The 230686-nt window shown below is 58.4% G+C and carries 212 protein-coding genes, 1 tRNA gene and 1 other RNA gene (1 of these 214 cut by a window edge); 142 read left to right on the forward strand and 72 right to left on the reverse strand.

Annotated elements, in window-relative coordinates; genetic code table 11:
• The 7 genes from L861_RS24960 to L861_RS00035 all read left to right on the forward strand — a co-directional run.
• The coding region (locus L861_RS24960; RefSeq protein ID WP_035567372.1) for a hypothetical protein at positions 1–292 on the forward strand (292 nt) is incomplete at its 5' end.
• Positions 258–794, forward strand: a complete 537-nt coding sequence (locus L861_RS00010) for an N-acetyltransferase (protein ID WP_027947718.1) — start codon at positions 258–260, stop codon at positions 792–794. The genes L861_RS24960 and L861_RS00010, both read left to right, overlap by 35 nt.
• Before the next feature lie 98 nt (positions 795–892).
• Positions 893–3256: a DNA polymerase II gene (locus L861_RS00015; protein WP_027947717.1), complete on the forward strand. Its 2364-nt coding sequence runs from the start codon at positions 893–895 to the stop codon at positions 3254–3256.
• A 187-nt stretch (positions 3257–3443) separates the two neighbouring features.
• Complete coding sequence (gene glpX, locus L861_RS00020) at positions 3444–4433, forward strand: class II fructose-bisphosphatase (RefSeq protein ID WP_016414465.1); 990 nt, start codon at positions 3444–3446, stop codon at positions 4431–4433.
• Positions 4430–5041: a transketolase-like TK C-terminal-containing protein gene (locus tag L861_RS00025; protein ID WP_016414466.1), complete on the forward strand. Its 612-nt coding sequence runs from the start codon at positions 4430–4432 to the stop codon at positions 5039–5041. Before glpX ends, L861_RS00025 begins: the two co-directional genes overlap by 4 nt.
• Positions 5042–5055: 14 nt before the next feature.
• Positions 5056–6093, forward strand: a complete 1038-nt coding sequence (locus L861_RS00030) for a class I fructose-bisphosphate aldolase (protein ID WP_016414467.1) — start codon at positions 5056–5058, stop codon at positions 6091–6093.
• A 72-nt stretch (positions 6094–6165) separates the two neighbouring features.
• Entirely contained in the window at positions 6166–7077 is a 912-nt protein-coding gene (locus L861_RS00035; protein WP_016414468.1) for a phosphoribulokinase, read from the forward strand.
• Positions 7078–7180: 103 nt separating this feature from the next.
• On the opposite strand, the gene L861_RS00040 is transcribed toward L861_RS00035, so the two are convergent.
• The gene (locus tag L861_RS00040; protein ID WP_016414469.1) at positions 7181–8092 is read right to left on the reverse strand and encodes a LysR family transcriptional regulator; all 912 of its coding nucleotides are present in this window, start codon (positions 8090–8092) and stop codon (positions 7181–7183) included.
• 190 nt (positions 8093–8282) lie between these two features.
• Here L861_RS00040 and L861_RS00045 point away from each other — a divergent pair, with 190 nt between their 5' ends.
• The 8 genes from L861_RS00045 (at position 8283) to L861_RS00080 (ending at position 19174) form a co-directional block, all read left to right on the forward strand.
• The gene (locus L861_RS00045) at positions 8283–9734 is read left to right on the forward strand and encodes a form I ribulose bisphosphate carboxylase large subunit (RefSeq protein WP_201766400.1); all 1452 of its coding nucleotides are present in this window, start codon (positions 8283–8285) and stop codon (positions 9732–9734) included.
• Between the two features lie 67 nt (positions 9735–9801).
• Entirely contained in the window at positions 9802–10218 is a 417-nt protein-coding gene (locus tag L861_RS00050; RefSeq protein WP_016414471.1) for a ribulose bisphosphate carboxylase small subunit, read from the forward strand.
• A gap of 60 nt (positions 10219–10278) precedes the next feature.
• A complete protein-coding gene (cbbX, locus tag L861_RS00055; protein ID WP_016414472.1) occupies positions 10279–11214 on the forward strand; it encodes a CbbX protein in 936 nt (311 codons plus the stop codon).
• 149 nt (positions 11215–11363) lie between these two features.
• Positions 11364–12623: an ATP-binding protein gene (locus L861_RS00060; protein WP_016414473.1), complete on the forward strand. Its 1260-nt coding sequence runs from the start codon at positions 11364–11366 to the stop codon at positions 12621–12623.
• Positions 12620–13963: a response regulator c-di-GMP phosphodiesterase, NosR family gene (nosR, locus tag L861_RS00065; protein ID WP_016414474.1), complete on the forward strand. Its 1344-nt coding sequence runs from the start codon at positions 12620–12622 to the stop codon at positions 13961–13963. The genes L861_RS00060 and nosR overlap by 4 nt, the downstream gene beginning before the upstream one ends.
• A gap of 126 nt (positions 13964–14089) precedes the next feature.
• Entirely contained in the window at positions 14090–14758 is a 669-nt protein-coding gene (locus tag L861_RS00070; RefSeq protein WP_016414475.1) for a GTP-binding protein, read from the forward strand.
• Positions 14751–15878 (forward strand): sensor histidine kinase, encoded by a 1128-nt coding sequence (locus L861_RS00075; protein WP_016414476.1) that lies wholly within the window; start codon positions 14751–14753, stop codon positions 15876–15878. The genes L861_RS00070 and L861_RS00075 overlap by 8 nt, the downstream gene beginning before the upstream one ends.
• An 83-nt stretch (positions 15879–15961) precedes the next feature.
• Positions 15962–19174, forward strand: a complete 3213-nt coding sequence (locus L861_RS00080) for an EAL domain-containing protein (RefSeq protein ID WP_016414477.1) — start codon at positions 15962–15964, stop codon at positions 19172–19174.
• 49 nt (positions 19175–19223) lie between these two features.
• Here the strand turns inward: L861_RS00080 and L861_RS00085 are convergent, their stop codons facing one another.
• The 15 genes from L861_RS00085 to L861_RS00155 all read right to left on the reverse strand — a co-directional run bounded on the left by L861_RS00085 (position 19224) and on the right by L861_RS00155 (position 37230).
• The gene (locus L861_RS00085) at positions 19224–20483 is read right to left on the reverse strand and encodes a glycosyltransferase (protein WP_016414478.1); all 1260 of its coding nucleotides are present in this window, start codon (positions 20481–20483) and stop codon (positions 19224–19226) included.
• Positions 20484–20766: 283 nt separating this feature from the next.
• Positions 20767–21030: a cytochrome C oxidase subunit IV family protein gene (locus L861_RS00090; RefSeq protein WP_016414479.1), complete on the reverse strand. Its 264-nt coding sequence runs from the start codon at positions 21028–21030 to the stop codon at positions 20767–20769.
• Positions 21027–21701, reverse strand: coding sequence for a cytochrome c oxidase subunit 3 (locus tag L861_RS00095; RefSeq protein WP_016414480.1), 675 nt, complete (start codon positions 21699–21701; stop codon positions 21027–21029). Before L861_RS00095 ends, L861_RS00090 begins: the two co-directional genes overlap by 4 nt.
• The gene (gene ctaD, locus L861_RS00100; protein WP_016414481.1) at positions 21676–23307 is read right to left on the reverse strand and encodes a cytochrome c oxidase subunit I; all 1632 of its coding nucleotides are present in this window, start codon (positions 23305–23307) and stop codon (positions 21676–21678) included. The genes L861_RS00095 and ctaD overlap by 26 nt, the downstream gene beginning before the upstream one ends.
• Positions 23304–24320 (reverse strand): cytochrome c oxidase subunit II, encoded by a 1017-nt coding sequence (coxB, locus tag L861_RS00105; protein ID WP_016414482.1) that lies wholly within the window; start codon positions 24318–24320, stop codon positions 23304–23306. The genes ctaD and coxB overlap by 4 nt, the downstream gene beginning before the upstream one ends.
• Entirely contained in the window at positions 24317–25129 is an 813-nt protein-coding gene (locus L861_RS00110) for an SCO family protein (RefSeq protein WP_016414483.1), read from the reverse strand. The genes coxB and L861_RS00110 overlap by 4 nt, the downstream gene beginning before the upstream one ends.
• Complete coding sequence (locus tag L861_RS00115) at positions 25126–25575, reverse strand: hypothetical protein (protein WP_016414484.1); 450 nt, start codon at positions 25573–25575, stop codon at positions 25126–25128. Before L861_RS00115 ends, L861_RS00110 begins: the two co-directional genes overlap by 4 nt.
• Positions 25562–26566, reverse strand: a complete 1005-nt coding sequence (locus L861_RS00120) for a hypothetical protein (protein ID WP_016414485.1) — start codon at positions 26564–26566, stop codon at positions 25562–25564. The genes L861_RS00115 and L861_RS00120 overlap by 14 nt, the downstream gene beginning before the upstream one ends.
• A gap of 119 nt (positions 26567–26685) precedes the next feature.
• Complete coding sequence (locus L861_RS00125; protein ID WP_016414486.1) at positions 26686–27270, reverse strand: c-type cytochrome; 585 nt, start codon at positions 27268–27270, stop codon at positions 26686–26688.
• Positions 27267–27821: a DUF3341 domain-containing protein gene (locus L861_RS00130; protein WP_016414487.1), complete on the reverse strand. Its 555-nt coding sequence runs from the start codon at positions 27819–27821 to the stop codon at positions 27267–27269. The genes L861_RS00125 and L861_RS00130 overlap by 4 nt, the downstream gene beginning before the upstream one ends.
• Positions 27814–29205, reverse strand: coding sequence for an NrfD/PsrC family molybdoenzyme membrane anchor subunit (gene nrfD / locus L861_RS00135; protein WP_016414488.1), 1392 nt, complete (start codon positions 29203–29205; stop codon positions 27814–27816). The genes L861_RS00130 and nrfD overlap by 8 nt, the downstream gene beginning before the upstream one ends.
• Positions 29202–32303 (reverse strand): TAT-variant-translocated molybdopterin oxidoreductase, encoded by a 3102-nt coding sequence (locus tag L861_RS00140; protein WP_016414489.1) that lies wholly within the window; start codon positions 32301–32303, stop codon positions 29202–29204. Before L861_RS00140 ends, nrfD begins: the two co-directional genes overlap by 4 nt.
• The gene (locus L861_RS00145) at positions 32291–32944 is read right to left on the reverse strand and encodes a cytochrome c3 family protein (RefSeq protein ID WP_016414490.1); all 654 of its coding nucleotides are present in this window, start codon (positions 32942–32944) and stop codon (positions 32291–32293) included. Before L861_RS00145 ends, L861_RS00140 begins: the two co-directional genes overlap by 13 nt.
• Positions 32945–33171: 227 nt before the next feature.
• Positions 33172–34899 (reverse strand): NAD-dependent DNA ligase LigB, encoded by a 1728-nt coding sequence (gene ligB / locus L861_RS00150; protein WP_016414491.1) that lies wholly within the window; start codon positions 34897–34899, stop codon positions 33172–33174.
• Positions 34900–35178: 279 nt separating this feature from the next.
• Positions 35179–37230, reverse strand: coding sequence for a carboxy terminal-processing peptidase (locus tag L861_RS00155; RefSeq protein ID WP_016414492.1), 2052 nt, complete (start codon positions 37228–37230; stop codon positions 35179–35181).
• Positions 37231–37358: 128 nt separating this feature from the next.
• Between L861_RS00155 and L861_RS00160 the strand changes: the two genes are divergently transcribed.
• The gene (locus L861_RS00160; protein ID WP_016414493.1) at positions 37359–38657 is read left to right on the forward strand and encodes a M18 family aminopeptidase; all 1299 of its coding nucleotides are present in this window, start codon (positions 37359–37361) and stop codon (positions 38655–38657) included.
• Between the two features lie 186 nt (positions 38658–38843).
• Here the strand turns inward: L861_RS00160 and L861_RS00165 are convergent.
• From L861_RS00165 to L861_RS00200, 8 genes are all read right to left on the reverse strand, one after another.
• Positions 38844–38920, reverse strand: a tRNA-Met gene (locus L861_RS00165).
• A 66-nt stretch (positions 38921–38986) separates the two neighbouring features.
• A complete protein-coding gene (ychF, locus tag L861_RS00170; RefSeq protein WP_016414494.1) occupies positions 38987–40078 on the reverse strand; it encodes a redox-regulated ATPase YchF in 1092 nt (363 codons plus the stop codon).
• Between the two features lie 170 nt (positions 40079–40248).
• Positions 40249–40833, reverse strand: coding sequence for an aminoacyl-tRNA hydrolase (pth, locus tag L861_RS00175; protein WP_016414495.1), 585 nt, complete (start codon positions 40831–40833; stop codon positions 40249–40251).
• A 38-nt stretch (positions 40834–40871) separates the two neighbouring features.
• The gene (locus L861_RS00180; protein ID WP_016414496.1) at positions 40872–41570 is read right to left on the reverse strand and encodes a 50S ribosomal protein L25/general stress protein Ctc; all 699 of its coding nucleotides are present in this window, start codon (positions 41568–41570) and stop codon (positions 40872–40874) included.
• A 112-nt stretch (positions 41571–41682) separates the two neighbouring features.
• Positions 41683–42624: a ribose-phosphate pyrophosphokinase gene (locus L861_RS00185; protein WP_021029058.1), complete on the reverse strand. Its 942-nt coding sequence runs from the start codon at positions 42622–42624 to the stop codon at positions 41683–41685.
• A 140-nt stretch (positions 42625–42764) separates the two neighbouring features.
• Entirely contained in the window at positions 42765–43661 is an 897-nt protein-coding gene (gene ispE, locus L861_RS00190; protein WP_016414498.1) for a 4-(cytidine 5'-diphospho)-2-C-methyl-D-erythritol kinase, read from the reverse strand.
• Entirely contained in the window at positions 43658–44263 is a 606-nt protein-coding gene (lolB, locus tag L861_RS00195; RefSeq protein WP_016414499.1) for a lipoprotein insertase outer membrane protein LolB, read from the reverse strand. Before lolB ends, ispE begins: the two co-directional genes overlap by 4 nt.
• A 37-nt stretch (positions 44264–44300) precedes the next feature.
• A complete protein-coding gene (locus L861_RS00200) occupies positions 44301–46034 on the reverse strand; it encodes a tetratricopeptide repeat protein (RefSeq protein WP_016414500.1) in 1734 nt (577 codons plus the stop codon).
• Positions 46035–46201: 167 nt separating this feature from the next.
• Here L861_RS00200 and hemA point away from each other — a divergent pair, with 167 nt between their 5' ends.
• The 13 genes from hemA to L861_RS00265 all read left to right on the forward strand — a co-directional run bounded on the left by hemA (position 46202) and on the right by L861_RS00265 (position 60334).
• Positions 46202–47473, forward strand: coding sequence for a glutamyl-tRNA reductase (hemA, locus tag L861_RS00205; protein ID WP_016414501.1), 1272 nt, complete (start codon positions 46202–46204; stop codon positions 47471–47473).
• A 28-nt stretch (positions 47474–47501) separates the two neighbouring features.
• Positions 47502–48587, forward strand: a complete 1086-nt coding sequence (gene prfA, locus L861_RS00210) for a peptide chain release factor 1 (protein ID WP_016414502.1) — start codon at positions 47502–47504, stop codon at positions 48585–48587.
• Positions 48587–49429: a peptide chain release factor N(5)-glutamine methyltransferase gene (gene prmC / locus L861_RS00215; protein WP_016414503.1), complete on the forward strand. Its 843-nt coding sequence runs from the start codon at positions 48587–48589 to the stop codon at positions 49427–49429. Before prfA ends, prmC begins: the two co-directional genes overlap by 1 nt.
• Positions 49430–49622: 193 nt before the next feature.
• Positions 49623–50123, forward strand: a complete 501-nt coding sequence (locus L861_RS00220; RefSeq protein ID WP_016414504.1) for an Lrp/AsnC ligand binding domain-containing protein — start codon at positions 49623–49625, stop codon at positions 50121–50123.
• Between the two features lie 21 nt (positions 50124–50144).
• Complete coding sequence (locus tag L861_RS00225; protein ID WP_016414505.1) at positions 50145–50900, forward strand: HesA/MoeB/ThiF family protein; 756 nt, start codon at positions 50145–50147, stop codon at positions 50898–50900.
• 399 nt (positions 50901–51299) lie between these two features.
• Positions 51300–52592: an NAD(P)/FAD-dependent oxidoreductase gene (locus tag L861_RS00230; protein ID WP_016414507.1), complete on the forward strand. Its 1293-nt coding sequence runs from the start codon at positions 51300–51302 to the stop codon at positions 52590–52592.
• 45 nt (positions 52593–52637) lie between these two features.
• Entirely contained in the window at positions 52638–53780 is a 1143-nt protein-coding gene (locus L861_RS00235) for an ABC transporter ATP-binding protein (protein ID WP_016414508.1), read from the forward strand.
• 10 nt (positions 53781–53790) lie between these two features.
• A complete protein-coding gene (locus L861_RS00240) occupies positions 53791–54708 on the forward strand; it encodes an ABC transporter permease (RefSeq protein WP_016414509.1) in 918 nt (305 codons plus the stop codon).
• Positions 54705–55502, forward strand: a complete 798-nt coding sequence (locus tag L861_RS00245; RefSeq protein ID WP_016414510.1) for an ABC transporter permease — start codon at positions 54705–54707, stop codon at positions 55500–55502. Before L861_RS00240 ends, L861_RS00245 begins: the two co-directional genes overlap by 4 nt.
• A 42-nt stretch (positions 55503–55544) precedes the next feature.
• The gene (locus L861_RS00250; RefSeq protein ID WP_016414511.1) at positions 55545–56609 is read left to right on the forward strand and encodes an ABC transporter substrate-binding protein; all 1065 of its coding nucleotides are present in this window, start codon (positions 55545–55547) and stop codon (positions 56607–56609) included.
• A gap of 83 nt (positions 56610–56692) precedes the next feature.
• On the forward strand, positions 56693–58060 hold the full coding sequence (locus L861_RS00255) for a glutamine synthetase family protein (RefSeq protein ID WP_016414512.1): 1368 nt from the start codon (positions 56693–56695) through the stop codon (positions 58058–58060).
• 140 nt (positions 58061–58200) lie between these two features.
• The gene (locus L861_RS00260; protein ID WP_016414513.1) at positions 58201–59493 is read left to right on the forward strand and encodes an NAD(P)/FAD-dependent oxidoreductase; all 1293 of its coding nucleotides are present in this window, start codon (positions 58201–58203) and stop codon (positions 59491–59493) included.
• A 268-nt stretch (positions 59494–59761) separates the two neighbouring features.
• Positions 59762–60334, forward strand: coding sequence for a glycine zipper 2TM domain-containing protein (locus tag L861_RS00265; protein ID WP_016414514.1), 573 nt, complete (start codon positions 59762–59764; stop codon positions 60332–60334).
• A 63-nt stretch (positions 60335–60397) separates the two neighbouring features.
• On the opposite strand, the gene L861_RS00270 is transcribed toward L861_RS00265, so the two are convergent.
• From L861_RS00270 to L861_RS00290, 5 genes are all read right to left on the reverse strand, one after another.
• Positions 60398–60634 (reverse strand): formate dehydrogenase subunit delta, encoded by a 237-nt coding sequence (locus L861_RS00270; RefSeq protein ID WP_016414515.1) that lies wholly within the window; start codon positions 60632–60634, stop codon positions 60398–60400.
• A 21-nt stretch (positions 60635–60655) separates the two neighbouring features.
• Entirely contained in the window at positions 60656–61492 is an 837-nt protein-coding gene (fdhD, locus tag L861_RS00275; protein WP_016414516.1) for a formate dehydrogenase accessory sulfurtransferase FdhD, read from the reverse strand.
• On the reverse strand, positions 61489–64365 hold the full coding sequence (gene fdhF / locus L861_RS00280; protein ID WP_016414517.1) for a formate dehydrogenase subunit alpha: 2877 nt from the start codon (positions 64363–64365) through the stop codon (positions 61489–61491). Before fdhF ends, fdhD begins: the two co-directional genes overlap by 4 nt.
• A gap of 164 nt (positions 64366–64529) precedes the next feature.
• On the reverse strand, positions 64530–66059 hold the full coding sequence (locus L861_RS00285) for a formate dehydrogenase beta subunit (protein WP_027947708.1): 1530 nt from the start codon (positions 66057–66059) through the stop codon (positions 64530–64532).
• Positions 66059–66550 (reverse strand): formate dehydrogenase subunit gamma, encoded by a 492-nt coding sequence (locus tag L861_RS00290; protein WP_016414519.1) that lies wholly within the window; start codon positions 66548–66550, stop codon positions 66059–66061. Before L861_RS00290 ends, L861_RS00285 begins: the two co-directional genes overlap by 1 nt.
• A 253-nt stretch (positions 66551–66803) precedes the next feature.
• Between L861_RS00290 and L861_RS00295 the strand changes: the two genes are divergently transcribed.
• Positions 66804–67865 (forward strand): substrate-binding domain-containing protein, encoded by a 1062-nt coding sequence (locus L861_RS00295; RefSeq protein ID WP_016414520.1) that lies wholly within the window; start codon positions 66804–66806, stop codon positions 67863–67865.
• Positions 67866–67876: 11 nt separating this feature from the next.
• On the opposite strand, the gene L861_RS00300 is transcribed toward L861_RS00295, so the two are convergent.
• The 3 genes from L861_RS00300 to L861_RS00310 all read right to left on the reverse strand — a co-directional run bounded on the left by L861_RS00300 (position 67877) and on the right by L861_RS00310 (position 73687).
• Entirely contained in the window at positions 67877–70444 is a 2568-nt protein-coding gene (locus L861_RS00300; protein WP_016414521.1) for a GcvT family protein, read from the reverse strand.
• Between the two features lie 184 nt (positions 70445–70628).
• A complete protein-coding gene (locus tag L861_RS00305) occupies positions 70629–72113 on the reverse strand; it encodes a Na+/H+ antiporter NhaC family protein (RefSeq protein WP_016414522.1) in 1485 nt (494 codons plus the stop codon).
• Between the two features lie 197 nt (positions 72114–72310).
• Entirely contained in the window at positions 72311–73687 is a 1377-nt protein-coding gene (locus tag L861_RS00310) for a glutamine synthetase family protein (RefSeq protein WP_016414523.1), read from the reverse strand.
• A 259-nt stretch (positions 73688–73946) separates the two neighbouring features.
• Between L861_RS00310 and L861_RS00315 the strand changes: the two genes are divergently transcribed.
• The 3 genes from L861_RS00315 to L861_RS00325 are packed head-to-tail and all read left to right on the forward strand — an operon-like array spanning position 73947 to position 77644.
• Positions 73947–74729, forward strand: a complete 783-nt coding sequence (locus L861_RS00315) for a gamma-glutamyl-gamma-aminobutyrate hydrolase family protein (RefSeq protein WP_016414524.1) — start codon at positions 73947–73949, stop codon at positions 74727–74729.
• A 27-nt stretch (positions 74730–74756) separates the two neighbouring features.
• Positions 74757–76136 (forward strand): aspartate aminotransferase family protein, encoded by a 1380-nt coding sequence (locus tag L861_RS00320; RefSeq protein WP_016414525.1) that lies wholly within the window; start codon positions 74757–74759, stop codon positions 76134–76136.
• A complete protein-coding gene (locus L861_RS00325; RefSeq protein ID WP_016414526.1) occupies positions 76133–77644 on the forward strand; it encodes an aldehyde dehydrogenase in 1512 nt (503 codons plus the stop codon). Before L861_RS00320 ends, L861_RS00325 begins: the two co-directional genes overlap by 4 nt.
• A 99-nt stretch (positions 77645–77743) precedes the next feature.
• Here L861_RS00325 and L861_RS00330 read toward each other — a convergent pair whose 3' ends face one another.
• From L861_RS00330 to gatC, 5 genes are all read right to left on the reverse strand, one after another.
• Positions 77744–79183, reverse strand: a complete 1440-nt coding sequence (locus L861_RS00330) for an FAD-binding oxidoreductase (protein ID WP_016414527.1) — start codon at positions 79181–79183, stop codon at positions 77744–77746.
• A gap of 293 nt (positions 79184–79476) precedes the next feature.
• Positions 79477–80028, reverse strand: coding sequence for a cupin domain-containing protein (locus tag L861_RS00335; RefSeq protein WP_016414528.1), 552 nt, complete (start codon positions 80026–80028; stop codon positions 79477–79479).
• An 81-nt stretch (positions 80029–80109) separates the two neighbouring features.
• Positions 80110–81561 (reverse strand): Asp-tRNA(Asn)/Glu-tRNA(Gln) amidotransferase subunit GatB, encoded by a 1452-nt coding sequence (gene gatB, locus L861_RS00340; protein ID WP_016414529.1) that lies wholly within the window; start codon positions 81559–81561, stop codon positions 80110–80112.
• Positions 81561–83021, reverse strand: a complete 1461-nt coding sequence (gatA, locus tag L861_RS00345) for an Asp-tRNA(Asn)/Glu-tRNA(Gln) amidotransferase subunit GatA (protein ID WP_016414530.1) — start codon at positions 83019–83021, stop codon at positions 81561–81563. The genes gatB and gatA overlap by 1 nt, the downstream gene beginning before the upstream one ends.
• Before the next feature lie 65 nt (positions 83022–83086).
• Complete coding sequence (gene gatC, locus L861_RS00350) at positions 83087–83374, reverse strand: Asp-tRNA(Asn)/Glu-tRNA(Gln) amidotransferase subunit GatC (protein ID WP_016414531.1); 288 nt, start codon at positions 83372–83374, stop codon at positions 83087–83089.
• A 184-nt stretch (positions 83375–83558) separates the two neighbouring features.
• On the opposite strand from gatC, the gene L861_RS00355 reads away from it, so the two are divergent.
• Genes L861_RS00355 through tldD form a run of 7 tightly spaced genes read left to right on the forward strand, consistent with a single transcriptional unit; the run spans position 83559 to position 93474 of the window.
• Positions 83559–84596 carry a rod shape-determining protein gene (locus L861_RS00355; protein WP_016414532.1) on the forward strand — a complete coding sequence of 346 codons (1038 nt, stop codon included), beginning with the start codon at positions 83559–83561 and terminating at the stop codon, positions 84594–84596.
• Positions 84597–84629: 33 nt separating this feature from the next.
• On the forward strand, positions 84630–85532 hold the full coding sequence (gene mreC, locus L861_RS00360; protein ID WP_269078952.1) for a rod shape-determining protein MreC: 903 nt from the start codon (positions 84630–84632) through the stop codon (positions 85530–85532).
• Positions 85532–86020: a rod shape-determining protein MreD gene (gene mreD, locus L861_RS00365; protein ID WP_016414534.1), complete on the forward strand. Its 489-nt coding sequence runs from the start codon at positions 85532–85534 to the stop codon at positions 86018–86020. Before mreC ends, mreD begins: the two co-directional genes overlap by 1 nt.
• 25 nt (positions 86021–86045) lie before the next feature.
• Positions 86046–86633 carry a Maf family protein gene (locus tag L861_RS00370; RefSeq protein WP_016414535.1) on the forward strand — a complete coding sequence of 196 codons (588 nt, stop codon included), beginning with the start codon at positions 86046–86048 and terminating at the stop codon, positions 86631–86633.
• A 32-nt stretch (positions 86634–86665) separates the two neighbouring features.
• On the forward strand, positions 86666–88129 hold the full coding sequence (gene rng, locus L861_RS00375) for a ribonuclease G (RefSeq protein ID WP_016414536.1): 1464 nt from the start codon (positions 86666–86668) through the stop codon (positions 88127–88129).
• A gap of 3 nt (positions 88130–88132) precedes the next feature.
• Positions 88133–92008: a YhdP family phospholipid transporter gene (locus tag L861_RS00380; protein ID WP_016414537.1), complete on the forward strand. Its 3876-nt coding sequence runs from the start codon at positions 88133–88135 to the stop codon at positions 92006–92008.
• Positions 92005–93474, forward strand: coding sequence for a metalloprotease TldD (tldD, locus tag L861_RS00385; RefSeq protein WP_016414538.1), 1470 nt, complete (start codon positions 92005–92007; stop codon positions 93472–93474). Before L861_RS00380 ends, tldD begins: the two co-directional genes overlap by 4 nt.
• Before the next feature lie 122 nt (positions 93475–93596).
• Here the strand turns inward: tldD and yjgA are convergent, their stop codons facing one another.
• Complete coding sequence (gene yjgA, locus L861_RS00390) at positions 93597–94103, reverse strand: ribosome biogenesis factor YjgA (RefSeq protein ID WP_016414539.1); 507 nt, start codon at positions 94101–94103, stop codon at positions 93597–93599.
• A 99-nt stretch (positions 94104–94202) separates the two neighbouring features.
• Here yjgA and pmbA point away from each other — a divergent pair, with 99 nt between their 5' ends.
• Entirely contained in the window at positions 94203–95543 is a 1341-nt protein-coding gene (pmbA, locus tag L861_RS00395; RefSeq protein WP_016414540.1) for a metalloprotease PmbA, read from the forward strand.
• A 90-nt stretch (positions 95544–95633) separates the two neighbouring features.
• Here pmbA and L861_RS00400 read toward each other — a convergent pair whose 3' ends face one another.
• The 10 genes from L861_RS00400 to L861_RS00445 all read right to left on the reverse strand — a co-directional run bounded on the left by L861_RS00400 (position 95634) and on the right by L861_RS00445 (position 102825).
• Positions 95634–95903 carry an HPr family phosphocarrier protein gene (locus L861_RS00400; RefSeq protein WP_016414541.1) on the reverse strand — a complete coding sequence of 90 codons (270 nt, stop codon included), beginning with the start codon at positions 95901–95903 and terminating at the stop codon, positions 95634–95636.
• A 3-nt stretch (positions 95904–95906) separates the two neighbouring features.
• Positions 95907–96818 (reverse strand): RNase adapter RapZ, encoded by a 912-nt coding sequence (gene rapZ, locus L861_RS00405; RefSeq protein ID WP_016414542.1) that lies wholly within the window; start codon positions 96816–96818, stop codon positions 95907–95909.
• A 102-nt stretch (positions 96819–96920) separates the two neighbouring features.
• The gene (gene ptsN, locus L861_RS00410; RefSeq protein WP_027947705.1) at positions 96921–97397 is read right to left on the reverse strand and encodes a PTS IIA-like nitrogen regulatory protein PtsN; all 477 of its coding nucleotides are present in this window, start codon (positions 97395–97397) and stop codon (positions 96921–96923) included.
• Positions 97398–97404: 7 nt separating this feature from the next.
• A complete protein-coding gene (gene hpf, locus L861_RS00415; protein WP_016414544.1) occupies positions 97405–97713 on the reverse strand; it encodes a ribosome hibernation-promoting factor, HPF/YfiA family in 309 nt (102 codons plus the stop codon).
• 113 nt (positions 97714–97826) lie between these two features.
• Positions 97827–99236, reverse strand: coding sequence for an RNA polymerase factor sigma-54 (locus L861_RS00420; protein WP_016414545.1), 1410 nt, complete (start codon positions 99234–99236; stop codon positions 97827–97829).
• A gap of 174 nt (positions 99237–99410) precedes the next feature.
• A complete protein-coding gene (lptB, locus tag L861_RS00425; protein WP_016414546.1) occupies positions 99411–100136 on the reverse strand; it encodes an LPS export ABC transporter ATP-binding protein in 726 nt (241 codons plus the stop codon).
• A 9-nt stretch (positions 100137–100145) separates the two neighbouring features.
• A complete protein-coding gene (lptA, locus tag L861_RS00430; protein ID WP_035567550.1) occupies positions 100146–100631 on the reverse strand; it encodes a lipopolysaccharide transport periplasmic protein LptA in 486 nt (161 codons plus the stop codon).
• A gap of 50 nt (positions 100632–100681) precedes the next feature.
• The gene (lptC, locus tag L861_RS00435) at positions 100682–101272 is read right to left on the reverse strand and encodes an LPS export ABC transporter periplasmic protein LptC (RefSeq protein ID WP_016414548.1); all 591 of its coding nucleotides are present in this window, start codon (positions 101270–101272) and stop codon (positions 100682–100684) included.
• A 5-nt stretch (positions 101273–101277) separates the two neighbouring features.
• A complete protein-coding gene (locus L861_RS00440) occupies positions 101278–101835 on the reverse strand; it encodes a KdsC family phosphatase (RefSeq protein WP_016414549.1) in 558 nt (185 codons plus the stop codon).
• A gap of 9 nt (positions 101836–101844) precedes the next feature.
• Positions 101845–102825: a KpsF/GutQ family sugar-phosphate isomerase gene (locus tag L861_RS00445; protein WP_016414550.1), complete on the reverse strand. Its 981-nt coding sequence runs from the start codon at positions 102823–102825 to the stop codon at positions 101845–101847.
• A 364-nt stretch (positions 102826–103189) separates the two neighbouring features.
• Between L861_RS00445 and L861_RS00450 the strand changes: the two genes are divergently transcribed.
• The 9 genes from L861_RS00450 to hisD all read left to right on the forward strand — a co-directional run bounded on the left by L861_RS00450 (position 103190) and on the right by hisD (position 109997).
• Positions 103190–104002, forward strand: a complete 813-nt coding sequence (locus L861_RS00450; protein WP_016414552.1) for an ATP-binding cassette domain-containing protein — start codon at positions 103190–103192, stop codon at positions 104000–104002.
• Positions 103999–104781, forward strand: a complete 783-nt coding sequence (mlaE, locus tag L861_RS00455; RefSeq protein WP_016414553.1) for a lipid asymmetry maintenance ABC transporter permease subunit MlaE — start codon at positions 103999–104001, stop codon at positions 104779–104781. The genes L861_RS00450 and mlaE overlap by 4 nt, the downstream gene beginning before the upstream one ends.
• Positions 104778–105248, forward strand: coding sequence for an outer membrane lipid asymmetry maintenance protein MlaD (gene mlaD / locus L861_RS00460; protein WP_016414554.1), 471 nt, complete (start codon positions 104778–104780; stop codon positions 105246–105248). The genes mlaE and mlaD overlap by 4 nt, the downstream gene beginning before the upstream one ends.
• Before the next feature lie 34 nt (positions 105249–105282).
• Positions 105283–105945, forward strand: coding sequence for an MlaC/ttg2D family ABC transporter substrate-binding protein (locus tag L861_RS00465; protein ID WP_027947703.1), 663 nt, complete (start codon positions 105283–105285; stop codon positions 105943–105945).
• Positions 105942–106274: an STAS domain-containing protein gene (locus tag L861_RS00470; RefSeq protein WP_016414556.1), complete on the forward strand. Its 333-nt coding sequence runs from the start codon at positions 105942–105944 to the stop codon at positions 106272–106274. The genes L861_RS00465 and L861_RS00470 overlap by 4 nt, the downstream gene beginning before the upstream one ends.
• 112 nt (positions 106275–106386) lie before the next feature.
• Positions 106387–106641, forward strand: coding sequence for a BolA family protein (locus tag L861_RS00475; RefSeq protein WP_016414557.1), 255 nt, complete (start codon positions 106387–106389; stop codon positions 106639–106641).
• Positions 106642–106655: 14 nt separating this feature from the next.
• Complete coding sequence (murA, locus tag L861_RS00480) at positions 106656–107918, forward strand: UDP-N-acetylglucosamine 1-carboxyvinyltransferase (RefSeq protein ID WP_016414558.1); 1263 nt, start codon at positions 106656–106658, stop codon at positions 107916–107918.
• Between the two features lie 34 nt (positions 107919–107952).
• Positions 107953–108612, forward strand: a complete 660-nt coding sequence (hisG, locus tag L861_RS00485) for an ATP phosphoribosyltransferase (RefSeq protein ID WP_016414559.1) — start codon at positions 107953–107955, stop codon at positions 108610–108612.
• A gap of 62 nt (positions 108613–108674) precedes the next feature.
• A complete protein-coding gene (hisD, locus tag L861_RS00490; protein ID WP_016414560.1) occupies positions 108675–109997 on the forward strand; it encodes a histidinol dehydrogenase in 1323 nt (440 codons plus the stop codon).
• A gap of 122 nt (positions 109998–110119) precedes the next feature.
• On the opposite strand, the gene L861_RS00495 is transcribed toward hisD, so the two are convergent.
• Complete coding sequence (locus L861_RS00495; protein WP_016414561.1) at positions 110120–111346, reverse strand: Do family serine endopeptidase; 1227 nt, start codon at positions 111344–111346, stop codon at positions 110120–110122.
• A 104-nt stretch (positions 111347–111450) separates the two neighbouring features.
• Between L861_RS00495 and L861_RS00500 the strand changes: the two genes are divergently transcribed.
• The gene (locus tag L861_RS00500) at positions 111451–112209 is read left to right on the forward strand and encodes a Nif3-like dinuclear metal center hexameric protein (RefSeq protein WP_016414562.1); all 759 of its coding nucleotides are present in this window, start codon (positions 111451–111453) and stop codon (positions 112207–112209) included.
• A 96-nt stretch (positions 112210–112305) separates the two neighbouring features.
• Here the strand turns inward: L861_RS00500 and L861_RS00505 are convergent, their stop codons facing one another.
• The gene (locus tag L861_RS00505) at positions 112306–112752 is read right to left on the reverse strand and encodes a Z-ring associated ZapG family protein (RefSeq protein ID WP_016414563.1); all 447 of its coding nucleotides are present in this window, start codon (positions 112750–112752) and stop codon (positions 112306–112308) included.
• 186 nt (positions 112753–112938) lie between these two features.
• On the opposite strand from L861_RS00505, the gene zapE reads away from it, so the two are divergent.
• From zapE to L861_RS00545, 8 genes are all read left to right on the forward strand, one after another.
• Entirely contained in the window at positions 112939–114123 is a 1185-nt protein-coding gene (gene zapE / locus L861_RS00510; protein ID WP_016414564.1) for a cell division protein ZapE, read from the forward strand.
• 249 nt (positions 114124–114372) lie between these two features.
• Positions 114373–114801 carry a 50S ribosomal protein L13 gene (gene rplM / locus L861_RS00515; RefSeq protein ID WP_016414565.1) on the forward strand — a complete coding sequence of 143 codons (429 nt, stop codon included), beginning with the start codon at positions 114373–114375 and terminating at the stop codon, positions 114799–114801.
• Between the two features lie 13 nt (positions 114802–114814).
• Positions 114815–115204 carry a 30S ribosomal protein S9 gene (rpsI, locus tag L861_RS00520; RefSeq protein WP_016414566.1) on the forward strand — a complete coding sequence of 130 codons (390 nt, stop codon included), beginning with the start codon at positions 114815–114817 and terminating at the stop codon, positions 115202–115204.
• 223 nt (positions 115205–115427) lie between these two features.
• A complete protein-coding gene (petA, locus tag L861_RS00525) occupies positions 115428–116024 on the forward strand; it encodes a ubiquinol-cytochrome c reductase iron-sulfur subunit (protein WP_016414567.1) in 597 nt (198 codons plus the stop codon).
• On the forward strand, positions 116024–117283 hold the full coding sequence (locus L861_RS00530) for a cytochrome b (protein WP_016414568.1): 1260 nt from the start codon (positions 116024–116026) through the stop codon (positions 117281–117283). Before petA ends, L861_RS00530 begins: the two co-directional genes overlap by 1 nt.
• On the forward strand, positions 117283–118050 hold the full coding sequence (locus tag L861_RS00535) for a cytochrome c1 (RefSeq protein WP_016414569.1): 768 nt from the start codon (positions 117283–117285) through the stop codon (positions 118048–118050). The genes L861_RS00530 and L861_RS00535 overlap by 1 nt, the downstream gene beginning before the upstream one ends.
• A gap of 137 nt (positions 118051–118187) precedes the next feature.
• On the forward strand, positions 118188–118814 hold the full coding sequence (gene sspA, locus L861_RS00540) for a stringent starvation protein SspA (RefSeq protein WP_016414570.1): 627 nt from the start codon (positions 118188–118190) through the stop codon (positions 118812–118814).
• A 64-nt stretch (positions 118815–118878) separates the two neighbouring features.
• Positions 118879–119340 carry a ClpXP protease specificity-enhancing factor gene (locus L861_RS00545; RefSeq protein ID WP_016414571.1) on the forward strand — a complete coding sequence of 154 codons (462 nt, stop codon included), beginning with the start codon at positions 118879–118881 and terminating at the stop codon, positions 119338–119340.
• A gap of 88 nt (positions 119341–119428) precedes the next feature.
• Here the strand turns inward: L861_RS00545 and L861_RS00550 are convergent, their stop codons facing one another.
• Genes L861_RS00550 through L861_RS00565 form a run of 4 tightly spaced genes read right to left on the reverse strand, consistent with a single transcriptional unit; the run spans position 119429 to position 122780 of the window.
• Positions 119429–120004, reverse strand: coding sequence for a BON domain-containing protein (locus L861_RS00550; RefSeq protein ID WP_016414572.1), 576 nt, complete (start codon positions 120002–120004; stop codon positions 119429–119431).
• A gap of 5 nt (positions 120005–120009) precedes the next feature.
• Positions 120010–120603, reverse strand: coding sequence for a phosphoheptose isomerase (locus L861_RS00555; RefSeq protein ID WP_016414573.1), 594 nt, complete (start codon positions 120601–120603; stop codon positions 120010–120012).
• A gap of 22 nt (positions 120604–120625) precedes the next feature.
• Positions 120626–120994, reverse strand: coding sequence for a YraN family protein (locus L861_RS00560; RefSeq protein ID WP_016414574.1), 369 nt, complete (start codon positions 120992–120994; stop codon positions 120626–120628).
• Entirely contained in the window at positions 120978–122780 is a 1803-nt protein-coding gene (locus L861_RS00565; protein ID WP_016414575.1) for a penicillin-binding protein activator, read from the reverse strand. Before L861_RS00565 ends, L861_RS00560 begins: the two co-directional genes overlap by 17 nt.
• Positions 122781–122822: 42 nt before the next feature.
• On the opposite strand from L861_RS00565, the gene rsmI reads away from it, so the two are divergent.
• From rsmI to lpxC, 17 genes are all read left to right on the forward strand, one after another.
• Entirely contained in the window at positions 122823–123680 is an 858-nt protein-coding gene (gene rsmI / locus L861_RS00570) for a 16S rRNA (cytidine(1402)-2'-O)-methyltransferase (protein ID WP_016414576.1), read from the forward strand.
• Positions 123681–123714: 34 nt separating this feature from the next.
• Positions 123715–124067, forward strand: an RNA gene (rnpB, locus tag L861_RS23550) — RNase P RNA component class A.
• A 66-nt stretch (positions 124068–124133) separates the two neighbouring features.
• Positions 124134–125090, forward strand: a complete 957-nt coding sequence (rsmH, locus tag L861_RS00575) for a 16S rRNA (cytosine(1402)-N(4))-methyltransferase RsmH (protein ID WP_016414577.1) — start codon at positions 124134–124136, stop codon at positions 125088–125090.
• Between the two features lie 9 nt (positions 125091–125099).
• On the forward strand, positions 125100–125423 hold the full coding sequence (ftsL, locus tag L861_RS00580; RefSeq protein WP_016414578.1) for a cell division protein FtsL: 324 nt from the start codon (positions 125100–125102) through the stop codon (positions 125421–125423).
• On the forward strand, positions 125420–127147 hold the full coding sequence (locus tag L861_RS00585; RefSeq protein WP_016414579.1) for a peptidoglycan D,D-transpeptidase FtsI family protein: 1728 nt from the start codon (positions 125420–125422) through the stop codon (positions 127145–127147). Before ftsL ends, L861_RS00585 begins: the two co-directional genes overlap by 4 nt.
• 47 nt (positions 127148–127194) lie before the next feature.
• On the forward strand, positions 127195–128718 hold the full coding sequence (locus tag L861_RS00590; RefSeq protein ID WP_016414580.1) for a UDP-N-acetylmuramoyl-L-alanyl-D-glutamate--2,6-diaminopimelate ligase: 1524 nt from the start codon (positions 127195–127197) through the stop codon (positions 128716–128718).
• The gene (locus L861_RS00595) at positions 128715–130085 is read left to right on the forward strand and encodes a UDP-N-acetylmuramoyl-tripeptide--D-alanyl-D-alanine ligase (protein WP_016414581.1); all 1371 of its coding nucleotides are present in this window, start codon (positions 128715–128717) and stop codon (positions 130083–130085) included. Before L861_RS00590 ends, L861_RS00595 begins: the two co-directional genes overlap by 4 nt.
• Before the next feature lie 9 nt (positions 130086–130094).
• Complete coding sequence (gene mraY / locus L861_RS00600) at positions 130095–131177, forward strand: phospho-N-acetylmuramoyl-pentapeptide-transferase (protein ID WP_016414582.1); 1083 nt, start codon at positions 130095–130097, stop codon at positions 131175–131177.
• 46 nt (positions 131178–131223) lie between these two features.
• Positions 131224–132612, forward strand: a complete 1389-nt coding sequence (gene murD / locus L861_RS00605) for a UDP-N-acetylmuramoyl-L-alanine--D-glutamate ligase (protein ID WP_027947702.1) — start codon at positions 131224–131226, stop codon at positions 132610–132612.
• Positions 132613–132665: 53 nt separating this feature from the next.
• Positions 132666–133820: a putative lipid II flippase FtsW gene (gene ftsW / locus L861_RS00610; protein WP_081645779.1), complete on the forward strand. Its 1155-nt coding sequence runs from the start codon at positions 132666–132668 to the stop codon at positions 133818–133820.
• A gap of 29 nt (positions 133821–133849) precedes the next feature.
• The gene (gene murG, locus L861_RS00615) at positions 133850–134905 is read left to right on the forward strand and encodes an undecaprenyldiphospho-muramoylpentapeptide beta-N-acetylglucosaminyltransferase (protein WP_081645780.1); all 1056 of its coding nucleotides are present in this window, start codon (positions 133850–133852) and stop codon (positions 134903–134905) included.
• Between the two features lie 58 nt (positions 134906–134963).
• Complete coding sequence (gene murC, locus L861_RS00620) at positions 134964–136376, forward strand: UDP-N-acetylmuramate--L-alanine ligase (RefSeq protein WP_236617049.1); 1413 nt, start codon at positions 134964–134966, stop codon at positions 136374–136376.
• Positions 136373–137305 (forward strand): D-alanine--D-alanine ligase, encoded by a 933-nt coding sequence (locus L861_RS00625; RefSeq protein WP_016414587.1) that lies wholly within the window; start codon positions 136373–136375, stop codon positions 137303–137305. The genes murC and L861_RS00625 overlap by 4 nt, the downstream gene beginning before the upstream one ends.
• Positions 137306–137311: 6 nt before the next feature.
• Complete coding sequence (locus tag L861_RS00630; protein ID WP_016414588.1) at positions 137312–138040, forward strand: cell division protein FtsQ/DivIB; 729 nt, start codon at positions 137312–137314, stop codon at positions 138038–138040.
• A gap of 196 nt (positions 138041–138236) precedes the next feature.
• A complete protein-coding gene (ftsA, locus tag L861_RS00635) occupies positions 138237–139511 on the forward strand; it encodes a cell division protein FtsA (RefSeq protein WP_016414589.1) in 1275 nt (424 codons plus the stop codon).
• 33 nt (positions 139512–139544) lie between these two features.
• Positions 139545–140708 (forward strand): cell division protein FtsZ, encoded by a 1164-nt coding sequence (gene ftsZ, locus L861_RS00640; protein ID WP_016414590.1) that lies wholly within the window; start codon positions 139545–139547, stop codon positions 140706–140708.
• Between the two features lie 112 nt (positions 140709–140820).
• Positions 140821–141732, forward strand: coding sequence for a UDP-3-O-acyl-N-acetylglucosamine deacetylase (gene lpxC, locus L861_RS00645; protein WP_016414591.1), 912 nt, complete (start codon positions 140821–140823; stop codon positions 141730–141732).
• Positions 141733–141809: 77 nt separating this feature from the next.
• Here lpxC and L861_RS00650 read toward each other — a convergent pair whose 3' ends face one another.
• Positions 141810–142277, reverse strand: coding sequence for a DUF721 domain-containing protein (locus tag L861_RS00650; protein WP_027947701.1), 468 nt, complete (start codon positions 142275–142277; stop codon positions 141810–141812).
• A 103-nt stretch (positions 142278–142380) separates the two neighbouring features.
• On the opposite strand from L861_RS00650, the gene L861_RS23890 reads away from it, so the two are divergent.
• The 4 genes from L861_RS23890 (at position 142381) to L861_RS00665 (ending at position 147804) form a co-directional block, all read left to right on the forward strand.
• Entirely contained in the window at positions 142381–142758 is a 378-nt protein-coding gene (locus tag L861_RS23890; RefSeq protein WP_027947700.1) for a hypothetical protein, read from the forward strand.
• 87 nt (positions 142759–142845) lie between these two features.
• Complete coding sequence (gene secA, locus L861_RS00655) at positions 142846–145584, forward strand: preprotein translocase subunit SecA (protein ID WP_027947699.1); 2739 nt, start codon at positions 142846–142848, stop codon at positions 145582–145584.
• Positions 145585–145596: 12 nt separating this feature from the next.
• A complete protein-coding gene (argJ, locus tag L861_RS00660; RefSeq protein WP_016414594.1) occupies positions 145597–146805 on the forward strand; it encodes a bifunctional glutamate N-acetyltransferase/amino-acid acetyltransferase ArgJ in 1209 nt (402 codons plus the stop codon).
• Positions 146806–146856: 51 nt separating this feature from the next.
• Positions 146857–147804: a Nudix family hydrolase gene (locus L861_RS00665; RefSeq protein ID WP_016414595.1), complete on the forward strand. Its 948-nt coding sequence runs from the start codon at positions 146857–146859 to the stop codon at positions 147802–147804.
• 121 nt (positions 147805–147925) lie between these two features.
• Here the strand turns inward: L861_RS00665 and L861_RS00670 are convergent, their stop codons facing one another.
• Both L861_RS00670 and L861_RS00675 read right to left on the reverse strand, forming a co-directional pair.
• Positions 147926–148822 (reverse strand): carbon-nitrogen hydrolase, encoded by an 897-nt coding sequence (locus L861_RS00670; protein WP_016414596.1) that lies wholly within the window; start codon positions 148820–148822, stop codon positions 147926–147928.
• A 4-nt stretch (positions 148823–148826) separates the two neighbouring features.
• Positions 148827–149882: an agmatine deiminase family protein gene (locus tag L861_RS00675; protein WP_016414597.1), complete on the reverse strand. Its 1056-nt coding sequence runs from the start codon at positions 149880–149882 to the stop codon at positions 148827–148829.
• Positions 149883–150038: 156 nt separating this feature from the next.
• Here L861_RS00675 and L861_RS00680 point away from each other — a divergent pair, with 156 nt between their 5' ends.
• Both L861_RS00680 and L861_RS00685 read left to right on the forward strand, forming a co-directional pair.
• A complete protein-coding gene (locus tag L861_RS00680; RefSeq protein WP_016414598.1) occupies positions 150039–151280 on the forward strand; it encodes a lipoprotein-releasing ABC transporter permease subunit in 1242 nt (413 codons plus the stop codon).
• A 27-nt stretch (positions 151281–151307) separates the two neighbouring features.
• Positions 151308–152030, forward strand: coding sequence for an ABC transporter ATP-binding protein (locus L861_RS00685; protein WP_016414599.1), 723 nt, complete (start codon positions 151308–151310; stop codon positions 152028–152030).
• A 19-nt stretch (positions 152031–152049) separates the two neighbouring features.
• Here L861_RS00685 and L861_RS00690 read toward each other — a convergent pair whose 3' ends face one another.
• Positions 152050–152595: a DUF2062 domain-containing protein gene (locus L861_RS00690; protein ID WP_016414600.1), complete on the reverse strand. Its 546-nt coding sequence runs from the start codon at positions 152593–152595 to the stop codon at positions 152050–152052.
• 153 nt (positions 152596–152748) lie between these two features.
• Between L861_RS00690 and L861_RS00695 the strand changes: the two genes are divergently transcribed.
• From L861_RS00695 to murB, 9 genes are read left to right on the forward strand one after another with little or no spacing between them, the layout of a single operon-like run.
• Positions 152749–155028: a DNA internalization-related competence protein ComEC/Rec2 gene (locus tag L861_RS00695; protein WP_016414601.1), complete on the forward strand. Its 2280-nt coding sequence runs from the start codon at positions 152749–152751 to the stop codon at positions 155026–155028.
• A gap of 55 nt (positions 155029–155083) precedes the next feature.
• The gene (locus L861_RS00700) at positions 155084–155770 is read left to right on the forward strand and encodes a MotA/TolQ/ExbB proton channel family protein (RefSeq protein ID WP_027947696.1); all 687 of its coding nucleotides are present in this window, start codon (positions 155084–155086) and stop codon (positions 155768–155770) included.
• Positions 155767–156195 carry an ExbD/TolR family protein gene (locus tag L861_RS00705; protein WP_016414603.1) on the forward strand — a complete coding sequence of 143 codons (429 nt, stop codon included), beginning with the start codon at positions 155767–155769 and terminating at the stop codon, positions 156193–156195. The genes L861_RS00700 and L861_RS00705 overlap by 4 nt, the downstream gene beginning before the upstream one ends.
• An 11-nt stretch (positions 156196–156206) precedes the next feature.
• Complete coding sequence (msbA, locus tag L861_RS00710; RefSeq protein ID WP_016414604.1) at positions 156207–157937, forward strand: lipid A export permease/ATP-binding protein MsbA; 1731 nt, start codon at positions 156207–156209, stop codon at positions 157935–157937.
• Positions 157934–158983, forward strand: coding sequence for a tetraacyldisaccharide 4'-kinase (lpxK, locus tag L861_RS00715; protein ID WP_016414605.1), 1050 nt, complete (start codon positions 157934–157936; stop codon positions 158981–158983). Before msbA ends, lpxK begins: the two co-directional genes overlap by 4 nt.
• Before the next feature lie 2 nt (positions 158984–158985).
• Positions 158986–159195 (forward strand): Trm112 family protein, encoded by a 210-nt coding sequence (locus L861_RS00720; RefSeq protein ID WP_027947693.1) that lies wholly within the window; start codon positions 158986–158988, stop codon positions 159193–159195.
• A complete protein-coding gene (gene kdsB, locus L861_RS00725; protein WP_016414607.1) occupies positions 159188–159979 on the forward strand; it encodes a 3-deoxy-manno-octulosonate cytidylyltransferase in 792 nt (263 codons plus the stop codon). The genes L861_RS00720 and kdsB overlap by 8 nt, the downstream gene beginning before the upstream one ends.
• A gap of 2 nt (positions 159980–159981) precedes the next feature.
• Complete coding sequence (locus tag L861_RS00730) at positions 159982–160458, forward strand: low molecular weight protein-tyrosine-phosphatase (protein WP_016414608.1); 477 nt, start codon at positions 159982–159984, stop codon at positions 160456–160458.
• Positions 160455–161483: a UDP-N-acetylmuramate dehydrogenase gene (murB, locus tag L861_RS00735; protein ID WP_021029060.1), complete on the forward strand. Its 1029-nt coding sequence runs from the start codon at positions 160455–160457 to the stop codon at positions 161481–161483. Before L861_RS00730 ends, murB begins: the two co-directional genes overlap by 4 nt.
• Positions 161484–161565: 82 nt before the next feature.
• On the opposite strand, the gene rne is transcribed toward murB, so the two are convergent.
• Positions 161566–164535 carry a ribonuclease E gene (gene rne, locus L861_RS00740; protein ID WP_035567397.1) on the reverse strand — a complete coding sequence of 990 codons (2970 nt, stop codon included), beginning with the start codon at positions 164533–164535 and terminating at the stop codon, positions 161566–161568.
• Positions 164536–165128: 593 nt separating this feature from the next.
• On the opposite strand from rne, the gene rluC reads away from it, so the two are divergent.
• From rluC to sppA, 3 genes are read left to right on the forward strand one after another with little or no spacing between them, the layout of a single operon-like run.
• Entirely contained in the window at positions 165129–166076 is a 948-nt protein-coding gene (gene rluC, locus L861_RS00745; RefSeq protein ID WP_016414611.1) for a 23S rRNA pseudouridine(955/2504/2580) synthase RluC, read from the forward strand.
• A 15-nt stretch (positions 166077–166091) separates the two neighbouring features.
• A complete protein-coding gene (locus L861_RS00750) occupies positions 166092–166742 on the forward strand; it encodes an HAD family hydrolase (protein ID WP_016414612.1) in 651 nt (216 codons plus the stop codon).
• Positions 166743–166769: 27 nt separating this feature from the next.
• Complete coding sequence (gene sppA, locus L861_RS00755) at positions 166770–167903, forward strand: signal peptide peptidase SppA (RefSeq protein WP_016414613.1); 1134 nt, start codon at positions 166770–166772, stop codon at positions 167901–167903.
• Between the two features lie 92 nt (positions 167904–167995).
• Here the strand turns inward: sppA and L861_RS00760 are convergent, their stop codons facing one another.
• Complete coding sequence (locus tag L861_RS00760) at positions 167996–168583, reverse strand: Maf family protein (RefSeq protein ID WP_016414614.1); 588 nt, start codon at positions 168581–168583, stop codon at positions 167996–167998.
• Positions 168584–168731: 148 nt separating this feature from the next.
• On the opposite strand from L861_RS00760, the gene L861_RS00765 reads away from it, so the two are divergent.
• The 18 genes from L861_RS00765 to L861_RS00850 all read left to right on the forward strand — a co-directional run bounded on the left by L861_RS00765 (position 168732) and on the right by L861_RS00850 (position 184765).
• Positions 168732–169259, forward strand: a complete 528-nt coding sequence (locus L861_RS00765) for a YceD family protein (RefSeq protein WP_016414615.1) — start codon at positions 168732–168734, stop codon at positions 169257–169259.
• Between the two features lie 33 nt (positions 169260–169292).
• On the forward strand, positions 169293–169463 hold the full coding sequence (rpmF, locus tag L861_RS00770) for a 50S ribosomal protein L32 (RefSeq protein WP_016414616.1): 171 nt from the start codon (positions 169293–169295) through the stop codon (positions 169461–169463).
• Between the two features lie 42 nt (positions 169464–169505).
• Positions 169506–170600 (forward strand): phosphate acyltransferase PlsX, encoded by a 1095-nt coding sequence (gene plsX, locus L861_RS00775; RefSeq protein WP_021029061.1) that lies wholly within the window; start codon positions 169506–169508, stop codon positions 170598–170600.
• Positions 170601–170605: 5 nt separating this feature from the next.
• Positions 170606–171559 carry an ACP S-malonyltransferase gene (gene fabD / locus L861_RS00780; RefSeq protein ID WP_016414618.1) on the forward strand — a complete coding sequence of 318 codons (954 nt, stop codon included), beginning with the start codon at positions 170606–170608 and terminating at the stop codon, positions 171557–171559.
• A 47-nt stretch (positions 171560–171606) separates the two neighbouring features.
• Positions 171607–172350, forward strand: a complete 744-nt coding sequence (fabG, locus tag L861_RS00785) for a 3-oxoacyl-ACP reductase FabG (protein WP_016414619.1) — start codon at positions 171607–171609, stop codon at positions 172348–172350.
• Between the two features lie 101 nt (positions 172351–172451).
• Positions 172452–172685 (forward strand): acyl carrier protein, encoded by a 234-nt coding sequence (gene acpP / locus L861_RS00790; protein WP_016414620.1) that lies wholly within the window; start codon positions 172452–172454, stop codon positions 172683–172685.
• Positions 172686–172923: 238 nt separating this feature from the next.
• On the forward strand, positions 172924–174162 hold the full coding sequence (fabF, locus tag L861_RS00795) for a beta-ketoacyl-ACP synthase II (protein ID WP_016414621.1): 1239 nt from the start codon (positions 172924–172926) through the stop codon (positions 174160–174162).
• Positions 174163–174178: 16 nt separating this feature from the next.
• Positions 174179–175003, forward strand: coding sequence for an aminodeoxychorismate lyase (gene pabC, locus L861_RS00800; RefSeq protein WP_016414622.1), 825 nt, complete (start codon positions 174179–174181; stop codon positions 175001–175003).
• A 20-nt stretch (positions 175004–175023) separates the two neighbouring features.
• Positions 175024–176025, forward strand: coding sequence for an endolytic transglycosylase MltG (gene mltG, locus L861_RS00805; RefSeq protein WP_016414623.1), 1002 nt, complete (start codon positions 175024–175026; stop codon positions 176023–176025).
• A 38-nt stretch (positions 176026–176063) separates the two neighbouring features.
• Complete coding sequence (tmk, locus tag L861_RS00810; protein ID WP_016414624.1) at positions 176064–176717, forward strand: dTMP kinase; 654 nt, start codon at positions 176064–176066, stop codon at positions 176715–176717.
• Positions 176708–177709 carry a DNA polymerase III subunit delta' gene (locus L861_RS00815; protein WP_021029063.1) on the forward strand — a complete coding sequence of 334 codons (1002 nt, stop codon included), beginning with the start codon at positions 176708–176710 and terminating at the stop codon, positions 177707–177709. The genes tmk and L861_RS00815 overlap by 10 nt, the downstream gene beginning before the upstream one ends.
• Positions 177710–177739: 30 nt before the next feature.
• Entirely contained in the window at positions 177740–178093 is a 354-nt protein-coding gene (locus L861_RS00820; protein ID WP_269078953.1) for a PilZ domain-containing protein, read from the forward strand.
• Between the two features lie 10 nt (positions 178094–178103).
• The gene (locus L861_RS00825) at positions 178104–178931 is read left to right on the forward strand and encodes a TatD family hydrolase (RefSeq protein WP_016414627.1); all 828 of its coding nucleotides are present in this window, start codon (positions 178104–178106) and stop codon (positions 178929–178931) included.
• A 32-nt stretch (positions 178932–178963) separates the two neighbouring features.
• Positions 178964–179512 (forward strand): DUF1285 domain-containing protein, encoded by a 549-nt coding sequence (locus L861_RS00830; RefSeq protein WP_016414628.1) that lies wholly within the window; start codon positions 178964–178966, stop codon positions 179510–179512.
• Entirely contained in the window at positions 179509–181719 is a 2211-nt protein-coding gene (locus L861_RS00835; RefSeq protein WP_016414629.1) for an ATP-dependent helicase, read from the forward strand. The genes L861_RS00830 and L861_RS00835 overlap by 4 nt, the downstream gene beginning before the upstream one ends.
• The gene (locus L861_RS00840; RefSeq protein ID WP_016414630.1) at positions 181716–182540 is read left to right on the forward strand and encodes a sulfurtransferase; all 825 of its coding nucleotides are present in this window, start codon (positions 181716–181718) and stop codon (positions 182538–182540) included. The genes L861_RS00835 and L861_RS00840 overlap by 4 nt, the downstream gene beginning before the upstream one ends.
• Positions 182541–182681: 141 nt before the next feature.
• Positions 182682–183635, forward strand: a complete 954-nt coding sequence (locus L861_RS00845) for a Gfo/Idh/MocA family oxidoreductase (protein WP_016414631.1) — start codon at positions 182682–182684, stop codon at positions 183633–183635.
• Positions 183632–184765, forward strand: a complete 1134-nt coding sequence (locus tag L861_RS00850) for a DegT/DnrJ/EryC1/StrS family aminotransferase (protein ID WP_330217771.1) — start codon at positions 183632–183634, stop codon at positions 184763–184765. The genes L861_RS00845 and L861_RS00850 overlap by 4 nt, the downstream gene beginning before the upstream one ends.
• Before the next feature lie 30 nt (positions 184766–184795).
• Here the strand turns inward: L861_RS00850 and L861_RS00855 are convergent, their stop codons facing one another.
• Entirely contained in the window at positions 184796–186463 is a 1668-nt protein-coding gene (locus L861_RS00855; RefSeq protein ID WP_016414633.1) for an electron transfer flavoprotein-ubiquinone oxidoreductase, read from the reverse strand.
• Between the two features lie 259 nt (positions 186464–186722).
• On the opposite strand from L861_RS00855, the gene L861_RS00860 reads away from it, so the two are divergent.
• The 8 genes from L861_RS00860 to L861_RS00895 all read left to right on the forward strand — a co-directional run bounded on the left by L861_RS00860 (position 186723) and on the right by L861_RS00895 (position 193722).
• On the forward strand, positions 186723–187472 hold the full coding sequence (locus L861_RS00860; protein ID WP_016414634.1) for an electron transfer flavoprotein subunit beta/FixA family protein: 750 nt from the start codon (positions 186723–186725) through the stop codon (positions 187470–187472).
• A gap of 14 nt (positions 187473–187486) precedes the next feature.
• Positions 187487–188425 (forward strand): electron transfer flavoprotein subunit alpha/FixB family protein, encoded by a 939-nt coding sequence (locus L861_RS00865; protein WP_016414635.1) that lies wholly within the window; start codon positions 187487–187489, stop codon positions 188423–188425.
• Positions 188426–188682: 257 nt separating this feature from the next.
• Complete coding sequence (locus tag L861_RS00870; RefSeq protein ID WP_016414636.1) at positions 188683–189474, forward strand: DUF3450 domain-containing protein; 792 nt, start codon at positions 188683–188685, stop codon at positions 189472–189474.
• Positions 189471–190853: a MotA/TolQ/ExbB proton channel family protein gene (locus tag L861_RS00875; RefSeq protein ID WP_016414637.1), complete on the forward strand. Its 1383-nt coding sequence runs from the start codon at positions 189471–189473 to the stop codon at positions 190851–190853. The genes L861_RS00870 and L861_RS00875 overlap by 4 nt, the downstream gene beginning before the upstream one ends.
• The gene (locus L861_RS00880) at positions 190828–191370 is read left to right on the forward strand and encodes a MotA/TolQ/ExbB proton channel family protein (RefSeq protein WP_144062930.1); all 543 of its coding nucleotides are present in this window, start codon (positions 190828–190830) and stop codon (positions 191368–191370) included. The genes L861_RS00875 and L861_RS00880 overlap by 26 nt, the downstream gene beginning before the upstream one ends.
• Positions 191363–191770, forward strand: a complete 408-nt coding sequence (locus tag L861_RS00885; protein WP_016414639.1) for an ExbD/TolR family protein — start codon at positions 191363–191365, stop codon at positions 191768–191770. Before L861_RS00880 ends, L861_RS00885 begins: the two co-directional genes overlap by 8 nt.
• A complete protein-coding gene (locus L861_RS00890; RefSeq protein WP_016414640.1) occupies positions 191770–192519 on the forward strand; it encodes an energy transducer TonB in 750 nt (249 codons plus the stop codon). The genes L861_RS00885 and L861_RS00890 overlap by 1 nt, the downstream gene beginning before the upstream one ends.
• A 3-nt stretch (positions 192520–192522) precedes the next feature.
• Complete coding sequence (locus tag L861_RS00895) at positions 192523–193722, forward strand: tetratricopeptide repeat protein (protein ID WP_021029065.1); 1200 nt, start codon at positions 192523–192525, stop codon at positions 193720–193722.
• Here L861_RS00895 and xthA read toward each other — a convergent pair.
• Entirely contained in the window at positions 193689–194504 is an 816-nt protein-coding gene (gene xthA, locus L861_RS00900; RefSeq protein ID WP_016414642.1) for an exodeoxyribonuclease III, read from the reverse strand. The genes L861_RS00895 and xthA overlap by 34 nt on opposite strands.
• A complete protein-coding gene (locus tag L861_RS00905; RefSeq protein WP_016414643.1) occupies positions 194504–194752 on the reverse strand; it encodes a hypothetical protein in 249 nt (82 codons plus the stop codon). Before L861_RS00905 ends, xthA begins: the two co-directional genes overlap by 1 nt.
• A 193-nt stretch (positions 194753–194945) precedes the next feature.
• Here L861_RS00905 and rhlB point away from each other — a divergent pair, with 193 nt between their 5' ends.
• Both rhlB and dinG read left to right on the forward strand, forming a co-directional pair.
• Positions 194946–196220, forward strand: a complete 1275-nt coding sequence (gene rhlB / locus L861_RS00910; protein ID WP_016414644.1) for an ATP-dependent RNA helicase RhlB — start codon at positions 194946–194948, stop codon at positions 196218–196220.
• Between the two features lie 32 nt (positions 196221–196252).
• Entirely contained in the window at positions 196253–198412 is a 2160-nt protein-coding gene (dinG, locus tag L861_RS00915) for an ATP-dependent DNA helicase DinG (protein ID WP_016414645.1), read from the forward strand.
• Positions 198413–198442: 30 nt separating this feature from the next.
• On the opposite strand, the gene L861_RS00920 is transcribed toward dinG, so the two are convergent.
• Positions 198443–199522 (reverse strand): 3-deoxy-7-phosphoheptulonate synthase, encoded by a 1080-nt coding sequence (locus L861_RS00920; protein ID WP_016414646.1) that lies wholly within the window; start codon positions 199520–199522, stop codon positions 198443–198445.
• A gap of 299 nt (positions 199523–199821) precedes the next feature.
• On the opposite strand from L861_RS00920, the gene rpoE reads away from it, so the two are divergent.
• From rpoE to acpS, 12 genes are all read left to right on the forward strand, one after another.
• A complete protein-coding gene (rpoE, locus tag L861_RS00925; RefSeq protein ID WP_016414647.1) occupies positions 199822–200427 on the forward strand; it encodes an RNA polymerase sigma factor RpoE in 606 nt (201 codons plus the stop codon).
• A 111-nt stretch (positions 200428–200538) separates the two neighbouring features.
• Positions 200539–201279, forward strand: coding sequence for a sigma-E factor negative regulatory protein (locus tag L861_RS00930; RefSeq protein WP_016414648.1), 741 nt, complete (start codon positions 200539–200541; stop codon positions 201277–201279).
• Entirely contained in the window at positions 201279–202328 is a 1050-nt protein-coding gene (locus L861_RS00935) for a MucB/RseB C-terminal domain-containing protein (protein WP_016414649.1), read from the forward strand. The genes L861_RS00930 and L861_RS00935 overlap by 1 nt, the downstream gene beginning before the upstream one ends.
• Positions 202325–202813 carry a SoxR reducing system RseC family protein gene (locus tag L861_RS00940; protein ID WP_016414650.1) on the forward strand — a complete coding sequence of 163 codons (489 nt, stop codon included), beginning with the start codon at positions 202325–202327 and terminating at the stop codon, positions 202811–202813. Before L861_RS00935 ends, L861_RS00940 begins: the two co-directional genes overlap by 4 nt.
• Positions 202814–202859: 46 nt before the next feature.
• Positions 202860–204290 (forward strand): DegQ family serine endoprotease, encoded by a 1431-nt coding sequence (locus tag L861_RS00945; protein ID WP_016414651.1) that lies wholly within the window; start codon positions 202860–202862, stop codon positions 204288–204290.
• 202 nt (positions 204291–204492) lie between these two features.
• The gene (gene lepA, locus L861_RS00950) at positions 204493–206310 is read left to right on the forward strand and encodes a translation elongation factor 4 (protein ID WP_016414652.1); all 1818 of its coding nucleotides are present in this window, start codon (positions 204493–204495) and stop codon (positions 206308–206310) included.
• A 14-nt stretch (positions 206311–206324) separates the two neighbouring features.
• Entirely contained in the window at positions 206325–207128 is an 804-nt protein-coding gene (gene lepB / locus L861_RS00955; RefSeq protein ID WP_016414653.1) for a signal peptidase I, read from the forward strand.
• Between the two features lie 72 nt (positions 207129–207200).
• Positions 207201–207890, forward strand: a complete 690-nt coding sequence (gene rnc / locus L861_RS00960; protein WP_016414654.1) for a ribonuclease III — start codon at positions 207201–207203, stop codon at positions 207888–207890.
• Positions 207887–208786 carry a GTPase Era gene (gene era, locus L861_RS00965; protein WP_016414655.1) on the forward strand — a complete coding sequence of 300 codons (900 nt, stop codon included), beginning with the start codon at positions 207887–207889 and terminating at the stop codon, positions 208784–208786. Before rnc ends, era begins: the two co-directional genes overlap by 4 nt.
• A gap of 4 nt (positions 208787–208790) precedes the next feature.
• On the forward strand, positions 208791–209498 hold the full coding sequence (gene recO, locus L861_RS00970) for a DNA repair protein RecO (RefSeq protein WP_016414656.1): 708 nt from the start codon (positions 208791–208793) through the stop codon (positions 209496–209498).
• A gap of 37 nt (positions 209499–209535) precedes the next feature.
• On the forward strand, positions 209536–210330 hold the full coding sequence (gene pdxJ, locus L861_RS00975) for a pyridoxine 5'-phosphate synthase (protein ID WP_016414657.1): 795 nt from the start codon (positions 209536–209538) through the stop codon (positions 210328–210330).
• Complete coding sequence (gene acpS, locus L861_RS00980) at positions 210327–210707, forward strand: holo-ACP synthase (protein ID WP_016414658.1); 381 nt, start codon at positions 210327–210329, stop codon at positions 210705–210707. The genes pdxJ and acpS overlap by 4 nt, the downstream gene beginning before the upstream one ends.
• Here the strand turns inward: acpS and L861_RS00985 are convergent.
• Complete coding sequence (locus tag L861_RS00985) at positions 210644–213388, reverse strand: ATP-binding protein (protein ID WP_016414659.1); 2745 nt, start codon at positions 213386–213388, stop codon at positions 210644–210646. The two genes, acpS and L861_RS00985, sit on opposite strands and share 64 nt — an antisense overlap.
• A gap of 119 nt (positions 213389–213507) precedes the next feature.
• Between L861_RS00985 and cysM the strand changes: the two genes are divergently transcribed.
• The 5 genes from cysM to ppc are packed head-to-tail and all read left to right on the forward strand — an operon-like array spanning position 213508 to position 221594.
• Positions 213508–214404, forward strand: coding sequence for a cysteine synthase CysM (gene cysM / locus L861_RS00990; RefSeq protein WP_016414660.1), 897 nt, complete (start codon positions 213508–213510; stop codon positions 214402–214404).
• A gap of 1 nt (position 214405) precedes the next feature.
• A complete protein-coding gene (locus L861_RS00995) occupies positions 214406–215815 on the forward strand; it encodes a 23S rRNA (uracil(1939)-C(5))-methyltransferase (RefSeq protein WP_016414661.1) in 1410 nt (469 codons plus the stop codon).
• On the forward strand, positions 215808–218081 hold the full coding sequence (gene relA, locus L861_RS01000) for a GTP diphosphokinase (protein ID WP_016414662.1): 2274 nt from the start codon (positions 215808–215810) through the stop codon (positions 218079–218081). Before L861_RS00995 ends, relA begins: the two co-directional genes overlap by 8 nt.
• Positions 218078–218905: a nucleoside triphosphate pyrophosphohydrolase gene (gene mazG, locus L861_RS01005; RefSeq protein WP_016414663.1), complete on the forward strand. Its 828-nt coding sequence runs from the start codon at positions 218078–218080 to the stop codon at positions 218903–218905. Before relA ends, mazG begins: the two co-directional genes overlap by 4 nt.
• A gap of 40 nt (positions 218906–218945) precedes the next feature.
• Positions 218946–221594 carry a phosphoenolpyruvate carboxylase gene (ppc, locus tag L861_RS01010; protein WP_016414664.1) on the forward strand — a complete coding sequence of 883 codons (2649 nt, stop codon included), beginning with the start codon at positions 218946–218948 and terminating at the stop codon, positions 221592–221594.
• Between the two features lie 143 nt (positions 221595–221737).
• Here the strand turns inward: ppc and L861_RS01015 are convergent, their stop codons facing one another.
• From L861_RS01015 to L861_RS01030, 4 genes are all read right to left on the reverse strand, one after another.
• Positions 221738–222316 (reverse strand): outer membrane beta-barrel protein, encoded by a 579-nt coding sequence (locus L861_RS01015; RefSeq protein WP_016414665.1) that lies wholly within the window; start codon positions 222314–222316, stop codon positions 221738–221740.
• A gap of 163 nt (positions 222317–222479) precedes the next feature.
• Complete coding sequence (locus L861_RS01020) at positions 222480–224225, reverse strand: ArnT family glycosyltransferase (protein ID WP_016414666.1); 1746 nt, start codon at positions 224223–224225, stop codon at positions 222480–222482.
• The gene (locus tag L861_RS01025; RefSeq protein ID WP_016414667.1) at positions 224222–224503 is read right to left on the reverse strand and encodes a lipid-A-disaccharide synthase N-terminal domain-containing protein; all 282 of its coding nucleotides are present in this window, start codon (positions 224501–224503) and stop codon (positions 224222–224224) included. Before L861_RS01025 ends, L861_RS01020 begins: the two co-directional genes overlap by 4 nt.
• Positions 224500–225258 carry a glycosyltransferase family 2 protein gene (locus tag L861_RS01030; protein ID WP_016414668.1) on the reverse strand — a complete coding sequence of 253 codons (759 nt, stop codon included), beginning with the start codon at positions 225256–225258 and terminating at the stop codon, positions 224500–224502. The genes L861_RS01025 and L861_RS01030 overlap by 4 nt, the downstream gene beginning before the upstream one ends.
• Positions 225259–225426: 168 nt before the next feature.
• Here L861_RS01030 and L861_RS01035 point away from each other — a divergent pair, with 168 nt between their 5' ends.
• A complete protein-coding gene (locus L861_RS01035; RefSeq protein WP_016414669.1) occupies positions 225427–226089 on the forward strand; it encodes a response regulator in 663 nt (220 codons plus the stop codon).
• Positions 226086–227468: an ATP-binding protein gene (locus L861_RS01040; protein WP_016414670.1), complete on the forward strand. Its 1383-nt coding sequence runs from the start codon at positions 226086–226088 to the stop codon at positions 227466–227468. Before L861_RS01035 ends, L861_RS01040 begins: the two co-directional genes overlap by 4 nt.
• A 46-nt stretch (positions 227469–227514) precedes the next feature.
• Here L861_RS01040 and L861_RS01045 read toward each other — a convergent pair whose 3' ends face one another.
• The 3 genes from L861_RS01045 to L861_RS01055 form a co-directional block, all read right to left on the reverse strand.
• Complete coding sequence (locus L861_RS01045; RefSeq protein ID WP_016414671.1) at positions 227515–228174, reverse strand: peroxiredoxin; 660 nt, start codon at positions 228172–228174, stop codon at positions 227515–227517.
• A 124-nt stretch (positions 228175–228298) separates the two neighbouring features.
• Positions 228299–228886, reverse strand: a complete 588-nt coding sequence (locus tag L861_RS01050; protein ID WP_016414672.1) for a DUF2231 domain-containing protein — start codon at positions 228884–228886, stop codon at positions 228299–228301.
• Entirely contained in the window at positions 228883–230313 is a 1431-nt protein-coding gene (locus tag L861_RS01055; protein ID WP_016414673.1) for an ethylbenzene dehydrogenase-related protein, read from the reverse strand. The genes L861_RS01050 and L861_RS01055 overlap by 4 nt, the downstream gene beginning before the upstream one ends.
• A gap of 223 nt (positions 230314–230536) precedes the next feature.
• Between L861_RS01055 and L861_RS01060 the strand changes: the two genes are divergently transcribed.
• Positions 230537–230686: the beginning of a prenyltransferase gene (locus L861_RS01060; RefSeq protein ID WP_016414674.1), read on the forward strand. 741 nt of this gene lie beyond the right edge of the window; 150 of the gene's 891 nt are visible here — the first part of the coding sequence; its start codon is at positions 230537–230539; its stop codon lies off the right edge, out of view.

The raw sequence follows: 230686 nt of genomic DNA on the forward strand, positions 1-230686 counted from the left end.
CCAAGCGGCCAGAGTTATTTCACAAACGGGTAATCAATCACCCGGGACCCGACATCTAGTATCCATTAACGAGGCGTTGGCAAAAAGGTGGGACGGTGAGCTCGAAAAAACATGGTGGCGAGAAGTGAACCTTGTAGCGAATTTTTTATCTGAGATGGCAGCAAATACTGCTGCGAAAATCAAGAACATAGTTGTTTTTGCGCGTGTGGCTGTGTGGCTCGAGGTGATGAATTGTTGTTTTGTGTTAGGGAGGCGGCGTGCCGCTGGCACCTGGAAAGCAAAAATGCTTTAAACGATATCAAGCGTTGGTGCCGATCAGAGGGAAAAAGATATTGCCAGACATCATGATGAAGACCGTTTTTAGTTACTGGAAGTCACCTGTTGCGCCAAACCCGGTCATAAGGGTTCAAATCATTAATGGACAGGGAAAGAGTGTGGGAATTGCTTCTTATGGCATCTCTCCCATCTCGGATCGTGTCTATGTGTTTGGTATCGATATCGATATCGAGTTTCAGCGTCAAGGATATGCTTCTGCGTTTCTAAAGTGCCTGGCCCGGGAATATCAACTTCCTATCACCCCCATCAAGGAGCTGAATTCAGCCAAATCTTTCTGGGTTTCGGTCCGGCATATGACACATTGTGGGCTGATAGTCACTCAAGATTGTGATATGGACGATGAGCGGAAGAGATGGAAATATCTGCAGCCTGAGATCGATCGCCTTGAAAAGCAGATTCTGGAGCGGCTAGAAAGGAGCGAACCATGGTTTGAGGCGGTTGGCCGTGGGTTGGATTGAATCGCTGCCATGGTGTTGCACCTCCAAGCACATTTGGCGACATCTTGGAGGATGACAAGTAACATCATGCTTTGAAATAGACTTTTGAGGTGGCAGTGGTGGATCTACAGCAGGGTTTCGTCCTGACCCGTCACTGGCGTGATACGTCTGCTGGCACACAAGTCGAGTTCTGGCTGGCGACCGATGACGGCCCCCGCCATATTCGCCTGCCTTACCAGCCCTCAGTGGCTTTCCTTCCTGCTGAGCAGCATGAGTTGGCCGAGTCGCTGTTGCGCAGTGAGCGCGATGTCGAGCTCCGTCCGTTGAGCCTACGCGATTTCCATCACCGGTCTGTACTCGGCCTTTATTGTCGTTACCACCGCCGGTTGATGTACCTCGACAAGCGCTTGAGGAAGGCTGGTGTCGATGTCTTCGAAGCTGATATCCGACCACCGGAACGCTACTTGATGGAGCGTTTCATCACTGCGCCGGTGTGGTTCGGTGGCACATTGGATGACAGCGGCACGCTGTGCGATGCGCAGATGAAGCCCGCGCCGGACTATCGCCCCCCACTTAGACTGGTTTCTCTCGATATCGAGACCAACCCGCGGGGTGAGCTGTATTCCATTGCTCTCGAAGGCTGTGGAGAACGTCAGGTTTACATGTTGGGGCCGGCGAACAACCAGAATGCCGTGGTCGACTTTCAGCTCGACTACTGCGATAGCCGAGAGCAACTGCTCGAAAAACTGAACCAGTGGTTTGTCTTGCATGATCCCGATGCCATCATCGGCTGGAATCTCGTACAGTTCGACCTGCGCCTACTGCATGAGCACGCTCAGCGCCTGCAGAGACCGTTGCGCCTTGGGCGTGGTGGAGCCGCGATGGAGTGGCGTGAGCATGGCACTCGCCGCAACCACTACTTCGCGGCAGCTGCCGGACGCTTGATCATCGATGGTATCGAGGCACTGCGCTCGGCGACCTGGAGTTTTTCCTCGTTCAGCCTCGAAAACGTCGCTCAGGAACTGCTCGGCGAAGGCAAGGCGGTCAACAACCCCTACCAACGTCTGGACGAGATCCAGCGTATGTTCGCCGAGGACAAGCCTGCGCTGGCGCGCTACAACCTCAAGGATTGCGAGCTGGTAACGCGGATCTTTTCCAAGACCGAATTGTTGGACTTCCTGTTGGAGCGCGCCACTGTCACCGGGCTGCCCGCCGACCGTAGCGGTGGTTCAGTCGCCGCCTTCAGCCACCTTTACATGCCATTGATGCACCGGCAGGGTTTCGTCGCCCCGAATCAGGGAGAGCGCATGCCGGAGGCCAGTCCGGGGGGCTTTGTGATGGATTCGAGGCCCGGCCTGTACGACTCCGTACTGGTGCTCGACTACAAGAGTCTGTATCCGTCGATCATTCGTACCTTCCTGATCGATCCTGTGGGGTTAGTGGAAGGTATGTGCCTTCCTTCCGACAGCGAGTCGGTGCCGGGCTTTCGTGGGGCACGCTTCTCGCGCACCCGGCATTGCCTGCCGGCCATCGTGGCGCGTGTCTGGGAGGGCCGCGAAGCGGCCAAGCGCGACAACAATCAGCCGCTTTCCCAGGCGTTGAAGATCATCATGAATGCTTTCTATGGTGTCCTCGGCTCCAGTGGTTGCCGCTTCTTCGACCCACGCCTGGCCTCATCCATCACCCTGCGTGGCCATGAGATCATGCGCAAGACCCGTGAACTGATCGAGGCGGAAGGCTATACCGTGATCTACGGTGACACCGACTCCACCTTCGTCTGGCTTCGGGAAGCGCATACGGAGGATGATGCGGCGGGCATCGGTCGGCGATTGGTGCAACACGTCAACCATTGGTGGCGCGAGCATCTGCAACATGAGTTTGGTCTGGTAAGTGCACTAGAGCTTCAGTTCGAGACCCATTATGGCCGTTTCTTGATGCCGACTATCCGTGGCACTGAAGAGGGCAGCAAGAAACGTTACGCCGGGCTGGTCAGAGACACAGATGGTAGCGAACGGATGGTCTTCAAGGGCCTGGAAACAGTACGTACCGACTGGTCGCCACTGGCCCAACGCTTCCAGAAGGAACTGTACCTGCTCATTTTCAAGCAACAGCCGTATCAGGACTATGTGCGCGACTACGTGCATCGCACGTTGGCGGGAGACCTCGATGACCTGTTGATTTACCGTAAGCGGCTCCGACGACGGCTTGATGACTACCAGCGCAATGTCCCCCCGCACGTGCGCGCGGCACGCATCGCCGATGATTACAACGACCGGCAGGGCCGACCACGGCAGTACCAGAATGGCGGCTGGATTAGCTACCTGATCACGGTCGCGGGGCCGGAGCCCTTGGAAACGCAGCATTCAGCCATTGACTATCACCACTACCTCACACGCCAACTGCAGCCAGTGGCGGACGCTATCCTGCCGTTCGTACATGATGACTTCTCGAGGCTAATCGACCAGCAACTCGGGTTGTTCTGAATCTGCCGCGCAACCCGTTTTGGCGAGACGAGTCCCGCCAAACTTCTGTTGCCTTCCTTCAGGTCGAGCGTTATCGGGCAGTTTTTCATAAACAAAAGTAAATGATTGTCAGAAAAATAATTTATTTTACCAAATGGACGGTGTGCGACCACCCTTACCTCATCATGTAATGGTGGGGAGTGGTGACATGCCATTGGCCGAAAAAAGCATTGTCTCGGTACCGACTGGGAACTCGTTGGCGTATTTGAGCCTGGGATTTGCCGAGGTAACGGAAGCGGCAGCCATTGCGGCATACAAGTGGATTGGCCGGGGCGAAAAGGAACGTGGTGACGATGCTGCCGTGATGGCCATGCGCAAGGCATTTGCTTCCCTTCCTTTCAGCGGCACCGTGGTGATCGGTGAGGGGGAGAAGGATAACGCCCCCATGCTCTACAACGGAGAGGCACTAGGCCGTGGCGGCGTGGCAGTGGATATCGCCGTCGATCCCGTCGATGGCACCAATTACCTGGCAAAGGGAATGGCCGGTGCGGTGGCGGTGTTTGCTGCAGCGCCTGCTGGGGCGATGTTCTGCCCTGGCCCTGCCTTCTATATGGACAAGTTCATCGTTCCTCCCGTGGCTCGCAACTCGGTGGATCCGACCGTGCCCGTCGCCGAGAAAATCCGCGATCTGAGCCGAGCTCTTGGAAAACCCATCTCCGAATTGTGCATTTTCGTACTTGAACGCCCGCGCCACGAGGCGCTGATTCGTGAAATCAAAGCCACTGGTGCCAGGGTGCACATGGCGTGTGACGGTGATGTGCTCGGTGGACTGAGGGCGGCAACCGGTGAGGGTGCCGATGCCCTGATGGGAGTTGGTGGTACGCCGGAAGGGGTGATTGCCGCCTGTGCGGCGCGTGCCCTGGGGGCCGGGATGTGGGGGGCGCTTGCTCCTCAGAGTCAGGCGGAAGAGGCCCGACTCCAGGATTGCGGGATGCAGCAGGGGCAAATCCTGGCCATGAACGACCTGGTGTCAAGCGACGACTTGGTGTTCGCCTGCACCGCCATCACTGGTGACGACATGTTGGCGGGCGTGAGGGTCATGGACGGGCGCGCCTGGACGGAGACGTTGCTCATTCAGGGCATCGGTCATCGCATCAGCAGGATCCAGAATCAGCGGCTTCTGCGGGAGGGCGCATGAACGAGATGCTTCAGGAGAAACAGTCCGACCGCCTTGGGGTGGTGGGTAACGATATCCGTCGACAGCGGGCCAACGCACTTCGCTTTCTGGCCATCGATGCCGTGGAAACGGCGGTAGGCTGGCGATTGGCCCTGGAGAACCGATCCGGACCCATGGCGCTGATTCTCACTCGTCAGAAAACCACCTCGCTTACGCATTCCAGCAGCACCATCGATGGTGCTGCCCGGGGTGCCTACGTGATATCCGAGGCCGAGGGTGGAAGGCTTGATGGCATCCTGATTGCGAGTGGTTCCGAAGTCGGGCTTTGTTTGGAAGCCCAGACCCGTTTGGCAGAGGAAGGCCATCGGGTACGAGTCGTCTCAATGCCCTCGTGGGAGTTGTATGACGCGCAAGAACCCGACTATCGAGAAGCGGTGTTACCAGCAGCGGTGACGCGTCGTGTGGTGGTCGAAGCCGCCGAGCCCCAAGGGTGGGAACGCTACTTGGGTACCGAGGGACGTGCGGTCGGTATCCGCGCTTTTGGTGCCTCCGCTCCGGGCATGGAACTGCTTCGAGAGTACGGCTTTACCGTCGATCGAATCGTGGAAGTCTACGAAAGTCTCGCCTGAAGAGGTGTTCGATCATGACACACAAGCACGCCAAGGCACTCAATGAGACGGTCCAGGCTCTGATGGCTCCGGGTAAAGGCATCCTGGCGCTGGATGAGAGTAATGCCACCTGTACCAAACGCTTCGAAGCGGCGGGGGTGCAGTCCACTCCCGAGACGCGACGGCGATACCGAGAGCTATTGATGACGGCTCTAGGCTCCGAGAACCACATCAGCGGCGCCATTCTCTATGATGAGACGATTCGCCAAGCTACCAGTGACGGTGTTCCTTTCCCGACCTTGCTGCAAACCAGGGGCCAGGTTCCGGGCATCAAGGTCGATACCGGCGCTAAGGATCTTGCCAATGCGCCGGGAGAAAAGGTGACCGAAGGTCTCGATGGTTTGCGTGAGCGGCTTGCCGAATACCATGAGTTGGGGGCTCGTTTCGCCAAGTGGCGGGCGGTGATCGCCATTGGTGATGGACTGCCAAGTCAGTTGTGCTGCGAGGCGAATGCTCATGCCATGGCCCGCTACGCAGCGCTATGCCAGGAAGCGGGCATCGTGCCGATCATCGAACCGGAAGTCCTGATCGATGGTTGTCACGACATCGACCGCTGCGAAGCGGTGACCGACCGCAATCTGCATATCGTGTTCCAGGAACTTCAGGCTCATCGAGTGCTACTCGAGGGCGTCATTCTCAAGACCTCCATGGTCATTTCCGGGCTACGGGCGTCGAAGCGGGCTGGTATTCAGGAAGTTGCCGAACGCACTGTGGCGACGCTATTACGCTGCGTTCCTGCCGAGCTTGGCGGTGTGGTGTTTCTTTCCGGCGGTCAAGGAAATGTGGAATCCACACAGCATCTCAATGCCATACAACAGGTAGCTATCGGTCGTACCCCGTGGCCGATGACATTCTCCTATGCGCGCGCTCTGCAACAGCCGGCGTTGGAAATCTGGGGATCGAACCAACAACGCGCAGCTGAAGCACAGCAGGCGTTTGTGTTCCGTGCACAGATGAATGCCCTGGCTGCTTGCGGGAAATACAGTGAGTCCTTGGAAGTCGAGGCAGCATAAAACGATCGTATGAAAATCAGCTCACTTGGCTATGCGTGTTGGCGGGCCAAGTATTGGAAGGGAGATTGGACCATGTCTGCCATGTATCCCATCGTCGCCGTTACCGGTTCGTCCGGGGCGGGTACGACAACAGTGAAGTCGATACTCCAACGCATCCTGAGACGCGACCAATTCAAGGCGGCATTTGTCGAGGGCGATAGCTTTCATCGCTACAATCGTGCCGAGATGAAGAAGATGGTGGCCGAGAGCCAGGCCGAAGGCAGAAATCTGAGCCATTTCGGCACGGAAGCCAACCTATTCGAGGAACTGGAACAACTATTTCGTGAATACGGAGAGAGGGGCACCGGACGTTTCCGGCATTACATCCACAACCAGGAAGAGTCGTTGCTCTATGGCAGCTCACCGGGGACATTCACGGAGTGGGAAGACTTTGAGTCGGGTACGGACCTTCTCTTCTATGAGGGCCTGCATGGTGCCGTGAGGACCGACACCGTGAACGTGGGGCAACACGCGGACCTTCTCGTGGGTGTAACACCGATCATTAACCTGGAATGGATCCAGAAGATCCACCGTGATACCTCGGAGAGGGGCCAGGCACGGGAGAATGTGACGGAGACGATTCTGCGTCGTCTGCCCGACTACATCAACTATATTGCCCCCCAATTCACCTATACGGATATCAACTTCCAACGCGTGCCGACGGTGGATACGTCCAATCCGTTCATCGCCCGGGAGATTCCGACCCTGGACGAGAGCCTCGTGGTCGTTCGCTTCCGCAACCCGAAGAAGTTCCATGTGGATTTCCCTTATCTGTTAGCGATGATTCCCGGATCCTTCATGTCACGGCGCAACAGCCTCGTGATACCCGGCAGCAAGATGGGATTGGCCCTGGAGATCATTCTGCAGCCATTGATCGAGAAGCTGGTGCTGCGGGCGCGTGAATATCGTAGGGTGGAACTGCAAACGGAAGTATTGACTGATTGATGCGTTCTCTCTGATGTCTCATCCGCCGTCGTTTAATCCTTCCCGACGGCGGATGGAATGTTTTTGTGCGCACGCAAACATCCAGCGACCATCGGCCGATCTGTCAAGGTGACAGGGCTTCGGCCATTTTCGGTGCTTGCTCGAAAACCAGCGCCTTGAATGCCAGTGCTATAGGGGAAAGCCGTTTACCGCGCCGATACGCCAGATACCAGTTTCGTGCAATGGGAAAGTGTTCCACATCCAGAATCACCAAGCGCTTGGCTTGCAGGTCCAATTCCAGAGTGTGGCGGGAAACCACGCTCAACCCCAGTCCGGCTGCTACGGCTTCCTTGATGGCTTCGTTGTCAGCGATCTCCACCTGAATGGTGGGAGAGATATGACACCATGCGAATAGCTTTTCCAAGGCAGCCCGTGTGCCGGACGCCGGCTCACGGACCACGAAGGGCTCGTTCTGCAGGGCATTGATGCTGATGCCCTCTTTTCCGGCCAAGGGATGGTCCGGTGGGGCGATGACGACCAGCGGATTCTTCATGAACGCTTCACCGACCAATTCCATGTGTTCGGGCGGCTTGCCCATGATGACGATATCCTTTTCGTTGCTTTCCAACTGCCTGATCAGCGTACCGCGATTGGTGACATCCAACTTGATGGTAGCGGCTGGGTATTGCTTCAGGAATGCTGAGATCATCCGCGTGGCGAAGCTGCTGGCGGTGGTGGCTACCGAGACGCTTAAGGTACCCCGAGAGATATCCTGCATTTGGGCGAATATCTCCTTGGCCTCACCCAGTTCCTGGAAGATGTTGCGGCTGTAGTGCAGCAGCTCTTCGCCGGCACCGGTGAGATAGACTTTCTTGCCCAATTGTTCGAACAAGGGCAGGCCCACCGAATCCTCCAGTCGTTTGATCTGCACGGAGACAGCGGGCTGGGTCAGGTGCAGGGTATTGGCGGCCTCGGTAAAGCTGAGCTTTTCCGCCACGGCATTGAAGATGGCAAGTTGCCGGAACGTGACGTGCATGGTCCTGCACCTCGTAGCGTTATGGGAGTAGGCAGGCACTTCTTTTTGGAAGTATAAACAAAAATATATGGAAATAATAAAAATCATTTAATTTTTATTATTCATGGCCCTTCATATACTGACTTGCATGAGGTCGGTATTGGCTTCGCTCTTAGAAAAATATATATGACGATGATGAGGGGAAATGCATATGACACAGCAAGTAGACGTGAAGGCAAGATACACGCCCGGCGTTATTCCCTATAAGCAGATGGGTTACTGGGAACCTGACTACGAGGTAAAGGATACGGATGTCATTGCCGTCTTCAGGATCACTCCTCAGCTCGGAGTGGACCCGGAGGAAGCGGCCGCGGCCGTGGCTGGCGAGTCATCCACGGCTACTTGGACGGTGGTGTGGACGGATCGACTGACCAACTGCGAGCTATATCGTGCCAAGGCGTTCCGAGTCGATCCGGTGCCCAACAACCCGGCGCAGTTCTTCGCCTATATCGCCTATGACCTGGAACTGTTCGAGCCGGGTTCCATTGCCAACCTCACGGCCTCGATCATCGGCAATGTGTTTGGCTTCAAGGCGGTGAAAGCCTTGCGCCTCGAAGACATGCGTATGCCGGTAGCCTACTTGAAGACCTTCTCCGGTCCGCCGACCGGCATCGTGGTGGAACGGGAGCGGCTGGACAAGTTCGGCCGTCCTCTGCTTGGTGCTACCACCAAACCCAAGCTTGGCCTATCCGGCCGCAACTACGGCCGTGTGGTCTATGAAGCACTGCGCGGCGGCCTGGACTTCGTCAAGGACGACGAGAACATCAATTCCCAAAGTTTCATGCACTGGCGTGATCGTTTCCTCTACTGCATGGAAGCGGTGAGCCGTGCTTCGGCGGCCACTGGCGAGGTGAAAGGACATTACCTGAATGTCACCGCCGGCACCATGGAGGAGATGTATGAACGCGCCGAATTCGCCAAGGAACTGGGTTCGGTCATCATCATGATCGATTTGGTCATCGGCTACACGGCCATCCAGTCCATGGCCAATTGGGCTCGCAAGAACGATATGATTCTGCATCTGCACCGGGCGGGACATGGCACCTATACCCGACAGAAGAGCCATGGCGTGGCCTTCCGCGTGATAGCCAAGTGGATGCGCATGGCGGGTGTGGACCATATCCACGCTGGCACTGTGGTGGGCAAGCTGGAAGGCGATCCCCATATGATCAGGGGGATCTACGATACGTGCCGGGAGACCTATACGCCCCAAAACCTGGAAACCGGACTGTTCTTCGATCAGGACTGGGCGTCATTGAACAAGGTCATGCCGGTGGCCTCCGGCGGGATTCACGCTGGCCAGATGCACCAACTGCTGACCTATCTGGGCGAGGACACTGTACTCCAATTCGGTGGCGGGACCATTGGTCACCCTCAAGGTATCGCCGCCGGCGCCCAGGCCAATCGTGTCGCCCTGGAAGCCATGGTGCTGGCGCGTAACGAAGGCCGCGATATCTGGCATGAAGGTCCGGAGATCCTGAATCAGGCAGCCAGGTGGTGCACACCGCTGAGACAAGCCTTGGATGTCTGGAAGGACATCACCTTCAACTACGAGTCGACGGACACCCCGGACTTCGTCGTACAGGAGAGTGTCTCGGCCTGAGGAAGGCTTCCTATGGCCCGGATATGACGAGGCGGTATCCCATAACGACATTGATGGAGCAGCAGTCATGCGTATTACACAAGGTCAGTTTTCGTTCCTGCCTCCGTTGACGGACGATCAGATCAAGACCCAGGTCAAGTGGGCGCTGGATCATGGCTGGGCGGTCAGCGTGGAGTACACGGATGATCCTCATCCTCGTAACACTTACTGGGAAATGTACGGACACCCGATGTTCGACCTTCGCGATCCTGCAGGCGTGATGCAAGAGATCGTGGAGTGTCGCCAGGCGTTCCCCACTCATTACATCCGGGTAATGGCATTCGATTCCAGCAAGGGCTGGGAGACGCCGAGGATGTCTTTCATCGTCAACCGCCCTGATAACGAACCGGGCTTCCGACTCGAGCGTCAGGCAGTTGAAGGCCGGTCGTTGCGTTACACCATGACGTCTTATGCTGTCGATCGGCCCGAAGGTGATCGCTATTGATGATCAATCATTGTGCCTCGCTGCTGCCTGCGGGGCGTCATTGGATTCCGAGGGACGCGTATGAGTACGGCACAACCCTATGTCGATGAGAATGGTGTAGACACGCAGGATGAGCGACGAATTACGCTCGAATGCGATGGTGTTCGACACGTTCTGGACAAGGTGAACAGGGAGCTAGTCGGGCTTGCACCGGTAAAGGCCCGAATCGGTCAGATCGCTGCGCTATTGATGGTGGATCGGGCTCGTCGCGAACTCGGTCTGACGACCGAACCGCCGACCCTGCATATGTCCTTTACCGGTAACCCGGGAACAGGCAAGACCACCATGGCGTTGCGCATGGCGGAAATCCTGCACGAACTGAGTTACGTGCGCTCCAGCCATGTGATTTCGGTGACTCGCGATGATCTGGTCGGGCAGTACATCGGCCACACCGCCCCCAAGACCAAGGAGGTGATCAAACGCGCCATGGGGGGTGTGCTGTTCATTGACGAGGCTTACTACCTGTATCGCCCGGAAAACGAGCGAGACTATGGCCAGGAAGCCATCGAGATCCTGCTTCAGGCCATGGAAAGCGACCGCGATGACTTGGTGGTCATCGTTGCCGGTTACAAGGACCGCATGGAGCGTTTCTTTCAGTCCAATCCCGGCTTGCATTCCCGCATTGCCCATCACCTCGAGTTTCCGAACTACAGTGCGGATGAACTGCTGACAGTCGGCGATTTGTTGCTGGAGGAGCAGGGGTACCACTTTACCGAGGCTGGCAGGAAAGCGTTTGCCGACTATCTGGAGCGGCGGATGCAACAGCCGCATTTCTCCAATGCCCGCTCGGTGCGCAACGCCCTGGACCGATTCCGGTTGCGCCAGGCGATGCGGTTGGTGGAACAGGGCGGTTCGCTGAGCGCCGAGGAGTTGACTGCCATAGACGCCCAGGAAGTGCTAGCCAGCACCGTCTTCAGTAAGGAGTCCGAATCCCTGCCCCATTTGCCGAGTCGTTGACAGCTAGGTACAGCAGAGCTGGCGGCGGCTCCCCGGCAAACTCTTGTTAGCTCCCCCCTCAAGGTTTAACGACTCGGGCCGATAGCTCAAACAGTGGGCATATAGACGCTGCCGTCCACACATTCATCCCATCGTCTTGGGAGGCCGCCTTGGACAGCTCGCCATCTACTCTTTTGACCGTACTAGCTGATCGTATCGGCTTTGGCCTGATCCTGCTCGATCAAGAACTGCGTATACAGCACTGGCACGGTGTCACTGATCAGTGCAGTGACAAGTCCTTGACACAGGTTCGCGGTCGAGCTTTGGCCGAGTTTTTCCCAGATGCGGATATGACGTGCTTGCGCGAGTACGTGGAACGGATTCGCAATGAAGATGATGCCTCACCGATCTTCTTGTCTCTGCCTAACGGCCAATCCATGCATGAGAAAAGTTGGCTACTGTTTCCCATTACCCATACGGATCATGCTCAGCGATTCGCGCTCGTACTCGATGACGCTTCTGCCAGAGACTATCCCAATATGGTGCAAGTGTCCGCTGTCAACTGCGGGGAGAGCGCACACATGGATCAGGATCAGCTGATCGAGAAATTGGAGAAGGCCAACAACCAGCTTGTGCAGTCCGAAAAGTTGGCGGCCATCGGACAATTGGCTGCCGGTGTCGCTCATGAAATCAACAACCCGATAGGGTATGTCTCCTCCAACCTGAAGACATTGGCCGGATATGTGCAGGATCTGCTGCGCATTATCGATGTCACGGATGGTGGGACAGATCTCGAAGAGTTACAAAAACTCAAACATACCCTGGAATACGACTACATTCGTGGCGATGTCGAGTCGTTGATCAATGAGTCTGAGGATGGGCTCGACCGTGTGAAGAAAATCATCACTGCGTTAAAAGATTTCTCTCATATAGATGAAGAGGAGTTTCGTCTAGCCGACCTTCATCGTGGCATCGATACGACGCTCAATGTGGTGCATAGCGAACTCAAGTACAAGGCAGATATCGTCAAGGATTATGGCGAATTGCCGGAGGTGGAGTGCATTCTTTCCCAAATCAACCAGGTCGTCATGAACTTGCTGGTAAATGCCGCGCATGCGATCGAAGAGTTTGGGACCATTACGCTTAAAACGGGACGAGAAGGCGGATGGGTATGGTTCGAGGTTGAGGATACTGGAAAAGGAATAGAGCCAGATCTCATCAATCGTATCTATGAACCATTTTTTACCACCAAACCTGTAGGCAAGGGGACAGGGCTAGGATTGGCACTTTCCTACAACATCATTCAAAAGCATCATGGCAAGATCAAGGTATTTAGTGACGTCGGGACAGGCGCGCGCTTTCGCGTGTGGTTGCCAATCAAGCAGCCAGCTGTGATGGATTCCATGACCGAAAATGAGGCACGAAAATGAACGAGCAATGCCCGGAGACAGCCACTGCAACTGCAACGCTTCTGCTGGTGGATGACGAAGAGAATATGCTCAAGAGCCTCAGGCGTGTGCTTCGAAATGAACCATATACGCTATTGATGGCAGGTGATGGTGAACAAGCACTGAACCTGATGGAAGATCAGGAAGTGGATTTGGTGATATCCGATGCTCGCATGCCGGGAATGGATGGTCCTACCTTACTGGCCAACATTCAGCACCGCTGGCCAGATTGCATGCGTATCCTCTTGACTGGCTATGCCGATATCAGCACGACTGTTCGTGCTATCAATGAAGGACATATTTACCGTTATGTCAGCAAACCATGGGATGATGACGAGCTTCGTCTGATCATTCGGCAGGCACTCGCCTATCAGTTTGCCGAGAAAGAGCGGCAACGGCTTGAACGACTCACGCAGTCACAAAACCGACAGCTGCAAGAACTGAATGCCGATCTTGAAAATCGAGTGGAAGCACGAACAGCGGAAATTCAACAGATTGCCGATATGCTCGATCTCGCCTATGCCGAGTTGAAGCGTAGCTACGTTACCGCTACTGAGGTGTTTTCATCATTGCTCAATCAGCGCTTGCCACGGAACCTTCAAACCAACGGGCGTGTGGTAGAGCTGGTCAAGGCCTATGCTCAATATTACCAATTGGATGAGGCGCTTGGTCGTGATTTGTCCATGGCAGCGGCACTTTACAATATTGGCAAGCTGGCGTGGGAAGATAGCCTTTTCAATAAACCATCGGATCTTCTTTACAAAGACGAGCTTGAGCAATATCGCCGTTATCCAGAGCTTGGAGAAGGCTTATTGATGACATTGGAGCCTTTGCGGGAGGCGGCCAAGCTGATTCGCCATCACCAGGAACGCTGGAATGGAAGTGGTTTCCCGGATCATTTGAAGGAGAGCCAGATCCCGTTTGGAGCTCGACTTTTGAGATTGTCAATAGACTTTGTTGAGCTCCAGCAGGGGATGATACTGGAGAGAAAAGTGGAGCGTGATGAAGCCCTTCTGCTACTGAAAAAATATGCCGGAAGGCTTTATGATCCCCAATTATGTGAGCAGTTCATTCACTTGTGCACGGAGCTGGAACTCGACACCGTGCTAACTGACGATACCGTTCTAAAGGTGGATACGCGCCGTCTAGAGCCAGGTATGACGCTAGTGAGGGATCTGTATGCCGAAAATGGAACCCTGTTACTCAATGAGGGAAAAGAGCTGGATGCATGGCTGATTGACAAGCTTATGAGTTTCGAAGCGTCGGAAGACACAAGCTACACCCTATATGTGCGTAAACCTCAAGCCAAGACAACACGATAAGAGGTCATTTCGATGCAGCCGTTATCTGTGGAGTGGAAAAGCCTCTTTATCTATCCATGGTTCCCGCAGGATAGAAGAGGTGCGGCACCGTCGAGCTCTCACAGGTAATTGGCAGGAGGGTGATGAATGTCTGAATACAAGAAAAATGCCAATAAATTGATTATTAAAGTCGTCTACTATGGCCCTGCTCTGAGTGGTAAAACGACTAACCTGGCGCAGCTTTATGCGCAGCTAAGGCCGCAAAGAAAAGGGGAGTTGATGGTGTTGGAGTCTGGAGACGACCGAACTCTTTTCTTTGACATGCTTCCTATTGGACTGCGTAGTAACGATGGCCTTGATTTGAGAGTTAAGATATATACCGTACCCGGACAGATTAAGCATGACAGTACTCGAAAGGCATTGTTGTCTCGTGTTGATGGAGTGGTTTTTGTAGCTGATTCTCAGATTGATCAGCAGGATAATAATGCTGTCGCTTTTTCTGATCTGGCTGATAATTTGACAAAAGTGGGGCTGGATATAGAACGGCTACCCTTGACCGTGCAGTTCAACAAACGTGACCATCAAGATGCCATGGAAAAAGCCACATTGCACGAGAAATGGGCTGAAACTCCGTGGACACCATTGACTTTTGCAAGTGCTCTGAGAGGCGAGGGAGTCGTGGAAAGTTTCCGACAACTACTGGCACGTCTATACCCTGTCGTGAATGAGGAGTTCAACTTGTCAACAAGACACGCCCTCGATTCTCAAGAGTTCGTACGCCAGCTGAGTGCTGTCGAAGAGGCTCGCCATGAGTAATCTCGAAGATGATCTCGACTTGGATGCACTCTTGTCGACAAATCATAGAGCGCTCCTGCTACAAGTGCTTAGTACCTTGACGGGGGTTAATGTAGAGCTAGTAGAGCATGCTGATGAAGCCTCCAGTCCATTGGTATTCAATCTTGAGACACTGGCTTGGCTGAAAGCGGAACTTCCAGAAGCCCATCGTCAGGCTGCCGTACAACTCTTTGAGTTGATAATGTTTTATGCTGGAAAATATCATCTTGCAGCTAATTTACATCTTGATGTTACCGAAACCAGTTATATTGAATTGCAGAAGCAACATGTCGCTTTACAAGAATCGAAGATGCGATATAAAAAATTATCAGAAAAATTACAGGAGCGAATTGATGAGCAGGTCAAGGTAATAGAACGTGCCCAGCGGCAGCTTTATGAAGATGCACGGCTACGGGCGATAGGTCAATTGGCGGCAGGAGTTGCTCACGAGATCAATACACCGGTTGGCTATATCGGTAGTAATCTCCGTGTAGCTAGCGACTATCTTCGCGATATAGCAACCAATCTAGATGACGGGAATAACTTGGAAACAGTTCTCGAAGATTTCCGAGAGCTGTTGGATGAATCGAGAAGTGGTGTGCAACGTATTGCTAATATCGTGTCTGATTTAAGAATATTTGCCAATATTGATCAGGCTGAGTTTGCGAATTGTGAATTGAATGTCTTGCTGAAGACTGCCTGCCACCTTCTTCAAGCAGAACATTATCAAAAGCTAGCCATCGTGCAGCATCTAAATGAATTGCCAAAGCTTGATTGCTACCCTGCAAAGTTATCTCAAGCTTTTTATAATGTCCTCGACAATGCTGCCAAAGCTATTGGCGACGATGGGGTTATTCATGTAGAGAGTCGCTTGTGTGGCGACGTAATAGAGGTTGTTATCGGGGATGATGGCTGTGGGATGTCTCAAGATACCATGGCGCGTGTTTTTGACCCCTTTTTTACTACGAGAAGTATTGGAATGGGGACTGGTCTTGGCCTGAGTGTAGTGAGAGATATTATTTCCGTACACCAAGGCGAAATTCGTTTGAAAAGCCATCCAGGGCAGGGCACTCGCGTAACCTTGCTCTTCAAGGTGAGCTGAGAAGCATTGGCTTGGTATTGTAACAGTACGAGCCGGGACGTTGTTGGAAGGAAATCGTTGAGCTATCAGCAGGGACGGAAAAAATGAGTGTTCAAGATCGTCTGTTACGTATTCTACTGGTCGAGGATGATGAAGATGATTTCTTGATCACGCATGACCTGCTTCGCGAAGCTAGCCATTTCTCCTATCATCTTGACAGGGTCGAAACATACGAGGAAGGCAAGAAAGCCATCTCCAGTCAAGAACATGATTTGGCTTTGATAGACTACCGACTTGGTGCTGAGTCGGGAATGGATCTTGTCCAGTATGCCTCGCATATTGGTATCCGGATTCCTTTGATTCTACTCGTTGATCAGGATGACGGCGAGCTTGATATCAATGCCCTAGAGATGGGGGCCGCGGATTATCTGGTCAAGGGGCAAATCACCAGTTCACTTCTGGTGAGAAGCATACGCTATGCCATCGAGCGTTCTCTCTCTATAGAAGTACTGGCTGAGAGTGAAAAACGTTATCGGCTACTGTTCGAATCCAACCCGGAGCCGATGTATATACATCACCGTGAGACGTTGGCTGTCCTGGCAGTCAATCAAGCTGCTTTGCGCCTATTTGGCTATTCTTATGACGAAGCCATACAGTTGAGTGTTCCAGATCTTCTTTCTTCTTGCGAGCGACAACGTTTTTATGATCACTATCAAGAAATTGATAGTTTAAATGCAACGCCGAAGGTAGGGATATGGGTGATTAAATGTAAGGGGGGTGATGAGGTAAGTGTAGAAATTACTGCCCATGATTATGTGTTCAATGATCAACCATCACGTTTGATTCTGCTGAATGATATTACAGAAAGAGTCCAAGCCAGAAATGAAGCGCGCCGTCAGGAAAGAGTGTTTCATCAATTGCTTAGTGATAGCCGTGATGCTTTGTTGGTGATAGACTCTGGTGGGGTCGTGCGTTATGCCAATCCTGCAGCGACATCTCTATTTTGCTCTTCTTTGGATGCGCTGTTAAAAAGGCGTCTAGACTTTCCATTGCTCGGCAATAATCTTTTTGAATGGTCTGTCATCATAGAGGGTGAGGAAGCTGTCATTGTCGAAATTCAGCGGTCGCAGACCGAGTGGGAAGGGGAGACCATGTACCTTTTCTCATTGCGCGATATCCGTCAACGTAAGGAAGCTGAAAAACAACTCTACTTACTGAAGAGAAGTATCGAATCTAGCTATAACGGTGTCGCAATTGCAGATGCTTTGGCCCCAGACATGCCGCTAATCTATGTCAACCCGGCGTTCGAACGTATTACTGGCTATACGGCAGAAGAAGTGGTGGGGATGAACTGCCGCTTCCTACAACTGGATGATCGGTATCAACCAGGTGTCGAACAGATTCGGCTAGGCTTACAGGAGCAGTGTGAGGTTCATACCGTCCTACGGAACTTTCGCAAGGATGGTTCAGCGTTTTGGAATGAATTGTATATTACCCCTGTGCGCAATGAGGATGGAATCGTTTCCCATTATATCAGCGTGCAAAGCGATATTTCAGAGAAGAAACGTTTCGAGTCGGAGTTGGCCTTCCATGCCAATCACGACGTTCTGACGGGACTTCCCAATCGCTCTCTTCTGGAAGACCGCTTGGTACAGGGATGCCAGTTTGCGAAACGTCATCAATGTCATCTTGCCATTATCCTATTGGACCTCGATGGCTTCAAACCTATCAATGATTCCATGGGACATGCGGCGGGGGACCAGGTGCTCGTTGAAGTTGCCAGACGACTTGGGCAACAGATTCGACCTGGGGACACTTCGGCTCGCATGGGGGGAGATGAGTTCGTTATCTTGTTACCTGATTTGGCTCGCCAAGACGATGTGTTGCAAATCGTCGAGCGTCTGCTTGCCTGTGTTGCACTTCCCTATCAAGTTGGCGATACCGAACTTCGCATTACAGCTAGCGCCGGTATTTCGGTAAGTGACGGAGAGGAAGCTAACCCATTGAACCTGGTTCAACAAGCTGACCTGGCAATGTATGAGGCCAAGAAGCGGGGCAGGAACAACTATCAATGGTACACCAGAGACCTGAATCAGAAAGTCAGTGAGAGCGTCACACTGCGCAACGAACTGCAGAAGGCGATAGAGTCCGAAGGATTCGAGCTTTACTTCCAGCCACAGGTTAGTTCCGATGGACAACATGTCATCGGTATGGAAGCCCTCCTTCGTTGGCACCACAGGGAGATGGGGTTCATTTCGCCTAAAAGAATCATTTCGATAGCCGAAGAGACAGGGCAGATTTTTGCCCTCAATCGCTGGGTCATGGAGACGGCATGTCGACAGGTCAAGTCGCTCAAGGATCAAGGCTTGGTGAATAGCCCTGTTGCGGTCAATATTTCACCGCTGCAATTCCATCGGAGCCACTTTGTGGAGTTCGTAGGCCAAGTGCTCGAAAGAACACAGCTTGAGGCTAAATTTCTTGAGCTAGAGCTTACGGAAACCATCCTTCTCGGCAATGCGGAGCATGCCGTACAAACTCTGCACGAGCTGAAGAGACTCGGTGTGCGTCTAGCTATCGATGATTTCGGTACAGGTTTTTCCAGTCTGAGTTACCTGAAGCGGCTTCCTATCGATAAAATCAAGATCGATCGCACCTTCATCAAAGAAATCATAAGCGATCAGCACGATGCCGCAATCACACAAGGCATTATCTCCATGGCACATCACCTCGGTCTTCAGGTCGTAGCCGAAGGGGTTGAGACCGAACCTCAGTTTGCCTTCCTCAGAAAGAGTCAGTGTGATAGCTATCAGGGCTATTATTTCAGCAAGCCCTTGGGTTTGGAGTCGCTTAGAGACTATCTCCAACAGCGCCAAGGGACTTTGGATGCCAAGCCGTTGCCACGGCGTGAAGAGGAAGAGCTGATACCGACTCTGTTATTACTCGATGATGAGGAAAATATACTGCGCGCTTTGACGCGTGTGTTGCGCCGCGAGGGCTATCGAATCCTGACGGCCAACCGTGCTCACGATGCTTTCGAACTGTTGGCCAAACATGACGTGCAGGTCATTCTTTCCGATCAACGCATGCCTGAGATGAATGGCACTGCATTCTTTAGCCGTGTCAAGGACCTCTATCCCGAAACCATTCGTATCGTGCTTTCCGGTTACACGGACCTTCAGTCCGTGACCGAGGCTATCAACCAGGGAGCTATCTACAAGTTCCTTACCAAACCATGGGACGACGAACAGCTGCGCTTGGATATCAAGCAGGCTTTTCAGCATTTCACTGCGACCCAAGAGAAAGGCGTTTTGCCATAGCCTCCCAAATGTCGTCTCGTCGCCCAATAGCGGCATACCACCGAAGACCCTAAGCCTCGTGCTTTCCGATGGACTCTTCGAGACACCCCGCTACCCTAGCTGGTCCGCATATCTGCCGATACAGCTCGATTAGTTGACTAGCCTTGACGTCCTCGTGCCATTGATCGGCATAGTCCATCGCACTCTGCGACAAGCGGGATCTCAGTGATGCATCGTCCAGCAGTCGATTGATCTTATTGGCAAAATCGTTCGGATCATCTTCGGCGATCAGGCAGCCTTCATTGTCACGGAGCACATCCAAGGTGCCCATCACCGCGGTCGATACCACCGGTGTCCCCAATGCCATCGATTCCAGTAGCACTAGCCCTTGGGTTTCGGTACGTGAGGCGAACACGAACACATCGGCTGCGCGGTACATCGACTGCAGGGGGCCGTCTCGTCGCATGTAGCCTACGAATCGCACCGATTTCTCAACCCCTCTTTGCTGTGCTTGTCGGGCAAGAGCGTCCCGTGCCGGGCCTTCCCCGGCGATCACCAGGAGGGCCGAAGGGTGACGCGAGATCACTTTGGGTAACATGTCGATCAGAAAACCGATGTTCTTCTCGTGCGCCGTGCGGCCGACGAACAGTAACAGCGGTGCATTTGTCGGCAGTTGGTAACGTTGACGGAAATCGCCATCCATAGCGCAACGGAACTCTCCCAGCGGAAGGCCGGTTGCGATCACGAAGATCGGGCGGCGGATGCCATAGCGTTCGACTGCGTCACGCATGGGGGGAGAGGGAGCTATCAGCGCGTCCACTACGTGGCACTGGCGAAGTGCAACGCGCTTGACTGCCCAGCGCAACAGGCTTCCAGGCAGCCAAGGGATATAATGATGCAGGTATTCTTCGAAGAGGGTATGGCAGGTTTCCACGACTGGCAGGCCCAATCGTCGGGCCAGCTTCAGTCCCGCATAATGGGCCACGAAGGGGGTGTGTACATGAACCAGGTCGAACTGTCGCCTGGCCAGGTCAGGCATCAACTCGAGCACTCGCCGATAGTGCATCATGCGATCCTCAGGATCGCCGGGCACACTACGTGATGGAATTCTCAGGATGTCCGGGTCGTCCTCGTGGCCAATCGGATAGGCCGGACATATCAGTGTCACTGAGTGCCCTTGGCGAGCCAGCGCCTTGCGAAAGCTCTCGACAGAGGTGGAAACGCCATTGACCCTCGGGAAATAGACGTCCGAGATCATCAGGATATTCATTTGGCAGATGGCTTCTTTCAGGCACAAGATGTTGTGCACACTATGCTGCTGGCGTGACATTCGCGTGACGTGCTTCCAGCACTCCTGACGGGTATGCACTGGAACGTCGTGAAAACTCGTGTGGCGTTTGTTATGGAGGATATTTCCCCGAACGAGTCTGAATCGGGGTATAGCAATGTTCTCTTAGGCAGGATCGGTGTTATTAGACTATGCTGAAAGCGGTGACGCACAAAATAACTTCGTTGTTATCAGCGTACCCTTCACGCCAGAACTTGCGTCACCATGCATGCATTCGCCCCGGTCTCGGTCCCCGAGATCGGGGCTTTTCATTGGTCTGCGTGCATCAGCGAGTCATGTAATCGGCCATCGTCAGCACGACCAGGAAACCCAACCACAAGACACCGCCCGTGGCATAGACTTTCAACAAGGCATCGGCCGTCTTGAGGCCCATGAACATGACGATGATCACGCCGATCATGCACAAGGCGCCACCCAGCACTAAGGCAATAGCCAGCATGCCGCTGAGCAGCTCCGCACCGGCTGCTACGACAACCAGTAATGCCAGGAGCACGATCCAACTCAGCAAGTAAAGGCGAAATTCGTTCATAGGCGCAATACGTAGAGCAGTGTGAAGATAACGACCCACAGTACATCCACGAATGCCCAGTAGAGGGCGGTGATCTGCACTTGGCGGGCGATACGCGGAGGGTCGCGCCATTGCAGGATGAAGACGGCTATGGTTCCCAATAGACCCAGGCCGACCAGCATGTGAAAGACATGCAGCCCGGTCAGGGAAAAATAGAAGTGGAAGAACAGTCGCACCTGTTGGGCGTGTTCTCCAGAGTGCTCGAAGGCCAAGCCGAGTACTGGCATCAGGCCCTCTTGGTACTCGTGGTGCCACTCCAGCGCCTTGATGGCGAGGAACGACAGGCCAAGTGCCAGTGTGGCAAGCAGGAACAGCAATGCGCTACGTCGTCGACCGGCGTTGATGGTGTGCTCGGTCAATACCATGGTCAGGCCGCTGGTAAGCAGGACAGCGGTGTTGGACATACCCATCGGCAAGCTGAGCAGATTCGATGCTTCGCTGAAGCCCTGTGGGTAGAGGAAGAGATAGACCACGTAGCTGGCAAATATACCGCCAAACAGCAACAGTTCGGTGGCTAGAAACAGCCACATGCCAAACTGGTTGGACGCTTGCTGTTGCTGCATCGCTTCGAACTGTTCAGCGACGGGGCCCTGTGCGCTCAGGCGTCTATCCGTCGTCTCGGTCGTAAGCATAGGCTGGCTCCGTTACACGCGGAATCTGTACGAAGTTGTGCTTCAGCGGAGGGGAGGTGGTCAGCCACTCCAACCCCTTGGCATTCCAGGGGTTGCTTCCCGCCGGCTGTCCCTTGAATAGCGACCAGGTCAGATAGACCAAGGGCAACAGATAGCCGATGGCCAGCACGCCAGCGCCGAGCGATGACATGGCATTGAGAATCTGGAAGTCCGCCGGGTACTCGTGGTAGCGCCGTGGCATCCCCAGGTAACCGAGGATGAACTGTGGAAAGAACGTCAGGTTGAAACCGATGAATAACGCCAGCGCAGCGACCTTCGACCACAATTCGGAATAGCGCTTGCCGGTCATCTTGGGCCACCAGAAATGCAGCCCTCCCAGATAGGCGGTCACCATTCCACCGACCATGATGTAGTGAAAATGCGCGACGACGAAGTAGGTGTCGTGCACATGGATGTCGATGGCGAGCGAGGCGAGGATGATGCCGGTCAGTCCGCCGATGGTGAACAGACCGATGAACGACAGGCCATAGAGCATGGGGGCCGTGAAGTGTATACGCCCCTTGTACAGCGTTGCCGTCCAATTGAAGGTCTTGATCGCCGAGGGCAGGGCGACCAGGAACGTGAAGAACGAGAACATGACGCCGGCGTAGAGACTTTGCCCGGCGACGAACATGTGATGTCCCCAGACGATGAAACCGAATATCGCGATGGACATGATCGAGATGGCCATGCCCTTGTAGCCGAAGATGGGATTGCGCGAGAAGCAGGTGATGATCTCCGATACCACCCCCATGCCCGGCAGGATCATGATGTAGACGGCCGGGTGGGAATAGAACCAGAACAAGTGCTGGAAGAGGATGGGATCGCCTCCGAGCGACGGATCGAAGATACCGATACCGAGAACCCGTTCCAATGCAATCAACAACAGGGTGCACGAAAGCACCGGCGTTGCCAGCACCATGATCAGGCTGGTGGCGTAGTTGGCCCAGACGAACAGAGGAAGTCGCATCCATGACAGGCCTGGCGCGCGCATCTTGTGCGTGGTGACGATGAAGTTGATTCCTGTAAGGATGGATGAGAAGCCGACGACGAACACGCCGGTGACTGCCGCGAGTACCGCGGTGTTGGAGAACATCGTCGAATAAGGTGTGTAGAAGGTCCAGCCGGTATCGACGCCACCGGCGATCACGGCGAACAGCGTGAAGATGCCGCCGATGGTGTAGATATACCAGGACAGTAGGTTGATTCTGGGAAAGGCCAGGTCACGAGCGCCGACCATCAATGGCAACAGGAAATTGCCTAGCGTGGCGGGGATCGATGGGATCAGGAAGAACCATATCATGATGATCCCATGCATCGAGAACAACTGATTGTAAGTGTCGGCGGTGACCAAGTCGCCGCGCGGGGTCATCAATTCCAGCCGGATCAATAATGCCGCGACGCCGCCGAGAAAGAAGAACGCCGTGATGGATGCCAGGTATAGCCAACCGATGCGCTTGTGATCGGTGGTCAATAACCAGTCGCGCAGACGAAAGCCGCTACTCAGGTAATGTTCACGTGGCCATAGGTCGTTGGCAGGCCATGCATTGCCGGATACAACGCTCATGGCTCTTCTCCGTCGGTTGTGTCATCTGGGGGAGTTGTCCCGCTTTCCTCGGGTTGCAGCGACTTGATATAGGCGATGATCTGCAGGAGTTCGTCTTCCGAGATCTGACCCGAGAAACTTGGCATGATGGGATTGAAGCCAGCGACGACATGCTTTTGGGGTTGGAGGATCGAGTCGCGTAGGTAGGCGTCATCGGCCATGACCGTACCGCCGCTGGAAAGGGGCACGGGACGCCCGTAGACACCTGCCAGCTCGGGCGCCCTGACACTCGATTCGCCTATGTGACAGCCACTGCAGCCATAGCTTGAAAACAATCTGGCGCCCTGTACCTCTGGCGTGTCGTGTTGGCCCTGGCGACTCAACCAGCGTTGATAGGCGGCTTGCTCCATCGCCACGATTTTGCCGCGCATGCGTGAATGGTAGCTACCGCAGTATTCGGCGCAGAACAGGCGATACTCGCCTGGCGTCGTTGCTTCGAACCAGACCTCGCGGTAGGCCCCGGGAAGTACATCGCGCTTGATGCGAAAATCGGGGATGTAAAAGCTGTGAATCACGTCTTCCGAGGTAACCCGTAAGGCAATGGTTTCTCCCACCGGGACGTGTATGGTATTGATCTCGCGGGCTCCATCGGGATGCTGGACTTTCCACATCCATTGCTTGCCGATGACGTTGATGGTCATGGCCGATTGTGGACCGCGGTATTGGCCCAGATACAGATCGCTCGACCAGGCGAACAGCCCCATGAATACCACGAACATGATGGTGAGCACGCCGAGCTCGATACGTTGACTGGTGCGTGGGGAGGGGATGTGTTCTCGATTGGCATGACTATTGGCGCGATATCGATAGCCGAAATAGCAAATCAGGGCGAACACCAGAATCGTCAGCAAGCCGCACACCACCACCATGACGAGGTAAAAGATATCGAGGTCTCCGGCGAAGCGGGATGCCTGCTCAGGCAAGAAACGCAAGCCCCGCTCGATATCAGGGAGGTAGGCTCGCTGTTCGCTCATGTGCGCTCCCTCCGGCGCATCCATAGAATCGCCCCTGCGAGTGCCAACACCGAACCCCCTCCAGCGACACGTAGCAGATTCATCACGGCCAGGTTGTACTGCCCGGTTTGCGGGTCGAAGCGATAGCAACGAACGAGGATCTTTTGCAGCGGGCTACCCAGTTCACCCTTGCCGGCTTCCACCAGTGCCAGTCGTAGATCCGGTGCTTCCGGGCGTATACCCAACAGATAGTGGGTGATCTTTCCTCCGGGAGCTGCGACGACGACACCGGCTGGGTGAGCATAATCGCCGGTCTCCGGGTCACGGGCGTAGCGAAAGCCGATGGCATTGGCCAATGCATCGATAGCCGGCTTCTTGCCAGTCAACAGCCGCCAGTCACTGGTGGCCTCACCATGGCGATTGCGTAACTCGGTATGGATACGCTGGGCATCCACGGGACCTTCCTCTGGGGCGATGCTGACGATAACGACTTGATATTCGTCACTGCCGAAAGGCAGTCTATCGGTCGTATTGGCGATACGATCGAGCAACATCGGGCAAAGCTGCGGGCAGTTGTACCAGGCCAACGCCAACACCAACGGCTTGTTTGCAGTGAGAGAGCCGATACTGACCAGTTTTCCTTGGGCATCTCGGAACTCCAGCTCTTCAGGTAACGAGTTGCCGATGCGTTGCTGGTAATCGACTTGGCCGATTACCTCGGCGTCTGGTGATGGTGAGGAGGCTAGAGTCGGCATCGATAGCATGCTTGCCACGACCCAGGTGATGGCGAACGAAATCCCATATTCTCGCATCGGCACGCTGAATCTCATGGTGCTCTCTCCGGCTTCGCAGCGGAGTCTCCCGCCTTTTGGTTGGCTGGAATTGATTCCCGTGGTGGATTCACGTTCTGCCCTGAATCAGGCAGTCCACGACGCAGGAGCGCCCGTTTGGCCTGCTCGATGGGAATGTGCACGATCCCGGCTTCCCTGTTCACCCAACCCACACTGTTCAGTTGACGTTCGATATCTCGACTGAAGGCGGCATAGTCGCGCGTGGGATCGGCTTGCAGGCGCGGACCCTGCATCTCACTACGTGGTCCGGCGAAAGGGCTGTCTGGCTCGGGAGCCATGCGCCAAACCGTTGTCATCAGGGCCCAGACGATCAGCAGACCAAGCGGTACGAACAGCACCATGAACGCGATGATCCCAAAAGGCAGTCGGGCCGGTACGTCTCGTGTCTCATAGTCGGGTGTGCTGTCTCTATCATGTTCCGTCATGGTATTTCTCCTCGACGGAGCGGAAGGCGATCAGGGCGTGGCGTCGGGTATCTCCGATCCACCACAATGCGGCGGTGGCCAGGGTGACGATGGCAATGGGGCCGAACAAGAAGGCCCAACCCGATGTCGTGAAAGAGGGCCAGACCAGCCAATGCATATGCAGTAGGTATCCAACGAGAGCGATCGCTGCAGTAAGCCGCAGCCAGCCTGAACGTCGCTTGGCGGCAGTGGGTAGCAGCATGGCGAAGGGAATGGCCAGAAACAGTAGCGTACTGAGCCGTCCCACCCACAACCAGGCGCCTTCGCTACGATTCAGGTACCAGCTGATTTCAAAGGGGAGATTGGCCGACCAGACGATGATCAACTGCGAGAAGGCAAGGAAAGCCCAGCCCAGCAATACGGCGAGCCATAAATTGGCCAGGTCGAGTCGTATCGAGGGGCGCAGTGATACGACACTAATGAACAGACCCAATGCCAGGACCGATACCACACAGATTGCCATGATTTCGAGGCCATATATGTCCGAATAGAACGTCGGCTCCAGCGACATCAGCCAGTCATAGCAGAAGAAGGTCACCGTCAGCGCCCATACGATCAAACCAGGAGCGTACCAACGCGGGGTACTTGATCGAGACGATGGGGGACGGGTCAGCCCCAAGGAGAGGCCGACCCATATCATCAGGTAGAGCAGGGTACGAGCAATGAAGAACGGCTCATTGAGATAGAACCGCTTATGGCGTACGACGTCGGGGAGCGTGTCGTGAGCCGCCATCCAGGGAAACAGGACATCCAGTCCCAGCAATAAAGGCAACAAGGCCAGAGCAAAGAGCGGCATGCTGGCCACCAGGTTACGCCACACAAGGTGGCTTTCATCGCCCCAGGCACCTCCCGTGAGACCATGCACCATCAGCAGCGCCATGGCGCCAAGGGGAAGAAACGCCAGCAGTACCCATGCCGTCAGCCATGCCTGAAGCAAGGTAGACCAGGCCATGAGGGCTCCTAGTAGGCTGAGCGCTAGCGCTACTTGAAGCGTGAGTACCAGCGGGGGTTGCTGGCGAAAACGCCGTACCGCAGACGTGCCACTTGATGATAGGTAGGTCAGGAGCCGTTTCATTGATTGCCCTCCCGACGAGTGTCCCCGGTAGAGGCCCTTTCCAGTTCGCTGCGCTGGGCCGGGGGCAAGTCATCGACGCTGGTATGCTGCGAGAGTTGCAGGGCCTGGATATACGCAGCGATCGCCCAGCGGTCTTCCACCGGCACACGATCACGATAGGGATACATCACGCCAAACCCATTGGTGATGACATCGACGACGTGTTGCAAGGGAGCGTTGCGTAGCCGCTCGCTGTGGAATGTCGGAGGGGCTGGGAAGCCGCGTTGTACGACCATACCGTTGCCATGGCCAGTTCTGTCGTGACAAGGAGAGCAGAAAATGTCGTAACGCTGCTGGCCGCGATCGAGCAGGGCGGCGTCGAGTTCTTGGGGCTGGGTGTCAGGTATGGGCTTGAGTGTATCGTCGTGTGCAATGGTCCCAGGTACTGGTTCCCGCGCGGATTGACCATGAGGCCAGCCAGGCGCTGCCTCGAAGGTTTCGTACTTGGGTTGGCGCTCCATGGATGGCTGGTCGCAACCGACCAACAGCACCCCGATGACTATTGCCAATGCACTGGGCCATTCGTCATGACGGTACCTCATGGTGGCACCTCCTGCACGTCTTCCGCACCAAGGTCCGTCAGGCGTGAACGCAACGACTCGATTTCGTCATGGGTAAGCGTTCCCACGTTGGTGAGTAAGAAGAAGGCGTCGTTGGAGGCGCGTTCGAACATGGTGATGTTGAAGGCCGGGTGATAGAGGCGTGGCAGGCGGTTGCCGCACAGCATGCCGAGAAAGGCGGTTACGACCGCAGAGAGGATTGCCAGTACAAAGGCGATCAAGGCGAAAGGTGGCCAACTGTGAAGTGGCTTGCCGCCCACCACGAACGGATAGTCGACGGCGGCGCTGTACCACACCATCCAATAAGTGCCCGCGGCGACAGCCAGGGAGGCTATCAGGGTCACTACCGTCAGCCAACGCGAGCGAACTCCCAGGGCTTCGTTGAGTTCCTCGACAGGATAGGGGCTGAACGCCTCAAGTTCCCTGTAACCCTCTTCACGCAACGTTCGGATGGCGACGATCAGCGCATCGGCATCATGAAATCTCCCCAGTAGGCCGTACCGTTTGGAAGCGTTTGAGGTGGCCTCACTCATGACTGGCCTCCCCGGGGGATGCCTCATCGCGGCTTTTCTCCGATGCCTGGCGTTTGGCGATTAGTGCGCGCATATCGTGCATCGAGATCAGTGGCATCAACTTGACGAAGATCAGCAGTAGCAGGCCAAACAGTCCCAGTGAGCCGAAATAGGTTGCCCAGTCCCAGCCAGTGGGCCAGACGGTATCCCAGTTCGAGGGCATGTAGTCGGCATGCGTCGACGTGAAGACGATCTGGAAACGCTCTAACCACATGCCCAGGTTACTGGTCAGTGCCAGGCACAGTAAGGCCATGGGCGAGCGGCGCACACGTTTGAACCACAACAATTGCGTGAGTACCACGTTGCAGAAGATCATGCTCCACCAGATCGGTGCGTAGGGGCCGGTCCAGCGATCGAAGTAGACGGTGCGGTAGTAATCTTCCCCGCTGTAGAACGCGACGAAAATTTCCTGGGTATAGGCATAACTCACGATCAGCGCGAACAGCAGCATCATTCTGCCTAGATAGTCGAGGTGCGTTGGCGTTACCAAATCATGCAGCTTGAACAGGCTGCGTAGCGCGACGGCTAGCAAAGCCACGGTGGAAAAACCTGAAAACAGTGCACCGGCAACGAAATAGGGGGGGAATATGGTGAAGTGATAACCAGGGACGATCGATACCGCCAGGTCCAGCGAGATGATGCCGGTTACCGTGACCACGATCGGAGTGGCCAGGGCAGCGAAGATCATGGTGGTCTTCTCATAGCGCATCCAATGGGCTGCCGAACCGTTCCATCCTAATGCCAGCACGGCATAGAAGTAGGCTCTCCAGCCGCGAGCTCGGTCGCGCAAGGTCGCCAGGTCCGGCAGCAAGCTCATGTACAGGAAGCTGGCGGTGAAGATCAGATAGGTGCTAATGGCCAGGAAGTCCCAGACCAGGGGGCTACGCCACTGAGGCCATAGGCCCATGGTGTCGGGATAGGGCAGCAGGTAGTAGAAGAACTGCGGACGTCCCAGGTGAATGACGGGGTACAGGCCGGCGCAGACGATGGCGAACATCGCCATGGCTTCGGCGAAGCGGTTGATGGCGGCCCGCCAGGGCTGGCGGGTGAGCAGCAGCACCGCCGAGATCAGTGTGCCGGCATGGGCAATACCAATCCACCAGATGGTATTGAGAATCGGCATGCCCCAGGCGACCGGGATGTTGAGGCCAAAGATCCCGATGCCCACCGTGAATAATACCGACAGCGAGAGTACGAACATCAAGGTCAGGCCGGCGCAGATCAGGACAGCGATCCACCAACCCAGAGGTGAGCGTCGTTCAAGCACCAGTGCGCTGATCCGCTGGGTGAGCGAGGCATGCGTCAGGTCGGCTGGGAGCAGGGCATCGCGCTCAGTCGGTTTCATGACGGCTCCTTGCGAAAGAACACGCGGCTGTCACTGCGATGCTCAAGGGGCTGTGCCTCACCGAGCTTGGGAGCGTTGCGTTCCGGCGTGTAGATCCCGACTTCACCCATTCCACCCGACTCACGAGAGGCGCTATTCGACAGAGACGGATTGGGAGTGCGGACAGCGGCCAGGTAGGTCGTTCGTGGACGAACGTTGAGATGAGAGAGGATGCCGTAATCGAGGGGATGAGACTTGAGACGGCTGATTTCGCTCTCGGGGTCGTTGAGATCGCCGAACACGATGGCACGGGTCGGGCAGCTCTGCTGGCAAGCGGTCTGCAATTCGCCGTCGGCCAGGTTACGTCCTTCGATCTCGGCATCGCGACGCTTGCGATTGATACGCTGTACACAGTACGTGCATTTTTCCATCACTCCTCGTGCGCGTACCGTCACATCCGGATTGTAGGCTGCTGCTGGTACCGCGTAGGTTGCTGTCTCTCCGGTGTAGTGGAACCAGTTGAAGCGCCGGACCTTGTATGGACAATTCTGTGAACAATAGCGGGTGCCGATACAGCGGTTGTAGATCATCTCGTTGAGACCATCGGCTGAATGCTGAGTGGCGCCAACCGGGCAGACGTACTCGCAAGGGGCATTCTCGCAGTGCATGCAGGTCACCGGCTGGAACACCATCTCCGGCCCTTCTAATGCACCTTTGAAATAACGATCGATACGGATCCAGTGCATCTCACGCCCCCTTCGTACTTCCTCGGCGCCGACCACGGGAATATTGTTTTCGGCCTGGCAGGCGGTAACGCATGCATTGCAGCCGATGCAGGCTGACAGGTCGATGCTCATGGCCCACGCATGTCGAGGCTCGTGATCGGTGGGATTTGGTTCGGGATACAGTGAACCATGAGGCTCTTCATGCTGGGCGAAATGCGGATCGTCACGATAGGTGTCGAGATCGGCGACGCGGATCAGGTCACGACCTTCGATGGCATGGTGGTTCTGCGTCATGGCCAATTGGCGATGGGCGCCGGTCTTTTCCAGCGTGACGGCGATCGACCAAGGTGCGCCGCTTTGTTGTAGGGCATAGGCATTGGCGCCAACCCCATTGGCGACGTTGCCGGCCTGGCGACGGCCACCGCCCAAGGTCAGAGTCACGGCATCCTGTGGCATGCCGGGAAGCACATAGATTGGTGCCTCGAGTGTATGTTCGCGAGCCGTTATCCTGACCATGTCGCCTGTGGCGAGATCGCGGCGTTCCGCTTGTGCTGGCGCGATCAGTAGAGCGCTATCCCAGGTCAGTTTGGTCAGTGGCCGGGGAAGTTCCTGCAACCAGGCATTGTTGGCATAACGACCGTCCCATAATGAAGGGTCGGGGCGCAGTTGTAACACCAGTTCGTCGGTGCTTGGGCTCGGCCTGGGCAACTGCTCGCGCCAAGTGCCGATGAGCTCTGCCGAGCGTGGTCCGAAGGCACTGTCGCCGACTAGACCGTCGCGCAGGCTGGTGTGCCAAAAGGTCTCGAAGTCGTCTCCGTGGTAACGGGCTCGCCAATCCTCGACCAACAGGTCATGGGCATCGTGATCGATCCCCTCTTGAAGGACAGCAAGAAATTGCAGGGCGGTCTTGCCATCGTGCATGGGAAGAATCAACGGCTGCAGCAGACTCAGTGTACCGTCGAAAGCACGGGCATCGCCCCAGGTTTCCAGTGGATGAGTGGCGGGAACATGCCAGTGGCATAGCCGTGCTGTCTCGTTGTAGGTATCTCCCCAGTGACAGCGCCACGCTACCGTTTGCAGTGCCTCGGCGAAATTCAGATCGGCCGGGGCGTTGTAGGCGGGGTTGGTGTCCATCATCACCAAGCTATGTATTTCCCTAGCCTGTATCGCGTCGTTCAAGTCACCCAGAGAGGCCGCCTCATGACTGGCGGCGACAGGGTCGATGAACTCCAGTGTCGTGCCGAAGGCATTCAACTGTGCATTGATGGCATGTGCTAGGGCGTGTACCTCCGCTGGCTGTTGATCGCTGGCCATGACCGCGATGGCTGGGGCCTGACGGCGCAGGTCCTCGGCCAATGCTGCTAGCCAGTCGTCGGGCACCGCGGGCGTTTCAGGTGGCGGGACATCCAGGCCGAGAGTGTTGGCCAACTGTCGAGCGGCATCTGCGATTCGTGGATATCGCATGAGTAAGCGGTGTTCCGCCATGCTTCCGGTAATGCTTGGCGTCGATTCGAGTACGTAGAGCCGCAACAGTTCGTCGTTGTCCCTGGGGCGACGGTGTTGTGAAAAGTCTCGTGCGTAGCGGAGGAACCCCGGTTGTTCTTGCAGGAAATTCGCATCCAGCGATACCAGGATGCGCGCCCGATCGAGATGGTAGATCGGTTCTCGTGGGGCATCGAATAGCCAACGGCTGGCCGTGTAGACATTGCGGCGATCCATCGGGGTATGGGTGTACCAGCGGGCTTCGGGCCAGCGCTCTAGCAGGGCATGCAGGCGTTCGCTTTCGCTGGGCGAGGTGATCGTACCGGTAAGAAATGCCAAACCTTTGCCCCGGGTAGCATCCCAACGGTTCTGTTGTGCTTGAAGCGCGGTCAGAAACTCACTGTATCCCGCGATATGTCCGCGTTGCATGACGGTTGACGCACGATCGGGATCATACAATGACAACACCGACGCTTGAGAGAAGACATCGCAAGCGCCCAATGTGGCCGGATGGTCCGGGTTGCCTTCGACCTTGACGGGACGACCTTCGCGGCTTTGGACAAGTACGCCATGTGCGTAGCCATCGATCGGATACGTCGTAGCGTAATAGCGAGGGCGACCAGGCAAGAGCCCTTCAGGCATGTCGATGTAGGGTGTCAGTCGCTCACGAGGCTGGCCGTCGCAAGCGGTCAAGCCTCCAAGGGCAAAACTGGCCGCCATCAGTTTGAGTACACGTCGACGATCGAGGGGGGCTGCCCATACGCTGTCGTGCCCTGGGAACTCATCAGCCAGAAATTCGCTGAATGCTTCGTCATCGGCCAATTCTTCAAGGCTACGCCAATAGGTCGGGCCGCTCTTCCCGGCGAGCCGCTCATGCAAGCGCTGCCACTGCCTGCGATTCAGCGATGACATGAGGAACACTCCGTCAGGTGGTCGAGGTTGATGTCGTATTGGTCGATCAGTTCGTGACCGGGTATGGCGTCGTCCTCAGGGGAATACCCCATGCTGGTGATCTTGTCCTGGGGACGTAGTTCGGAACCTGGATCACGATGACATTCCAGGCACCATTCCATGGTCAGGGGCTGGCGTTGGACGGTCATGTGCATCTTGTCTACGCGTCCATGGCATGACTCGCATCCCACGCCGTTGTTGACGTGGGCGCGATGGCTGAAATAGGTGTAGTCGGCGAGCTTATGTACGCGCGTCCATGCCAACGGCTCCTGGTGAGAGAGGCTTTCGCGCACGGGAGCCAGCATCTCGGCATTGGTCCACTCTTGTGAGTGGCAGGTCATGCAGGTACGTGTGGGAGGAATGCCAGCGAAATCGGAGGTTTCGGCGCTGGTGTGGCAATACTGGCAATCGATGCCCAAGCCACCGACATGATGCTGATGGCTGAAGGGGATGGGTTGTTCAGGAGCGTAACCGGCATCCGTCTGATAGGGAGAGCGGTAGACGACATAGGCGATGACTGAAATCGCCACGAGCAATGCCAGGACCCCCACCAAGAAGACAACGGTTAGCGCATTCGTTCGTGGACGAAACAAGGGCGCCATCCTGCTTCCCTCGGGTCAGTGTTCCGGTTCCTTTCTCTGCGGCTTCCAGGCGCAGCATGTTCCTCACTATAGGAAAGGCGTTTGTATTCCTGCTAAATAACGTTGGGGATTAATGTTATTTCTTAAGCGAATAACTTGAGCATAATCCAGCAGTGCCGCCGTGCTGCATGGCGGCACCATATTGTTTGGTAAGTAGCATTCATCGCCAGTTGTCTAGGCCGCGGGATCTATTGGAGGGTAGTCGGTCTCACTAGGCGGCTTAGCAGCGAGACGATTTCAGGTTCGGCGAAGAAGGCCACGAGCCGTTCGGCTGTCGTGGTACCGATACCGGGATGTTGCCGCCAGTCATGCCGATTCCGGGACCGCAGCTCGGAGAGGTCGAGATACCCATCAGCGTTTATCAGGATACGTTCATCGACCGGCGGCATTCCCAAGGCCTTTAGCCAACGAGTCAGTGAGCGGTGGCGGCTGGCCTGAAAACTGGCATGCCATTGAGTGGCTCGTGCCTCGCCAACCCCTGGAAGGGCTTCGAGCTGTGTCGGAGTCAGTGCTTGCCAGTCGAGTAGGCCTTCGATCAGTCCAGCGTCGATCAGACGTTGCCAGGTTCCTTCACCGATTCCCGCCATGTCCAGCCCTTCGTTATCCGACAGCCATGCCAAGCGGGCCAGAAACTGTGCCTCGCAGCCGGTGGTAAGGCGTAGGCAACTCAGTGGGTGATAGCGATCGGAATCAGGGGCATCCAGTTCCGGGCGTGGTTCAGCCCGTATCAGCACCTCTGCGAGCTGGGGAATGGTCAGGCCCGCCAGACGAATCATGATTTGGTCGCCGGGACGTACGTCCCATTCCTGCCACTGGTCCAGGGAACCAAGACTGACGCGGCGGATGGTACGATCGTCGAGTCGGGTGGGGTGGAGCTGCAGCACTGGGGTGATGGTACCGGTGCGTCCGATGCGGAAATCGATGTCGCGCACCATAGCCAGGCTGCGCTGAGCCGGATGCTTCCAGGCCACGGCCCAGTAGGGTGGTTCGGGTTGCCAGTCGACAGGCTCGGGGCGGGTGTTCTGGCGAATCACCACGCCGTCGGTAGCGAAGGGTAGTTGGCCTCGATACCAATGCTGGCGCCAGCGAGTGACGTCATCCATTCCGGTTACCGGTCGGGTCAGGCGAGCACTGTCCGCGAAGCCCCACGACTCGAGAGCGGTGAGCCGCGCCTGCATTGGCTTTGGGCCGCTGGGCCAGTCCCAGACGAACAGCCCGATGTCATTGGCACTAACGGCGTCGAGTTCATGACGTGCCATCAACCCGATGATCGCGCTACGAGCACCGTCACTGCCATGCTCGGCCTGGATATGGCCTGGGCGACGGTGGTAGAGCTCGCCTTGCAAGATGACGCGAGGTGGGGAGTCGGCGGGCAACTGCTGGGGAATGGTGACGATCCGTTCGGCGTGAGACAGCCAATCCTGTCCGCGGTGACCGTCGCCACGGCTGATGGCAGCTGTGAGTCGGCCGTCTTCGTAGACTAATGTCACCGCTACGCCGTCGACCTTGGGCTGGACCCACAGACCGTCCTGAAGTCGACGCTCGACCCAGTTGGCCAAGGCCTGGGGTTCATCCAATTTGGCCAATCCAGTTTGCGCTACCGGGTGAACAATGGTTTCTTCGCTTGAACTGCGGGCAAGGGGTGTCGCCGGCACATCGAAACAGGTCTGCCAGGCGGTCAACCTGGAACGCGCCTGATCGTAGACGCTGTCTTCTACCAGGCGTTCGCCACGTCGGTAATAGGCATCGTCCCACTCCGAGACCTGGGTTTGCAGCGCCTCTAGCGCTTGATCAGCCTGAGTGGGTGTCCAATCCGGGCATTCGTCTGCCTGAACGGGCGATAGGCTCATGCACACCAATAACGGTGCCCACAAGCCGTGAATGGCGCGACGAGCGCCGAATGAATGGCGATACATGATTGCCTCCCTGCGGTGACTTAGGCCCCATTCCTTGGGATGTCGTAACCGGTTTCTTGCGACCTGATTTTTACGACCTGATTTTTTACGACTCAGTGTAACGAAAACTTGGGCTCTCAGCAGCAGTGGGAGGAGGCAGTGCTGAATACGCCAACGCCCCGCAGTATGAACTGTCCAATTATTGGGGTCAGTTCATTTTGAACAACACCCCGAAAGTTGGCTTGGGTGTCCAACTTCCGGGGTGCAGTTCAAGTAGCGGAGCGTTGGCCCCGTCGAATATCAGCTCTGGCGACTCAGTTGCGCATAGTCGAGGAGGATTTCGGCGCTTTCGAGAACCTGGGCGCGGTCCGCGGGTTGGTCCTCTTCCTCCGTACCGTCCATATCGTCTTCGCGGGCATCCACCCAGTCTTCCAACGGTTCGAGCCCCAGTGCGCGGCGGCGCTGATTTTCCAGTGAGAGTTGCTCGGCCTCTTGTGCTTCCATCTCACGCTTACGCTGCTCGCGGTTCAGGCTGATAGTGGTGTGTTGTTCGCGCAGTTGACGTGCGAGCTCGGCCTGGCGTTCCAGATAAGTGAAATTGGGGTGGCTGGCGATTCGCTCATCATGTCGTTCACGCAATGAGTCGAGATACTGCCATGGCTCGCCATACAAGCGGTATTGAACGGCACGTACGGTATCCCACGGCAGGGCATTATCCAAGCTGCTTTCGCCGATCATTTCCGGGTCCACCAGGCTGGGGAAAGCAATGTCGGGCTCCACGCCCCGATGTTGGGTGCTTTCTCCGGAAATGCGGTAAAACTTGGCCCGGGTCAGCTTGATCTGGCCATGACTCAGCTCATTGAGCGTTTGCACGGTACCCTTGCCGAAGGTTTGGGAGCCTACGACCAGGCCACGTCCGTAGTCCTGTATGGCACCAGCGAAAATTTCCGATGCCGATGCCGACAGCCGATTGACGAGAACGCCCAGTGGACCATCGTAAAGGGTGCCGCTCTCGGTATCGCCATACAGGCTGATACGCCCACGGGCATCGCGTACCTGAACGGTCGGACCGCGGTCGATGAATAGTCCAATCAAGGAGTTGGCTTCCTGCAAGGCGCCTCCGCCATTGTTTCGCAGGTCCAGCACGATACCCTCGATCTCTTCTTTCTTGAGCCGTTCGATCTCACGCGCCACATCTCGCGTGGTACTGCGGTACTCGTCCTCGCCGGCTTGCCAGGCATCGAAATCGACATAGAAGGTAGGGATCTTGATCACACCGATCCGGTGTGCCCCATCCTCTCGCTCAACCTCGACGACTTCTCCACTAGCTGCCTGATCTTCCAAGTTAACGGTGTCGCGAGTGATCTCGACGATATGTGAGCGCGTCATGTCGATAGATTGCGCAGGCACCACGTCCAGCCGTACGACGGACCCCTTTGGACCCCGGATCATATCGACCACTTCATCCAGGCGCATGCCAATCACGTTGACCATCTTGCCGTCTTCCTGACCGACAGCAACGATACGATCGGCCGGCTGGAGGGCACCGGACTTGTCTGCAGGGCCGCCGGGTACCAGGCTAGAAACCTTGACGTATTCCCCTTCGGTCTGCAGTAATGCACCGATCCCTTCCAATGACAGGCGCATCTGGATATCGAATGACTCGCCCTGCTGTGGTGACAGGTATTCGGTATGCGGATCGATAGTCCCGGTCACCGCCATCATGAACAGGCCGAAAACATCCTCACCGTTGGTCTGGCGTACTCGGGTAAGTTGCCCTTCGTAACGCTGGCGTAGGTTGTCACGTACTTGCTCATCGTCCTGACCGCTGATCGACATGGTCAGAGCGGCATTCTTCAGCCGTTTGTTCCAAAGCTCGTCCAGCTCGCTCTCGTTGTTGGCCCAAGGAGCGCCTTCGCGATCGAGCTCGATCCGATCATCGGTATCGAAGCGATAGTCCAGCCCGTTGTTGACCTTGTCGAGAATCCATTCGAGGCGTGACTCGAGACGCTCTTGATAACGCTGATACAAGGCATAGACACGCTCGAGTTCGCCATCGTACAGGGCGTCGTCCATGGTGGTTTCCAGGTCCCGAAAGCTGTCCACGTCGCGGCGCAGCAAATAGGCTCGCTGGGAATCCAGTATATCCAGATAGCGATTGAATGCCTGCCGTGACCACTCATCGTCAAGGCTGACATCGGCGTAATGCCCGTAACGCAGCGATTCGGCGATTTCGGCCGCAGCCTGACGGTGGGTGTCAGAAGGTTGCGGTTGCTGCGCAAGGACCATCGTACTGATGGATGCGATCAGTACGATGGCACTCACACGCCGAAGGACGGCAATCAGGCTCATCAATGAAGCACTCCCGGTTTCATGTACACTTCTTCCCTAGACTAGAGCTCGGCGAGTGAGTTGCGTCTGCCGAGTTGGCATTGTAGCAGTCTGTGTCGCCAGACATAGACCCCTAGGTGAGGAACATCATGCCCCACGACCCTACTTTGGAACGATTGCTGAACTTTTTACAGCGCTCTCCCACCCCCTGGCATGCCGTAGCCAACATGAGTAAGCGCCTCGAGCAAGCCGGTTTCCGTCGGCTGGATGAGACACAGTCCTGGCAGCTTGCGCCGGGCGAACGTGTCTATGTTACCCGCAACGAGTCATCACTGGTGGCGTTGCAACTGCCGAACGACCGGCTGCGGGCATTGCGCATGATTGGCGCACATACCGACAGCCCGGGTCTGCGCCTCAAGCCTAATGCCGCCCAAGTGAGCAGTGGGTGGTTGCAGCTTGGGGTCGAAGTCTATGGTGGTGCCCTGCTAGCGCCTTGGTTCGACCGTGACCTGGGAGTGGCCGGGCGGGTTCACTTGCGGCGCGAGGATGGCCGTTTGCACAGTGTGTTGTTGAACGTCACACGCCCGGTGGCCATCGTGCCCAGTCTCGCTATCCATCTCGACCGTGAGGTCAATGAAGGGCGGGCCATTAATCCTCAGACTCAAATGGTACCGGTTTTGCTGCAGGGCGGCGAGCAGGGTGACATCGAGCGGCTACTGCAGCGCTGGCTCTACGAGCAGCACAATATCGAGAAGGCCGCCATTCTCGACTTCGAACTAGCGCTTTACGACACCCAACCCCCGGCACGGGTCGGTGTCGAGGGGGAATTGATCGCCAGCGCCCGGCTGGATAACTTGCTGTCCTGCTTCATCGGTTTGGAAGCGCTGCTGAATGGCGATGGTCGTCAAGGAGCCGTATTGGTGGCCAACGACCACGAAGAGGTTGGCAGCGCTAGCGCCTGCGGTGCCCAGGGACCTTTCCTTGGGGATGTACTGCGACGGGTCAACGCGCAACTAGGTGAAGAAGGAGAGGAAGGGTTCATTCGCTTGATTCAGGCCTCGCGTTTGATCTCCTGCGATAATGCTCATGCCTTGCATCCGAACTTTACCGACAAGCACGATGCCGGCCATGGGCCAGCGATCAACGGTGGCCCCGTGATCAAGGTCAATGCCAATCAACGTTACGCGACCAACAGTGCTACCTCGGCAATGTTTCGCGACCTGTGCCGAGAGGCGGGGGTACCGGTACAAACCTTCGTTAGCCGGGCCGATATGGCGTGTGGCAGTACCATTGGGCCAATCACGGCTACAGAGCTCGGGGTGCCGACCCTGGATGTGGGAGTCGCTCAGTGGGGGATGCATTCTATCCGCGAAACTGCCGGTAGCCAGGACATCGAGTATCTGACGCGGGCATTGACGGCGTTCGTCAACCGACCGGAATTGGTTTGAGGCGGCGGGCAACGAGCGGCGCGCCACGGGCGATGTATTGCATTGGCTAGCCGGGTGGCGGAGCCTACAACTCGTAGCTCGTAGCTCGTAGCTCGTAGCTCGTAGCTCGTAGCTCGTAGCTGGCGCGAAGCGCCTAGCCCGAAACGCAAAAACCCCGCAGGCAGGCCTGCGGGGTTTGGCGATCTTTGGTGGCTACGCCCTGACTCGAACAGGGGACCCCATCATTATGAGTGATGTGCTCTAACCAACTGAGCTACGTAGCCTTCCAACGGGGGCGAATCATACCCATAAGGGCATGAAAGGTCAACTCAATTTCGGTGCGGCGCACGTTAGACATTGAACCGGAAATGGATTACATCGCCGTCCTGGACGACGTAATCCTTGCCTTCCAGACGCCACTTTCCGGCATCCTTGGCAGCCTGTTCCCCGCCTAGCGTAACGAAGTCCTCATAGCCGATGACTTCAGCGCGAATGAATCCTTTCTGGAAGTCGGTGTGGATTACGCCTGCCGCTTCCGGGGCAGTGGCACCGACCTTGACCGTCCAGGCACGCACTTCCTTGACCCCGGCGGTGAAGTAGGTCTGCAAGCCAAGTAGCTTGTAGCCGGCACGAATCACGCGGTCGAGCCCCGGTTCCTCCATCCCCAGTTCCTCGAGGAACATGGCGCGTTCGTCATCATCGAGTTCGGCGATCTCGGCTTCGATCTGGTTGCATACCGGCACCACCACGGCACCTTCTTCCATGGCGATCTCGTGCACAGTATCCAGGTAATGATTGTTATCGAAACCATCGTCGTTGACGTTGGCGATGTACATGGTTGGCTTCAGGGTCAGAAAGCCGAAGCTCTTGACCTGACGTTTGTCGTCGTCAGAAAGGTCGAGACTGCGCAGCGGCAAACCCTCTGCCAGGTGAGGCTGAATGCGATCCAGCACCGCCTTGGTGGCGATGGCCTCCTTGTCGCCGCTCTTGACCACGCGTGTCAGGCGCTGGATGGCGCGTTCTACGGTATCGAGGTCGGCCAGGGCCAGTTCCATGTTGATGGTTTCGATATCGGCGCGCGGGTCTACCTGGTTGGCCACGTGGATAACGTTGTCGTTGTCGAAGCAGCGCACCACATGGGCGATCGCGTCGGTTTCGCGAATATTGGCCAGGAACTGGTTCCCCAGTCCTTCGCCCTTGGAGGCACCGGCGACCAGGCCGGCGATATCCACGAACTCCATGGTGGTCGGGATTACCTTCTGCGGCTTGACGATTTCGGCCAGCTTATCGAGACGCGGGTCGGGCATCGGCACGATACCGACATTGGGCTCGATGGTGCAGAACGGGAAGTTCTCGGCGTCGATGCCGGATTTGGTCAATGCATTGAACAGGGTGGACTTGCCGACATTGGGCAGGCCGACGATACCGCAGTTGAAACCCATGGGATCTTTCCTGGAAAGCGTGTTCGAAGTTGGCAATTGGCCGGTATTCTACGGGAAAAAAGCGATAAGTCGGAAGTTCGTCGCTTCGCGACTTGAAGATGTAAGGTTGAAGAGCGGTGCTTCGCACCTTGAAGAAGCAAGTAGGGGGCGTTTTGCTTCTCTTCCGTCTTTCACTCCTTGAAGCTGTGCAACCGATTCATCGCCTTGGCCCAGTTGCCACGAATGGCATCTGGTAGTGTGGCTTCGATTTCGCCGAAGACGGCTTCGATGGCGGCACGTTCTGCCTTGCCGGGACGTCCAAGCACATAATTGGTGACCTGGCGGGAGTCGCCGGGATGGCCGATGCCGATACGTAGGCGGTGGAAGGAGTTATCGTTGCCAAGAGCGCGGATAATATCACGCAGGCCATTATGGCCGCCGTGGCCGCCACCCTGCTTGTAACGAGCCGTGCCTGGGGCGATATCCAGCTCATCGTGAGCGACGAGCAGTTCGCTGGGGGCTAACTTGAAGAATTGGCAAAGCGCGGCGACAGCACCGCCACTGCGGTTCATGAAGGTCTGCGGTAGCAACAGGTGCAGATCTTCACCAGCGACATTCACCTTGGCGTAATGCCCAAGGAACTTGCGTTCTGGCCGCAGGGGAGTGTGGCTGTCGCGCGCGATGGCCTCGACCAACCAAGCGCCAGCATTGTGCCGAGTGTCGTCGTATTCCGGCCCCGGGTTGCCGAGACCGATGATCGCTTTCACGTGGCTCATGCTGACGTCCTGGTGGTCTTGACAGGGAGAAGACTGGCTTACTCGGCCTTGTCTTCGCCTTCGTCCTTCTCTTCCTGCTTGGTTTCAGCAGCCGGTGCTTCCGGCTCGACACTCGGCTGGGTCTCTTCGCCTTCCTCACCTTCTTCGGCGGTGCCGCGGGTCGGATGGGTGATGTTCACGATGCCGGCGTCGTGTTCTTCGCCGTGGGATAGGGCCACGGAAGTCACGCCTTGCGGCAGCTTGAGATCAGAGAGGTGCAGGGTGCCACCAAGCTCCAGGTCGGTAATGTCGACTTCCAGGTACTCGGGGAGATCCTTGGGCAGACAGCTGACTTCGACATCGTTAGCCAGCACGTGTAGCACGCCGCCTTGCTCCTTGATACCTTTGCAGCGCTCTTCACCGATGACGTGCAGCGGTACGTGCAAGGTCATCTCGTGAGTTGCGTCGATCCGCATGAAGTCGGCATGGGTGATCAGCGCCTTGTAGGGGTGGCGCTGCAGATCACGGATAATGACCTGTTCGCTGCTGCCATCGACATCGATGTTGATGATCGAGGAGAAAAAGGCTTCCTCTTCGATAGCTTTATAGAAGGCGGCCTTGTCGATGGTGATCGGCTGAGGCGCTTTCTCGCCACCGTAGATGATGGCAGCGACCTGTTGGTTCGCACGACGCAGGCGGCGGCTCGCACCTTTCCCCAGCTCCTTGCGAACGTTGGCGGTAAGTTGGTAATCGGACATTGGTAACCTCATTGGTCAATAAAGGAAAGCGTTATCGCCCGCGACCAAGCGATAGCGTTTCCGGGGCCCTTGCGGGCTGCGTATCCAAGCACGATGCTCCGTTGGCAGGGCCTTAGTGGAACATCGCGCTGACGGATTCTTCATTGCTGACCCGGCGGATCGCCTCGGCGATGAGCCCGGCCACGGACAGTTGGCGAATCTTGCCGCTGCGGCGTGCTGGTTCGGACAGCGGAATGGTATCGGCTACGACCAACTCATCAAGCACCGAGCCACTGATGTTATCGACCGCCGGGCCTGAAAGAATAGGGTGCGTGGCGTAGGCCACTACGCGGCTGGCACCGTGATCCTTGAGGGCTTCGGCTGCCTTGCACAAGGTACCGGCGGTATCGACCATGTCATCGACCACGACACAGGTACGGCCTTCGATTTCGCCGATGATATGCATTACCTGTGCCTGGTTGGCCTGGGGACGGCGTTTGTCGATGATGGCGAGATCGGCGTTGAGCTGCTTGGCGATGGCTCGAGCTCGTACCACGCCGCCAACGTCCGGAGAAACGACCACCAGATCGTCGTAATTCTGGCGCTCGATATCGTCGAGCAGAATTGGCGAGCCATAGACGTTGTCTACAGGCACGTCGAAGAAGCCCTGAATCTGGTCAGCATGCAGGTCCATGGTCATGACCCGGTCGACTCCGGCCTTGACCATGACGTCGGCCACCACCTTGGCGGAGATCGGGACGCGGGCCGAGCGCACACGGCGGTCCTGGCGCGCGTAGCCGAAGTAAGGTACGACAGCGGTGACTCGCGTAGCGGATGCCCGGCGCAAAGCGTCGGTCATCAAGATCAGCTCCATCAGGTTGTCGTTGGTCGGTGCGCAGGTGGATTGCAGGATGAAGACGTCCTTGCCACGCACGTTCTCATTGATCTCGACCGCGATTTCCCCATCGCTGAATTGACCGACCGTGGCATGGCCAAGCCGGTTGTCCAGCGCCTCGGCGATTTTTCGGGCGAGTTCGGGATTGGCGTTCCCGGCAAAAACCATCAATTTAGACACGCGCAGCCACCTTTGGAGTCTTGAAATCTCTGTGGGGGATGGTGACAGCTTGACCGATATCGAGGTATGGCTGGGGCTATACCCTAGCATCTTGATCTTTCGGTCCCGAGCCGCCGCCTTTACAGGCTACGGCAGAGCTATCAGTGGTGTTCCGCCTGCCCCTTGGCCGGCGTCACGTGACATCCCAGAGCCGCATGGAGGGGAGAAAGATTGCAGCCCTTCGCCTTGAAGGCATGCCAGTCGGAACCGACACGCTGCAAAATGCTATCGGCCTGGCGTTCGTCCGTCAAACGTGCAAACAGGCACGCACCAGTACCTGTTAGCATGGTCGGTGCAAGCCCGGATAGCCAGTCGAGCGCCTTCGCTACCTCCGGGTAACGTTCGCATACCGTTGCCTGACAGTCGTTACGCCACGCGGGAGCCCCCCCCTGCAGTGCGCGCGCCATACTAATGTGAGGGGTGTCTCGTGTCAATTGTGGGGCATTGAACACGCTGGCCGTCGCCACCGCGATGCCGGGATGCAGCACCACGAACCAAGGCGTATCGAGCTCGACGGGGGTCAGGCGTTCGCCGATGCCTTCCGCCCAAGCGGCATGTCCATGCACGAAGACCGGGACGTCGGCACCCAACGATAACCCCAACTCGGCGAGTTGCGCTTGACTCAACCCCAACTGCCACAGGTGGTTCAGGGCCAGCAGCGTGGTGGCGGCATTGGAGCTGCCGCCACCGAGACCGCCTCCCATGGGCAAGCGTTTATCGAGACGGATATCCGCCCCCAGACGGCAGCCTCTGTCCGTTTGGAGCATGCGGGCTGCGCGCACGATCAGGTTGGCCTCGGTCGCGACCTCCGGCAGCGCCGGCGTCAGGTGAATCTTGCCGTCATCGCGGAGTGAAAAGTGCAGGGTGTCGCCGTGATCGAGGAACTGGAATAGCGTCTGCAATTCATGATAGCCGTCGGCACGTCGCCCGGTGATATGCAACATGCGGTTGAGCTTGGCGGGAGCTGGCAAGGTCAGTGTGGTTTGAGGGGCGGTCATCGTGGTTCACCGGGTTGCCAGTCATTGATCACCAGCGTGGCGCGAAGCTCATCGTAGGTCATGACCAGGCGCCGAGGCAGCCACAGGCCGTCGGCATGTTCCCAATCGCGGTAATCTATCTGCCAACCGGCTTGTTGTAGTTGCGTTGGATAACCGAGTTCATCCGATTCTCGCTCGTAATGGGCGCCTGGAGCAGGTAGTCCGCGTACCCAGTGATCAAGCGCCGAGATCGGCAGCGACCAGCCGAGTTGCTGCTCCATCAAGGCTTCGGGGCTGGTGGCCTCGAAGCGGCCCTCACTGGTATTCAGCGTTACCCTACCTTCGCGTCCTTCCAATAGATTGCGGCCACTGCCGAAGGGGCCGCTGATCAACATGCGGTAATAGCCGGGATACTGGGCCCAGTCGAGATTGGCGCTGGTCGTGTCCTGGGGAGTTCGCAGGCCTACCTTGCCGGCAAGGGTCCAACGGTCGAGCTGTTCCAGTCGTTGTGCCTGGTCTTGCCAAGGCTCGCGTTCTAGCGGCGCCTCGGTGTCCATTGGCCGGGATGCACAACCGGCCAACATCGCAAGGGTCAGGAGGGCAGCAATGAAAGGTCGCATCATGAGCCTGTCTCGATCTCGGGTCAGGGAATGGGGTGGTTCAAGGAGCCAGCTCGGGAATGCGTTCGAGCAAGTCGTCGACGACCGGCCGCTCCTCGTAGCGTTTGAGGCTCTCGGAAATCATGGCACGCGCTTCTTCCTCGCGTCCCAGCGCCCACAAGACTTCGGCGAGGTGGGCGGCAACTTCCTGGTCGGGCATGGCGGCATAGGCTCGTTCCAGGTAGGTGAGAGCACTTTCATAGTCGCCTTGCTTGTAGTGGACCCAGCCCATGCTGTCGAGGATGGCGGCGTTATCCGGTGCCAGTTGGTAGGCTCTCTCGATCAGCTCGCGAGCCTCCTCGTGACGGTTGGTCATGTCGGTCAAGGTATAACCCAAGGCATTGAGTGCCATGGCATGGTTTGGATCCTGCTCGATGATGTATCGCAGATCTCGCTCCATCGCCTCCAGGTCACCGTTGCCGAAGGCGCGCATGGCGCGCAGGTAGCGCAATTCGTGGCTGTTGGGTGCATGCTCGAGTTCGCGCCGCAGCAAGGCGTCGGCATCCTCACTGAGCCCCTGTTGATCGAGCAGTTCCACCTCGAGGGCAACCAACTCGTTGGCTTGTTCCTCATGGCGCAAGCGCTCGATGCGCAGAAAGTTGCGGGCATCCATCAAGCGGTCGTCATCGATCAGCATCTGGGCAGCGAGGTGGCGTGCCCGGAGAAAGCTATCACCGGGGGGGACTTGACGATAGTAGAGCAGGGCGTTGTCGATTTCGCCTTCTTCCTCGGCAATGGCACCAAGCAGGGTGAAGACCGGGGGAGGTGTATCGTCGGTACTGGTCAGTGGCAGCAACAAGCGACGGGCGGACTCTGGGTAGCCTTCTTCCAGGTACAAGCGCGCCAATGCCACACGCAGTTCCTGGCTGTCGGCATGGCGCTCGAGCAAGGCGTCGATCTGGGCATTGGCCGCCTCGACGTTATCCAAACGTAGTTCGGTTTGTGCTACCAACAGAATGAATCGTCCATCATCGGGCGAGATTTCGAGGCCCTGGCGTGCGGCATCGCGTGCGGCGATGATGTTGCCACGTTCCAGTTCGATGCGGGTCTTGGCCAGCCAGAGCGCTGGCAGCTCGGGGTGGCTTCGCGCCAAGGCATCCAGGCGCGCCTCGGCCTGCGCGAGCTCTCCGTTGGCGGCCTCCAGCAGTGCCGTGGCGAGGATCGCATCGTAGTGGTGTGGCTGGTCGCTCGTCCTGTTTTGCGACAAGTACTCATGCAGGCGTTCAAGAAGGGGGGGGATGTCAGCCCCTTGATCGATGGCCTGTTCGGCAAAGGTGGCCAATTCGCCGTGGATGCCGCGTTCGCTCAGCATCAGGCGCTGTTCGAGGCTGGCCAGCCAGTCTCCTCGCTGCAAGGCCAGGCTGGCCAGCAAACGGGCAGGGGCTTCGGCATTCGGTGCCAATGCTTGCCAACGTTTGGCGCTTTGCTCGAGCAGTGTGGAATCGTTGGCAAAGCGTGCGGCGAGGGTCGCGCGTTCGACCAAGGCCAGCGATTCATAACGCTCGGCCGCTTCGAGATAGCCGCGACTGGCCTGCTGGTAATCGCCGCGTTGGCCGGAGAATTCCGCCATCAGCAACGTTGACAAGCCTTTTGCATCCAGGCCGCGGGAAACCGGAGGGGCATGGCTCAATGGGTCGTGGAGTTCCGTCTCGGTGGAGGTCGGCATGCCCTGGCAGCCACTCAGAAGGAATGCTACCGGTACTACTCGAGCTGCCTGGATCAAGCGTGCGTGCATGTTCGCCTCGTTCACTATGCCAAGCACTCAGCATAACGGCTTGGCAAGAGCGGTCAACGACATTGAGGGGGCCATCCTTGTCGGGGGCTGTGGTAGAATGTAACGCCTCGCAAGATATACGACCGTGCGACTCGCTTGAATACTCCTGATGCCAAGACTCTGACTGAATGACGCTTCTCGCTCTGGGAATCAACCATAAGACCGCTGCTATCGAGGTGCGCGAGCAGGTTGCCTTCACGCCAACCCAGCTTGAGACGGCACTTGCCGAGCTTCGGGCACTGCCTGAGGTGCGCGAAGCGGCGGTGTTGTCGACTTGCAATCGCACCGAGCTCTACTGCGTGACCTCGGCCGAGGGCGAGCAGGCCATTTTCGAGTGGCTGAGCCGCTTCCACAATCTGAGTGTCGAGCAACTGACACGCAGTGCTTATCATTATCAGGATGGTGAAGCTGCTCGCCACCTGATGCGGGTGGCGGTTGGGCTCGACTCCATGGTACTTGGCGAGCCGCAGATCCTTGGTCAACTCAAGGAGGCTTACCAGTCGGCGCGCCAGTATCAGGGGCTGGGAGGTGAGCTCGAACGGTTGTTTCAGCATACGTTCGCCGTGGCCAAGCAGGTGCGCACCGAAACCGGGATTGGCGAGAATCCAGTCTCGGTCGCCTATGCCGCGGTTAGCCTGGCTAGCCGGATCTTTGATGATTTCTCGCATCAACGGGCGTTGCTGATCGGGGCCGGCGAGACCATCGAGCTGGTGGCGCGCCATTTGCGTGAGGCTGGCATCCGCGAATTGATCGTTGCCAACCGGACTCGTGAACGAGCCGAACTGTTAGCGGGTGAATTCGCTGGCCAGGCCATTACGCTCAACGAGATTCCGCATGCCTTGGAGCGCGCCGATATCGTGATCTCTTCGACCGCTGCTCCGTTGCCGATTCTCGGCAAGGGCATGGTCGAACGGGCCATCAAGAAGCGTCGTCACCGCCCGATATTCATGGTCGATATTGCCGTTCCCAGGGATATCGAGCCGCAGGTCGGCGAGTTGAGTGATGTCTTTCTGTATACCGTCGATGATCTGCACGAGGTGATTGAGGAGAATCGCCGACATCGGCAGGTGGCCGCCGACCAGGCTGAGGTACTGATCGAGCATGGGGTGGGCCACTGGCAGCACGAGCGCCGGGTACGCGGTGCCGGTGATCTGATCCGCCGTTACCGCGAGCAGGGCGAGGCATTGCGCGCTGCAGTCGAGGCTCAGGCGCTTGCGCAACTTGCCAAGGGAGATGACCCGGAAAAGGTCGTGGCTCGTTTAGCTCGCCAACTCTCCAACAAGCTGATGCATGGTCCTACGACGCGGTTGCGTGAGGCATCGGGTGCTGAGCGCCATGACATCATTGCTGCCGCCGAGACACTGCTGCTCGATCCGGCGACACCATCCCAAGACCCTTGAACGCGGCCATCAACCAACAGGACTCTTCATGAAAGCGACACTGCGCCAGCGCCTGGACACCTTTCACGAGCGTTTCGAAGAGCTTGCTGCCCTGCTCTCCGAACCCGACGTGATCGCCGATCAGGCGAACTTCCGCGATTATTCCCGTGAATACGCCGAACTCGAGGCCTTGGTGGCCACCTGGCAGAAATACCGTGCAGTGGAAGGTGATATCGAAGCAGCCGAGCAGCTTGCCGGCGACAGCGATGTCGAGATGCGTGAGCTCGCCGCAATGGAACTGGTAGAGGGCCGCGAGCGGCTCGCTGCACTGGAGGAGGAACTCAAGCGTTTATTGGTGCCCAAGGATCCCGACGATAAGCGCAATGTCTTTCTCGAGATTCGAGCCGGCACCGGCGGTGATGAGGCGGCATTGTTCGCCGGTGATCTGTTTCGCATGTATTCCCGTTACGCCGAGAAGCAGGGTTGGAAGATCGAGGTGATCAGTGCCAGCCATGGCGAGCAAGGGGGGTACAAGGAGATTATCTCGCGAGTCAAGGGTGAGGGTGTCTACGCGCGACTCAAGTTCGAGTCTGGAGCACATCGCGTGCAACGGGTGCCGGCCACCGAATCTCAGGGGCGTATCCACACGTCGGCATGCACCGTGGCGGTAATGCCCGAAGTCGATGATGTGGGTGACATTGAAATCAATCCCAATGACCTGCGTGTGGATACGTTCCGCTCCAGTGGTGCTGGTGGCCAGCACGTCAACACCACCGATTCGGCGATTCGTATCACCCACTTGCCCAGCGGGGTCGTAGTGGAATGCCAGGAAGAGCGCAGTCAGCACAAGAATCGTGCCAAGGCGATGTCGCTGCTGGCCGCGCGTCTCAAGCAAAGCGCCATGGACAGCCAGCGTCAGCAGCAGGCTGATACCCGGCGCTCACTCGTGGGGTCCGGCGATCGTAGCGAGCGTATCCGCACTTATAACTTTCCCCAAGGTAGAATTACCGATCACCGCATCAATCTGACCCTCTATAAGCTCGGCGAGGTCATAGCCGGTGAGTTGGGCGAAGTGATCGAGCCCTTGACTCACGAATATCAGGCCGAACAGCTGGCCGCATTGCAGGATTCCTGATGCAGATCGATACCTTGTTGCAGCGGGCTGCGCGCCGCCTCGAGCAGGCGGGTTCTTCAAGCCCACGCCTGGATGCCGAGGTGCTGTTGTGCCATGTGCTGGGTGTCGAGAGAAGCTGGCTCTATACCTGGGGGGATCGTGATGTCGAGCGCTTTGCGTGGGCGCGTTTCGACGCCTTGGTCGCGGCGCGGGCACAGGGCCAACCAATAGCCTATCTGGTTGGCGAGCGTGAATTCTGGGGGTTGCGGCTTACCACTACACCGGCAACGCTGATCCCGCGCCCGGATACCGAAACTCTTGTGGCGGCAGCTCTCGAGAAGGCGATTGGTGACTCGGGGCGGCTGCTTGATCTTGGCACCGGCACTGGTGCCATTGCCTTGGCCTTTGCCGTCGAGCGTCCCAGGTGGGAAGTGCTGGGTGTCGATCGTGAGCCAGCGGCCGTTGCCTTGGCCAGCAAGAACGCTGCACGTCACAAGATCGTCAACGCCAGTTTTCGTGTCAGTGACTGGTTCGACGAGCTGGCTGGGGAGCGCTTCGATCTAGTCGTGTCCAATCCCCCCTATATTGCTGATGACGATCCGCATCTGGGCCAGGGGGATGTACGTTTCGAACCCCGCTCGGCGCTGGTGGCGGACGAGGCTGGTATGGGCGACTTGAATGCCTTGGTGCGACAGGCCGCGGAACATCTGGAAGCCTCGGGATGGCTGTTGCTCGAACATGGCTTGGCTCAAGGCGAAGCCGTACGCGAGGCCATGTGTGCCCACGGCTATGCTGAGGTGTCGACACTCGAGGATCTGGGGAGGCGTGAGCGTGTCAGCCTGGGACGCGCGCCTCTGCGTTGAAGCCGAGAAAGGGAAGGTGCTGGAGCCAGGCCCACCCCATGTGATAATACTTAAAGATGACTGTGTGCAAATCAGTTATCTATGGCTGGCATATCTTTGCATGGCGCTATATATAACTACATTGGCTATGTTTATTGGATGATATTGCCGTCTTTTTGTCTTCAACTGCCATTGGCCCGGACTGCTCATTACAATGAAAGCCAAGACTCGTTCGCTGGACCGAATCGATCTGAAGATTCTGCGTTGCCTGCAGGAAAATGCACGCATTTCCTATGTCGACCTGGCCGCTCAGGTTGGCTTGTCCACCACCCCTTGCCTGGAGCGGGTCAAGCGACTCGAACGTGCCGGCATCATTCGTGGCTACAAGGCTGTACTCGATCCCAAGGCGCTGAAGGCCAATCTGTTGGTATTCGTCGAGATCAGCCTGGAGACCCAGTCGCCGGCGGTGTTCGATGAATTTCGCCGGGCGGTCAGCAAGCTGCCACAGATCCAGGAGTGTCATCTGGTATCGGGGCAGTTCGATTATATCCTCAAGTGCCGGATTCCCGAGATGTCCGCCTATCGCCAGCTTCTCGGCGATGTGGTGTTGACGCTTCCGGGGGTCAAGGAGTCCAAGAGTTACGTGGTCATGGAAGAAGTCAAGGAAGAGTTTTCCCTGTATATCCCTGATACCGATCAGTTCGACGACAAGTAAGCGGGAGAGTGTCGCGTGCCAATGAATGACGAAGCGCTGTTGCGTTACAGTCGCCAGATCATGCTGGATGCCATCGACATCGAAGGGCAAGAGAGACTGCTTGAAAGTCATGCATTGATCGTCGGTGCTGGTGGGCTGGGATCACCGGTAGCTCTCTATCTGGCAGCGGCCGGTGTGGGGCGTCTGACATTGGCTGATGCCGATGAGGTCGAACTGTCCAACCTGCAACGCCAGATCGCCCATACCCAGTCAGACTTGGGACGCAACAAGGCTGAATCTGCTGGCGAGGCCGCTGTGGCACTCAATCCTGGCTGCAGGGTCCGCACCTTGACGACTCACCTTGAAGGCGAGCGCTTGGACACAGTGGTGGCGGAATGCGACTTGGTCCTCGACTGCACCGACCGCTTCTCCAGTCGCTACGCCATCAATCGTGCCTGCCAACTGGCTGGCAAACCATTGATTTCCGGTGCAGCGATCCGTTTCTCCGGGCAACTGGCAGTCTTCGACCCCCGCGACCCGAACAATCCATGCTATGCCTGCTTGTATCCACCAGGCGACGCTGGGGCCAATGATGACGAGTTGCGCTGTGCCGAAAACGGTGTAGTGGCGCCATTGGTGGGGTTGATCGGAAGCTTTCAAGCGTTGGAGGCAGTAAAACTGCTCAGTGGTGCTGGCCAGGTCCATCGTGGCTTGTCGACCTTCGATGGGCTGCACGGCGAATGGCGCCACTTCCGTGTGCGCCGTGACCCGGCCTGCCCGGTCTGCAGTGGCCGGTGACAGGCGGCCTCGGACCGCGAAGATACGGCGTTTTTGATTCTTACCGGTGCCATATGGGCTACCTTCCCAGTCATCTTGCCGAGTACTACCTCTTGGTGATGGTCATTATTTGACGCCCTTTGTCGTTGGTAAGCGTCGTGATCGTCGCCCGCATCACATTGCTGGAGGCCTTTCTTTCAGCTGTAGAGCGCTATTGATAGGGTGTTGGATGAGATTGACATAGCCGCAAGGAAAACTATTTGTTATTGAATACTTGACATGGCAAGGTGGTTTGATGTCAGACTTGGATATCAAGAAAGGTCGATTTCATGGCTTTCTTCGCCATCTGCCGTGGTGAAAGAATTCAACAACAATAATCGGTAGACCGTTATGGTGCTGCCCATTGCAAGGATATCCTGTATGACCCTTGCCACTCTCCTTCAGCGACCCGTTTCCTACTACCGCGATAGCATCGCGGTCACGCTTTCCCCGTGCCCCCTCCTGACGGTAGACGTTCGTGCCGATGTCTGTGTGATCGGTGGCGGCGTGACTGGCTGTTCTACTGCGCTGCACCTTGCCGAGCGTGGCTATTCGGTGGTGCTACTGGAGGCTGGAGAGATCGGTTACGGAGCGTCTGGGCGCAGTGGGGGGCAAATCCTGCCAGGGCTGGGTACGGATATCGCCACGGTGGAAAAAGCGTTAGGTCTGGAGCGCGCCCGCGAGATTTGGGAGATGAGTCGTGAGTCGGTGCGCTTGACCGCGTCATTGGTCCAACGACACGCGATTCCCTGTGATCTCGCCTGGGGGTATCTGCATGCCGCGGTCAAGCCACGTCATGTACGAGAACTCAAGGCTTTCCAGACCAGAATGGCCGAACGTTACGGCTATACGGCCATAGAGTGGCTGGAGGGCGATACTCTTCGGGAGCGCGTGGTGACCGAAGCCTATCCGGGCGCGCTGTTCGAGTCCGAAGGTGGCCACCTGCATCCCTTGAACTATACCTTGGGGCTAGCGCGGGCCGCGCAAGACGCCGGGGTCGCGATTCACGAACACAGCCCTGTCATCGAAGTGCGCCAGGGACAGCCCGTGCAGGCGATCACCCCAGGCGGCAAGGTGAGCGCCGATTTCCTGGTAGTGGCTACCAATGCCTACCTGCAAGGGCTGGTGCCGGAACTCGACGGCCGTATCATGCGTGCCGCCAATTACATGATCGCCACCCGGCCACTCTCGTCCGAACAGGTGGCCCGTGTCCTGCCCCGCAATGATGCCCTGGCCGATGCCAACTTCGTTCTCGACTATTATCGCTTGTCCGCCGATCGTCGCCTGATCTATGGCGGCGAGGTCAGTTACGACGGTCGTGAACCGCGTAACCTGCCGGCACGCATGGATGCCAAGATGACCCGCTTGTTTCCCGTACTCCAAGGGGTGGGAATCGATTACCGCTGGGGGGGCGAGGTCGCCATTACCCTCAACCGGGCTCCCGACTTTGGCCGTTTGGGACCTAACCTGTATTACGCCCAAGGCTACTCTGGGCACGGTATGTCGCTGGCTGGGTTGGCCGGCAAATTGCTGGCCGAAACCATTGCCGGTCAGAGCGAGCGTTTTGATGTATTCGCCGCCATGCCTCACCGAGTCTTTCCTGGAGGCAAATGGCTGCGCACGCCGTTACTGGTCCTTGCGACCCAGTTCTACAAATTGCGTGATCGGCTGTAAGAGCCAAGGGTGGCCCTGATGTCGACGAAACAGGAGAGTGGAACCATGACCCCTTCCACCATGGCGCCCGACACGGGCACTCGAGAGCCGGGCACGGCGCAGGCACGCGACATCGACAGGCGTGATGTTCGCCAAGCGTCATCGATCGATTTGCGGGGGCTGCACAAGCGGTTCGGCAAGACCACGATCGCTCTGGATGGCGTCGACCTGACCATCGAAGCCGGTGAGTTCTTCACCCTGCTGGGCCCCTCTGGATGCGGAAAGACGACGCTACTGCGCATCCTGGCCGGTCTCGAGGAACCCGATGCCGGGAGCTTGAGAATCGGCGACCGCGATATCACCGATACTCCGCCGCATAAGCGCAGCGTCAACACTGTCTTTCAATCCTACGCTCTTTTTCCGCATCTCTCAGTGCGCGATAACCTGGCCTTCGGCCTGCGCATGCAGGGTATCCCCCTTGAACAGCGCAAGGCCAAGGTTGCTGAGATCGCTGATTTCATTCAACTAGGCGATCTGGTCGAGCGGCGCGTCGACCGGCTATCGGGAGGGCAACGGCAACGCATCGCCTTGGCCCGTGCCTTGATTTGCGAGCCCAACGTGCTGCTGCTGGACGAGCCGTTATCGGCGCTCGATGCCGGTCTGCGGGGTCAGCTTCAGGTGGAGCTGCAGCGCATCCAGAAGCGTCTTGGCATGACCTTCGTCTTCGTGACGCACGATCAGGACGAAGCCATGGTGATGTCGGACCGAATCGCGGTGCTCGACAGCGGTATCATCCAGCAGGTGGGCACGCCTAGCGAAGTCTACGAACATCCGGTCAATGCCTTCGTCGCCCGCTTCATGGGGCATGACAACCTGTTCGCCATCCAGCGCAGTGCCGACAACTGGGTGGATACAGACCTAGGGCGTCTGCAACTCGATCCTGCCCAGCAGCGATCCGAACAGCAGGGGTGGCTACTCATTCGTCCCGAGACGCTGGAGCTGGGGGGCGATGTGCCCGCGGGCTACAACCGGCTCGAAGGGATCGTAAAGGAGCGGCTCTACCGTGGTAGCCGCATCGAGTACCGCCTGGAAGTCAATGGCGTGACGCTGATGGCGGTGGCCAGTAACCTGGGGCAGCGGCTGCATGCGGTGGACGACCGGGTCACGATCAGTGTCTGTCCCGAAGACCTCGTTCGAGTCGCTGCCTAGGAGATCACGCATGGCTGAGACAAGTATGGCGTTACGCAGCCGCGCCTTGGTTGCTGAGTCCCGTCATCTGCTGTTCACGGTGGCGCCCGGCGCAATCTGGATCTTCGTATTTCTGGTCCTGCCCAGTGCCTATTTGATGGGCGTGGCCTTCATGACCACCGGTCCTTACGGTCTACCCGAGATGCCGCTTTCACTGGACTCGTTCCGGCGCCTGGCAGGTTTCGGTTTTCTCGGTTGGAGCCCGGGCAATCTCTATACCTTGCTGCGCTCACTGTGGCAGACGCTGGTGTCGACCGCGTTGGTGGTAGTGATCGCTTATCCGATCGCCTATTACATTACTACCTGCCGCGAAAAGTGGCGACCGATCATGCTGTTGGTCGTCGTGGTGCCGTCCTGGACCAATCAGGTGATCCGGACCTTTGGCTGGATGAACCTGCTGGCACCGGGGACACCGCTTGCCGGCCTGGCCGAGTCGGTGGGGCTGATCAACCCCAACATGGGGCTTTATCCCTCCAATTTCGCGGTAACCCTGGGGCTGGTCTACAACTTCCTGCCATTCATGGTGTTACCGTTATATGCCGCCTTCGAGAAACTCGACACGGCGCAGGTGCAAGCTGCCCAGGATCTCTACGCTTCGCCGGTACGCGCTTTCTGGCATGCGGTGTTTCCCCAGACCTTGCCGGGATTGCTGGCGGGAACGGTGCTGGTGGCAATTCCCGCTTTCGGCATGTACGTGATTCCCGAACTGCTGGGGGGTGGTAAGGGCATGATGCTGGGCAATCTGGTGGCCAACCAGTTCGCCGGCAGTGCCAACTGGCCGTTGGGTGCCGCTGGCGCGATCCTGATGCTGATCGCCACCTTCATTGGATTGTTCGCCATGCGGCGTGTTGGCAAGCGCCTGGGCGGCGGCGAGGAGGTGGTGATATGAAAAAGCGCACGCTGCAACGCGGCCTGGGTGTCTTCTGGTGGCTGACCCTTGTATTCCTTTACCTGCCGTTGGTAGTGGTGATGGTGTTTTCCTTCAACTCCGCCAACAGCGCCGCCCATTTCACCGGTATCTCGCTACGCTGGTATCGGCGCCTGCTGGGCAACGAGGAGATTCTATCGGCGTTCGCCAACAGTATGGTCCTGGCGATCACATCATCGGTGATTGCGCTGGTGATCGGCTGCTTGATCGGTTACGGCATGTACCGCCATCGTCATCGCAAGCTTGGCTGGCTGATCGTATTGATCTATCTACCGATAGTGCTGCCGGACATCGTCTTCGGTATCTCCGAAATGACCTTTTTCGTTCAGATCCACCGCCTGACCGGCATATTGCAGCCCGGCATCGAGACCATGATCATCGCCCATGTGACCTTCCAGATACCGTTCGTGGCGCTGATCGTCTATTCGCGCTTCGTCGGTCTCGACCCCTCGTTGTTCGAAGCAGCCAAGGATCTGTATGCCTCGCCATGGCAACGTGCGCTGCACTTCATGTTGCCGACCATCAAGCCGGCATTGCTCTCGGCCTTTTTCCTGTCGTTCACACTGTCGATCGATGACTTCGTGATCAGCTTCTTTACCGCCGGCCCTGAGAGTGCAACCTTGCCGATCTACATCTGGGGGGCGATCAAGAAGGGGGTGTCACCCGAAATCAATGCCATTGCCACACTGATGATTGGTGCGGTGGCGATTGCCGCTGTGTTGAGTTTGATATTCAGCTACCGCCGGCAGCGCTAGGCCGGCGGAATCATACCAAAGGGGATCAAAGGAGAGCGAATCATGAAAACAATCACGACGGGGTTGGCCGTTTCCCTAAGCGGCTTGTTGTTGGCGGGAACGGTGCAGGCCCAGGAGAACAAGCTGTACCTGTTCAACTGGACGGAATACATGGACCCGGCGATCATCACGGCCTTCGAGGAGAAGTATGATGTCGATGTGGTGCAGAATTACTTCAACTCCCTGCCGGAAATGTTTGCCAAGCTCAACGCTGGCGGTGTCTCCCAGTACGACATCATCGTGCCGTCCAACTATTATGTGCCGCGCCTGATCGAGACGGGCCTGGTGCAGCCGCTCGACAAGTCGAAGCTTTCGAACCTGGATAACGTGATGGAGCGGTTCCGTGACCCGGCGTACGATCCGGGTGGTGAATACACCGCGCCCTATCAATGGGGAACGACGGGGATCATCTACAACACCGAGACGTTCCCTGATGCTCCAAAGAGTTGGTCGCTCTTGTTCGACAGCGAGGTCAATCCGAGTCATCCCTTCGCACTAATGGGTGATGGCCAGGTCAGCATGGGGGCGGCGTGTGCCTACCTAGGGCATGGCTATGATTGCACTGACATGGATGCCTGGCGTGAGGCGGCACGCTTGCTGATCGAGACCAAGGGCCGCAACAACTTCAGTGGTTTTTCCGATGGCACACCCGCCCTGCAGCAGGTGGCTCGCGGCGTGACGCATGTCGCCCTCAGTTACAACGGCGACTACCTGTTCTTCAAGGATGAGGATCCAGAGACCTTCGCCACCATTGACTTCATGCTGCCCGACGAAGGCGCGGAAATGTGGGTCGATTCCATGATGATTCCGTCCGAAGCACCGAACCCCGATATGGCGCATAAATTCATCGATTTCATCCTCGATGCCGAGATCGGCGCTCAACTCTCCAACTACAACTACTATTCCAGCCCCAATGCAGCGGCCAAGCCTCACCTAGACGAGGTGCTGACCGAGCCGCCGGTGCAACCCAGCGAGGAGGATATGGAGCGGCTGCGTTTTACACCCAGTCTTTCCGGCGAGCAGCTTCAGACCTTCCAGCAGCTCTGGTCTGAGGTTCAGGCTCGCTGAGCGATCGGTTCCGGACTCACTGGAACCAGGGGTGATGCAGCCCGGAGCGGTATCACCCCATGCTGTCCATCAAGGAATCCCGTATGAGTAACCGTCAAGACGAGCCAGGGCTGAATGACTGGTTCAATGCCCACGGCATCACCGAAGTGGAATGTTTGGTCACGGATCTGACCGGCATTCTCAAGGGCAAGATCATGCCCGCCAACAAGTACCTTAACGGAGGCCGGCCACGACTGCCGGATTCGATCTTCATCCAGACCGTCACCGGGGGGTATCCGGACGATGAAGACATCCGCTTCTGGAACCCCGCCGAACGGGACATGGAACTGATTCCTGACCCGCAGGCTGTCTATCTGGTGCCTTGGGCGGAGGATCCCACGGCCCAGATCATTCACGATTGCTACTATCTGACTGGTGAGCCGGTGGAACTGTCGCCGCGCCATGTTCTCAAGCGGGTGCTGGATCTCTATGCGGCACGTGGCTGGAAGCCCGTAGTCGCGCCAGAGGTGGAGTTCTACCTGGTCAAGACCAACACTGACTCCGACTATCCCCTCGAACCGCCAATCGGTCGTTCAGGGCGCCAGGAAAGCAGTCGTCAGTCGTTTTCCATCGATGCAGTCAATGAATTCGATCCGTTATTCGAGGAGATGTACGACTACTGCGAGGCCATGGATCTCGACCTGGATACCTTGATCCACGAGGAAGGCGCCGGTCAGATGGAGGTCAACTTCCAGCATGGCGACCCATTGACCTTGGCCGATCAGGTGGTGATGTTCAAGCGTACGCTACGTGAGACGGCGTTGCGCCACGACATGTATGCGACCTTCATGGCCAAGCCGATGGCCAACGAGCCGGGCAGCTCCATGCATATTCATCAGAGTCTGATGGATCTCGATAACGAGCATAACGTATTCGCTGGAGATGATGGGCAACCTAGCCGTTTGTTCCATCATTTCATTGGCGGTCTTCAGAAGTACCTGCCGGCGGCGATGCCGTTCTTTGCACCCAACGTCAACTCCTATCGTCGTTTGATGCGCAGCGAACACAGCGGTTCGGCGCCGGTCAACGTGGAGTGGGGGTTGGATAACCGCACCGTAGGCTTGCGGGTGCCGGTATCGTCGCCGCAGGGCACTCGGGTCGAGAACCGACTGGCCGGGGCCGATGCCAACCCCTATCTGGTCATGGCGGCATCGCTTGCCTGTGGCTACCTGGGCATGCTCAGCCAGATCGAACCTCGTCCTCCGATGGTAGGCTCGGCCTGGTCAGGGGGCGACAAACTGCCCGATGATATTGGACCGGCGTTGGACGCCTTGCATGCTTGCAAGCCGTTGGCTGACCTGCTGGGAGAACGCTTCACCAATAGCTATCTGGCAGTCAAGCGGGCCGAGCACAAGGCGTACTTCCAGGTCATCAGTTCCTGGGAGCGTGAACATCTGCTGCTGAGAGTTTGATGTCCTGTCATCGACGCATGGTGGCAACCACAAGTCATTATGCGTGGTGAGTATTATATACCAGTATGTTGCGTGTTTACTGTGGTATAGCGTAATATCGCCTCAGTTTTGTTGAATAAAATAAACATTCGGAGGCTTCCATGAGCATGACTTCAGTTACTCAGCACGTGGCGTCCTACTATGCAGCCTCGGCCAACCCTGGCCCGTCGCGCCCGGCTTTGGAGGGTGAGATCCGGTGTGATGTCTGTGTCGTGGGAGCCGGTTTTACCGGTATCTCCTCAGCGCTGCATTTGGCCGAGAAGGGGGCCAAGGTCGTGGTGCTGGAAGCTGCTCGGGTCGGATATGGGGCCTCGGGACGTAACGGTGGGCAGATCGTCAATAGCTACAGCCGCGACATGGACGTGATCGAAGCCAAATACGGTACCGAGACGGCGCGTGCACTGGGTGATATGGCCTTCGAGGGCAATCGCATCATTCGCGAGCGAATTGCGCAGTACGCTATCCAGTGCGATCTCAAGGATGGCAACCTGTTTGCCGCCTGCAATGCCAAGCAACTCATGGCATTGATCGAGCACAAGTCGCTGTGGGAACGCTTTGGTCATGACCGTCTCGAGTTGCTGGAAGGTCGGGAATGTCGCCGTGAAGTTGGTACGGATCGCTATGTTGGCGCCCTGGTCGATCACTCTGGCGGTCATCTTCATCCGCTCAACCTGGTGCTGGGCCAGGCCGCAGCCTTCGAGTCGCTGGGTGGGGTGATTCATGAACAAACGCCAGTCACCGAACTGATTCACGGCGAGCCGGTCCGGTTGCGTACGCCACAGGGCATGGTGAGTGCCGAGCGAGTGGTACTGGCCGGCAATGCCTATATGAACAAGCTGATCCCTCCGCTTGAAGGTAAGGCCATGCCCTGCGGTACCCAGATCGTTACCACCGAGCCACTCGATGAAGCGGTGGCGCGCGAGCTGTTACCGAACGACATGGCGGTGGAAGACTGTAATTACCTGCTCGATTATTTTCGCCTGTCCGCGGATCGCCGCCTGATCTATGGCGGGGGTGTCAATTACGGTGGACAAGATCCCTCGAGCATCGAAAGTGTGATTCGACCCAAGCTCGAAACCACGTTCCCCCAACTCAAGGGGGTGAAGATCGACTACGCGTGGAGCGGTAACTTCCTGCTGATGCTCAACCGTCTACCGCATTTCGGGGTGCTCAACGGAAATGTCTATTACGCACAGGGCTATTCCGGGCATGGTGTCACCTGTTCACACTTGGCAGGTCGCCTGATCGCCGAGGTCATGAACGGGCAAAGCGAGCGTTTCGATGCCTTTGCCGGCTTGCCGCACCTACCGTTCCCTGGAGGGCGGATATTGCGTGTACCGCTATCGGCCATGGGGGCCTGGTATTATCGGACGAGAGATGCACTGGGGGTATGATGGAGCTGTCTGGATCTAGCGACACGTCTTCCATGATTGTGAAAACAGTGTTCAAAAACTACTGCCTGGTCTTCCTGGCTGGACCGAGACGGTTATACTTCGTGCAATTCTCATCATGAATGCGCTGATGCCGGATGCATCATTCGTCATTCACTACCTAGTCTTCACCGCTTGGAGTCGACGCTTCCGATAAGAGTGGATAGGCGTGCTACATGGCGTGGCAAGCTGCCCGAGACAGTGATGTCGTGATGCATCAAGGAGGCGGACGATGAACAAGTCAATCGTGATCGGCAGTACGTTGGCAGTGCTGGGCCTGGGTGGCCTGGCGGTGGGGGCCTACCAGGTGCAGACTTTCGACAGAGAGCCTGAACCGGTGTATGCCGATATTCTCAGTGTCAACGCGGCCACGCGTACTGTCGAAGCCCCGCGTGAAGTATGCGAGAACGTGGTAGTCAGTCAGCGTGCGCCCACTCGCGATCCCCATCGCATCGTGGGTACGGCGGCAGGGGCTATCGTCGGTGGCTTGTTGGGCAACCAGATTGGTGGTGGCAGTGGCAAGAAGATCGCCACGGTGGCCGGTGCCGTGGGCGGCGGCTTCGCTGGTCGCGAAGTGCAGGAGCGTATTGAAGCTGGGCAGACCACCACGACCACCCAGCGTCAGTGTCATACCGTGGTCGATACCCAGCAGCAACATCTGGGATATGACGTCGAATATCGCTACGAAGGCCAGGTATACAGCGTGCGCCTCGATGAAGCCCCTCAAGGCAGCCAAGTGCTGATGCATGAGGGCGAGCCCCAGTGGCATGCCGGCCAGGCACAGGCCGTGGCCTCGCAGGGGTGATCGTATTCAATCGCTCGGGCGGTTCAGCCGCGGCTTCCGGCCCCTGGGCATGCCCGAGCCCCTCTAGCAGTCAGATTGGTGGCTGGCCAATCGCTTGACGGCGAGCTTGACCACCGGGCTGAGCTGGGAAGCGTCTCGGCCCGCGCCCTCGATCAATTGCCGCTTCATGCTGCGGGCCCAGAATTTCTTCAAGTGGGTCGCCACGTGCTCGGCAGCCGCTTCATCGCTGCCGTGGTAGCGATGGTTGTCGGCGATCTGGTTTGCCATCTGGATCAGGGTAGCGAGTGAATCCTGGCTCATGGGAAATACCTTGGGTCGGAATTAGTGGGAAACGAGTGTGCGTTGTGGCTCGTGCCAAGTGGGTGACTGGTAGATCACATGGCGCCCGGAACGGGCGAAGCCAACCAGCATCAATCCGGCGTGGCGTGCCTGCTCGATCGCCAGTGAGGTGGGGGCCGAGATGGCCACCAGCGCGCCGATACCGACACTGCAGCTCTTGTGTACCATCTCGTAACTTGCCCGGCTCGAAACCAGAGCAAACCCCTCTCCAGGTATCCGATTTTCCCGCCTCATGGCGCCGATCAGCTTGTCCAGGGCGTTATGACGCCCGACATCCTCTCGCGCCAGTTGGATGTGGCCGTCCAGATCGCACCAGGCGGCGGCGTGGCAAGCACCTGTCTCGGCCTGCAGTGGCTGGTGTCGATGCAGCTCGCTCAGGGCATGCTGGATCGCACTGTCTCTGAGGCCAGGTGCCCGAACCGTTGGTATCGGACGAATCGCCTGTTCCAGCGACTCACTGCCACACAGCCCGCAGCCGGTACGACCGGTCAAATTGCGGCGGCGTAACTTGAGCTCGGCCTGACGCTGGGCACTGATGTGCAGGTGTACCGCGATGCCTTTGTCTTCCGTGTGGATGTCGACGCCATAGAGTTCATCGTGATGTTGAAGAATGCCCTCGGACAGGCTGAACCCCAGTGCAAAGTCCTCGAGATCGGCGGGCGTGGCCATCATCACGGCATGTGAGATGCCGTTATAGACCAGTGCCACCGGGACTTCGGTAGCGATGTCGTCAGCGGCGGAGGCTGGCACCGCATCCTTGCCCCGGCGGATGTCCACCGGGATCCGGCTGCTGATACGGCTCAGGGTCGGCAATGTCATCGATTGACACCACTCGTGACGACGGCCTGATCGTTATGGCCGTTGAGCAAGCGGTGCTGCAGCTTGTCAAAGGTATGGAACTGTCGTTGCCATATGGATGGCTGACTGACTTTTTCCACCTGTACGGCGGTCACCTTGTACTCGGGACAGTTGGTCGCCCAGTCGGAGCTGTCGGTGGTGATCACGTTGGCACCGCTGCCGGGGTGGTGGAAGGTGGTGTAGACCACGCCCGGCAGCATGCGCTCGCTGATCCTGGCGCGCAGTACCGTCTGGCCGGCGCGGCTGGAAATACCCAGCCAATCGCCATCGCGGATGCCGCGAACCTCGGCATCGTGGGGGTGCACCTCCAGCACATCCTCGGCATGCCAGGCCTGGTTGTCGGTGCGTCGGGTCTGGGCTCCGACATTGTACTGCGACAGGATACGCCCAGTGGTCAGCAGCAGCGGGAAGCGGCTGGTGGTGCGCTCCTGGGTAGCGACATACTCAGTGATGGCGAACTGGCCACGGCCGATGGGGAAGTCATCGACGTGCATGGTAGGGGTACCGATAGGGTGGTCGCCGTTACATGGCCACTGGATACTGCCGAGCTCGTCGAGCCTGTCATAGCTGACGCCGGTAAAGGTCGGGGTCAGACTGGCGATTTCGTCCATGATCTCGGAAGGATGGCGGTAGTCCATGGGATAGCCCAGGGCATTGGCCAGGTCGACGGTGACTTCCCAGTCTTCCTTGCCCGCGACCGGCGGCATGACCTTGCGCACGCGGTTGATGCGTCGCTCGGCATTGGTGAAGGTGCCGTTCTTCTCCAGGAAAGAGGAGCCCGGAAGCAGCACGTGGGCGAACTTGGCCGTCTCGTTGAGGAAAATGTCCTGCACGATCAGGCAGTCGAGGGACTTGAGGGCGGTCTCGACGTGCTGGGTATTGGGATCGGATTGGGCGATGTCCTCGCCCTGAACATAGAGCGCCTTGAAGGTGCCGGCAATGGCAGCATCGAACATGTTGGGGATACGCAACCCCGGTTCGTCGTCGAGGGGCACCCCCCAGGCTTGTTCGAAGCGACGGCGGGAAAGCGCGTCGGAGACGTGCTGATAGCCAGGCAGTTCGTGGGGGAAGGAGCCCATGTCGCAGGAGCCCTGGACGTTGTTCTGGCCGCGCAGCGGGTTCACGCCGACACCTTCGCGGCCGATATTGCCGGTGGCCAGTGCCAGGTTGGCGATGCCCATGACCATGGTCGAACCCTGGCTATGTTCGGTTACCCCCAGGCCATAGTAGATAGCCCCGTTGGGAGCCGCCGCATAGGTGCGTGCAGCACGCCGCACGGCTGCGGCCGGTACGCCGGTGATTTCCTCGACTCGTTCCGGGGCATGACGCTCTTCGAGAATGAAGTTGCGCCAGGCGCGGTAGGCGTCGTCGTCGCAGCGGCTGGCGATGAACTCCTCGTCTTCCAGGCCTTCGGCGATCACGACATGGGCGAGCGCATTGATCAGTGCCACATTGGTGCCGGGGCGCAGCGCCAGGTGCTGGGCTTCCTTGAGGTGCGGGGTGGCGAGCAGGTCGATGCGCCGCGGGTCGGCGACGATCAGTTGGGCGCCTTCGCGCAAGCGACGGCGCATCAACGAGCCGAATACCGGATGAGCGTCGGTGGGGTTGGCACCGATCACGATGATCACGTCGGCCTTCATCACCGAGTCGAAGGTCTGGGTGCCAGCCGATTCGCCAAGGGTGGTCTTGAGGCCGAACCCGGTCGGTGAATGGCAGACCCGGGCGCACGTGTCGGTGTTGTTGTTGCCGAAGGCGGCGCGTACCAGCTTCTGCACCAGATAGGTTTCCTCGTTGGTGCAGCGTGACGAGGTAATGCCGCCGATGCTGTCGCGGCCATGCTTGGCCTGGACATCCTTGAGGCGCTTGGCGGCAAAGGCGATCGCTTCTTCCCAACTGACCTCGCGCCACGGTTGATCGATGGCATCGCGAATCATGGGCGACTTGAGACGATCCTGATGAGTGGCGTAGCCGAAGGCGAAACGGCCCTTGACGCAGGAATGGCCATGATTGGCGTCACCACCCTTGTACGGCACCATGCGGATGACCTGGTCGCCTTTCATCTCGGCCTTGAATGAGCAGCCAACGCCGCAGTAGGCGCAAGTCGTGATTACGCTGTGCTCGGGTTGTCCCATCTCGACCACGCTCTTTTCCATCAGCGTCGCGGTGGGGCAGGCCTGCACGCAAGCACCGCAAGAGACGCACTCCGAGTCCATGAAGGCTTCGTCCTGCCCGGGCGAGACCTTGGAATCGAAACCTCGGCCATCGATGGTCAATGCGAAGGTGCCCTGGACCTCCTCGCAGGCACGCACGCAACGCGAGCAGACGATGCACTTGCTGGGATCGAAAGCGAAGTAAGGATTGGAGAGGTCCTTTTCGGCTACCAGATGGTTCTCGCCCTCGAAGCCGTAGCGGACTTCGCGTAGGCCCACGGCCCCAGCCATGTCCTGCAGTTCGCAGTCGCCGTTGGCCGGACAGGTCAGGCAGTCCAGCGGGTGATCGGAGATGTACAGCTCCATGATATTGCGGCGTAGCTTGGCCAGGCTGGCGTTCTGGGTGGTTACTTTCATGCCGGCTTCCACCGGGGTGGTGCAGGAGGCCGGGTAACCGCGCTTGCCCGCGATCTGCACGGCGCACAGGCGGCAAGAGCCGAACGCTTCGAGGTTATCGGAGGTGCACAGCTTGGGAATGTTGATGTCGGCCAGTGCTGCGGCACGCAGCACCGACGTCCCCTCGGGAACGGTGATCGTGGTGCCATCGATCTCTAGGCTGACGAGAGTCTCTGACAGCCGGGCGGGAGTTCCATAGTCTTTATTCGGGTCGAAATGTTGTAACATTAATTTGGTCTCCGTCCGCTAAGAGGGTGTTTACAAACTACTGCGCTCGGCCATGCTGCGTTGAAATCAGCCTCAAAATACTCATTTACAAGCTCGTAAACTCCGCTTTTTCGGCTGATTTCGCCTTGCCTGGCCTTCGCTCGTCACATTTGTAAAACCCCCTCTTACAGGTCTTCGGGGAAGTGCTTCATTACGCTCTGTACCGGGAAGGGCGTCATACCCCCCATTGCACAAAGAGAACCGTCCACCATGGTCTCGCACAGCTCACCGAGCAGTGCGAGGTTGGCTTCGCGGTTCTCCCCAGCGCGGATGCGGTCGATCACTTCAACACCGCGGGTCGAGCCGATGCGGCACGGGGTACATTTGCCACACGACTCGACGGTGCAGAATTCCATCGAGAAGCGTGCTTGTTCGCCCATGTCCACCGTATCGTCGAACATCACCACGCCTCCATGGCCCAGTCCCGCACCAACAGCGGCAAAGGCTTCGTAGTCGAGTGGCGTGTCCCACTGGCTTTCCGGCAGGTAAGCGCAGAGCGGGCCGCCGACCTGTACCGCGCGCAACGGGCGGCCCGAGAAGGTGCCGCCGCCGAACTCCTCTATCAGCTCGCGCAGGGTGGTACCGAAGGCCAGTTCGATCAACCCACCGCGCTTGACATTGCCCGCCAGCTGCAGCGCCAGGGTGCCGCGTGAGCGGCCCATGCCGTAGTCGGCGTAGGCCTGCCCACCGTGGCTCAGGATGAAAGGCACCGCCGCCAGCGACAGCACGTTGTTGACCACGGTGGGCTGGCCGAACAGCCCTTCAATCGCTGGCAGCGGCGGCTTGAAGCGCACCAGGCCGCGCTTGCCTTCGAGGCTCTCGAGCAACGAGGTCTCCTCGCCGCAGATATAGGCGCCGGCGCCGAGGCGTACCTCGAGATCGAAGCGCCGGCGACTACCAAGGATGTTCTCGCCCAAGTAACCGGCCGCCTCGGCGCGTGCGATGGCCGTGTCGAGTATCCGTTGAGCCAGCGGATACTCCGAGCGCAGATAGATGTAACCCTGGGTGGCGCCGACGGCCAGACCGGCGATGGCCATGCCCTCGATCAGCATATAGGGGTCGCATTCCATTACCAGACGGTCGGCGAAGGTGCCGGAATCGCCCTCATCGGCGTTGCAGACGATATATTTCTGATCGGCATGGGTGTCGAGCACGGTCTGCCACTTGATACCAGTCGGGAAGGCGGCGCCGCCGCGGCCGCGCAGGCCCGAGGCCTTGACCTCGTCGACGATGGTCTGGGGCCCGAGCTTCAAGGCGTTCTCGAGGCCCTTGAAGCCGTCATGGGCGCGGTAATCGTCGATCGACAGCGGGTCGGTGATGCCGGCACGGGCGAAGGTCAGGCGCTGCTGCCGCTTCAGGTAGGGAATATCTTCGGTGAGGCCTTGGCTCAGTGGGTGTTCGCTCTTGCCTTCGAGGAGGCCAGCGTCGAACAGGCTGGCAACGTCATCCTCCTCGACCGGGCCGTAGCTGACACGGCCGTCTTCGGTCTCGACCTCGACCAGTGGCTCCAGCCAGAACAGGCCGCGGGAGCCGTTGCGCACTAGTTCTATCTCGACGCCACGGACGCGTGCTTCGGCCTCGATACGAGCCGTCACTTCGTCGGCGCCCATCGCTAGCGCAGTGGTATCGCAGGGAACGAAGATCTTGGTAGTCATCATTGCACCTCCACCACTTGGGTCGTCAGTTCATCGAGCAGACGGTCGAATTTCTCCGCTGTGACGCGCCCGTGAACGCGGTCGCCGATACGGATCGAAGGGGCGCAGGCGCAGTTGCCCAGGCAGTAGACCGCTTCCAGCGTGATCTCGCGATCGCGGGTGGTCTGGTGATAGTCGACATTGAGCTTCGTCTTGGCGTGGGCCTCGAGGCTACGGGCTCCCATCGCCTGGCAGGCCTCGGCGCGACAGAGCTGCAATACGTGGCTGCCGGGTGGCGTGGTGCGGAAGTGGTGGTAGAAACTGATCACGCCATGGATCTCGGCACGGGTCTGCCGCAGCGATTCGGCAATGATCGGCACGGCGTCCTTAGGAATATGGCCAAAGCGATCCTGTATCGCATGCAGGATCGGTAGCAGGGCGCCGGGTTTGTGTTTCAAGGCGTCGATCTCGTCTTGTATCGACTGGGGGGTCCATTCGGAGAAGTTGCTCATTGCCACCACCTGGATTGTTATGGAAATACTGAATGAATACCTGTGCTCCGGGCGCCTTGCGTGACCCACAGGAATGTGGGAAATGCGTTGGTCCGTCGGGTACGGACCTGGCCTTGAGCAGACTCGTCGGTTTATTCAGCGTTTCCTTATCTTTCAAATATGAAGTCAACTGCATATTTGAGGATGTAGCGCATCACGGTTGTGGGGAAATTAGCACTGGATTTCCCATTAAAAAATATGAAATATTGTGCATATGAAAAAGATCCAGATCACCCCCGCCTGGTATTTCACCGATGAGGCCGGCAATCGTCTCGATCCGCAGCTATTCGTGCTGCTCGAGGCAATCCATCATCAAGGCAAGTTGACCCAGGCGGCCAAGGATGCTGGCATCTCCTACCGCCATGCCTGGAATCTGCTCAACAAGTGGGGAGAGTTCTTCGGTATCGGGTTGGTCGAGCTGGAGCGAGGGCGAGGTGCCCACCTCTCTCCGTTAGGGGAGAAGCTGCTGTGGGCCGAACAGCGCATCATCGCCCGCCTTGGGCCCCAGCTCGAAAGCCTGGGCTCGGAGCTCAATCTCGAGATACAGCAGTCCCTCGAGGGAGTGAAACCCATACTGCGGTTGCATGCCAGCCACGGTTACGCGGTCGCTCTACTACCCAAGTTCGCGACCGACTTCCAACTCGATCTGCAGTACTGCAGTCCGCGTGAAGCGCTGGCGGCGCTCAATCGCGGGGCCTGCGACCTGGCCGGCTTTCACCTGCCGAACGTCGAGATAGAGACGGCACTGATGAGTGCTTACAAACGGCTGCTGAAACCTCGCAGCCATCGAGTCATTCGCTTCATCACCCGTTGTCAGGGGCTAATGGTCAAAGCGGACAACCCCAAGCGAATCGCTGGCTTGGAGGACCTGGTCCGCAACGATGTGCACTTCATCAACCGCCAGCAGGAATCGGGTACACGAGCCTTGCTGGACGGCATGCTGCGTGAAGCAGGCCTATCGATGCGACGGATTCAGGGCTACGAGGTCGAAGAGTTCACCCATTCGGCAGTCGCGGCATACATCGCCGCCGGCATGGCCGATGTCGGTTTTGGTGTGGAGGCGGCGGCACGCCAGTTTGGGCTCACTTTCCTGCCACTGGCGACCGAGGATTATTTATTGGTCTGCCATCATCGAACACTGGATGAGCCGAAGCTTGGTCGACTGCTCGAATCTATCGGCAGCGAGGACTTCAAGAGCGCGGTGTCGGCGTTACCGGGGTATACGCCAAACCGCTGTGGCGAAGTGTGCGGGGTCGATGAACTGTTCGGCGGCTGAAACCTCCTAGCCTAGCTCTTGGGACGCTGGTTGTCGGGATCATACAGGGCACGATACCCGACGGCTTCTATGTGCAGCGGATAATGCTCGCCGAAGTACTCCATGAGAAGTGTGCTGCCTTCCCGGGCATATTCGACTGGCAGGTAGCCCAGGGCGATGATCTTGCCTACCGACGGGCCGTAGGCAGTGCTGGTGACGTAGGAGCGACGGCCAAGGGCGTCCACTAGCACCTCTCCACTATCCGGGTCGAGGATCGGCGCGTAACCCACCGGGTAGCGCGGCACGCCTTGGGCGTCGTGGTTTTCCTGCAGGGTCATGGTACACAGGTAGGCTGGCTGGTGTTCGCGCTCGCGTTGCTCCAGATAGGCGGCTCGGCCATGGAAGTCCGCTGGTTTGACCTTGGGCCTAGCGAGCCCTGCCTCATAGAGGTTGTATTCGGTGAGCAGGTCCACGTTCTGTAGTCGTAGGCTTTTCTCCAGGCGGCGGCTGTTGGCATAGGTCTCGATGCCCACCGGCGTCACACCCTTCTCGTAGAGCAGGTCCCACAAGGTGAGCCCGTAGCTGAACGGCGTGTACAGCTCCCAGCCCTGCTCGCCTACGTAGGAGATGCGGAAGGCCCAGATCGGCAATCCGCGTACGCGAATTTCGCGGGCCGTGGCGAAGGGGAAATGCTCGTAGTCCAGTGCCTGTGGGTCGTCGGCAACCGCTTGCAGAGTATGCCGTGCATTGGGGCCCCACAGCCCCAACGTGGCCAGGGTATCGGTGCGATCCTCGATGTGCACTCGCTTGAGTCCCTTGGCCTCGGCCATACGGGTTATCCATACGTAGTCGCGATGACCGGTGTCGCCACCGCAGATCACCCGGAACGTGTCCGCAGCGAGGCGCACCACGGTCAGGTCGGAATGCACGCCACCGAAGGCGTCCAGAAAATGCGTGTACACCCCCTTGCCGAGCGGCTGATCGCCACCTACGCGAGCCACCGAGAGGTACTCCAGCAGTGCCTCGGCATCCGCTCCGGAAACATCGAAGATGGCGAAGTGAGAAAGGTTGATCATGCCTACGTCTTCGCTCAGCGCGAGGTGTTCGGCGTTGGAGACCCGCCAGAAGTGGCGAGCGTCCCACTCGTTGGGGCGTTCGGGAACCCGCTCGGCGTAGCGCTCGAGCAGCGACTCATTGGCTGCATAGCCGTGAGCGCGCTCCCAACCCGCCGCCTCCATGAAGTAGCCGCCGAGCTCTTTCTCTCTTGACCAGAAGGGGCCGCGTCGCAGGTTGCGGCCGGACTCGAAAGGCTCGCGGGGATGGACGGGTGGGTCGTAGATCTTCTTGGCGATCTCGAAACAGCGCCCGTAGACATGGTGCGGTGTCTTCTGCACCGGGTAGAAGCGCGCAATATCGATGCCGAAGGGATCGAGCTCCGGCTTGCCCTTGGTGATCCAGTCGGCGAATACCTTGCCCATTCCCGGCCCGTCCTTGACCCAGACCGCTTCGCAGAACCACAGACCACGTGTCTCCGGTGATTCGCCGACCAGGGGGCCGCCGTCGTTGGTAACCGATAGCAGACCGTTGAACGAGTGTTTCTCGTCCCAGCCCAACTCACCGAGCACAGGGGTGAGTTCCACTGCGCGAGTGAAGGGGTGCATGACCTGGTCGAGTTCGAGGTCACGCATGGAAGGAGACAGGCGCGCCTGGTTACGCTCGAGGATATCGATGGGATGCACCAGGCGCGGTTCGGTGGTCTCATAGTAGCCCCACTCGAGCTGCCCTCCTTCGGTGGTGGTCGGGTCGCCCGTGTCGCGCATGTAGGCGGAGTTTCCCTGGTCACGCAGCAAAGGGTAGCCGATGTCCTCACCGGTGCCGGCGAAGACATCGAAGGGGCCAAAGAACAACAGGGGGTGCTCCACCGGCATCAGTGGCAAAGAGGCGCCGCCCATGGCTGCCGGAATGGGGCCCCAGATGCCTGAGGTCACGATCACCACGGGGGTCTCGATATAGCCCTTGCTGGTTTCTACACCGCGGACCCGGCCGTTGTGGACGTCGATATCCAGCGCTGGGGTATCGGCGAAGGTCTCGAGTTTTCCGGTGGCTTTTGCTCGTTCGATCAGTTCTCCCGCGACCTGCTGTGAGCGGGGCACCACCAGGCCGGCATCGGGGTCCCACATTGCGCCCTGGATCAACTCCCGTTGCACTAGTGGAAAACGCTCGACGACCTCATCAGGATCGATGAGCCGGACGTTGGTACCGAACGCTTTGCCCGAGGCGACCTTGCGTTTGAGCTCCTCCATGCGTTCATCGTCACCGACGCGTGCCACCTCGATACCGCCGATGCGTCGATAGTGGCCTAGATGTTCGTAGAAACGTTGGCTGTAGGTGGTGGTGTAGCACGACATCTTGTCGTGGGATGTCATGTAGCAGAAGTCGGAAGCATGAGACGTGGAGCCGATGTCCGAAGGAATGGCGGATTTGTCGAGACCCACGAGATTGTCCCAGCCTTGCTCGATCAGATGATGAGCCACCGAAGCGCCGACGATGCCGCCCTGGCCAATGATCACCGCGCTCGCGTGCTTAGGTAGTGTCGCCATGGCTGCTCTCCTGAGGGTGACCCGCCCGCTATCCCGACATTCTCTTGTCAACGTAATGCAAGCGAAGCCCACTGGCTATCCAGTGACGACCTTGGCGTGTGTAGCAACGACAAAAGAAAGCGCCGAAGACGATCTCTTCAGCGCTTTCAAGGTTAGGGCCGCAGGTGCCTGGGGGCATCATGGCTCAGGCCATGACATACCCGAGGATGACGAAGCCAATGGCGGTGACCAGTGCCCCAAGCAGGGCGTAGGGGAACTGGGTCAAGCCGTGCTGCATCGGTAAACAGCCGCTGCCTTGGGAAGAGAGTACCGAGGAGTCGGAAAAGAAGCAGGCATGGCTGCCGAAGCTCGAGGCGGAGAGCAGTGCACCCACCACTAGCGGCATCGGCGCGCCCATGTGCTGAGCAATGGGTACCACGATAGGTATCGAGATCACGAACACGCCCCACGACGAGCCAGTCGCAAACACCACCACAGCCATCGAGACGAAGACGATGGCGGGCAATAGGGCGACCGTGAGGTAAGGGGAAAGAGAGTCGATCATGAACTCGGTCATACCCAGCTGATCGTTGATCTCACGCAGCACGAAGCCGACCGCGACAATGGCCAGTGGCAGCATCATGGTACGGAAACCGTCCATGATGGCATCCATCAAGGTATTGAAGGTGGCCAGCCGCTGGAGCAGGTAGAGCGCCAGGGTGAACAGGGTAGCGACGATCACCCCCTTGAGCAGGTCGATCTCGAAGTAGGCACTGGCACCGATCAACACTGCCATGGGGGCCAGGAAATTGAACACCCCGAGCCATGGGTTGCTCTTGGGAAGCTCATCGTCACTCAAGGGCTGATCGGGGGCACCGTCGGGAATCGGCTGGCCGGCACGAGCGCGCTCCTCGGCCGCCTTCATCGGACCCAGGTCGGGCATCTTGCCCAACGCCACCAGCATCACCAGTGCCATGGCGACCCAACCATAGAGCATGAAGGGGATCGACTGGATGTACAGCCACATGCCTGGCCCTTCGCTGGCGCCGTTGGTTTCCAGCAACTCGGCGAAGTACACCGCCCAGGTGGACAGTGGAACCAGGATGCAGATCGGTGCCGCCGTAGAGTCGACGATATAGGCCAGCTTCTCACGCGACACGCCGAAACGATCAGTGAGACGCTTCATGGCTGCTGAAGTGGCCAGCGCATTGAGATAGTCGTCGATGAATATCAATACGCCCAGCACCGCCGTGCTCAGAAGCGACTGGCGACGCGTCTTCACCAGGCGTGTCATGAAGTGGCTGAAGCTCAGCGTGCAGCCGGATTTCTCCAGCATGGCAATGAAACCGCCCATCAGACCGCAAACCAGGATCAACCACGCGATGGTTTCGTCCATCATCACCGCTAGCGAGATATCGGCCAGCTCGCCGATATAGTCGTCGGGTTGCAGCAGGATCAGACCAGCCAGGGCGCCGACAGCCAAGGCCTCGAGAGTGCGATGGGTGGCAATGGCCACGATCAGTACCAGTGCCGAGGGCACTAGGCTGATCCAGCCGTAGTTGGTGCCAGGTGAGTGATACAGCGTTAGGCTAATGACTACAGCAAGGATGCCAGCGCTCAGTAGCACAGGGCGCCGTGAGCCACGTTTGCCAGGTAAGGAAGGGGCGAAGGGATGCGAGGTATTGCTCATGCCAGACCTCCAAACGTCGATTGGCGGTGATGGGAGGGGTGGCGTACGGCAAGAGGCGTTGTGTTTGTCATCGAGTCTCACCTCGTATTGTTGAAAGCCTATGGTTGTGAAAAGTGTTGTCGTGAAGTCGGCGCAGCAAGGCCCCGCCCGGCCATGCACGTGGCCGGGTCACTGTTGCATCATGTGGTTAGGAGGCTCTATACGTGCCGGAGGTACCAGTCATATTCCAGCTTGCTGACTTCCCGCATAGCCTGAGCACGTTCGGCGCGTCGATTGGCCAGGAACACGCTGAGGAAGTCGCGTCCCAACGCTTCGGCTAACACATCATTTGCTTCCAGCAGGTCCAGTGCTTGTTGCCAGCTATTGGTCAGGCTGGGGGCGCACTGTTCATAAGCGTTGCCGGTGGTGGCCGGTGATGGCACCAAGCGTTGCTGAATACCGTGGTCGATTGCCGCCAGCAAGGTGGCCAGCAATAGATAAGGGTTGGCATCGGCCCCAGCGACTCGGTGCTCGATACGCCGCGCATCATTGGGGCCGGAGGGAATGCGTAGGGCCACCGAACGGTTGTCGTATCCCCAGGTGGGCGCCATGGGAACGTAGAGTCCTGTCTGGAAACGCCGGTAGGAATTGAGATTAGGGGCAAACAGTGCCACTGAGGCCGGCATCAGTGTCAGTAGGCCGGCGATGGCTTGTTGTAGGGTCAGTGTGCCTAGCGGCGCTTCATCTTCGGCGGCGAAGACGTTGCGCCCGGTATTATCCAATAGGCTGATATGGACATGGGTACCGTTGCCCGCTTCATCACCATAGGGTTTGGCCATGAAGGTGGCATCGAAGCCGTGCGAGAGCGCCACTCCTTTGATCAAGCGCTTGAGCAGAACGGCACTGTCGCATGCCTTGAGCGCATCGTCGCAATGCAGCAGATTGATCTCGAACTGCCCCGGGGCACACTCCTTGAGAGCAGTATCCAGTGGTAGGCCTTGGATGGTGGCGGCAGCGTGAATGTCTTCGAGGAAGTCGGCGTATTCGTCGAGTTCATTGATCGAGTAGAGCTGACTTTGAGCGGCGCGCTCACCGGTGGCTGGCGAACAGGGTGGCTGGGCCATGCCCAACGCATCCCGGCTACGGTCGATCAGATAGAACTCCAGCTCCACGGCGACGACAGGCGTCAGGCCGGCATCACGGAACCGCGAGAGCACGCGGTCCAATACCTGGCGTGGGTCGGCAAAGAAGGGGGCGCCATCGGCCTCGTTCATGGTCATCAGGAGCTGTGCCTGCCGGCCACGGCGCAGCCAGGGGCTTGGCATCAGGGTGCCGGGTATAGGACGGCACAAACGGTCCCCATCGCCGCTGGCAAGTCCCAGCCCGGTTTCCTCGATGGTGTTGCCGTTGATATCAAGGGCGAACACTGATGCCGGCAAATTGATGCCGTCCTGATAGGCCTTCTCCAGGTTATCGCGCGGGATACGTTTTCCGCGCAAGACGCCGTTGAGGTCGCTGATCAACAGGTCGATGCTGTCGATGTCTGGGTGCCGCTCGAGAAAATCGCGGGCTTCGTCGGCTGGGGAAGACGACATGTTGCCACCTATCCTTTCTTGATCGTTGTCGATGGTTATTATCTTTCAATTGGTAAGCCGGTGTTGTCAAATTCTTTACGGCCATGGCGAATGGTATATCGCGATCATGACATCGAATTACTGATGTAAATAATTTAAAAACAAAGGGTTAATGTTATTCATCCTTTCGTCTAAGAATTCCGGCTTGGCAAGATAAATCAACGAGGGTATGTTGAGCAAAGCATAACAAACATGATCCCAGAGTTTTTAGGAGGCTGCCATGCAGACCCGCCCCTTGGTGGGAGTGATCGCCTGCCGCCGCGAGGTGGAAGGCCACCCAGCACATATGGTCACTGATAAGTATCTGAGTGCCTTGCGCGATTATGGTCTCGAGCCGATCATCCTGCCGGTCTGGGAGGATGTTGAGGTGAGTGCCGCCACGGCACTGCTGATGCGTCTCGATGGTCTGTTGCTTACAGGCAGCTACACCAACATGGAGCCGGCACGTTATGGCGCTATACGCGCTCCAGAGAACATCCGTGATGACTATCATCGGGATGCTTCGGCCTTGGCCTGGATTCCCGCTGCCCTGGATTTGGGAATGCCGTTGCTGGGGGTGTGTCGAGGTTTCCAGGAGCTCAATGTGGCCTTTGGAGGAACGCTTTATCAGGCGGTTCAGCAGCAGCCGGGAATGCTCGACCATCGGGAGTCGCCGGGCGAAAAACATGCACAGTATTCCCCCAGTCATGACTTGGAAATTCTGCCGGGAGGGGTGCTGTCGCGGCTGTATGGAGAGCGTCATGCGCGGGTCAATTCCCTGCACCAACAAGGTATCGAATATCTTGGGCCGGGGCTCGTCGCTGAAGCAACAGCTCCCGATGGTTTGATCGAGGCCATATCCGTGGCCGATGCCCCGGGTTTTTCCTTGGCCGTGCAATGGCATCCGGAATGGCATCCTCGCGATCACTCACTTTACGACGCTCTGTTCCAAGGATTCGCTCAGGCCTGCCGCGATCGGCTTTCCGCCAATAAGCCCGTGCTCGTCGAGCCAGCCGGGGCTTGATGCTGCCTTCATTTCCGGAGTCTTGTCATGCATTCATCCGATCTTCGGGCGCTGGATAGCGCCCACCATCTTCATCCTTTCACTGACTTCAAGGCGCTCGGCGAAGAGGGCAGTCGCATCGTGACCCACGCTGAGGGCGTCTATATCCATGATAGTGAGGGCCATCGCATCCTCGATGGCATGGCTGGGCTATGGTGTGTCAATCTCGGATACGGGCGCGCGGAACTGGTAGAAGCCGCCACCGCTCAGCTGCACGAGCTTCCCTATTACAACAACTTTTTCAAGACCACTCATCCACCGGCAGTCAAACTTGCCGAAAAGCTTTGTCAGCTGGCGCCGGCGCATATCAACCATGTGTTTTTCACTGGCTCGGGGTCGGAAGCCAACGACACCGTATTGCGTATGGTGCGCCGTTACTGGGCACTCAAGGGCAAACCCGACAAGCAGTGGATCATCTCGCGCGAGAATGCCTACCACGGCTCCACTGTGGCTGGCATGAGCCTGGGTGGCATGGCGCCGATGCATGCCCAGGGCGGGCCACTGGTGCCCGCTATCAGCCATGTTCGCCAGCCGTACTGGTTCGGTGAGGGGCGCGATCAATCGCCGGAAGCCTTTGGCCGCACCTGTGCCGAGGCCATCGAGGCGCGCATTCTCGAACTTGGTGAGGACAACGTCGCTGCCTTCATTGCCGAGCCGGTTCAGGGGGCCGGTGGTGCCATCATGCCGCCGGCCAGCTATTGGCCGGCAGTCAAGGAAGTGCTGGCCAAGTACGACATCTTGTTGGTGGTCGACGAAGTGATCTGCGGCTTCGGCCGTCTGGGTGAGTGGTTCGGTAGTCAGCACTATGACCTCGAGCCCGACCTGATGCCCATTGCCAAGGGGCTGTCGTCGGGTTATCTGCCGATCGGTGGCGTGCTGGTCGGTGATCGTGTCGCCGAGACCTTGATCGAGGAGGGCGGCGAGTTTTTCCATGGCTTCACCTATTCCGGCCATCCGGTCTGTGCCGCCGTGGCGTTGAAGAATCTCGAGATCATGCAGGCCGAGGGTGTGGTCGAACGAGTACGTGACGACCTTGGGCCTTATCTCGCCGAGCGCTGGATGAGCCTTGCCGAGCATCCGCTGGTCGGCGAAGTGCGTTCCCTCGGGCTGATGGGTGCCCTGGAACTGGTCGCCGACAAGACCAGTAGGGCGCGCTTCGACAAGCGGCTGGCTGCTGGCAACCTGTGTCGTGATATCTGCTTTGCCAGCGGGCTAGTGATGCGCTCGGTGGGGGATACCATGATCATTGCACCGCCATTGACGATTACGCATCACGAGATCGACGAACTGGTTTCACTGGCTCGCCGCGCGTTGGACGAAACCGCTGCACGTTTGGCTCATATCGTACAAGAGGAGATAACCGCATGAGTGCACCCTATGCCATTCCCCGCAGCCATGCCGACTGGCGCGCCATGGCCGAGTCTCAGAGCTTCGAGACTCGCGCTTTCATCGACGATGCGTTCGTCGACGCCGCCAGTGGCGAAACCTTCGAAACGATTAACCCCGCCACCGGCAAGGTGCTGGCCAGGGTGGCCAGCTGCGATGCTGCCGACGCTGAGGTGGCGGTGCATCATGCTAGAGCCGCCTTCGATCGTGGCGACTGGTCGCGAATCGCACCGGGGCGCCGCAAGAAATTGCTGCTGCGCCTCGCTGACTTGATGGAGACGCACAAGCATGAGCTGGCGCTGCTCGATACGCTGGACATGGGGAAACCGGTGAGCAGTTCACTGGGCGACATGGCCGGAGCCATCGCCTGCCTGCGCTACAATGCTGAGTCGATCGACAAGGTTTACGGCGAAGTGGCGCCCACCGGCGAGGATAGCCTGGGGCTGGTGCTGCGCGAGCCGCTGGGCGTGGTGGCGTCGATCGTTCCGTGGAACTTTCCGTTGATGATGACCGCCTGGAAGATCGCGCCGGCATTGGCCGCCGGCAACAGCGTGATCCTCAAGCCATCCGAGAAATCGCCTCTGTCGGCACTGCGCCTGGCGCAACTGGCCAAAGAGGCCGGTTTGCCACAAGGCGTATTCCAGGTGCTGCCGGGCTTCGGCCATACCGTAGGCAAGGCGCTGGCGCTGTCGATGGACGTCAATTGCCTGGCCTTCACCGGTTCGACGGCGGTGGGCAAGCAGTTGATGCAATATGCCGGACAGTCGAACCTCAAGCGTGTCTATCTGGAGTGCGGCGGCAAGAGCCCCAATATCGTCTTCGCCGATTGCAAGGACTTGGATGCCGTGGCCGAGAACGCTGCTGCCGCGATCTTCCACAATCAGGGCGAGGTATGCATCGCCGGTTCGCGGTTGCTGGTCGAGAATGCGATTCGCGAGGACTTCATCGAACGAGTGCTCAAGGCTGCCGAAGGTATGCAGCCCGGCGATCCGCTCAACCCGGATAGCTTCATGGGCGCCATCGTCGACCAGACCCAATACCAGCGGATTCTCGGTTATATTCGCCAGGGGGTGGAAGAGGGGGCCCACCTGCGCAGTGGTGGCGAATCGGTAGAGACTTGCCCGGGCGGGTTGTTCATCTCGCCGACGATATTCGACAACGTGACACCCGAAATGGTCATTGGTCGTGAGGAGGTTTTCGGGCCGGTACTGTCGGTGTTCGGTTTCGACACCGAGGAAGAGGCGATCCGCATGGCCAATGACAGCCTGTACGGTCTGGCGGCTGGGTTGTGGAGTCAGGATATCGACCGCATCATGCGCGTGACCCGGCGTCTGGAGTCGGGACAGGTCTATGTCAACAACTGGGCCGGTGGTGACATGACGGTACCTTTCGGCGGCGTCAAGCAGTCGGGCAATGGGCGTGACAAGTCGATGCACTCGTTGCAGGAGTACTCCGAACTCAAGACAGTATGGATGTCGCTAACGTCTTGACGTATCGCAGTATCCGTATCGATACACGATAAAAGAGGCCGGGGCTTCCCCCGGCCTTGGTGTGTCGGCCTGCTGTGATGTCGCTTTGCACCCTGTGATTCAAGCGACGGCTTCACCAACGTGTGGGGTAATATTGAGATTGGTCCGGAACAGGTTGTCTGGATCGTATTGCTGCTTGATCGCCTGCAGCCGGGTGTAGTTGACGCCGTAGGCAGCTGCCACCCGTTCTCCCTCATCCTCGGTAAGGAAGTTTACGTAGCCGCCTCCGGTGGCGTAGGGACTCAGATCGCTGAAGCTGCGCCGTGCCCAGTCGCGACAGCGTTCGTCGTCCGCCGCCTCCTGCCAGCGTCCGTGGATGTTCATCATGTATTGGGCATCGCGACCGGCATAGGCAGTGGCGGTGGGGTCGACGCGAGCCATGGCGCCGCCGAGTTGAGCAATGAAGATCTCGCATTCCGGCCCGGGGAGTTGTGCTGTGGCGGCAATGACGCTATCCAGCATCTCGTCGTCAAGACGAGAGAAGTTGTGGGACTTCCAGTAGTTGCGAGCACCTGGCGTCAGCAGGGGATCAAAGGCGGCCTGGAATCCAGTGTAGGGTTGTACCCCCAGCATATGACCGACAGGCTCGCCAAAGCTCAGTACGGGAGCAGCCTCGCGCTCGGCCGTGTCGACATCGCCGCTGTGCACAAGAGCAAAGACCACCACTTTCTGGCCATGCACCGATTCGGGCAGGAAGGGTAGCGGTGGCGCTTGGCGCAGTACCGTCCACACGCTCAGCTCCTCGGAACTGTTGGCCGTAAAATCTCGCCAGGCATGCAGTACTTGTCGGGCTTGCTCGAAGGGGTAGACGACCAGGCCGGCATAGACCTCCGGGCCGGCCGAGTGGAGGCGGAGTTCGAAAGACGTCACTACCCCGAAGTTGCCACCGCCGCCACGAATGGCCCAGAACAGATCCGGTTCCGAGTCCGCTGAAACCCAGTGGCGCTGGCCGTCAGCGGTGACGATGTCGGCTGATAGCAGGTTGTCCGCCGTCAGGCCGAAGCGGCGGGTCAGCCAGCCAAAGCCACCGCCCAGGCACAGACCGGCAAAGCCAGTGGTGGAATTGATGCCAAGTGGCGATGCGAGGCCAAAAGCCTGGCTTTCGCGATCGACATCGCCCAACAGCGCGCCGGGATCGATTCTGGCGATACCCTGTCGGGAATCGACGTGGACAGAACGCATCGCCGAGAGGTCGATCGTCATTCCGCCCTCGGCGATGGCATTGCCGGCGATATGGTGACCGCCACCGCGGATACTGAGCTGCATACGGTGCTCGCGGGCGAAGTCGACGGCATGACAGACGTCCTGGGTGCCAAGACAACGGACGATCAATGCTGGATAGCGATCGACCATGCCGTTCCACAATTGTCGTGCCTGGTCATAAATGCTGTCTTGGGGGGTGATGACCGCTCCGCGCAGCATGGAGGAGAACTCCGCTAGGGCAGTGTCTTCCAAGTGCTCCTGAGTGTTGGCCAGTGTTCGATAGGTAAGAGTGGTCATTGCGGGTGCTCCTATTGTCGATAATTGTGCGAGGCCGAAACCGGGAGCATCCCTGTTGTGGCGGTCATGGCCGGAACAACGCCGCCCGGTATTGGGCGGCGTTGGCTGAACGGGAAATCGGCATCCTGTATCCAGAAGTCTGGATGGTTTTGCCGCATGCACAATATCAGTTGTGTCAGGGGATGGTAGGAGGGGAGAGGGGCATGACGATGGAAGCGCGGCTTATCGATAACAGTCTCTGGGGGTGTTGTTTTTAAGTCGTTGCAGAGAGAAAGCCGTCGCTTCGTCGTGTGCTAGAAAGTCTTTGCCGGCGTGCAGCAACTCACCAAGCGACAAGCAGCCTTGCCGGGATTGCGGAAGCGGTGGGGGACGTTGGTATCGAAATAGTAGGCTTCGCCGGGTCCCAGCAAGCGGCTTTCGGCACCGATGGTGATCTCGATCTCACCTTCCAGTACCACACCGGCTTCTTCTCCCTGATGGGCGATCATCTCGCGACCGGTGTCGGTGCCGGCAGGGTAGGTTTCGATCATGAATGACAATGCTCGGGAGCGGCGGTTGGCTCCGACCAGCTTGTAGATGACGTCGCCGCTACCGATGTCGGCGAGCTCGTCGGCTTTATAAAACACCTGGTTGCGACTTTCCAGGTCCATGGTGAAGAAGTCACCGACGCTGATGGGAATGGCATCGAGAATCTTCTTCAGTGAACTGACCGAGGGGCTGACCTTGCCCTGCTCGATCAGCGATAGGCTGGAATGGGTTACCCCGCAGCGTTTGGCCAGCTCGCGCTGGGATATACCGCGCAGGCTACGCAGGGCGCGCAGTCGGGCGCCCACATCATCGGACATCGAAGACTCCTTTTCAGCGTGACCGGCTAAGCGTGGTATCCGGGGAAACGGCATGAGAACAGCCATTTCCCCAGGATCATTCTACAGGTTATCCAACTTGTCCTTGAGCAACGCATTGACCTGCTGAGGATTGGCCGTGCCGCGTGACGCTTTCATGACTTGGCCGACGAAGTAGCCGATCATCTTGCCGCGCTTCTCTGGATCGGCGTCGCGGTACTGAGCCACCTGAACCGGGCTGTCGGCGATTACCTGATCGATCATGGCCTCGATCGCACCGCTATCGGTGACCTGCTTCAATCCGCGGGCGTCGATGATGGCGTCGGCACTGTCGCCCTCGCCATTCCACAGTGCGGCGAATACCTGCTTGGCGGCCTTGCCACTGACGGTGTCGTCCATCACTCGGGCGACCAACTCGCCGAGCTGAGTCGCTGTCACCGGGCTCTGGTCGATACCCAGGTTTTCGCGATTCAGGGCGCCTGACAATTCCCCCTGGACCCAATTGGCGGCCTGCTTGGCATCGCCACAGACCTCCTTGACCGCTTCGAAGTATTCCGCCATCGCCCGGCTCGAAGACAGCACCCCGGCGTCATAGGCGGACAGTCCCAGTTCGTCCTGGAAACGGGCGCGCTTTTCAGCGGGCAGTTCCGGTAGCGAGCTGCGCAGATGATCGACATAGGCCTGATCGAGCACTACGGGCAATAGGTCGGGGCAGGGGAAATAACGATAGTCGTTGGCATGCTCCTTGGTGCGCATGCTACGGGTCTCGTCTCGGTCAGGGTCAAACAGCCGCGTTTCCTGTACCACCTTGCCACCGTCTTCGATCAACTCGATCTGGCGTTCGGCCTCGAAAGCGATGGCGCGCTCGACGAAACGGAAGGAGTTGACGTTCTTGATCTCGGCGCGGGTACCGAACTCTTCTTGTCCCTTGGGGCGTACCGAGACATTGGCGTCACAGCGCATCGAGCCTTCGGCCATGTTGCCATCGGAAATTCCCAGGTAGGTGACGATGGCGTGGATGGCCTTGAGATAGGCAACCGCTTCCTTGGCCGAGCGCATATCGGGCTCGGAAACGATCTCGAGCAACGGTGTGCCGGCACGGTTGAGATCGATGCCGGTCATGCCTTGGAAGTCCTCGTGCAGCGACTTGCCGGCATCTTCCTCGAGATGGGCGTGGTGGATGCGAATCCGTTTGGTGCTGCCATCCTCGAGGGTGATCTCGACCTCGCCCGGCCCGACGATGGGGTGGTGCATCTGGCTGGTTTGATAGCCCTTGGGCAGGTCGGGATAGAAGTAGTTCTTACGGTCGAATATCGAGACTTCCGGGATCTCGGCGTTGATGCCCAGGCCGAACTTGACCGCCATGGCCACGGCGGATTCGTTGAGCACCGGCAGCACGCCGGGCAGGCCCAGGTCGACGGCACAGGCCTGGGAGTTGGGTTCGGCCCCAAAGGCCGTGGAGGCACCGGAGAATATCTTCGAGCGGGTGGCAAGCTGGACGTGAACTTCCAGGCCGATCACGGTTTCCCATTCCATCATGCGTTCTCCTCGCCGAGAGCTGGCCGTTGGCGGTGCCAGTCGGTGGCTTGCTGGAACTGATGGGCGATGTTGAGCAGTTGCGGCTCGGCGAAATACGGGCCCAGGATCTGTAGACCGATCGGGCGCGAGCCAGCGAGCCCTGCCGGTATGCTGATGCCGGGAATGCCCGCCAGGTTGATGGCAATGGTGTAGATGTCCTGCAGATACATCGATACCGGATCCTTCTTGGCGCCCAAGTCGAAGGCCGGTGTCGGTGACGCCGGGCCCATCAGCACGTCGACATCCTCGAAGGCATCGAGGAAGTCCTGGCGGATCAGGCGGCGGACTTGCTGGGCCTTCTTGTAGTAGGCATCGAAGAAGCCTTCCGACAAGGTATGTGTGCCGATCAGGATGCGCCGCTTGACTTCCTCGCCAAAGCCCTCGGCGCGCGTACGCTCGTAAAGATCGATCAGATCCTTGGGGTTGTCGCAGCGATGACCGAAGCGAACGCCATCGTAGCGTGACAGATTGGACGAGGCCTCGGCCGGGGCGATCACGTAATAGGCGGGAATGGCGTGATGGGTATGCGGCAGGCTGACCTCACGCACCGTGGCACCGAGCGACTCATAGACACGTACCGCTTCGCGTACTGCCGCTTCCACGTTGGGATCGAGGCCGTCGCCGAAGTACTCTTTGGGCAGGCCGATCTTGAGCCCCGACAGCGAGGCGCCGAGCTCTTCCCGATAGTCGGGCACGCCGCGTGCCACGCTGGTGGAGTCACGCAAATCATGACCGGCGATGGCGCCAAGCAGCCAAGCACAATCCTCGGCCGTGCGTGCCATGGGGCCGGCTTGGTCAAGGCTCGACGCATAGGCGATGATGCCGTAGCGCGATACGCGGCCGTAAGTAGGCTTGAGACCGGTGATTCCACAGAATGACGCTGGCTGGCGGATCGATCCGCCGGTATCGGTGCCCAGTGCGGCAGGTACCAGGCCAGCGGCGACAGCGGCGGCACTACCGCCGGAGCTACCGCCGGGTACAGCGGTAAGGTCCCAAGGGTTCTTCACTGGACCATAGAAGCTGTTCTCGTTCGACGAGCCCATGGCGAACTCGTCCATGTTTGTCTTGCCCAGGCATACAGTGCCGGCGTGTTTAAGTTTCTCTACCACAGTGGCATCGTAGGGCGAGATGAAGTTATCGAGCATCCGCGAGCCGCAAGTGGTTTTCACTCCTTCGGTACAGAAAATGTCCTTCAGAGCCAGAGGAAGGCCGGTAAGTGGGCCAGCTTCACCCTTGGCGCGGGCTTGGTCGGCGCGATCAGCATCGGCCAAGGCTTGTTCGGCGGTAATGGTGATGAAGCTGTTGAGTTCGCCGTCGAGAGCGTCGATACGCCCCAGTAGGCTTTGGGTCAGCTCTCGGCTGGAGAACTCACCGGCGGTGAGCGCCGCGGCGAGCTCGGTCAATGTCTTGTCATGCATGTGGAGTTTGGCTCCGGGTCAAGGCTTGTGGCACTTCTTGGTCGAACGAAAGCATGGGTGACGACTCATTCCACCACGCGCGGGACCAAGTAGAGACCATCTGCGACAGCCGGCGCACAACGCTGGAAGTGATCGCGTTGGTCGGTTTCGGTGACTTCGTCGGCGCGCAGGCGTTGGGTGCTGTCCAGAGGGTGGGCCAGCGGGGCGACCCCCTTAGTATCGACGGCCTGCAACTGATCGGCCATCGCGAGAATGCGTCCCAGGTCGTCGACATAGTGTGAAGCCTCGTCGTCTCCTAGGGCGATTCGGGCGAGATGCGCTGCCCGCTGTACGTCCGCATGTTCAAGCGACATGGCAGTGATTCCTCAAGCGTTGTTCGCGTCATGGACCGCCGCACTTGGCCACGATCCCATAAATAACCGAAAAAGGTATCATATATTGGCGTTTCTGGCAGGCACTCTTGCTTGCCGCTTACCACGGGCGATGATACCGTTTGCATCCGCACAGGGTTCCGGTCTGGACAGGTGAAAAACTTCCATGTTTAAACGTTTGAGGGGGTTGTTTTCCAGCGATCTGTCGATCGATCTGGGGACAGCCAATACACTGATTTATGTTCGCGGTCGTGGCATCGTCCTCGACGAGCCTTCGGTCGTGGCGATTCGCCAATCAGGCAACATGCGCAGCGTGGCTGCCGTGGGGGTCGATGCCAAGCGCATGTTGGGCCGCACCCCAGGCAACATCACCGCCATTCGCCCGATGAAGGACGGTGTGATTGCCGACTTCACCGTGACGGAGCAGATGCTCCAGCACTTCATTCGCAAAGTGCACCAAAGCACCTTTCTGACGCCGAGCCCGCGCGTGCTGGTCTGCGTGCCCTGCATGTCGACCCAGGTCGAACGGCGTGCCATCAAGGAGTCCGCCGAAGGAGCCGGTGCTCGGGAAGTCTTCCTTATCGAAGAGCCCATGGCTGCCGCCATCGGTGCCGGGCTGCCGGTCGAAGAGGCGCAGGGTTCGATGGTCGTGGATATCGGTGGCGGGACCAGTGAGATCGCCATCATCTCGCTCAACGGCGTGGTCTATTCCGAGTCGATTCGTGTCGGTGGTGACCGTTTCGATGAGGCGATTACCGCTTACGTGCGTCGCCACTATGGCAGTTTGATCGGTGAAGCTACTGCCGAGCGTATCAAGGAAGAGATCGGCTGTGCCTACCCCGGTGGCGAACTTCGCGAGATTGACGTGCGCGGCCGTAACCTGGCCGAAGGGATTCCGCGCAGCTTCACCCTCAATTCACACGAAATCCTCGATGCACTGCAGGAAACCCTCGCTTCCATCGTCGCGGCGGTGAAGAGTGCTCTCGAGCAGTCGCCGCCGGAATTGGCCTCCGATATCGCCGAACGGGGCTTGGTACTCACTGGTGGGGGCGCTCTGCTGCGTGACCTCGACAAGCTGATTGCCGAAGAGACCGGATTGCCGGTAATCGTTGCCGAGGATCCGTTGACCTGTGTGGCGCGCGGCGGTGGCAAGGCTCTCGAGATGATCGACCAGCATACCTTCGAACTGCTGTCCAGCGACTAACGTATCGTTTGGCTGTCTTCGGGGGGGACGCCTATCAAACCGCTGTTCTCGCACGGACCGGTGCCCGGCTATCGCATGCTGCTGTGTGCGATAGCCGCCTTTGCCTTGATGTTCGCTGAAGATCGATTTTCGCGCATGGAAGACCTGCGGGCCCAGTTGTCCACGGTGGTAGCGCCTATTCAGTGGGCCGTCAGTGTTCCTAGTGATGTGTTGACCTGGACTTCGTTGGCGTTGTCCGAGCAGCGCGAACTGGTGGAAGAGAATCGTCTCCTGCGCGAACAGTTGTTGATGTTGTCGCATCGTGTTCAGCGCATGGCTAGCCTGACCGCCGAGAATGTACGCCTGCGTGAGCTGCTGCATGCCGCGCGTCGGGACGATGTCCCCTATATCACCGCGGAACTGTTGTCGCTGGATTCCGACCCTTTCACCTATCAGATGGTGGTCGATCGGGGTCGTCGCGACGGCGTCTATGTCGGCCAGCCGGTGATGGATGCCTCGGGACTGGTAGGGCAGGTGATCGCCGTGTCGGCCTATTCCAGTCGGATTCTGATGCTGGCCGATGCCAGCCATGCGTTGCCGGTGCAGGTCAATCGCAATGGGCTGCGCTTCATCGTTCAAGGAACCGGACATTATGAGGCCCTCGATGTCCTGCATGTGCCGGATACTGCAGATATTCGTGCCGGTGATTTATTGACGACCTCGGGGCTTGCGGGGCGCTTCCCGATCGGTTATCCGGTGGCCAGAGTCGTCGAAGTCGAGCACGACCCCGGTCAGCCATTCGCTCGCGTGACCGCACGACCGGTAGCGCAGCTAGAACGTTCGCGCCATTTCCTGCTGCTGTTTCCACCACCTCCGCCGGCGTCCAGTGATGAATTGTCCTTATGGGACGGGTCCTTTTCGGTCGATGAGCCGCCACAGCTCAAGGGGGAGCCATAATGGCAAAGGTCGGCCCGCAAGGCATGTTGCTGGTCTGGGTAAGCCTGTTGTTGGCGCTCTGTCTGCAGGTGATGCCGCTGGCCGATGTATGGCTGATGTGGCGTCCCGACTGGTTGGGTCTGATGTTGATCTACTGGTGTGTGTCAGCACCGCAACGGGTAGGCGTGATGCACGGCTTCGTGTTGGGGCTGCTGCTGGACCTGATCGAGGGCTCCCCGTTGGGGCAGAATGCTCTGACGCTGTCACTGCTAGCCTTCCTGTGCGCTTTGGTTTATCAGCGTCTGCGTGCCTATTCGCTGGTGCAGCAGGCAGTGCTGGTCTTCGTGCTGCTGGGATTGGTGCAACTGGTTGAGCAGTGGCTGCAGACGATATTCGGACCATTCTCCATCCATTTGGCTTTTTTGCTGCCATCACTGATCGGTGCCGTGCTCTGGCCATGGTTGTTCACTATGCTGCAGGCCTTGCGCCGGCGCTTGTCCGTCATCTGAAACGCAGTTGCTGGAAGGAAACGAGATGACCATAACCGCCAAGCTCTGCCTGGCTTCCGCCTCGCCCCGGCGTCTGGAATTGCTGTCATCCATTGGTGTCGTCGTCGAAACTCGGCCTGTGGATATCGATGAGTCGCTGCGCCATGGTGAAACCCCTTCCGAATATGTTGCGCGACTCGCACGGGGTAAAGCGTTGGCCGGTGCTTGCCTGTCGACATTGCCGGTGCTCGGTGCGGATACCGTGGTAGTGCATCAAGGGCGTGTCCTAGGCAAACCTCAAAACCGGGAGCATGCACGTGAGATGCTCACGGCACTTTCCGGCACCTCTCATGAGGTGCTGACCGCTGTGGCCTTGAGTGGCCCGGTAGGTCTATTGGAGCGCTGCGTTACCACCCGCGTTTGCATGCGTGAAATCCAGGAACGAGAAATTGCCGCCTACTGGGCCACCGGCGAGCCGGAGGACAAGGCCGGAGGATATGCCATTCAGGGTTTGGCGGCTATTTTTGTCGAACGGATCGAAGGCAGTCATTCGGCAGTGGTTGGCTTGCCGCTGTTCGAGACCGCCGAGTTGCTGCAACGTCAGGGCGTGCCGCTATGGACGGCTATGTCATAATGCCGGCATGAACTTTCAATAAGGAATCCCGCATGAGCGGTGAAGTCTTGATTAATCTGACGCCAATGGAGACCCGGGTGGCCGTGGTCGAGAATGGCGTTCTCCAGGAAGCTTTCATTGAACGAAGCCGGCGTCGAGGCATCGTCGGCAACATCTACAAAGGAAAGGTGGTGCGGGTTTTGCCGGGCATGCAAGCCGCCTTTATCGATATCGGTCTAGAACGAGCCGCCTTCATTCACGCTCATGAGGTCATGGCACCCAACACGCCGGCCGATGAGCAGGTATCGATCAGTCAACTTCTTAGCGAAGGGCAATCTCTGGTGGTGCAGGTCACCAAGGATCCCATAGGTTCCAAGGGTGCGCGCTTGACCACCCATCTTTCGGTACCGTCGCGTTTTCTGGTTTACATGCCCGATTCGCCGCATAACGGGGTTTCACAACGCATCGAGGATGAGCTCGAGCGCGAGCGGCTGCGCGAGCTGGTCGAGGCCTGCCACGCTGAGCAGGAGCTCGAAGTCACTGGTGGTTTCATCATCCGTACCGCTGCCGAAGGGGTGAGCAAGGATGAGTTGTTTGCCGATATGCACTTCCTGTTGCGGTTATGGCGGAGGGTCAGCGAGCGTAAGGTCACGGCAGCGGCCGGTACCGTGATTTACGATGACTTGCCGCTGTTCATTCGTACTTTGCGTGATGTCATGCGTGACGATATCGAGAAAGTGCGCATCGATTCCCGTGAGAATTACCTCAAATTGGTCGAGTTCGCCCATGAGTTCATGCCCGGTAGCGAGGCGAAGATCGAGTATTATCCTGGCGAACGACCGATCTTCGACCTGTTCAGTGTCGAGGACGAGATCCAGAAGGCCCTGGGGCGCAAGGTGCAGCTCAAGTCCGGTGGCTATCTGGTAATCGATCCCACCGAGGCCATGACCACCATCGACGTCAATACTGGTGGTTACGTAGGGCATCGCAACCTCGAGGAAACCATTTTCAAGACCAACCTCGAGGCAGCGACTGCCATCGCCCGACAATTACGCCTCCGCAACTTGGGTGGCATCATCATCATCGATTTCATCGACATGGAAGACCCGGAACATCAGCGCCAAGTGTTGCGCATGTTGGAGAAATCGCTGGAGCGCGATCATGCCAAGACCAAATGTACCGGCGTTACCGAGCTGGGCCTGGTGCAGCTCACACGCAAACGTACCCGTGAAAGCCTTGAACAGACGCTGTGCGAGCCTTGTCCAACTTGTGGTGGTCGCGGCACTCTCAAGACGCCGGAAACCGTATGTTATGAGATCTTCCGCGAGATTTTGCGTGAGGAGCGCGCTTACAACGCGGAAACCTACATGGTATTGGCGTCTCAAGCGGTAGTTGATCGTTTACTCGACGAGGAATCGTCGGCAGTGGCCGATCTGGAAACTTTCATTGGCAAGACCATCCGCTTTCAGGTCGAGACACACTATTCTCAGGAGCAGTACGACATCGTACTGATGTAAAGGATGTCTCCATTTCGCCTCTTGCTGCGCTGGGCCATGACATTGCTGGCCATTGGCCTGACCGGGGTGGCAGTGCTGCTTTTGGCGCTGCGTCTGGTGGCCAGCCAAGTCGATGAGGTGCGTCCACGCCTGGAGGCGCTGCTGTCGTCTCGTTTCAATGCCAATGTCAGCATGGTCGAGTTGGGGGCGAGCTGGCACGGTCTGGATCCAGCCGTCGCCGTCAATGAACTGACCGTGGTATCAAGAGCGAAAGGCAGGCCGTTGCCACTGCTCGAAGTGGCAGGCGCTCGGATGCGGCTGGATAGTTCAGGGTCGTTGCGTAATGGTTTGCCGGTGGTGGAGGATGCCCGTATCCAAGGGGTCACCATTCACCTCTACCAGACTCCTGAACGCACTTGGCATTGGCCGGATCCCGCTGAACTGCCACCGGAACTGCAACCCGATGCCAAATTCGATCTCGAGCGACTCGATTTCTGGGTCGGGCTCTTGCTGCGTCAGCGTGTCGAGGTCGAGGATTTACGCTTGGTATTGCATGGCCAGGAACGCCAGGTGACTCTCGAGGCGCCCAGCCTATTGATGACCGGTGATCGCCAGCGTGCTCATCTGGAAGGCTTGCTGTATGTCGAAGGGGAGCGGGATGTCTCGCTGGAGGCGGCCTTGGAGGTTCTACCTGGTCGTGCTGGGCTCAGTGATTTCAATGCAGCCCTGCAGGCGCGCATGAATATCGACAGTCTGGTTCGTCTGGCTGAGGTGCTGAGCCGCAACGATCCAGTGCGTCTCGATCGTGTCTCTGGTGAAGCGGTATTGTGGGGGCGTTGGCATGAAGGAGCGCTGGCTGATGCCCGTCTCGACCTGAATATTCCTGAACTCACCATGAGCCACGACGACCAGACTCGGCTTGCCCTCGAGAATATTCATGCTCGTGGCCAATGGTTGCGTGATGATGGAGGATGGCAAGGCTGGTTGAGCCTATTGGGTGACGAGCCGTTGCTCGAAGCCTCTGCCGATGGACCCTCCTCGGTATCCTCAGGCTTCGCCGTTCCGCGTCATTGGCAGATGGCGGGCGATGCAACGGGCTGGCAGCTCAAGAGCAGTGCCTTCCAACTGGATGCTCTGGCGGCTTGGCGGAGTCATCTCCCGTTGCCCGATAAACTCTCACGCTTGCTCGATACCTTGGATCCGCGTGGTGAGGTAGCGGGGCTTGCTCTGGAGCATCGCAATGGGCATTGGAAGTCAAGAGCAGCTCTACAGGAGGCTGCTGTCTCACCTTGGGAGAACGTTCCTGGAGGGGGCCCCGTGGATGCCTGGGTCGAGACCGACGATCTGGATGGTCGGATTCGTTTCGTGGGTGTGCAAGATACCCAGCTGCACTTCCCTGAGCTGTTCAATGGTCCCATGGAGTTGGCGTCTGCACAGGGAGAGGTTACCTGGTCCTACGATGGTGAACGAGCCACGATCAAGGGGCATGCACTGGAAGCCAACTGGCGTGAGGCAACGGTGCAAGGCAGCTTCGATCTTGAAACTGGTGGTGGGCGGCCCGGCGAATTGGGACTGGAGCTAGCTTTCCAGAATGTGAATGCGCTCGACACGCCACTGGTCGATTGGCTACCGGTCGGTGTCTTGGGCGATGAACTCAACGAGTGGCTGGCCCAAGGAGTGGCCGGCCGGGTTCCGGAAGGGCGACTCAGTCTTCGTCAGCCTCTCTACGATGGGATCCAACCTGAGGATGTATCCCTCGACCTCGATCTGCGAGTCGAGGATGGGCATCTACCGTTCGCCCCGCAGTGGCCGGCGTTGGAAAACGTGGCTGGGCGCTTGAGGCTCAACGATCTGGATTTGGAAGCTCAGGTTGACCAGGCCGAAAGCCGAGGTCTATGGGCACAAGATGGCCATGTCAGCCTGGTTGATGAAAAGCTGGAAGTAAACGGCAATGTGGGGGGGAGTGCCGACGATCTACTGGCTTATGTCTCGGCGCTGCCTTTTGTCGATCTGCAGGCTCGGAACTGGGAGAGTCGTGGCGATCTGCGTGGTACCTTGGCGTTGTCCATGCCATTGGCAACTCCCGATGCCTTGACTCTCGATCTCGATACTGAGGTCGATGTTCCTTATCTTCGCCTCGTTCCCATGAACCTTCCCATTCATGACATCAATGGCGAACTTGGCTACCGGCATCGCGATGGCCAAGGTGGGCTGACAGGAACATTGGGAGGGCGTGTTTTTGAAGGGCCAGTGCTGGCCCGTTTCGCCCCCGGCGAACAACGAGTGAGCTTCGAAGGCCGTGCTCTGGCCAATGGGGTGCTCGAATGGGCAGGCCAGGGGAAGCTGGATGCCTTGCTGACAGGGCACTTTCCTTATTCCGCACAGTTGTCATTGGGGGGCGGTAACCAGAGGCTGCATCTCGACAGCGACCTGGCCGGGCTAGCGATCAACCTCCCGCCACCTTTCGGCAAGTCATTGCCAGAGCAGACCCCGTTATCGATCGATGCCGACCTCACTGATGGTTCGGTACAGGCGACTCTGGCCGAGCGCATGCAATTACGCTGGCGTACATGGGGACAGGGCGGTCAGGGCCAGATATGGCTGGAAACGTGGCCAGAAACACCGGTATGGCCGGACGCCGGAGGTTGGGAAGTGAACTGGCATACTCCTCGGCTGGACCCCCGAGGCTGGGTCTCGTCGCTTTCGGAAATGGAGCTGGGAGAGTTCGATGCCTCCGGTCAGACGGTTCCGGATACGCTGCGCGCCCTACGCCTGCGAACCGAGTGTCTCTACATCCGTCAACGTTGTGTGGGGACGTTCTTTGCCAGCGCATATCCACAGAATGGAGCAAGCCATGGTTGGCGCCTGGACTTGGCTGGTAGTCTGCTGGAAGGACATGTCGATTATCGTCCAGCGAGAACTGATCAAGGACAGGGGTTCGTGGGCTCAGTCGGTGTCGGACCGGTGGATGTGACGTTATCGCGCCTGAACCTTGATGCTTTGCTGCCCGAGCCGGCGGAAGCGGCGAACCTCCTGGATGAGATTGACGTGGCACCGACGCCGGAAGTTTTCCCTGAATGGCTGTCCGGCCTACCTGCCGGGCGACTGAGGGTCGGTACGTTGGAGCGTCAGGGACGGCATTTTGGGCCTCTTACCGCCATGTGGCGGGCATCTCCCGAGCAACTGGTGGTGGCACCATTGGGACTGACGATTGGCGAGGTATCGGCGCGGGGAGAGTTGGTCTGGGAAGCGGCAGGGGCGGGAGCCAGCCTGACGCGCGCGCGCCTGGCGCTGGATGGCCGGGATCTGGGGACAGCGCTTGAGCGTCTGGCGCAACCGATCTCGATTCGCAATACCTTTACCGCCGTCGACTCACAGCTCGCTTGGCCTGGCGCGCCATGGCAGTTCGCCTTGCAGCGCTCGCGTGGTAGCCTGGATATCGAGTTGCACAATGGGCGCTTTCGCTATATCGATTCCCCCTCGGCCAAGCTGATCGGCTTACTCAATTTCGATAACCTGTTACGGCGCTTGCGACTGGATTTTTCGGATGTGACTCGTCAAGGTACGGCTTTTGACAGTGTCAATGGCAGCGCGACCCTGTATGGTGGAATTCTGGAAACTCAAGGGCCGGTAGAGATACAGGGACCGGCCACGTCCTTTACCCTCAATGGCCAAGTCGATCTGGCGCGACGTGAACTCGATCAGCATCTCGCGGTCACGGTACCATTGAGCCAGAATCTGCCATTGGCAGCGGTGGTGGCCGGGGCGCCGGTGGTTGGAGGCGCTTTATTCATCGCCCACCGTCTATTCGGTGGGGTGATCGACGAGGCTACGCGAATTCACTACCGCGTGCGGGGGCCTTGGACCTCGCCGCAGATTGCTCTGGAAGGTGCCGAATGAACCAACAGACCGCAGAAATCACCGTTCATGATGCCTTGGACTATGCCGTGGCCACGCTTCTTGCACCCGGTGGGTTGAACTTGTCGTCATTGGATACTGGTCTAGGCCATGCATTGGGGCCCGGAGTGGATTTTGCCGACCTCTATTTCCAGCGCAGTTGGCACGAGAGTTGGGTGCTGGAAGATGGTGAAGTCAAGGATGCCAGCTATGACATCGATGGTGGCGTTGGTGTACGAGCCATGGCTGGCGAGAAAACCGGTTTCGCCTATTCCAATCAGATTACCGCAGAGGCCTTGGCCGAAACTGGGCGGACTGCATCGGGAATCGCCCGTCATGGTGACCGACTGTCTGTCGCGCCTGGCGTCGTGAACCAGGCCAAGGAACGTTATGTTGGCCGTGATCCGATCTCTGGGCTTTCGGCCGAGGAAAAGATCGCCATGCTCAAGGAGGCTGATCGGGTAGCACGAGCCCAGGATCCGGCTGTCCGTCAGGTCAGCGCCTCGTTGACGGGTCTCTACGAAGTGGTACTGGTACGTGCCAGCGACGGCACTCTGGCGGCGGATGTGCGTCCTCTAGTGCGTCTCAATGTCAGTGTGATCGCTGTGCGTGACGGTCGGCGCGAGCGTGGCAGTGCCGGTGGCGGTGGGCGCTACGCCATGTTGCGATTGCGCGACGAAGGAGTGGCCGAACGCTATGCTCGCGAGGCAGTGCGTCAGGCTCTGGTCAACCTGGAGGCTGTGGATGCACCGGCTGGTCAGATGCCGGTCGTTCTAGGGGCTGGTTGGCCAGGAATCCTGTTGCACGAAGCGGTAGGACACGGGCTGGAAGGTGATTTCAACCGCAAGGGCAGTTCCGCTTTCGCCGGACGCATGGGCGAGCGCGTAGCAGCGAAAGGGGTGACGGTGGTCGATGATGCTACCTTGGTGGATCGCCGCGGTTCGATGAGTATCGATGACGAAGGAACGCCCGGCGCTTATACGCCTTTGATCGAGGACGGCATCCTCACTGGCTACATGCAGGACAAACTCAACGCACGCCTGATGGGCATGACACCCACTGGCAATGCTCGGCGTGAATCCTACGCTCACATGCCGATGCCGCGCATGACCAATACCTACATGCTTGCCGGTCAGGATGATCCTGCCGATATCATCAAGAGCGTGAAGCGTGGTCTGTACGCGGTCAGCTTTGGAGGTGGTCAGGTAGACATCACCTCGGGCAAGTTCGTGTTTTCGGCCAGTGAGGCCTATATGATCGAGGATGGACGCATCACCGCTCCGGTCAAAGGGGCGACGTTGATCGGTAATGGCCCCGAGGCGATGAGTCGGGTGTCGATGATCGGCCACGACCTGGAACTGGACACCGGCATTGGCGTCTGCGGCAAGGAGGGGCAGGGCGTTCCGGTGGGTGTCGGCCAGCCGACACTCAAGCTGGACGAGTTGACCGTTGGCGGTACGCAATCCTGAAGAAGGAAGAAGGAAGAAGGAAGAAGGAAGAAGGAAGAAGGAAGAAGGAAGAAGAGGAGAAATTCTTATTTCTTCAGTCTTGAAGCGACGTCTTCCGTCTTCCAGGTGCGAAGCACCGATCTTTACAGGCCGGCAGTATCGCGGATCAGCTTGAACAGTTTGCGTGCGTTGGCCGGCGGTTTACCGCGTTCGCGTTCACTCTTGGCGTTTCGGGTCAACTGGCGTAGTGCTTGGCGGTCGACATCAGGATAGTCGGTGATGAAGGCTTCGACGGCATCGTCACCTTCATCGATCAAGCGGTCGCGCCATTTCTCCAGGCGGTGAAAAGCATGGTCGCGGCGGAGTTTCTCCTGCTCGAATTCCTCGAAGACGGCTTGAATGGCTGCGGTGTCTTCTCGACGCATCAGCTTGCCAACATACTGCATGTGCCGTCGCCGGCCTTCGTGGGAGCGAATGCGGCCAGTTTCTTCGACAGCGAAGCGCATATCGTCGGAAAGCGGGAGTCGGGAACGCTCGGCTTCGGGAAGGGCGATGATCTTTTCACCTAGCGCCTGCAGGGCTTGCATTTCCCGTTTGCGTTGGGTTTTGCTCGGTCGATCTTCGCGGTCGTCGGGTGTATCGAGAGACATGCCATTACCATTGGCTTGGGAGTGTGAGGCGAGTATACCAGCCTACCCAGATGCCATGAGATAACCATTGAGACAGATTACCCTGGCAAGGAGACTATCATGACACAGGCATTCGATGCCGCTAGCCAGCAAGCGTTGCTGGAGACTCGCGTGCAGGCTGCACTGGAGCAAGCCAAGCAATTGGGAGCCGATGCTTGCGAGGTGGGTGCCAGTGTCGATCAAGGCATCGGGATCAGTGTGCGTCTTGGCGAGGTGGAGAGCGTTGAGCTGTCCCGTGACCAAGGAATAGCTGTGACGGTTTACGTCGGCCAGCGCAAGGGTACGGTATCATCTTCGGACGCTGGGGAAGCTTCGGTGCGTGCGGCGGTGGAGCAGGCCTTGGCGATCGCTCGTCATACTGGTGAAGACCCTGCTGCGGGGCTGGCGTCCGCCGATTTGATGGCACGCGAGATTCCCGACCTGGACGTTCATCACCCCTGGCAGCTTTCCACCGATGAAGCCATCGAGCTGGCACTGGCCTGTGAAGATGCCGGCCGCCGCATGGAGGGTATCAGCAACTCCGATGGTGCCAGCCTATCCAGTGGTGAGGGAGTGCGTGTGTATGGCAACAGCCATGGCTTTCTTGGCAGTCAACGAGGCAGTCGTCATTCTCTGTCATGCATGCTGATCGCAGAGGATGCTTCGGGCATGCAACGCGACTATGACTATTCGAGCGAACGTGATCCCCAACGACTTGCACTTGCCGAAGATATCGGCGTTTCGGCGGCTGAGCGTACCTTGCGTCGTCTTGGGGCGCGGCGTCCGATCACTGGCCGCTTCCCGGTGATGTTCGACCCTGCTCTCGCTGGTGGGCTAATTGGGCATCTGATGAGTGCCATTGCTGGCGGTTCGCTTTATCGCCAGGCCTCCTTTCTATGCGACCGTCTTGGTGAGCCGCTTTTCCCCGAATGGTTCTCGTTAGGAGAAAAACCGCTGGAGCGTGGAGCCATGGCCAGTGCGCCCTTCGATAACGATGGTGTCTATACCCGTGACAATGTATTCATCGACCAAGGGCGGTTGGCCAGTTATATGCTGTCGGCCTATAGCGCCCGGCGTCTAGGAATGGAAACCACCGGCAACGCTGGCGGTGCGCGTAACATTCGCCTGCAGGTTCCCTTGAGTTCGCGCCAGGACCTACTGGGGAAAATGGAGCGTGGTGTGTTGGTCACCGAACTGATGGGGCAAGGTGTCAACGGCGTGACGGGTGACTATTCTCGTGGGGCGGCAGGTTTCTGGGTGGAGAACGGTCAAATCCAGTATCCGGTAGAAGAGTTCACCATCGCCGGCAGCTTGCAGGCAATGTTCGCGGGACTGGTAGGGATTGGTGACGATGTCGACACCCGCGGTAGCGTACATTCCGGAAGCTGGTTGATCGACGAAATGACCGTAGCCGGCTCATGATCCCCTACGGGGAGCTATAAGCTTTAAGCTGTAAGAAAAAAACTTGCCTCGGGCTTGCTGAGTGGCAGTGTTACGACTTACGGCTCGTCGTCAAACCTCTTCATCGAAGCGTGTCTCGACGAGTGCTTCCAACGCGTCGAGGACCGCTTCGGCATCCTCTCCCTCAGCATTGACTGTCAATACACTGCCGCAAGGGGCGGCCAGCATCAGTAAGGACATGATGTTGGCTGCATCGGCGTCACGCCCTTTATGGGACACAGTGACACAGGCCTGATACGGCTGGCAGCACTGCACCAGACGTGTAGCCGCCCGCGCATGCAGGCCTCGCTTGTTGATCAAGGTCAGCTCGCGGCTCGGCATGTGTCAGGAAGCCTCGTGATGCGGGGGCTCGGAAGGTGATGGTGCGATGGCGGTATGAATACCCAGTTCGCGGTGACGTAGCCTGACGCCCGGATAATCAGTGGCGAAATGGTTTGCCAGGCGTTCGGCAAGATAGACCGAGCGGTGTTGTCCCCCCGTGCAACCGATGGCCACGGTTACATAGCTGCGATGACTGGCTTGGTAGGCGGGTAGCCATCGTGTGAGCCAAGTGGTGATGTCCCGGGCCATGTCATTGACGTCCGAGTAGTCCTCGAGAAATTCGACGATCTCGGCATCGCGTCCGGTGAATGGGCGTAGTCGAGGATCCCAATAGGGATTGGGTAGGCACCGGGCATCGAAGACGGTATCGGCATCCAGGGGGACGCCGCGTTTATAGCCGAAGGATTCGAAGGTCAAGGTCAGGTGCTTGCCGGTATGCTGAGCGACCTGTTCGGCAATTCGAGCGCGCAAATCATGGACCGACAAGCGTGAAGTGTCGATGACCAGGTCCGCCAGATCGCGAATTTCCGCCAGGGCCTCTTCTTCGGAATCGATGGCTTCGGCCAGGGTCATATCGCTGTCACGGGTTAAAGGATGTCGGCGTCGGGTCGCTGAATAGCGTTCGAGTAGAATCTTGGGCTCGGTGGTCAGGTAGACGACCTGGCAATCGACCCCCTTGCGGTTTACCGTTTCCAGCTGCGAGGGGAAGCGGCGAAGGGCGCCGGGCAAGTTGCGGGCATCGATGCTTACGGCAACCGACGAACGCTGTGCCTCGCCTCCTTGAAGCTCGTCTACCAGTGAATCCAGTAATACGGCAGGCAGGTTGTCGATGGCATAGAAGCCAAGGTCTTCAAGGGCCTGCAAGGCAATGGACTTTCCCGAGCCGGAGCGGCCGCTGATGATCACGAGCTGCATGGTCGCCTCCTGTAGGCCGAGTGAAAACGTGTCAACCGGTCACTGCTCGCCGACTTTCCGCTCGGAAGTGTGCAGCACTTGAGTTACCGAATTGTGCCACGCTCAGGTAGCGTCATCGTCCTGTCGGCGAATGGCCTCGAGCAGGATATCGTATAGTTGGCGCTGGCTTTCACTCTTGCGCAGGCGTTGCCGGGTATCGCCATCATTCATCACGCTGGCGACCTGCCCAAGCAGTGCCAGGTGTGTATCGTCGGCTTCCTCGGGAACCAGCAGCACGAATATCAGATCCACCGGTTCGCCATCGACGGCGTCGAAGTCCACTGGATCGGCAAGTTTGATAAAGCCGGCCAGTGGCGCCTTGCAGTGAGAGTCGCGGGCATGGGGAATGGCCACACCATTGCCGATTCCCGTACTCCCCAGGCGTTCACGGCCAATCAGTCGGCTGAAGACTTCCTGACTGTCGAGGCTTGGCGTGTTCTGGGCGATGAAGGTGCTGAAGAATTCCAGCACCCGTTTCTTGCTCCCCCCGGGCACATCGAACAGGGTGCGCTCGGGGGGCAGAATGGCTTCCAGATTCATGGGCAGGTTAGCGGACACCGGCGCCCTGAGCGCGAGCCTGTGCCTTTTCCTTGTGTTTGACTAGCTGCCGATCAAGCTTGTCGGCAAGAGCATCGATAGCGGCATACATATCACCATCCAGCGCGTCGGCATGCAGATCCGCACCGGCGGCGTGCAGCGTGCAAGCGGCTTGTTGGCGTTCTTTCTCGACCGAAAGAGTGATTTGGACATTGGTAATGTTGTCGTAATGACGTTCCAATCGTGTGAGCTTCTCGTTGACGTAATCGCGCAGTGGATCGGTCAGTTCGACGTGATGGCCGGTGATGTTGACTTGCATGGCACGCTCCTGTTCCTTGCGGATGTCGATCCGATTGTAACCCTTTTTCGCGCCCAGCAAACCCCCTGCGGACAGGGTTTTCCCATACTTGTAAAAACGCGGTCATTCGCCTGTCACGACAAGCGCTTGCGCTCGCTTGAGGGGGGGATGCCCATGGCCTCGCGATATTTTGCCACTGTGCGTCTGGCGACCTTGATCCCGTTGGCGGCGAGTGCCTCGACCAGCTTGCTGTCGGACAAAGGCTTGCGGGGAGGTTCTTCACCAATAAGCTTTTTCAAGCGGGCGCGAATGGCGGTACTCGAGTGGCTATCGCCTTCCTCACCACCGACATGGCTCGAGAAGAAATATTTGAGTTCGAAGACGCCGCGTGGGGTATGAATGAACTTTTGGGTCGTGACGCGCGAGATAGTCGATTCGTGCATGTCCACGGCCTGGGCGATATCGGCGAGTATCAGTGGCTTCATGGCCTCTTCGCCGTGTTCGAGGAAGTCAAGTTGACGCGACATGATCTCACGTCCCACGCGTAGCAGGGTGTCATTGCGGCTCGACAGGCTCTTCAATAGCCACCGTGCTTCCTGCAGGTGCTGTTTCATGAAGGTATTGTCATCGCTCTTGTCGGCGCGTTTGATTAACGCAGCGTAGTCAGGCTGGATGCGCATGCGCGGTAGTGCATCCGGGTTGAGCTCGATACGCCATCCTTCGTGGCTGTGGCGGGCGATCAGGTCAGGAATGACGTAATCGTTACCACTATCGTCGAAGGCCAATCCGGGGCGTGGATCAAGGGAGCGCACCAGGGCGATTACCGCATCGAGCTGGTCGTCTTCCAGGCGCAGGCGGCGCCTTAGCAACTTGCGGTCATCGGCAGCCAGTGCGTCGAGAAACTGCCTGACCAGACGCTTGGCTTGCGGTAGCAACGGCGTGTCGTCGGGCAGGGCGCCAAGCTGGAGCAGCAAGCATTCACGGAGCTCACGAGCGCAGACGCCGGTGGGTTCGAATTGCTGTAGCCGCAACAACACGTGCTCCACATCAGCGCTCTTCAGTCCAGGCAGGCCTTGTTCGCGCAGACCGTCACAAAGGTCATCGAGGCTGGTGTCGAGATAGCCATTGCGATCCACGGCATCGATCAAACTTTCAGCGATCAGGTGTTCGCGTTCTCCCAGGTCGATCATGGCCAACTGCCAGCTCAGGTAATCGTGCAGGCTTTGGCCGCTGGCATTGCGTTCGAAGTCCGGTGCGTCGCCACCGCTGGCTGGCGCCATGTCCTGATAGGTATCGGACCAGTCGCTGTCCACGGCGAGTTCACTGGGAATCTCGCTGGCCCAGTCGTCTTCGGGTGTTTCGGTAACCTCCAGTTCGCCGTATCCCTCGTCGAGCTCCAGCATGGGATTGGATTCCAGTGCTTGCTGGATTTCTTGGCGCAGGTCCAGCGTCGAGAGCTGCAGCAGAGCAATGGCTTGCTGCAACTGAGGCGTCATGGTGAGCTGGGTGCCGACGCGAAGCTGCAAGGAGGGTTTCATGGCCATTTCGAATTTGGATCACTGACAAATGGAAACGACACGGTATCCCGCTGCTGGGCGCCTTGCAAGCCTGAAAATCCTCAATCTAAGCAATAAATATGCCATACGCAATTCACGTGCCACAACTTATCCTGTGATGGAATATCAGTAGGTTGCAATGAAGTGATGGTGCCGAAGGGATCAAAGTCGAAAGTCTTCGCCCAGATAGATGTCACGGACCTGCTGATTACCCAGTATGGCCTCGGCGTTGCCCTCGGCAATGATCTTTCCGTTGCCGACGATATAGGCCCGGTCGCAGATGTCCAGCGTCTCTCGCACGTTGTGGTCGGTGATCAGGACGCCGATATCGCGGTTGCGCAATTGGCGGATGATGCCTTTGATTTCGCCCACCGAAATGGGGTCGACCCCTGCAAAGGGTTCGTCGAGCAGGATGAAGTCGGGTTCCGTGGCAAGTGCCCGGGCGATCTCCACTCGACGTCGTTCGCCACCAGACAGGCTCATTCCCAGATTGTCGCGCAGGTGGGTGACGTGGAACTCCTCGAGCAATTGGTCGAGGCGTGCCTGACGACCGCTTCGATCCAAGTCTCCGCGAGTCTCGAGAATTGCCATGATGTTATCGGCCACCGACAGCTTGCGGAAGATTGAAGCCTCCTGGGGGAGGTAGCCGATCCCCGCTCGCGCTCGCTCATGCATGGCGGCATGGGACAGGTCGTGGTCGTCGATGAATACCTCGCCAGCGTCGGCGCGAACCAGGCCAACGATCATATAAAAGGAGGTGGTCTTGCCAGCACCGTTGGGGCCTAGCAGGCCGACAATGTGGCCTTGATCGATGGACAGCGTAATATCCTGCACCACGCGACGTCGTTTGTAGCTCTTGGCGAGGTGTCGAGCACTCAAGGTCTTCATCGACAAGCCTTATTCCTGTTCGGGGTTCAAGGTCATGCGCACGCGCTGGCGCTCCTGGCCTTCGACATCGGAGCGGGCCTGAACGGTACGACTGTCGAGGTAGTATTGCACGTAGCCACCATCGAAGGTGTCGTGTGCTTGATGCAGTTCGGCTTGATTGATCAGCTCTACGCGCCGTTCGGCGGCATGGTAGATGATCTTGCGACCCCAGCCACGCACGATGGGTTCGTCGGGGGCTGGCCGTTGCTCGATATAAGCGCGATCACCGGTAGCGGTGATACGGGTAACCTCGCCGGCATCGTTGCGCAAGATCTCGACGCGTTCGCCGGTGAGCTGCATGCTGCCCTGCTGGATGTCGACGTCGCCGGTATAGATGGCTGTGCCGGCGTGTTCGTCGAGGTCGAGTCGATCGGCAGTGACCTCGATAGGGGCATTGGCGTCACTCTCCAGCGCCTGGACAGGCAACGCGGCCAAGGTCGCCAGCATGCCAGCCATCAGCAGGCCGCTCGGGAAGCGAGGCTTGGATGGCGAGCGAAAAAGTCGCGTCATGGTGCTTGTTCCTTTTGGCCTTGGGGCGGATGGAAGCCGCGCACATTATCGGTCAGGCGCATGCGATTTTCATTGATCCAGGCATCGAAGTGTTCGCCACGGACGTGTTGGGGTGGTTGTTGCAGCAAGGCTTGCGTGTTGCTCCATGCATGACCGGTTTCGGTGTCGAAGTGAAGCACGTTGGTTTCGAGCTGCCAGCCTTCCTCCGGGGCTTGGAGTCTGGCATTGCCCTCGAGGGTCAAGTGGCGACCTTCGGGCCCTAGGATGCCAGTATCGCCATATCCGAACCAGATGCGGCCTTGGTCGTCATAGAGACGTGCCACCGGTGTTCGAGCCCGGGTTACGTCGTCGATAGGCGTGTGGACCAGGCGCGGCGTATCGAGCTTCTGATAAGGAACACCGTTGGCGTTGAAGCGTGTCAAACTCGCGCCTTCCAAGTAGTAGTCCGGCTCGCCGGCATCATCGTAGGGTACCGGGCCGGGGCGGCGGGTGTCCTGGGCCTCGAATAGAGCCAAAATCCCACCTACGGCTACCAGAATGAGTAGTAGCCATAGCCTGGGCGATGGACGTGGAATTCGTAACGCCATGAGATTCAACGCTTGCCATGCAGGTAGGTGTCGACCACGGCACCCCAGTGTCCCTGAGCCTCGAGCAGGGCGTCGCAGATTTCACGAACGGCGCCATGGCCACCTTGGCGTTCGGTGACCCAGTCAGCGTGGGAACGAATATAAGCCGGGGCATTGGGGACGCTGATGCCGAGCCCGCAGCGCTTGATAGCGGCCAAATCCGGTAGGTCGTCGCCACAATAGGCGGTTTGGTCAAGGCTCAGGCCCAAGTGTTCGCAGAGCTGACGCAGGGTGTCGAGCTTGTCGTCGCGGCCTTGATGGACATGGTCGATGCCGAGCGCTGCTGCGCGTCGGCTGACCATTGGTGAGTCGCGGCCGGTGATCAGGGCGACTTCAAGGCCGGCTTGTCTCAGTAGCTTGATGCCGTGACCATCCTGAGTGTAGAACGCCTTGATTTCCAGGCCATCGGTCTGAAAGTAGAGGCGTCCATCGCTGAGCACGCCATCGACGTCCAAAGCGAGCAAACGAATCTGGCGGGCGCGGTCGATCAGGTCGGAATCGACGAGGGAAGTATCCAGGGTCATAGGGGCTCCTTAGATGACACCGCTGCTCAAAAGGTCATGCATATGCAAGGCGCCTATCGGCTTGCCGGTGTCGTCGACCACGGCCAATGCCGTGATACGGTTGTCTTCCATGACGCGAACTGCCTCGGCAGCGAGAATATTCGGGCCGATACGCTTGCCAGGTCGTGTCATGACATCATCGACCTTGAGGGTACGCAGGTCGCTATGCTGGTCGAGGGTGCGCCTCAGATCGCCATCGGTATAGACCCCCGCCAGCAGACCATTTGCGTCGACCACGCAGGTGAATCCCAATCCTTGGTGAGTGATTTCCAATAGTGCATCGCGTAATGGGCTGCCCAAGGGGATACTGGGCAGGCGGTCACCACTGTGCATCAAGTCGCTGACCTTCAGAAGCAGGCGCCGGCCAAGGCTGCCACCAGGATGTGACAGAGCGAAATCCTCGGCCGTGAATCCGCGGGCTTCCAGTAGGGCAACCGCCAGCGCATCACCTAGCGCCAGAGCGGCGGTGGTCGAAGAGGTGGGCGCTAGGTCTAGCGGGCAGGCTTCACGCTCGACGCCAGCATCGAGATGGGCCTCGGCATGCCTGGCCAGGGTAGAAGCCGGTCGGCCCGTCATGCTGATCAAGGGCGTGCCCATGCGCTTGAGAAGTGGCAGTAGGGCGGTGACTTCACTGGTTTCCCCTGAGTTCGAGAGTGCCAGCACTACATCGCCGGGAGTGATCATGCCCAGGTCACCGTGACTGGCTTCCCCAGGGTGGACGAAGAAAGCCGGAGTGCCGGTGCTGGCTAGCGTGGCTGCAATCTTGCCAGCAATATGGCCGGACTTGCCCATGCCAGTGACGACGACACGTCCTTGGCAGGCGAGTATCAGTTCGCAGGCGCGGTCGAAATCCACGCCGAGCTTTGTGATCAGCGCATCGATGGCCTGCTGTTCGAGGAGCAGGGTGCGTCGTGCGCTGGCGCGAAAGGGAGAATCCTGGTCGGGTGTCATGGAAGCATCGTTAGTCATGGGGGTGATTGTTGCCTGTTGTGCGATTTCGCTCAAGCGATGTTCACACTGTTGACTGTCAATACCCCCGATAGCTGGCATGGCCCGCCAGCATGGCTCTCACTCCGGCCTGATAGGCCGTGACAGCTCCGACAAGGCGGTCAGTACTCCGCCGCAGGCCAATGAGACCGACCGGGATGGCGATCGAAGGAGGTAGCATGGGATACAACATCCGCTGTTAGTAATTCGAGGGAGCCCATTAAACGTCCTGATGTAACGAGGATGCAAGGCGAGTGCGGTCAGGCTGGCGGCAATGCGGTAAGTTAGGATACGATGTTCGATAATTTATGTCAGGGTTGAGGATACCATGGACGACACTCCCTTCGTGGTGGTGGAGGGGTTGCATTTTTCGCGCGGCGATACGGATATCTTTCGTGGTGTCGATTTGTCGATTCCGCGTGGCAAGATCACGGCGATCATGGGCCCCAGTGGCACAGGCAAGACCACGTTGCTGAAACTGATTGGTGGTCAGCTCGTTCCCGATGCGGGACGCGTGTTGATCGACGGACAGAATGTTCATGGGTTGTCACGTCGTGCCTTGTTCCGCTTGCGCCGTCGCATGGGCATGCTGTTCCAGAGCGGTGCGTTGTTCTCGGATCTGGATGTCTACGAGAACGTGGCTTTCCCCTTGCGTGTGCATACCGATCTTCCCGACGCCATGATTCGCGATGTGGTGTTGATGAAGCTGCAGGCGGTCGGGTTGAGAGGGGCCCGTCATCTGATGCCCTCTGAGCTGTCCGGTGGCATGGCGCGACGAGTGGCGTTGGCACGCGCCATGGCCCTGGACCCCGAATTGATCCTCTACGATGAGCCCTTCGTGGGACAGGATCCGATTTCGATGGGAGTGCTGGTGCAACTGATCAAGCGCATCAACGAGGCGCTAGGTCTGACGGCAATAGTCGTGTCACATGATATCAAGGAGACGTTGTCGATCGCCGACTATGTCTATGTGATTTCTGATGGACATGTGATGGCCCAAGGCACTCCTCAAAGTCTGGATGTCGACCAGGATGCACGCGTCAGCCAATTCGTGCATGGCGAGCCTGACGGCCCGGTGCCTTTCCATTATCCGGCGGTCGACTTCTTTACCGATATCCTGAGTGCGGGAGCGAACCGATGATCGGACGTATCCAGCAGCTTGGTCGGTATGGTTGCGACCTTCTGGAGGCGCTTGGGCGTGCCGGTATCTTCCTGGGGCTCTCTTCCGTAGGGGTGCCGTCTCGCGAAGGCTGGCACTTGTGGCTGCGTCAGATGCACTTCGTCGGGGTGCTGTCATTGGCCATCGTGCTGGTGTCGGGGCTGTTCATTGGCATGGTGCTGGCGTTGCAAGGTTATACCATCCTGGTCGATTTCGGGGCCGAGCAGGCGCTTGGTCAGATGGTGGCGCTGTCATTATTGCGGGAGCTGGCCCCAGTAGTCAGTGCGCTGCTGTTCGCCGGGCGTGCAGGATCGGCGTTGACGGCCGAGATCGGTTTGATGAAGGCCACCGAGCAACTCTCCAGCATGGAGATGATTGGTGTCGATCCACTGCGGCGGGTGGTGGCACCGCGATTGTGGGCAGGTTTCGTGTCGTTGCCCTTGCTTACCGTGGGGTTCAGCGTGGTGGGAATCTGGGGGGGCTATCTGGTCGGAGTCGAGTGGTTAGGGGTCTTCAATGGTTCTTACTGGGGCAACATGCAGGAGAGCGTCGATTTCATTGCTGACATCGGCAATGGCATCGTCAAGAGTCTGGTGTTCGCCCTAGTGGTGACATGGATTGCGGTTTTCCAGGGATATGATCTGGTTCCCACGGCGGAGGGGATATCTCGCGCTACGACGCGTACGGTCGTGTATTCGTCGCTGGCCGTGCTGGGATTGGATTTCGTGCTGACCGCGCTGATGTTTGGAGAACTGGGATGAAGCGCAGCAAGATGATGGAATTGGGGGTTGGTCTGTTCATGCTGGCCGGCATCGCAGGCCTGATATTCCTCGGCCTGCGGGTCAGTGGTCTCAACCTGGCCGGGCCAGGTGCGGGCGATACGTTCCAATTGCAGGCCAATTTCGCCAATGTCGGTGGTCTGAAGCCGCGGGCCCGGGTCACCATGGCGGGGGTCAATGTCGGGCGTGTGGTGAATATCGAACTGAATACCGAATGGTATGACGCTCAGGTCACCCTGGAACTGGATGACAAGCTCGAGGGGAAACTGTCTCGTGATACCACAGCCTCGATCTTGACGTCGGGCTTGCTTGGTGAGCAATACGTTGGGTTGTCGGTGGGAGGGGACCCCGAAACCCTCAGCGATGGCGATACCATCCGCGATACGCAGTCGGCGCTGGTACTGGAAGAGCTTATCCAGCAATTCGTGTCGAACATGGTCAATGAGTGAAGTGAGAGGCAATGGTATGGTCTTGGGAAACGGTATGTCTCAATTCTCGATGGCGGTTAGGATGTGGCGCTCGGTGTTGCTGGCATTATCTCTGGTCTTGATCGCTCTACCGGTTCATAGCCAGGAGGAAACTCGTCCCGAACAGATGATTCGCAATAGTATCGATGAATTGATGGGGCAGATTGAGGGGCGCCGGGACTACTTCGCCGAGAATATCGAGGAACTCGAATCGCTGGTTGAGGACAGTCTCGTGGATGTTGCCGATTTTCGCTATATCGGTGCCAGCGTAATGGGGCGTTACTTCAACAATGCCACTCCGGAACAGCGCTCGCGTTTCGTCGATACCTTCCGTCAGACATTGATCGATACTTATGCCAAGGGACTGGTCACTTTCGACTATCGCGAGTTGCGCGTGCTCGATGATCAGCAAGAACGTCGTTACGAGGATCAGGCCAGTGTCACCATGGAGGTCGTAGCCACCAACGGTGAGGTCTATCCGGTAAGTTATACGCTGCGTCGATCCAATGGCGAATGGCGGGTCGTGAATGTCATCGTCAATGGCATCAACCTGGGGTTGACCTTCCGTAACCAGTTCGACCAGGCCATGCGTGAGCAAAATCGTGACTACGATGCAGTGATCAATGGCTGGTCGCCAGAGGTTGGCGTCGAGGAACTCGAGGAAGGGGCCACATCATGACCTTGCTGCTCGACCGGCAGGGAGTGCGGCTGAAGAGTGAAGATGCCGGGCTGGCTGTTACCGGCCAGGTGGACTTCGAAGCGGCGGCGGCGCTGGCAGCAAAGGGGCGTGATTGGCTGGCAGCCCAAGCCCCGGGGGCGAAGGTCCAATTCGACTTGCGGGGCGTCGACCGGGTCAGCAGCGCCGCATTGAGCGTGCTGCTGGACTGGACTAGAGGCGCCCGAGCCGCAGGGCTGGAAGTGTGTGGTGTGGTGTTATCACCACCACTGGCAAGGTTGACAGCGGTGGCCGGGTTGGATGCCCTGCTGCCGCTGACCGAACCCGGTTGATCCTCAATCCATGTCTGTCATCGCCTTTGCGGGCACTTTTCATTACCATGGGGGCTTTCCGTCCTGATGACAGGGCGCCGACCACCTATCGTGTGCAAGGAGTCTCCTTTCCATGCAACCCAGTGATGTCAAGGCACTGCTCGAAGCCCGCATCGACGGCTGTGAGTTTCATATCCAGGGCGAAGGCTGCAATTTTCAGGTCATTGCCGTGGGTGACGTCTTCGAAGGTCTCACTCCAGTCAAGCGCCAACAACTGATCTACGGCGCGCTTTCCGAAGAGATTGCCAGCGGCGAGCTGCATGCCATCAGTATCAAGGCGTATACCCCGTCCCAGTGGCAAACCGCACCGGAAAACGCCGGGGCCTGACGAAACGGACATCCATGGACAAACTGATCATTACCGGTAATGGCCCTCTCGATGGTGAGGTATGGGCCAGCGGTGCCAAGAACTCAGCGCTGCCGATCCTGTGTGCCACGTTACTTGCTGACGGGCCGGTCACCGTCGGCAATCTACCGCATCTGCAGGATATCACCACGACCCTTGAGCTGCTCGGGCGGATGGGAGTCGAGCCGGTGATGGGCGAGAAAATGACCATTGAGCTCGATGGCTCTCAAGTACGGGATTGCCACGCACCTTACGAACTGGTCAAGAAGATGCGTGCGTCGATTCTGGTGCTGGGTCCCTTGTTGGCTCACTTCGGCACCGCCGATGTCTCGCTGCCCGGTGGTTGTGCGATCGGCTCGCGACCAGTAGACCTTCACATTCGGGGCCTCGAGGCCATGGGTGCGGAGATTCGGGTCGAGGGAGGTTATATTCGAGCTCGGGTTGATGGCCGTCTGAAGGGTGCCACCATTTTCTTCGATACCGTCACCGTGACGGGGACCGAGAATCTGTTGATGGCGGCGACGCTGGCCGATGGCATTACAGTGCTCGAAAATGCCGCCCGTGAGCCGGAAGTGGTCGACTTGGCCGAGTGCCTGATCGAAATGGGCGCCAGAATCAAGGGCCATGGCACCGATACCATCGTCATCGAGGGCGTCGAGCGCTTACACGGCTGTTATTATGACGTGATGCCCGATCGTATCGAGACTGGTACCTTTCTGGTCGCTGCGGCGATCACAGGTGGGCGGGTGCGGGTTCGCAACACCCGAGCCGACATTCTCGAAGCCGTGTTGGCCAAGCTCGAGGAAGCGGGTGCCAAGGTGAGCAGTGGCGAGGGCTGGATCGAGCTCGACATGCAAGGACGGCGTCCCAAGGCAGTCAACATACGTACCGCACCGTATCCTGCTTTTCCCACGGATATGCAGGCCCAGTTCGTGGCGCTCAACGCCGTAGCCGAAGGAACCGGTCGTGTGGTGGAGACGATTTTCGAGAATCGCTTCATGCACGTACAGGAACTCAATCGCATGGGCGCGAAGATCGCACTAGAGGGCAATACCGCAGTGATCAGTGGGGTCGAGCGACTATCCGGAGCACCGGTCATGGCCACTGACCTCCGGGCGTCGGCATCGCTGGTGGTCGCAGCCATGTGCGCCGAAGGAGAGACGCTGGTCGATCGTATCTATCATATCGACCGTGGCTATGAGTGCATCGAAGAGAAACTGCAATTGCTGGGGGCCAGGATTCGTCGCGTGCCTGGTTAAAAGCGCTCCCCTAATTCACGAACTGAAGTCGCTTATGAACAAGCAATTGATATTGGCCCTGTCCAAGGGGCGTATTCTCGACGAAACATTGCCGTTGCTGGCTGATGCTGGGATCGAGCCAGCCGAGGATCTTGGTGGTAGTCGCAAGTTGTTGTTCGACACCAACCTGCCGGACGTCAAGCTGGTGATCATTCGTGCCACCGACGTGCCCACTTATGTGCAGCTCGGGGCAGCCGACCTGGGGGTCGCTGGCAAGGATGTGCTGCTCGAACATGGTGCTGAAGGCTTGTACGAGCCCCTTGATTTGGAGATCGCCAAGTGTCGCTTGATGACTGCCGGGGTGAAAGGGGCTGAGCCGGCACGAGCACGTCGCCGAGTCGCCACCAAGTTCGTCGATGTGGCGCGTCGCTACTATGCCGAGCAGGGTATTCAGGCCGAGGTCATCAAGCTTTATGGTGCCATGGAGTTGGCACCGCTGATGAATTTGGCTGATGAAATCGTCGATATCGTCGATACCGGCAATACCTTGCGTGCCAATGGCATGGAGCCACGTGAGTTGATTGCTGATATCAGTACTCGGCTGGTGGTCAACAAAGCAGCCATGACCATGAAGCATGAAACGCTGAAACCCTTGATCGAGCGACTCCGCCAAGCTGTCGCCAAGCGCAGGGCTTCTCAGGATGTATCGGCCTGAGTTGGTCATGATGTCTTGGGTCGGCGTTTGTCACTGAAACAGATAACCAAGCAGAGAATGCCATGACCGATAGTGTTGTCCGTGAACTGGAGATATCCCGCTTATCGACCCGGGAGACGGATTTCGAGGCTCGCCTGGAATCGTTGCTCTGTTGGGAGGGTGTATCCAGTAGCGAGGTTCAACAACGGGTCGATGAGATCATCGAGGCTGTAAAGACTCGTGGTGACACCGCTCTGGTCGAGTATTCCAATCGCTTCGACCGTTTGTCGGCTTCGAGCATGGAGGAACTCACCTTGGGGGCCGAGCGGTTGCGTAAGGCTTTCGACGGTCTCCCCGAAGACCAACGTAACGCCCTGGCTGCCGCCGCCGAGCGCATTCGTGCCTACCACCAGCATCAGCGGCCTGAGTCGTGGCGCTATACCGAGGCTGATGGCAGCGTGCTCGGTCAGCAGGTCACGCCACTAGACCGAGCTGGTATCTATGTCCCGGGCGGCAAGGCTGCTTACCCTTCCTCGGTGTTGATGAACGCCATTCCTGCCCATGTCGCTGGGGTTCGCGAGATCGTCATGGTGGTGCCAACCCCCGATGGTGTGCTCAATGAACTGGTCTTGGCAGCGGCCCACTTGGCTGGGGTCGATCACGTATTCACCATCGGCGGGGCCCAGGCAGTGGCAGCCCTAGCGTATGGTACCGAGACGGTGCCGCGTGTCGACAAGATCGTCGGGCCGGGCAACATCTACGTGGCGACCGCCAAGCGGGCAGTGTTTGGACAGGTTGGAATCGATATGATTGCCGGCCCCTCGGAGATCCTGGTGGTATCCGATGGTGGCACCAACCCCGAGTGGTTGGCCATGGACCTGTTTTCCCAGGCCGAACACGATGAGGATGCCCAGGCAATTCTGGTGGGGTGGGATGCCGAGCATCTTGCGGCAGTTGAGTCAGCCATGGCGAGACTGCTGCCCACCATGGAGCGTGAGGCGATCATCCGGGTGTCGCTGAAGGCGCGAGGTGCCACGATCTTGTGTGCCGATCGCGAAGAGGCGGTGGCACTGATCAATCGTATTGCACCAGAGCACCTGGAGTTGTCGATAGAGGAACCCGAGTCGCTGCTGCCTGATATCCGGCATGCGGGCGCCATTTTCATGGGGCGTTACACGGCTGAAGCCCTAGGCGATTACTGCGCCGGCCCTAATCATGTGCTACCGACTTCGGGTACGGCACGCTTCTCTTCCCCGCTCGGCGTTTATGATTTCCAGAAACGCTCTTCGATCATTCACTGTTCGCCCGACGGTGCTTCCCAGCTCGGCAGGACGGCTGCGGTGCTGGCGCGTGGCGAATCACTCACCGCTCACGCCCGCTCAGCTGAATATCGCATCAAGGACTGATTTCCCCGCGATCCTTGCCACTGGGTAAGGCATGGTGCCACAAGTCTGGAGATGACAAGGCCTCGTCAATGACGAGGCCTTGTCCATGTGCGAGGCTTGGTCAATGTGCTAGTGGTAGCGGCTCAGCGCTCTGTTTGGGGCATTTCCGGTGTTGGCCGCTCGCCGACCTCAAGCGTCACATCCATGCGTTGGCCATTGCGAACCACTTGTACTGGGAGTTCCGTACCGGGCTCGATGGCAGCGATATCGGCCATGACGACACGTGGATCCAGAATGGGGCGGCCGTCGACTTTCAGCAATACGTCTCCCGGTCGTAGCCCGGCTTCGGCGGCCGGGCCATCGGGAACGACACCGGCAATCACCACACCCCCAAGACTGTTGAGACCGAATGAAGCCGCCAGTTCCTGGGTCATTTCCTGTGCTTCGACCCCTAGCCAACCACGGATTACTCGCCCTTGCGTGACCAGTTCTTCGAGGATACCCCGCGCTAGATTGGAGGGGATCGCGAACCCGATTCCCTGAGAGCCTCCGGAACGAGAAAAAATGGCGGTGTTGATACCCACCAGCGCACCTTCAGGGTTGATCAGTGCTCCGCCTGAGTTGCCAGGATTGATGGCGGCATCGGTCTGGATGAAGTCTTCGTAGGCATTGAGACCTAGATGACTGCGCCCGGTGGCGCTGATGATGCCCATGGTCACGGTCTGGCCAACCCCAAAAGGATTGCCGATAGCCATAGCCACATCGCCGACGACGGCCTCACCTGAGTCGGCCATGGCGATGACTGGCAAGTCGTCGAGATCGATTTTCAATACTGCCAGATCGCTCTCGGGATCGGTACCGACTACCTCGGCCAGGGTTTCGCGACCATCACGCAATGCGACCTGAATCTGATCAGCACCGCTGATCACGTGATGGTTGGTCAGAACATAACCCTCTGCGCTCACGATTACCCCGGACCCCAGGCTCGACAGCATACGTTGGCGACGGGGCATGTTGTCACCAAAGAATTGACGGAAGAACGGGTCGGACATCAGAGGATGCTGTTCTTGCTCGACCACTCGCGATGAGTAGACATTGACTACGGCTGGAGCGGCGCGAGACACGGCATCGGCATAGCTGACAGGCCCTTGCTCACGGGACATGGGGGCGGCATTGACAACGTCAGGGGGGGAGCGAACGCTTTCCTGCTGTGCGACTGGTTGGGGTTGGCCGGTGGGCTGTGCCGGGGCCGTTGGCTGTGGCTCGGAGGGGGCACTTCCCATCAGGCCAGGAAACGCATAAAGCAACACGATGGCCAGCAGTATTCCACTGATGGTTGGCCAGACGTAAGGCATCAAGTTTCGACGCATGCAAGAGTCCTTGGTTGACAGGGCGGTCGCTGGTATTTGCCGCAATCGTTACAATGGCGACATTGTAACACTGCTGTTGAGGCCATGCCCGGAGGGGGTAACCGATGATATCCCGTGATGAACTGGTACGAGCTTGCGATGCATTGCTGCGGGTCGAGCGATTCAAGGACTACACCGTCAATGGGCTGCAAGTTTCGGGAAATAAGCGTGTCGCGCGCGTGCTAAGCGGTGTCACGGCTTGTCAGGCCTTACTTGATGAAGCAGTGGCCTGGGATGCTGATCTGGTGCTAGTGCATCACGGCTATTTCTGGAAAAACGAACCGGTAGCGGTCACTGGCATGAAGCGTCAGCGTTTGGCGACACTGCTGGCGCATGATATCAACCTATTGGCCTATCACTTGCCACTGGATGCGCATCCGGAGTTGGGTAACAACGCGCAGCTGGCGAAGTGCCTGGATTTTACGGTAGAAGGTTGTGCCGATGGGGAAGTGGGAGAAGGGCTATTGTGGCTGGGGTGCCCTCCGCGCAGCATGGATAGTTGGGGTTTGGCGGCTCATATCGATGAGTGCCTGTCACGAGAGCCCTTGTTGATCGACGGAGGCGTTGGGGAGATCGAGCGTGTGGCGTGGTGTACTGGAGGGGCGCAGGACATGATCATGTCAGCCTTCGAGGCTGGAGCCACTGCCTTTGTTTCCGGTGAGATTTCCGAGCGGACCACGCATCTGGCCAGAGAGATGGGTATTAGCTACCTGGCTGCTGGTCACCATGCCACAGAGCGCTATGGAGTGCAGGCCTTGGGTGAGTGGCTGGCCAGTGAATTCGGTGTGACGCACAGGTTTGTGGATATTGATAATCCTGCCTAGTCATGCCTGAAGCCGCCCATGTCTGAAACATGTTCGGCTTTCGTTCGCCGGCCCTCCAGAGTTGGCGATAGCACAGGCATGGCGATAGCGTGAATATCAGTATCTAGGTGGTTGAGCGGCGGGTTCCTCCTCGCCGCGACGCAGGCCGAAATCTTCGGCGAGGGTACCGTGGTCGCCATCGGCATAGTCGCGGGGCATAGTGGGGGATTCGGTCGTGCTCTCGGCGTCCTCATGAGAGGAGCTGGCAAAACGGCGTCTGATTTGCAAGTCGTCGCACAGCTGTTCCGCCCCTTGGGCGAGTTGCTGTTCGAGTTCCTGGCTTTGTCGCTGGATGCTGCTGACCAGATCGGCGGCTCTGGCAAAATGATCGTTCAGCGAGTCCTTCACTTGGCTGAGTTCCAGCTCGGTTTCGGCGAGGCGCTGACGGACCTTCTGGTTACGCGCCACATTGGCATTGAGCAAGTGATAGCCGAGGGCGCCGATGCCGATGCCGGCAAGGCCGCTGACAATCGCCAGAATCCAGTCGATGTTACTCTCGTACACGTTGTTCCCCTTCGATGCTGTTCCCAGAGGCTGTCGTCATGCTCTGGGCGCCACACTGGCGGCCCCATTATATGGGGGAGGGCAAGACCTAGGTCAATGCGTTAGGCATCGCCGTTACATGCGAAACACTGGTTGGGAACGTATAATGGCAGCTCGCCGAGCAGACGCCGAGGTAGCCAAGACGCCATGAGCGCGACAACGACATCTTCGAGTTCCCACGATATCGCCAAGCCGACGACGCCGTTGGCACGTTACCGTGCCGATCTTGAGCGCGACGATTTCCAGTACGATGCCGCGCAGGAGCAAGCCGTCGAACACCTGCAACGCCTTTTCGACGATTTGTTGGTGATGCCACGCTCGACACCCAGAGCAGTGACTGTCGGCAAGGGGCTCAAGTCACGCATGGCTGGGTTGTTCGGAAAGAAGTTGCCATCGCCATATGAAGGACCACCTGCGGTCACAGGGCTTTATTTCTGGGGTGGGGTCGGGCGTGGCAAGACATACTTGGTGGATACTTTCTACGAGACCTTGCCATTCCCGGACAAGATGAGAACTCACTTCCACCGTTTCATGCAGCGCGTGCACAACGAGCTGGAACACTATAAAGGTGAGAAGAATCCGCTCAAGCTGATCGCCGCCAAGTTTGCCTCCGAGGCAAGAGTCATCTGTTTCGACGAGTTCTTCGTCAAGGACATTACCGATGCGATGATCCTGGCCAATTTGCTCGAGGCATTGTTTGAGCGTGGTGTGGTGTTGGTCGCCACCTCGAACATCGTTCCGGACGATCTCTACAAGGATGGCTTGCAGCGGGCACGTTTCTTGCCAGCCATCGACCTGCTCAAACGTCATTGCGCAGTGGTCAATGTCGATTCCGGCGTCGATTACCGGCTCAGGGCGCTGAAGCATGCCGAGATTTTCCATTCGCCACTGGATGCCGCCGCCGAGGCTGAATTGTCACGCAGTTTTCGTAGTATCGCTGGGGCTGAAGGTGAGGCTGAAGTGCCCATAGAGATCAATCGCCGTCTGCTTACCTCTCGCCGAGTTCACGACGATGTGGTGTGGTTCGAGTTTCGTGAGCTTTGCGATGGACCCCGCAGCCAGAATGACTATATCGAGCTGGCGCGTGAATTTCACACCGTGTTGGTGTCCAACGTCACCCGCATGGGACGGGGGGCCGACGACCAGGCGCGGCGTTTCATCAACATGGTCGATGAGTTCTATGATCGAGGTGTCAAGCTGTTGATGTCTGCCGAAGCGCCGGCAGAACGGCTCTATAGCGAAGGCAACCTGTCCTTTGAATTCGAACGCACGTTATCGCGACTCAGGGAAATGCAGTCGCATGAGTACCTGGCGTTGCCGCACAAGCCCTGACCCGGACTCCGTCCGGAAGCCATAAGCTTTGAAGAACCGTTGCCACAGGAGAGGGCGATGGTAGCGATGGCTTGCGCGACAGCGTTGCCTCGTCGGTGCCTGGTCGTGTACAATGCGCGCTCGCTCGACCGTTGCACTGTTTCTTGCCGGTGGCAAAGCAGTGCAACCAAGAAAAATAGGGATGGTTACGTACAGGCAGTCAAGGCTGTCGTGTACAAGACCCAACACACTAATTTTGGTGATTCATCCATGAAGACGTTCAGTGCTAAGCCGCAGTCCGTCCAGCGCGATTGGTTCGTCGTCGACGCCACGGACAAGACGCTCGGTCGTCTGGCTACCGAAATCGCTCGCCGCCTGCGTGGCAAGCACAAGCCGGAATACACTCCGCATGTCGACACCGGCGATTACATCGTGGTGGTCAATGCCGAGAAGGTGAAGGTGACAGGTAACAAGGCTCAGGCCAAGAACTACTATCGTCACACCGGTTACCCGGGTGGCCTGCGTTCCATGAATTTCGAGAAGATGATCGATCATGCTCCCGAGCGGATCATCGAGTCTGCCGTTAAAGGCATGTTGCCGAAGGGACCGTTGGGTCGCGCCATGTATTCCAAGCTCAAGGTCTATGCCGGTGCCGAGCACCCGCATGCCGCCCAGCAGCCGCAAGAACTGAATCTCTAAGGGATATTACGCCATGACACAGCAGTATTACGGTACCGGGCGCCGCAAGACTTCCACTGCCCGTGTGTTCCTCAAGCCGGGCACCGGCAAGATCGTCGTCAATAGCCGCGACTTGAACGACTATTTCGGCCGTGTGACCGGACGCATGGTCGTACGTCAGCCGCTGGAGCTTACCGAGACTCTCGGTCAGTTCGATGTCTATGTTACCGTCAAGGGCGGCGGTGGTTCAGCTCAGGCTGGCGCCATTCGTCACGGCATTACCCGTGCTCTGATGGAATACAATGAAGATTTCCGCAAGCCGTTGCGTGCCGCCGGTTACGTAACTCGCGATGCGCGTGAGGTCGAGCGTAAGAAGGTCGGCCTGCGCAAGGCGCGTCGTCGTCCGCAGTTCTCCAAGCGTTAATTACGCAAGAACAGCGTGGAAAAAGCGCTCAGGCCTGTGGGGTCTGGGCGCTTTTTTATTTGTAATTCAATGGGTTGGGGGGTGTATACCACTTAGGTCAAGCACCTTTTGACCTTGTGTTCGTACTCACCTTTTCTTACCATAACCATCATTTTGTATCCGTAGATCGCGGGATACCTTTTCGCGATAAAGTAGCGGGTCATTCGATGGGAGAAATCATAAGATGGCAGACAACGGCGTAAACAAGGGGCGGCGCCGTTTCCTCGTGGGTGCTACCACCGTCGTGGGTGCGGTAGGTGCCGTCGGGGTTGCGGTTCCCTTTGTGGCTTCCTGGCAGCCCAGCGCCAGAGCGAGGGCGGCGGGGGCCCCCGTCCAGGCTGATGTTTCCAAACTCGAGGTTGGGCAGCAGATGACGGTCGAGTGGCGTGGCAAACCGGTATGGATGGTGCGCCGCGACGATTCCATGGTCGAGCGGATCAAGGAAATAGACCCCTCGCGCCTGCGCGATCCTGAGTCTGCCGAACCCCAGCAGCCGAGTTATGTAGACCCCGTGTTGCGCTCGATCAAACCCGAATATCTGGTGCTGATCGGTATCTGTACCCATCTGGGGTGCTCGCCTACTTTTCGCCCTGAGCCCGGTGCTGCTGATCTTGGCGGTAACTGGCCGGGTGGTTATTTCTGTCCCTGCCATGGCTCGCGTTTCGATTTGGCTGGGCGCGTATTCACTGGCGTGCCGGCGCCTCTGAATCTGGAAGTGCCGCCGTATCGCTATGAAAGCGACAGCATCATCGTGGTTGGCGAAGACGAGGAGACTGCCTGATGGGTAACCCGAATCGCGTCAAGGCAGAAAGCGGTTTCATGCGCTGGGTCGATGACCGCTTTCCCGCTACTCAGATGTGGCAGGATCATCTGTCCAAGTATTACGCACCCAAGAACTTCAATTTCTGGTACTTCTTCGGCTCGCTCGCGCTACTGGTGTTGGTCAACCAGATCCTCACCGGTGTCTGGCTTACCATGAGCTACAATCCCACCGCAGAGGGCGCATTCGCCTCCGTCGAGTACATCATGCGTGATGTCGAGTACGGTTGGCTGATTCGCTACATGCATTCCACTGGTGCATCGGCCTTCTTCGTCGTGGTTTATCTGCACATGTTCCGCGGCTTGATGTATGGCTCTTACAAGGCGCCGCGAGAACTGGTGTGGGTTTTCGGCATGACGATCTATCTGGCACTAATGGCCGAGGCCTTCATGGGCTACCTGCTGCCTTGGGGACAAATGTCCTACTGGGGAGCTCAGGTCATCATCTCGCTGTTCTCGGCGATTCCCGTCGTGGGGGCAGAGTTGACGCAGTGGATCCGTGGCGACTACCTGATTTCAGGAATCACTCTGAACCGCTTTTTCGCTCTGCATGTGGTGGCCTTGCCGATCGTGATCCTGGGCTTGGTCGTCCTGCACTTGATTGCCTTGCATGAAGTGGGATCCAACAATCCCGATGGGATCGAGATCAAGGACAAGAAGGATGAGGCTGGTCAGCCGCTGGATGGCATTCCGTTCCATCCTTATTACACCGTCAAGGATCTTTTTGGTGTCGCGGTCTTCCTGTTCGTGTTCTGCGCGGTGATCTTCTATTTTCCTGAAGGTGGTGGTTATTTCATCGAGAAGCCAAACTTCGAACCGTCGGACCCGTTGAAGACACCCGACCATATCGCGCCGGTATGGTATTTCACGCCCTTCTACGCGATCCTGCGCGCCGTGACGTTCTCGTTGTTTGGCCTTGACTCCAAGTTCTGGGGTGTGGTGTTGATGGGAGCGGCGATCGCGATCCTGTTCGTACTGCCTTGGCTGGATCGCAGTCCGGTACGCTCCATGCGTTACAAGGGTTGGTTCTCGCGCATCATGCTGGCGTTATTCGCCATCAGCTTCGTGATTCTTGGTGTGCTTGGTGTGCTGCCGGCTACCGGTGGACGAACGCTAGTGGCACAGATCTGCACGGCTGTGTATTTCGCCTTCTTCTTGCTGATGCCGATCTATACCCGGCTTGAGAAAACCAAACCCGTTCCGGAAAGGGTGACTGGCTAATGAAAAAGCAACTGTTCGCACTGCTGTTTGCGCTGGTGCCTTTCACGGCTTTAGCGGCGGCAGAGGCTCATCTGCCGTATTCGATGACACCGGACCTGGATGACAAGGCGTCCTTGCAGCGTGGTATGCAGTTGTATGTCAATTACTGCATGGGCTGTCACTCTCTGGAGCATCAGCGCTTCGCACGTGCTGCCGAGGACCTGGGTATGCCACAGGATCTGGTTGAAGAGAACCTGATCTTCTCTTCCGATCTGGCTTTCAATGACCAGATGCGCAATGCCATGGCCGAGGGGAGTGCCGAAGATTGGTTTGGTGCCGCGCCGCCCGATCTGACCTTGCATAGCCGTCTGCGTGGTACCGACTGGATCTACTCCTACCTGCTCAGCTTCTACAAGGACCCGGAGCGGCCTACAGGAGTCAATAACGCCGTTTTCGACTTGGTAGCCATGCCAAATGTGCTCGAACCTTTGCAGGGCGTGCAGGAGATGGTGTGCGCACAGAGCGATCATCCGGTTGGTGATGCCGAACTCGATCCATTGACCGGCAAGTATCAGTCCTGCGAGGTATTGCAGGTGACGGAGCCGGGACAGATGGAGCCAGCGGAGTTCGAGGAGGCGGTCTATGATCTGACCAATTTCCTGGCCTACGTTGGAGAGCCGTCTAAACTGCAGGCGCAGGCGCTGGGCCCCAAGGTGTTGATCTTCATCTTCATCTTCGGTGTCATTGCGTACCTGCTCAAGCGTGAATACTGGCGCGATATTCACTGATACGTCAGGCGTTTCGGTGTGGGGCGTGTGGCCTTGGGGTCATGCGCCCCATGTTTATGCCAGGGTGATGGCGATACACCCGAAATGGGTCGTGTCGTGTTATCATCATGGCCTCGAATTGATGCGAGGATTGTTTCATGGGTGTAGTGGCCAAGCGGTCGTCGATGACCTTTTACTCCGGCAGCGATGATCACTTCAGTCATCGCGTACGTATCGTTTTGGCGGAGAAGGGTGTTGCTGTCGACATCCTGGATGTTACGGAAGACAATCATCCTGAGGAGCTGGCGGACCTCAACCCTTACAACAGCGTACCGACCCTGCTCGATCGCGATCTGGTGCTCTATGAATCCAAAGTGATGATGGAGTATCTGGACGAGCGGTTCCCGCATCCACCGTTGTTGCCAGTTTATCCGGTAGCGCGTGCGCAGAGTCGGCTATGGATGCATCGCGTCGAGCGTGAATGGTGCCCTCTGGTCGAACAGATCCAAAACGGTGCCAGGAAGGATGCTGAAAAGGCGCGTAAGGAGCTGCGTGAGAGTCTGGTGGGGATTGCACCAATCTTCGAGGATATGCCGTACTTCATGAGTGAGGAGTTCTCGTTGGTGGATTGCTGCCTGGCTCCGCTGTTGTGGCGTTTGCCGGCGCTGGGAATTGAATTGCCCGAGAAGCAGGTCAAGCCGTTGATGGCATACATGGAGCGAGTTTTTTCTCGTGATGCCTTCAAGGCCGCGCTATCGGAAACCGAACGCGAAATGCGTACCTGAATCCGTCATGGCAGAAGGAGTATCCTCTTTCTGCTGAAACGACCCCAAAGAGGAGGGACTGGCCATGCTTTCGAGTCGCCCTTATCTCGCCAGGGCCCTTTATCAGTGGCTACTGGACAACGATCAGACCCCTTATATCGTTGTCGATGCCGAGCGCGATGGCGTAGTGGTGCCGGAACAGTTTGTACAGAATGGCCAGATCGTGCTTAATATCGCTCCGACAGCGGTTCGCGATCTATTCATGGAAAATGAAGCCATCACCTTCAGTGCACGTTTCAGTGGGCAACCCATGCAGGTTGTGGTGCCTTTGGAAGCATTGATAGCGCTTTATGCGCGCGAGAACGGAGTAGGGATGGTATTTGGTCACGAACCCGTGATGCCGGGATATGTCGAACCCTCAAGTGAAGTTGATGCTGAGCAGGAGCGCCCGGCACTGTCCAGCGTGGATAGTGAAGAGAGCGCTCCTGAGCGTGACGAAGAGACAGTGCCACCCAAGGGGCGTCCATCGCTGCGCGTCATCAAATGAGGCACGGTTCTCGCAAGAGAGCGGATACACAGAACGGCAGGCCATACGGCCTGCCGTTCTGTGTTTTCGAGCCAATGTCAGAAAGTGTTCAATCGATGTATTCGAACACTTTGACGATACGCTGTATCCCACCGATGTCGGAAATGGCACTGACAACGCGATCTCCCTCTGCGTGGGTGACCAGGCCCATCAGATAGACACTGCCATTCTCGGTGACGGCCCGAATGCGCCCAGCATCGATATTTTCATTGGCGATCAGGCGGGTGCGGATACGGGCCGTGACCCATGTGTCGGTAGTGCGTTGGGCAATTGGCGCATTGGCAGCCACAGTCAACTCATTATGCACCTGGCGAACATTGCGCACGTCCTGGGCGATGCTCATGGCCTTGTCTTTGAGTTCCTGACTAGGCACTTGACCGCTAAGCAACACGATACCGTTGTAGCTGTCGACATTGACGTGAGCATCGTTGAATCGCGCGTCCTGGCTGCCAAGATTGTGGCTGATCTTGGTCTCGATGCTCTGGTCCTCGACTTGGCTGCCAAAGGTGCGTTCACCGTAATTCTCGTCGATGGGTCCTTGATGTGTGGCGCTCGTGATGGAAGTACAACCACCGATGGCGAGAGCCAGTCCCAGGATAGCGGGAGTGAAGAATCCTTTTTTCATAGTCATTACTCGCTACTACCAAAGAGTTGTTCGTCGATCAGATCGCAGAGGCAGTGGATCACCAGCAAATGTACCTCTTGAATGCGGGCCGTAGAGGTGGCGGGCACCCTAATCTCGCAGTCATCCTGGCCCAGCAGCGAGGCCATATTGCCTCCGTCACGGCCGGTCAGGGCAACAATGGCCATGTCGCGGTCGTGGGCGGCCTGGATGGCTTGCACGACGTTGGCGGAGTTGCCGCTGGTCGAGATTGCCAACAGGATATCGCCGGGTTGTCCCAATGCTCTGATCTGCTTCGAGAAAACCTCGTTGTAACTGTAGTCGTTGGCAATCGATGTCAGCGTTGAGGTGTCGGTCGTCAGCGCCAAGGCTGGCAGGCTGGGACGCTCGCGTTCGAAGCGGTTGAGCAGTTCCGAAGAAAAATGCTGGCTATCACCGGCGCTACCGCCGTTGCCGCAGGCGAGAATCTTTCCTTCGTTGACTAGGCACTGCACCATCATCTGGCTGGCAACTTCGATGAAGGGTGGGAGTACTTCGCTGGCATAGGTCTTGGTATCGATGCTGGCGTTGAAGTGCTCGAGAATGCGTGATTGGAAATCCATTGGCTTGCGGGTCCTATGGCCGTCAGAACGCTTCGAATGCCGCTTGGACCCAGACGAAGTCCAAGTCAGGAGCATGGCCGGTCGCGGCAACGACATCGAAGCGGCACGGACATGATAATCCGTTGCGGTGGAGATAAAAACGCGCTGCCTTGATTAGGCGCCGCTGTTTGCTGGCCGTGACCATCTCCAACGGATGGCCATGCCGTGTATTGGTACGGTGCTTGACTTCGACGAAGACCAGAATATTGCCGTCGCGCATAACCAAGTCCAGTTCTCCGCCCTTGGCGTGCTGGTTGTGGGCGACGAGGGTCAAGCCCCGTGTGGACAGCCATGACGCTGCCGCCTGTTCGACGGCGGCGCCACGGGCGCGAGCGTCAGTCGTCTTGGTCATCCAGTACCCCGCTCAGTCCGTCGAGCAATAGCTCGTTGCGTAAGGGCGGTTGCGGGATCCCATCAATGAAGCGTGCCCAAGGGAGATGACGTTGGATACGTCCGTCGCTGGTGGCGCTCAGGGTGCCGGTGGCACCGAACAGTTCGCTGCCGGGGATGGTCTGGAACTGTGGTAGACGGCGTCCCAGTTCATAGGCATCGACCCCCATGGCGGTCAATTTGAGCAAAGCGGGATCATTATTTCCGCGCAATTCCTGGTAGCTGGTCAAAAAGGGTAGCGCTTCCTCGCCACCAACCGCGGCATCGGGGATCAGCCAGGGAATGTCAACGAACAGCACGTCGTTGAGGTCATGATCGTCCCGCGGACGTGGGCGTCCCTCGTAGAGGTGTGAGGTCGCATAAATCGGTAGGTTGCTGGCATAGTAATAATCCAGCGTGGGTGGCACCTGACGAGCATAGCTGGGCAGGGCGAGCAGGAACAGCATATCGATGCCGTCGAGACGGGCGCGCTCCCCACTGACATTGAGCAGAGGCTTCACGGCACTGGTAACTGTCGCCTGCGGGTTGTAGCGAATCGTGGAGCCGACTTCACCCCCTTGCTCGAGCCATGCTTGACGGAACGCTTCTTCCACACGCCAGCCCCATTCGTTGTTGGGAACCAGTATGGCACTACGGCGATGACCGTCGGTATAAGCACGACGTGCTACCTGGCGTGCTTCGTCCTCGGCGGATAGGCCGTACTGGTAAAGATTGCGGGCGTTATTGCGCTCTCCATGTCCATAGTTCAATGCCAGAGTTGGCAGTGGGACGCTATCGCGGTTTTCCAGTTCGGTGACCAGTTCCTTGTCGAGGGGTCCGATCACGACTTGGGCGCCCGCCATGTTGGCTTCTGCATAGAGGCTTTCCAGGTTGCCGTTACTGGAATCGAAGAAGGTGAGTTGAGGCGTGGTTTCCCCTTGGTTGACGGCTTGCATGTGGCGCGTTTGGATGCCCTCGCGGATCTGTTGGGCCACATTGGCCAGTGGGCCGGACTCCGGTAGGAAAATGGCAATACGGCGGACCTCTCGGCCTCGCAGTTCGCGAAGCGCCATCAAGTCTGAGGGGGGGCGACGGGCGGCGGGGTGGCCGCTATTGCGTTCACGCCACTCCTCGAACTGGCGAAAGAGGCGCTCGATATCACTACTGTTTCGACGTTGCAGCTCGACTAGCGATAGCCAGCCAGCGGTCAGCTCGGCAGGATCGCGTCCCAGCTTGTCCAGCGCTGAGCGTCCGAGTCGCGTAAGCTGCTTCCAGATTGTGTCATTGAGCTCGGTGCTGTCGGTAGCAGCTTGGACCTGGAGCAATGCTTCGCTGGCCGCTAGCGATTCACCGACCATGCCTAGTGCCAGCCCTTGCCGGTAACGGAGGGTGAGGCGCTGCTCCTGTGAAAAGGGAAGATCCTCGTCCAGTATTTGAGTAGCCTGGATGACACTCCAGGGGTCATCGTGGTCGAATGCCAGCTCAGAAAATAGTAGTGCCCAGCGAACACGTCCCTCGGGGGATAGAAGCTTGACATCAAGCTCGCTGACGATGTCGAGTGCCTGCTGCGTCTGGCCGCGCTGTGCTAGAATATCCGCCGCCTTTAAGCGCGTACCTGCCGCTTGCTGGGGGGCTTGCCCCTCGGCTTTCTGCAGTAGTTCGGTCGGTTCAGGTTCGGTGACACGCTCGACCATATCCATTGGTGCGCAGCCTGCTACCAGCAGCGCCAACAGGGCGGCGGCGACTAGGCCGCGTCGCGATTTTTCCATCAATCTCATCCCTAATCTCGATAACTGGCTTTCGGAATCACAATGACAGATTCAGCTTACGGGGCATTGTACGTGGTCGCCACGCCGATTGGGAATCTCAATGACCTATCGCCCCGTGCAGCACAAGTACTTGGTGCAGTCTCACTGGTGGCGGCAGAGGACACTCGGCATAGTGCACGCCTATTACGCCATCTCGGAGTGACTTGTCCTTTGCTCTCGTTGCATGAGCATAATGAGGCGAGTCGTGTCGATCGAATTGCCGGATGCTTGAGTGCCGGGGACGATGTCGCCTTGATTAGCGATGCGGGTACGCCTCTGATCAGTGATCCGGGCTTCGTGCTGGTGCGCGAGCTGCGTCGGCTGGGGCATCGTGTCGTTCCCATTCCCGGGCCTTGCGCCTTGGTGACGGCTCTGTCGGCGGCAGGCTTGCCGACCGATCGTTTCTTGTTCAGTGGCTTCCTGCCTGCCAAGCGAGGTGCACGGCGAGCACGGCTCGAGGCGCTGGTAGCGCGTGATGAGACCCTGGTGTTCTATGAGTCGCCGCATCGCATCCGCGATACCTTGCAGGATATAGGCACACTCTTCGGTTCGCGCCACTTGGTGTTGGGACGCGAACTTACCAAGGCCTTCGAGACGTTTCTGGAGGGCGATGCCGGCCATTTGCTGGCCACCATGGACGATGACCCCGATCAGGCTCGCGGTGAGTTCGTGGTAATGATTGCTGGTACTCCACCTCGAGCCGAGGAGAGCCGCAGCGATATTGACGCTTCGGCACTGCTATCGGCCTTGCTCGCCGAGGGACTGGGCGTCAAACAGGTCGCTGGAGTCGCGGCGCGAGTACTGGGTGGAGCCAAGAAAAGCTGGTATGAGCGAGCCCAGGCACTCAAGGACGGTGCTTGAGGGGGCTTCGCAGCACTGTTATTCTTCGCTGCTGGGAGTTGGCCTGACAGTCGCCGCCGACCTGGTTGTCGGGGGAGGAAAGTCCGGGCTCCATAGGGCAGGGTGCCAGGTAACGCCTGGGCGGCGTGAGCCGACGGAAAGTGCAGCAGAGAGCAGACCGCCTAAGCAGCTTCGGCTGCCGGTAAGGGTGAAAGGGTGCGGTAAGAGCGCACCGCGCGCCTGGTAACAGTGCGTGGCACGGTAAACCCCACCTGGAGCAAGACCAAATAGGAACCCATGGGCGTGGCCCGCGCTGGGTTCGGGTAGGTCGCTGGAGGACCGTGGTGACGCGGTTCCTAGATGAATGACTGTCCACGACAGAACCCGGCTTACCGGCCGACTCCCCCCTCATGTTTCGAGCCTGAAGCATTTTCGACTGCTTCATTATCGTTTGCCGCCTTCTTCGAGTACCGCATGTCGCCATCCGAAACCGCTTCGTCTTCCGCCTCTTATCGCCATGCCAGTGTGCTGCTAGACGGAGCCGTGGAGGCCTTGGTACATGACCCAGCCGGAGCTTATCTGGATGGTACCTTCGGTCGAGGTGGTCATTCGCGGGCGATTCTCGAACGTCTGGCGCCGAAAGGGCGGCTGTTAGCTGTCGATCGCGACCCCCAGGCGCTGGCCGAGGCCCGTACCATCGAAGATCCTCGCTTCACTATCGAGCAAGGGGAGTTCGCTCGCCTGGGAGCGTTGGCCGAGCGACATGGCTTGCATGGCAGACTGTCCGGAATTCTGCTCGACATCGGGGTGTCGTCGCCACAGCTCGATGACCCCGAGCGTGGCTTCAGTTTTCTGCGTGATGGGCCGCTTGATATGCGCATGGACCCAACCCGTGGGGAAACCGCTGCCGATTGGCTGGCCAAGGCCAGTGCTGAAGATATCGCGTGGGTCTTCAAGACATACGGAGAAGAGCGTTTCGCCAAACGTCTTGCCAGGGCTATCGTTGAGAGACGTCGCGAGCGAGGCTTTGAGCGTACCCAGGATCTAGCCGAGGTGATCAAGGTGGCTCATCCCGCTTGGGAAAAGGGCAAGCACCCGGCAACGCGTGCGTTCCAGGCAATGCGCATTCATATCAATGGTGAACTCGAGCAACTCGATGCTGCGCTAGATGCAGCACTTGAGGCGCTTGCCCCCGGTGGGCATCTGGTGGTGATCAGCTTCCACTCGCTTGAAGACCGACGTGTCAAACGGTTTATTCGCGATCACGTCCGAGGCGATATGCACTTGCCACGCGGCATTCCGGTTCGAGACGATCAAATTGTCAGGCGCCTCGAGCCAATGGGTAAGGCTCAGCGCCCGGGCTCCGAGGAGATAGACGCCAACCCCCGCGCTCGCAGCGCCGTCATGCGAGTCGCGCGCAAACGCGTTTGAGGTCTAGTCATGAATCAGGGACGTTCCTTCATTCTCACCAGCGACTGGCATTTCGGAGCTCGTTCGAAGTGGCGGCTGCTCGTGGTGGCGGTGTTGGTGCTATTGGTGTTGGCCAGTGCAATGGCAGTGATCACCGCCAGCCATTTGACCCGTGAGCAGTATGCGCGCCTACAGCGTCTCGAGCGTGAGCAGAATCAATTGCAGACTGAATGGGGGCAATTGTTGCTGGAGGAAAGTGCCTGGTCGTCACCGGCGCGAATCGAGCGGCTGGCCACTGAGCGTCTCGAAATGCGGGTACCGGATGTCAGTGAAGTAGAGGTCATTCGGCCATGAAAGCCGATGTTCGTGAAGCGGTGACTTCTCGCCGGCCACCCCCTATGCAACCGCTGGGCAGTGGGCGCTACGTATTCATTTTGGTGCTGGTGGTATTGGCGTTAGGCCTGCTAATGGGTCGCATTGTCGATTTGCATGTCATCGATCGTTCTTTTCTGCAGGGACAAGGGGATGCGCGTACCCTGCGCGTTGAACCCATCAGTGCCCACCGCGGCATGATCACTGATCGTCATGGCGAACCGCTGGCGATTTCCACGCCGGTCGTCAGCCTTTGGGCCAACCCCCAGGAGCTACCACCCGACAATATTCAGCGACTGATGCTGACTCGGGCATTGGGTCTGGACCTGGACGACTTCAATGCCAGGGTCGAGCGCTTCAGTGAACGCGAGTTCATGTATCTGCGACGCCAGATGACACCCAGAGCCGCTCAGCAGGTGCTTGACCTGGATTTACCCGGTGTCTACTCGCAGAACGAATACAAGCGTTACTACCCCGCCGGTGAAGTCACAGCCCAGTTGCTTGGTGTGACCAACGTCGACGACCAAGGGCAGGAGGGGCTCGAGCTGGCCTACCACTCCTACTTGGCAGGTACCCCCGGTCAGCGCCGGGTGCTCAAGGATCGCAAGGGGCGTTTGGTGCGCGATCTGCACCTGCTACGTGAAGCCAAGCCTGGTGGCGATCTCGTGCTGGCCATCGATCAGCGCCTGCAATATATGGCCTACCGCGAACTCAAGGCGGCAGTGGCCGAGCATGATGCCGATGGTGGGACATTGGTAATGATGGATGCCCGTACCGGCGAGGTGTTGGCGATGGCCAATCAACCTTCCTACAATCCCAACGATCGTACCGGCCTGGACCCCCGGGGGTTGCGCAACCAGGCGATCGTCGATGTCTTCGAACCTGGTTCGGTGATGAAGCCATTGTCCATGTCGGCTGCCCTGGAAAGCGGTGAATTCGAACCCGATACCGTGGTGGATACGTCCCCTGGTTGGATGCGCCTCGACAACCGTTTCACCATTCGTGATTTTCGTAACTATGGGGATTTGACGCTCGCCGGAATTCTCGAGAAATCGTCGAATATTGGTATGACGCGTATTGCGCTGGAACTCGGCGCAACCACAGTGGTGGACAAGTATCAGGAGCTAGGGCTAGGACAGGCGCTGGGCACCGGCTTTCCGGGAGAGGCATCGGGTAGCTTGCCGGCACCGGTGTACTGGTCGGATAGCCAGCGTGCGACTCTAGCCTATGGCTATGGTCTATCGGTATCCGCCCTACAGTTGGCCAGTGCCTATACCACCATTGCCAATGGTGGTCGACGTTTACCCCCGTCGCTGTTGAAGCTCTCCGAGTCACCCGAGGGGATACCCGCCATTGCCCCTGAAGTGGCGAACGATCTGCTGCGAATGCTGGAGCAGGTCGTTCAGCCAGGGACTGGCGCACGTCGTGCCATGGTGCCTGGCTATCGTGTGGCGGGCAAGACCGGCACAGTGCGTAAAACCTCGAGTGAAGGCTATCAGGAGGATGCCTACCGCAGCGTCTTCGCCGGCATTGCCCCGGTTTCCGATCCGCGTATCGTCACTGTGGTGATGATCGACCACCCGCGCGGTGACGAATATTATGGCGGTGCCGTTGCGGCTCCCGTGTTCTCAAGGGTGGCCGGCAGTGCCTTGCGCCTGCTAGATGTGCCTCCCGATCAGCACGAATCGGCACTGACCGCGCCATGATACTGGCGTACCGGTCTCGACGTTCATCATCAGGGAGAAGCATCACAATGCAGGTCGAGTGTCAGCAACTCATCGAGAGCCTCGAGCGCTTGTGGCCTGGAGTCACCGCGACCTGGCCAGTGACGGTCGGAGGCTTATTGCGCCTGGTGCTCGACAGCCGGGAGTTGGCTCCCGGTGATGTTTTCGTGGCGGTGCCCGGTGTACACACCGATGGCCGCGATCATATCGTACAGGCACTGGCCGCTGGAGCGGCTCTGGTGCTTTGCCACCATGACGACAGTGCTGCAGTGGCCGACGCTGAGAATCCTCGCATTCTGCATCTGCCTGGTCTCAAGATGCGGCAAGGCGAGTTGGGGCGGTTATTGTTCGACGTGCCCGATGGCCTCGAACTGATCGGTGTTACCGGAACCAATGGCAAGAGTTCCGTCACCCACTATATCGCTGCGCTCAGCGAGGCATTGGGACGCCCGTGTGGTCTGATTGGCACCTTAGGATATGGGCGTCCCGATCATCTGCGGGATGCCGGACTGACGACACCGGGGCCGCTGGCCTTGCAAGCCTACCTTGGAGAAATGGCCGCCGATGGCATTACGCGGGTGGCCATGGAAGTGTCTTCCCATGCTCTCGAACAGCAACGCCTGGAAGGCTGTCATCTGAGTGTTGGTGTTTTCACCAATCTGAGTCGCGATCATCTTGATTACCATGGCAGCATGGCTGCTTATGCTGCTTCCAAGGCACAGCTCTTCAAACGCGCTGAGCTAGAACTGGCGGTGGTCAATGCCGACGATTCACTCGCCCGCCTGATGCTCGCCGGATTGGGAGCCGGTGTACGTGTATTGGCCACAGGTCAGGACGAAGTCACCACGCTGCGAGTACTCGAATGGCTGCCTCATGAGTCAGGTCAGCGTGCCTTGATTGCTGGCCCGGAAGGTGAATTCGTCCTGGATTTGCCACTGATGGGACGCTTCAACCTGGATAACGTGCTATTGGCTATGGCAGTGCTCCATGGTCGGGGTGAAAGTCTGGAGACCCTGAGAGTTGCTGCCGGCCGCCTGACTCCTGTGCCAGGGCGCATGCAACTGCTCGTCAAGGCTAATTTGCCAAGTGTCGTAGTCGATTACGCCCACACGCCAGATGCGCTGGACAATGCCTTGCAAGCACTGCGCGCCCATCTTGGTAGGAGTGGGAGCCAAGCGCGTGGGCGCTTGTGGTGCCTATTCGGTTGTGGTGGCGAGCGCGACACCGGCAAACGTCCCCTCATGGGGCAGGTCGCCGAGGCCAGAGCCGAGCGATTGGTAATTACCGATGACAATCCGCGCCATGAGCCAGCCGAGGCAATTCGGCAACAGATTCTCGAGGGGGTATCACCCAGTGCTCGTCAGGCCGCTTGGGTGATCGCCGGACGTCAAGCAGCGATAGAACGGACGATTGCTGAGGCCGATGTCGAGGATGTCATCCTGATTGCCGGGAAGGGACACGAGTCTTATCAGGACATCTCCGGTGTTCGCCATCCTTTCTCGGATGTCGCGATAGCCGAATCGGCCCTCTCGCAGCGGGAGGGAAGTATATGAGTGTCTGTGGACTCGAGACCCTGAGCGAAGTGGCCAGGGCGCTGGGAGGCGATTGTCCTTCCTGTGGCGATCGGCAGGTTGCCGGTATCATTAGCGATACCCGGAATCTGGCCGAGGGCGATCTTTTCATCGCCTTGGTCGGAGAGCGCTTTGATGGGCATGATTTTCTAGCTCGAGCGCGGGAGGCGGGTGCCGTGGCTGCTGTCGTGTCGCGCCCGGTGGCAGATCCTTTGCCACAATTGGTGGTGGTCGATACGCGTTTGGCACTGGGGCTACTGGGCCACGCACGCCGTCTGGCGTGGGGTGGTCGCTTGGCAGCAGTGACTGGCAACAGCGGTAAGACCACAGTCAAGGAGATACTTGCCGCCTTGCTTGCCCAGCAAGGAAATACATTAGCTACGCGTGGTAATCTGAATAACGATATCGGTGCGCCGTTGACGTTATTGGGATTGGACTCGACACATCGTCAGGCAGTGATCGAATTGGGAGCCAACCATTTGGGTGAAATCGCCTGGACGACGTCATTGGCCAGGCCGGATGTCGCGGTGATCACTAATGTCACCGGTGCCCACGTAGGTGAGTTTGGTGGCATGGGGAGAATCGCCCAGGCCAAGGCCGAGATTTTGGCCGGTCTACCTAGTGGCGGTGTAGCGGTTCTCAATCGGGATGATGCCTTCTTTTCAGTTTGGCAGCATTTGGCCGTTGCACATGACGTGATCGACTTCGGTATTTCGCCCAAGGCGCGAATGAGCGCGCACGAACTGGTCGTCGACGAGTTGGGACGCTATGCTTTCACGCTTGTGTTCGATGGTCGGGAGTTGGGACGAGTGCAATTGGCCTTGCTCGGTCGTCACAACGTGCTCAACTCGTTGGCCGCCGCCGCTGCCGCCTTGGCCATGGGGCTTGCCGAAAGTGAACTGGTAGCCGGTTTGGCCACCTTGCAGCCGCTGCCAGGTCGCATGACTGTAGTGAAAGGTATCAAGGCGACACAATTATTGGATGATACGTATAATGCCAACCCCGGTGCGGCCAAAGCGGCGTTGGAGCTTCTGGCCGAGTTGCCTGGCCCTCGGTGGTGCCTGCTGGGGGCGATGGGAGAGTTGGGGAGCGAGACCGAGCGGTTGCATGCCGAAGTTGGGCAGTATGCTCGTCAGTTGGGAATCGATGTCCTGGCCACTCTTGGCACACCTGCCAAGGCCGCGTCACTGGCTTTTGGGGAGGGAGGATGTCATTTCGAGGATTGGGAGGCGCTGGCGCGCCATGCCCGAGACCATCTACCGCCCGGAGCCAGCGTGCTGGTCAAGGGGTCGCGCAGTGCCGGAATGGAACGTCTGGTGACCGCATTGCGCTGTGACGCATCAAGGTGAACGCGATACATGCTGCTTTATCTGGCTAATTTTCTGGCGCATTTCCAGAGCGCCTTCAACGTTTTCAATTACCTGACCCTGCGCATGATTCTGGGCGCTCTCACGGCGTTGCTGCTGTGTCTGTGGTTGGGTCCACCGATGATTCGCCGCCTGGTAGAGCGGCAGATTGGACAGGCAGTACGTGACGATGGGCCGCAGTCACACCTGTCCAAGGCTGGAACGCCGACCATGGGAGGGGCGATGATCCTGATGGCGATCGCCATCAGTACCCTGCTTTGGGGGGATTTGGACAATCACTATGTATGGGTGGTGTTGGTCGTGACGCTGGGCTTCGGTGCCATCGGCTGGGTTGATGACTACCGCAAGGTGGTGGAGAAGAACCCGCGTGGGCTACCGGCACGCTGGAAGTATTTCTGGCAATCGGCGATTGGCCTGGCAGCGGCGGGGGTCTTGTATGCGACCGCAACGACACCGGTGGAAACCAGCCTGATCGTACCGTTGTTCAAGGATATCGTGCTGCCGCTGGGAATTTTCTACTTGGTGTTGACCTATTTGGTGATCGTTGGGAGTTCTAATGCGGTCAACCTTACCGATGGTCTCGATGGGTTGGCCATTATGCCCACCGTGATGGTGGCGATGGGGCTTTCGGTGTTCGCCTATGCCAGTGGCAATGCAGTATTCGCCGAGTATCTGCATATTCCCATGATACAGGGTGCCGGTGAGTTGGGTGTCTTCTGTGGCACTATTGCCGGTGCCGGACTCGGTTTTCTGTGGTTCAACACGTATCCCGCGCAGGTGTTCATGGGCGACGTCGGGGCGCTGGCGCTAGGAGCGGCGCTCGGCGTTGTCGCGGTAATCGTGCGCCAGGAGATCGTGCTGTTCATCATGGGAGGGGTTTTCGTCATGGAAACCGTGTCCGTAATCCTGCAGGTTGGCTCCTACAAGCTGACCGGACGGCGTATCTTCCGTATGGCCCCTCTACATCACCACTTCGAGCTCAAAGGCTGGCCGGAACCGAGAGTCATCGTCAGATTCTGGATCATTACCGTGGTTCTGGTGTTGCTGGGGCTGGCGACTCTCAAGATTCGTTGATGTATGCGGTATGGTGAAGCCTTGGGACGGATTCGAGGTAGGCGGAATGCATAAGGTGCCGGCGGGCGTGACCTTGGTCGTGGGATTGGGTGTATCAGGGCGCGCAATCGCGCGGCATCTGACTCGCAAGGGAGTTCCCTACATGGTCGCCGATACACGTACCGCTCCTCCAGGGCTGGACGATTTCCGCGCTGCTCATCCTGATGTCGAAATACATTGTGGCCCGCTGACGCAGCTCGATCTTAGTGAAGTCGGGGAGGTCGTGCTCAGCCCAGGAGTGGCTCCCGATACACCTGGACTCGATAGCCTCGTGGGGCGCGTGCACGATGCTTCCGGTGAGTCGCTGGTGGTTGGCGAGATCGCTTTGTTCGTCCGCGATTGCCAGGCACCGATCGCTGCCATTACTGGTTCGAATGCCAAGTCCACGGTTACCACACTGCTGGGGGAAATGGCGCGTGCCGCTGGGTGGAACGTGGCGGTAGGGGGGAATCTTGGTACCCCAGCACTGGATCTGCTACACGACCTGCCTGATGCCGACCTCTATGTGCTCGAACTGTCCAGCTTTCAGCTCGAAACCACTCCCTGCTTGAGTGCCGAGACAGCGGCTTTTCTCAACCTCTCCGATGACCACCTCGATCGCCATGGCGATATGAGCGGCTATCGCGCTGCCAAGCTATCTATCTTCCGGAGTGCTCGGCATGGTGTGATCAATGCTGAGGATCCCATGACTTGGCCAGAGGTCAGCATGCCGGCACTGGATCGGTTTACGACGCACGCCCCCCTCAACAATGAATGGGGCGTCGCCGAATATGACGATGGCAGCGGTGAAACCGATTGGCTAATGTACGGCAGCGAGCCGCTGCTACCTTGCCATGCGCTGCGGCTCAAGGGGCGCCACAACCAGGCCAATGCGTTGGCGGCTCTTGCGATGGGCAGACATTTGGGGCTGCCCATGCCGGCGATGCTGGGAGCGTTGGAGCGGTTCTCGGGGTTGCCACATCGAGGTGAGGTGGTGGCCGAAATGAAGGGAGTTATCTGGATCAACGATTCCAAGGGAACCAACGTTGGTGCGACGCTGGCAGCTATCGATGGAGTGGGAGCAACACTGTCCGGCAAACTGATCCTGCTGGCCGGCGGGGTGGGTAAAGGCGCCGATTTTACCCCTCTGGCAATGCCATTGGCCCGCTACGCACGTGAAGCGATACTCTTCGGGCGTGATGCCGAATCGCTGCAGTGTGCTTTGCAGGATGAGGTGCCGACTTGCCGAGTCACCGACCTGATCGCAGCCATGGAGCGCGCGGCAAGTATTGCCGAATCGGGGGATTGCGTGTTGCTGTCGCCGGCCTGCGCCAGCCTTGATCAGTTCGTCAATTACCAGGAACGTGGCGAGACGTTTCGTCGCTGGGTGCACGAGCGACTGGGGAGGCAAGGGTGACCGACAGCAAGACACGATTTCCAGCATTTGACCAGCCTTGCGATGGCTGGTTGATGGTCGCTGCCCTCTCCTTGTTGCTGATTGGCTGGGTAATGGTGACATCGGCTTCGACGGAAGTTGCGTCGGGGCTGACCGGCAATCCTTATTATTTCAGTATTCGCCACGGTATCTTCGTGATCGTATCGTTGCTGGCCGCCTTGTTGGTAACGCGCGTACCCTTGGCCTGGTGGCGGGTCAATGGCCCCTTCCTGCTGCTGGTGGGTATGGCATTGCTGGTTCTGGTGTTATTGGTCGGTCGTGAGATCAATGGTAGCAAGCGCTGGCTGTCGGTTCCCGGCGTTCCCTTCAATTTGCAGGCATCCGAAGTCGCCAAGTTATGCCTGATTACCTACATGGCAGGTTACTTGGAACGCTTTCTGCCGCAGGTCCGGCGCGAGTGGGGTGCCTTCATGCGGCCACTGGCGGTCATGGCGGTGATTGCCCTGCTGCTGATTCTCGAGCCCGACTATGGGGCCGTGGTAGTCATGACCGGCTGCGTGATGGGGATGTTGTTGATGGCAGGTGCCCCCCTCGGCCGCTTCGTGATGTTGATGCTGGGGGTGGCGGCCTTGGGGTTTTATGTTGCCATTGCCGAGCCCTATCGTTTGGCTCGACTGACCAGTTTCGCTGACCCTTGGGCGGATCAGTTCGCCAGTGGCTATCAGTTGACTCAGGCGCTGATCGCGTATGGCCGCGGTCATTGGTTGGGGTTGGGACTGGGTAACAGTGTTCAGAAGCTCTTTTACCTTCCCGAAGCGCATACCGACTTCGTGTTCGCGGTGATAGCAGAGGAGCTGGGGCTGTTCGGAGCCATCGCCGTGGTAGCTCTATTCGCACTACTGATCTACCGCGCACTGGTGGTCGGGCGGCGCGCCGAACTGGCCCAACTACCATTCGCCGCTTATCTCAGCTACGGCATCGCTTTCATCATCGGTTCCCAAGCCTTCATCAATATCGCCGTGAGTACCGGTATGTTGCCAACCAAGGGGCTGACCTTGCCACTACTCAGTTATGGGGGGTCCAGTTTGTTGGTCAGTAGCATCATGGTGGGGATTTTGCTTCGTGTCGATATAGAAACCCGCCGGGCGATAAGACGAGCCAGCCCGGCCGCACCAAAAGCTAGTTCATCCGCTTCCTCTTCTCTTTCTCGACAAGGAACTCGCAAGTGACGTACGACTCACAGCGGCGGGCCCTGATCATGGCTGGAGGCACTGGAGGGCATGTGATCCCGGCTCTGTCGCTGGCCAAGGCTCTGGCCGACAAGGGCGTTCAGGTCGAGTGGCTAGGCAGTCCACGGGGTATCGAGAACCGGCTGGTGCCGGCGGCTGGTATTCCATTACATCGTATCTCTGTGGCAGGGTTGCGAGGCAAGGGAATGAGTGGTTGGGTGCTTGCACCGTTCCGGCTGATGCGAGCGGTTTGGCAGGCACGCCGTGTGATCGTCAATTACGACCCTCAACTCGTGATTGGGCTGGGAGGCTTCGCTAGCGGTCCCGGTGGCCTAGCGGCGTGGCTAACGCGACGCCCCTTGGTGATACATGAACAGAATGCTGTCGCGGGCCTGACTAACAAGGCCCTGGCTCGGCTAGCGAAGCGCGTTTATGCAGCGTTTCCCGATGCGTTTTCCGGTACTCGAAGTGAAGTGGTCGGCAACCCGGTTCGTGACGATATCGCGGCATTGGGTGAAAAGCCTCGCACTCAAGTAGAGATGCAGCGCCGTTTGCGCTTGCTGGTGGTGGGTGGCTCGCTGGGTGCCTTGTCACTGAACGAGACGATGCCGTTGGCTCTCTCGCGCTTGCCTGAGGCCCGTCGTCCTGAAGTGCGACACCAGGCGGGGCGTGACAAGGATGAGGTTACCCGTCAGGCCTATAGTGAGCATGGCGTGCAAAGTGAGGTATCGGCCTTTATCGATGACATGGCAGCGGCGTACGATTGGGCCGATCTTGTCGTGTGTCGTGCGGGGGCCTTGACCGTGGCCGAGCTGGCCGCAGCGGCCAAGCCGTCCTTGCTGGTTCCATACCCGCATGCGGTGGATGATCATCAGACGGCTAACGCGCGGGTGTTGGTCGAAGCAGGCGGTGCTGAACTGATGATGCAATCCAACATGACGGCGGCTTCTCTGGCTGAGTGTCTGGAAAGGCTGCTCGACCCTCGAATTCTTGCCACCATGGCAACGGCGGCGCGAGCCGGGGCTTGGCTCGATGCAACACAGCGCCTGGTGGACGGCTGTATGGAGACAGGTTTTGAGCGATAACCAGCAAGCAGTGACGTCGTCTCGGCGACAGCGTGGGCAGGGGGCTGGCGCCTTGGGCATGCGGCGTATTCGGCGCATACATTTCGTCGGTATCGGTGGTGTCGGCATGTGTGGCATCGCTGAGGTTCTGATGAATCAGGGTTACCAGGTCGGTGGTAGTGACTTGAAGCTTTCGTCGGTGGTCGAACATCTGCGCGATTGCGGTATTCGGGTGGCTATCGGCCATGACGCCAGTAATGTCGCGGATGCCGATGTCGTGGTGGTGTCGACGGCAGTGGATCGGGACAATCCAGAAATTCGCTGGGCTCAGGAGCATCGTGTTCCGGTAGTGCGGCGTGCCGAGATGCTAGCCGAGTTGATGCGTTTCCGACACGGTATCGCCGTGGCTGGCACGCATGGCAAGACCACCACGACCAGCATTACGGCGACCTTGTTGGCCGAAGCCGGTCTCGACCCAACGTTCGTGATCGGTGGCCGCTTGACTAGTGCCGGCACCAATGCCCGTCTTGGTGAAGGGGATTATCTGGTTGCCGAAGCTGACGAGTCAGATGCTTCCTTTTTACACCTGCAGCCCATGGTAGCCATTGTCACCAATATCGATGCTGACCACATGGCGACTTATGGCGGTGACTTCGAGCGACTCAAGGGCACCTTCATCGAATTCCTTCACAACCTGCCATTCTATGGGCTGGCGGTGCTGTGCATCGACGATGAACATGTACGCGGGCTGCTTGAGCAAGTACACCGACAGTTCGTCACCTACGGCTTCAGCGAGGATGCCGATTACCGCATTGTCGATTTCACTCAAGTGGCGGGTGAGGTACGGTTCACGGCCTTGCGTCCCGATGGTATGACGCCTCTGGAAGTGCGTCTTGCCATGCCGGGAAAGCACAATGCCTTGAATGCCTTGGCGGCGATCGCCGTTGCCTGTGATGCGGGCATCGATGATGACGCCATCTTGCGTGGTCTAGCCGGTTTCGCTGGAGTGGGTCGGCGCTTCCAGGTGCACGGCGAATTTGCCGCGCCTATCGGACAGGGCGAGGTGATGCTGGTCGATGACTACGGCCACCACCCCCGGGAAGTGGAGATGGTCATCAAGGCGGTGCGCGCCGGTTGGCCGGAGCGGCGCCTGGTAATGGTCTACCAGCCGCATCGTTACACTCGTACTCGAGATCTCTACGAGGACTTCGTCAAGGTGTTGTCTGGGGTCGATACACTGTTGCTATTGGATGTCTATAGTGCCGGTGAAGCATCCATCCCCGGTGCTGAGGGGCGTACCTTGGCGGGCTCGATTCGTCAGCGTGGGCAAGTCGATCCGTTGTTCGTCGAAAGCAAGGCGGAGTTGCCGGACCTGCTGGCTCGGGTATTGCGCCCCGGCGATATTCTGATTACTCAGGGCGCCGGTGATGTGGGTGGGATCTCCTTACGCCTGGCACAGGCTCAATTGAAACTCGATGAGGTGGTCCTATGAGCCAACAAGTGACAGGGCAACCTGATTATGGGCGTGTGGTTGTCGTCTATGGTGGTGATTCCGCCGAACGTGAGGTGTCGCTGATCAGTGGCAGTGCAGTGTTGGCTTCGCTTCAGCGCAGTGGTGTCGATGTGCATGGCTACGACCTGGCAATTGGTGGTCTTGCTGGTCTGGAGGCTTTGCAACCGGACCGTATCTTCATCGCTCTGCATGGCAGGGGAGGTGAGGATGGTGCTCTGCAAGGAGCGCTCGAGCTGCTCAGGATTCCCTATACTGGCAGCGGTGTGCTGGCTTCAGCGCTGGGCATGGATAAGTTACGTACCAAGCAGGTTTGGCAGGCACTGGGATTGCCGACGCCGGAAAGTATGATTCTTGGTGCTGAGGCGGATTGGTCGGGTGTGTGCGAGTCGCTAGGGTTGCCCTTGATCGTCAAGCCAGTGCATGAGGGATCCACGCTTGGCATCAGTATTGTCGATAGTCGAGAGTCTCTTGAGGCGGCTTATCGGCAAGCAGCACAGTATGATGCCTTGGTGATGGCTGAGCGGTTCATCGAAGGAGCGGAATACACGGTGTCGCTATTGGGTGACAGGGTGTTGCCAGCGATTCGGGTCGAAGTACCGAATGGTTTCTACGACTATGAAGCCAAGTACTTATCCAGTGAAACTCTCTACCATTTGCCATGTGGCCTGACAAGCATCGAGGAGAACGAATTGGGTGCCTTGTGTCGCCACGCTTTTGCTGCTATCGGCGGCCACGGATGGGGGCGTGTGGACGTGATGCGTGATGCCGAAGGACAGTTCTGGTTATTGGAAGTCAACACCATTCCTGGTATGACCGATCACAGCCTGGTTCCACAGTCGGCTGCTTATGCCGGGCTGGATTTCGACGCACTGGTACTTGCCATTCTCGATACCTCTTTGGAAGCCTGATCTTTCATGTCCGCACTGCGTGGCTCCTTACCGGGTCTGATACTGCTGCTGGTGTTGTTGGTGGCCGGTGGCCGTGCCTTGTGGTTGTGGCTCGACCGACCTATCGAGCGAGTCTCGATCCGTGGCGATCTGACTTATGTCAGCGCTGCCTATTTGCGAGAAGAGCTTTCTCCTCTCGTTCAAGGTGAAACCTGGCTCTCGGTGAGTCTTAGTGAGTTGCGTCACAGTGCTCGTGAAATCGAGTGGCTGGCCGAAGTAAGGGTGTCACGGGAGTGGCCCAATGCGCTTTCCTTTGAACTAGTGGAACAGAAGCCTGTTGCGCGTTGGAATGACACCTTTCTGCTCAATCCTAAAGGCGAGCCCTTTGCTTTTGCGCCGATCTCTCCCCCTCCTGATCTTCCTGATCTGGCAGGTCCTGAAGGAAGCGGTGCTGAAGTTTTGGCATATTATGATTATCTTCAACCTCGCTTTTCTGATTTGGGGTTAACGGTTACTCAATTACGTCTTGAGGCGCGAGGGGCTTGGCGTTTCCAAGTTGATGATAGTGTCTGGGTCATGCTGGGACGTAATGATCGTAATGCTCGGTTGTCGCGTTTACATGCTGCATGGCAACGACAGCTTGGTACGCAGGCGTCGCAAATTCGCTACATCGATCTACGTTATCCCAATGGGGTGGCCGTGGCCTGGCATGGTGAAACCGACGCTGGAGAAGTCGTCGAGACAGAAGGTTCTTGAGGTGTTTTCTTGATCCGGTACCCGCCAATCAGGCCGTATGGGTGTTTCTTTTGGATAAAAACCCCCGTATTCTGACATATGTTTTCTAATTGGGCTGGTGAAACAACCCTAGTTGTTCCTATAATTGGCTCAATGTCTTATTGTGCCTTTAAATGGACTGTGAACCCGGATTAAGATTGAGGAGTAACCCCGACCCATGGCAGGACAATATAATGCTTCCAATATGGTAGTCGGGCTGGATATCGGAACATCCAAGGTCGTGGCGATCGTGGGTCAACCTACCGACGATGGCGGAATTGAAATTGCAGGCATTGGCTCTCACCCTTCGCGCGGTATGAAGAAAGGAGTGGTCATCAATATTGAGTCGACCGTGCAATCGATTCAGCGTGCCGTGGAAGAAGCCGAGCTGATGGCCGGCTGTGATATTCACTCAGTATATGTCGGCGTAGCCGGCAGCCATATCAGTTCCATGAATTCCGATGGGGTGGTGGCGATCAAGGATCGTGAAGTCTCGCCGTCGGACATCGAAAGAGTCATCGATTCGGCCCGGGCGCGTGCCATCTCCGAAGGCCAGCGGGTGTTGCATGTGCTTCCTCAGGAGTTCGCCATCGATACTCAAGAGGGTATCCGCGAGCCTTTAGGTATGTCCGGAGTGCGTCTTGAGGCTCGTGTGCATTTGGTGACGGCAGCGCTCAATGCCGTGCAGAATATCGAAAAATGTGTGCGTCGCTGTGGTCTTGAAGTCGATGCCATCATACTCGAGCAACTGGCTTCGAGCCACGCGGTACTCACCGAGGACGAGCGTGAACTGGGCGTTTGTATGGTGGATATTGGCGGAGGAACGACCGATATTGCGGTATTCACCGAGGGAGCTATCCGGCATACTGCCGTGATTCCCATTGCTGGCGACCAGGTAACCAATGACATTGCCATGGCATTACGTACGCCCACGCAATATGCCGAGGATATTAAGGTCAAGTATGCCTGTGCGCTGACACAGCTTGCTTCCAGTGATGAGATGATCAAGGTGCCTAGCGTCGGCGATCGGCCGGCCCGGGATCTGTCGCGACAGTCCCTGGCCGAGGTCGTCGAACCGCGTTACGAAGAGCTTTTTACCCTTGTGCGGGAAGAGTTGCGTCGTAGCGGCTATGAGGACTTGGTAGCTGCGGGTGTGGTATTGACCGGCGGCACTGCACGTATGGAAGGCGTGGTCGAATTGGCCGAGGAGATCTTCCATATGCCAGTGCGCATTGCCTGCCCGCAGAATGTACGTGGCTTAGCCGATGTGGTCCGCAACCCGATTTATTCCACCGGTGTGGGTTTGCTACATTATGGAATGCGTGACGCCAGGCTCGGGCATGGCCGCGTAGTATCGGCTCAGCCGAAGAGGGAGGACGTCTCCCGGCGTGGGTTCATGGAAGGTATTCCGGCGCTGGACAAGATCAAGGGCTGGTTCAAAGGAAATTTCTGACAGGGGCCGCAAGCGGTCCAGGAGACGGGGCTTATGTTCGAACTGGTAGATAACGCACCCTCAAGCAGCGCGGTCATCAAGGTGATCGGTGTAGGCGGCGGCGGTGGTAATGCCGTCAATCACATGGTGGAAAGCAGCATCGAAGGCGTGGAGTTCATCTGCGCTAATACCGATGCGCAAGCACTGAAACGTGTGGCGGCCAAGACCGTTCTTCAACTTGGCAGCGAAATCACCAAGGGGCTGGGCGCTGGCGCTAATCCCGAGGTTGGTCGCCAGGCGGCGATGGAGGACCGTGAGCGGATTGCCGAACTGATCAATGGCGCCGACATGGTATTCATTACCGCTGGCATGGGGGGCGGTACCGGTACCGGTGGTGCTCCGGTAGTGGCTCAGGTAGCCAAGGAGTTGGGAATCCTTACCGTGGCCGTGGTCACACGTCCTTTCCCCTTCGAAGGGCCCAAACGCATGCGCGCCGCCGAAGAGGGGATGAAGGAGCTCTCCGAGCATGTGGACTCCCTGATCACTATCCCTAATGAAAAGTTGCTGGCCGTGCTGGGCAAGAATGCCAGCCTGCTGACGGCATTTAGTGCTGCCAACGATGTTCTGTTGGGCGCTGTGCAGGGTATCGCCGAGTTGATCACCAGCCCGGGCATCATCAACGTTGACTTTGCCGACGTGCGTACCGTGATGTCCGAGATGGGGATGGCAATGATGGGTACTGGCGGCGCTACCGGTGAGAATCGGGCGCGTGAAGCCGCTGAGAAAGCGATTCGCAGCCCCTTGTTGGAAGACATCGACCTGCATGGTGCGCGTGGCATTCTGGTCAATATCACCGCTGGTCCCGATCTCTCCATTGGTGAGTTCAACGATGTCGGTGCCACTGTCCAGGAGTTCGCTTCTCAAGATGCCACCATCGTCGTAGGGACATCGATCGACATGGAAATGTCCGACGAGCTCCGAGTGACGGTGGTGGCCGCTGGTCTCGAAGGACGTCAGCAGAAAGCTGCGCCTCGTGAAAGCGTCGCCAAGCGGCCTGAGCCTACGGACTACCGCAAGCTGCAGCAGCCGACGGTGATGCGCCAGCAGGCTGCCAAGGCTGAGCAAGAGAGTCCCGCGGCAAGGGCTGACAAACGCAAGTCTCAGGAGTTGGATGACTACCTCGACATCCCGGCATTTTTGCGTCGCCAGGCCGATTGATCGAAGCTATCGGGGAAATAGGGATCGCCGGGTATCATTTTTTTGTTAAAACGCTCGTTCGCTGTTATAGTGAACGGTGTTTGATAATTAAATTATCACCTGGCGGTAACTCATGATTAGACAACGAACGCTCAAGAACACCATTCGTGCGACGGGGGTGGGCCTGCATTCCGGTGAGAAGGTCTATCTGACGTTGCGTCCGGCCCCTGTGAATACCGGCATCATCTTCGTGCGCACCGATCTCGATCCTGAGGTGCGCATTGCTGCACGTGCGGAGAACGTCACTGACACGACGTTATGCACGGCACTTTCGCAAGATGGCGTCAAGGTGGCGACCGTTGAGCACCTGATGTCAGCTTTTGCTGGCTTGGGTATCGATAATGCCTTTGTCGATGTCAGCGCCCCTGAGGTGCCGATCATGGATGGCAGTGCCGGTCCTTTTGTGTTTCTCATCCAATCGGCGGGAATCGAAGAGCAAAGCGCGGCCAAGAAATTCATTCGCATCAAGCGCGAGATTGTGGTCCGCGAGGGTGATAAGGAGGCAATCTTCCTGCCGCACAATGGCTTCAAGGTCTCTTTCGCCATCGACTTTGATCACCCAGTCATCGAGCTGCAGAAGCAAAGCGCCGTGGTCGATTTCTCCACTACCTCTTTCGTCAAGGAGGTTTCTCGGGCGCGAACGTTCGGTTTTATGCGCGATCTTGAGTTCCTGCGCTCTCACAATCTGGCTTTGGGTGGTAGTTTGGACAATGCCATTGTCGTTGACGACTACCGCATCGTGAATGAGGGTGGGTTGCGCTACGATGACGAATTCGTCAAGCACAAGGTGCTTGACGCCATTGGTGATCTCTACCAATTAGGACATAGCCTGATTGGCGAGTTCCGTGGTGTGAAATCGGGGCATGCACTCAACAATCAACTGTGCCGGGCCGTGCTGGCACAACCGGATGCCTGGGAAGTCGTCACTTTCGAGGATGAGTCACAGCGAGCTCCGATCTCCTACGCTGCTCCTGCCATGGTTTAAGGGAGGCTAAGGTTTAAGAAGCTTATTCCTCTTGCGCCAGGTTCTGACGCCACCTCTAGTCGGGGTGGCGTTTTTCGTTATTCGGTGTCATGCGGTTCGGCGTGTGAGGCAAGGCGTTCCAGGGCTTGTTTGAGACGAGGGTTATCGATATCGCGAGCGCAACTCGAGAGTTCATCAGCTGCATGGGTGGGTAGATGGCGAACGCACCGGGCTGGGGTCTTGAGGGGGCGAACCGGTCGGACTTTGAAGTGGAATCCCAATACGGCTTCGAACTCACGATGCTGGTGCAGCAGTGCCAGCAGGCGAGATTGTTCATATCGCAACCAGGTCAGCCATACGGCACGGTCGGTGATCAGGGTGAGCTTACCTTCACGGTATCCACCGACAAAGACGTGTGGACGGACTTCTTCGGGGAGGTGTGTACGTAGCTCGTGTTGAGCGTGCTCGATCAATGAGGCCATGCGCATCAGGCCTTTGAGTTCGCCATTGCCCGACAGCAATGCTGACATGGGCTGGGCGCGGAAACGCTTAACCTTTATACTCATGTGCTTGCCCTTAAGGTGCCAATCAACGACAGGCCATTGGCCGAAGAGCGATGACGAGCGCAGATATACAAAAGCCTAGCATGTCCAGGAGCCTGCCAACAGCATGATGGAAACAGACCACGCGACAGCTGCAGTATCCGATGCCAGTGGGCCACTAATGGCACACCGCCGGGCTCGCTCTCGTTGGCTGCTGGCCGGTTTGTTGGTCAGTTGCTTGTTGCCGGCCGGGCTGGTCGCGGGAGACTCTGCTCGTCATGCCGAGCGTATCGTACAAATCTGCCTGTTCGCGCCGGATGTGATTCGGGCCGAGTCGCGACGAGTGGCCTGGCGAAGGCGCTGGCTTCCGTGGAAAAGGTCGTTGTGGAACTTCCGGCGCCAACGCGTCTCACGCTGCTTGCCTCCCTTTCAGCGGTTCTGTGCCGCTCATGACGTCCTGACTCGTCGAGGTCCTCCCGCCTGCTCAACCGGTATCGTTTCGTGATGGCGCGCTAGCGTCACATGCCGATCGGACGTCCTTCTATCGAGCCGTCCGATGTGTTCTCAGGCAATCAAGTTACTGGACCTATTCATGCTGAATACATTGTTGCGCAAGGTGGTCGGTTCCAAGAACGACCGCGAAGTCAAACGTTTGGGTAAGATGGTTACCCAGATCAATGCCCTGGAAGAACGCTTCGAAGGGCTTGAAGATGCCACTTTACAGGCTGCCACTTCTGACTTTCGAGAGCGCCTGGCCGCAGGGGAATCACTTGACAAGCTATTGCCCGAAGCCTTCGCCGTAGTGCGTGAGGCCGGCAAGCGCGTCATGGGCATGCGCCATTTCGATGTACAGTTGATCGGGGGGCTTACCCTGCATCGTGGCCGAATCGCTGAGATGAAGACTGGTGAGGGTAAGACCCTGGTCGCAACCTTGGCCGTTTATCTCAATGCACTGCCCGGTAGAGGGGTGCATGTTGTCACCGTCAATGATTACCTGGCTCGTCGTGATGCCGAATGGATGCGGCCTCTATACGAATTCCTGGGGCTGTCGGTTGGCACCATCTATGCCGGTCAAAGTCAGGAGCAGAAGCGCGCTGCCTACGCCTGCGATATCACCTACGGCACCAATAACGAATACGGCTTCGATTACCTACGCGATAACATGGCCTTTTCGTTGGAGGACAAGGTGCAGCGTGAGTTGCATTATGCCATCGTCGACGAAGTCGACTCGATCCTCATTGATGAAGCCCGTACTCCTTTGATCATCTCTGGGCCAGTGGACGAGAACACTGAGCTTTACAAGGTGATCGATCGTCTGGCGGTCAATCTGAGCCAATGCACCGACCCGGAGGATCCGGCCAGCGGTGACTTTTTCCTCGACGAGAAGCAGAAACAGGTCGAACTGACCGAAGAAGGGCATCACAAGGTAGAAGACTTGATGCGTGCCGAGGGGTTGCTCGGTGAGGACGACTCCCTCTACGCCGCGCAAAACCTCAATCTCCTGCATCATATGCATTCGGCATTGCGGGCGCGTCATCTCTACCATCGCGATGTCGATTACATCGTCAACGACGGCCAAGTGGTGATCGTCGACGAACATACGGGCCGTACCATGCCAGGTCGGCGTTGGTCGGAAGGTCTTCACCAAGCGGTGGAAGCCAAGGAGAAGGTGGCGATCCAACGTGAAAGTCAGACACTGGCTTCAACTACCTTCCAGAATTATTTCCGTCTCTACGAAAAGCTGGCGGGTATGACCGGGACTGCCGATACCGAGGCCTTCGAGTTTCGCCAGATCTATGGTTTGGATGTGATGGTGATTCCTACCAACAGGCCGTTGATTCGTCAGGACCTCAATGATCTTGTCTATCTCTCCGCCGAAGAGAAGTTCGAGGCAATCATCCAGGATGTCAAAGTCGAGACGGAAAAAGGGCGTCCTGTACTGGTAGGTACGGCCTCTATCGATACTTCCGAGTATCTGGCTGGGCTAATGAAGCAAGAAGGCTTGAGCTTCAATGTGCTCAACGCCAAGCAGCACCAGAGTGAAGCTGAGATCATTGCCCAAGCCGGACGTCCCGGAGCGATTACCATCGCTACCAACATGGCTGGCCGTGGTACGGATATCGTGCTTGGTGGCAACTGGGAGGCAGAAGTCGCCAAGCTCGACAATCCCGATCGGGCACAGATCGATACCATCAAGGCGGCATGGCAGGAGCGCCACGATGCAGTGCTGGCTGCTGGAGGCTTGCACGTGGTTGGCTCCGAGCGACATGAGTCGCGTCGTATCGACAATCAGCTTCGTGGTCGTTCCGGTCGTCAAGGCGATCCCGGTTCGACACGTTTCTTCCTGTCACTGGAAGATAACTTGATGCGTTTGTTCGGTTCCGAGCGAGTACAGCGCATGATGAAGGCACTGGGTATCGAACATGGCGAAGCGATCGAGCACAAGATGGTCTCGAATGCAGTCGAGCGAGCCCAGAAGAAAGTCGAGGGTCGTAACTTCGATATCCGTAAGCAACTCTTGGAATACGATGACGTAGCCAATGATCAGCGGCGCGTGATCTACGAGCAGCGTGACGAAATTCTCAGTGCCGAGGATGTATCCGAGAACGTTTTGGGTATCCGCGAAGAGGTTCTCGACCAGGCAATCAGTGAATTCGTGCCGCCACAGAGTCTACCCGAACAGTGGGATCTGGAAGGCCTGGAGGCGCACCTCAAGAGCGAGTTCAACTTGGATGCGCCAGTGACGAAGTGGGCTGAGGAAGATGAGCACTTCCACGAGGAACAGCTGCGCGAGCGCCTGCAAGCTCAACATCGTGATACCTATGCCGCCAAGGTCGAGGCAGTCGGTACGGAACTGATGCGGCGCTTCGAGAAGCAGGTGCTGTTGCAGGTGCTGGATACCCGCTGGAAGGAACATCTGCAGGCGATGGATCACTTGCGTCGCGGTATTCATCTGCGTGGGTACGCGCAGAAAAACCCCAAGCAAGAATACAAGCGTGAGTCCTTCGAACTGTTCCAGTCATTGCTGACCAACATCAAGGCCGATGTGACGCGTATCCTTAGTCATGTACAGGTGCGTCGCCAGGAGGAGGTCGAAGAGCTCGAGCGCAAGCGGCGTGAGTCGTTGGAGCGTGAGAAAGCCAATGCTGCCAGTCGTCGTGACGCCCTTGACGAGAATGAGGTCAGTGCCGCTTCTGGTGGGCAGGCTGCTGCGCCGCCTGGTGCCGATGGTCGGCCGGTTCGCCGGGAAGGACCCAAAGTGGGCCGTAACGATCCCTGCATCTGTGGCTCTGGCAAGAAGTACAAGCAGTGTTGCGGAAAACTCAATTGAGGAGAGATCACCATGGCGGTGGGTAAGGTGTTGTTTCCGGTAATGCCAGTGGTCGAGGGAGTGAGTTTGGGGACGGCCGAGGCAGCTATCAAGAAACCGGGGCGCCGTGATCTGGTGGTGATAGAAATCGCCGAAGGCGCGAGTGTTGCAGGCACCTTCACGCGCAATGCTTTTTGTGCGGCGCCGGTACATGTCGCCAAGCGTCATTTGGTGAACGGTGCGCCGCGCTTTCTGGTGATCAACACTGGCAATGCCAATGCAGGTACTGGTGACGTCGGTATGCGCGATGCCGAAGCAACCTGTGCCGAATTGGGGCGTCTTGCCGGTGTCCCGGCTTCGGCGGTGTTACCGTTTTCCACCGGAGTGATTGGCGAGCCATTGCCCATGGATCGCTTGCTTGATGGTTTGCCGGTGGCTTTGGCATCACTGTCGGCCGACGGTTGGCAGGCAGCCGGTGAAGGTATCATGACGACTGATACTCGTCCTAAGGGCGCCACGACGACGGTCGAAATCGGTGGGCGTACGGTGACCATCAATGGCGTCAGCAAAGGGGCAGGCATGATCAAGCCCAACATGGCTACCATGCTGGGCTTCGTGGCAACCGACGCCAGTGTCGACCAGGTGCTGCTCGAAACGCTGTTGCGTGAAGGCGTCGCACGATCATTCAACTGTATCACCGTGGATAGTGACACCTCCACCAATGATGCCTGCATATTGATTGCCACCGGACGTGGAGCCAAAGTCACTAGCGATGATGACATCGCTCGTTTCCGTGAAGCACTTGATCGGATACTGATCGAATTGGCCCAAGCGATCATTCGCGATGGTGAAGGGGCCACCAAGTTCGTCACCCTCGAGGTCAGCGAGGCACGCACTCGCCAGGAGGCACTGGATGTGGCTTTCACCGTGGCTCATTCGCCGCTGGTCAAGACTGCGCTCTACGCATCCGATGCCAACTGGGGGCGTATCCTGGCAGCGGTGGGGCGGGCGCCGGTGGACGCATTCGATGTCAGTCGTGTTGTCATCGATCTCGGCGAGGTAAGGCTGGTAGAGGAAGGGGGGCGTGCTTCCAGCTATACAGAAGAGGCGGGTAGTGCGGTGATGGCCGGTGAGGAAATCAATATCCATATTCGTCTGGGGCGTGGCGAGGAGACTGCTACGGTTTGGACCTCGGATCTATCGCACGAGTATGTATCGATCAACGCCGACTATCGTAGCTGATTCGTGTCTGCGATGAACGCGTTACCCATTTTGGAAGAGTCAATGAGTACCATGGTCAAGAGAAGGGTCCATGTGGCGGCTGCCGCCATTATCAGTCGTGACAGTCGGCGAGTGTTGATCGCCAGGCGCCCGTCCAATGTCGATCAGGGCGGTTTGTGGGAATTCCCTGGTGGCAAGTTGGCCCCCTATGAAACCGGGTTCGAAGCATTAAAACGCGAGTTGCACGAAGAACTCGGGGTGGAAATCCAACGTGCTCAGCCACTGATCCGCGTGCATCATGAGTACCCCGACAAGCATATTCTGCTGGATGTGTGGCAAATTCTCGCTTTCGCTGGAGAACCTTTTGGACGTGAAGGTCAGGCGGTACGCTGGGTGGCGATGGATGAGTTGCATAGTTATCCTTTCCCGGCGGCCAACTTGCCGATCCTGCGTGCTGTGATGCTGCCTACTGAGTATCTGATCAGCGACGAGGAAGAGGACGACGAGGTATTCCTGACCAAGTTAGGGCGTGCATTGCGCGAGGATGGCATTCGTCTGGTGCAGTTGCGTGCCAAGAACCTGGAGCCTGACGCATACTTGGTGCGTGCTGAGAAAGCGCTCGGGTTGTGTCGTGAGTATGACGCACGCCTGTTGCTCAATGGCGAGCCAGAACTCTTGCAGTCAATCGATGCCGATGGCGTGCACCTGACCAGTGAGCGGTTGATGAGCCTGGAGCGCCGCCCCCTTGCAGAAAGCAAATGGTTGTCGGCATCGACCCATGATCGTGTTCAACTCGATCAGGCGGCACGCATCGGGTGCGATTTCGTGACGCTATCGCCGTTGCGTACCACACCGTCACACCCCGAGGTGGACCCGTTGGGGTGGCACGACTTCCAGCAATTGGTGGAAACCGCTGCAATGCCGGTCTTCGCCCTTGGTGGCATGACCCGTCACGATGCCAACCACGCTCGTGCCGTTGGGGCGCAAGGCATCGCCTCGATTCGGGATTTTTGGAAATAAAGCTTTAAGCTATAAGTTTGAAGCTGTAAGAGAAAACCCTTGCAGGAAATCCTGCAAGGGTTTCTTATTTCGTCGGCAGCACCAAACTCTGCCTAGCTTACAGCTTCGCGCGTAGCGCGACTCAGTCCCGGTAGCGTCTCGTCAGGTCGCCATAGGCATCGATGCGGCGGTCGCGTAGATACGGCCACATGCGCCGGGTATCCTCGCAGCGTGCCATGTCGAGCTCGACTAGCAGCCGTTCTGGGCCTTCACCGGCATGGGCTAGCAGTTCTCCTTGAGGGCCACAGATGAAGCTGCCGCCCCAGAAGTCGATACCGGGGCTGACTTCCGACAGATCCGGCTCGTGACCGACCCGGTTGGCAACCAGCACTGGCAGGCCGTTGGCCACGCCGTGAGCACGCTGGATCAGGGTCCAGGCATCCTTTTGGCGGGCTTTTTCGTTACTGTCGTCCGGCGGATGCCAGCCAATGGCTGTGGGGTATAGCAGCAACTCCGCACCGGCGAGTGCCATCAGGCGCGCTGCTTCTGGATACCATTGATCCCAACAGACCAGTACGCCAAGACGGCCGACTGAGGTATCAATGGGAGCAAAGCCTTGCTCGCGGTCGGCATCACCGGGAGTGAAATAAAACTTCTCGTAGAAGCCTGGGTCGTCGGGGATATGCATCTTGCGATAGTGGCCGACTCGGCCACGCGCCCGATCATAAACTACTGCGGTGTTGTGGTAGAGTCCAGGAGCGCGGCGCTCGAACAGCGACCCGACCAGTACGATATCCAGTTCCTCCGCCAAGGTGGCTAGATGCTGGTTGGTAGGGCCATCCAGTGGCTCAGCCAGATCGAACAGGGCGGGGTCTTCATATTGGCAGAAATAGTGGGTGGCGTGCAGTTCTTGCAGCAGTACCAACTCTGCTCCCTGAGTAGCGAGTTCGCGTATCCCGGCTTCGCTTTCGGCCAGGCTCCGGCTCTTGTCCGGCCAAGCAGGTTGCTGAACCAAGCCTACTTTCAGGATCTTGCTCATCTCTTTACTCCTCGGCGACAAGGAAGGGGGTCAGGCTTCCCTGAGGCAGTTGCATGGTCAGGCAGTGTAGACTGCCGTGCTGGCGGATCGCGCTGCGGCAATCGATAGGAACGATATCGCGATCAGGAAAAGCATCGGCCAAAGCGGACAAGGCATGTGTATCAGCGGCATCGCCATAAGTGGGGACCAGTACCGCACCGTTGATGATCAAGAAATTGGCGTAGGTTGCCGGCAAGCGGTGACCATCTTCGGGGTCGTGGCAAGCGCTTGGCCAGGGTAAAGGTATCAGCCGATATGGCTGACCATTGACCTGGCGGAAGGCTTGGAGTTCACTTTCCATGGCCTTGAGGGGCAAATAGTGACTGTCGCGTTCATCGTTACACTTCACATAGGCGATGGTTTGCGGGTCGCAGAAACGGGCTAGAGTGTCGATATGGCTGTCGGTATCATCGCCTTCCAAGTGACCGTGCCTTAACCACAGTACGCGTTCCACCCCGAAGTCCTTGCGCAGGTGCGCTTCCACTGCCTCACGATCGAGGGTGGCATTGCGATTAGGATTGAGCAGGCAAGCCTCAGTGGTCAACAGGGTGCCTTGGCCATCTGTCTCTATAGCGCCTCCTTCAAGAATCAAATCGCGGGATTCGAGTGGTACCCGATAGGCATCTTTGTCGGCCAGCGTGCGGGTCAAGGCATTATCGCGTGTGGCGGGGAACTTGCCGCCCCACCCAGTGAAGATATAGTCCAGTAGCACAGGGCGACCATCGCGTTCGACGGCGATAGGGCCATGATCGCGACACCAAGTATCGTCGGCCGGCGCGACGATCAGTCGCAGGCGTTGCATCGGTACACCCAGATGATGGAAACTCGTCGCCAGCCGGGTGCGGGTGTCAGCATCGGGGACACTGATCAGCACGTTCTGATAACGGGCGATGGCCACTACCATTGCCTCCAGCGTCGCCTCAATACGCTCAAGCTGACCTGCCCAGTCGCTATCCTCGTGCGGCCAGGTCAATTGAACTGCATCCTGAGGATACCATTCGGGGAACAAGCGGTTTGCCATCGCAGTCTTCTCTCGGGTGTGCCACGAAACCGCGCAATGTAGGGCTAGCACGTCGCCGTTGCAAGTATTGAATTAAAGTGGAAGTCGGCGGCTTTCCCGTGCAGCCTGTTACGAAAAAACGTACCATGAGCGCCCGCAGATAAGGAACCGTTCGCGATGCTCGACCGCCTGCCATTCTTGATTGGGTTGCGTTACGTGCGTGCCAAGCGCCGCAACCATTTCATCTCTTTTATTTCTTTGACCTCCATGCTGGGCCTGATGCTTGGGGTGGCGGTATTGATCTTGGTGCTCTCTGTGATGAACGGCTTCGATCACGAGCTGCGCACTCGGGTGCTGGGTATGGTACCGCATGCCAAGATCGAAGCACGGGGAGGGTTGACCGATTGGCAATCATTGGCTGAGCGATTGCTCCAGCGTGAACGCGTCATTGGCGCAGCCCCTTACGTGGAGCAGCAAGGGATGTTCTCGATTGGCGGGAATAACAAAGGGGCGATGGTCACTGGCATTGATCCTGAATACGAGGATCAGGTATCGATCATTGGCGAGCACATGCAACAGGGCAGCCTCGACGATCTGGTTCCCGGTGAGTGGAATGTGGTGCTGGGCTCGTTACTGGCCCGTCAGCTAGGCGTCGGAGTGGGCGACCGCGTCACACTGCTGGTTCCCGAAGCTTCTATCACGCCGGCTGGTGTGTTCCCCCGACTCAAGCGCTTCACCGTCAGCGGTATCTTCAGCGTCGGCGCGGATCTCGATGCCAATCTCGCCTACGCCAACATCGAGGACATGCAGACCCTGGCACGTATGGGAGATGCTGTGGGCGGTCTGCGTCTGGAGCTCGACGACCTGTTCGCTGCCAGTGCCGAAACCCGGGCAATCATCAACGAATTGGGAAGCGGTTACCGGGGGCTGGACTGGACCTACTCCCATGGCAACCTGTTTCAGGCGATCCAGATGGAAAAGCGCATGATTGCCTTGCTATTGACGGTGATCATTGCCGTGGCAGCCTTCAACATCGTGTCGACATTGGTGATGGTGGTGACTGATAAACATGCCGATATCGCAATCCTGCGTACCATCGGTGCCACCCCTCGCTCGATCATGGGCATCTTCGTCGTTCAGGGGTTGGCGATTGGCATCATCGGGATCCTGATCGGAGTGGCGGCTGGCATCGGGTTGGCATTGACGATTTCCGAGCTGATCAGTGGTATCGAATCGTTGTTCGACATTCAGTTCCTTGATGCCAATGTGTACTTCATCAGTTATCTGCCGTCACAGCTGGAGTGGAGCGATGTCCGTAACATTGTGGCTGCGGCCTTGGGCCTGACGTTCCTGTCGACCCTGTATCCTGCCTGGCGCGCTGCGCGCATCCAGCCGGCCGAAGTCCTGCGCTACGAGTGAGGTACCGTCATGAACAAGAGAACCGAAATGCCTACAGTAGCGACACCAGTCGATGACAAGCACGCTACATCGCCAGTGATGTTGACCTGTCGAGGCTTGACGCGAATCTACCAGGAAGGGCCTCAGGAAGTGACGGTGCTGCATGACTTGGCGCTCGAGGTTCGTGCTGGAGAGCGGGTCGCGGTTGTCGGCAGTTCGGGGTCGGGAAAGACGACCCTGCTCAATCTGTTGGGAGGCCTGGATCGCCCCAGTGCTGGGGAAGTGCATGTGGCAGGGCAATCACTTTTGGAACTTGGTGAAGCCGCCATGGGGCGGTTTCGCAACAGGCATATCGGCTTCGTGTATCAATTTCATCACCTGCTGGCCGAATTTACGGCACTAGAGAATGCTGCACTGCCGTTGATCGTGCGTGGTCACAAGCGCAAGCCGGCGATAGTGAGGGCCCGTGAAATTCTGGCTCGGGTCGGTATGGCCGAACGGGGTGATCACAAACCAGGAGAGTTGTCTGGTGGCGAACGTCAGCGAGTCGCCATCGCACGTGCGCTGATCACGGATCCGAGTGTGGTGCTGATGGATGAGCCTACCGGCAATCTCGATCAGAGTACGGCGGCAAATATCCTGGCATTGATGGACGAACTGGCACGTGATAGTGCTTGTGCTTTCGTGGTTGTGACGCATGATCCGGCATTGGCTGCTCACCAGGATCGTGTTCTGCGTCTTGATGATGGGCGACTTACTCCTACGAAATAGGCGATATGGTGTCGCGAGATTAGTAGTCGTCGGCTGGCGAGCGCTGTGCATGGCGACGCTTTAGCCGACGGCGTCTCCAACTTCGCGAGACGTGCCAGCGCCAGATCAAGCGAATGATCAGATTGCCGACAAGACCTGCCACGATTGCCGTTGTCAGTGAACCCATTACCAAGGCCGGTAGAATGTCGATCATCTTCTCGGCAATCCAGTGCGTCGATAATTGCGTTGGAGCTTCTCGGACCGGTGTGTTTAAAAGCCAAGCCCCGATCCGATAATTGCCATAGAAGATCAGTGGCATGGTCAGCGGGTTGGTAATCCACACCAATCCCACGGATAACGGTAGATTGCAGCGCAATAGCCAGGCGCCGAAGGCCGCCACCACCATTTGGAAAGGGATGGGCAGCAGCGCGCTGAACAAGCCGATCATGAAGGCATTTGCCACCGAGCGTCGCGACAGTACCCACAACGAGGGGTTGCCGATCAAGTGACTCACGAAGCGCAAGGAGCGCTTGCGTTTGAGAGTGTCGGGGTGGGGTAGGTAGCGCTGAAAAAAGCGGCGCGGCATGAAGTCGGCTCATCGATTCGTGACCCGGGCTATTATCCATACTAGCCACGCTACTCGCCATGCTTGAACACCACTACCCAAAATGCCGATTCGACGGCGGTGTGACGGTAGGAGGCAAAGAGGCGGGATTAACAAGAACGCGGGAGCAAAGGAATGCGAGTGGGGTTGGCGATGCCTTTGGCCGTCGCTGCTTTGATGGGAGCTGGCTTGGGCAGCCTATCACTGCCTGGGTTATTCGATATTTGGGCACTGGCTCTGCTCTTCGCCATATGGTGGCGTCATGCACTGTTGGTGTTGTTGGTGGTAGCGATGGCTGCCGGCCAAGTGCTTTGGGCGAGTCAGGCACAGCTCCCGCCGGGATTGTCCGGTGTCGATCTGCGTATCGAGGGAAGCATCGTCTCCTTGGTCGACGAAGGGGAGCGTGCCCGTCTGCTTTTCGATGTCGATGCATGTCGGCCGCTCGAGTCGCCCCGGCTGTCGTGTGATCGCCTACGCCGGGTGCGCTTGAGTGCCTACGCAGTTGAGGATTGGCAAGCGGGCGAGCGCTGGGCGTTGAGTGTGAGATTGCGTCCACCTCGGGGCTTCCTGAACCCTAATGCCTTCGATTATGGCGCCTGGCTGTGGCGAGAGGGTATCGATGCCACCGGCTATGTGCGCACTGAGCCGCCGTCAGTTCGTCTCGCGGGGCCTCGCTTCTCACTGCAGAGAGTGGCTCTGGCGTACCTCGATGAGCAACCGCTGGACGAGTCGACACGTCGTTGGCTGGCAGCCCTGACGCTGGGGGCGAGTGAACGTTTGGATAGCGACGACTGGGAGTTGCTCAACGCCAGTGGCACCACGCATTTGATGGTCATCTCCGGCTTGCATGTAGGATTGGTGGCGACTTTCGTGTTGCTATTGGCGCGAGCGGCGGCGCGTCTGGTCACCCCGGGGCGGTGGCGCATGGCGGTTTGGCCTTGGTGGGTAGCCGCGGGAGCGAGTGTGGCGTATGCCTGCCTGGCTGGGCTCGAACCACCTGCCATGCGTGCCATGATCATGACGCTGATCGGGCTATGGGTTGCCAGTGGTCGCCATGCGCCCGGTGTATGGCAGGGATGGTGGTTGGCCTTGGCACTGGTGGTGGCGAGCGAACCGCTGTCGGCATGGCGTCCGGGGCTGTGGTTGTCCTTTGTTGCTGTCGCCTTGCTGATCCTGATCTGGCAGCGGTGCGAGCGACCACGAGGAGTATGGGGCTGGTGTTGGGCACTGCTGCGAACCCAAGGACTCTTGGCACCACTGATGGCAGCGGCAGTTCTGTTGGCTTTCGAACGTTTGGCTCCAGTGGCACCGTTGGTCAACCTGCTTGCGGTGCCCTTGGTAAGCATTTTGATGGTGCCCTTGGGATTACTTGGCTGGCTGCTGGTCGGCGTGCCGCCGCTGGCACAGGGAAGCTGGCAACTCTTCGCCTGGTTGGCCGATGCTCTTGTGGCATTGCTTAGCCATGCCGCGTCCTGGTGGCCTGTCTGGGAGCCGGTCTACTGGCGAGTGCTACCTCTGGCGTGGATGTTGGGCATAATTGCCTTGCTTTGGGCCTTGCCAGGGCTGGCACGTGCCTTGCGCATGGTGGGGACGGTTTTGCTGGTGGCATTGGTGTTGGTGATCGTGCCACCGGCCACCACCTCGGGTACGGTCCGGGTGCGAGTGTATGATGTGGGGCAGGGCCAGTTGATGGAGTTTCGCACTGCTACTCACCGGTTGCTGTACGATACCGGACCACGATTCCGTTCCGGTTTCATGCCCTTGTCCACGCTGTGGCCGTCCGGACAGACCTTCGATAGAGTCATCGTTAGCCATGCCGATCTCGATCACGCCGGTGGTGTGCCATCCCTGACCGAGCATCATGTGGCGCGCTACTTAGCGCCAGTGGGAGAAGACATCGGTGTGCCTTTTTCTGCCTGTCGGGCAGGTGATGGTTGGCGCTGGGATGGTGTGGATTTTCGCTTCCTATGGCCACCCCGCAGTGATCTTGGCGAGTGGTCGAGTAATGACAGGTCTTGTGTATTGTTGGTCGAGGCTGGTGAGCACCGTATGCTGGTGACTGGTGATGTGGGCCGTGATGTCGAGCGGCGCTTTCTGCGCCAGGTACCACTACCGCTGCAAGTATTGGTGGCTGGCCATCATGGCAGTCGAAGCAGTTCAGGGCCCCAAATGGTGACAGCGCTTGCGCCACGCTATGCGATCTTCAGTACCGGGCACGACAATGCCTTCGGGCATCCTCATGATGAAGTGGTTAGACGTTTTCGCCGTGGGCAAAGTTGTCTATGGAACACTGCCCTGGATGGAGCTGTGACATTACGGCTGGGGGATGCCGCTGGCATGGCGATCGCTGCTATGCGTGAGCGCCCGGGCAGCGGTGTCGAAGGCTTCTGTCATGAGGTAAAATTGCAACCTTGACCCTGTGGTGATGCGTCGCCACCCGGTGCCCTTGAGTCTGGAGGAAGAGCTTCGAATGGATGTGCTCGACGCCCTGGTAGCAGGTGGCTGGTTGATGATACCGCTGCTGGGCTGTTCGCTGGTAGCGACGGTGATCGTCATCGAGCGGTTGTGGACGCTGCGAGCCCAGCGTATTGCCCCCTTGGGCTTGGGGCAGGAAGTCTGCACGCTAATTGCCAAGGGGCAAGTCAATCTCCATTGGCTCGAAAGTCATTCACCCCTGGGTAGCATACTGGCTGCAGGTTTGCGCAACGCACGGCTTGGTCATGAACAGGTGCGGGCCCGGCTGCAAGAAGCCGCCACAGCGGTAATACACGACATGGAGCGCTTCCTGAGCCCATTGGGCACCATCGCCGCCATTACGCCATTGATCGGTCTGCTGGGGACTGTGGTAGGAATGATAGAGGTCTTCTCCGTGATCGTCTCGACCGACGGCGTCGAACGCACCGCTGACCTTGCCGGTGGGATTTCGCGTGCATTGATTACCACTGCCGCCGGTCTCACTGTCGCCATCCCGGCTTTGATGTTCCATCGTTACTTCCAGCGCCGTGTAGAGGATATCACCGTGCGTATGGAGGAGCAGGCCGGGCTGCTGGTCGAGTTCCTGGCGCATCATCAGGGAGAGCTGACACTTGCCGAGCGCCATGAAAACGAGCGGAATGACAGTGAGGGACACCGCGAGTCCCGTATGAGGCGTTTATGAAATTTCCGCGACGGCACCGTGATCCGGTAGAGGTCAACCTTACGCCGTTGATCGATGTCGTCTTCCTGTTATTGATTTTCTTCATGGTCTCGACCACCTTCGAGACTCGCCAGGCTCTCGAATTGGTGTTGCCCGAGAGCGTTGCCGGCTCCCCAATGAAAGTTGCACCTGTCACGATTGTCGTCGATGCCGATGGTGGCTATCGCCTGGATGGGGACAGCATGCCGGCTAGCGAGTTGCACTCAGCCCTGGCCAGGCGGGCCGAGGCGGCGCGCGAGCACGGCTTGATCGTCGAGGCCGATGGCCGTGCACGACATGCCGCCGTGGTCAAGGCGTTGGACCAAGCCGCGGCACTGGGGATCTCGCGTGTGCGTATTGCCACTCGCGAGGGTGAGAATTCATTCATTCAAGCGGAGTCACCGTGACACAAACGTCGATGTCAGGCTGGTCCCTATACATACGCCTGCTGGGCTACGTCAGGCCGTATTGGAAGTCCTTCCTGCTGGCCGTATTGGGGTATGGCATCTATGCGGCATCGAGTACGGCCCTGGCGGAGATGATGAAGCGGCTGATCGACGGCATTCAAAATCCCGATGCTGCCTTTCGCCTGTTCTTGCCGATCTTCGTGGTCGGCATGTTTGCCACCCGTGGGGCAGGCACTTTCCTTGGTACCTATTTCATGAGCAATGTGGCTCGTAACGTGGTGCATGCACTGCGCTGCGATGTGTTCGATCATATGCTGCACTTGCCCGGTCGCTTTTTCGATTCTCACTCCAGTGGCCACCTGATCTCACGGGTGACCTATCATGTTGAGCAAGTGACGGGGGCGGCGAGCAATGCCATCACGATCCTGTTGCGTGAAGGGTTGTTCGTGATCGGCCTGCTCATCTATTTATTGTGGACCAACTGGTTGTTGACACTGTTGTTTCTTGGCGTGACTCCCTTGATCGGCGGAGTGGTCAGTTATGCCAGTAAACGGTTTCGGCGCATCTCGCAGCGTATCCAACACTCTATGGGGGATGTGACCCACGTGGCCTCGGAAGCCCTATCTGGCTATCGCGTGGTGCGTACCCATGGCGCTGAAGACTATGAGAAGCGCCGTTTCGCCAACGCCAGCGAATACAACCGTCAGCAAAGCATGAAAGAAGCACTGACCAAGGCCACCAGCACGCCGGTGATCCAGCTTTTGGTGGCGCTGGCGCTGGCAGTATTGGTTTGGTTTGCCATGTCACCGGCCTTGATGGCCAATATGACGCCAGGCGAATTCGTAGCCTTCATTACCGCAGCTTCGTTGATGGCTAAACCCGTGCGTCAGCTTACTGAGATCAATAGTTCCATCCAGAAGGGAATCGCCGCCTCGGGTGAGCTGTTTGGCTTGCTCGAAGAGCCCGGGGAGCCTGATGAAGGAACTCGCGAGCCACCGCGCTTTGCCGGCAGAGTTCGCTTCGAGGGGATACGCTTCGCTTATGGCGAGGAGCAACCTGAAGTGCTCAAGGGGATCGATCTTGATGTTGCCCCCGGAGAGATGGTTGCCATCGTCGGGCGTTCGGGAAGTGGCAAATCAACGCTTGTCAGTTTATTGCCACGTTTCTACCGCCCGACCGCAGGGCGTATTCTCATCGACGGCGTCCCCATCGAAGAGTATCGATTGTCTCCACTGCGCCGTCAGATCGCCTTGGTATCGCAACAGGTCACATTGTTCAATACCAGTATCGCCGACAATATCTCCTATGGTGTGCCAGGCGCGAGCCGAGAAGCGATCGAAGCGGCGGCAAGCGCCGCCTATGCCGATGAGTTCATCGCACGTCTTCCAGCGGGCTACGATACCGTCGTCGGTGACAATGGCGTGATGCTCTCAGGGGGGCAACGACAGCGCCTGGCCATTGCCCGGGCGATCTTCAAGGATGCCCCGATCCTGATTCTCGATGAGGCGACCTCGGCGTTGGATACCGAGTCGGAGCGCTATATCCAAAGAGCATTGGAAAGGGTCTGTCGCGATCGCACGACTTTCGTCATCGCCCACCGCTTGTCGACTGTTGAACGTGCCGATCGCATCCTGGTGATGGAGCAAGGGGAAATCGTCGAGCACGGAAGTCATGCCGAGCTGCTGGCGCGGGATGGGGCCTATGCAGCGTTATATCGTTTGCAGTTCCAGGAGACGGCGTGAAGGCAACCCTGAGTTCGCGCCTGTTATCGGCCTGGTATCGAGATGCCGCCTGGCTCAAGGGGTTGGTTCCGCTGGAATGGTTGTACCGAGGAGTGGTGGCCGCACGTACGCGAGCCTATGCCTCGGGGCGCAAGCCGGTGTGGCGGGGACCGATACCTGTGATCGTGGTGATCGTGGTCGGCAATATCACCCTTGGCGGGACCGGCAAGTCGCCATTGGTGGCTTGGTTAGCGCGTTGGCTGGCCGCTCAGGGGTATCGACCAGGTATCCTGTCGCGTGGCTACGGTGGACGAAGTCATGCCTATCCCTTGCGGGTACAAGCCGACACACCTGTCGGTGAGTGCGGTGATGAGCCTCTGATGCTAGCAGCGCAGACCGGGGTGCCAGTGGTAGTCGATCCTGAGCGCCCCTGCGGGGCGCGTCGCTTGTTCGAGGAGGGTTGCGATATCCTGATTAGTGACGACGGGCTGCAGCATCTGGCATTGGGACGGGACATCGAGCTGGTAGTGGTGGATGGCGAACGTGGCTTTGGTAATGCTCATTGTCTGCCCGCCGGCCCTCTCCGAGAGCCCTTGTCGCGATTGACCGGTTGCGATGCCTTGATCGTCAATGGCCACTCTAGAAAGGTTCTGCCGGAACCGTATTACGAGATGCATCTGCGGCCTCGGTACTGGCGCCGGCTTGTCGACGATACCCGGCTGGAAATCGGGGCTCAGCCCTTTTCAGGGAGGGTGCATGCCGTCGCTGGAATCGGGAATCCGGAGCGATTCTTCACTACAGTGGCCGCCTTGGGATTCGAGGTCGAGCCACATCCCTTTGCCGACCATCATGAGTTCAGAGCCGAGGACCTTGCCTTTGGCGATGATCGGCCGGTGGTGATGACGGCCAAGGATGCGGTGAAGTGTCGAGATTTAACCGATACGCGCTACTGGGTGCTGGACGTGGAGGCGTGTCCGGAGCAGAGGTTCATCGACTGGCTGGAGCGACGTCTCGAGTGCCTGGTGGAAATATCCCGAGTAGAACAATCCCCGAGTAGGGAGAGATGATGATGGATAAGGAATTGCTGGCCATGTTGGTCTGCCCATTGTGCCAGGGCAAGCTGAAGTATGATCGTGAACGTGGAGAGCTCAAGTGCCACTTCGATGGCCTGGCGTTTCCTATTCGTGACGATATCCCGGTGATGCTCGAAGAGGAAGCGAGGGTCATGGATGTCGACGAGAAGCTAGGCAAGACGCCGGGGGCTCCAAAGCATGAGTGACTTCACCGTCGTGATTCCGGCACGCTACGCGTCCAGCCGCTTGCCGGGCAAACCGTTGCTCGATATCGGTGGCGAACCGATGGTGGTACGGGTCTGGCATCAGGCCAAACAGAGCGGGGCATCGCGTGTCGTCGTCGCTACCGATGATGTGCGCATTCGCGATGCGGTAGTCGCGGTCGGTGGAGAAGCACTGATGACTCGACCCGATCATCCCACTGGTACTGATCGCTTGAGTGAGGTGGCCGAGTCATTGGCTTTGACTGAGGATGCCATCCTGGTCAACGTTCAGGGCGACGAGCCTTTGTTACCGCCAGCGCTGATCGACCAGGTGGCCCGATGTCTCGCTGAAGACCCTCAAGCCTCGATCGCGACTTTGGCCGAGCCTATCGATGATATCGAAGTGTTGTTCAACCCAAACGTAGTCAAGGTGGTACGTGACCTTGCCGGCCGTGCCTTGTATTTCTCACGTGCGCCTATTCCATGGCATCGAGAGGCGTGGGGACGGAACGCCTTCGACTCGCATTCTGCATCGTTCGAGGAAAATGGTTGGCTGCGCCATATCGGCTTATATGCTTATCGAGCTGGTTTCCTGGCGGCCTATCGTAACTGGCCACCAACACCGCTGGAACAATTGGAGCAACTCGAACAGTTGCGAGCCCTACAACAGGGGCATCGGATTCAAGTAGGGGTAGCCTGCGAGGCTCATCCCGCCGGTGTCGACACGTCCGAGGACCTGGCGCGAGTCAGGGCACTGTTAGGCGTGGGTCGCGGCGAGGAGCGATAGGCATGCGCGTACTCCTGGTTTGTCTGGGTAACATCTGCCGCTCGCCTACTGCCGAAGGCATCTTGCGGCACAAACTCGAGCAGGCTGGGCTGGCGGATCGGGTCGAAGTCGATTCTTGTGGGACTGGAGGCTGGCACGTAGGCAAGGCGCCAGACCGGCGAGCAATAGCAGCGGCAGCTCGCCGCGGCTTCGACTTGAGTGGTTTGCGAGCTCGACAGCTCGAAGCCGATGACTTCCGTCGCTTCGACTACCTGCTGGCCATGGACCGAGACAATCTTTTAGCGCTCGAGGCGCGGTGCCCACCGGACTGTCGGGCGTATATCGGACTCTTTCTCGATTTCGCTGGCTACGAGAACCAGGCAGTGCCCGATCCCTATTTCGGGGGAAAGGAAGGATTCGAGGAAGTGCTGGATTTGGTCGAAGCAGGGGCTGAAGGTCTGGTTGCTGAGTTGCATCAACGCTTGGGGGCAGTGTCTTGAGCCTCGATATACAACGGGATCGCGATCTGACATGTGCCAACACGCTAGGTCTGCCCAGTCGTGCAGAAAATTTCGTTGCTCCCGCTAACCTCGACGAATTGACAGCGACGATTTCAATGGCCGGCGAACGCCATTGGCCACTGACACTGCTGGGTGGAGGGAGCAATCTGATCCTGGGTGAATACTTGACGGGGTTAGTGGTGCAGCCGACTTTCGCCGCCTGGTGGCTGGAGCAGGGGAGGGACGACACGGTACGGGTTCACGTCGAGGCCGGTATGGACTGGCATGCCTTGGTCATGGCCTTGGTCAAACGTGAACTATGGGGTATCGAGAACCTGGCCTTGATCCCGGGGCATTGTGGGGCGGCACCGATTCAGAATATCGGGGCATATGGCGTTGAACTTGCCGAAGTGCTCGAGAGCGTGCATCTGGTATTTCTCGAAGACGGGCGCAAGGCCGTGCTGAGCGTTGCTGACTGTGCTTTCGGCTATCGCGACAGTATCTTCAAGGGAGAACTGGAAGGCCGAGTGGCGATTACCAAGCTGGTGTTGAGACTTTCCCGGCAACCGCGGCCACGTCTGGACTATGGTGATCTGGCCAAGCGTGTAGGGCCGTCACCTTCGGCACGTGAGGTCGCTGAAGCCGTATCTCAGGTGCGGCGCGAGAAGTTACCGGATCCCTTGAAGTTGGGCAACGCCGGCAGTTTCTTCAAGAATCCGCTGGTGGAGGCGGCCAAGGCACAGGCCTTATTGTCTCGCTATCCCCATATGCCACACTTTCCGCAACAGGATGGGAGTGTCAAGCTGGCGGCAGGCTGGCTGATCGACCAGTGCGAGCTCAAGGGGCACCGCGAGGGTGCTTTCGGGATTCACGAACGACAAGCACTGGTGCTGGTGCACCATGGGGGGGGCGATGCACATGGATTGCTGGCGTTTGCCAATGCCATCGCCAAGCGAGTGCAACAACGTTTCGGTGTCAGTCTCGAACGCGAACCGCGCTTGGTAGGCGTTGCCGATACCGCTTGATGGTCAGCGTGAGCAGGTTGTGAAAAGAAAACGCCCACCGCATTTTGTGCGGTGGGCGTTTTCGATTGTGCTCGACTCTGTCTTACTTGCTTTCGTCGGCTTTGGCCTGCTGCTCACGACGACGAATTTCCCGGGGGTCGTTATGTGCCCGACGCCGACGCCGAGTCGCCGATTTGGTCTCGGGCTCTGACGCAGTAGCTTTGGCTTCCGCTTCGGCCTTGGGCTCGTCGACAGCCGGCTTGGTATCTGCCTTGGCTTCGGGCTTGGGTGCCTTGGCCTTGGGCTCGGCAGCCGGCTTGGTGTCTGCCTTGGCTTCGGGCTTGGGTGCCTCGGCCTTGGGCTCGACAGTTGGCTTGGTCTCCGCCTTGGCCTCGGGCTTGGGTGCTTCGGCCTTGGGCTCGGCAGACGGCTTGGTCTCTGCCTTGGCTTCGGGCTTGGGTGCCTCGGCCTTGGGCTCGGCAGCCGGCTTGGTGTCTGCCTTGGCTTCGGGCTTGGGTGCCTCGGCCTTGGACTCGGCAGCCGGCTTGGTCTCTGCCTTGGCTTCGGGCTTGGGTGCCTCGGCCTTGGGCTCGGCAGCCGGCTTGGTCTCTGCCTTGGCCTCGGGCTTGGGTGCCTCGGCCTTGGGCTCGGCAGCCGGCTTGGTGTCTGCCTTGGCTTCGGGCTTGGGTGCCTCGGCCTTGGACTCGGCAGCCGGCTTGGTCTCTGCCTTGGCTTCGGGCTTGGGTGCCTCGGCCTTGGGCTCGACAGCCGGCTTGGTATCTGCCTTGGCCTCAGGCGGGGTTTCGTCAGCCTTGGGTTCGGCCTTGGTAGCCTCTATTTGCAGACGTTCCTGCTCTGCCTTGGCCTGGGGGTTCAACGCATGCTTGCGGGTGCGTTGGCGCGGATTGCTACGAGTCCGCTTGGGTTTGCTTTCTCCGCCAGACTTGTCGATGTCCTGGCTTGTGGCCGTATCGCTGGTGGTTACCTTGTCGGTCTGAGCCAGCTCCTGTTGACGAGAATCCTGGGGACGCTGGCTGTCATCGCTGGTACGACCGCGACCGCGCTGACCACGGCCCTGCTTACGACCCGTGTCGCGGCTCTCCGGCTTGGTATCACCTTCGCTCACTTTGGCGTCACGTGTTTCGCTACGTGTCGCTTCCTGGCGTTGGCCTCGGGCTTGGCGAGTGTCGTCGCGGCTATCGCTGCGTCCCCGACGACTTCCTCCACCATTGCGACCACCACGCCCACCTCGTTCAGTGCGTACCTCGTTCTCCTGGCGGCGAGCGCCACTCTGGCGAGCTTGGGTCTCCTGGCTTGTGGTGGAATGGGTTGCCTGGCTGTCATCGGTACCACCGAGCAACTTGGCGATTCCCTTGACGAGACGCGATAGGGTGCCTGCGCTCTGAGTGGCACTGGCCGGTGCCTTGCTTTCCACTGGAGGGGTTTCCTCCTGTAGCGAAGCGGGGGCTGGAGCATTGTGAACCACACTCTTGACTGCCGCCTCGGCACGCTGTGCGGGCTTTTCGAAGCTGGCATCGGGCTCTTTGCCGATCTCGGTCTCGGTGGATAGCTCGAAGCTCGATTTGTCGATATCCTCGTCGCCGAGATGGTCATCTCGCAGGCGTTGGACATCGTAGTGCGGTGTGTCCATTTCGGGGCTGGGCAATATTACCAACCGGACCCCTTGGCGGCGCTCGATCTCGGCAAGCACGCTGCGCTTTTCGTTGAGCAGATAGGTGGCTACCGGCACGGGCAGGATGGCGCGAATCTGGGCGCTGCGCTCCTTCATGGCCTCTTCTTCGAGCAGGCGCATGATCGACAACGACAGTGAACGGACGTCGCGAATGGTGCCTTGGCCATCGCAGCGCGGGCAGACTACCCCGCTGGTTTCACCCAGAGAGGGGCGCAAGCGCTGGCGCGACATTTCCATCAATCCGAAGCGTGAGATGCGCCCGATCTGTACCCGAGCGCGATCGAGCTTGAGCGCATCACGCACGCGGTTCTCTACCTCGCGCTGGTTGCGTGCCGGGCTCATGTCGATGAAGTCGATGACGACTAGTCCGCCGATGTCACGCAGGCGAAGTTGGCGAGCGATTTCGTCGGCGGCTTCCAGGTTGGTCTGTAGGGCGGTTTCCTCGATATCGCTGCCACGAGTGGCGCGAGCCGAGTTGATGTCGATGGAAACCAGCGCTTCGGTATGGTCGATAACGATGGAACCGCCGGAGGGCAATTTGACTTCGCGTTGATAAGCGGTCTCGATCTGCGATTCGATCTGGAAGCGCGAGAATAGCGGGACTTCGTCGGCGTAGAGCTTGATCTTTTGCTGGTACGACGGCATGACCTGACGAATGAAGCTCAAGGCTTCCTCGTGTATCTCGGAGCTATCGATCAGTACTTCACCAATATCCTGGCGGAGATAGTCGCGCATGGCGCGAATGATGACGTTGGACTCACGGTAGATCAGGAAGGGGGCGGGGCGTTTGCCGGCTTCTTCAGTGATCGATTCCCATACTTGGACCAGATAGTCGAGGTCCCATTGCAATTCTTCGGGATTGCGGCCAATACCTGCCGTGCGGACGATGACGCCCATCTTGTCGGGCAAGGTCAGTTGGCCCATGGCTTCCTTCAACTGGGCGCGTTCCTCGCCTTCGATGCGGCGTGAAATACCCCCAGCCCGTGGATTATTGGGCATCAATACCAGAAAGCGGCCAGCCAGACTGATGAAGGTCGTCAAGGCGGCCCCTTTGTTGCCACGCTCCTCCTTGTCGACCTGGATGATGACTTCTTGGCCTTCCTTGAGGACCTCCTTGATATTGGGGCGTCCACTAGGTTCCTTGACGAAATACTCGCGGGAGATTTCCTTCAGCGGCAGGAATCCATGACGGTCGGCACCGAAGTCAACGAAAGCAGCTTCGAGGGAGGGTTCGACTCGAGTGATCTTACCGCGATAGATATTGGCTTTTTTTTGCTCCCGGGCACCGGATTCGATGTCCAGGTCGTATAGGCGTTGTCCATCGACCAGCGCGACACGCAGCTCTTCTGGCTGGGTCGCATTGATGAGCATCCGTTTCATGTTGTCTCGCTAACTGAGTCGCGCCGGAAGGCGGACTGTGTGCGTCGACGAAGGCGAACCTCTGGTGCTGCGTGCTTGTGCTCAGCGCATGTCGCGGATGCGGTACAGCGCCCGGACGTGATCGTGTGGCACGAAGCAGCCACGACCACGTCATGATCATGTTGAGTACGCGGCGGCGGCAGAACATGTTTCGGCGGACGTCACCTGTCCATCCGGCCCTGCGGTCAACCGCCAGACACCTGGCATTCATCGATTCGCCAACGCCGGCCTCCGGCACGGTGTTAAAAGTCCCCGTGGCCTGCGGGTTGCCCGACATCTTGACGGACGACTCGTGGTCCGGGCGTGGCGTTCTCTCGTTCTATATCGTTTCACTTGCTGCTGGCACTTTGACGGGCTTCACATTGCCCGTCGTAGCGGCCTTATTCGTCGCTCTGGCCTGCGTGTCAGCCGTGCAGGCGCATTTTCCGGGCACTTGTTGCCCATTTGAGCGAGCTGGAAATATACCAGTAATAGGGATGAGCAGCAATTGGCGCAGATGTCACCACTCTGCGGTAGAATGCGTTTCTTTGCAGGATCGGTAATGAGGAATGGGTATGGCCGAAGGGCGTAACGTACAGTGGGTCGAGGTTGCCGAAGGGCAGGACGGCCAGCGAATCGACAACTTCTTGCGTACCCGTTTGAAGGGTGCTCCCAAATCCTTGATTTACCGGATCGTTCGCAAAGGGGAAGTCCGTGTCAACAAGAAGCGCGTCAAGGTCGACTACCGGCTGGTGGTTGGCGATCTGGTGCGTATTCCGCCGTTGCGCTTGGCACCAGAGGAAGCAGTGCGCGAGGTCAGTGACAATCTGCGTAATCTGCTGGCTGGCAGTGTGCTGGTCGAAGGTCCCGACTGGCTGGTGGTCAACAAGCCGTCCGGGTTGGCGGTGCATGGGGGAAGCGGAGTCAAGATTGGCTTGATCGAGGCGTTGCGTCAGGTGCGTGAGGATCTTGACTTTCTTGAATTGGTACATCGGCTAGATCGTGATACGTCGGGATGTCTGCTGCTGGCCAAGACTCGGCCGGCGTTACTGGCGCTCAATGATGCCCTCAAGCAGCACCAGATGCAGAAGCAATATCTGGCGCTGGTAGCAGGGCGTTGGCCGGTGCGGCGTGATTATGTCAGTGCACGACTCGAGCGTTTCGAGGCCGGCAATGGTGAGCGACGGGTGCGGGTGGACCCGCAAGGCAAGGTGTCGCGAACACGTTTCGCGGTGCGTGAGGCGTTCGTCGGGGCCACCTTGGTGGAAGCCGAACCGGTGACTGGCCGCACCCACCAGATTCGTGTGCATGCCGCCCATGCGGGTCATCCACTGCTGGGCGATGACAAGTACGGCTCTCGCGAGGGGCAGCGGCTGGCCGAGCGTCTTGGGCTCTCTCGGTTGTTCCTGCACGCCGTGTCGCTGACCTTTCCTGAACCGACCAGCGGTCGGCCGGTCCATATCAAGGCCCCGTTGGGTGATGAACTGAACGCGGCCCTGGCTAGGGCGCGCCAGCAAGTCTGATGGCTAGGAGATGCAATGCGCTACCGATTGGTGATTTTCGATTGGGACGGTACCTTGATGGACTCCGAATCACGAATCGTCACCTGTATGCAGGCGGCGGCCCGCGACATCGGCTGGAATGAGCTAAGTCGGGAAAGTGTATGCGATATCATTGGATTGGGACTTCCTGAAGCCATTGCAAGGATGTGCCCAGGCATCGATGACGACCGCGCCCTCGTGCTACGCGAGCGATACTCGCATCACTTCGTGACTGCCGACCAAGAACCAGTGGCGTTTTTCCCCGGTGTTGAGGAGGGTATTGCCCGGCTGCGGGAAAATCCCGAGCAGCGTTTGGCAGTGGCAACTGGCAAGAGCCGTCGTGGCTTGGAGCGGGTGTTTGCGGCCAATGGCAGTGGTGTCTGGTTCCATGCCAGCCGCACTGCCGATGAGACGCGCTCGAAGCCGCACCCCCAGATGCTAGAGGAACTCCTCGATGAACTTGGCGTCGAGGTGGGGGAGGCATTGATGGTGGGCGATACCGAATACGATCTGGATATGGCCCGCGTATTGGGCATGGACCGGGTGGCGGTGACTTATGGCGTACATGCCACCAACCGGCTGATGCAAAGCCAGCCTACCTTCGTCGCCGACAGCTTTTCCGACTTGATCGATTGGCTGCACCACTGACCCGATTTTCACTGCGAGCAGGATGCCATGAGTGACGACAAGCATCAGGATGGCCACGGCAATGACAGTGGCAACGATAATGGCAATGACTATGACAAGTGGACGCAAGGCCCTCAAGTGAGCGCCGAGGAGGAGAAGCGACGGCGCGAGGCACGCGATGCCGAACTTGGCAGCGATGAGCATGCTGGCGATGATGCCGAGACGCTGCGTGAGCGCCAGCGGTTGGCCCAACTCGCCATGATGGATCGTTGGATAGATGGTGTGCTCGTCGAGCAGCGTCGCTCGCGTCGCTGGAAGCTGTTTTTCCGCTTCTTCTTTGCGGCGTTGATTCTAGCGTTGCTGATCACGACTGCCTATGGTCTGTATTCGGCGGCTCAGCCATCGATTCCCTCGGCTCCTCACCTCGGTGTGGTGAAGGTCGAGGGTGTCATTGACAGTGAGTCGCCAGCCAATGCCGAACGTATCATCGAAGGTCTTGGGCGAGCATGGGAGAGTGAGAGTACCCGTGCCGTCGTGCTGCACATCAATAGCCCAGGTGGAAGCCCGGTACAGTCTCAGCGTGTCTATCGGGAGATCATGCGGCTGCGTGACAGGGGCGATAAACCGATCATCGCAGTGATCGAGGATGTCGGTGCCAGCGGTGCCTACTATATCGCGTCTGCCGCTGACGAGATCATTAGCGCACCCTCGAGTCTGGTGGGTTCCATTGGTGTGGTCTTTTCCAGTTTTGGTCTGGAGGAAGCCATTGAGCGCCTAGGAGTGGAGCGTCGGATCTTCACCGCTGGCGACAACAAGGCGTTTCTGGACCCGTTTTCGTCCATCGCGCCACAGCAGCGTGAGTTCTGGCAGCAGGTGTTGGATACCACTCACCGCCAGTTCATCGATGCCGTGAAAGAGGGGCGGGGCGAGCGTCTGACCAATGACGAGCGGTTGTTCTCAGGGTTGATCTGGACCGGCGAGCAAGCCGTTGAGCTGGGGTTGGTTGATGGCATCAATACGCTGGATGGGCTGGCACGCGAACGCTTGGAGGAGCCGCGTCTGCGTGATTATACGCCGCAGCTTGATCCCTTCGAACGTTTGTCGCGTCAATTCGGTCGGGTGGCAGCCGAATGGCTGGGTGTGCCCCGTAGCCAATCACCGGTACGCTATCAGGTTTATTAGCGATTGCTGGGCACGGCATGATCGCTACGGGCTACGGGCGCTGTGGCGTTCGCAGCTCGGTGCCTGCAGCGCGAGGCCTGGATTGCGTAGGCTTACGGCTCGGCGAGCGGGTCGAGGCCGGCTTCGCGCAGTAGTTTGCACAAGCGAATCAGGGGGAGACCGATCAGAGTGTTGGGGTCGTCTCCTTCGAGTTTTTCGAACAGGGCGATGCCCAGGCCTTCCATACGAAAGCTGCCGGCACTGTCTAGCGGTTGTTCGCGAGACACGTAATTGTCTATCTCGCGCTCGCTGAGACGGCGGAATACCACGTCATAGTATTCGTGGCTGACGCGATGCAGGCCCTGGCTCGTATCGAGCAATGCCAGACCGGTGAGAAAGCGGACACGTTGACCGGAAAAGCGGGCCAGGGTAGCGCGAGCGACGGTTTCGTTCCCGGGTTTGCCGAGAATCTCGTCATCGAAGACCGCGACTTGGTCGGCACCGATGATCAAGTGAGCGGGGTAGTCGTCAGCCAGCCGGCTGGCTTTGGTCAGCGCCAGACGATGTACCAGAGCTTCGGGCGATTCGCCAGGGCGTGGGGCTTCGTCGACATCGGGACTAGCCCAGACGTAGGGTAATCCGAGACGGTCGAGCAGTTGGCGGCGCCAGCGAGACCCCGAAGCGAGAACCAGTGATGTCATGGGGGACTTCCTCCCTGATGGCCAGGTGCCGAGGGCATCCATCAAGCCCGGCGGCGACGCTGGTAAAGTCTGCCTTGTGGCGGCTGTGATTGTACAGTGCGATGGTTGCTTTGACAGAGGGCGGGGGAGTGCCTATCATTGCGCGCCTATGTTGACCACACGACTCCCATTACAGGTCGAGCCTTATCGGCTCGCCGCCCAGAATGAACGTCTCGAGGGCCTGGTGGCGCTTGAGTCCTTCGAGCGCTTGGCACTGGATGCCGGCGTACAGGAGGGCGATTGTCGAGTGCGACTCGATTTTGGTATCGACACTCAAGGTCGGCGCGTCATAGAGGGCTGGCTCGAAGCCGAGGTGCAACTGCCATGTCGTCGCTGTCTGGAGCCGATGCCTGTGCAGATCGAGAGTCATTTTCTGCTGGGGGTGGTCACGGATGATACTTTGGCAGCAGAACTGCCAAGCACCCACGAGCCAGTACTGGTGGAAAACGAACAGCTGAATCTCCTGTCCGTGCTGGAGGATGAGTTGATCCTCAGCCTGCCCCAGGTGATTTACCACGATGAGACGCAGTGCGGCGTTTCACGCGACCAGCTGACCAGCGGGGCGGAGGCCGAAGACTCGGAGAAGCCTGCTGCGAATCCCTTCGAGGTGTTACGTACCTTGAAAGGTAAATCCTGAATTCAATGTCGATTCACTCTGGAGTGATATCTCATGGCAGTTCAACAGAACCGCAAGACCCGTTCCAAGCGCGGTATGCGCCGTAGCCACGACGCTCTTTCCGCACCGACCCTGTCCCAGGACAAGGAGACCGGTACCACTCACCTGCGCCACCATGTGTCACCGGATGGCTTCTATCGTGGTCGCAAGGTCATCGACGTTTGAGTCGATGACCTTGCTGGCGGCGCTCGATAGCTGACGCTGAACGTGCGACTCGCCATCGATGCGATGGGCGGGGACGTGGGTCCCCGCGCCACCGTTATGGGAGCCGCTCGCGCTCTTTTTGCGCATCCCCAGCTTGAAGTGCGGTTGTTTGGCCGCCAAGTCGAGCTGGAACGTGCGGTCGAAACCTTGCCGAGCTCGCTGGCTACCGTTCTATCACGTCTCTCCCTGCAGCATTCACCATCGATCATTACCGAGACCATGAGGCCCTCGAGTGCGTTGCGTGCGCCTCGTGGCTCGAGCCTTGCGATGATGCTCGATTGTGTGGCACGAGGAGAGGCCGATGCCGGGGTTAGTGCCGGCAATACCGGGGCCCTGATGGCGTTGGCGCGACGAGCGCTGGGAATGGTTGCCGAAGTGCCGCGTCCTGCGATCAGTACGGCGATACCCACACGTCTTGGTGGACGCTGCTATCTGCTGGACCTCGGTGCCAATGTCGAAGCCAGTGCCGAGCGACTGGTGGATTTCGCTCTGATGGGCGATGTCATGGCACGTGAGGTCGATGGGATGTTGGCGCCACGGGTGGCGCTGTTGAATGTGGGCGTCGAAGGCACCAAAGGAACGGTTAGTGTGCGTCAGGCCGATGCGTTGCTACGCCGAGCCAATGATCTCGACTATCGAGGGTTCGTCGAGGGCAACGGCATTTTCTCTGGTGATGTCGATGTGGTGGTTTGCGACGGATTCGTCGGCAATGCGGTGCTCAAGGCCAGCGAAGGTTTGGCTCGAATGCTGATAGATCGGGTTCAGCAGACGTTTGACGCTCACTGGACCAGTCGTCTGGTCGGCGTCTTGGCGCGTCCTGCATTGCGCCGGTTGAAAAGTCAGCTCGACCCGGTGCGCTACAATGGTGCCAGTCTGCTAGGGTTGGGAGGCATCGTGGTCAAGAGCCATGGCGGAGCTGATGCTACGGGATTTGCCTATGCCATATCGCGCGCCGTCCAAGAGGTGGAACAGGCACTGCCAGCTCGTCTTGCTTCGGAACTTGGCAGACGCCGGCCGGCAATCGTTGCCGCTACTAGTGGCCAAGGCGATGACGGAGCCGAAGTCTGCCGGCCCGATGAATACAATAGTGAAAGGTGATAGCCATGACTCAATCCCTGGCCCTCGTGTTTCCGGGGCAGGGCTCCCAGCAGGTTGGAATGATGCGGGAGCTGGCCGAACGCTACAGTGTGGTGCGTACGACCTTCGAAGAAGCCTCGGATGCCTTGGGGTACGACCTTTGGAGTGTCGTGCAGGAAGGACCGGAAGAAGCGTTGAACGCTACGGCTTGCACGCAACCGGCTTTGCTCACGTCCAGTGTCGCGGTATGGCGAGTGTGGCAGGAGCTTGAAGGACCGCGTCCACTGGCTATGGCGGGCCACAGTTTGGGTGAATATAGTGCCATGGTCTGTGCCGGCGTGTTGACCTTCGCTGAAGGGGTGCGGCTGGTGCGTTTGCGTGGTGAAGCCATGCAGGAAGCGGTACCGGTAGGGCAGGGTGCCATGGCTGCCATATTGGGCCTCGACGATTCCACGGTAGAGCAGGCGTGCGAGGACGCCGCTCAAGATGAAGTGGTTTCTGCGGTCAACTATAATGCGCCTGGCCAAGTGGTGATTGCCGGTAGCAAAACAGCAGTAGAGCGGGCCATTGCGCTTTGTCAGGAAGCCGGGGCCAAGCGTGCATTGTCCTTGCCAGTGTCGGTTCCGTCGCATTGTGAGTTGATGCGACCGGCAGCAGAGCGTCTATCATCCGCCATGCAGAAAATTGAGATTCGTCCACCGCGCTACACCGTGGTCCAGAATGTCGACGCCCAAGCGCATGCCGATGTCGAGACGCTACGCTCGCGTTTGATCGAGCAACTCTATCGACCGGTACGCTGGACTTCCTGTATCGAGGCGATGGTCGATCAGGGGGCAGAGGTATTTATCGAATGCGGTCCCGGCAAGGTGCTGACGGGGCTCAACAAGCGCATCGCGCGTGGTAGCAAGGGGTTGGCGGTCAATGATCCGGATAGTCTGGCTGCTGCACTGGAGCTGGCTCGGGATGTGGCCAACGGATAAAGGGCCGGTACAGCCCGACAACGACGTAGATTCATTCAGGACAGACTATGACAAGCGTTCGCAGAATTGCTCTGGTCACGGGGGCCAGTCGAGGTATCGGTCGTGCCATCGCCCATGAATTGGGACGTCAAGGGCGAGTGGTAATCGGTACTGCCACCAGTGATCAAGGCGCCGAAAAGATTGACGCAGATCTCAAGGAGCAGGGTATCGAAGGCGCTGGTCGTCAGCTCGATGTAACCGACCAGGCGAGTGTCGATGCGCTGATCAAATCGATTGGCGAGGAGTTCGACGCACCGACGATTCTCGTCAATAACGCTGGTATAACACGCGACAATTTGCTGATGCGGATGAAGGAAGACGAATGGGATACGGTGCTCGATACCAATCTCAAGTCCGTCTATCGTGTCTCCAAGGCTTGCTTGCGCGGCATGACCAAGGCACGCTTCGGGCGTATCGTCAGTATCAGCTCGGTGGTCGCGACCATGGGCAACCTGGGCCAGAGCAACTATGCTGCGGCCAAGGCTGGTATGGAAGGTTTTTCTCGTGCCCTGGCACGTGAAGTGGCGTCGCGCAATATCACCGTCAATGCGGTGGCGCCGGGCTTCATTGCCACCGATATGACCGAGGCATTGCCCGAGGCACAGCAGCAGGCGCTGTTGGCGCAAATTCCTCTGGCTCGTTTGGGACAACCTGAAGAAATCGCTGCTGCCGTGGCCTTTTTGACCAGTGATGCGGCCAGCTACATTACGGGCGAGACCTTGCAGGTCAATGGCGGTATGAACATGCGGTGACAGCTCGGTTGACGCTTGTGTTGCGTCGATGAGGGGCGGTCTATAAACTACCCCGCAGCTTTTTGGCTTGCGGATTTCGTACGACTAGGAGTGACGACATAATGAGCACCATCGAAGAGCGCGTGAAGAAGGTTGTGGCCGAACGTCTGAACGTCAAGGAAGAGGACATCCAGAACACTTCTTCCTTCACCGAGGACCTCGGCGCGGATTCTCTGGATACCGTCGAGCTGGTGATGGCGCTCGAAGAGGAATTCGATACCGAAATCCCCGACGAAGAAGCCGAGAAGATCACCACCGTTCAGGAAGCGATCGACTACGTCAACGCTCACCAGTAAGCCGTGACGTCACGTTCGCAACCGTAGCGGAACGCAGCACTGGTCTCAGTGTCTGCAATGAGAGCCGTTCTGGAAACAGAGCGGCTCTCATTTTTTAGCAAGCGCAGAGGCCTGGCCCGACGAGTTGACAACACGGGGCACATAACCGAGTTGTTCAGGTATAATGCGCGAAATCGTGGCAAGCCTATGGCTTTCAAACCAGAGGCAAATGCCAACCAGAAAGTCGGGAGGAAAACTGATGCCTCGTAAAAGGGTCGTGGTAACTGGGCTCGGTCTGGTGACGCCGGTCGGCAATACCGTCAAGGAGAGCTGGGGCAATATCCTAGCGGGCAAGAGTGGCATTGCCCCTATCGAGCATTTCGATACCACAGGATTCAACACCCGCTTCGGGGGCTCGGTGAAAGGGTTTGATATCAGCCCTTATCTCAATCCTAAGGATGCCCGCAAGATGGATTTGTTCATCCAATATGGGGTCGCCGCCGGCGCGCAGGCGATTCAGGATGCCGGGCTCGAGTGCACCGAAGAGAACGCTCACCGCATTGGTGTGGCAATAGGCTCCGGGATCGGGGGGCTGCCGATGATCGAGCACAACCATCATGCCATGATCAAGGGGGGCTCTCGGCGCATCTCGCCATTTTTCGTGCCAGGTTCGATCATTAACATGATTTCCGGCAATCTGGCGATTCAGCATGGTTTCCGTGGGCCCAATATCGCGATCGTCACAGCCTGTACCACCGGTACTCATAACATTGGCTACAGCGCACGTACCATTGCCTATGGCGATGCCGATGTGATGCTGTGCGGCGGTGCCGAGATGGCCACTACGCCGCTGGGACTGGGTGGTTTCTCCGCTGCGCGTGCATTGTCGACGCGCAATGACGATCCGGCAGCTGCCAGCCGGCCATGGGATCGCGACCGTGACGGCTTCGTGCTCTCCGATGGTGCTGGCGTGTTGGTACTGGAAGAATACGAGCATGCCAAGGCCAGGGGAGCGACGATCTATGCCGAACTGACCGGCTTCGGCATGAGCGATGACGCTTTCCACATGACGGCACCACCGGAAGATGGCAGTGGCGCGGCATTATCGATGAGCAACGCCATTCGCGATGCTGGCATCGATCCCGCGCGTATCGACTACATCAATGCCCATGGCACCTCCACGCCGGCTGGCGATTTGGCCGAGACGCGTGCGGTGAAGAAAGTCATGGGTGAGTCGGCAAGGAAGGTGGCAGTCAGCTCCACCAAGTCGATGATTGGGCACCTGTTGGGAGCTGCAGGGGCGGTCGAAGCCGTGTTCAGTGTATTGGCGATCCGTGATCAGATCGCGCCGCCGACCATCAACCTGGACAATCCCCAGGAAGGTTGCGATCTCGACTACGTGCCGCACACCGCACGGGAAATGAAGATCGATGTTGCTTTGTCGAATTCATTCGGCTTTGGTGGCACCAACGGCTCGTTGATCTTCACCCGAGTATGACACCCGAGGTCGGGCCATGTTGAACGGTGACACCCCGCTACCTCTGGATGACCGCGGGGTGACCTATGGAGATGGGCTGTTCGAGACAGTGCTAGTCCGTGACGGTCAGCCCTATCTATGGGATTACCACATGGTGCGGTTACTGGCGGGCTGTCAACGACTGGGGATTCCTGCACCGGCGCGCGACGAACTCGACCCTTTGCCTGGTCGGGCGGGTCCCGGGCTACATGTGTTCAAGCTGATTTTGACACGCGGTAGCGGTGGGCGAGGCTATCTTCCCCCGGCGTCTCCCGAGTCTCGCTTGCGCTGGCAGTACCTACCTTTCGCGGCCAACGAGCAGCGTTGGCGGGAAGGAGTTCGGGTGCGCCACTGTGCACTGCGCTTGTCTATCCAACCTATGCTTGCTGGTCTCAAGCATCTGAATCGGCTCGAAAACGTGTTGGCACGTCGTGAATGGTCCGATCCTCAGACGGCCGAAGGATTGCTGTGTGATCATGAGGGTCACTTGGTCGAGGCGACTTGCATGAATATCTTCTGGCGTCGACGCGGTGTTCTGGAAACACCCCGTCTCGAGCGTTGCGGTGTCGCGGGTACCTTGCGCCAGGCACTGCTCGAGCAGTTGCCGATGTTCGAAGTTGATGTTGGCCCTGGTCACCTTGACGAGATGGAGGCGCTATGGCTGGGCAATTCGATACAAGGGATATGGCCGGTGACCCGGCTAGACAATGACGAGGGAAAGCCTCTTGTCGAATGGAAGCTGACCGATGTCCATCGCGAATTTCAGAATGTGGCCCAGCGTTTGCTGGGATATCCGGAGCTTCCCAAAGTGGAAAAGCCCTGAGGTGTGGTCGAGGAAACGAAATGCGTGTGGTGAAAGTATTGTTGGCGTTGGTCGTACTTGCGGTGGTGGTGAGCGCGGGAGGCTATCGTTACTGGGAAAGTCGCTTGGAAGCGCCTATCGCCGTGGATGAATCGACGCTTTATGAGATTCCTCCCGGTGCCGGCTACAATCGGGTGATAGCGGACTTGGCCAGTCGTGGGATTATCGAGAACGCATGGGCATTTCGCCTGCTGACGCGCCTCGATTCTGACGCGGTACCGCAGTTGCGAATCGGGGAGTACATGCTCGAGCCGGGTATGAGTGGACGTGAACTGATAGCCTTGCTGGGTAGCGACAATGTCGTCACTTATCCACTGACCATTCCCGAGGGCTGGACCTTCCGCCAGATGCGTGAGTTGCTGGCCAGCGCCCCCAAACTCGAACAGCTCACGGCAGAGATGAGCGATGAGGAAGTGATGGCTGAATTGGGGCGCGAGGGCGAGCATCCGGAGGGATGGTTTTTCCCTGATACCTATCGCTACCGCAAGGGTGTGAGTGATCTAGACATTTTGCGCCAGTCGCATCAGCGCATGGAAAACCAGCTCGAGGAAGTCTGGGCCAAGCGAGATGATGATCTGCCCATCGATAGCGCTTACGAGGCGTTGATCATGGCTTCGCTGATCGAGCGTGAGACCGGCACCCCGGAGGAGCGGCGCAAGATTGCCGGCGTCTTCAAGCGGCGCATGGAATCGGGGATGCGCCTGCAAACCGATCCTACGGTGATCTATGGCATGGGCGAGCGATACGATGGTCGCATCACCTACGCCGATTTGCGTGAAGAGACCCCCTATAACACTTATGTTATCGATGGCATGCCACCAACTCCCATCGCCATGCCTGGTAGGGCCTCATTGGAGGCAGCGGTGAATCCGTCGCCGGGCGATACGCTATATTTTGTTTCCAAGGGCGATGGAAGCCATCACTTTTCACGCACGTTGCGGGAACACAACGCTGCCGTCAGGCGTTATATCCTCAATCGTTAACTCGCTATGGTCGTTGCATCGCAGCGCTCAGGAGCCACATGAACAGGCGCGGACGTTTCATCACTCTGGAAGGGGGCGAAGGAGTCGGCAAGAGTACCAACCTCGACTGGATTTGCGCTTGGCTCGATGAGCGTGGCATCGAAGTGGTGCGGACTCGCGAGCCGGGAGGCACGCCACGTGCGGAGAGCATTCGCCAACTGCTGCTTGATCCTGCTCCGCAGGAGCCTCTCGACGATGATGCTGAGTTGCTATTGATCTTTGCCGCTCGTGCTCAGCATCTGGCGCAGGTCATTCGTCCAGCACTGGCGCGCGGTGCCTGGGTGGTATGTGATCGTTTCACTGATGCCACCTTTGCCTATCAAGGAGGGGGGCGAGGTGTGGATATGCGACGTATTGCGACCCTGGAAAACTTGGTTCAGCAAGGTTTGACGCCCGACCTCACGCTGTTGCTTGACATGCCGGTTGAGGCCGCCCAGAGCCGGGTCGACCAGCGCCTGGGACAGCAGGGAGGGCAGCGTGATCGTTTCGAGCGTGAGCGCCTGGTCTTTTTCCAATCAGTGCGTGACACCTATTTGGCTCGGGCTGCCGCCGAGCCGTCACGCATGGTCATCATCGATGCTGCTCGCCCTCTGGCGACCGTGCAAGACGAACTGGCCGAGAACCTGACGCGGCAGGTAGCCCTATGGCGGTAGATTCGACAACTCCGAACATGCCATATCCGTGGCAGCAGCCGTTGTGGCACAAGCTGATATCTTTGCAGGATAGCGGCCGTATGCCCCATGCCTTGTTGTTGTCGGGACCGCGAGGTCTTGGCAAGCAGACGCTGGCCGAAGTACTGATAAGACGCACGCTATGCCAGGCACCTGCCGAGACTGCCTGTGGGCATTGTCATAGCTGCGCCATGTTGGCATCCGGCTATCATCCAGACCTGTTGCGAGTCAGTCCTGCCGAGAAAAGCCGTCAGATCCGCATCGACCCCATTCGCGAGGTCAATGGCTTCGTTGCTCAGACGTCCCAGCAGGGGGGCTATCGTGTGATAGTGTTACAGCCGGCTGAGGCCATGAACGTTGCTGCTGCCAATGCGCTGCTCAAGAGCCTGGAAGAGCCTGGGGAGCGTACCCTATTCGTATTGCTGGCTGATATCCCCTCGCGCATGATTCCGACCATTCGCTCGCGTTGCCAGCAATGGAGCCTAGGCATTCCGACACCTCAAGAATGTTTGCCGTGGTTATCCCAAGCACTGGGAGAAGGTCAGGATGCCTCGTTCTGGTTGAACGCGGCCGGTGGGCAGCCTTTGCTGGCCCTGGAACTGGCCTCCCCCGAGGCGCGTGGGTTGCGGCAGGAGCTTCGTGAGTTATTCGATGCACTGGTGCGCGGCGCCGAACCAATCGCCGAGGCGGCGCGTCTTGCCAGGCATCCGGTGGAGAGCGTGCTGTGGTACGGTATCGCCTGGTTGGAAGATCTCATTCGTCTGGGACTGTCGGGCGACAACCTGGGTATACGTAACCCTGATCTACTGCCCTTGTACCGCCAGGCGGTCAAGAATGCACGGGTACGTGACTGGTTTCGTCTACTCGACTATGCCCGCGAGCAGCGGCGCCTGCTGGCCATGGGAGGAAATCCCAATCCGCAGTTGGTGCTGGAAGCCTGGTTGGTACGCTGGTCGGCTCTTCTGCGTTCATGAGCGGTTTGTGTTAGGGAGATATGTTTTGATATTCGAAAGGAGCGTCGTATGACGGGGCAGAAGTCGCTGTCATGGTCCATCCCTGATACCTCGACCCTGCTTTCGGCCTATATGCCATCGCTGGAGCGTGGAGGAATCTTCGTACCCACCGAGGAGCGTTATCCTGTGGGGCAAGAGGTCTTATTGCTGCTGACACTGCCTGGCGCGAACGAGCAACTGTCTGTGACCGGTCAAGTGGTTTGGGTGTCACCACCTGGTGTCTCGGGGCGCCGTGTGCCTGGCATTGGCATCCATTTCCATGCCGAAGACCGAGTTGTACGGGATCGCATCGAGACCCAACTGGCTGGTCGCCTCGACAGAGGCGCGACGACTTATACGCTGTAAGGTTTGGTTCATGTTCATAGATTCGCATTGCCACCTTGACCGACTCGACCTGAGTGCTCATGAAGGCGATCTCGGTGCCGCCCTCGAGGCTGCTCGAGCCCGTGATGTACGCCAGTTCCTGGCCATCGCCGTTACCCTTGATGACGTGCCGGGTCTGGCCGCCTTGTCGCGTGTCCATCATGACGTGGTGATTTCCGCTGGTGTGCATCCGTTGCACGACGTGGCCAGCGAACCTACGGTGGCAGATATCAAGGAATGTGCTGAAACGCATGCAGCTGTTGCCATTGGCGAGACCGGTCTCGACTATCACTACGACAGCATCCCTCGCGAGCGACAGCATGAACGGTTTCGGCGCCATTTGGTGGCAGCCAACGAGCTCGAGTTACCCGTAATCGTTCACACTCGTGAAGCGAAAGACGACACCCTGGCACTGATCCGCGAGTGTACCGATCCAGCGGTGGGTGGGGTGTTACACTGCTTTACCGAAGATATGGACATGGCGCGCGAAGCCGTGCGACACGGCTTTTACATCTCATTGTCGGGAATCGTGACGTTCCGCAATGCGACTTCCTTGCGTGATTTGGCGCGACAGATTCCACTTGATCGTCTCTTGATCGAAACCGATAGCCCTTATCTGGCTCCAGTGCCGCATCGCGGCAAGCCCAATGAACCACAATGGGTGGTAGAGGTGGCTGAATGCATCGCTCGAGAACGCGATATCAGCATCGACGAAGTTGCCATGCAAACAACGGCGAACTTTTACCACCTGTTTCGTGCTGCCGCTCCTCAGGCAAGTGCCGACATAAAGGAGTCACTGGCCAAGGCTGGTGTAATCTGATTCGCGCCTGACGTCACCAAGGAGATCGTCCCATGCCCCTGGAACCCTTGCTGGCACGTATCGACCCGCAGGGAACCATCCCTCCTGTGGACCGTTGGAATCCTCCGCTCAGTGGCGACATGGATCTGGTGATCGCTGCAGACGGGCGCTGGATTCATGAAGGAGTGGCCATGGCAAGACCTCAACTGATACGGCTGCTATCCACGGTGCTCAGGCACGAGGCCGACGGTGACTACTATCTGGTGGCGCCGCAGGAAAAGTGGCGCATCCGTGTAGAGGATCGGCCGTTTCTGGTGGTCGATGCCGAGGTGGACAGTGGGGGCTGGGTACTGACCACCAATGTCGGTGATCGGGTCGTGCTGGATGCCTCGCACCCTTTCACCCTCAGTCAGACTCCCAGCGGTGAGGAAGTTCCCGAAGTGCCGGTGCGTTTTGGGCTTTCGGCTCGCCTCAATCGCAATGTCTATTATCGCTTGGTGGAACGGGCCGAAGTACGTGAGTGGGCAGGAGGTACCGAACTAGGGCTCACCAGTCATGATCACTGGCACATCTTGGGGCGGCTGGACGCCGACGCATCGTGAGGTTGACTGAGCAGCAACGTGCCGTGGTCGCGCATGGCACTGGACACGCACGGGTCGCTGCGGTCGCCGGTGCCGGCAAGACCACTACCATGGTGGCGCGTGTCCTGCATCTGTTGGCGAACGGAGTGGCGCCGGCTCGTATCCTGGTATTGATGTTCAACCGAGCTGCCCGTGAAGACTTCACCACCAAGTTGTCACGGTTGGCACCGGCAGGACAGCAACTGCCTGACGTGCGTACCTTTCACTCCATAGGCCATCGTCTGACCCAGACTTTAACCCGTTGGGGCACATTGGCGCCACGCCAATTGCTGTCTCATGAATGGCAGCGGGAACGGTTGCTGCGTCAGGCAACACAGCAAGCCTTGTATGGTAACGATGCTGCGCTGGAAGCGGCATTGGAGGTCGAGCGGCTCGAAGCATTGGGCCACTTTTGCGAACTGGTCAAGGCCGAGATGGTGGCGCCCGACGAACTCTATGCGCGCCTGGAATTCGGTGCTGATACCGAGCATTTCGTTGCTGCTTTCGAGCACTGTGAAACTCTGCTCGAAGATCACGCCATGATGACCTATGCCGACTTGCTGTACCGGCCCTTGCGAGCGTTGGAAAAGGATGCCCGTCTGCGGGCACGTGTCCAAGGGTTTCTTGATCATGTGATCATCGATGAGTATCAGGATATCAATCTCGCGCAACAGCGACTGCTGGCGATTCTAGCGGGCGATCGGGCGGCGGTGATGGCAGTGGGGGATGCTAACCAATGTATCTATGAGTGGCGTGGGGCACGGCCCGACACCATGCTGGAGGACTTTACCGCGACTTTTGGCACGCCTCGTGACTATCCACTGTCAATGACCTTTCGACATGGTCACGTGCTGGCCTTGGCTGCCAATCATGCGATCGCCGCCAATCTCCGTCGCCCAGACCAGCTTTGCCTGGCCGCACCGGACAACCCCGATACACGAATGGATGTGGGGCAAGGCGGGGCAAAATTGGTTGAGGCCCTTGAACAGTGGCATTCTGCAGGCCGTTCATTGAACGAAGCCTGCATTCTGGTGCGCAGTTGGGCATTATCGGTATCGGTGCAGTTGCAGCTACTGCGGGCCGGAATTCCCTTTCGTCTCTCACGAGAGGACCGCTTCGTGTTTCGCCTGCCGCTGGTACAAGGCCTGGCTGGCTATCTCCAACTGGCGCGCCATGCCGGTCTGTTACGCGATCCGCAGCACTTGCTGATACTGTTGACGCAACCAACTCCCTTCGTGGCTCGCGAGCGCCTCACTCTGTTGGCACAACGACTAGCGGATACCCAATGTTGGCCAGAACGCCACGACTCGCTTTTGGCGGATCTCAAACCGATTCAGAGGCGTAATCTAAAGCGCCGTTGGGAACTGCTTTGCGAGTTGCCTCGGCTGGCCAATTGGCCGCCTGCCAAATTGCTCGAGCATGTAGTGGAACGGCTGGAGGCCGAGAAAGTCTTGAAGCGCGCCGCCGCACGCCGTGAGAAAGGTGAAGAGGATGTTCGCCTGCTCGATGTGCTGATCGAACAAGCCGCAGAGTTGGCTCACGACCCCGAAGCCTTCATTGCACTGCTGGGGAGTCCGGTGGAAAATCGGAAAGACGGCGTATTGATTACCACCGTCCATGGAGCCAAAGGCCTGGAATGGCCCTGGGTGGCATTGTGGAGTACCAACGAGGAGGATTTTCCCCACTATAGTCGCGACAATCCGCTGGACGGTACCCGACTGGAGGAGGAGCGGCGGCTGTTCTACGTTGCCATCACCCGAGCACGGGAGCGTTTATGGATTCTGCACGATGGCGGTGAGCATCGTCCCAGCCGCTTCATAGCCGAAACCGCGTGGCAAGACTGTCAGGCGGTGGTGGAGGCGCTTCAAACCTCACCGGATGAGCCACTGGAAGTTACCTCGCCGGTGCTGGTCGAACGTTACCTGGCCAGCCTGGAATATCGACTTCCGGTGCGTGCCGTGTCGTCGACAGCGGGTGTGGCCACCCCCGCCGAGGGGTATGCGATGGGAGTGCCTCGATTCGATGTCGGACAACGAATCCGGCACTCGGTGTTTGGCGAAGGTGAGATACAGGTCATCGAAGGTGACCCAGCCAATCCAGTGATCGAAGTACGTTTCGCGCATGCCGGCAAGCGTCGGTTGATTGCCCTGCGGGCGCCGCTCGAAATCCTTGAAGGAGAACGCGCATGAGTGTGAGCTTGATTGAAGCATCTCGACTTCAGCAATGGATGGAACAAGCGAACTCGGTAACAGTTCTCGATTGTCGGGCGCGTCTAGGCGATCTTCATGCAGGGGCCACGTTATGGCGCACTGGTCATGTCCCCGGTAGTCGGCACTTGGATCTCGATCGTGACCTGGCTGCTGTGCCCGGTGAAGGTGGGCGTCACCCACTACCGGACAAGGTTGCTTTTACTGCCAGCTTGCAACGCTTGGGTGTGAGGCCCGAAGTGCCAGTGGTGGTTTACGATGACATGGGGGGACAACTCGCCGCCGCGCGCGCTTGGTGGATGCTACGTTGCTGGGCGGGGCATCCTCAAGTGTACCTGCTCGATGGTGGTTTACCGGCATGGCAAGAGGTGGCCGGAGAACTGTACACCGACGAGGAGGATATTGTCGTTCCAAGCGATTGGCAGCCCGAGTTCGACGATACTGCCTGGGTAGATGTCGACGACGTTGCATCCGGTACGTCACTCAAGCTGGATGCCAGGGCCCATGAGCGTTTTCGTGGCGACAAGGAACCGGTCGATCCCGTGGCGGGGCATATCCCCGGGGCTCGGTGCCGACCAAGTGCCGATAACCTGGAATCGAATGGGCACTTCAAGCCGGCGGCGACGCTGGATGCCGAATTGCCCTCCGAGCGGGAAGTGATCGCCTATTGCGGTTCCGGAGTCACTGCCTGTCACAACATCCTGGCCTATGCCGTTGCCGGCAGACCGCTGCCAAAGCTTTACGCAGGCTCATGGAGCCATTGGATTCGCGATCCTTCCCGGGCGGTCGCCACCGGAGAGTGAGGTCTCCTTTTCCCTGTCTACCAAGGTAAGCGCTCGGTAATGTAACGCGCTACCCTTGTCATGAAGGACTGTGTCGAAGTTCTTGTGGGAACGCTTGTGGCGCAGACATGGTAGAGCAGGAGCAAGGAAAGGGATTCTCTAATGAAGAATTTCGCGCTGATAGGCGCGGCTGGTTATATTGCCCCTCGCCACATGCAAGCCATTCAGGCAACCGGCAACGCTTTGGTGGCTGCATACGATATCAACGATTCAGTGGGGATCATCGATTCCATCTCTACCGACTGCGCCTTTTTTACTGAGTTCGAGCGTTTCCTCGAACATGCTTGGCGGGTTAAACGACAGCCGACGACGGCGCTTGATTACATTGCCGTGTGTTCACCCAATCACCTGCATAGCGCCCATATCGTTGCCGGTTTGTATCTTGGCTGCGATGTGATTTGTGAGAAACCTTTGGTACCGATGCCTTCACAACTGGATGAACTGGCGCTAGTGGAGAAGGAGACTGGTCGACGCGTCTTCAGCATCATGCAGCTGCGTCATCATCCGGCGATTCATGAACTCAGGGACCGCGTCGCCGCTGAGGCAAGTACAGTGAAATACGAGGTTGAGCTAACTTACATCACCTCTCGTGGGCCTTGGTACATGGAAAGTTGGAAGGGGGATCCGCGTCGCTCGTTTGGCGTGGTCGCTGATATCGGAGTGCACTTCTTCGACATGCTGCATGTGATTTTCGGGCAACTCGAACGGAGCGTCTTGCATCATATCGACGACTACAAGGCGTCTGGCTTTCTCGAGTACGAGAAGGCGCGTGTCCGCTGGTTCCTGTCAATCGACCCCAGCGATGTTCCGAACACAGTCAAAGGCCAGCAGGCTACGTATCGAGTCATCACTTGTGACGGAGAATCATTCGAATTTTCAAGTGGCTTCAATGACCTGCATACCGTTAGCTATCGTGAAATCCTGGCTGGTCGCGGTTTTGGTATCGAGGCCGTTCGACATTGCCTGGAAACGGTACATGCCATTCGTATGGCCGAGCCTGAGCCACCCCGTGGCAGTGAGGGGCATCCTCTGGCACCTGGAGGCAGGGCTCGTTGAAAAAAGAAGAAGAGGACGCGATGGAGTTCGTCGATCTTGCAGCTCAGCAGGCACGCCTCAAGCCGCGCCTCGAGGCCGCTATCCACAAGGTATTGGCTCATGGTCGCTACATTCTCGGACCCGAGGTCAAGGAGTTGGAAGGCCGCTTGGCGGCCTATGTCGATGTGCCACACTGCATTGCTTGCGCTAGTGGTACCGATGCCTTGCAGATCGTCCAAATGGCACTTGGTATCGGGCCGGGCGATGAAGTTATCGTCCCAGGGTTCAGTTTCATCGCCAGTGCCGAGACGGTAGCTCTGGTCGGTGCCAAACCGGTCTACGTCGATATCTGTCCCGACACCTATCTACTGGATTCGCACCAACTGGAGGCTGTCGTTTCGCCACGTACCCGCGCCATCATGGCGGTGTCACTGTTCGGTCAGTGTCCTGACTTCGACGTCATCGAAGTCGTTGCCGCCCGTTATGGTTTGACGGTGATCGAGGATGCTGCCCAAAGTTTCGGTGCTCTGCATCGTGGCCGGCGCTCCTGCAGTCTGAGCCGCGTTGCCTGTACGAGTTTCTTTCCTAGCAAACCATTGGGTGCCTATGGCGATGGCGGTGCGATTTTCACCTCCGATGACGCTTTGGCAGCTACAGTGCGACAGATCTCTCGGCACGGGGAATCCCATCGCTACCGACATGATCGGCTGGGCCTGAATAGCCGCCTGGACACGCTACAGGCAGCCGTTCTGCTGGCCAAATTGGAGATATTCGACGAGGAACTGGTGCTACGTCAGCAGGTGGCGGCACGTTACGATCGTTTATTGCATGCCGCGGGTATCACTACCACTCCCCATATCGCCACATACAACACCAGCGTTTATGCCCAATACAGTATTCGGCTGCCGTGGCGCGATAGGGTACAGGAGGCCTTGCGCCTGGCTAGTATTCCTTTCGCCGTCCACTATCCGCTTCCATTGCATCGTCAGCCAGCCGTAGCAAATGCCGACAGCCTGCTACCGGTAGCCGAGGCAGTCTGTGAACAGATTCTGAGCCTGCCGATGCATCCCTACCTCGGCAAATCCTCGCAGTGTCGAGTGGTGGATACTCTTCAGAAGGCATTGTCGATGCTTGAGGAAGAGGAGGAATAGCCCCAGCCGTAAGGCTGGGGCTGCTGGTGGTCACATGTTGGGGTAGTTGGGCCCGCCACCGCCTTCCGGTGCCACCCAGGTGATGTTCTGGGCTGGGTCCTTGATGTCGCAGGTCTTGCAGTGAATGCAATTCTGGAAATTGATCTGGAATTTCGGTTGTCCTGCTTCGTCCTCGACCACCTCGTAGACTCCAACCGGACAATAGCGTTGTGCCGGCTCGTCGTACTTGGGCAGATTGTCGCGAATCGGCAGCTCGGGATCCGTGAGCTTGAGATGGCAGGGCTGATCTTCCTCATGGTTGGTATTGGAAAGAAACACCGAGGAGGGTTTATCGAACGACAACTTGCCATCCGGCTTGGGGTAATCGATCGGCTGGTATTCGCTGGCTGGCTTGAGTGCGGCATGATCCGAGGTCGTATCATGCAGAGTAGGCAGTTTGCCACCCAGCAGTTGATCGAGGAAGTTGTAGGCGCCGCCACCCACGGTGCCGTATTTGTGAATTGCCGGCCCAAAGCTGCGACTCTCGTCGAGTTCACGGTAAGCCCAGCTCTGCTCCCACTTGGCGGCGAAGGCAGTGAGCTCGTTACCGCCTTCGTCGCCGTTGGCGATGGCTTCGAAGACGCTTTCGGCGGCCACCATGCCGGACTTCATGGCCGTGTGTAGCCCCTTGATCTTGGCGAAGTTCAGCGTACCGGCATCGCAGCCAATCAACAGGCCGCCAGGGAACGTCATCTTGGGCAGGCAGTTGAGCCCACCCTTGGTGATGGCCCGGGCACCATAAGCCACCCGCGAGCCGCCTTCCAGATACTGCTTGAGCAGCGGGTGATGCTTCATGCGCTGGAATTCATCGAACGGCGAGAGGTAGGGGTTTTGATAGGACAGGTCGATGATCAGACCCACCACCACTTGCTGGTTTTCGGCGTGATAAAGGAACCAACCGCCGTGAGTGTGCTTGTCCAGCGGCCAACCAGCGCCGTGCAGTACCAAGCCGGGTTCGTGCTTGTCGGCGGGCACGTCCCACAATTCCTTGAGACCAATGCCGTAGTGCTGTGGATCGCTGTCCTTGGCCAAATCGAAGCGTCCGATCAGGCGCTTGCCCAGATGACCGCGAGACCCTTCAGCGAACAGCGTGTACTTGGCCCGCAGTTCCATACCGGGCATATGGCTGTCCTTGGGCTGACCATCGGCACCGATACCCATGTCGCCAATGAGGATGCCGCGTACGGTACCGTCGTCGTCATGCAGCACTTCCTGGGCAGCGAAGCCCGGAAAGATCTCCACGCCGAGTTGCTCGGCCTGCTCGGCTAGCCAACGGCACAGGTTACCGGCACTGATGACATAACGGGTCAACTCGCCACCGATATTGTGCATGGGTTTGGGCACGAAAGCATTGGGCAGTTTTTGGGCGCTCTCGGCGTCCTTGAGCAAGTAGACCTCGTCGCGAGTGGCGGGGGTGGTCAACGGGGCCCCACGTTCGGTCCAATCGGGGAACAGTTCATTCAGCGCCCGGGGCTCGAAAATCGCGCCGGAGAGGATATGGGCCCCCACCTCGGAGCCCTTTTCGACCACGCACACCGTCAGTTCGCGCTCGGCGTCCTGGGCCTGCTGCATCAGGCGGCAGGCTGCCGCCAGCCCTGAAGGGCCAGCGCCGACGATGACTACGTCGAAATCCATGAATTCGCGTTCTACCTGTTCCACATCTTGTCTCCTTCGTCATCGACACACCGGGCCGATCACGGGGTGTCGTCAATCTAGCCAGTCAAGTGTCAATTGTGCGGCATTCGTGGCGGGCTTGATACCCGTCATAGGGCTCTTCTTGCTTTACGTTCGATTTAAAACGGTCGTTTGCTTCTGATCTGTGCCCATGATATGCATAATAGAAATGAGAAGGTACCCCTACCAAGGGTGACTAAGGGTAGAATTGGACGGTTCCGATACTGAACCTAGCGAGGACACCATGAAAGTACTCGTCGCGGTCAAACGCGTCATCGACTACAACGTCAAGATCCGGGTCAAGCCGGACAACTCCGACGTCGACCTCACCAACGTCAAGATGGCCATGAACCCGTTCTGCGAGATCGCCGTGGAAGAAGCGGTGCGCCTCAAGGAGCGCGGTGTGGCCAGCGAGGTGGTCGCCGTCACCGTCGGCCCCAAGGCCGCCCAGGAGCAGTTGCGCACCGCGCTCGCCTTGGGCGCCGATCGCGCCATTCACGTCGAGACCGAGGCCAAGGTCGAGTCGCTGGCAGTGGCCAAGCTGCTGGCCAAGGTCGTCGAGGCGGAGCAGCCGCAACTGGTGATCCTCGGCAAGCAGGCCATCGACACCGACAACAACCAGACCGGGCAGATGCTTGCCGCCTTGACCGGGCTGCCCCAGGGCACCTTCGCCTCCGCGGTGAAAGTGGACGGGGACAAGCTGCAGGTGACCCGCGAGATCGACGGCGGCTTGCAGACCATCGACTTGAGCCTGCCGGCCATCGTTACCACCGATCTGCGCCTCAACGAACCGCGCTATGCCAAGCTGCCCGACATCATGAAGGCCAAGAAGAAGCCGCTGGACACCCAGACGCCCGAAGCGCTGGGGGTCGAGGTGGCGTCGAAGGTCACGCTGCTCAAGGTCGAGCCGCCGGCCGAGCGCCAGGGCGGCATCAAGGTAGGCTCGGTGGACGAGCTGGTCGACAAACTCAAGAACGAAGCCAAAGTGCTTTGAAAGGGGCTGATTTCATGAGCATTCTGATCCTGGCCGACCATCACGAGGGTCAACTCGGTGCTGCCACGGCCCATGTGGTCGCTGCCGCCCAGCAGATTACCAACGCCAGTGGCGGCGCTATCGACGTGCTGGTCGTCGGCGAGAACGTTGCCGCCGTGGCCGAGGCCGCCGCCCAGCTCGACGGCGTGACCCGGGTGCGCGTGGCCGACCATGCCGTCTATGCCCACCAACTCGCCGAGCCGCTGGGTGGGCTGCTGGCCGCGCTGGCCGACGACTACAGCCATGTGCTGTCTAGCGCCTCGACCACCGGCAAGAACGTGCTGCCGCGGCTGGCCGCGCTCAAGGACGTGTCCCAGCTCTCCGACATCATCGGTGTGGAGAGTGCCGATACCTTCCTGCGCCCGATCTATGCCGGCAACGCCATCGCCACCGTGCAGAGTGCCGATCCCCTCAAGGTGATCACCGTGCGCACCTCGGCTTTCGATGCGGTAGCCGAGAGCGGCAGTGCCGCGATCGAAGCCGTGGATATCGTGGTCGAGAATACACTCTCCGCCTTTGTCGGCGAGAAGCTGGCGCAGAGTGAGCGCCCCGAACTGGGGGCGGCCAAGGTGGTGATCTCCGGCGGGCGCGGCATGGGCAGCGGCGAGAACTTCAAGTTGCTCGAGGGTATCGCCGACAAGCTGGGGGCGGCGATCGGCGCCTCGCGCGCGGCGGTCGATGCCGGCTTCGTGCCCAATGACATGCAGGTCGGTCAGACCGGCAAGATCGTCGCCCCGGAGCTGTACATCGCAGTGGGCATCTCGGGGGCGATCCAGCACCTGGCGGGGATGAAGGACTCCAAGGTGATCGTGGCCATCAACAAGGACGAGGACGCGCCGATCTTCCAGGTCGCGGACTATGGCCTCGTAGGCGACCTGTTCGAGGTGCTGCCGGAGCTGGAGCAGAAGCTGTAGGGAAGATCGTGATCTTCCAGGTCGCGCTCTCAAGGATCATCGGCCTCGTGGGCGACCTGTTCGAGGTGCTGCCGGAGCTGGAGAGCAAGCTGTAAGTCATGTTTCTCGATCATAAACACTAGTTGAGTGACTCATTGCGTTGCCGGCCCCCGATAGGGGGCCGGTTTTTTTGCGTTCGAGGTTGGATATTATTGATAATTATTATTGTTTGAGATAGCGTGCATTTCCTATCGGCTCATACGATCCCGGAGAATCAAGTGGTGCAAGACAAGGTGATCATCCCCCGCTGGAGTCTGGCGATACTACTGTGTTGCCTGAGCTTCGTAGCGGCGGCGGACGACGAGTTGCTGAAGGAGTCGCAGCGTGCCCAGCAGGCTCAGGCAGAATTGCAATCACGTATCGATGCGGCCGACGAGGCGACCCGACAACGCCTCGAGACACTTCGTGAGGCACAGCACGAGATTCGTCGTCTCGAGGCCTACAATGACGAGCTCGAGCCCCTTGTCGAACGGCAGGCACGAACCATCGCCACGCGTGAACGAGCTCTGGATGCCTTGGGTGAGACCCGCGATACCCTTCCGGCTGTGATGCGCGAGCTGGTCGGACGCCTTGAACGGTTCGTGGAGAGTGATCTGCCTTTCCTACGAGATGAACGCTTGTCACGAGTGGCGAGCCTGGAAACGATGCTGAGCGACAGTGAGTTGACTCAGGCAGACAAGCTCGATCGGATCCTCTCGGCCTGGAGAGCCGAACTGGACTATGGACGAGAAATGGATACCTGGAGTGGCCGGCTCGATGGCGAAGAGCCTCTGGAGGTCGATTTCCTGCGCATCGGCCGAGTGGGGTTCTATTACTTGACCCCGGATGGGCGTCAGGGAGGCGTCTGGAAGGTGGCACGCAGCGAGTGGCAGCCGCTTGACGGTGAAGTATTGAGCGAACTTCGCAAAGGAGTGCGGATAGCTCGCGATCAACGTGCGCCGGAACTGCTGGCCTTGCCGGTCTCGCAAGTCGTGGACACGGTCGAGGAACAGGACGAGGAGGCCTCATGAACAGTCGCATCGTGAAGGTGGTGCGCAACCTGACGTTGGGTGTGTTACTGAGCTGGCCACTTGTCGGGGCGCAGGCTCAGTCGTCAGACGATCCTGTGGAGACGCTGCGTGCCGAACGCCAAGCTGCCGAAGCCCGTGATCGAGCGCGTCTGGCCGAACTGGTCGACGATCGTGAAGCGTTGGAGACAGCGCTGGAAACGGCTATCACCGAACGCGATGCAGCACGTGCGCGTCGTGACGAGCTCGAGGTTCGCCAACAGGCGCAGGACGCCCGTCTGCAGGAATTGAACGAACGTCGTCAAGAGCAGGGGGGCGACCTCGACGGTGTTCTGTCGGTGGTGGCACGACATAGCGGCGAGTTGCGCGATGAACTGTCGGATAGCTGGTTGACCGTCGGTGGGGCGACAATGCCCGCGCGATTCGACGAGCAGGCCATCCTCGAGCGTGAACATGTGGAGAACTTGGCCGATCACTTGATGACGTTGACCGCAGAGAGCGCTCGCGGCATTCGTTTTTCAGCCCCGGTAGCCGATCGAGCCGGTCAAATCGAACCCCGTGAAGTGATCCGCCTGGGGAGCTTCCTGGCGTTCAGCGAAGGTGACCTGTTGCGTCGCAGCGGCGAGGGAGAAGCACAGCACCTTGCCGTGGCTGAGCGCACACCTCACGCTGTTGCTTCCCAGCTCGAAGCCTTCCAGCAGGGAACCGGCGATGACGTAAGCGTCGATCCAACCCAGGGGCAGGTAATCGCCGCCTTGGCTCAGCAACCGAGCCTGGTAGAGCGCTTTCATCAAGGGGGAGCGGTAGGCTACGTCGTGGTGATATTGGGCGTGATCGGTCTGTTGGTTGCTTTGGCTCAGTACGCCTATCTGCTACACATCAGTGTGACTCTGCGTCGTCAGGTTCGCGATCTCGATACCCTACGCGACGATAACCCACTAGGACGCGTGTTGACTCGGTTCCGGGCCTTGGGAAGCGATCACGCGCCTGAAGCTCTGGAAGCGCGTCTCGATGAGGCGTTGTTGGCCGAACAGCCACGTCTCGAGAGGGGGCAGCCGCTAGTCAAGTTGCTGGCGGCCGTGGCACCGTTGCTTGGTCTATTGGGTACGGTGACCGGGATGATCGTGACGTTTCAGTCGATTACAGTCTTTGGCACCAGTGATCCTCAATTGATGGCTGGCGGGATCAGTCAGGCCCTGGTAACTACCGTACTGGGGTTGATCACGGCGGTGCCGCTGCTGTTCGCGCATACCGCCCTGTCCAGTCGCAGTCGGTTTTTGGTGGGGCTGGTGGAAGGTCGGGCCAGTGCCGTCCTGGCCGAACATCTGGAAGCACAGCGTAAGACATCGGAGCACCGTGTCCATGATTCCGCTATGGCTTGAGCCACTGGCGAGACTGATCGATGCCGGAGGTGTGGTACTGGTGGCGATCGGTGTGGTGGCCACACTGCTGTTTGCCATGGGGCTAGAGCGCTGGTGGTATTTCCGTTTTACGCATCGCCGTGCCCGGCGAGCGTTGATCCACCGCTGGATAGCACGACCCGACCACGCCAGTTGGAGTGCACTGACCCTGCGCGAAGTGTGGACCCAGGAACTACTGGCGCGTTTGCGCCGCACTCTGCCCTGGCTGAAGTTGCTGGTAGGGATTTGTCCCTTGCTCGGCCTCTTGGGGACGGTTACCGGTATGATCAGCGTTTTCGACAGTCTGGCGCTTAGCGAAGTCAGTCAGGCAAGGGCCATGGCCGATGGAGTGGCGAGAGCTACCTTGCCGACATTGGCCGGTATGGCGGTGGCGGTGGCTGGTCTACTGTTCACCACTCGACTCGAACAACTCATCCGGCGCGAGGACCAGAAACTGCATGACCGCATGGCTCGCGCCGCGGAGGAAGCCCATGCGTAGACGTCGCCTCAGCGCCGACCATGGTGAGACCCACGAAGTCAATCTGACGCCGATGCTGGATGTGGTCTTCATCATGCTGATCTTCTTCATCGTCACGACTAGTTTCATCAAGGAGAGTGGTGTGGATGTCGAGCGCCCAGAGTCGTTAGCGGCATCGCCACGTCCCGATGCTCAGGTGATGGTGGCGATCACGCCTGAAAATGCCGTCTGGGTTGATGGTCGACCTGTGGACGTCCACCGGGTCGGTGGGGAGGTCGCGAGCCTGGTGAGTGATGACGGAGGTGTGGTCATTCAAGCGGATCGCGCCTCCACCACCGGTTTACTGATCGAGGTCATGGACCGCATTCGTGAGGCCGGCGTAGAGAATGTCGCCGTAGCGGCGCAGCGGAGTTCATCTTGATGCGGGTTGTCTTTGCTGCCTGTGGGGGCGTACTGCTAGCGCTGCTGCTGTTCTTCCTGTTGGCGTTATTGGTTGCTCCGCCAGAAGAGGAGCGGGAAATCGTCGAAATGACGATGTCGATGGCCATGGTAGAAGCGCCAGAGCAACCGGAACAGGAAACGGCAGCTCCCGCAGAACCACCTGCACCGACACCGCCACAAGCAACGCCGCCGCCCCCCGCTCCAATGCCGGAGCCGACCTTCGATAGCGCCATTGCTTTGCCAGAACCCGAAGTGCCGGCCATGGAGACTCCAGAGGTAGAGCTGGAAACGACATTGCCGGAACTGGCGGAGGCGCAACCGAAGCCTCAGCCGGAACCGGAACCACGGCCGTTGCCGGAACCGGAACGACTCCCAGCACAGGCTTCCATGTCACCATCTCAGAATAGCGAATCAGCCACTGAGGCCGAGGCGCCGGCCGCGAGTCGTAACGCCAATGCCAGCACCCCCGTCGAGAGTTCTCCGCGCCCGACGCGTCGCGTACCGCCAGAGTACCCGGCACAAGCCCAACGGCGTGGTCTGGAAGGGTACGTGGAGGTCCGTTTTACCATTGGGACCGATGGTCGTGTGGAAGCGAACTCCATCGAGATCGTTGAGGCTCAACCACGTAATGTCTTCGATCGTGCGGCACGTCAGGCGATTGCGCGCTGGGAGTTTCCTGAGGGTGAGTTGCGCCTGGCCCGGCAGCGTCTGGAATTTCAGTTGAGGTAAGGCATGAATGAGGCACGACGAATACTGCGCCCGCGACGTGTCTGGAGTGTGGCCCTTTTCTGGGGGTGGTCGGTTTGCGCTCACGCGGCACCGGCGCTTCCCGGCGACATGGTACGCGACCTAGAGGCACTGCAGCAGCGTCTAACGGCTGGAGAAACGTCTGCTGTGGTTGAAGCAGCGCTTGCCCAAGCCCGGCGACTTCAAGGTGGCAATGCTGCCGATCGTTGGGCGCAGGCGTTGTATCTGCAATTGGCGGCCACGGCAGCTTCTCGCCAAGGTCGTGACGTGCAATCTGCCGATTTGTTGCAACAGGCTCGTGATATAGCGGATATCGATGCTGAGCACCGGGCACGTTGGTTACGCCAAGAGGCGCATTTGCGGCTGCATACCGGTCAGACCGAGCATGGCAGCGAGTTGCTGGGGCGGTGGCTAGCCGAGCATGATGCCGGCACGGCTGATCTCTGGCTAATGGCCCAAGCTCAGGCTTCGCTCTCACATTGGGAGCAGGCAGCGACTTGGGTCGAACGTGCCATGCAGCATGATGCTGACCCTGATGAGGTTCACTTGTCGTTAGCGGCATCGGTCTATCAACATGCCGGACGTGAGGAACAGGCATTAAGCATATTGGATCGCTTGCTGGCCCAAGCCCCCGACGATGCCGAGCAGTGGCGGCGCGCGGCGGGGCTTGCTCAGCGTCTCGGCGATCACGGTCGTGCTGCAGCCTTATGGGAAGCAGGCTGGCGGCGAGGCGTGTTGCAGGGAGACCGGGATTTATTGACTCGGGTGCGACTGCATGTGGCGGGTGGAACTCCAGCCAGAGCCGCCGAGATACTGCAAGCAGCTCTGGACAATGGTGAGTTGGAAGACTCACTAGAGTATCGTCGACTGCTGGCCGATGCCTGGACCGCGGCACGCGACCGTCAACGCGCCCTGACAGCATGGCGTACGCTCGCTGAGCGCAGCGGGAAAGGTGATGACTGGTTACGCTTGGGACAATTGGCCCATGCCTGGGGAGAAGAAGCGATAGCAAGCACCGCCTTTCAGCGTGCCGATCGATTGGGGGTCAAGGAGGCCGAGGCATGGCAAGCCTATCTCAAGAACGACCAGGAAGTGCAGGTGAAGAAGACGCCCGACAGGTCCGGCCAGGCGTCACCTCGTGGCGATAGCGATCAGAATGACAGCTCTGTCCATACTGGAGCGTGATCTGAAGGTCGCTCCATGCTGCGCAATTCATAATCGATGCCGGCGTCGCTCACATGTTCGCACAGTGATGCCGTGACGAGGATATAGTCAATCCGCAGCCCCCGCTTGGGGTCACGCTCGAAGCCACGGGAGCGGTAGTCGAACCAACTGAAGCGGTCGTCGATATCGGGATGGCAATGTCGGTAACTGTCCTTGAACCCCCAGTTCTTGATCCGTGAGAGCCATTCGCGCTCGATCGGCTGGAAGCTGGTCTTGCCTTCGCGTAGCCAGCGTTTGCGGTTGGCTTCGCCGATACCGATGTCAATATCCTCCGGTGAGATATTGAAATCCCCCATCACGGCTATGCGCTCATCTTGGTGATGCTGGGTCTCCAGCATGCGTGAGAACTGATCGTAGAACGTCCGCTTGTAAGGAAATTTAGTGGCATGGTTGATGTTTTCCCCTTGCGGGTAATAGCCGTTCCAGATGGTCATGGTCTTGCCATTAGTCAGCGCAAGCCGTGCGCCGATCATGCGTCGCTGAGCGTCCTCGCCGTCGTCGGGCAACCCGTAGAATACTGCCTCGGGTGCCTCGCGGCAGAGCAGGGCGACGCCGTAATGCCCCTTCTGACCATGATAATAGACGTGGTAACCCAAGCTCTTGATAGCATCTTCGGGAAATTCACTATCCTGGACCTTGGTTTCCTGCAAGCCGATGACGGCTGGTCGATGGGTGTCGATCAGCGCCTCAAGTTGATGCAGGCGTGCACGTAATCCGTTGATATTGAAAGATACCAGGCGCATCATTCGTCCTTGTCGCTATTATTTCGGGTATCGCCCGAAGGGTGAATACCAATGGAGGTAGCTTGCTGTTGGCGTGCTAATTTACGTGCAGCCTGCAGCTTACGTTGCTGGACTTTTTTCTGCGTGAAGCGGCGTGACGAGGTGACCTGGTCAGGGTTCTCGTGACGCCATTTCTTGTAGTCCTTGCGCTTGCCGGTGCGAATCGTCACCTTGTCGGACAGCGAGCGGGTCTTTTTCTTGCGCGTCATGGGGCAAGACTCCTGGAAGCGTTTGCACGCTATTCTATCAGGGCAGCGGGGCCCTTCGAAGCACCGTTGGTCGCGTCGTTGTGCTCGGGCGCGCTCAGTTCGGCAATGACTGGTACAATAGCGGGCTTGAAAATGTCCAGGCATTTGCCGTCAATGCATTACATTCACTGAAATCGGGACACAAGCATAGCCTATGAGCGAGTCGGAAAAGACCTCAGCACCGGCCCAGAACCGCAAGCCCAAGCGTCGCCGCCGCAAGCCGCGCAAGTCGCAATCCAACTGGGACTTGAGTCAGTTCCAGGTGCCGGTCGTGGCCGGTAAATGGCGTTTCCATGACTTCGATCTGCCGCTGCCATTAATGCGTGCCATCCATGCCTTGGGCTTCGAGTATTGCACACCGATCCAGGCCGAGGCGCTGGAGCGAACCCTGTTGGGTGGCGATGTGGTCGGCAAGGCCCAGACCGGTACCGGCAAGACGGCTGCCTTCCTGATCTCGATTCTGGCCTATTTCCTGGAGGAGAAAGCGCCGGATGGGCAAAAGGTCGGGACACCGCGAGCGCTGATCATAGCACCCACGCGAGAACTCGCGCTGCAGATCGAGAAGGATGCCAAGGCACTGGCACGCTTCACCTCACTGAATGTGGCCAGTGTGGTGGGGGGGATGGATTACCAGAAGCAGCGCGACAATCTTGGCAAGCCGCTGGATATTCTGGTGGCGACCCCGGGACGCTTATTGGATTTCCATCAGAAGCGAGATGTCGATTTGAGTCAGGTCGAGGTACTGGTGCTCGACGAAGCCGATCGCATGCTGTCGATGGGCTTCATTCCCGACGTCAAGCGGATCATCCGGCATACGCCCAAGAAGGAAGAGCGCCAGACCTTCCTGTTTTCGGCGACTTTCACTGAGGATATCCTCAACCTGGCCAGTCAGTGGACACACGAGGCTTCGCACATCGATATCGAGGTCACGGTGGAAAATGCTGCCGATATCGACCAGCGTGTCTACATGGTCAGCGACGAGGACAAGCAGCGTCTGTTGATCAACCTGCTCAAGCAGGAGACCTTCGACCGGGTGATGGTATTTGGTAACCGCCGTGACTTGGTACGCAGACTTGACGACCTGCTGCGTAAGGCGGATATCAATGTAGCCATGCTTTCCGGCGATGTTCCCCAGTCACAGCGTATCAAGACGCTAGAGCGTTTCCGGGAAGGTGACGTTCAGGTGTTGGTGGCAACCGATGTGGCGGGGCGTGGTATCCATATCGACGATGTCAGTCACGTGATCAACTACACCTTGCCGGAAGATCCCGAGGATTATGTGCACCGCATTGGCCGTACCGGTCGTGCCGGTGCCAAGGGCGTGTCGATCAGTTTCGTCGGTGAAGAGGATGCCTTCTCGCTGCCCGAGATCGAACGCTACATCAATGACAAGCTACCCTGCGAGCATCCGCCGGAAGGCATGCTGTAAGGATGGCGTCAAGCCGCGAGGATGGAAGTGCGATGCTCGACGAGGCACTCAAGGGCGAGATACAAGCTGCCTACCGCCGGGTGCTGGAACGTCTTGAGCTGACACCACGCTACGGCCAGCGGCTGATGATCGCCGAGATCGCTCGCACATTGGGAGGTATCGAGGTCGATGATAGCGGGCGACGCACCTCGAACGAACATGTCTGTGTGCTCGAGGCAGGTACCGGTACCGGCAAGACTCTGGCATATCTGCTGGCGGCATTGCCGGTGGCCAAGGCCCATGGCAAACGGTTGATCGTCTCCACCGCCACGGTGGCGCTGCAGGAACAGGTGCTGCATCAGGACCTGCCAGCGTTGGCCGAGCACAGCGGTCTCGATTTCGACTATGCCTTGGCCAAGGGACGCCGGCGTTATCTGTGTGTGGCCAAGCTGGATCAGGCCTTGGATGGCGGCGAGGAAAATCCCACCCTGTCGCTGTTCGAGCAAGCGCTCGATTCTCGCGATGGTGACGACTTCCAGATCTTGGTCAAGGAGCTTGCTGAAGCCTACGGCAACGGCCGATGGGAAGGTGACCGCGACAGTTGGCCACAGGCCATCGCCGATCCCCAGTGGCGACGCTTGACCACCGACCATCGTCAGTGTACCAATCGCCGTTGTGGGCACTTCAGTGCCTGTGCCTTCTTCCGTGCCCGTCGCCACCTCGATAGCGCCGATATCATCGTGGCGAATCATGACCTGGTGCTGGCCGATCTGTCGTTGGGCGGTGGCGTGGTGCTGCCCAAGCCGTCCGAATGTATCTACATCTTCGATGAAGGACATCACCTGCCTGACAAGGCCATCGATCATTTCACGCACCGTTTCGCTGTCAATGGCGCACTGCGCTGGCTGCGCACACTCAAGAAATCGCTGACTGACTTGAATGCGGCACTCGGCGTGCAGCCGACTCTGGCACGTTTGCTGGCAGGTATGCCCGAGGCCATCGCCGTCCTGGAACCAAGGTTGGGTGACGTCTTTGCACTGGGACACCAATTGGCAGAGCTACCCAACGGGCTATCCAATGAAAACGGCGACGATAGTCGCCATCATCGCTTCGACATGGGACGGGTACCCCAGGTATTGCGTGAACATGCCAATGCCTTGACGGTGATCTTCGCTGAGCTGTCGCGTAACCTCGAGACCATGGCCGATATTCTGCGCGAGAGCCTGGACCCGGAAAAGCATACCGGCTTGCCGCGTGAGCAGGCCGAACCTTGGCTGCCCTTGATTGCCCTGCTGCATGGCCGGACACTCGAGGCGCATGCACTATGGCAAGCGATGAGTGAAGAGGACGATCCGCAAGAGCCGCCCCACGCTCGCTGGCTGACCTTCGAGCGCTTTCAGGGTGATGCGGAACTGATCTTTTCGGCGAGTCCAGTATCGGCCGCGATAACACTGGCGCGTTATTTGTGGGGAAGCTGTCATGGAGCGGTGGTGACATCGGCGACCCTGACCGCCTTGGGGCGTTTCGAACGTCTGCAAGAGCGGGCGGGGCTGGCCAATCGCTATCGCTATCAGCGCTTGCCCAGCCCCTTCGACTATTCACGGGCAGTGCTTAGCGTACCTCGGGAGGCCGTTGATCCCGGTGACCGTGAAGCTCATGAGCGGGCCATCGTATCGTTCGTCGAGGGGCTGGAGACGCACGAGGCGGTGCTGATGCTATTTTCTTCGCGAGCCCAGTTGCGTGCCGTGGAGAAGGCATTGCCAAGGGCCTGTCGTGAACGAGTTCTGGCCCAGGACCGCTTGCCCAAGCGCGAGTTGATCGAGCGCCATCGCGCGCGAGTAGATGCCGGTGAGGGCAGCATTATCTTTGGACTGGCGAGCTTCGCCGAAGGTATCGACCTGCCCGGCGACTATTTGACGCACGTGGTGATCACACGTCTGCCGTTCGCGGTCCCCGACGATCCGGTAGGCGCGACACTGGCGGAGTGGATCGAAAGTCGTGGTGGTAACCCCTTCATGCGTATCGCAGTGCCGGATGCCTCGATCAAGCTGGTACAGGCCTGTGGGCGTCTGATCCGCAAGGAGGCCGACAGTGGTCGCATCACGTTGCTCGACCGCCGGGTTCTGACGCGTCGCTATGGGCAAGCGTTGTTGGACTCGTTGCCGCCTTTCACACGTGAAATCGATGGTTTGAAGGCCGACGAGCCCGCCTAGTGGCGAGCTCGAAATGCGGGCAGGGAACGTTCAGGAGGCCTTGCGGCGTTTGTCCAGTACTGGGGCAAGCTTCTCGGCCATCTGGTGGAAAGTGCGATCCGTGGTCTCCCAGTCGATGCAGGCGTCGGTGATCGAGACACCATATTGCAGCTGACTGTGATCCTCGGGGATCTTCTGGTTACCCCAACCGATGTGTGATTCGATCATCAGGCCGATGATCGACCGGTTGCCTTCGAGGATTTGGTTGGTGACGTTTTCCATTACCAGTGACTGCAGGGCCGGATCCTTGTTGGAATTGGCGTGTGAGCAGTCGATCATGATGTTGGGCTGGACACCGGCTTTGGTCAGTTCCCGTTCGGCAAGGGCGACACTGACGCTGTCGTAGTTGGGCTTGCCGTTGCCACCACGCAATACGACATGGCCATAGGCATTGCCGCGCGTGCGGATGATCGCCACTTGGCCAGCCTGATCGATACCCAGGAAATTGTGTGGGTGAGATACTGACTGGAGCGCATTGACGGCAACATCCAGGCTGCCATCGGTGCCGTTCTTGAACCCCACTGGGCAGGAGAGCCCTGAGGCCATCTCGCGGTGAGTCTGCGACTCGGTCGTGCGGGCCCCGATGGCTGACCAACTGATGCAGTCCTGCAGATACTGTGGCGAGATCGGATCGAGCGCTTCGGTAGCCAGTGGCAAGCCCATCTCGGCCAACTCCACCAGCAGGCGGCGCGCGATGCGCAGGCCTTCCTCGATCTCGAACGAGCCATTGATGTGTGGATCGTTGATCAACCCCTTCCAGCCCACGGTGGTGCGTGGTTTCTCGAAATAGACACGCATCACGATGTACAGGCTATCCTTGACCTCATCGGCCAATCGGCGTAGGCGTTGTGCATAGTCCAGCGCGGCATCGACATCGTGGATAGAGCAGGGGCCGACGACGACCAGTAGCCGCGGGTCGTCGCCGTCGAGAATTCGCTTGATGGTTTCGCGGCCTTCGATGACCGTGCGTTCCGCAGCCTCGGTCAGCGGAATTTCCTGCTTGAGGACTTCGGGAGTAATCAGGACGTCCTGAGCAAGGACGTTGAGGTTGTTGACCTGCTGTTGTGACATGCCGCTACCTGTACGTGATACGCGCGTGAAGATGAATTGGATTGCCTACTATCGCTCGTGGCCACGGGAAAAATCAACGCCAATAGGGAACTGGAGTCGGATAGCGCAGTCTTAGCGCATCGTTGTCGTCGGCAGACTCCGCTTGATGGAATGCCAATAAACAGGAACACTGACGGGAACCATCACTGTTTGCCACCAGGGCCCAGATTGACGTTATGAATCGCTTATTTCTCCTAAATATAGCTTGGCCGACATGCCATGTCGGGCCGGTTCCGACTCCCTGTTCAGGGAGGGATTGAATGGGCGCCAGGGAAACTGATCAGCAACTCGTCGAGCGTGCGCAGAAAGGGGATACCCGAGCCTTCGATCTGCTGGTCAAGAAATATCAGCACAAGATCATTGGCTTGATCAGTCGCTATGTGCACGATCATGCCGAGGTTCACGATGTGGCTCAGGAAGCCTTCATCAAGGCGTATCGGGCATTGGGTAAGTTCCGTTCCGAAAGTGCCTTCTATACCTGGATGTATCGCATTGCCATCAATACCGCCAAGAATCATCTAGTGTCTCGCGGCCGCCGGCCGCCGGGCAGCGACCTGGACATCATCGATGCCGAGGTCGTCGATCATAGTGGGCGTCTATCGGATATCGAGTCGCCGGAAGCGTCCATCGCCCGCGATCAGCTCGAGGCTGCGGTATTCGAGGCCATCGAGAAGCTGCCCGAGGATTTGCGTACGGCCATTACCCTGCGGGAGTTGGATGGGCTCTCTTATGAAGATATCGCTCAGATCATGCAATGTCCCGTTGGTACGGTCAGGTCCCGGATATTTCGGGCCCGGGAAGCTGTCGATAAGCATATCCAGCCGCTGATCACCACGGCGCGGACCCAAGACATGATCCATGAATGACCGAATATACGATTTCTCTGTCATTTGGCTGAACTGTTACGCGTCGTGAGCGTCAGAGAGAGTGGCTGTTTTCTTCCGAATGGCACCATTTCGAGCGTGAGGGTGTGAGTAATGAACCAGAATGCACGGGAATCGCTGTCCGCCTTGATGGACAACGAAGGCGATGAACTCGAGTTGCGCCGCGTTATCAAGATGTTGGACGAGTCTCCCGATGATGCCGAGGTCTGGCGACGCTATCATCTGGCACGTAGCCTGATGCAGCGTGATCGCAGTATTGATGCCAGTGTCGATCTCTCGGCCGGCATCATGGCTAGGTTACAGGACGAGCCCTTGCCTGAAATGGAGAAGGCATCCGTGAAACGCCAGGGCGCTTTCTCCTTTGCTGGCAGTGCTGCAATCGCGGCGGCGGTTTCCTTGATGGTGATCACCGGGGTTCAGGTATACAACAACTCGGGTATCCAGGGTGAACCCAGTGTTGCCGTGAGTGGAGGCGGCTCTTCGTCAGACACCGCTGTTGCCGACTCGCGGAGTGCTGCCGGTACTCAATCAGGACAGCCCATGACGGTATCGAACAGCATGGATTCTGGTGTAAGCCAGCGTCCATCACTCGTCGATTTGCCGCTATTCCAGTCGCCGACCGCCAACCGCGGAGCGATGACCGTAGGTGCGTCGACTGAAACTCCGATCTTCATGGTGCCGAATTCCCGTCAGTCTCAACGTAGCGATCAGGAGCAAGCACGATTGTTGCAGTCCTATCTCGATCGTCACGCCGAAGGGGCGTCTTACCGTAGTGGTGACGCTTGGATGCCACTATTGCGGGCTTCCGGGTACGAGACTCTGGGACAGCGCTGATGGCCTCTGGGTTTATTTTGAACCGTCTTGTCTCACCGTTGGTGTTCCTGATGTTGGGTGGCGCGATGATGAGTAGTGTTGCCCAGGCAGAGGAGGAGAGCCTGGCAACGGCATGGAACGGTGAGAGTGGTTTCGACTGCCGTGCCTTGCTCGACCGCTCGACGCCGGGGGGAGCTGCAGAATGGTTCGAACGCAGCCTGTGGGCAACCCATTGTTATGTCTTTCAGGCGCGTGCAGTGCGTATCAGCAGTGGCGGCGTCAGGACCTTGGCACTTTCCCATGATATCCAGGAAGGCGTCGAGCGAGAGGTCGCTCGTTTTCTCGATGGCCCCCCCGTGATTCATGAGCGGCGCGGACGCATCGGACGAGGCGGTTGGTCTCAGGATGGCGAACGGGTACCTGCATCGCCTACGGCAATCATGGCCCACCTCGAGGAACATTATCGATTGAGCCTTGGAGGCGAGGAGCGGATTGCTGGGCGTGATACCGTTCGTCTCGATATCGAGCCTCTGGATAGCATGCGCTATGGCCATCGCTTATGGCTCGACAGCCGTTCGGCCTTGCCTCTCAAACAGATGCTACTGGATGCCAATGGCCGTGTTCTGGAGACATTCCAGATGACAGAGCTCGAACGCCCAGTTCTCTACGAGGGAAACGTTGCTCTTGACGAGTTGCGGGAACCTCCTTCCGATCCTTGGCAACCTGGCTGGTTGCCGCCTGGCTATATCGCCCAGCCGGTTACCACGTCAAGCTCGATTCACGATGCCAATGTTGGGCACCGGCTATTCAGTGACGGCCTATCCAGCTTGAGTCTGTTCGTCGAGCCGCTCGATGACAACAGTCCCTTGCTGGCACCAGGGATGCATCGGTTGGGGGTTTCCTATGCAGCCGTGCGACACATGGAACTGGGTGGCAAGCCTATGCAGGTCGTGGTCATGGGGGAAGTGCCCCCAGACGTACTGTTGCGAGTCGTCGAGCAGGTGGAGTGGCGCCCTAAGGGGGAGGAGAGTCAAGCGGCGACAACCGATGTCATGGAGGCATCGCCATGATCCCCGATGGGATATCGCAATCGTCGTACTTGATTGAGGAAGCACGCGTCGTTCAACCATATGCCGGCGGAGCTTTGGTGGAAATTTCCCGCCCTTCATCTTGTCAACGGTGTGAGGCACGACAAGGGTGCGGCAGTGGTTTGCTGGCGCGTTGGCGTCAGGGTAACGCTCAACGCTTTAACGTAAACAGTGCCCACCCCTTGCAAGCAGGCGATCGTGTGTATCTGTCGTTGCCCGCTTCTCGGTTCTTGCAAGGCACCTTGGTGGTATACGGCATACCGCTAGGTTTGGCGTTGCTGGCAGGAGGGGTGACCGAAATGTTTCTGAGCGCTGGTCACATGGCAGTGCCATTGACGTTTGCGCTGGGGCTGGCAGTGGGGTGGGGGATCGTGCAATGGCACGAACACCATCATGCCGCCAGCTTTCGTCCTCGCTTGCTGATTCGGGAAACCTCAGGGTTGTCCTCCATGGAACCCCCTGAGTAATGAGAGTGTGAAATAGCGTCAATGACGCAGTCCGCAGGAGCACTACATGGAACGCATGACACGACATCTATCGGTTTGGCTGTTGCTGCTAATGGCAGCCTTCGTCTGGCAACCCGTACTGGCCCAACAAGAGCGAGCCCAGCGATTGCCGGACTTTACCGCGCTTGTTGACGAGGCGGCCCCTGCCGTCGTCAACATCTCATCGACACGAATGGTATCTTCGCGCGGCATGCAATTCCACGGGCCCGGTGGTCAGGAGGTTCCGGAAATTTTCCGTCGTTTCTTCGGTGATCAATTTCCGATGCCCCCTGGCGGCGAGGGGCGCAGTGAGGAACGCCACTCATTAGGTTCCGGCTTCATCATCAGCAAGGATGGCTACATTCTTACCAATGCCCACGTCGTTGAGAGCGCCGAGGAGATCCTGGTGCGTCTCAACGACCGTCGTGAACTGGAAGCCGAGTTGGTCGGTGCCGACAGTAAGAGTGATGTGGCTCTGCTCAAGGTCGATGCTTCGAATCTGCCTACCTTGAAACTGGGCAACTCCGATAGGCTAAAGGTTGGTGAGTGGGTCGCGGCGATCGGTTCACCGTTTGGTTTCGATCATTCGGTCACTGCCGGGATTGTCAGTGCCATCAATCGGACCTTGCCTAGCGATGCTTACGTGCCGTTCATTCAAACCGACGTGGCGATCAACCCGGGTAATTCCGGTGGGCCATTGTTCAACCTCGATGGCGAGGTGGTGGGCATCAACTCACAGATTTTTACCCGCAGCGGCGGTTTCATGGGGCTCTCGTTTGCGATTCCCATCAGTGTGGCCATGGACATCGCCAATCAGTTGCGCGAGCAAGGCCATGTTAGCCGTGGTTGGCTGGGAGTCGTGATCCAGCCGGTATCCAGTGACCTTGCCGAGTCCTTCGGTCTCGAGGGACCTAAAGGGGCGTTGATTGCCGATCTTGATCCCGAAGGACCGGCGGCGCGTGATGGTCTGGAAGCTGGCGATGTGATCCTGGAGGTCAATGGTGAGGAAGTGGATCGCTCCAGCACTCTGCCGAGATTGATTGGGCGCGTCAGTCCGGGCACTGAAATCGAGTTGACGGTGATGCGTGACGGTGAGCGCTTGACGGAGACCGTCAAAGTCGGGAACTGGCCTGACGAAGAGAGCGGCGTAGCCTCGTCACAGGAATCGGATAGCCAGACCAGGCTGGGCCTGGCGGTTAGCGAACTCAGCGCCGAGGAGCGCCAGCGCCTGGATATCGATGGTGGGGTGTTGGTCCAGCAGGTAGCCCCGAATGGTGCTGCAGCGGCATCCGGTATTCGTCCAGGCGATGTGATTGTCTCAGTGGATCACAAGAGCGTCGATTCATCTCGCCAACTCGTTGATGTGGTCGAAGGTCTGAGCGCTGATCGTGCCGTACCGGTGCGTATCTATCGAGAGGGACGATCGCTGTTCGTTGCTCTGCGCCTGAATGAAGAATAACCACGTCGAGGATCTACATGACGGGGCCATAAGGGCCCCGTCATGCGTTGCGGACCGCTTTCCAATCGGCTTCGCTGTTCCTGCCCGGCGCATCCCGGTACAATAGCCGCAATTTGTTCATCCGCGCGCGGCATGTCCGTGATGCACGCCCGCCTGATTCGCGGCGGCAGTGGCGCTTTCGCTAAAGGCAGAATCGACCTACATGGCCAACGACGTTTCTCACGACAAGCTCAAGCATATCCGCAACTTCTCGATCATCGCTCACATCGACCACGGCAAGTCCACGTTGTCCGATCGAATCATTCAGATCTGCGGCGGACTCAGCGATCGTGAGTTGAAAGAGCAGGTGCTCGATTCGATGGATATCGAGCGTGAGCGTGGCATCACCATCAAGGCCCAATCCGTGACGTTGGACTATCACGCCCAGGATGGCCAGACCTACCAACTCAATTTCATCGACACGCCGGGACACGTCGACTTCTCCTATGAAGTATCGCGTTCCCTGTATGCCTGTGAAGGCGCATTGTTGGTAGTTGATGCCGCTCAAGGGGTCGAAGCTCAGTCAGTTGCCAACTGTTATACCGCTGTCGAGCAGGGCTTGGAGGTATTGCCGGTACTCAACAAGATGGATCTTCCTCAGGCCGATCCCGACAAAGTGGCCCAGGAGATCGAAGAGATCATCGGCCTGGATGCCACCGACACGTGTCAAGTGTCAGCCAAGAGCGGCATGGGCATGGACGCGTTGCTGGAACGCCTGGTGCGAGACATCCCGCCACCCAAGGGTGATCCCGAGGCGCCGCTTCAGGCACTGATCGTCGACTCCTGGTTTGACAACTATTTGGGAGTGGTGTCGTTGGTACGAATCTTTGACGGTACCCTGCGCAAGGGTGACAAGATTCGCATGAACTCCACCAAGCGGGACTGGTTGACCAACGAGGTGGGTATTTTCACACCGTTGCGCAAGGAGACCGGCATCTTGCGTGCCGGTGAGGTAGGCTTCGTGGTCGCCGGGATCAAAGACATTCACGGTGCCCCGGTGGGTGATACCATCACGCATACCAAGACCCCCGATGTCCCACGTCTACCCGGTTTCCAGAAGGTCAAACCGCAGGTCTACGCTGGCATGTTCCCGGTCAGTGCCGACGACTACGAGGATTTCCGCGATGCTCTGGAAAAGCTGGCCCTGAACGATGCGTCGTTGGCTTACGAGCCGGAGAACTCCGATGCCCTGGGCTTCGGTTTCCGTGTGGGTTTCCTGGGCACTCTGCACATGGAGATCGTTCAGGAGCGCTTGGAGCGAGAGTACGACCTCGACCTGCTGACCACCGCACCTACCGTGGTCTACGAATTGGCCATGGACAACGGCGAGGTGATCTACGTCTCCAATCCATCCAAGCTGCCGGACATGGCCAATGTCGACGAAATGCGCGAGCCTATCGTGCGGGCCAGTATCCTGGTGCCGCAGGAGTACGTCGGCAATGTGATCGCCGAATGCGAGCAACGCCGCGGTACCCAACTCGACATGCAGTTCCTCGGTAGCCAGATCCAGCTCACCTATGAACTGCCCATGAGCGAAGTGGTGATGGACTTCTTCGACCGCCTGAAGTCGATTTCGAAGGGCTATGCGTCTCTGGACTACAATTTTGAGCGTTTCGAAGCCGCCAAACTGGTGCGGCTCGATGTGCTGATCAATGGCGATAAGGTCGATGCATTGGCGGTCATCATACACCGCGATCACGCACACGGTCGCGGTCGTGTGTTGGTCGAGAAGATGAAGGAACTGATTCCTCGACAGATGTTTGATGTGGCGATTCAGGCAGCCATTGGCGGCCAGGTGGTGGCACGTTCGACCGTCAAGGCTCTGCGCAAGAACGTCACCGCCAAGTGCTATGGCGGTGACGTGACACGCAAGAAGAAACTGCTGGAGAAGCAGAAGGCGGGCAAGAAACGCATGAAACAAGTCGGCAAGGTGGAAATTCCTCAGGATGCCTTCCTCGCCGTGCTCAAGGTGAATGACTAGGGACGAGGAAACCCATGGATTTTTCGCTTTTGCTGGTAATGGCTGTAGCTGTCACCGGGCTGATCTGGCTGTTTGACGCCGTATGGTTGGGAAGCGCGCGTCGTGCACGAGTGGCTGCCGTCGAAGCCGAAACCGGCGAGCAACTGGATGAGAAGTCTCGCAGGAGGGTGGCCAGGGAACCCTGGCTCGTCGACTATTCACGCTCGTTCTTTCCCGTTCTGCTAGTGGTACTTCTGTTACGCAGTTTCCTGGTCGAGCCATTCCAGATTCCATCGGGATCGATGCGCCCAACATTGGAAGTCGGTGATTTCATCCTGGTCAACAAGTACACCTATGGCCTGAGGCTGCCGGTGCTCAACACGGAGGTGGTCGAGGTTGGAAAGCCACAGCGAGGCGATGTGATGGTGTTCCGTTTCCCTCAGGAACCCTCCGTCAACTTCATCAAACGGGTCGTGGGCCTGCCGGGTGATCGTATTCGTTACGAGGGCAAGCAGTTGTATGTCAACGGCGAGCCCGTACCCAAGAGATTGCTGGAAGAGGTGCCTCGTGAGGCTCCTAATGAACTGCTGCTCGAAGAACGGTTAGGCGAGGTCAGCCACCAGATCTACAATAATCCTCGAGATCCAGGACCGCAGGTTCGTGAGTTGGTGGTGCCGGAAGGACACTACTTCATGATGGGCGACAACCGCGATCATTCCAACGACAGCCGCTATTGGGGGTTTGTGCCGGAAGAGAACATCGTAGGTAAAGCCTTCGCCGTGTGGATGCATTGGGATGGTGGCTTGCCGAGCTTTACGCAAGTTCGTCAAATCAATTGACGCCATCGCACACCCCTCATGCATGAATATTCGCATGCAAGACGATATGACAAGAGATAAAGCAGGAGATTCGTGAGCAATCCTCTGAATGCCTTCAGCCGACGAATTGGCCATGAGTTTGCCGACATCGGTCTGTTGGAACTGGCCATGACCCATCGCAGCTATGGTGGCCAAAACAACGAACGTCTGGAATTCCTGGGTGATTCCATCGTCAATTTCGTCATCGCCGAGGCCCTGTTTCGTCGGTTTCCTGCAGCACGTGAAGGGCAGCTTTCACGTTTGCGTGCTCGCTTGGTCAAAGGGCAGACCTTGGCGGAGTTGGCGCGTGAATTTGAGGTAGGACAGTGTTTGCGGCTGGGCTCCGGTGAGATGAAGAGCGGTGGGCACCGTCGTGACTCTATTCTTGCCGATGCGGTAGAAGCGGTGATTGGTGCCATCTATCTGGATGCCGGTATGGACGTGGTCAAGACACGCGTTTTGTCTTGGTACGCCGAGCGCCTCGAAGCTCTCGATCTGCAGGATACCCAGAAGGATCCCAAGACGCGTTTGCAGGAATTCCTGCAGTCACGCCAGTCTCCCTTGCCGCGTTACGAGGTGGTGTCAGTGGAGGGGGAAGCCCATGCACAGACCTTCACCATTGAATGTCATGTAGAGATGCTCAGTCGACATACACTGGGTATTGGTTCCAGCCGCCGCCATGCCGAGCAGCAGGCTGCCGCCAGGGCGCTGGAGTTGCTCGAGCCAGGTGGAGGTCGTTTATGACGCAAACTTGTGGTTTCGTTGCCATCGTTGGTCGTCCTAACGTCGGTAAATCGACATTGATGAATCGAATCCTTGGGCAGAAGATTTCCATTACCTCGCGTCGTCCGCAAACCACCCGACACCAGGTAATGGGAATCAAGACCGAAGGTGAAGCCCAATTCATCTATGTCGATACCCCTGGCATGCATATCATGTCAAAAGATCGCAACAAGGCGATCAACCGTTTCATGAACCAGGCGGCAAGCCAAGCGCTACGCGATGTCGATTGTGTGGTGTTCATCATCGACCGGACTCGCTGGACTCCAGAAGACCAAGTGGTGCTCGACAAGCTTACCCATGTCAAGGCGCCAGTGATTCTTGCCATCAACAAGGTCGACTGGCTCGAGGACAAGGCCAGCCTGTTGCCCTGGCTCGAGGAGGTCGGTGCCAAGCACGAGTTCGCGGCCATCCTTCCATTATCTGCCAAGCATGGTACCAATGTACCCGAACTCGAGGCCGAGGTTGCCAAGCACCTGCCCGAGAGCATCCATTATTACCCGGAAGACCAGATCACCGATCGCAGTCAGCGCTTTTTGGCCGCCGAACTGGTACGAGAGAAGGTCATGCGTCAGCTCGGCGATGAACTGCCTTACCAGATGACCGTCGAGATCGAGGAGTTTCGCGACGAAGGGCGGGTGATCCATATCAGCGCCTTGATGTTGGTGGAGCGGCAGGGTCAGAAGAAGATCCTGATCGGTGAAAGCGGTGAACGTATCAAGAAGATCGGTCGTGAAGCGCGTCTGGAAATGGAACGTGCCTTTGGCGCCAAGGTGATGCTCAACCTATGGGTCAAGGTCAAGCGTGGCTGGTCGGACGATGATCGGGCTCTAAAAAGCCTCGGCTACGACTTAGAATAGGGCGATGACTCCCGAGCCGGCGTTTCTTCTTCACAAGCAGCCCTATCGCGAGACCAGTGCGCTGGTCGAGCTGCTGACATTGAAGCATGGGCGGGTTCGGGCAGTGGCCCAAGGCGTGCAGCGACCGAGCAGCCGCTCACGTGCCCGCTTGCAGCCTTTCGCGCCGTTGCATGTGACTTGGGTGGGTGCAGGCGATCTCAAACGGCTACGGCTCATGGAAACCCATGGTAGTGCGGCAATGTTGGCGGGTGAGGGATTGCTGTGCGGCTTCTATGCCAACGAACTACTGACCCGGGCCTTGCCCCTGTTATACCCCGTGGAGGAAGTGTTTGCTTTCTACGGGGCGTTACTGGAGGCCCTGCCGCGCCCGGAAGCCCGTGCTCCGGCGCTACGCCGACTGGAAGTTTCCTTGCTCGAGGCACTGGATGCCGAGCCGCAATTTTGCGATCTGGGCGAGAGGGAACTCGATCCTCATCGGCGTTACGTTTACCGCGCCGAAGCGCGCCGTTTCGAAGCCTTGGAGGCGGGTACGAACGGGGGGCTCGATGGCCGCACCCTACGCTTGCTCGCTTATGGCGATTGGGCGGCACCAGGGTTAGCTGGGCCTGCTAAAGCCTTGACCCGTGCGGCCTTGGCTCCTTTGCTTGGCAATACTCCCTTACGTTCCCGTGAGTTGATGCAGCGGCTTGCCACGCGTCGCCGGGGTAACTGATATCCTGATGTAACACGTCTTTCTGCGGAGATCCTTCATGCATGCGCCTCGAATTCTGCTCGGTGTCAATATCGATCATGTTGCTACTCTGCGTCAGTCACGTGGCACACGTTATCCCGATCCGGTGCAAGCGGCCTTACTGGCTGAGGAAGCCGGTGCCGATGGCATTACCGTGCATCTGCGCGAAGACCGTCGGCATATCCAGGAACGTGACGTGCGTTTGCTTCAGGAAGTGCTCAATACCCGCATGAACCTGGAAATGGCCGTGACGGAAGAGATGATCGCTCTGGCCGAGGAGGTATGTCCGCCCCATGTCTGTCTGGTGCCTGAAAAGCGTGAGGAATTGACGACCGAGGGTGGCCTGGATGTAGTGGGTAATCGTGAGATCATTACGATGGCTTGTGAGCGACTGGCGGCGGCGGGTTGTGAAGTCTCGCTGTTCATCGACCCGGAGCCCGAGCAGATCCGTGCGGCCTATGCCGTGGGAGCACCGGTGATCGAGTTGCATACCGGGGCCTATGCGGAGGCGAGGGGAGCAGCCGCTCGTCTTGAGCATGCGAGAATCGCCGCTGCAGCGGAACTGGCTGGGGAATTGGGACTGACGGTCAATGCGGGTCATGGGTTGAATTACCATAATGTCGAGGCCATCGCCGCGATTCCTGGGTTGCATGAGCTCAATATTGGCCATGCCATCATTGCCAGGGCATTGTTCGTGGGACTCAAGGAGGCTGTGGCGGAGATGAAGCGTCTCGCCATTGCCGGTCAGGAAGCAGGCCTGGTCGCAGCGCTCGATGACCACGAACACGGCTCCAGCGGTGGTTGTTGTTCATGATCATCGGCATCGGCACCGATCTGGCGAGCATCGAGCGTTTTGCCACTGCCATGGGGCGGCATGGTGAGCGTCTCGCATTGCGCTTACTGGGGGACGTGGAGCGTGAGCGCTTGATCGGACATCCATCGCCGGCGGCCTATCTGGCCAAGCGCTTTGCTGCCAAGGAGGCCTTCGTCAAGGCACTGGGTACCGGCTTGCGTCATGGCATGCGTTGGACCGAGATCCAAGTCGCCAACGATGCGTTGGGCCAACCATCGTTAATGCTATGCGGCCGGGCCAAGGCGTTGGCAGACGCAGCAGGAGTGCGTTGCATTCATCTGTCGTTGAGCGATGAGGACGATCTGGCTTGCGCTTTCGTTGTGCTGGAGGGCGGCTGATTCGTTGTCCGCCAGGCCCGCAAGCGTGCCATGGCATCAAAGAGTTCGATGAGCAAAGGCTCCACTTTGGCCAGGCCACGTGTGCGTAGACGTGTCTCCAATGTTTCAGCGACCAGTGCCAGTTGTGGTACCCCACAATAGCGACAGGCTCCATTGAGCGCGTGAATGGCATCCAGAAATGCCTCTGCGTCGTTGTCCTGCCATGCTTGACGCAGTGCTGCATCACTATCGTCGAGGCTATCCAGCAAGCGGTCCAGGGTTTCTTCGGCCAGCGACTCGTGGCCGCCAGCCAACGTGGTGCCAAGGGCCATGTCAACGATCGGCAGTTCGCCTTCTTGCTCTTTTCCACCTTCCAGGGAATCAGCACCGTGCGCTGACGGAGACGGTGTCAGTGGCATGTTGAGATGTTGGCTGAGCAGTCGCGTCAATGCCTGGCTATCGAGCGGCTTGATGAGTACATCATGCAGGCCATGTTGCAGGAGTCTATGGCGCTCCTCTTCCAGGGCGTGCGCCGTGACGGCGATGATGGGACAACTCCTCCAGGAACCGCCCAGTTTGCGTAGGGAGTGGGTAGTGGCGACGCCATCCATGCCGGGCAGGCGGATGTCCATCAAGACCAGGTCGGCCGACTCGCTTTGCGCCAGTGCCAGGGCTTCCTCGCCACTGGTGGCCAACAATGTGGTCAGCCCCAGATCGGCGAGCAGTTCCTTGATCAGCAAGCGATTCGATGCCGTGTCATCGACGACCAGCACCTTTGCCGAGGAGTGTCGCGGTGCTGGCAAGTCATGTTGGGACTGTGGCGAGCGCGAGTGGAGAAGATTGTCCAGCGTCGTGGCCAAGGCTTGACGTGACAAGGGGCGGGTCAGAATTTCGCCACCATGGGGTAGATGTAGGTCGGGAATATCGAGGGAGCTGGCATTGACCAGCAGAATGGCAGGACAATCCGTGTTATCGAGGCATTCCTGCCAATTCGATATCGATGAATTCGAGAGCCCATCGTTTTCCAAGCCGGCCAGTAGCAGGGCTGGAGGCTCGATATCGACAATCGATGGTGTCCCGAGCGATGTCACTTGGACCCCCCAACGCTTCAGCAGATGCAGTAGTGCATGGCGAGTCGGTGCGTGGGGTTCGTACAAGGCGATGTGGGTGCCGGGCAACGACAGTTCTGGAGGGCGTTCCTCGAAGCTTCGAGCCAACAGGGAGAGAGTGAAAGCGAAAGTCGTCCCCTTCCCCGGTTGGCTTTCGACACCAATCTCGCCACCCATCTGTTCGACGAGTTGACGGCAGATCATCAGGCCCAGGCCGGTACCGCCGTATTGCCGAGTATCGCTGACACTGGCTTGGCTGAAAGCTTTGAAAAGTCGGTCCCGATATTCGGGATCGAGGCCGATGCCGGTGTCGCTGACACTAACCTTCAAGGTGACCAGGCCCTGCTGGCACTCTTCCACCATGACTCTGACGATCACCTCGCCTTGTTCCGTGAACTTGACAGCGTTGTGAACCAGATTGGTCAGCACTTGCTTGATGCGCAGGGGGTCACCTTGCAATTGTACCGGAACATCGTCGTAGACCAAGGCCAGCAAATGCAACCGCTTCTGGTGTGCCTGAGGGGCCTGCAGACCGAGCACTTCGTCCACCAATGCCACCATGTCGAGATCGACGGCCTCGAGTTCGAGCTTGCCAGCCTCCATCTTGGAAAAATCAAGAATATCGTTGATCAGCGACAACAGACTATCAGATGCCTTGTGCACATGTTGCAGCCATTCCCGTTGGCGTGTGTCCAGGGACGAGCGCCCCAATAGCTGGCAGAAACCGATGATGCCGTTCAGAGGCGTGCGAATCTCATGGCTCATGTTGGCCAGGAACTCGGTCTTGATGCGGTTGGCCTCAAGAGCTCGGCGGTGAGCCATGTCGAGTTCGATGTTCTTGATCTCGATCGTCTCCATCGACTCTTGAAGGTCCTGAGTCGTCTGCTCGATATGGCGCTGCATATCGTCATGGGCATGGCTGAGGTGCTCGGCCAGTGCGTTGATGCTGGAGGCAAGTTGCTTCACCTCTTTAGCACCTCGGCTGGACATGCGGTGCTGGTAGTCGCCGGCATTGAGGCGCAGCAGGGTTTGCTGGGCCTCGAGTAGGGGGCGAGTCAGGTGGCGACTGGCGAGATAGGCTACCAGGAAAAGCAATAGCCCAATGACCAAGCCTATCAGTGAGGTAATGGCCAGTTGACGATAGGTTCCCAATGCCAATGAGGTGGTGTCAGCCGTCAGCGTCAGCCATCGGTTAGGTTCATTGTTTCGTGTCCCTGGGGGGATGGGCACGCTCATATGCCAGTGGTCGTTGCTGCCGAGCAAGGGGGCATCGGTTCCCCTCGGTGATTCGACGCCCATATGCTGTTGGCCAAGATGTAGTAGCGTCCGGCCTCGTGTGTCGTGAATGCGAAGTGAGCGGACTTCGTCGATATTCAGCAGTCTCTGAGCCAAGCTGTGCAAAGCGGCCGAATCGCTTCGGGACAAGGCACCAGCCAATGCCGGTGCTACTAGTTCGGCACTCGTGGTCAGGCGTGTTTCCAAGGCAGCCTTGCGAACCTGGGCATCGTGCCGGATCGACTGAAAGGAGAGCAACAGCATCACAACCAGGGGAGCACCCAGCAGCAGTAACAATAGGCGCGTTCTCATCGGCATCGCGGATATCCAGTAACGACGATCGAAAGTTCCCAGTATGCCATAGGGAGGTGCAATACCTGTCACCTGTCGTCCGGCACGGATATAATGCGCACAGGCTTTTCCAGAAGGAAGGTTAGATGCTTTTTCCAACGCTCGAGGATGTGGTCGGCAATACTCCCCTAGTGCGCCTGAAACGCATTACTGCGGGGCGCAACAATGTGTTGTTGGCCAAGCTCGAAGGCAACAATCCAGCTGGCTCGGTGAAGGACCGGCCGGCGCTGTCGATGCTGGCCGAGGCAGAGGCCCGTGGCGAGATCCGCCCTGGGGATACCTTGATCGAAGCGACTTCCGGCAATACCGGTATCGCACTGGCCATGGCTGCAGCCATCAAAGGCTATCGCATGGTGCTGATCATGCCCGAAAGCGCTTCCAACGAGCGCAAGCAGGCCATGGCAGCTTACGGGGCCAAGCTGATCACAGTGACCAAGGAAGCCGGCATGGAAGGTGCGCGTGACCTTGCCGATACCATGATCGCTCGTGGCGAGGGAAAGCCACTCAATCAGTTCGCCAACCCCGATAACCCATTGGCTCATTTTCGCACCACCGGCCCCGAGTTGTGGGAGCAGACCGGTGGCAGCATCACCCACTTTGTCAGTTCCATGGGAACGACCGGTACGATCATGGGCGTGTCGAGCTACCTCAAGGAGCGCAAGCCCGAGGTTCAAATCGTGGGGTTGCAACCCGAGGATGGCGCCAGCATCGCTGGCATCCGCCGCTGGCCTCCCGAATATCTGCCTAGCATCTTCGATGCTTCGCGGGTTGACAGGGTGCTGGACATCGGTCAGTTCGAAGCCGAGGAGCATATGCGCCGCCTGGCACGTGAAGAGGGTATTCTCGCTGGTGTATCGTCTGGCGGTGCCTTGGCCGGGGCGTTACGCATCGCGGAAGACGTCGAGAATGCCGTGATCGTATTCATCGTCTGTGATCGTGGTGACCGTTACCTGTCCACTGGCCTGTTCGCACCGGAGTATTGAGATGGCCATGCTGGGCAAGCGTCGACCGCCACGGTCGGCGCCAGAAAAATCACGTCCTGGTATTGGCTGCCAAGCTGCCCAAGGTTCGGGGATCGAAATTCTGCGTTTGGCTCACGATGGTCGTGGAATCGCGCGTTCGATTTCCGGCAAGACGCTGTTCGTTGATCGCGCTTTGCCCGGCGAACGGGTCGAGGTGGCGGTACACCGCTCGCGCAAGCGTTTCGACGAGGCGCATCCGCGTCAAGTGCTCAAAGCGTCTCCCCATCGCATTGCACCGGAGTGCCCCTATTTTGGCCAATGTGGAGGGTGCGATCTTCAACATCTGGTCTTGCCGGCGCAGCGCGATCACAAACGCGAGGTGCTGATCGAGCAATTGACTCGTCAGGGCATCGAGTTGACAGTCACGCCTGAACTGGTTGCCGCGTCCGGTAGGGGCTATCGGCGACGTGCTCGGCTGGGGGTCAAGGTCGATGCACAAGGACAAGTGCATCTCGGCTTTCGGGCTCGCCATAGCCATCATCTGGTGGATATTCAGCAATGCACCATCCTGGTGCCGTCACTCGCTCGTTTGCTTGCTCCTTTGCACCAGCATCTTGCCAGACTGGGGGCGCCACGCCAGGTTGGACATATCGAATTACTGGCAAGCGATAGCGGACCTTGCATCGTGGTGCGCCAGTTACGTGACAATCCTGTCGATGCCGGCGTCTGGCGAGAGTTTGCCGCCGACCAACGCGTATCGCTGGCTTGGTTGGTGGGCCGTGAAACGCCACGACTCATCTGGCTGACCGAAATGCCGGATCTGCGCTATACCCTGAAGAGTGGTTCTCGTGAATTGGCTCTGGGCTTCTCACCTGGTGATTTTCTGCAGGTCAATGCCGAGATCAACCAACGCCTGGTCGACATGGCACTCGAGTGGTTGCCGCTGGTCGGCGACGAGCACGTACTGGATCTGTTCGCCGGGGTCGGCAACTTCAGCCTGGCGTTGGCGGTCCAAGCCGCGGCAGTCACCGGAATCGAAGGGAGTCCAGCCATGGTGACATGCCTTGCAGACAATGCCCGCCGTAATGGGTTGTGGCACGTCGTGGCACGTCAGGCGGATCTCGGCAAGGCAGAATCGCTGGAGGAGATGTCGCGGGATAGCGTCGATCTGGTGGTACTGGACCCTCCTCGTGAAGGCGCCGAAAACGTATGTCACTGGCTTGCCATGAGGCGCGTACCGAGGATTCTCTATGTTTCCTGCGATTCGGCCACTCTGGCTCGTGATGCGGCACGGCTCGTGCAAGGCGGATATCGCATCACACATGCGGCCGTAGCGGACATGTTCCCACAAACGGCGCATCTGGAGTCGATGCTGCTCTTCGAATGCGATAGCGGGCGCGATACCAAAGGAGGAACGCTAGGACATGGTTAAGGTGCGAGAAGACCAACCGTTGCATGATGACGGCAACGTCAACATAGATCGGTGGTTGGCGCGCTTGCAGGAAGACGTGACGTTACGTGACGTCGACAGGATGCGTGAGGCCTGCATACTGGCCGAGCAACTGGCGCGAGAGTCGGACCGACCGCACAAGACCTGGCTAGTCAATGGCTCGAGCTTCCGTACCGGTCTGGAGATGGCCGATATCCTCGGTGAACTTCGCCTTGATCAATCGTCGCTCGAAGCCGCGGTATTGTACCGCGCTGTGCGCGAAGGTCTGATAGGCACTGAAGCCATTGCCAAACACTTCGGCAATGAGGTTGCCGGCTTGATCGAGGGGGTGCTGCAGATGGCGGCGATCAGCCATCAGGCACCGAGTCAAGGGCTGTCGCAGCACAATCAGCAAGAAAATCTGCGCAAGATGCTGGTGACCATGATCGACGACGTACGCGTGGCGTTGATCAAGATCGCTGAACGCACCTGTGCCTTGCGTCAGGTCAAGGATGCCACCCGTGAGAAACGGCTAAGGGTGGCCCGCGAGGTGTTCGATATCTATGCTCCCCTGGCCCATCGTCTGGGGATTGGCCACCTCAAGTGGGAGTTGGAGGACCTCTCCTTCCGCTACCTGCATGAGGACGACTACAAGGCCATTGCCAAGCTATTGGCCGAGAAACGCCTCGACCGTGACCGTTATATCCATGACGTGGTGGAGACCCTCAAAGGGTTGCTCGAGGCCCAAGGCATTACCCGTTATGACGTTGACGGCCGGGCCAAGCACATCTACTCGATCTGGCGCAAGATGAAGCGCAAGCGTATCGACTTCTCCCAAGTCTATGACGTGCGTGCCGTGCGTATTCTGGTGCCCGAAGTTGCCGATTGCTACACGGCTTTGGGAATCGTGCATTCACGCTGGCACCATGTGCCCAATGAATTCGATGACTATATCGCCAATCCCAAGAAGAACGGCTATCAGTCATTGCATACCGCAGTCATCGGGCCGGAGAGCAAGGTACTGGAGATCCAGATTCGTACCTTCGCCATGCACGAGGAGGCCGAGCTAGGTGTCTGTGCCCACTGGCGTTACAAGGGGCACGATACCGATGCCAAGAGCCGCAGCTACGAAGAGAAGATTGCCTGGCTGCGGCAGGTGCTCGAATGGCAGGAGGAGGTCGGCGATCTTGGCGATTTGCGCGAGGGGCTGGCCAGCGACGTCGCCCCGGATCGGATCTATGTGTTTACGCCCGACGGTCATGTGATAGACCTGCCCAGAGTCGCGACCCCGATCGACTTTGCCTATCGGGTGCATACCGAGATCGGGCATCGTTGCCGGGGTGCCAAGGTCAATGGGCGTATCGTGCCGCTGACCTACAAGCTCAAGACCGGTCAGCAGGTGGAAATCCTCACCGCTACCAAAGGCGGCCCCAGTCGCGACTGGTTGAATCCGTCGCTGGGCTTCGTGCGTACTTCCCGAGCACGCTCCAAGATCCAGGCCTGGTTCAAGCAGCAGGCTCGCGACCAGAATCTCGACGAAGGCCGGACGCTGTTCGACAAGGAGATGAGGCGGCTGGACATCGAGGGAATCGACCTCGACAAACTGGCTCAGGCGGTCAATTACTCTACTCCGGATGACATGTACGCGGCCTTGGGCGCGGGTGATCTGCGTATTGGCCAGGTATTGCACCAGGCACAGCAACTGTTCGGCGACAGCGATGACCAGGAACAACTCGACCGCTTGCTGGCCAAGCCAAGACGGGCGCCGAGCAAGGATCCCAGTGATGGGATCACGGTACTGGGAGTCGGGAATCTCAAGACCACGATGGCCAATTGCTGCCACCCGGTGCCGGGAGAGCAGATCGTAGGCTTTATTACTCAGGGGCGAGGGGTGACCATTCATCGACAGGATTGCCCCAATATCCTCCAACTGCGCGTCGATGAGCCCAACCGCATCGTCGACGTGGAGTGGGGGGAACGTGCCCACACTCAATACCCGGTGGATATCGAGATCGAGGCCTGGGATCGTTCTGGATTGCTGCGTGATGTCACCAGCGTGCTCAGCCACGATAAGGTCAACGTGTTGTCGGTGAATACGCGTACCAATACCGATGACAGTATCGCTAGGCTGTCGATCACCGTGGAGGTCGATGGACTGGAAACATTGGGGCGGCTGTTCTCACGCATCCAGCAGTTGCCGAATGTCATCGATGTCAAGCGCTTGCGAAGCGGAGCGAAAGGCAACAAGCGCAAGGGGGGGCAGGCATGAGCGAGCGTCGACATGATCTGGAGGATCTGCTGACCCTGATGGCGGTGTTGCGCGATGAACGAGATGGCTGTCCCTGGGATCTCAAGCAAGACTGGGATTCCATCGTGCCGCATACCCTCGAGGAGGCATACGAGGTAGCCGATGTCATCGAGCGCCGGGCGTTCGATGAACTGCCCGGAGAACTCGGTGACTTGTTGTTTCAAGTCGTCTATTACAGCCAGTTTGCCGCGGAAGAAGGGCGCTTCGACTTTCATGACGTCGTGCAGGCGCTGACCGCCAAGATGTTGCGCCGCCATCCCCACGTGTTTCCCGATGGCACTCTAGCCTCGCGGCGTGGTGATGTCAGTGCGGCTGAGGTCGAGACTCACCAGGTTCATTCGCGTTGGGAGAGTCTCAAAGCCGAGGAGCGCGCCGGGCGTGATGCTACCTCGGTACTCGACGACGTGCCGCGCACGTTACCGGCCCTATCGCGCGCGGCCAAGCTCTCCAAGCGTGCCGCGCGGCTTGGCTTCGATTGGCCGGATGCACAGGGAGTGATTGCCAAGATTCGTGAAGAACTCGATGAAGTCGAGGAGGCCTTGGCCGCCGGTGAGCGAGAACAAGCCGGGGAAGAAGTTGGTGACTTGCTGTTCGCCGTGGTCAACCTGGCGCGCACCCTGAATACCGACCCAGAGCAACGGTTGCGGGCCACCAACGCCAAATTCGAACGCCGCTTCCGTCATGTCGAATCGTCATTGAACGAAGCGGGACGTCTAGGCGAAGCCGATCTCGATGAGATGGAGCAACACTGGCAGCAGGCCAAGCGCATCGAAACCAATCGCTGAGCATCGAGGGCCATGCCCGCGGTGCTATAGGAGAGGATCCATGAGCCACGATTTGCATGAATCCCTGCGCGACAACGTGCGGGTGTTGGGTGATAGCTTGGGGCGAACCATCGCCGACGATCTGGGAGATAGCTTCGTCGACAAGATTGAAGCCATCCGTGGTTATGCCAAGCGCGGTCGCCAAGGCGATCAGCAGGCACGCCGAGAATTGATCGAATACCTGCGTCGGCTTCCCGATCGCGATCTCTTGCCGGTGACACGAGCGTTCAACCAGTTTCTCAACTTGGCCAACATCGCCGAGCAACATTACCGGGCGCGATTTCGCCGTGTCGAGGACTACAAACCTGGCTCTCAGCCAGTACTGGGCGAGCTGCTGCAGCGGGCCCAGAAGGCAGGCAATTCACCACGCAAATTGGTGGAAACGCTGGCTGGCATGCGTGTCGAGCTCGTATTGACGGCGCACCCTACTGAAGTCATTCGCCGGACTTTGATTCAGAAGTACGATGCCATCGACGAGTGCCTGATAGCCATAGAAGCCTCGATCGACTACCCGGAAAAGGCCAGCCGTGTCCACGGTCGTCTCGAAGAGCTGATCAGCCAAGCATGGCATACCGATGAGATTCGCCATGAGCGTCCTACCCCGGTGGATGAAGCCAAGTGGGGGTTCGCGGTAATCGAGAACTCGTTATGGCAAGCCGTACCGGAGTTCCATCGCGATCTCGATAGTCTGTTGCTCGAAACTGCTGGAGAACGCTTGCCTCTGGATGCGGCGCCGCTGCGTTTCGCCTCCTGGATGGGCGGTGACCGCGACGGCAACCCCAATGTTACTGCCAAGGTTACCCGCGAGGTGCTGTTGCTGGGACGTTGGATGGCCGCCGATCTCTATCTGCGCGACCTAGATCAGTTAAAGGCCGAGCTCTCGATGTGGAAAGCCAATAGTGCATTACGGGCCGAAGTCGGTGACGAAGCCGAACCTTATCGCGTATTACTGAAGCGTCTGACGGCGCGTGTCGAAGCTACCCGCGACTGGGCCAAGGCATGTCTCGACGGCCGTTCGTACGAAGGTGGTCCGATCATCGAGAATCGCGACCAACTCTACGCCCCATTGTTGACTTGCTACCGTTCACTGTGCGACGTGGGACTCCATACCATCGCCAATGGCGTGTTGCTGGACACTCTGCGCCGCGTCGCAGTATTCGGGGTGACACTTACCAAGCTCGATATTCGCCAGGAGGCTAGCCGACATGCCCAGGTCTTCGAGGAACTGACCGACTTCCTGGAACTGGGTCACTATCGCGAGTGGGATGAGACGCAACGCCAGGATTTTCTGCTCGCCGAACTCGTATCTCCGCGGCCACTGATCCCGCGTCGCTGGGAATGCTCTACCGAAACCCGCGAGGTGATTGACACCTTCCGCGTCATTGCACGCGAGCAGCGCGAGGCGTTAGGTACCTACATCATTTCCATGGCTGCTCAGCCATCCGATGTGCTGGCTGTGGCGTTGTTGATGAAGGAAGTGGGTGGTGACGTGCGTCTGCCCATTGCGCCTTTGTTCGAGACCCTGGACGATCTCAATCATGCAGGGGATGTCATCGATCGGTTGCTGGCCTTGCCCGGTTATCGCTATCTGGTGGGCGATTCCCAGGAAGTGATGATCGGCTATTCGGATTCGGCAAAGGATGCCGGGCAATTGGCAGCGGCCTGGGCCCAGTACCGCGCTCAGGAGAGCTTGGTCAAGGTCTGTGAGGCGCATGGCGTTAACTTGACCCTATTCCATGGTCGAGGGGGAACTGTCGGGCGCGGCGGTGGTCCGGCGCATGCGGCAATCCTGTCGCAACCGCCTGGCTCGGTGAATGGTAGTCTGCGGGTTACCGAGCAGGGTGAGATGATTCGCTTCAAGTTCGGGCAACCGGATATCGCGTTGCGCTCGATGGAGATCTACGCCTGCGCGGTACTCGAGGCCACATTGTTGCCACCACCGTCTCCGCAACCCGAATGGCGGGATGAGATGGACCGCTTGTCCGACATCGCTCATCGTGGCTATGTCGGTGTGGTGCGGGAGAATCCGGATTTCGTGCCTTATTTCCGAGCGGTGACGCCGGAAGGCGCTTTGGGGCGGTTGCCTTTGGGGTCGCGTCCCACCAAGCGCCGTCAGGATGGTGGAGTGGAGACGCTGAGAGCCATTCCCTGGATTTTTGCCTGGACTCAGACACGTTTGATGTTGCCCGCCTGGCTGGGCAGTGGCGATGCCTTCATCACTCGCCTGGAAGAAGAGGGTGGGCTGGAAAGGCTGCGCGAGATGCGCGACAGCTGGCCTTTCTTCGGCACCTATCTGGATATGCTGGAAATGCTGTTGGCCAAAGGTGACGTGGATATTACTGCCTATTACGAGCACCGCCTGGTGGATGAGCCGGCCTTACAAGCGCTGGGCAAGGACCTACGCGAGCGCTTCGTTCGGCTGCAGAACGTGTTATTGCATATTCTTGACCAGCAGGAACTGCTCGAGGAAACGCCATTGATCCGACAAGCGATCGAGGTTCGCAACCCCTATATCGATCCGCTGCATGGCCTCCAAGCCGAGCTGCTGCAACGTAATCGCGATGCCGATGGCGCCATCAGCCCCGAATTATCGCGCGCCTTGATGGTGACCATGGCGGGGATTGCCGCGGGTCTACGCAACACCGGCTAGAAGGCTTGGCCCGAAAAGTCGACGAGCGATGGCCAGACAAGGCAAAAATCAGCGAAAAGACGGAGTTTACGTGGGTGTAAATGAGGTCTTTGAGCTGATTTTTAACGCCGTATGGTCGAGCGCAGGCAGTTTTCGGGCAAAGCCTAGAAAGGATAGTGGAGCGAGGCGGTAACCATATTCAAATGCGCCATACTTGGCGCATCGATTTCCTCGTATTCCAGGCGACTGATCAGACGGTCGAATTGCAGCCGGGCACCGAAACCTTGGAGGTAGGTGGTGCCACTGGCGTCGGTGGGGAAGGCATCGGAATGTGTTACGGCATCGCCTTGCCATCCCGTAATGCCGGACTTGGCATAAAGCCCTAACTGGCCTAGGCGCACGCCGGCCAGTACGGCACCACCGAGGCTGACAGTATCGAGGATCAGGCTCTGGTTATTCAGAGATGTCGATACCTCTTCGCTCTCCCGGTAAGCGAGTTCCGCCCCGAGATCCAACAAAGGCAGCCCGGTTGGATTGAAGCCGGCTGTTACACGGAAGCCCGTGGTATGGCCATCGGGAGTCGCCAAGTCGGCACCTTCGACCACCACCCCGTTATCCAGGTGAAATAGATCGGATGCCTTGGCATAGGAAGGCGCATCGTCATTGGCAGCAAGAACGTGCGTTGCCAACAAGGACAGTATGCCTAACGTAACGAGGTGCCGTGAGACAGGACCCATGGTCATGACCTTCGTGTGAGATCCTCAGCAGGGCGAACGCCCCCGCGTGGATAACCTTTATACATTAGCAATCGTTGGCTGTACTTGCCAGTTGGCTAGCATTCCACGGTGTCATTCGCACCACCATCCAGACAAGCAGGAATCTCCACGCCAGCAACGCTGCATGCGATCACGGGGCAGCAGTACCATGCGGGATATCGCTCAGGCTGGTCGGAGCCACGAAAAGCGGCGCAGCGTCTACATCACTTTGGCAGTCGGCGAAGGCCGTACCGGGAATCAGCCACCACATCTCGCTATTCTGGAAACCTAGATCGTGGGCGTTGTCGAGTGCCACACAGGTCAGGTCGTCGCGGTGATCCTGGCCGATAAGCATCCAACGCGTGTGGGGGGCTTGGTGTATCCAAGCGTAGGCACGCGCTAGCTGTGACTCGATAGGGGTGTGATACCCGAAATGAACACTCGGCTGCCGGCTCTGGAGCAGGAATTCTTCATCGAAAGCAGGCAGTGCCAGCCAAGCATCGGACCCGGTGATTCCGGTTAGGCGCTCCATCATGGTACGAGGGGAGCGGGTCTCGTTCATCAGGCCATACCCCCAAGTCGACCAGAGTCCCCAGAACACCACAAACCACAGTGTCAGGGCCAGTAAGCCGCGACGCGGTTTGAGCCAACCGAGCAGGGCTAGGGCGGTCAGACCTAAGGTGATCCACCAACCCCACGGGGAGAGGGCGTACCGCTCGGCCAGTGCCTGCAAGGCCGGCAGGCCAAGACTCCCCAGCGTGCCGGCAGCAAGCAGCACTGCTCCAAGTAGCAGCAGGGTCGCCGCCCCCAGGTGCTGTAGACCGCGTCGTCGCCATAGCCCCGGCAATAACGGTGCTATGGCCAGTGCCAGCAACGGGATGGTGGGGAGCATGTAAACGCCGCGTTTCCCCGGTGATAAGCTGAAAAAGCAGATGACCAGCAGCATGGTGCTGAGCGGAAGGATGATACGTGCGTCACGACGTTTGATGCGCCGCCACCAAGGGGGTACCGCCCATGGCAAGGCCAGTGTCAGTGGCATCCATGCCCAGGGCAGTACTTGGCTTGGATAGTAATACCAGGGTTTTACGTGATGCCAGGCATTGGCATAGCGCTCTCCGGTCTGCTTGAACAGGATGTTGTCACGGTAGGTGGCCAGTGCAGGATCATCGCCAAGGCTGGTCATAATAATCATCGGTAGCCCCCATAGGACGATCACTGCCAGTAGTATCCCCATGCCAGCACTCAACTCGCGTAAGCGCAAAGGTGTTAGCCGGCCATCGCGACTCAGCCAATACCAGGCGGGCAACAGAGCCAGTGGCAGGAAGCCGACCCCCTTAGTCAAAATTCCCAGTCCCATGGCGGCCCAGCCCCCAGCCCACCAACGCCATGCGGGGCCCAGTAGGGCATGACGCAGCAGGCCATAGGCGCCTAGGGTGGTGAAGAAGGTCAGTAGCATGTCGATTTGGGCTGTCTTGGCCTGCAAGGTGAATTGCAGGGTGGTCAGCAGGGCGATGCCTCCGAAAAGAGCGATGCGATGCCCATACAAGCGCTGCAGCAGGTCCATCACCAAGGCGAGAGTGCCTAGGGCGGCAAATAGCGAAGGAAGTAGGAAGCCCAGTCGGAGAGAACCGGTGATGGCGATGCTCAAAGCCGTGGCCCACATGAACAGTGGTGGCTTGTCGGGATAGAGCTCTCCACCGCGGTGAGGAAGCCAGAAGTCGCCGGTATCGAGCATTTCCAAGGCGTTGAGCGCGAAACGAGGCTCATCGGCGGGCCAAGGATCGCGAAGGCCGATGCCCAGCCCTAGCATGAGCAGAGCGAATAGCATCAGCAGCCATGTGGCCAGGCGGGCGTGACGGCGCGTGAATGTCGGCAGGCAGGCGAGCGTGGCCATCATGCAGCATTTTCCCGCTGGCATGCGGTGCGACGGATCAACATTAGATTGCGCAGGTAGATGATCAAGCCTGCTCCCTGGCCCAGCACGAATACTGGGTCGCGGCGATACAGGGCATAGGCCAGCAGGGTTGCGCCACCGCCGAGGCTCAGGAACCAGAAGGCTAGTGGTACCACGCTACGCTGCGCACGTTCGCTGGCCAGCCATTGCACCAGAAAGCGTGCACTGAACAGTGCCTGGCCAAGAAGCCCTATCGTCAGCCACACTCCGCTCTGGTTCATGCGTCCTCCTTGGAATGCCGGAAGATACCGGCGGTGATTTCCAGTGAGGCCGTCATGATCGGTAACCGTGATCGCCGGCATAACCACATCACGCCGAGTAGATCGACCAGCCCTACCCATAGGCGATCGTGCAAGCCGTAATGGGAACGGCCTGCTCGTCTTGGCCGGTGATTGACTGGCAGCGACAAGCAGCGCCCACCCTGGGACTGCACTAGGGCGGGCAGAAAACGGTGCATGTGATCGAAATAGGGTAAAGCAAGAAAGGTGTCGCGCTTTATGATCTTGAGGCCGCAGCCGGTATCCGGCGTGGCATCGCCGAGCAAGGTGGCACGTACCCGATTGGCGATGCGCGACGAAACGCGCTTTAGCCAGCTATCTCTCCTCAGGGTGCGATGGCCGATAATCATTGCCGCGCCATTGCGTTGCGCCCGCTCCACCAAACGAGGGATGTCAGTCGGATCGTTCTGGCCATCGGCGTCCAGAGTCGCTAGCCAAGTGCCGCGAGCAAGGCGGGCCGCATGCCAGATCGACGTGCTCTGACCAGCACTCACGGCATGCCGCAAGACCATCAGTCGCGAATCGTCGGCGGCTCGTTCGCACAGCAGCTCCCAGCTACGGTCGCGGGAACCATCATCGACCACCAGGACCTCATGATCGAGAGTGCCAAGAGCCTGTTCGATTTCGTCGAGTAGAGAGGGCAGGTTATCCGCCTCGTCTCGGGCGGGCACGATTAGGGAGAGCAGGGGGGCAGGCATGCGCGACCACCTCGAATGGGTAATGAACTCGCCCACCCTGACGCGGTTGGCTTAAGGTATCCTTAAACTATTCGCTACCAGGTATCGTTCGGGAGGGCGGTGTCATTAAGGAAGCCTTAAGACACAGCGTCGATGATAACGGTGGTCAGGCGTTAGTGAGGACAGACGATGCGCGTGTTGTTGGTGGAAGACGACCCGTTGCTGGGCGATGGCATCAAGACCGCTCTCATACGTGCAGGCTATTCCGTTGACTGGCTGTTACGGGGTGGCGATGCGATGATGGCTTTGCGCACTGAGGATTTCTCGGTGGTAATACTCGATCTGGGCTTGCCCGACATCGATGGCCTGGAGGTGCTGGCTGAGATTCGTCGTCGTAGTCGTTTGCCGGTATTGATACTCACGGCTCGCGATGCGGTGGAGGAACGTATCCGGGGCTTGGATGCCGGTGCCGATGATTACGTCCTCAAACCCTTCGACCTCCAGGAGTTACTGGCCCGCCTGCGAGTGGTAACACGTCGTGCCGAAGGGCGAGCCTCCCAGGAGTTGGCGTTGGGCAGATTGGCAATCGACGAGGCCCAACATCGGGTAAGCTGGCAGGGGCAGGAAGTCAGGCTGGGACGGCGTGAATTTGCCTTGTTGTTGGAACTGGCGCGTCATCCCGACAAGGTGCTGCCACGCTCACGCCTGGAAAGTTTACTCTACGGCTGGGGCGAGGAAGTGGAATCCAACGCTCTGGAAGTGCATGTGCATCACCTGCGTCGCAAACTCGACAAGAAGCTGATTGCCACTGTGCGTGGGATTGGTTATCGATTGGATAGCAGAGTGGCATGAGTTCCATCCGTCGTTACCTGACATCGGCATTGGCGTTGGTGCTGGTGGCTGCCGCCACACTGAGCATTATCGCCGCCTATTTCACCACCCATCATGAGATGGAAGAGATTCTGGATGCGCAACTGAGTCTGCAAGGGCGTATCATCTCTGCATTGGTCGACCCGCAGACACCCCGTGACACCTATGCCAGGATCGCACGTCATCTGGACCAGCCGGGACATCCGGCGCGCTGGTATGGGGAAGCGCCCGATACCACCTCACCTGCCGGTAAGCGATACCATCATGAAGAACGGATGCTGTCCGTTGGGGTCTGGAACGCTGATGGTAGCCCTTGGTTATTGGGTGCGGAGTGGAACGATGCCGGTCCATTCCCTGGACCGGAAAGGGAAGGCTATCGCTGGCAGGATTACAATGGCCAGCGCTGGCGAGTGTTCAGCGTGCCGCTGCATGCTGGGCAACACTGGTTAAGCATTGGCCTGCGCGAGAGCTTCCATGACGAACTGTCGCGTAAGGTAGCGCTGGCCGACCTCCTGCCCATGCTGATCGCCTTGCCAGTGTTACTGGTGCTGATGGGGATGCTGATCCATCGTGGGCTCAACCCCATTACACGTCTATCGCGGCAAGTGAAGGGGCGTGGTGCCCGTGATCTTAGTCATATCGAACTCGAGGTGCCGCGTGAGCTGGTACCACTACGCGATTCGTTCAATGATTTCATGGGGCGCTTGTACGAAGCCCTGGAGCGCGAGCGCCGCTTCACTGCCGATGCCGCTCACGAGTTACGCACCCCGCTGGCAGCGCTGAAGGTTCATTTGGACAATGCCCTGACCGGAGAGCAAGCTTCGCTGCGCAAGGCCTATGGTGGTATCGAGCGCTTGCAGCGTGTCGTCGATCAATTGCTGATTCTGGCGCGTCTCGACAGCCAGCAGGTGACGGTGGCCGAACGTCTCGACTTGCGTGCCCTGGTGCTGGAACTGGCCGCAGAACTATGGCCGTTGGCTGAGGAGCACGGGCAGGAACTGGAGGTAAGGGAGTCGGCACCGTTATGGATAAAGGGCGATGCCACTGAGGTGGGTATCCTGATCCGCAACCTGCTCGACAATGCATTGCGCTACACACCCGATGGTGGCCGAGTCGAAGTGGCACTTGGCTGTGATGAGAATGGTACGTGGTTGAGTATCCACGACAGCGGTTCAGGAATCCCTGAGGAACTGCTCGACGCGGTGACAGAGCGGTTTCGGCGAGCCGTCGATCAGCGGGTTAGTGGCAGTGGGTTGGGATTGTCCATTGCCGCGGAGTTGGCCAAGCGCCAGCAGGCGAGACTGATCTTGCGCAACCATCAGGGTGGAGGGCTGGAAGCGCGGCTCGAATGGACGGAATAAACGAGCCCTGGTCATGCCAGGGCCCCGCTTTCGTAGCCGATTCCCTTCAGGACGGTTGTTTGACCGTACGCAAGTAGGGTTTCAGCGTGGTGAAGCCTTGCGGATATTTCTGCTTGGCCTCCTCGTCACTGACGGATGGTGGAATGATGACGTCCTCACCCGGTCTCCAATTCACTGGCGTGGCCACCGTGTGTTTTGCGGTTAGTTGGACGGAATCCAACAGACGCAGTACCTCGTTGAAGTCACGCCCGGATGTCATGGGGTAGATGAGCATCGCCTTGATCTTCTTGTCCGGCCCGATGATGAATACCGAACGAACCGTGGCATTGTCTGCGGGGGTGCGTCCCTCGGCGGTGCCTTCCAGTTCGGCTGGCAACATGTCGTAGAGCTTGGCGACCTCCAGTTTCTCGTCTCCGATCATCGGATAGTTGGGAGCTGCCCCCTGCGTTTCTTCGATGTCCTTCGACCAGGCGGTGTGGTTGTCGACCGGGTCCACCGACAAGCCAATGACCTTGGTATTACGTTTATCGAACTCCGGCTTCAGCTTTGCCATGTAGCCCAGTTCGGTGGTGCAGACCGGGGTGAAGTCCTTGGGGTGTGAAAAGAGAATGCACCAGCTATCGCCAATCCACTCATGAAAATTCAGGGTGCCCTGTGTTGTTTGTGCAGTGAAGTCCGGAGCGGTATTACCGATTCTGAGACTCATTTTCGTGACTCCCCGTAGCAGGTTGATAAAGCGACAAGATAACGGTTCCTTTCGGAAATACTACCTCGCCAGCTGATTGAATATAGAGCATAAGCCCTGAGTCCGCTGTCAGGTCAAGAGCTTGTCAGGATATCGTGACACGGTTCTTGATTCGGGCGGGCAAACGGGGCCGCCGATAGGCACTCAGGCCCAGCCAGGCACAGCCAAGACCTACCAGTACCATCACCGCCAGCATCCAGGTGGGCATGTAGAAGGTGGTGTAGACGTTCCAGCCCAGCGCGCCCAGCAGCCTCGAGAATGCGGTCGGAGCGCCGGCTAGGTGACCACCGAGAGTACCGGTGATGGCGAAGAGAGCTCCACCGAGCAGGGCCAGGAACACCAGTCCCCAGCGGCGTATGTGCTGGAAGGTCGCTTCGCCGGCACGCCATACCAGCACCGTGATCAATGTCCATAAACCCAATGACCATAGCGACATCAGGATATGGTTGCGTGCCAGTGGACTGTAGAGGTTGGCCTGCCATGGCCAGACCAGGAAGCCGGTGACGATGGCGGCCAGCGCGCCGATCAGGCTCAGTATCAATACGGGCAGCAGCGCCGTTCGGGCGATTTCGGCCAACCGCCCTTGGCTCACGGCACCGACCAGGATCATCAGTGTGGCAAGTGCCCAGAAACCCACGGGGAAATGCACGAGCATGTGATGTAAACCAGTCATGAGCGGTCTCCTTGATAGCGTGAGGAGAAACTGGGCAGCAGGCCGACCAGCACACCGAGCAGCAATAGCAGACCGGAGGCGAGGGTAAGCCACCACTGACGAATGATGGCGTCATTGAACTCCATCTCCACTCCGTAGTGAGCGAGCTGCTCTTCGCTATGCCGTGCGTGGACCGGCGTACCGGATACGATATCACCCGCGCCAGCGTGGGCCTGCCCGATGAGCAGCGGCCAGTTCACTTGCCCCGGGTAGAACAACGTGAGATCGAACCACTCCTGCGACCAGTCCGGTTCATTACCCTCGAAGGCCATGGCTTGAATATCGGCATGGCGTCCCAGACCGAGGCTGTAGGGAAGAGACACGTGATGCCACCGGCTGCCGGTGGCATTGCGATGTACAGCAAAAGCCAGGTCGTAGCGGCGCTGATCGCGGAACATCTTGTCGTCCAGCGGACTGCCGGTATCACGTGCACGGACCAGAGTCACGTCCCAGTAACCGTCTTTCCAGCGGGCATCACCTTGGACGTGGATGTCACTCCGTGAACCGGCTCCTCCGCGCAGTAAACGGCGCGGAATGACGTCGCCTTCCTGCCAGTCGTGAGTGGCATCAAAGGGAACGGCAATGTTTTCGGACAAGTAATAGAGACTATCGAAGTCGACCTGTTCGGATTGAACGTCTTCCCAGCGCAGCGCGTACTTGCCGGTAATTGTGGGATCGAACATCCACCGTGGTTGATCGGTATCGTCATCCCAGTTGGTTGTGAAGGGGCCTTGACCGGCATCGCCGTGACGGTGTTCTCCGACCCACTGGTCATCGGACATTGCAATGGGGTTGGAGCGACCCGCACGCCAGTGCCACAGATCGAGGAAGTAGCCGGCCTCGCGTTGGGCCTGGAGAGTCTCGGCATCCACCACGCTGCGCCAGTCGTTGATGTCCTGTCGGGTCGCTGGAAGATGCTTTTGCACCTCCGTCTGCCCCAGTGTCTTGCCCAGATGGGAGTGGGCTTCGACTTCGGTAGGGCTGGCCGAATCGGAGAAGAAGCGCATATTGGCCCCTATGGTGATATAGCCGCCATAGCGTGCGAACTCCGGAACGCTGCCGTCATCCACCAACATGGTCACCCGGTCCTCGTAGGTTCCATCCGGGTCCGGTCCCACTCTCGAAGCGCCATGACGCACCCATTGGCCATCTGTATAACGCAGCATGTCGTGATAGACATGGGGGCGCTCGGCGGGCCAGCGATAACGGAAGAAGATTCGCTCCTGATCATAGGCTGCCTTGACCTGCAGTGGCATGGTCAGCTCATCGGGGATATAGATGTTGCGAGCCTGATCGTTACGGATCACACCACGGCCGTGGACGGTCCAGGCCAGCACCAAGGTCAGTGCCAGCCCGACGAGGATCAATAGGAGACGCCAGTCGCGCATGCCACACTCCTCCACGAAAGTTGCCAGTTACAGGGGGTTCCCTGAGTGTGGTAATGGCCTGTGTTTCCTACCTTGATCTGGAGCAAGCTTCCTGCCGGAAGCGTGAATTTAACTCGCCATGGCACCTCGTTTGATCTGCAATCAAGGGGGGATGAGGTCAGGTGAATGCTGGTGAGCGATAGCGGGCAAGGCGTTATTCGCCTTTAAGCGTGAGAGGATTCCCATGTCGAGCATGGCGGTATGGCGTGCAAGTCGGCCCAATTTTCTGATTCTGGCACCGTTGTGTGCGTGGCTGGGTATAGTATTGGCCTGGCGGCAGTCCGTAGCGATTGGCGAACTGAATCTGGCATTGGTCGTACTGGGAGCGCTGCTG

The sequence above is a fragment of the Litchfieldella anticariensis FP35 = DSM 16096 genome, assembly GCF_000409775.1.
Taxonomy (GTDB): Bacteria; Pseudomonadota; Gammaproteobacteria; order Pseudomonadales; family Halomonadaceae; genus Litchfieldella; species Litchfieldella anticariensis.

Excerpts from the sequence above, each read along its gene's own strand:
- L861_RS00825 (WP_016414627.1), top strand. The coding sequence starts at position 178,104 with ATGTTCATAGATTCGCATTGCCACCTTGACCGACTCGACCTGAGTGCT.
- L861_RS00555 (WP_016414573.1), bottom strand. The coding sequence starts at position 120,603 with ATGGATTTCCAATCACGCATTCTCGAGCACTTCAACGCCAGCATCGAT.
- L861_RS00070 (WP_016414475.1), top strand. The coding sequence starts at position 14,090 with ATGTCTGAATACAAGAAAAATGCCAATAAATTGATTATTAAAGTCGTC.
- hemA (WP_016414501.1), top strand. The coding sequence starts at position 46,202 with ATGACGCTTCTCGCTCTGGGAATCAACCATAAGACCGCTGCTATCGAG.
- L861_RS00300 (WP_016414521.1), bottom strand. The coding sequence starts at position 70,444 with ATGGCGACACTACCTAAGCACGCGAGCGCGGTGATCATTGGCCAGGGC.
- L861_RS00265 (WP_016414514.1), top strand. The coding sequence starts at position 59,762 with ATGAACAAGTCAATCGTGATCGGCAGTACGTTGGCAGTGCTGGGCCTG.
- glpX (WP_016414465.1), top strand. The coding sequence starts at position 3,444 with ATGCCATTGGCCGAAAAAAGCATTGTCTCGGTACCGACTGGGAACTCG.
- L861_RS01035 (WP_016414669.1), top strand. The coding sequence starts at position 225,427 with ATGCGCGTGTTGTTGGTGGAAGACGACCCGTTGCTGGGCGATGGCATC.
- L861_RS01040 (WP_016414670.1), top strand. The coding sequence starts at position 226,086 with ATGAGTTCCATCCGTCGTTACCTGACATCGGCATTGGCGTTGGTGCTG.
- L861_RS00155 (WP_016414492.1), bottom strand. The coding sequence starts at position 37,230 with ATGAGCCTGATTGCCGTCCTTCGGCGTGTGAGTGCCATCGTACTGATC.
- mlaE (WP_016414553.1), top strand. The coding sequence starts at position 103,999 with ATGATCGGACGTATCCAGCAGCTTGGTCGGTATGGTTGCGACCTTCTG.
- L861_RS01050 (WP_016414672.1), bottom strand. The coding sequence starts at position 228,886 with ATGACTGGTTTACATCACATGCTCGTGCATTTCCCCGTGGGTTTCTGG.
- L861_RS00695 (WP_016414601.1), top strand. The coding sequence starts at position 152,749 with ATGCGAGTGGGGTTGGCGATGCCTTTGGCCGTCGCTGCTTTGATGGGA.
- ftsA (WP_016414589.1), top strand. The coding sequence starts at position 138,237 with ATGGCAGGACAATATAATGCTTCCAATATGGTAGTCGGGCTGGATATC.
- xthA (WP_016414642.1), bottom strand. The coding sequence starts at position 194,504 with ATGCGCCTGGTATCTTTCAATATCAACGGATTACGTGCACGCCTGCAT.
- L861_RS00075 (WP_016414476.1), top strand. The coding sequence starts at position 14,751 with ATGAGTAATCTCGAAGATGATCTCGACTTGGATGCACTCTTGTCGACA.
- L861_RS00690 (WP_016414600.1), bottom strand. The coding sequence starts at position 152,595 with ATGCCGCGCCGCTTTTTTCAGCGCTACCTACCCCACCCCGACACTCTC.
- lptC (WP_016414548.1), bottom strand. The coding sequence starts at position 101,272 with ATGGCGTTACGAATTCCACGTCCATCGCCCAGGCTATGGCTACTACTC.
- zapE (WP_016414564.1), top strand. The coding sequence starts at position 112,939 with ATGAGCGCGACAACGACATCTTCGAGTTCCCACGATATCGCCAAGCCG.
- L861_RS00535 (WP_016414569.1), top strand. The coding sequence starts at position 117,283 with ATGAAAAAGCAACTGTTCGCACTGCTGTTTGCGCTGGTGCCTTTCACG.
- ctaD (WP_016414481.1), bottom strand. The coding sequence starts at position 23,307 with ATGAGCGTTGTATCCGGCAATGCATGGCCTGCCAACGACCTATGGCCA.
- prmC (WP_016414503.1), top strand. The coding sequence starts at position 48,587 with ATGCAGATCGATACCTTGTTGCAGCGGGCTGCGCGCCGCCTCGAGCAG.
- L861_RS00885 (WP_016414639.1), top strand. The coding sequence starts at position 191,363 with ATGCGTAGACGTCGCCTCAGCGCCGACCATGGTGAGACCCACGAAGTC.
- L861_RS00045 (WP_201766400.1), top strand. The coding sequence starts at position 8,283 with ATGACACAGCAAGTAGACGTGAAGGCAAGATACACGCCCGGCGTTATT.
- L861_RS01020 (WP_016414666.1), bottom strand. The coding sequence starts at position 224,225 with ATGATGGCCACGCTCGCCTGCCTGCCGACATTCACGCGCCGTCACGCC.
- L861_RS00270 (WP_016414515.1), bottom strand. The coding sequence starts at position 60,634 with ATGAGCCAGGATTCACTCGCTACCCTGATCCAGATGGCAAACCAGATC.
- ftsL (WP_016414578.1), top strand. The coding sequence starts at position 125,100 with ATGAATCAGGGACGTTCCTTCATTCTCACCAGCGACTGGCATTTCGGA.
- L861_RS00705 (WP_016414603.1), top strand. The coding sequence starts at position 155,767 with ATGAAATTTCCGCGACGGCACCGTGATCCGGTAGAGGTCAACCTTACG.
- L861_RS00945 (WP_016414651.1), top strand. The coding sequence starts at position 202,860 with ATGGAACGCATGACACGACATCTATCGGTTTGGCTGTTGCTGCTAATG.
- L861_RS00995 (WP_016414661.1), top strand. The coding sequence starts at position 214,406 with ATGGCCATGCTGGGCAAGCGTCGACCGCCACGGTCGGCGCCAGAAAAA.
- ispE (WP_016414498.1), bottom strand. The coding sequence starts at position 43,661 with ATGACCGCCCCTCAAACCACACTGACCTTGCCAGCTCCCGCCAAGCTC.
- L861_RS01030 (WP_016414668.1), bottom strand. The coding sequence starts at position 225,258 with ATGCCTGCCCCCCTGCTCTCCCTAATCGTGCCCGCCCGAGACGAGGCG.
- L861_RS00765 (WP_016414615.1), top strand. The coding sequence starts at position 168,732 with ATGTTGACCACACGACTCCCATTACAGGTCGAGCCTTATCGGCTCGCC.
- L861_RS00090 (WP_016414479.1), bottom strand. The coding sequence starts at position 21,030 with ATGAACGAATTTCGCCTTTACTTGCTGAGTTGGATCGTGCTCCTGGCA.
- rpmF (WP_016414616.1), top strand. The coding sequence starts at position 169,293 with ATGGCAGTTCAACAGAACCGCAAGACCCGTTCCAAGCGCGGTATGCGC.
- pth (WP_016414495.1), bottom strand. The coding sequence starts at position 40,833 with ATGAGCCACGTGAAAGCGATCATCGGTCTCGGCAACCCGGGGCCGGAA.
- rpoE (WP_016414647.1), top strand. The coding sequence starts at position 199,822 with ATGGGCGCCAGGGAAACTGATCAGCAACTCGTCGAGCGTGCGCAGAAA.
- yjgA (WP_016414539.1), bottom strand. The coding sequence starts at position 94,103 with ATGTCTCTCGATACACCCGACGACCGCGAAGATCGACCGAGCAAAACC.
- L861_RS00305 (WP_016414522.1), bottom strand. The coding sequence starts at position 72,113 with ATGAGCAATACCTCGCATCCCTTCGCCCCTTCCTTACCTGGCAAACGT.
- rhlB (WP_016414644.1), top strand. The coding sequence starts at position 194,946 with ATGAGCGAGTCGGAAAAGACCTCAGCACCGGCCCAGAACCGCAAGCCC.
- L861_RS00230 (WP_016414507.1), top strand. The coding sequence starts at position 51,300 with ATGACCCTTGCCACTCTCCTTCAGCGACCCGTTTCCTACTACCGCGAT.
- sppA (WP_016414613.1), top strand. The coding sequence starts at position 166,770 with ATGAGTGACGACAAGCATCAGGATGGCCACGGCAATGACAGTGGCAAC.
- L861_RS00905 (WP_016414643.1), bottom strand. The coding sequence starts at position 194,752 with ATGACGCGCAAGAAAAAGACCCGCTCGCTGTCCGACAAGGTGACGATT.
- lptA (WP_035567550.1), bottom strand. The coding sequence starts at position 100,631 with ATGGCTGGCATGCTGGCGACCTTGGCCGCGTTGCCTGTCCAGGCGCTG.
- hisD (WP_016414560.1), top strand. The coding sequence starts at position 108,675 with ATGACCGATAGTGTTGTCCGTGAACTGGAGATATCCCGCTTATCGACC.
- L861_RS00550 (WP_016414572.1), bottom strand. The coding sequence starts at position 120,004 with ATGAAAAAAGGATTCTTCACTCCCGCTATCCTGGGACTGGCTCTCGCC.
- L861_RS00255 (WP_016414512.1), top strand. The coding sequence starts at position 56,693 with ATGAGTAACCGTCAAGACGAGCCAGGGCTGAATGACTGGTTCAATGCC.
- L861_RS00235 (WP_016414508.1), top strand. The coding sequence starts at position 52,638 with ATGACCCCTTCCACCATGGCGCCCGACACGGGCACTCGAGAGCCGGGC.
- L861_RS00370 (WP_016414535.1), top strand. The coding sequence starts at position 86,046 with ATGACCATAACCGCCAAGCTCTGCCTGGCTTCCGCCTCGCCCCGGCGT.
- coxB (WP_016414482.1), bottom strand. The coding sequence starts at position 24,320 with ATGAGCGAACAGCGAGCCTACCTCCCTGATATCGAGCGGGGCTTGCGT.
- L861_RS00260 (WP_016414513.1), top strand. The coding sequence starts at position 58,201 with ATGAGCATGACTTCAGTTACTCAGCACGTGGCGTCCTACTATGCAGCC.
- murG (WP_081645780.1), top strand. The coding sequence starts at position 133,850 with ATGGCTGGAGGCACTGGAGGGCATGTGATCCCGGCTCTGTCGCTGGCC.
- L861_RS01045 (WP_016414671.1), bottom strand. The coding sequence starts at position 228,174 with ATGAGTCTCAGAATCGGTAATACCGCTCCGGACTTCACTGCACAAACA.
- ligB (WP_016414491.1), bottom strand. The coding sequence starts at position 34,899 with ATGTATCGCCATTCATTCGGCGCTCGTCGCGCCATTCACGGCTTGTGG.
- fabG (WP_016414619.1), top strand. The coding sequence starts at position 171,607 with ATGACAAGCGTTCGCAGAATTGCTCTGGTCACGGGGGCCAGTCGAGGT.
- L861_RS00080 (WP_016414477.1), top strand. The coding sequence starts at position 15,962 with ATGAGTGTTCAAGATCGTCTGTTACGTATTCTACTGGTCGAGGATGAT.
- L861_RS00565 (WP_016414575.1), bottom strand. The coding sequence starts at position 122,780 with ATGGAAAAATCGCGACGCGGCCTAGTCGCCGCCGCCCTGTTGGCGCTG.
- L861_RS00115 (WP_016414484.1), bottom strand. The coding sequence starts at position 25,575 with ATGACGGAACATGATAGAGACAGCACACCCGACTATGAGACACGAGAC.
- rsmH (WP_016414577.1), top strand. The coding sequence starts at position 124,134 with ATGTCGCCATCCGAAACCGCTTCGTCTTCCGCCTCTTATCGCCATGCC.
- fabF (WP_016414621.1), top strand. The coding sequence starts at position 172,924 with ATGCCTCGTAAAAGGGTCGTGGTAACTGGGCTCGGTCTGGTGACGCCG.
- fabD (WP_016414618.1), top strand. The coding sequence starts at position 170,606 with ATGACTCAATCCCTGGCCCTCGTGTTTCCGGGGCAGGGCTCCCAGCAG.
- rng (WP_016414536.1), top strand. The coding sequence starts at position 86,666 with ATGAGCGGTGAAGTCTTGATTAATCTGACGCCAATGGAGACCCGGGTG.
- acpP (WP_016414620.1), top strand. The coding sequence starts at position 172,452 with ATGAGCACCATCGAAGAGCGCGTGAAGAAGGTTGTGGCCGAACGTCTG.
- L861_RS00250 (WP_016414511.1), top strand. The coding sequence starts at position 55,545 with ATGAAAACAATCACGACGGGGTTGGCCGTTTCCCTAAGCGGCTTGTTG.
- L861_RS00040 (WP_016414469.1), bottom strand. The coding sequence starts at position 8,092 with ATGCACGTCACGTTCCGGCAACTTGCCATCTTCAATGCCGTGGCGGAA.
- L861_RS00240 (WP_016414509.1), top strand. The coding sequence starts at position 53,791 with ATGGCTGAGACAAGTATGGCGTTACGCAGCCGCGCCTTGGTTGCTGAG.
- L861_RS00840 (WP_016414630.1), top strand. The coding sequence starts at position 181,716 with ATGAGTGTGAGCTTGATTGAAGCATCTCGACTTCAGCAATGGATGGAA.
- L861_RS01015 (WP_016414665.1), bottom strand. The coding sequence starts at position 222,316 with ATGACCATGGGTCCTGTCTCACGGCACCTCGTTACGTTAGGCATACTG.
- ftsZ (WP_016414590.1), top strand. The coding sequence starts at position 139,545 with ATGTTCGAACTGGTAGATAACGCACCCTCAAGCAGCGCGGTCATCAAG.
- L861_RS00680 (WP_016414598.1), top strand. The coding sequence starts at position 150,039 with ATGCTCGACCGCCTGCCATTCTTGATTGGGTTGCGTTACGTGCGTGCC.
- L861_RS00750 (WP_016414612.1), top strand. The coding sequence starts at position 166,092 with ATGCGCTACCGATTGGTGATTTTCGATTGGGACGGTACCTTGATGGAC.
- L861_RS00200 (WP_016414500.1), bottom strand. The coding sequence starts at position 46,034 with ATGCACGCACGCTTGATCCAGGCAGCTCGAGTAGTACCGGTAGCATTC.
- L861_RS00860 (WP_016414634.1), top strand. The coding sequence starts at position 186,723 with ATGAAAGTACTCGTCGCGGTCAAACGCGTCATCGACTACAACGTCAAG.
- L861_RS00845 (WP_016414631.1), top strand. The coding sequence starts at position 182,682 with ATGAAGAATTTCGCGCTGATAGGCGCGGCTGGTTATATTGCCCCTCGC.
- hisG (WP_016414559.1), top strand. The coding sequence starts at position 107,953 with ATGAACAAGCAATTGATATTGGCCCTGTCCAAGGGGCGTATTCTCGAC.
- L861_RS00650 (WP_027947701.1), bottom strand. The coding sequence starts at position 142,277 with ATGAGTATAAAGGTTAAGCGTTTCCGCGCCCAGCCCATGTCAGCATTG.
- tmk (WP_016414624.1), top strand. The coding sequence starts at position 176,064 with ATGAACAGGCGCGGACGTTTCATCACTCTGGAAGGGGGCGAAGGAGTC.
- L861_RS00665 (WP_016414595.1), top strand. The coding sequence starts at position 146,857 with ATGGTCAAGAGAAGGGTCCATGTGGCGGCTGCCGCCATTATCAGTCGT.
- rluC (WP_016414611.1), top strand. The coding sequence starts at position 165,129 with ATGGCCGAAGGGCGTAACGTACAGTGGGTCGAGGTTGCCGAAGGGCAG.
- L861_RS00720 (WP_027947693.1), top strand. The coding sequence starts at position 158,986 with ATGGATAAGGAATTGCTGGCCATGTTGGTCTGCCCATTGTGCCAGGGC.
- L861_RS00125 (WP_016414486.1), bottom strand. The coding sequence starts at position 27,270 with ATGAGGTACCGTCATGACGAATGGCCCAGTGCATTGGCAATAGTCATC.
- L861_RS23890 (WP_027947700.1), top strand. The coding sequence starts at position 142,381 with ATGATGGAAACAGACCACGCGACAGCTGCAGTATCCGATGCCAGTGGG.
- L861_RS00130 (WP_016414487.1), bottom strand. The coding sequence starts at position 27,821 with ATGAGTGAGGCCACCTCAAACGCTTCCAAACGGTACGGCCTACTGGGG.
- L861_RS00890 (WP_016414640.1), top strand. The coding sequence starts at position 191,770 with ATGCGGGTTGTCTTTGCTGCCTGTGGGGGCGTACTGCTAGCGCTGCTG.
- mreD (WP_016414534.1), top strand. The coding sequence starts at position 85,532 with ATGGCAAAGGTCGGCCCGCAAGGCATGTTGCTGGTCTGGGTAAGCCTG.
- L861_RS00930 (WP_016414648.1), top strand. The coding sequence starts at position 200,539 with ATGAACCAGAATGCACGGGAATCGCTGTCCGCCTTGATGGACAACGAA.
- L861_RS00625 (WP_016414587.1), top strand. The coding sequence starts at position 136,373 with ATGAGCCAACAAGTGACAGGGCAACCTGATTATGGGCGTGTGGTTGTC.
- recO (WP_016414656.1), top strand. The coding sequence starts at position 208,791 with ATGACTCCCGAGCCGGCGTTTCTTCTTCACAAGCAGCCCTATCGCGAG.
- L861_RS00470 (WP_016414556.1), top strand. The coding sequence starts at position 105,942 with ATGACCTTGCTGCTCGACCGGCAGGGAGTGCGGCTGAAGAGTGAAGAT.
- L861_RS00085 (WP_016414478.1), bottom strand. The coding sequence starts at position 20,483 with ATGTCACGCCAGCAGCATAGTGTGCACAACATCTTGTGCCTGAAAGAA.
- ptsN (WP_027947705.1), bottom strand. The coding sequence starts at position 97,397 with ATGAATCTGGAAGCCATTCTGCCCCCCGAGCGCACCCTGTTCGATGTG.
- L861_RS00400 (WP_016414541.1), bottom strand. The coding sequence starts at position 95,903 with ATGCCGAGCCGCGAGCTGACCTTGATCAACAAGCGAGGCCTGCATGCG.
- nrfD (WP_016414488.1), bottom strand. The coding sequence starts at position 29,205 with ATGAAACCGACTGAGCGCGATGCCCTGCTCCCAGCCGACCTGACGCAT.
- sspA (WP_016414570.1), top strand. The coding sequence starts at position 118,188 with ATGGGTGTAGTGGCCAAGCGGTCGTCGATGACCTTTTACTCCGGCAGC.
- ppc (WP_016414664.1), top strand. The coding sequence starts at position 218,946 with ATGAGCCACGATTTGCATGAATCCCTGCGCGACAACGTGCGGGTGTTG.
- dinG (WP_016414645.1), top strand. The coding sequence starts at position 196,253 with ATGCTCGACGAGGCACTCAAGGGCGAGATACAAGCTGCCTACCGCCGG.
- gatB (WP_016414529.1), bottom strand. The coding sequence starts at position 81,561 with ATGGAATGGGAAACCGTGATCGGCCTGGAAGTTCACGTCCAGCTTGCC.
- L861_RS00285 (WP_027947708.1), bottom strand. The coding sequence starts at position 66,059 with ATGACTACCAAGATCTTCGTTCCCTGCGATACCACTGCGCTAGCGATG.
- L861_RS00895 (WP_021029065.1), top strand. The coding sequence starts at position 192,523 with ATGAATGAGGCACGACGAATACTGCGCCCGCGACGTGTCTGGAGTGTG.
- murC (WP_236617049.1), top strand. The coding sequence starts at position 134,964 with ATGCGGCGTATTCGGCGCATACATTTCGTCGGTATCGGTGGTGTCGGC.
- mltG (WP_016414623.1), top strand. The coding sequence starts at position 175,024 with ATGCGTGTGGTGAAAGTATTGTTGGCGTTGGTCGTACTTGCGGTGGTG.
- L861_RS00140 (WP_016414489.1), bottom strand. The coding sequence starts at position 32,303 with ATGTCATCGCTGAATCGCAGGCAGTGGCAGCGCTTGCATGAGCGGCTC.
- L861_RS00420 (WP_016414545.1), bottom strand. The coding sequence starts at position 99,236 with ATGGCCATGAAACCCTCCTTGCAGCTTCGCGTCGGCACCCAGCTCACC.
- L861_RS00595 (WP_016414581.1), top strand. The coding sequence starts at position 128,715 with ATGAGTGTCTGTGGACTCGAGACCCTGAGCGAAGTGGCCAGGGCGCTG.
- mraY (WP_016414582.1), top strand. The coding sequence starts at position 130,095 with ATGCTGCTTTATCTGGCTAATTTTCTGGCGCATTTCCAGAGCGCCTTC.
- L861_RS00530 (WP_016414568.1), top strand. The coding sequence starts at position 116,024 with ATGGGTAACCCGAATCGCGTCAAGGCAGAAAGCGGTTTCATGCGCTGG.
- L861_RS00110 (WP_016414483.1), bottom strand. The coding sequence starts at position 25,129 with ATGAGATTCAGCGTGCCGATGCGAGAATATGGGATTTCGTTCGCCATC.
- L861_RS00180 (WP_016414496.1), bottom strand. The coding sequence starts at position 41,570 with ATGTCCGATTACCAACTTACCGCCAACGTTCGCAAGGAGCTGGGGAAA.
- L861_RS00495 (WP_016414561.1), bottom strand. The coding sequence starts at position 111,346 with ATGCGTCGAAACTTGATGCCTTACGTCTGGCCAACCATCAGTGGAATA.
- ftsW (WP_081645779.1), top strand. The coding sequence starts at position 132,666 with ATGGTCGCTGCCCTCTCCTTGTTGCTGATTGGCTGGGTAATGGTGACA.
- lolB (WP_016414499.1), bottom strand. The coding sequence starts at position 44,263 with ATGATGCGACCTTTCATTGCTGCCCTCCTGACCCTTGCGATGTTGGCC.
- nosR (WP_016414474.1), top strand. The coding sequence starts at position 12,620 with ATGAACGAGCAATGCCCGGAGACAGCCACTGCAACTGCAACGCTTCTG.
- lepB (WP_016414653.1), top strand. The coding sequence starts at position 206,325 with ATGGATTTTTCGCTTTTGCTGGTAATGGCTGTAGCTGTCACCGGGCTG.
- pmbA (WP_016414540.1), top strand. The coding sequence starts at position 94,203 with ATGACACAGGCATTCGATGCCGCTAGCCAGCAAGCGTTGCTGGAGACT.
- murD (WP_027947702.1), top strand. The coding sequence starts at position 131,224 with ATGCATAAGGTGCCGGCGGGCGTGACCTTGGTCGTGGGATTGGGTGTA.
- rpsI (WP_016414566.1), top strand. The coding sequence starts at position 114,815 with ATGACACAGCAGTATTACGGTACCGGGCGCCGCAAGACTTCCACTGCC.
- L861_RS00220 (WP_016414504.1), top strand. The coding sequence starts at position 49,623 with ATGAAAGCCAAGACTCGTTCGCTGGACCGAATCGATCTGAAGATTCTG.
- tldD (WP_016414538.1), top strand. The coding sequence starts at position 92,005 with ATGAACCAACAGACCGCAGAAATCACCGTTCATGATGCCTTGGACTAT.
- hpf (WP_016414544.1), bottom strand. The coding sequence starts at position 97,713 with ATGCAAGTCAACATCACCGGCCATCACGTCGAACTGACCGATCCACTG.
- prfA (WP_016414502.1), top strand. The coding sequence starts at position 47,502 with ATGAAAGCGACACTGCGCCAGCGCCTGGACACCTTTCACGAGCGTTTC.
- lptB (WP_016414546.1), bottom strand. The coding sequence starts at position 100,136 with ATGAAGACCTTGAGTGCTCGACACCTCGCCAAGAGCTACAAACGACGT.
- L861_RS00920 (WP_016414646.1), bottom strand. The coding sequence starts at position 199,522 with ATGTCACAACAGCAGGTCAACAACCTCAACGTCCTTGCTCAGGACGTC.
- petA (WP_016414567.1), top strand. The coding sequence starts at position 115,428 with ATGGCAGACAACGGCGTAAACAAGGGGCGGCGCCGTTTCCTCGTGGGT.
- L861_RS00025 (WP_016414466.1), top strand. The coding sequence starts at position 4,430 with ATGAACGAGATGCTTCAGGAGAAACAGTCCGACCGCCTTGGGGTGGTG.
- L861_RS00700 (WP_027947696.1), top strand. The coding sequence starts at position 155,084 with ATGGATGTGCTCGACGCCCTGGTAGCAGGTGGCTGGTTGATGATACCG.
- relA (WP_016414662.1), top strand. The coding sequence starts at position 215,808 with ATGGTTAAGGTGCGAGAAGACCAACCGTTGCATGATGACGGCAACGTC.
- era (WP_016414655.1), top strand. The coding sequence starts at position 207,887 with ATGACGCAAACTTGTGGTTTCGTTGCCATCGTTGGTCGTCCTAACGTC.
- L861_RS00320 (WP_016414525.1), top strand. The coding sequence starts at position 74,757 with ATGCATTCATCCGATCTTCGGGCGCTGGATAGCGCCCACCATCTTCAT.
- L861_RS00815 (WP_021029063.1), top strand. The coding sequence starts at position 176,708 with ATGGCGGTAGATTCGACAACTCCGAACATGCCATATCCGTGGCAGCAG.
- L861_RS00730 (WP_016414608.1), top strand. The coding sequence starts at position 159,982 with ATGCGCGTACTCCTGGTTTGTCTGGGTAACATCTGCCGCTCGCCTACT.
- L861_RS00315 (WP_016414524.1), top strand. The coding sequence starts at position 73,947 with ATGCAGACCCGCCCCTTGGTGGGAGTGATCGCCTGCCGCCGCGAGGTG.
- gatC (WP_016414531.1), bottom strand. The coding sequence starts at position 83,374 with ATGTCGCTTGAACATGCGGACGTACAGCGGGCAGCGCATCTCGCCCGA.
- L861_RS00675 (WP_016414597.1), bottom strand. The coding sequence starts at position 149,882 with ATGGCAAACCGCTTGTTCCCCGAATGGTATCCTCAGGATGCAGTTCAA.
- rapZ (WP_016414542.1), bottom strand. The coding sequence starts at position 96,818 with ATGCAGCTCGTGATCATCAGCGGCCGCTCCGGCTCGGGAAAGTCCATT.
- acpS (WP_016414658.1), top strand. The coding sequence starts at position 210,327 with ATGATCATCGGCATCGGCACCGATCTGGCGAGCATCGAGCGTTTTGCC.
- murA (WP_016414558.1), top strand. The coding sequence starts at position 106,656 with ATGGACAAACTGATCATTACCGGTAATGGCCCTCTCGATGGTGAGGTA.
- L861_RS00445 (WP_016414550.1), bottom strand. The coding sequence starts at position 102,825 with ATGACACCCGACCAGGATTCTCCCTTTCGCGCCAGCGCACGACGCACC.
- L861_RS00310 (WP_016414523.1), bottom strand. The coding sequence starts at position 73,687 with ATGTCGTCTTCCCCAGCCGACGAAGCCCGCGATTTTCTCGAGCGGCAC.
- L861_RS00670 (WP_016414596.1), bottom strand. The coding sequence starts at position 148,822 with ATGAGCAAGATCCTGAAAGTAGGCTTGGTTCAGCAACCTGCTTGGCCG.
- L861_RS00160 (WP_016414493.1), top strand. The coding sequence starts at position 37,359 with ATGCCCCACGACCCTACTTTGGAACGATTGCTGAACTTTTTACAGCGC.
- rne (WP_035567397.1), bottom strand. The coding sequence starts at position 164,535 with ATGAAACGGATGCTCATCAATGCGACCCAGCCAGAAGAGCTGCGTGTC.
- ychF (WP_016414494.1), bottom strand. The coding sequence starts at position 40,078 with ATGGGTTTCAACTGCGGTATCGTCGGCCTGCCCAATGTCGGCAAGTCC.
- L861_RS00290 (WP_016414519.1), bottom strand. The coding sequence starts at position 66,550 with ATGAGCAACTTCTCCGAATGGACCCCCCAGTCGATACAAGACGAGATC.
- pabC (WP_016414622.1), top strand. The coding sequence starts at position 174,179 with ATGTTGAACGGTGACACCCCGCTACCTCTGGATGACCGCGGGGTGACC.
- L861_RS00500 (WP_016414562.1), top strand. The coding sequence starts at position 111,451 with ATGATATCCCGTGATGAACTGGTACGAGCTTGCGATGCATTGCTGCGG.
- cysM (WP_016414660.1), top strand. The coding sequence starts at position 213,508 with ATGCTTTTTCCAACGCTCGAGGATGTGGTCGGCAATACTCCCCTAGTG.
- L861_RS00030 (WP_016414467.1), top strand. The coding sequence starts at position 5,056 with ATGACACACAAGCACGCCAAGGCACTCAATGAGACGGTCCAGGCTCTG.
- lpxC (WP_016414591.1), top strand. The coding sequence starts at position 140,821 with ATGATTAGACAACGAACGCTCAAGAACACCATTCGTGCGACGGGGGTG.
- L861_RS00685 (WP_016414599.1), top strand. The coding sequence starts at position 151,308 with ATGCCTACAGTAGCGACACCAGTCGATGACAAGCACGCTACATCGCCA.
- L861_RS00330 (WP_016414527.1), bottom strand. The coding sequence starts at position 79,183 with ATGACCACTCTTACCTATCGAACACTGGCCAACACTCAGGAGCACTTG.
- fdhD (WP_016414516.1), bottom strand. The coding sequence starts at position 61,492 with ATGACATTGCCGACCCTGAGCCGTATCAGCAGCCGGATCCCGGTGGAC.
- L861_RS00830 (WP_016414628.1), top strand. The coding sequence starts at position 178,964 with ATGCCCCTGGAACCCTTGCTGGCACGTATCGACCCGCAGGGAACCATC.
- fdhF (WP_016414517.1), bottom strand. The coding sequence starts at position 64,365 with ATGTTACAACATTTCGACCCGAATAAAGACTATGGAACTCCCGCCCGG.
- L861_RS00355 (WP_016414532.1), top strand. The coding sequence starts at position 83,559 with ATGTTTAAACGTTTGAGGGGGTTGTTTTCCAGCGATCTGTCGATCGAT.
- rplM (WP_016414565.1), top strand. The coding sequence starts at position 114,373 with ATGAAGACGTTCAGTGCTAAGCCGCAGTCCGTCCAGCGCGATTGGTTC.
- L861_RS00225 (WP_016414505.1), top strand. The coding sequence starts at position 50,145 with ATGAATGACGAAGCGCTGTTGCGTTACAGTCGCCAGATCATGCTGGAT.
- L861_RS00450 (WP_016414552.1), top strand. The coding sequence starts at position 103,190 with ATGGACGACACTCCCTTCGTGGTGGTGGAGGGGTTGCATTTTTCGCGC.
- kdsB (WP_016414607.1), top strand. The coding sequence starts at position 159,188 with ATGAGTGACTTCACCGTCGTGATTCCGGCACGCTACGCGTCCAGCCGC.
- L861_RS00295 (WP_016414520.1), top strand. The coding sequence starts at position 66,804 with ATGAAAAAGATCCAGATCACCCCCGCCTGGTATTTCACCGATGAGGCC.
- L861_RS00335 (WP_016414528.1), bottom strand. The coding sequence starts at position 80,028 with ATGTCCGATGATGTGGGCGCCCGACTGCGCGCCCTGCGTAGCCTGCGC.
- rsmI (WP_016414576.1), top strand. The coding sequence starts at position 122,823 with ATGACAGATTCAGCTTACGGGGCATTGTACGTGGTCGCCACGCCGATT.
- L861_RS00935 (WP_016414649.1), top strand. The coding sequence starts at position 201,279 with ATGGCCTCTGGGTTTATTTTGAACCGTCTTGTCTCACCGTTGGTGTTC.
- msbA (WP_016414604.1), top strand. The coding sequence starts at position 156,207 with ATGTCAGGCTGGTCCCTATACATACGCCTGCTGGGCTACGTCAGGCCG.
- L861_RS00590 (WP_016414580.1), top strand. The coding sequence starts at position 127,195 with ATGCAGGTCGAGTGTCAGCAACTCATCGAGAGCCTCGAGCGCTTGTGG.
- L861_RS00325 (WP_016414526.1), top strand. The coding sequence starts at position 76,133 with ATGAGTGCACCCTATGCCATTCCCCGCAGCCATGCCGACTGGCGCGCC.
- secA (WP_027947699.1), top strand. The coding sequence starts at position 142,846 with ATGCTGAATACATTGTTGCGCAAGGTGGTCGGTTCCAAGAACGACCGC.
- L861_RS00585 (WP_016414579.1), top strand. The coding sequence starts at position 125,420 with ATGAAAGCCGATGTTCGTGAAGCGGTGACTTCTCGCCGGCCACCCCCT.
- L861_RS00035 (WP_016414468.1), top strand. The coding sequence starts at position 6,166 with ATGTCTGCCATGTATCCCATCGTCGCCGTTACCGGTTCGTCCGGGGCG.
- L861_RS00465 (WP_027947703.1), top strand. The coding sequence starts at position 105,283 with ATGTCTCAATTCTCGATGGCGGTTAGGATGTGGCGCTCGGTGTTGCTG.
- L861_RS00865 (WP_016414635.1), top strand. The coding sequence starts at position 187,487 with ATGAGCATTCTGATCCTGGCCGACCATCACGAGGGTCAACTCGGTGCT.
- mlaD (WP_016414554.1), top strand. The coding sequence starts at position 104,778 with ATGAAGCGCAGCAAGATGATGGAATTGGGGGTTGGTCTGTTCATGCTG.
- L861_RS00145 (WP_016414490.1), bottom strand. The coding sequence starts at position 32,944 with ATGGCGCCCTTGTTTCGTCCACGAACGAATGCGCTAACCGTTGTCTTC.
- L861_RS00440 (WP_016414549.1), bottom strand. The coding sequence starts at position 101,835 with ATGACCCTGGATACTTCCCTCGTCGATTCCGACCTGATCGACCGCGCC.
- L861_RS00985 (WP_016414659.1), bottom strand. The coding sequence starts at position 213,388 with ATGCCGATGAGAACGCGCCTATTGTTACTGCTGCTGGGTGCTCCCCTG.
- L861_RS01055 (WP_016414673.1), bottom strand. The coding sequence starts at position 230,313 with ATGCGCGACTGGCGTCTCCTATTGATCCTCGTCGGGCTGGCACTGACC.
- cbbX (WP_016414472.1), top strand. The coding sequence starts at position 10,279 with ATGAGTACGGCACAACCCTATGTCGATGAGAATGGTGTAGACACGCAG.
- L861_RS00875 (WP_016414637.1), top strand. The coding sequence starts at position 189,471 with ATGAACAGTCGCATCGTGAAGGTGGTGCGCAACCTGACGTTGGGTGTG.
- L861_RS01025 (WP_016414667.1), bottom strand. The coding sequence starts at position 224,503 with ATGAACCAGAGCGGAGTGTGGCTGACGATAGGGCTTCTTGGCCAGGCA.
- L861_RS00760 (WP_016414614.1), bottom strand. The coding sequence starts at position 168,583 with ATGACATCACTGGTTCTCGCTTCGGGGTCTCGCTGGCGCCGCCAACTG.
- L861_RS00245 (WP_016414510.1), top strand. The coding sequence starts at position 54,705 with ATGAAAAAGCGCACGCTGCAACGCGGCCTGGGTGTCTTCTGGTGGCTG.
- L861_RS00095 (WP_016414480.1), bottom strand. The coding sequence starts at position 21,701 with ATGCTTACGACCGAGACGACGGATAGACGCCTGAGCGCACAGGGCCCC.
- lepA (WP_016414652.1), top strand. The coding sequence starts at position 204,493 with ATGGCCAACGACGTTTCTCACGACAAGCTCAAGCATATCCGCAACTTC.
- L861_RS00630 (WP_016414588.1), top strand. The coding sequence starts at position 137,312 with ATGTCCGCACTGCGTGGCTCCTTACCGGGTCTGATACTGCTGCTGGTG.
- L861_RS00050 (WP_016414471.1), top strand. The coding sequence starts at position 9,802 with ATGCGTATTACACAAGGTCAGTTTTCGTTCCTGCCTCCGTTGACGGAC.
- L861_RS00940 (WP_016414650.1), top strand. The coding sequence starts at position 202,325 with ATGATCCCCGATGGGATATCGCAATCGTCGTACTTGATTGAGGAAGCA.
- L861_RS00475 (WP_016414557.1), top strand. The coding sequence starts at position 106,387 with ATGCAACCCAGTGATGTCAAGGCACTGCTCGAAGCCCGCATCGACGGC.
- L861_RS00120 (WP_016414485.1), bottom strand. The coding sequence starts at position 26,566 with ATGGCCTGGTCTACCTTGCTTCAGGCATGGCTGACGGCATGGGTACTG.
- L861_RS00545 (WP_016414571.1), top strand. The coding sequence starts at position 118,879 with ATGCTTTCGAGTCGCCCTTATCTCGCCAGGGCCCTTTATCAGTGGCTA.
- L861_RS00380 (WP_016414537.1), top strand. The coding sequence starts at position 88,133 with ATGTCTCCATTTCGCCTCTTGCTGCGCTGGGCCATGACATTGCTGGCC.
- gatA (WP_016414530.1), bottom strand. The coding sequence starts at position 83,021 with ATGCATGACAAGACATTGACCGAGCTCGCCGCGGCGCTCACCGCCGGT.
- mazG (WP_016414663.1), top strand. The coding sequence starts at position 218,078 with ATGAGCGAGCGTCGACATGATCTGGAGGATCTGCTGACCCTGATGGCG.
- pdxJ (WP_016414657.1), top strand. The coding sequence starts at position 209,536 with ATGCATGCGCCTCGAATTCTGCTCGGTGTCAATATCGATCATGTTGCT.
- argJ (WP_016414594.1), top strand. The coding sequence starts at position 145,597 with ATGGCGGTGGGTAAGGTGTTGTTTCCGGTAATGCCAGTGGTCGAGGGA.
- L861_RS00560 (WP_016414574.1), bottom strand. The coding sequence starts at position 120,994 with ATGACCAAGACGACTGACGCTCGCGCCCGTGGCGCCGCCGTCGAACAG.